This is a genomic window from Methylobacterium sp. CM6257 (genome assembly GCF_054611515.1).
Genome location: NZ_CM137735.1, coordinates 2,409,900 through 2,631,900, shown reverse-complemented (window position 1 = coordinate 2,631,900; position 222,001 = coordinate 2,409,900). Strand labels below are relative to the sequence as shown.

At 70.5% G+C, this 222,001-nt stretch carries 218 protein-coding genes and 1 pseudogene (2 of these 219 only partly in view); 105 read left to right on the top strand and 114 right to left on the bottom strand.

Going from position 1 to position 222,001, the window contains the following annotated elements; genetic code table 11:
* Window positions 1-176: the 3' end of a helix-turn-helix domain-containing protein gene (locus tag ACYCO6_RS12980; RefSeq protein WP_459772169.1), read on the top strand. Its footprint begins 760 nt before the window's first position; only the last 176 of its 936 coding nucleotides appear in the window; its start codon lies off the left edge, out of view; the stop codon is at window positions 174-176.
* Window positions 177-301: 125 nt separating this feature from the next.
* On the opposite strand, the gene ACYCO6_RS12975 is transcribed toward ACYCO6_RS12980, so the two are convergent.
* Window positions 302-2,887, bottom strand: coding sequence for an ABC transporter ATP-binding protein (locus ACYCO6_RS12975; protein ID WP_459772168.1), 2,586 nt, complete (start codon window positions 2,885-2,887; stop codon window positions 302-304).
* Between the two features lie 348 nt (window positions 2,888-3,235).
* Between ACYCO6_RS12975 and ACYCO6_RS12970 the strand changes: the two genes are divergently transcribed.
* From ACYCO6_RS12970 to ACYCO6_RS12905, 14 genes are all read left to right on the top strand, one after another.
* Window positions 3,236-3,895, top strand: coding sequence for a cytochrome c3 family protein (locus ACYCO6_RS12970; protein ID WP_459772167.1), 660 nt, complete (start codon window positions 3,236-3,238; stop codon window positions 3,893-3,895).
* On the top strand, window positions 3,892-6,861 hold the full coding sequence (locus ACYCO6_RS12965) for a TAT-variant-translocated molybdopterin oxidoreductase (RefSeq protein ID WP_459772166.1): 2,970 nt from the start codon (window positions 3,892-3,894) through the stop codon (window positions 6,859-6,861). Before ACYCO6_RS12970 ends, ACYCO6_RS12965 begins: the two co-directional genes overlap by 4 nt.
* A gap of 2 nt (window positions 6,862-6,863) precedes the next feature.
* Window positions 6,864-8,888, top strand: a complete 2,025-nt coding sequence (locus ACYCO6_RS12960; protein ID WP_459772165.1) for a quinol:electron acceptor oxidoreductase subunit ActD — start codon at window positions 6,864-6,866, stop codon at window positions 8,886-8,888.
* On the top strand, window positions 8,885-9,418 hold the full coding sequence (locus ACYCO6_RS12955) for a c-type cytochrome (protein WP_459772164.1): 534 nt from the start codon (window positions 8,885-8,887) through the stop codon (window positions 9,416-9,418). Before ACYCO6_RS12960 ends, ACYCO6_RS12955 begins: the two co-directional genes overlap by 4 nt.
* Window positions 9,415-10,473 carry a hypothetical protein gene (locus ACYCO6_RS12950; RefSeq protein ID WP_459772163.1) on the top strand — a complete coding sequence of 353 codons (1,059 nt, stop codon included), beginning with the start codon at window positions 9,415-9,417 and terminating at the stop codon, window positions 10,471-10,473. Before ACYCO6_RS12955 ends, ACYCO6_RS12950 begins: the two co-directional genes overlap by 4 nt.
* Complete coding sequence (locus tag ACYCO6_RS12945; protein ID WP_459772162.1) at window positions 10,470-10,958, top strand: hypothetical protein; 489 nt, start codon at window positions 10,470-10,472, stop codon at window positions 10,956-10,958. The genes ACYCO6_RS12950 and ACYCO6_RS12945 overlap by 4 nt, the downstream gene beginning before the upstream one ends.
* Window positions 10,955-11,920 carry a cytochrome c oxidase subunit II gene (coxB, locus tag ACYCO6_RS12940; protein ID WP_459772161.1) on the top strand — a complete coding sequence of 322 codons (966 nt, stop codon included), beginning with the start codon at window positions 10,955-10,957 and terminating at the stop codon, window positions 11,918-11,920. The genes ACYCO6_RS12945 and coxB overlap by 4 nt, the downstream gene beginning before the upstream one ends.
* On the top strand, window positions 11,917-13,593 hold the full coding sequence (locus ACYCO6_RS12935; RefSeq protein WP_459772160.1) for a cytochrome c oxidase subunit I: 1,677 nt from the start codon (window positions 11,917-11,919) through the stop codon (window positions 13,591-13,593). Before coxB ends, ACYCO6_RS12935 begins: the two co-directional genes overlap by 4 nt.
* A complete protein-coding gene (locus ACYCO6_RS12930; protein WP_459772159.1) occupies window positions 13,590-14,249 on the top strand; it encodes a cytochrome c oxidase subunit 3 in 660 nt (219 codons plus the stop codon). The genes ACYCO6_RS12935 and ACYCO6_RS12930 overlap by 4 nt, the downstream gene beginning before the upstream one ends.
* A 1-nt stretch (window position 14,250) precedes the next feature.
* On the top strand, window positions 14,251-14,562 hold the full coding sequence (locus ACYCO6_RS12925; protein ID WP_459772158.1) for an oxidase: 312 nt from the start codon (window positions 14,251-14,253) through the stop codon (window positions 14,560-14,562).
* 79 nt (window positions 14,563-14,641) lie between these two features.
* Window positions 14,642-15,421, top strand: a complete 780-nt coding sequence (locus ACYCO6_RS12920; protein ID WP_459772157.1) for a class II glutamine amidotransferase — start codon at window positions 14,642-14,644, stop codon at window positions 15,419-15,421.
* Between the two features lie 170 nt (window positions 15,422-15,591).
* Window positions 15,592-16,332 (top strand): NepR family anti-sigma factor, encoded by a 741-nt coding sequence (locus ACYCO6_RS12915; protein WP_459772156.1) that lies wholly within the window; start codon window positions 15,592-15,594, stop codon window positions 16,330-16,332.
* 126 nt (window positions 16,333-16,458) lie between these two features.
* Complete coding sequence (locus ACYCO6_RS12910) at window positions 16,459-16,872, top strand: DUF1236 domain-containing protein (protein WP_459772155.1); 414 nt, start codon at window positions 16,459-16,461, stop codon at window positions 16,870-16,872.
* A 135-nt stretch (window positions 16,873-17,007) separates the two neighbouring features.
* Window positions 17,008-17,283 carry a hypothetical protein gene (locus ACYCO6_RS12905; RefSeq protein ID WP_459772154.1) on the top strand — a complete coding sequence of 92 codons (276 nt, stop codon included), beginning with the start codon at window positions 17,008-17,010 and terminating at the stop codon, window positions 17,281-17,283.
* Between the two features lie 17 nt (window positions 17,284-17,300).
* Here the strand turns inward: ACYCO6_RS12905 and mscL are convergent, their stop codons facing one another.
* The 3 genes from mscL to ACYCO6_RS12890 are packed head-to-tail and all read right to left on the bottom strand — an operon-like array spanning window position 17,301 to window position 19,395.
* The gene (gene mscL, locus ACYCO6_RS12900; protein WP_459772153.1) at window positions 17,301-17,729 is read right to left on the bottom strand and encodes a large conductance mechanosensitive channel protein MscL; all 429 of its coding nucleotides are present in this window, start codon (window positions 17,727-17,729) and stop codon (window positions 17,301-17,303) included.
* Between the two features lie 60 nt (window positions 17,730-17,789).
* Window positions 17,790-18,641: a CDP-alcohol phosphatidyltransferase family protein gene (locus ACYCO6_RS12895; protein WP_459772152.1), complete on the bottom strand. Its 852-nt coding sequence runs from the start codon at window positions 18,639-18,641 to the stop codon at window positions 17,790-17,792.
* A 4-nt stretch (window positions 18,642-18,645) separates the two neighbouring features.
* A complete protein-coding gene (locus tag ACYCO6_RS12890; protein WP_459772151.1) occupies window positions 18,646-19,395 on the bottom strand; it encodes a phosphatidylserine decarboxylase in 750 nt (249 codons plus the stop codon).
* Between the two features lie 423 nt (window positions 19,396-19,818).
* On the opposite strand from ACYCO6_RS12890, the gene ACYCO6_RS12885 reads away from it, so the two are divergent.
* Window positions 19,819-20,724: an NAD(P)-dependent oxidoreductase gene (locus ACYCO6_RS12885; protein ID WP_459772150.1), complete on the top strand. Its 906-nt coding sequence runs from the start codon at window positions 19,819-19,821 to the stop codon at window positions 20,722-20,724.
* Window positions 20,725-20,947: 223 nt separating this feature from the next.
* Here ACYCO6_RS12885 and ACYCO6_RS12880 read toward each other — a convergent pair whose 3' ends face one another.
* The 3 genes from ACYCO6_RS12880 to ACYCO6_RS12870 all read right to left on the bottom strand — a co-directional run bounded on the left by ACYCO6_RS12880 (window position 20,948) and on the right by ACYCO6_RS12870 (window position 23,463).
* A complete protein-coding gene (locus ACYCO6_RS12880; protein WP_459772149.1) occupies window positions 20,948-21,184 on the bottom strand; it encodes a DUF6894 family protein in 237 nt (78 codons plus the stop codon).
* A gap of 72 nt (window positions 21,185-21,256) precedes the next feature.
* On the bottom strand, window positions 21,257-23,179 hold the full coding sequence (locus ACYCO6_RS12875) for an ABCB family ABC transporter ATP-binding protein/permease (protein WP_459772148.1): 1,923 nt from the start codon (window positions 23,177-23,179) through the stop codon (window positions 21,257-21,259).
* Between the two features lie 89 nt (window positions 23,180-23,268).
* Window positions 23,269-23,463 (bottom strand): DUF1127 domain-containing protein, encoded by a 195-nt coding sequence (locus ACYCO6_RS12870; protein ID WP_459772147.1) that lies wholly within the window; start codon window positions 23,461-23,463, stop codon window positions 23,269-23,271.
* A 104-nt stretch (window positions 23,464-23,567) separates the two neighbouring features.
* Here ACYCO6_RS12870 and ACYCO6_RS12865 point away from each other — a divergent pair, with 104 nt between their 5' ends.
* The gene (locus ACYCO6_RS12865; RefSeq protein ID WP_459773551.1) at window positions 23,568-24,902 is read left to right on the top strand and encodes an aminotransferase-like domain-containing protein; all 1,335 of its coding nucleotides are present in this window, start codon (window positions 23,568-23,570) and stop codon (window positions 24,900-24,902) included.
* A 264-nt stretch (window positions 24,903-25,166) separates the two neighbouring features.
* On the opposite strand, the gene ACYCO6_RS12860 is transcribed toward ACYCO6_RS12865, so the two are convergent.
* On the bottom strand, window positions 25,167-26,633 hold the full coding sequence (locus tag ACYCO6_RS12860; RefSeq protein ID WP_459772146.1) for a LysM peptidoglycan-binding domain-containing protein: 1,467 nt from the start codon (window positions 26,631-26,633) through the stop codon (window positions 25,167-25,169).
* A 221-nt stretch (window positions 26,634-26,854) separates the two neighbouring features.
* On the opposite strand from ACYCO6_RS12860, the gene ACYCO6_RS12855 reads away from it, so the two are divergent.
* Both ACYCO6_RS12855 and ACYCO6_RS12850 read left to right on the top strand, forming a co-directional pair.
* Window positions 26,855-27,451, top strand: a complete 597-nt coding sequence (locus tag ACYCO6_RS12855) for an LOG family protein (RefSeq protein ID WP_459772145.1) — start codon at window positions 26,855-26,857, stop codon at window positions 27,449-27,451.
* Window positions 27,452-27,507: 56 nt separating this feature from the next.
* Complete coding sequence (locus tag ACYCO6_RS12850; protein WP_459772144.1) at window positions 27,508-29,274, top strand: methanol/ethanol family PQQ-dependent dehydrogenase; 1,767 nt, start codon at window positions 27,508-27,510, stop codon at window positions 29,272-29,274.
* On the opposite strand, the gene ACYCO6_RS12845 is transcribed toward ACYCO6_RS12850, so the two are convergent.
* Complete coding sequence (locus ACYCO6_RS12845; RefSeq protein WP_459772143.1) at window positions 29,249-30,178, bottom strand: LysR family transcriptional regulator; 930 nt, start codon at window positions 30,176-30,178, stop codon at window positions 29,249-29,251. The two genes, ACYCO6_RS12850 and ACYCO6_RS12845, sit on opposite strands and share 26 nt — an antisense overlap.
* Window positions 30,179-30,269: 91 nt before the next feature.
* On the opposite strand from ACYCO6_RS12845, the gene ACYCO6_RS12840 reads away from it, so the two are divergent.
* Window positions 30,270-31,139, top strand: a complete 870-nt coding sequence (locus ACYCO6_RS12840) for an aldo/keto reductase family oxidoreductase (RefSeq protein ID WP_459772142.1) — start codon at window positions 30,270-30,272, stop codon at window positions 31,137-31,139.
* A 156-nt stretch (window positions 31,140-31,295) separates the two neighbouring features.
* Here the strand turns inward: ACYCO6_RS12840 and ACYCO6_RS12835 are convergent, their stop codons facing one another.
* The 5 genes from ACYCO6_RS12835 to ACYCO6_RS12815 all read right to left on the bottom strand — a co-directional run bounded on the left by ACYCO6_RS12835 (window position 31,296) and on the right by ACYCO6_RS12815 (window position 36,482).
* Window positions 31,296-32,525 carry an ABC transporter substrate-binding protein gene (locus ACYCO6_RS12835; RefSeq protein ID WP_459772141.1) on the bottom strand — a complete coding sequence of 410 codons (1,230 nt, stop codon included), beginning with the start codon at window positions 32,523-32,525 and terminating at the stop codon, window positions 31,296-31,298.
* A gap of 182 nt (window positions 32,526-32,707) precedes the next feature.
* Window positions 32,708-33,592 (bottom strand): beta-keto acid cleavage family enzyme, encoded by an 885-nt coding sequence (locus tag ACYCO6_RS12830; RefSeq protein WP_459772140.1) that lies wholly within the window; start codon window positions 33,590-33,592, stop codon window positions 32,708-32,710.
* Between the two features lie 18 nt (window positions 33,593-33,610).
* Window positions 33,611-34,369 (bottom strand): SDR family NAD(P)-dependent oxidoreductase, encoded by a 759-nt coding sequence (locus ACYCO6_RS12825; protein WP_459772139.1) that lies wholly within the window; start codon window positions 34,367-34,369, stop codon window positions 33,611-33,613.
* Entirely contained in the window at window positions 34,366-35,316 is a 951-nt protein-coding gene (locus tag ACYCO6_RS12820; protein WP_459772138.1) for a 3-hydroxyacyl-CoA dehydrogenase family protein, read from the bottom strand. Before ACYCO6_RS12820 ends, ACYCO6_RS12825 begins: the two co-directional genes overlap by 4 nt.
* Window positions 35,317-35,456: 140 nt before the next feature.
* Window positions 35,457-36,482, bottom strand: a complete 1,026-nt coding sequence (locus ACYCO6_RS12815; RefSeq protein ID WP_459772137.1) for a cyclase family protein — start codon at window positions 36,480-36,482, stop codon at window positions 35,457-35,459.
* Window positions 36,483-36,835: 353 nt separating this feature from the next.
* Between ACYCO6_RS12815 and ACYCO6_RS12810 the strand changes: the two genes are divergently transcribed.
* From ACYCO6_RS12810 to ACYCO6_RS12770, 9 genes are all read left to right on the top strand, one after another.
* Window positions 36,836-38,092, top strand: coding sequence for an ABC transporter substrate-binding protein (locus ACYCO6_RS12810; RefSeq protein ID WP_459772136.1), 1,257 nt, complete (start codon window positions 36,836-36,838; stop codon window positions 38,090-38,092).
* 19 nt (window positions 38,093-38,111) lie between these two features.
* Window positions 38,112-38,987, top strand: coding sequence for a branched-chain amino acid ABC transporter permease (locus tag ACYCO6_RS12805; RefSeq protein WP_459772135.1), 876 nt, complete (start codon window positions 38,112-38,114; stop codon window positions 38,985-38,987).
* Between the two features lie 214 nt (window positions 38,988-39,201).
* A complete protein-coding gene (locus ACYCO6_RS12800; RefSeq protein WP_459772134.1) occupies window positions 39,202-40,119 on the top strand; it encodes a branched-chain amino acid ABC transporter permease in 918 nt (305 codons plus the stop codon).
* Entirely contained in the window at window positions 40,119-41,630 is a 1,512-nt protein-coding gene (locus tag ACYCO6_RS12795) for an ATP-binding cassette domain-containing protein (protein WP_459772133.1), read from the top strand. The genes ACYCO6_RS12800 and ACYCO6_RS12795 overlap by 1 nt, the downstream gene beginning before the upstream one ends.
* A gap of 203 nt (window positions 41,631-41,833) precedes the next feature.
* Window positions 41,834-43,075, top strand: a complete 1,242-nt coding sequence (locus ACYCO6_RS12790) for an acyl-CoA dehydrogenase family protein (RefSeq protein ID WP_459772132.1) — start codon at window positions 41,834-41,836, stop codon at window positions 43,073-43,075.
* On the top strand, window positions 43,072-44,130 hold the full coding sequence (locus tag ACYCO6_RS12785) for a phosphotransferase family protein (protein WP_459772131.1): 1,059 nt from the start codon (window positions 43,072-43,074) through the stop codon (window positions 44,128-44,130). The genes ACYCO6_RS12790 and ACYCO6_RS12785 overlap by 4 nt, the downstream gene beginning before the upstream one ends.
* A 2-nt stretch (window positions 44,131-44,132) precedes the next feature.
* On the top strand, window positions 44,133-44,915 hold the full coding sequence (locus ACYCO6_RS12780) for an SDR family oxidoreductase (protein ID WP_459772130.1): 783 nt from the start codon (window positions 44,133-44,135) through the stop codon (window positions 44,913-44,915).
* A 172-nt stretch (window positions 44,916-45,087) separates the two neighbouring features.
* Complete coding sequence (locus tag ACYCO6_RS12775; protein WP_459772129.1) at window positions 45,088-45,858, top strand: SDR family NAD(P)-dependent oxidoreductase; 771 nt, start codon at window positions 45,088-45,090, stop codon at window positions 45,856-45,858.
* Window positions 45,855-47,627, top strand: a complete 1,773-nt coding sequence (locus tag ACYCO6_RS12770) for a class I adenylate-forming enzyme family protein (RefSeq protein WP_459772128.1) — start codon at window positions 45,855-45,857, stop codon at window positions 47,625-47,627. Before ACYCO6_RS12775 ends, ACYCO6_RS12770 begins: the two co-directional genes overlap by 4 nt.
* Here ACYCO6_RS12770 and ACYCO6_RS12765 read toward each other — a convergent pair.
* Complete coding sequence (locus tag ACYCO6_RS12765; RefSeq protein ID WP_459772127.1) at window positions 47,594-48,187, bottom strand: hypothetical protein; 594 nt, start codon at window positions 48,185-48,187, stop codon at window positions 47,594-47,596. The genes ACYCO6_RS12770 and ACYCO6_RS12765 overlap by 34 nt on opposite strands.
* Window positions 48,188-48,370: 183 nt before the next feature.
* Between ACYCO6_RS12765 and ACYCO6_RS12760 the strand changes: the two genes are divergently transcribed.
* Genes ACYCO6_RS12760 through ACYCO6_RS12750 form a run of 3 tightly spaced genes read left to right on the top strand, consistent with a single transcriptional unit; the run spans window position 48,371 to window position 51,150 of the window.
* On the top strand, window positions 48,371-48,616 hold the full coding sequence (locus ACYCO6_RS12760; protein WP_459772126.1) for a ferredoxin: 246 nt from the start codon (window positions 48,371-48,373) through the stop codon (window positions 48,614-48,616).
* Window positions 48,616-49,887: an NAD(P)/FAD-dependent oxidoreductase gene (locus ACYCO6_RS12755; protein ID WP_459772125.1), complete on the top strand. Its 1,272-nt coding sequence runs from the start codon at window positions 48,616-48,618 to the stop codon at window positions 49,885-49,887. The genes ACYCO6_RS12760 and ACYCO6_RS12755 overlap by 1 nt, the downstream gene beginning before the upstream one ends.
* Window positions 49,888-49,896: 9 nt before the next feature.
* Window positions 49,897-51,150 carry a cytochrome P450 gene (locus ACYCO6_RS12750; RefSeq protein WP_459772124.1) on the top strand — a complete coding sequence of 418 codons (1,254 nt, stop codon included), beginning with the start codon at window positions 49,897-49,899 and terminating at the stop codon, window positions 51,148-51,150.
* Between the two features lie 45 nt (window positions 51,151-51,195).
* Here ACYCO6_RS12750 and ACYCO6_RS12745 read toward each other — a convergent pair whose 3' ends face one another.
* From ACYCO6_RS12745 to bchO, 4 genes are all read right to left on the bottom strand, one after another.
* Window positions 51,196-52,935 carry a methyl-accepting chemotaxis protein gene (locus ACYCO6_RS12745; protein WP_459772123.1) on the bottom strand — a complete coding sequence of 580 codons (1,740 nt, stop codon included), beginning with the start codon at window positions 52,933-52,935 and terminating at the stop codon, window positions 51,196-51,198.
* Between the two features lie 248 nt (window positions 52,936-53,183).
* Window positions 53,184-53,807 carry a DUF1989 domain-containing protein gene (locus ACYCO6_RS12740; RefSeq protein ID WP_459772122.1) on the bottom strand — a complete coding sequence of 208 codons (624 nt, stop codon included), beginning with the start codon at window positions 53,805-53,807 and terminating at the stop codon, window positions 53,184-53,186.
* Window positions 53,808-53,908: 101 nt separating this feature from the next.
* Complete coding sequence (locus ACYCO6_RS12735; RefSeq protein WP_459772121.1) at window positions 53,909-54,682, bottom strand: gamma-glutamyl-gamma-aminobutyrate hydrolase family protein; 774 nt, start codon at window positions 54,680-54,682, stop codon at window positions 53,909-53,911.
* 263 nt (window positions 54,683-54,945) lie between these two features.
* Window positions 54,946-55,836 carry an alpha/beta fold hydrolase BchO gene (gene bchO / locus ACYCO6_RS12730; RefSeq protein ID WP_459773550.1) on the bottom strand — a complete coding sequence of 297 codons (891 nt, stop codon included), beginning with the start codon at window positions 55,834-55,836 and terminating at the stop codon, window positions 54,946-54,948.
* A 219-nt stretch (window positions 55,837-56,055) separates the two neighbouring features.
* Here bchO and ACYCO6_RS12725 point away from each other — a divergent pair, with 219 nt between their 5' ends.
* The gene (locus ACYCO6_RS12725; protein WP_459772120.1) at window positions 56,056-56,202 is read left to right on the top strand and encodes a hypothetical protein; all 147 of its coding nucleotides are present in this window, start codon (window positions 56,056-56,058) and stop codon (window positions 56,200-56,202) included.
* Window positions 56,203-56,221: 19 nt separating this feature from the next.
* On the opposite strand, the gene ACYCO6_RS12720 is transcribed toward ACYCO6_RS12725, so the two are convergent.
* From ACYCO6_RS12720 to bchF, 16 genes are all read right to left on the bottom strand, one after another.
* Complete coding sequence (locus ACYCO6_RS12720; RefSeq protein ID WP_459772119.1) at window positions 56,222-57,856, bottom strand: magnesium chelatase subunit D; 1,635 nt, start codon at window positions 57,854-57,856, stop codon at window positions 56,222-56,224.
* A gap of 74 nt (window positions 57,857-57,930) precedes the next feature.
* Entirely contained in the window at window positions 57,931-58,941 is a 1,011-nt protein-coding gene (gene bchI, locus ACYCO6_RS12715; protein WP_459772118.1) for a magnesium chelatase ATPase subunit I, read from the bottom strand.
* Between the two features lie 184 nt (window positions 58,942-59,125).
* The gene (gene hemA / locus ACYCO6_RS12710; protein ID WP_459772117.1) at window positions 59,126-60,343 is read right to left on the bottom strand and encodes a 5-aminolevulinate synthase; all 1,218 of its coding nucleotides are present in this window, start codon (window positions 60,341-60,343) and stop codon (window positions 59,126-59,128) included.
* A gap of 112 nt (window positions 60,344-60,455) precedes the next feature.
* Complete coding sequence (puhE, locus tag ACYCO6_RS12705; protein WP_459772116.1) at window positions 60,456-61,250, bottom strand: putative photosynthetic complex assembly protein PuhE; 795 nt, start codon at window positions 61,248-61,250, stop codon at window positions 60,456-60,458.
* Window position 61,251: 1 nt separating this feature from the next.
* On the bottom strand, window positions 61,252-62,340 hold the full coding sequence (gene acsF / locus ACYCO6_RS12700) for a magnesium-protoporphyrin IX monomethyl ester (oxidative) cyclase (protein WP_459772115.1): 1,089 nt from the start codon (window positions 62,338-62,340) through the stop codon (window positions 61,252-61,254).
* Entirely contained in the window at window positions 62,337-62,633 is a 297-nt protein-coding gene (locus ACYCO6_RS12695; protein ID WP_459772114.1) for a hypothetical protein, read from the bottom strand. The genes acsF and ACYCO6_RS12695 overlap by 4 nt, the downstream gene beginning before the upstream one ends.
* Window positions 62,633-63,118: a photosynthetic complex assembly protein PuhC gene (gene puhC, locus ACYCO6_RS12690; RefSeq protein WP_459772113.1), complete on the bottom strand. Its 486-nt coding sequence runs from the start codon at window positions 63,116-63,118 to the stop codon at window positions 62,633-62,635. Before puhC ends, ACYCO6_RS12695 begins: the two co-directional genes overlap by 1 nt.
* A 10-nt stretch (window positions 63,119-63,128) precedes the next feature.
* A complete protein-coding gene (gene puhB / locus ACYCO6_RS12685) occupies window positions 63,129-63,785 on the bottom strand; it encodes a photosynthetic complex putative assembly protein PuhB (protein ID WP_459772112.1) in 657 nt (218 codons plus the stop codon).
* Entirely contained in the window at window positions 63,782-64,561 is a 780-nt protein-coding gene (puhA, locus tag ACYCO6_RS12680; RefSeq protein ID WP_459772111.1) for a photosynthetic reaction center subunit H, read from the bottom strand. The genes puhB and puhA overlap by 4 nt, the downstream gene beginning before the upstream one ends.
* An 18-nt stretch (window positions 64,562-64,579) precedes the next feature.
* Window positions 64,580-66,010 (bottom strand): BCD family MFS transporter, encoded by a 1,431-nt coding sequence (locus ACYCO6_RS12675; protein WP_459772110.1) that lies wholly within the window; start codon window positions 66,008-66,010, stop codon window positions 64,580-64,582.
* Window positions 66,007-66,759: a magnesium protoporphyrin IX methyltransferase gene (gene bchM / locus ACYCO6_RS12670; protein ID WP_459772109.1), complete on the bottom strand. Its 753-nt coding sequence runs from the start codon at window positions 66,757-66,759 to the stop codon at window positions 66,007-66,009. The genes ACYCO6_RS12675 and bchM overlap by 4 nt, the downstream gene beginning before the upstream one ends.
* 16 nt (window positions 66,760-66,775) lie before the next feature.
* A complete protein-coding gene (gene bchL / locus ACYCO6_RS12665; RefSeq protein ID WP_012318826.1) occupies window positions 66,776-67,669 on the bottom strand; it encodes a ferredoxin:protochlorophyllide reductase (ATP-dependent) iron-sulfur ATP-binding protein in 894 nt (297 codons plus the stop codon).
* Window positions 67,666-71,370 (bottom strand): magnesium chelatase subunit H, encoded by a 3,705-nt coding sequence (locus ACYCO6_RS12660; protein WP_459772108.1) that lies wholly within the window; start codon window positions 71,368-71,370, stop codon window positions 67,666-67,668. Before ACYCO6_RS12660 ends, bchL begins: the two co-directional genes overlap by 4 nt.
* Window positions 71,345-72,949 (bottom strand): ferredoxin:protochlorophyllide reductase (ATP-dependent) subunit B, encoded by a 1,605-nt coding sequence (bchB, locus tag ACYCO6_RS12655; RefSeq protein WP_459772107.1) that lies wholly within the window; start codon window positions 72,947-72,949, stop codon window positions 71,345-71,347. Before bchB ends, ACYCO6_RS12660 begins: the two co-directional genes overlap by 26 nt.
* Before the next feature lie 4 nt (window positions 72,950-72,953).
* The gene (locus ACYCO6_RS12650; protein ID WP_459772106.1) at window positions 72,954-74,228 is read right to left on the bottom strand and encodes a ferredoxin:protochlorophyllide reductase (ATP-dependent) subunit N; all 1,275 of its coding nucleotides are present in this window, start codon (window positions 74,226-74,228) and stop codon (window positions 72,954-72,956) included.
* Complete coding sequence (bchF, locus tag ACYCO6_RS12645) at window positions 74,225-74,731, bottom strand: 2-vinyl bacteriochlorophyllide hydratase (RefSeq protein ID WP_459772105.1); 507 nt, start codon at window positions 74,729-74,731, stop codon at window positions 74,225-74,227. The genes ACYCO6_RS12650 and bchF overlap by 4 nt, the downstream gene beginning before the upstream one ends.
* 330 nt (window positions 74,732-75,061) lie before the next feature.
* On the opposite strand from bchF, the gene ACYCO6_RS12640 reads away from it, so the two are divergent.
* The 9 genes from ACYCO6_RS12640 (at window position 75,062) to ACYCO6_RS12600 (ending at window position 84,129) form a co-directional block, all read left to right on the top strand.
* Entirely contained in the window at window positions 75,062-75,952 is an 891-nt protein-coding gene (locus ACYCO6_RS12640; protein WP_459772104.1) for a cobalamin B12-binding domain-containing protein, read from the top strand.
* A 29-nt stretch (window positions 75,953-75,981) separates the two neighbouring features.
* Window positions 75,982-77,439 carry a transcriptional regulator PpsR gene (ppsR, locus tag ACYCO6_RS12635; protein WP_459772103.1) on the top strand — a complete coding sequence of 486 codons (1,458 nt, stop codon included), beginning with the start codon at window positions 75,982-75,984 and terminating at the stop codon, window positions 77,437-77,439.
* Window positions 77,440-77,875: 436 nt separating this feature from the next.
* A complete protein-coding gene (gene chlG, locus ACYCO6_RS12630) occupies window positions 77,876-78,760 on the top strand; it encodes a chlorophyll synthase ChlG (protein ID WP_459772102.1) in 885 nt (294 codons plus the stop codon).
* Complete coding sequence (locus ACYCO6_RS12625; RefSeq protein ID WP_459773548.1) at window positions 78,760-80,136, top strand: BCD family MFS transporter; 1,377 nt, start codon at window positions 78,760-78,762, stop codon at window positions 80,134-80,136. Before chlG ends, ACYCO6_RS12625 begins: the two co-directional genes overlap by 1 nt.
* Window positions 80,137-80,140: 4 nt before the next feature.
* Window positions 80,141-81,367 (top strand): geranylgeranyl diphosphate reductase, encoded by a 1,227-nt coding sequence (locus ACYCO6_RS12620; RefSeq protein ID WP_459772101.1) that lies wholly within the window; start codon window positions 80,141-80,143, stop codon window positions 81,365-81,367.
* Window positions 81,368-81,369: 2 nt separating this feature from the next.
* A complete protein-coding gene (locus ACYCO6_RS12615) occupies window positions 81,370-81,861 on the top strand; it encodes a TspO/MBR family protein (RefSeq protein ID WP_459773546.1) in 492 nt (163 codons plus the stop codon).
* Window positions 81,861-82,208 (top strand): hypothetical protein, encoded by a 348-nt coding sequence (locus tag ACYCO6_RS12610; RefSeq protein WP_459772100.1) that lies wholly within the window; start codon window positions 81,861-81,863, stop codon window positions 82,206-82,208. The genes ACYCO6_RS12615 and ACYCO6_RS12610 overlap by 1 nt, the downstream gene beginning before the upstream one ends.
* Window positions 82,209-82,229: 21 nt before the next feature.
* Window positions 82,230-83,822, top strand: coding sequence for a cytochrome c (locus ACYCO6_RS12605; protein ID WP_459772099.1), 1,593 nt, complete (start codon window positions 82,230-82,232; stop codon window positions 83,820-83,822).
* A gap of 133 nt (window positions 83,823-83,955) precedes the next feature.
* Window positions 83,956-84,129: a YqaE/Pmp3 family membrane protein gene (locus ACYCO6_RS12600; RefSeq protein ID WP_459772098.1), complete on the top strand. Its 174-nt coding sequence runs from the start codon at window positions 83,956-83,958 to the stop codon at window positions 84,127-84,129.
* Between the two features lie 4 nt (window positions 84,130-84,133).
* Here the strand turns inward: ACYCO6_RS12600 and ACYCO6_RS12595 are convergent, their stop codons facing one another.
* The 4 genes from ACYCO6_RS12595 to ACYCO6_RS12580 all read right to left on the bottom strand — a co-directional run bounded on the left by ACYCO6_RS12595 (window position 84,134) and on the right by ACYCO6_RS12580 (window position 88,893).
* Window positions 84,134-85,606 (bottom strand): L,D-transpeptidase family protein, encoded by a 1,473-nt coding sequence (locus ACYCO6_RS12595; RefSeq protein ID WP_459772097.1) that lies wholly within the window; start codon window positions 85,604-85,606, stop codon window positions 84,134-84,136.
* Between the two features lie 272 nt (window positions 85,607-85,878).
* The gene (locus tag ACYCO6_RS12590) at window positions 85,879-86,610 is read right to left on the bottom strand and encodes a DUF1796 family putative cysteine peptidase (RefSeq protein ID WP_459772096.1); all 732 of its coding nucleotides are present in this window, start codon (window positions 86,608-86,610) and stop codon (window positions 85,879-85,881) included.
* Complete coding sequence (locus ACYCO6_RS12585) at window positions 86,607-87,569, bottom strand: acetyl-CoA carboxylase carboxyltransferase subunit alpha (RefSeq protein WP_459772095.1); 963 nt, start codon at window positions 87,567-87,569, stop codon at window positions 86,607-86,609. Before ACYCO6_RS12585 ends, ACYCO6_RS12590 begins: the two co-directional genes overlap by 4 nt.
* A 115-nt stretch (window positions 87,570-87,684) precedes the next feature.
* Window positions 87,685-88,893, bottom strand: a complete 1,209-nt coding sequence (locus ACYCO6_RS12580) for a DUF2252 family protein (protein WP_459772094.1) — start codon at window positions 88,891-88,893, stop codon at window positions 87,685-87,687.
* Between the two features lie 445 nt (window positions 88,894-89,338).
* Here ACYCO6_RS12580 and ACYCO6_RS12575 point away from each other — a divergent pair, with 445 nt between their 5' ends.
* Entirely contained in the window at window positions 89,339-90,028 is a 690-nt protein-coding gene (locus ACYCO6_RS12575) for an MgtC/SapB family protein (protein WP_459772093.1), read from the top strand.
* 24 nt (window positions 90,029-90,052) lie between these two features.
* Here ACYCO6_RS12575 and ACYCO6_RS12570 read toward each other — a convergent pair whose 3' ends face one another.
* Together ACYCO6_RS12570 and ACYCO6_RS12565 are read right to left on the bottom strand one after the other, a co-directional pair.
* Window positions 90,053-91,426 (bottom strand): PleD family two-component system response regulator, encoded by a 1,374-nt coding sequence (locus ACYCO6_RS12570; RefSeq protein WP_459772092.1) that lies wholly within the window; start codon window positions 91,424-91,426, stop codon window positions 90,053-90,055.
* Window positions 91,427-91,562: 136 nt separating this feature from the next.
* Window positions 91,563-91,934: a response regulator gene (locus ACYCO6_RS12565; RefSeq protein ID WP_007560977.1), complete on the bottom strand. Its 372-nt coding sequence runs from the start codon at window positions 91,932-91,934 to the stop codon at window positions 91,563-91,565.
* 74 nt (window positions 91,935-92,008) lie between these two features.
* Here ACYCO6_RS12565 and ACYCO6_RS12560 point away from each other — a divergent pair, with 74 nt between their 5' ends.
* Complete coding sequence (locus ACYCO6_RS12560; protein WP_459772091.1) at window positions 92,009-92,311, top strand: DUF3572 domain-containing protein; 303 nt, start codon at window positions 92,009-92,011, stop codon at window positions 92,309-92,311.
* 158 nt (window positions 92,312-92,469) lie between these two features.
* On the opposite strand, the gene ACYCO6_RS12555 is transcribed toward ACYCO6_RS12560, so the two are convergent.
* Window positions 92,470-93,390 (bottom strand): cell envelope integrity EipB family protein, encoded by a 921-nt coding sequence (locus tag ACYCO6_RS12555; protein WP_459773545.1) that lies wholly within the window; start codon window positions 93,388-93,390, stop codon window positions 92,470-92,472.
* An 81-nt stretch (window positions 93,391-93,471) separates the two neighbouring features.
* Complete coding sequence (locus tag ACYCO6_RS12550; RefSeq protein WP_459772090.1) at window positions 93,472-95,316, bottom strand: ABC transporter ATP-binding protein; 1,845 nt, start codon at window positions 95,314-95,316, stop codon at window positions 93,472-93,474.
* A 443-nt stretch (window positions 95,317-95,759) separates the two neighbouring features.
* On the opposite strand from ACYCO6_RS12550, the gene ACYCO6_RS12545 reads away from it, so the two are divergent.
* Window positions 95,760-95,996 carry a helix-hairpin-helix domain-containing protein gene (locus tag ACYCO6_RS12545; RefSeq protein WP_459772089.1) on the top strand — a complete coding sequence of 79 codons (237 nt, stop codon included), beginning with the start codon at window positions 95,760-95,762 and terminating at the stop codon, window positions 95,994-95,996.
* 168 nt (window positions 95,997-96,164) lie between these two features.
* Here ACYCO6_RS12545 and trpB read toward each other — a convergent pair whose 3' ends face one another.
* Window positions 96,165-97,406, bottom strand: coding sequence for a tryptophan synthase subunit beta (gene trpB, locus ACYCO6_RS12540; protein ID WP_459772088.1), 1,242 nt, complete (start codon window positions 97,404-97,406; stop codon window positions 96,165-96,167).
* A gap of 159 nt (window positions 97,407-97,565) precedes the next feature.
* Between trpB and msrA the strand changes: the two genes are divergently transcribed.
* Window positions 97,566-98,282, top strand: a complete 717-nt coding sequence (gene msrA / locus ACYCO6_RS12535) for a peptide-methionine (S)-S-oxide reductase MsrA (RefSeq protein ID WP_459772087.1) — start codon at window positions 97,566-97,568, stop codon at window positions 98,280-98,282.
* A 91-nt stretch (window positions 98,283-98,373) separates the two neighbouring features.
* Here the strand turns inward: msrA and ACYCO6_RS12530 are convergent, their stop codons facing one another.
* Both ACYCO6_RS12530 and ACYCO6_RS12525 read right to left on the bottom strand, forming a co-directional pair.
* Entirely contained in the window at window positions 98,374-99,309 is a 936-nt protein-coding gene (locus ACYCO6_RS12530; protein WP_459772086.1) for a prephenate/arogenate dehydrogenase family protein, read from the bottom strand.
* A 7-nt stretch (window positions 99,310-99,316) separates the two neighbouring features.
* Window positions 99,317-100,432 carry a pyridoxal phosphate-dependent aminotransferase gene (locus ACYCO6_RS12525; protein WP_459772085.1) on the bottom strand — a complete coding sequence of 372 codons (1,116 nt, stop codon included), beginning with the start codon at window positions 100,430-100,432 and terminating at the stop codon, window positions 99,317-99,319.
* A gap of 183 nt (window positions 100,433-100,615) precedes the next feature.
* On the opposite strand from ACYCO6_RS12525, the gene ACYCO6_RS12520 reads away from it, so the two are divergent.
* From ACYCO6_RS12520 to cysC, 8 genes are all read left to right on the top strand, one after another.
* Window positions 100,616-100,912, top strand: coding sequence for a hypothetical protein (locus ACYCO6_RS12520; RefSeq protein ID WP_459772084.1), 297 nt, complete (start codon window positions 100,616-100,618; stop codon window positions 100,910-100,912).
* Between the two features lie 144 nt (window positions 100,913-101,056).
* Window positions 101,057-101,224 (top strand): hypothetical protein, encoded by a 168-nt coding sequence (locus tag ACYCO6_RS12515; protein ID WP_459772083.1) that lies wholly within the window; start codon window positions 101,057-101,059, stop codon window positions 101,222-101,224.
* Window positions 101,225-101,301: 77 nt separating this feature from the next.
* Window positions 101,302-101,481, top strand: coding sequence for a hypothetical protein (locus ACYCO6_RS12510; protein WP_459772082.1), 180 nt, complete (start codon window positions 101,302-101,304; stop codon window positions 101,479-101,481).
* A gap of 123 nt (window positions 101,482-101,604) precedes the next feature.
* On the top strand, window positions 101,605-101,769 hold the full coding sequence (locus ACYCO6_RS12505; protein WP_459772081.1) for a hypothetical protein: 165 nt from the start codon (window positions 101,605-101,607) through the stop codon (window positions 101,767-101,769).
* Between the two features lie 170 nt (window positions 101,770-101,939).
* The gene (metX, locus tag ACYCO6_RS12500) at window positions 101,940-103,145 is read left to right on the top strand and encodes a homoserine O-acetyltransferase MetX (protein ID WP_459772080.1); all 1,206 of its coding nucleotides are present in this window, start codon (window positions 101,940-101,942) and stop codon (window positions 103,143-103,145) included.
* A gap of 17 nt (window positions 103,146-103,162) precedes the next feature.
* Window positions 103,163-103,873, top strand: a complete 711-nt coding sequence (gene metW, locus ACYCO6_RS12495) for a methionine biosynthesis protein MetW (RefSeq protein WP_459773543.1) — start codon at window positions 103,163-103,165, stop codon at window positions 103,871-103,873.
* A 473-nt stretch (window positions 103,874-104,346) separates the two neighbouring features.
* Window positions 104,347-105,468, top strand: a complete 1,122-nt coding sequence (locus ACYCO6_RS12490) for a hypothetical protein (protein ID WP_459772079.1) — start codon at window positions 104,347-104,349, stop codon at window positions 105,466-105,468.
* 85 nt (window positions 105,469-105,553) lie between these two features.
* Entirely contained in the window at window positions 105,554-106,204 is a 651-nt protein-coding gene (gene cysC, locus ACYCO6_RS12485; RefSeq protein WP_459772078.1) for an adenylyl-sulfate kinase, read from the top strand.
* 16 nt (window positions 106,205-106,220) lie between these two features.
* Here cysC and ACYCO6_RS12480 read toward each other — a convergent pair whose 3' ends face one another.
* Genes ACYCO6_RS12480 through ACYCO6_RS12470 form a run of 3 tightly spaced genes read right to left on the bottom strand, consistent with a single transcriptional unit; the run spans window position 106,221 to window position 108,571 of the window.
* Window positions 106,221-107,579: an ATP-binding protein gene (locus tag ACYCO6_RS12480; RefSeq protein WP_459772077.1), complete on the bottom strand. Its 1,359-nt coding sequence runs from the start codon at window positions 107,577-107,579 to the stop codon at window positions 106,221-106,223.
* A complete protein-coding gene (locus tag ACYCO6_RS12475) occupies window positions 107,576-108,244 on the bottom strand; it encodes a response regulator transcription factor (protein ID WP_459772076.1) in 669 nt (222 codons plus the stop codon). The genes ACYCO6_RS12480 and ACYCO6_RS12475 overlap by 4 nt, the downstream gene beginning before the upstream one ends.
* A gap of 15 nt (window positions 108,245-108,259) precedes the next feature.
* A complete protein-coding gene (locus tag ACYCO6_RS12470) occupies window positions 108,260-108,571 on the bottom strand; it encodes a PepSY domain-containing protein (protein WP_459772075.1) in 312 nt (103 codons plus the stop codon).
* 111 nt (window positions 108,572-108,682) lie between these two features.
* Here ACYCO6_RS12470 and ACYCO6_RS12465 point away from each other — a divergent pair, with 111 nt between their 5' ends.
* Window positions 108,683-109,276: a thermonuclease family protein gene (locus ACYCO6_RS12465; protein ID WP_459772074.1), complete on the top strand. Its 594-nt coding sequence runs from the start codon at window positions 108,683-108,685 to the stop codon at window positions 109,274-109,276.
* Between the two features lie 92 nt (window positions 109,277-109,368).
* Window positions 109,369-109,635 carry a hypothetical protein gene (locus ACYCO6_RS12460; RefSeq protein ID WP_459772073.1) on the top strand — a complete coding sequence of 89 codons (267 nt, stop codon included), beginning with the start codon at window positions 109,369-109,371 and terminating at the stop codon, window positions 109,633-109,635.
* A gap of 81 nt (window positions 109,636-109,716) precedes the next feature.
* Here the strand turns inward: ACYCO6_RS12460 and ACYCO6_RS12455 are convergent, their stop codons facing one another.
* Both ACYCO6_RS12455 and ACYCO6_RS12450 read right to left on the bottom strand, forming a co-directional pair.
* A complete protein-coding gene (locus ACYCO6_RS12455) occupies window positions 109,717-110,679 on the bottom strand; it encodes a catalase family peroxidase (RefSeq protein WP_459772072.1) in 963 nt (320 codons plus the stop codon).
* Between the two features lie 225 nt (window positions 110,680-110,904).
* A complete protein-coding gene (locus tag ACYCO6_RS12450) occupies window positions 110,905-113,223 on the bottom strand; it encodes a lytic transglycosylase domain-containing protein (protein WP_459772071.1) in 2,319 nt (772 codons plus the stop codon).
* 200 nt (window positions 113,224-113,423) lie between these two features.
* Between ACYCO6_RS12450 and dapA the strand changes: the two genes are divergently transcribed.
* From dapA to ACYCO6_RS12435, 3 genes are all read left to right on the top strand, one after another.
* On the top strand, window positions 113,424-114,323 hold the full coding sequence (gene dapA / locus ACYCO6_RS12445; RefSeq protein WP_459772070.1) for a 4-hydroxy-tetrahydrodipicolinate synthase: 900 nt from the start codon (window positions 113,424-113,426) through the stop codon (window positions 114,321-114,323).
* 11 nt (window positions 114,324-114,334) lie between these two features.
* Complete coding sequence (gene smpB / locus ACYCO6_RS12440; RefSeq protein WP_459772069.1) at window positions 114,335-114,808, top strand: SsrA-binding protein SmpB; 474 nt, start codon at window positions 114,335-114,337, stop codon at window positions 114,806-114,808.
* Window positions 114,809-115,086: 278 nt separating this feature from the next.
* Entirely contained in the window at window positions 115,087-115,656 is a 570-nt protein-coding gene (locus ACYCO6_RS12435) for a peroxiredoxin (RefSeq protein WP_459772068.1), read from the top strand.
* A 4-nt stretch (window positions 115,657-115,660) separates the two neighbouring features.
* Here the strand turns inward: ACYCO6_RS12435 and ACYCO6_RS12430 are convergent, their stop codons facing one another.
* The 3 genes from ACYCO6_RS12430 to rpoZ form a co-directional block, all read right to left on the bottom strand.
* Window positions 115,661-116,302, bottom strand: coding sequence for a LabA-like NYN domain-containing protein (locus tag ACYCO6_RS12430; protein WP_459772067.1), 642 nt, complete (start codon window positions 116,300-116,302; stop codon window positions 115,661-115,663).
* Window positions 116,303-116,651: 349 nt separating this feature from the next.
* Entirely contained in the window at window positions 116,652-118,901 is a 2,250-nt protein-coding gene (locus ACYCO6_RS12425) for a RelA/SpoT family protein (protein WP_459773541.1), read from the bottom strand.
* 202 nt (window positions 118,902-119,103) lie between these two features.
* Window positions 119,104-119,514, bottom strand: coding sequence for a DNA-directed RNA polymerase subunit omega (gene rpoZ / locus ACYCO6_RS12420; protein WP_160532711.1), 411 nt, complete (start codon window positions 119,512-119,514; stop codon window positions 119,104-119,106).
* 250 nt (window positions 119,515-119,764) lie between these two features.
* On the opposite strand from rpoZ, the gene fabD reads away from it, so the two are divergent.
* The 4 genes from fabD (at window position 119,765) to fabF (ending at window position 123,470) form a co-directional block, all read left to right on the top strand.
* Window positions 119,765-120,697: an ACP S-malonyltransferase gene (gene fabD / locus ACYCO6_RS12415; protein ID WP_459772066.1), complete on the top strand. Its 933-nt coding sequence runs from the start codon at window positions 119,765-119,767 to the stop codon at window positions 120,695-120,697.
* Between the two features lie 17 nt (window positions 120,698-120,714).
* A complete protein-coding gene (fabG, locus tag ACYCO6_RS12410; protein ID WP_459772065.1) occupies window positions 120,715-121,452 on the top strand; it encodes a 3-oxoacyl-[acyl-carrier-protein] reductase in 738 nt (245 codons plus the stop codon).
* 319 nt (window positions 121,453-121,771) lie between these two features.
* Complete coding sequence (locus tag ACYCO6_RS12405) at window positions 121,772-122,011, top strand: acyl carrier protein (protein WP_007559070.1); 240 nt, start codon at window positions 121,772-121,774, stop codon at window positions 122,009-122,011.
* Between the two features lie 199 nt (window positions 122,012-122,210).
* Complete coding sequence (gene fabF / locus ACYCO6_RS12400; protein WP_459772064.1) at window positions 122,211-123,470, top strand: beta-ketoacyl-ACP synthase II; 1,260 nt, start codon at window positions 122,211-122,213, stop codon at window positions 123,468-123,470.
* A gap of 134 nt (window positions 123,471-123,604) precedes the next feature.
* On the opposite strand, the gene ACYCO6_RS12395 is transcribed toward fabF, so the two are convergent.
* The 4 genes from ACYCO6_RS12395 to ACYCO6_RS12380 all read right to left on the bottom strand — a co-directional run bounded on the left by ACYCO6_RS12395 (window position 123,605) and on the right by ACYCO6_RS12380 (window position 127,312).
* On the bottom strand, window positions 123,605-124,318 hold the full coding sequence (locus ACYCO6_RS12395) for a YidB family protein (protein ID WP_459772063.1): 714 nt from the start codon (window positions 124,316-124,318) through the stop codon (window positions 123,605-123,607).
* Window positions 124,319-124,677: 359 nt separating this feature from the next.
* Complete coding sequence (locus ACYCO6_RS12390; RefSeq protein ID WP_459772062.1) at window positions 124,678-124,869, bottom strand: hypothetical protein; 192 nt, start codon at window positions 124,867-124,869, stop codon at window positions 124,678-124,680.
* 99 nt (window positions 124,870-124,968) lie between these two features.
* Window positions 124,969-125,238: a hypothetical protein gene (locus tag ACYCO6_RS12385; RefSeq protein ID WP_459772061.1), complete on the bottom strand. Its 270-nt coding sequence runs from the start codon at window positions 125,236-125,238 to the stop codon at window positions 124,969-124,971.
* An 85-nt stretch (window positions 125,239-125,323) separates the two neighbouring features.
* Complete coding sequence (locus tag ACYCO6_RS12380; RefSeq protein ID WP_459773539.1) at window positions 125,324-127,312, bottom strand: OmpA family protein; 1,989 nt, start codon at window positions 127,310-127,312, stop codon at window positions 125,324-125,326.
* A gap of 139 nt (window positions 127,313-127,451) precedes the next feature.
* On the opposite strand from ACYCO6_RS12380, the gene ACYCO6_RS12375 reads away from it, so the two are divergent.
* From ACYCO6_RS12375 to ACYCO6_RS12365, 3 genes are all read left to right on the top strand, one after another.
* Complete coding sequence (locus ACYCO6_RS12375; protein ID WP_459772060.1) at window positions 127,452-128,474, top strand: hypothetical protein; 1,023 nt, start codon at window positions 127,452-127,454, stop codon at window positions 128,472-128,474.
* A gap of 79 nt (window positions 128,475-128,553) precedes the next feature.
* The gene (locus ACYCO6_RS12370; protein WP_459772059.1) at window positions 128,554-128,802 is read left to right on the top strand and encodes a hypothetical protein; all 249 of its coding nucleotides are present in this window, start codon (window positions 128,554-128,556) and stop codon (window positions 128,800-128,802) included.
* 74 nt (window positions 128,803-128,876) lie between these two features.
* Entirely contained in the window at window positions 128,877-129,194 is a 318-nt protein-coding gene (locus ACYCO6_RS12365; RefSeq protein ID WP_459772058.1) for a hypothetical protein, read from the top strand.
* 55 nt (window positions 129,195-129,249) lie between these two features.
* Here ACYCO6_RS12365 and ACYCO6_RS12360 read toward each other — a convergent pair whose 3' ends face one another.
* The gene (locus ACYCO6_RS12360; protein WP_459772057.1) at window positions 129,250-129,477 is read right to left on the bottom strand and encodes a hypothetical protein; all 228 of its coding nucleotides are present in this window, start codon (window positions 129,475-129,477) and stop codon (window positions 129,250-129,252) included.
* Window positions 129,478-129,892: 415 nt separating this feature from the next.
* Here ACYCO6_RS12360 and ACYCO6_RS12355 point away from each other — a divergent pair, with 415 nt between their 5' ends.
* Window positions 129,893-130,144, top strand: coding sequence for a hypothetical protein (locus tag ACYCO6_RS12355; protein ID WP_459772056.1), 252 nt, complete (start codon window positions 129,893-129,895; stop codon window positions 130,142-130,144).
* A gap of 84 nt (window positions 130,145-130,228) precedes the next feature.
* Here the strand turns inward: ACYCO6_RS12355 and ACYCO6_RS12350 are convergent, their stop codons facing one another.
* The 3 genes from ACYCO6_RS12350 to ACYCO6_RS12340 all read right to left on the bottom strand — a co-directional run bounded on the left by ACYCO6_RS12350 (window position 130,229) and on the right by ACYCO6_RS12340 (window position 131,494).
* A complete protein-coding gene (locus tag ACYCO6_RS12350; protein WP_459772055.1) occupies window positions 130,229-130,471 on the bottom strand; it encodes a hypothetical protein in 243 nt (80 codons plus the stop codon).
* Between the two features lie 235 nt (window positions 130,472-130,706).
* Window positions 130,707-131,195 carry a phasin gene (locus tag ACYCO6_RS12345; RefSeq protein ID WP_459772054.1) on the bottom strand — a complete coding sequence of 163 codons (489 nt, stop codon included), beginning with the start codon at window positions 131,193-131,195 and terminating at the stop codon, window positions 130,707-130,709.
* Between the two features lie 101 nt (window positions 131,196-131,296).
* The gene (locus ACYCO6_RS12340; protein ID WP_459772053.1) at window positions 131,297-131,494 is read right to left on the bottom strand and encodes a hypothetical protein; all 198 of its coding nucleotides are present in this window, start codon (window positions 131,492-131,494) and stop codon (window positions 131,297-131,299) included.
* A 125-nt stretch (window positions 131,495-131,619) separates the two neighbouring features.
* Between ACYCO6_RS12340 and ACYCO6_RS12335 the strand changes: the two genes are divergently transcribed.
* Entirely contained in the window at window positions 131,620-131,811 is a 192-nt protein-coding gene (locus tag ACYCO6_RS12335) for a hypothetical protein (RefSeq protein ID WP_010685423.1), read from the top strand.
* A gap of 11 nt (window positions 131,812-131,822) precedes the next feature.
* On the opposite strand, the gene ACYCO6_RS12330 is transcribed toward ACYCO6_RS12335, so the two are convergent.
* From ACYCO6_RS12330 to ACYCO6_RS12295, 8 genes are all read right to left on the bottom strand, one after another.
* Window positions 131,823-132,128 carry a hypothetical protein gene (locus ACYCO6_RS12330; RefSeq protein WP_459772052.1) on the bottom strand — a complete coding sequence of 102 codons (306 nt, stop codon included), beginning with the start codon at window positions 132,126-132,128 and terminating at the stop codon, window positions 131,823-131,825.
* 74 nt (window positions 132,129-132,202) lie between these two features.
* A complete protein-coding gene (locus tag ACYCO6_RS12325; protein WP_459772051.1) occupies window positions 132,203-132,511 on the bottom strand; it encodes a hypothetical protein in 309 nt (102 codons plus the stop codon).
* Between the two features lie 72 nt (window positions 132,512-132,583).
* Window positions 132,584-132,766, bottom strand: coding sequence for a hypothetical protein (locus ACYCO6_RS12320; RefSeq protein WP_459772050.1), 183 nt, complete (start codon window positions 132,764-132,766; stop codon window positions 132,584-132,586).
* Between the two features lie 118 nt (window positions 132,767-132,884).
* On the bottom strand, window positions 132,885-133,184 hold the full coding sequence (locus ACYCO6_RS12315; RefSeq protein WP_459772049.1) for a PilZ domain-containing protein: 300 nt from the start codon (window positions 133,182-133,184) through the stop codon (window positions 132,885-132,887).
* Between the two features lie 238 nt (window positions 133,185-133,422).
* Window positions 133,423-133,605, bottom strand: a complete 183-nt coding sequence (locus tag ACYCO6_RS12310; RefSeq protein WP_459772048.1) for a hypothetical protein — start codon at window positions 133,603-133,605, stop codon at window positions 133,423-133,425.
* A gap of 300 nt (window positions 133,606-133,905) precedes the next feature.
* A complete protein-coding gene (locus tag ACYCO6_RS12305; RefSeq protein ID WP_459772047.1) occupies window positions 133,906-134,256 on the bottom strand; it encodes a hypothetical protein in 351 nt (116 codons plus the stop codon).
* 62 nt (window positions 134,257-134,318) lie between these two features.
* Entirely contained in the window at window positions 134,319-134,594 is a 276-nt protein-coding gene (locus ACYCO6_RS12300; protein ID WP_459772046.1) for a hypothetical protein, read from the bottom strand.
* A 264-nt stretch (window positions 134,595-134,858) separates the two neighbouring features.
* Entirely contained in the window at window positions 134,859-135,326 is a 468-nt protein-coding gene (locus ACYCO6_RS12295) for a Ros/MucR family transcriptional regulator (protein WP_459772045.1), read from the bottom strand.
* A 353-nt stretch (window positions 135,327-135,679) separates the two neighbouring features.
* Here ACYCO6_RS12295 and ACYCO6_RS12290 point away from each other — a divergent pair, with 353 nt between their 5' ends.
* The 5 genes from ACYCO6_RS12290 (at window position 135,680) to ACYCO6_RS12270 (ending at window position 137,278) form a co-directional block, all read left to right on the top strand.
* A complete protein-coding gene (locus tag ACYCO6_RS12290) occupies window positions 135,680-135,880 on the top strand; it encodes a hypothetical protein (RefSeq protein WP_459772044.1) in 201 nt (66 codons plus the stop codon).
* A 34-nt stretch (window positions 135,881-135,914) separates the two neighbouring features.
* Window positions 135,915-136,100 carry a hypothetical protein gene (locus ACYCO6_RS12285; RefSeq protein WP_147853858.1) on the top strand — a complete coding sequence of 62 codons (186 nt, stop codon included), beginning with the start codon at window positions 135,915-135,917 and terminating at the stop codon, window positions 136,098-136,100.
* A 52-nt stretch (window positions 136,101-136,152) separates the two neighbouring features.
* Window positions 136,153-136,407: a hypothetical protein gene (locus ACYCO6_RS12280; protein ID WP_459772043.1), complete on the top strand. Its 255-nt coding sequence runs from the start codon at window positions 136,153-136,155 to the stop codon at window positions 136,405-136,407.
* Window positions 136,408-136,526: 119 nt separating this feature from the next.
* Window positions 136,527-136,760, top strand: coding sequence for a DUF6894 family protein (locus ACYCO6_RS12275; protein WP_459772042.1), 234 nt, complete (start codon window positions 136,527-136,529; stop codon window positions 136,758-136,760).
* Between the two features lie 89 nt (window positions 136,761-136,849).
* Window positions 136,850-137,278: a hypothetical protein gene (locus ACYCO6_RS12270; protein ID WP_459772041.1), complete on the top strand. Its 429-nt coding sequence runs from the start codon at window positions 136,850-136,852 to the stop codon at window positions 137,276-137,278.
* A 49-nt stretch (window positions 137,279-137,327) separates the two neighbouring features.
* Here ACYCO6_RS12270 and ACYCO6_RS12265 read toward each other — a convergent pair whose 3' ends face one another.
* The 4 genes from ACYCO6_RS12265 to ACYCO6_RS12250 form a co-directional block, all read right to left on the bottom strand.
* Window positions 137,328-137,621 carry a hypothetical protein gene (locus ACYCO6_RS12265; protein ID WP_459772040.1) on the bottom strand — a complete coding sequence of 98 codons (294 nt, stop codon included), beginning with the start codon at window positions 137,619-137,621 and terminating at the stop codon, window positions 137,328-137,330.
* Between the two features lie 471 nt (window positions 137,622-138,092).
* Window positions 138,093-139,100 (bottom strand): diguanylate cyclase domain-containing protein, encoded by a 1,008-nt coding sequence (locus tag ACYCO6_RS12260; RefSeq protein ID WP_459772039.1) that lies wholly within the window; start codon window positions 139,098-139,100, stop codon window positions 138,093-138,095.
* Between the two features lie 344 nt (window positions 139,101-139,444).
* Window positions 139,445-141,472, bottom strand: coding sequence for a threonine--tRNA ligase (gene thrS / locus ACYCO6_RS12255; protein ID WP_459772038.1), 2,028 nt, complete (start codon window positions 141,470-141,472; stop codon window positions 139,445-139,447).
* A gap of 172 nt (window positions 141,473-141,644) precedes the next feature.
* The gene (locus tag ACYCO6_RS12250; RefSeq protein WP_459772037.1) at window positions 141,645-143,024 is read right to left on the bottom strand and encodes an RsmB/NOP family class I SAM-dependent RNA methyltransferase; all 1,380 of its coding nucleotides are present in this window, start codon (window positions 143,022-143,024) and stop codon (window positions 141,645-141,647) included.
* 56 nt (window positions 143,025-143,080) lie between these two features.
* Here ACYCO6_RS12250 and ACYCO6_RS12245 point away from each other — a divergent pair, with 56 nt between their 5' ends.
* Window positions 143,081-143,302 carry a DUF1674 domain-containing protein gene (locus ACYCO6_RS12245; RefSeq protein ID WP_459772036.1) on the top strand — a complete coding sequence of 74 codons (222 nt, stop codon included), beginning with the start codon at window positions 143,081-143,083 and terminating at the stop codon, window positions 143,300-143,302.
* A 60-nt stretch (window positions 143,303-143,362) separates the two neighbouring features.
* On the top strand, window positions 143,363-143,671 hold the full coding sequence (locus ACYCO6_RS12240; protein WP_459772035.1) for a cupin domain-containing protein: 309 nt from the start codon (window positions 143,363-143,365) through the stop codon (window positions 143,669-143,671).
* 13 nt (window positions 143,672-143,684) lie between these two features.
* Here the strand turns inward: ACYCO6_RS12240 and ACYCO6_RS12235 are convergent, their stop codons facing one another.
* A complete protein-coding gene (locus ACYCO6_RS12235; protein ID WP_459772034.1) occupies window positions 143,685-144,194 on the bottom strand; it encodes a L,D-transpeptidase in 510 nt (169 codons plus the stop codon).
* 182 nt (window positions 144,195-144,376) lie between these two features.
* Window positions 144,377-145,015 carry a 5,6-dimethylbenzimidazole synthase gene (gene bluB / locus ACYCO6_RS12230; protein ID WP_459772033.1) on the bottom strand — a complete coding sequence of 213 codons (639 nt, stop codon included), beginning with the start codon at window positions 145,013-145,015 and terminating at the stop codon, window positions 144,377-144,379.
* Window positions 145,016-145,367: 352 nt separating this feature from the next.
* On the opposite strand from bluB, the gene ACYCO6_RS12225 reads away from it, so the two are divergent.
* Window positions 145,368-145,742, top strand: coding sequence for a DUF2794 domain-containing protein (locus ACYCO6_RS12225; protein WP_459772032.1), 375 nt, complete (start codon window positions 145,368-145,370; stop codon window positions 145,740-145,742).
* Between the two features lie 14 nt (window positions 145,743-145,756).
* On the opposite strand, the gene ACYCO6_RS12220 is transcribed toward ACYCO6_RS12225, so the two are convergent.
* The 3 genes from ACYCO6_RS12220 to ACYCO6_RS12210 all read right to left on the bottom strand — a co-directional run bounded on the left by ACYCO6_RS12220 (window position 145,757) and on the right by ACYCO6_RS12210 (window position 148,663).
* Window positions 145,757-146,650: a dihydrodipicolinate synthase family protein gene (locus tag ACYCO6_RS12220; protein WP_459772031.1), complete on the bottom strand. Its 894-nt coding sequence runs from the start codon at window positions 146,648-146,650 to the stop codon at window positions 145,757-145,759.
* Between the two features lie 93 nt (window positions 146,651-146,743).
* Window positions 146,744-147,514: a Bax inhibitor-1/YccA family protein gene (locus ACYCO6_RS12215; RefSeq protein ID WP_459772030.1), complete on the bottom strand. Its 771-nt coding sequence runs from the start codon at window positions 147,512-147,514 to the stop codon at window positions 146,744-146,746.
* A gap of 423 nt (window positions 147,515-147,937) precedes the next feature.
* Window positions 147,938-148,663: an SDR family NAD(P)-dependent oxidoreductase gene (locus ACYCO6_RS12210; RefSeq protein ID WP_459772029.1), complete on the bottom strand. Its 726-nt coding sequence runs from the start codon at window positions 148,661-148,663 to the stop codon at window positions 147,938-147,940.
* 153 nt (window positions 148,664-148,816) lie between these two features.
* On the opposite strand from ACYCO6_RS12210, the gene soxR reads away from it, so the two are divergent.
* Entirely contained in the window at window positions 148,817-149,284 is a 468-nt protein-coding gene (gene soxR / locus ACYCO6_RS12205; protein ID WP_459773538.1) for a redox-sensitive transcriptional activator SoxR, read from the top strand.
* Window positions 149,285-149,366: 82 nt separating this feature from the next.
* On the opposite strand, the gene ACYCO6_RS12200 is transcribed toward soxR, so the two are convergent.
* Window positions 149,367-151,943 carry an ABC transporter permease gene (locus ACYCO6_RS12200; protein WP_459772028.1) on the bottom strand — a complete coding sequence of 859 codons (2,577 nt, stop codon included), beginning with the start codon at window positions 151,941-151,943 and terminating at the stop codon, window positions 149,367-149,369.
* Entirely contained in the window at window positions 151,943-152,644 is a 702-nt protein-coding gene (locus ACYCO6_RS12195; protein ID WP_459772027.1) for an ABC transporter ATP-binding protein, read from the bottom strand. The genes ACYCO6_RS12200 and ACYCO6_RS12195 overlap by 1 nt, the downstream gene beginning before the upstream one ends.
* Before the next feature lie 189 nt (window positions 152,645-152,833).
* On the opposite strand from ACYCO6_RS12195, the gene ACYCO6_RS12190 reads away from it, so the two are divergent.
* Together ACYCO6_RS12190 and thpR are read left to right on the top strand one after the other, a co-directional pair.
* Window positions 152,834-153,433 carry an arylesterase gene (locus ACYCO6_RS12190; protein WP_459772026.1) on the top strand — a complete coding sequence of 200 codons (600 nt, stop codon included), beginning with the start codon at window positions 152,834-152,836 and terminating at the stop codon, window positions 153,431-153,433.
* Window positions 153,433-153,972, top strand: a complete 540-nt coding sequence (gene thpR, locus ACYCO6_RS12185; RefSeq protein WP_459772025.1) for an RNA 2',3'-cyclic phosphodiesterase — start codon at window positions 153,433-153,435, stop codon at window positions 153,970-153,972. The genes ACYCO6_RS12190 and thpR overlap by 1 nt, the downstream gene beginning before the upstream one ends.
* Window positions 153,973-154,134: 162 nt before the next feature.
* On the opposite strand, the gene coaA is transcribed toward thpR, so the two are convergent.
* From coaA to ACYCO6_RS12170, 3 genes are all read right to left on the bottom strand, one after another.
* A complete protein-coding gene (coaA, locus tag ACYCO6_RS12180; RefSeq protein ID WP_459772024.1) occupies window positions 154,135-155,124 on the bottom strand; it encodes a type I pantothenate kinase in 990 nt (329 codons plus the stop codon).
* On the bottom strand, window positions 155,121-155,444 hold the full coding sequence (locus ACYCO6_RS12175; RefSeq protein ID WP_020095338.1) for a phosphoribosyl-ATP diphosphatase: 324 nt from the start codon (window positions 155,442-155,444) through the stop codon (window positions 155,121-155,123). The genes coaA and ACYCO6_RS12175 overlap by 4 nt, the downstream gene beginning before the upstream one ends.
* A gap of 124 nt (window positions 155,445-155,568) precedes the next feature.
* Entirely contained in the window at window positions 155,569-156,516 is a 948-nt protein-coding gene (locus tag ACYCO6_RS12170) for an aspartate carbamoyltransferase catalytic subunit (protein WP_459772023.1), read from the bottom strand.
* 168 nt (window positions 156,517-156,684) lie between these two features.
* Here ACYCO6_RS12170 and ACYCO6_RS12165 point away from each other — a divergent pair, with 168 nt between their 5' ends.
* The 3 genes from ACYCO6_RS12165 (at window position 156,685) to topA (ending at window position 161,571) form a co-directional block, all read left to right on the top strand.
* The gene (locus ACYCO6_RS12165) at window positions 156,685-157,545 is read left to right on the top strand and encodes a cytochrome b/b6 domain-containing protein (RefSeq protein ID WP_459772022.1); all 861 of its coding nucleotides are present in this window, start codon (window positions 156,685-156,687) and stop codon (window positions 157,543-157,545) included.
* On the top strand, window positions 157,542-158,477 hold the full coding sequence (locus ACYCO6_RS12160) for a molybdopterin-dependent oxidoreductase (RefSeq protein WP_459772021.1): 936 nt from the start codon (window positions 157,542-157,544) through the stop codon (window positions 158,475-158,477). Before ACYCO6_RS12165 ends, ACYCO6_RS12160 begins: the two co-directional genes overlap by 4 nt.
* A gap of 409 nt (window positions 158,478-158,886) precedes the next feature.
* The gene (gene topA, locus ACYCO6_RS12155; RefSeq protein WP_459772020.1) at window positions 158,887-161,571 is read left to right on the top strand and encodes a type I DNA topoisomerase; all 2,685 of its coding nucleotides are present in this window, start codon (window positions 158,887-158,889) and stop codon (window positions 161,569-161,571) included.
* A gap of 220 nt (window positions 161,572-161,791) precedes the next feature.
* Here topA and ACYCO6_RS12150 read toward each other — a convergent pair whose 3' ends face one another.
* Window positions 161,792-161,980 (bottom strand): hypothetical protein, encoded by a 189-nt coding sequence (locus ACYCO6_RS12150; protein WP_459772019.1) that lies wholly within the window; start codon window positions 161,978-161,980, stop codon window positions 161,792-161,794.
* A 371-nt stretch (window positions 161,981-162,351) separates the two neighbouring features.
* Between ACYCO6_RS12150 and parE the strand changes: the two genes are divergently transcribed.
* A complete protein-coding gene (gene parE / locus ACYCO6_RS12145; RefSeq protein ID WP_459772018.1) occupies window positions 162,352-164,424 on the top strand; it encodes a DNA topoisomerase IV subunit B in 2,073 nt (690 codons plus the stop codon).
* A 63-nt stretch (window positions 164,425-164,487) separates the two neighbouring features.
* On the opposite strand, the gene ACYCO6_RS12140 is transcribed toward parE, so the two are convergent.
* Window positions 164,488-164,979, bottom strand: a complete 492-nt coding sequence (locus tag ACYCO6_RS12140) for a PRC-barrel domain-containing protein (RefSeq protein WP_459772017.1) — start codon at window positions 164,977-164,979, stop codon at window positions 164,488-164,490.
* A 205-nt stretch (window positions 164,980-165,184) separates the two neighbouring features.
* Window positions 165,185-166,051 carry an outer membrane protein gene (locus ACYCO6_RS12135; protein WP_459772016.1) on the bottom strand — a complete coding sequence of 289 codons (867 nt, stop codon included), beginning with the start codon at window positions 166,049-166,051 and terminating at the stop codon, window positions 165,185-165,187.
* Window positions 166,052-166,461: 410 nt separating this feature from the next.
* On the opposite strand from ACYCO6_RS12135, the gene ACYCO6_RS12130 reads away from it, so the two are divergent.
* The 3 genes from ACYCO6_RS12130 (at window position 166,462) to ACYCO6_RS12120 (ending at window position 169,611) form a co-directional block, all read left to right on the top strand.
* Entirely contained in the window at window positions 166,462-166,821 is a 360-nt protein-coding gene (locus ACYCO6_RS12130) for a hypothetical protein (protein WP_459772015.1), read from the top strand.
* 188 nt (window positions 166,822-167,009) lie between these two features.
* Window positions 167,010-168,452 carry a DEAD/DEAH box helicase gene (locus tag ACYCO6_RS12125; RefSeq protein WP_459772014.1) on the top strand — a complete coding sequence of 481 codons (1,443 nt, stop codon included), beginning with the start codon at window positions 167,010-167,012 and terminating at the stop codon, window positions 168,450-168,452.
* A gap of 100 nt (window positions 168,453-168,552) precedes the next feature.
* Window positions 168,553-169,611 carry a GGDEF domain-containing protein gene (locus ACYCO6_RS12120; RefSeq protein WP_459772013.1) on the top strand — a complete coding sequence of 353 codons (1,059 nt, stop codon included), beginning with the start codon at window positions 168,553-168,555 and terminating at the stop codon, window positions 169,609-169,611.
* Window positions 169,612-169,623: 12 nt separating this feature from the next.
* Here the strand turns inward: ACYCO6_RS12120 and ACYCO6_RS12115 are convergent, their stop codons facing one another.
* Both ACYCO6_RS12115 and ACYCO6_RS12110 read right to left on the bottom strand, forming a co-directional pair.
* Window positions 169,624-170,001 carry a HesB/IscA family protein gene (locus tag ACYCO6_RS12115; protein ID WP_459772012.1) on the bottom strand — a complete coding sequence of 126 codons (378 nt, stop codon included), beginning with the start codon at window positions 169,999-170,001 and terminating at the stop codon, window positions 169,624-169,626.
* Window positions 170,002-170,121: 120 nt separating this feature from the next.
* A complete protein-coding gene (locus tag ACYCO6_RS12110; RefSeq protein ID WP_459772011.1) occupies window positions 170,122-171,114 on the bottom strand; it encodes a threo-3-hydroxy-L-aspartate ammonia-lyase in 993 nt (330 codons plus the stop codon).
* A gap of 212 nt (window positions 171,115-171,326) precedes the next feature.
* Here ACYCO6_RS12110 and ACYCO6_RS12105 point away from each other — a divergent pair, with 212 nt between their 5' ends.
* On the top strand, window positions 171,327-171,551 hold the full coding sequence (locus ACYCO6_RS12105; protein ID WP_459772010.1) for a hypothetical protein: 225 nt from the start codon (window positions 171,327-171,329) through the stop codon (window positions 171,549-171,551).
* Window positions 171,552-171,607: 56 nt separating this feature from the next.
* Here ACYCO6_RS12105 and lpdA read toward each other — a convergent pair whose 3' ends face one another.
* The 7 genes from lpdA to ACYCO6_RS12070 all read right to left on the bottom strand — a co-directional run bounded on the left by lpdA (window position 171,608) and on the right by ACYCO6_RS12070 (window position 178,067).
* Entirely contained in the window at window positions 171,608-173,047 is a 1,440-nt protein-coding gene (gene lpdA / locus ACYCO6_RS12100; RefSeq protein ID WP_459772009.1) for a dihydrolipoyl dehydrogenase, read from the bottom strand.
* Between the two features lie 13 nt (window positions 173,048-173,060).
* Window positions 173,061-174,491: a pyruvate dehydrogenase complex dihydrolipoamide acetyltransferase gene (locus ACYCO6_RS12095; RefSeq protein ID WP_459772008.1), complete on the bottom strand. Its 1,431-nt coding sequence runs from the start codon at window positions 174,489-174,491 to the stop codon at window positions 173,061-173,063.
* Window positions 174,492-174,495: 4 nt separating this feature from the next.
* Entirely contained in the window at window positions 174,496-174,684 is a 189-nt protein-coding gene (locus ACYCO6_RS12090) for a hypothetical protein (protein ID WP_459772007.1), read from the bottom strand.
* A 15-nt stretch (window positions 174,685-174,699) separates the two neighbouring features.
* A complete protein-coding gene (locus ACYCO6_RS12085) occupies window positions 174,700-174,975 on the bottom strand; it encodes a DUF5076 domain-containing protein (RefSeq protein WP_459772006.1) in 276 nt (91 codons plus the stop codon).
* Window positions 174,976-175,044: 69 nt separating this feature from the next.
* Window positions 175,045-176,487, bottom strand: coding sequence for a pyruvate dehydrogenase complex E1 component subunit beta (locus ACYCO6_RS12080; protein WP_459772005.1), 1,443 nt, complete (start codon window positions 176,485-176,487; stop codon window positions 175,045-175,047).
* A 57-nt stretch (window positions 176,488-176,544) separates the two neighbouring features.
* On the bottom strand, window positions 176,545-177,618 hold the full coding sequence (gene pdhA, locus ACYCO6_RS12075) for a pyruvate dehydrogenase (acetyl-transferring) E1 component subunit alpha (RefSeq protein WP_459772004.1): 1,074 nt from the start codon (window positions 177,616-177,618) through the stop codon (window positions 176,545-176,547).
* A 137-nt stretch (window positions 177,619-177,755) separates the two neighbouring features.
* Complete coding sequence (locus ACYCO6_RS12070) at window positions 177,756-178,067, bottom strand: FtsB family cell division protein (RefSeq protein WP_459772003.1); 312 nt, start codon at window positions 178,065-178,067, stop codon at window positions 177,756-177,758.
* A 108-nt stretch (window positions 178,068-178,175) separates the two neighbouring features.
* Here ACYCO6_RS12070 and ACYCO6_RS12065 point away from each other — a divergent pair, with 108 nt between their 5' ends.
* On the top strand, window positions 178,176-179,357 hold the full coding sequence (locus ACYCO6_RS12065) for an adenylate/guanylate cyclase domain-containing protein (RefSeq protein ID WP_459772002.1): 1,182 nt from the start codon (window positions 178,176-178,178) through the stop codon (window positions 179,355-179,357).
* 22 nt (window positions 179,358-179,379) lie between these two features.
* Here the strand turns inward: ACYCO6_RS12065 and ACYCO6_RS12060 are convergent, their stop codons facing one another.
* Together ACYCO6_RS12060 and eno are read right to left on the bottom strand one after the other, a co-directional pair.
* On the bottom strand, window positions 179,380-179,679 hold the full coding sequence (locus tag ACYCO6_RS12060; protein WP_459772001.1) for a DUF3574 domain-containing protein: 300 nt from the start codon (window positions 179,677-179,679) through the stop codon (window positions 179,380-179,382).
* Between the two features lie 104 nt (window positions 179,680-179,783).
* The gene (gene eno, locus ACYCO6_RS12055) at window positions 179,784-181,073 is read right to left on the bottom strand and encodes a phosphopyruvate hydratase (RefSeq protein WP_459772000.1); all 1,290 of its coding nucleotides are present in this window, start codon (window positions 181,071-181,073) and stop codon (window positions 179,784-179,786) included.
* A gap of 227 nt (window positions 181,074-181,300) precedes the next feature.
* Between eno and queF the strand changes: the two genes are divergently transcribed.
* Window positions 181,301-181,753: a preQ(1) synthase gene (queF, locus tag ACYCO6_RS12050; protein ID WP_459773537.1), complete on the top strand. Its 453-nt coding sequence runs from the start codon at window positions 181,301-181,303 to the stop codon at window positions 181,751-181,753.
* 20 nt (window positions 181,754-181,773) lie between these two features.
* Here queF and ACYCO6_RS12045 read toward each other — a convergent pair whose 3' ends face one another.
* Together ACYCO6_RS12045 and ACYCO6_RS12040 are read right to left on the bottom strand one after the other, a co-directional pair.
* Entirely contained in the window at window positions 181,774-182,259 is a 486-nt protein-coding gene (locus ACYCO6_RS12045) for a hypothetical protein (RefSeq protein WP_459771999.1), read from the bottom strand.
* Window positions 182,260-182,507: 248 nt separating this feature from the next.
* Window positions 182,508-182,825 (bottom strand): hypothetical protein, encoded by a 318-nt coding sequence (locus ACYCO6_RS12040; protein WP_459771998.1) that lies wholly within the window; start codon window positions 182,823-182,825, stop codon window positions 182,508-182,510.
* Window positions 182,826-183,142: 317 nt separating this feature from the next.
* Between ACYCO6_RS12040 and ACYCO6_RS12035 the strand changes: the two genes are divergently transcribed.
* Window positions 183,143-183,832 (top strand): class I SAM-dependent methyltransferase, encoded by a 690-nt coding sequence (locus ACYCO6_RS12035; protein WP_459771997.1) that lies wholly within the window; start codon window positions 183,143-183,145, stop codon window positions 183,830-183,832.
* On the opposite strand, the gene kdsA is transcribed toward ACYCO6_RS12035, so the two are convergent.
* Window positions 183,823-184,677, bottom strand: a complete 855-nt coding sequence (gene kdsA, locus ACYCO6_RS12030; RefSeq protein ID WP_459771996.1) for a 3-deoxy-8-phosphooctulonate synthase — start codon at window positions 184,675-184,677, stop codon at window positions 183,823-183,825. The genes ACYCO6_RS12035 and kdsA overlap by 10 nt on opposite strands.
* Before the next feature lie 10 nt (window positions 184,678-184,687).
* Window positions 184,688-185,176 carry a hypothetical protein gene (locus ACYCO6_RS12025; RefSeq protein ID WP_459771995.1) on the bottom strand — a complete coding sequence of 163 codons (489 nt, stop codon included), beginning with the start codon at window positions 185,174-185,176 and terminating at the stop codon, window positions 184,688-184,690.
* Window positions 185,177-185,355: 179 nt separating this feature from the next.
* Here ACYCO6_RS12025 and ACYCO6_RS12020 point away from each other — a divergent pair, with 179 nt between their 5' ends.
* The gene (locus ACYCO6_RS12020; protein WP_459771994.1) at window positions 185,356-186,366 is read left to right on the top strand and encodes an alpha/beta fold hydrolase; all 1,011 of its coding nucleotides are present in this window, start codon (window positions 185,356-185,358) and stop codon (window positions 186,364-186,366) included.
* 37 nt (window positions 186,367-186,403) lie between these two features.
* Here ACYCO6_RS12020 and ACYCO6_RS12015 read toward each other — a convergent pair whose 3' ends face one another.
* Window positions 186,404-187,579 (bottom strand): amidinotransferase, encoded by a 1,176-nt coding sequence (locus ACYCO6_RS12015; protein WP_459771993.1) that lies wholly within the window; start codon window positions 187,577-187,579, stop codon window positions 186,404-186,406.
* A gap of 209 nt (window positions 187,580-187,788) precedes the next feature.
* Between ACYCO6_RS12015 and ACYCO6_RS12010 the strand changes: the two genes are divergently transcribed.
* From ACYCO6_RS12010 to ACYCO6_RS11985, 6 genes and pseudogenes are all read left to right on the top strand, one after another.
* Window positions 187,789-188,898 (top strand): flippase-like domain-containing protein, encoded by a 1,110-nt coding sequence (locus tag ACYCO6_RS12010; protein ID WP_459771992.1) that lies wholly within the window; start codon window positions 187,789-187,791, stop codon window positions 188,896-188,898.
* On the top strand, window positions 188,889-189,500 hold the full coding sequence (locus ACYCO6_RS12005; RefSeq protein WP_459771991.1) for an MlaC/ttg2D family ABC transporter substrate-binding protein: 612 nt from the start codon (window positions 188,889-188,891) through the stop codon (window positions 189,498-189,500). The genes ACYCO6_RS12010 and ACYCO6_RS12005 overlap by 10 nt, the downstream gene beginning before the upstream one ends.
* A gap of 87 nt (window positions 189,501-189,587) precedes the next feature.
* On the top strand, window positions 189,588-190,796 hold the full coding sequence (gene hpnI, locus ACYCO6_RS12000; RefSeq protein ID WP_459771990.1) for a bacteriohopanetetrol glucosamine biosynthesis glycosyltransferase HpnI: 1,209 nt from the start codon (window positions 189,588-189,590) through the stop codon (window positions 190,794-190,796).
* Window positions 190,797-190,852: 56 nt separating this feature from the next.
* Window positions 190,853-192,292 carry a hopanoid biosynthesis associated radical SAM protein HpnJ gene (gene hpnJ / locus ACYCO6_RS11995; RefSeq protein ID WP_459771989.1) on the top strand — a complete coding sequence of 480 codons (1,440 nt, stop codon included), beginning with the start codon at window positions 190,853-190,855 and terminating at the stop codon, window positions 192,290-192,292.
* A gap of 126 nt (window positions 192,293-192,418) precedes the next feature.
* Window positions 192,419-193,261 carry a hopanoid biosynthesis-associated protein HpnK gene (gene hpnK, locus ACYCO6_RS11990; RefSeq protein WP_459771988.1) on the top strand — a complete coding sequence of 281 codons (843 nt, stop codon included), beginning with the start codon at window positions 192,419-192,421 and terminating at the stop codon, window positions 193,259-193,261.
* Window positions 193,262-193,308: 47 nt separating this feature from the next.
* A pseudogene (locus ACYCO6_RS11985) lies at window positions 193,309-193,779 on the top strand (GNAT family N-acetyltransferase); the annotation flags it as partial.
* A 7-nt stretch (window positions 193,780-193,786) separates the two neighbouring features.
* Here ACYCO6_RS11985 and ACYCO6_RS11980 read toward each other — a convergent pair.
* The gene (locus ACYCO6_RS11980) at window positions 193,787-196,453 is read right to left on the bottom strand and encodes an MMPL family transporter (RefSeq protein WP_459771987.1); all 2,667 of its coding nucleotides are present in this window, start codon (window positions 196,451-196,453) and stop codon (window positions 193,787-193,789) included.
* 643 nt (window positions 196,454-197,096) lie between these two features.
* Here ACYCO6_RS11980 and hpnH point away from each other — a divergent pair.
* Window positions 197,097-198,260 carry an adenosyl-hopene transferase HpnH gene (gene hpnH / locus ACYCO6_RS11975; RefSeq protein WP_459771986.1) on the top strand — a complete coding sequence of 388 codons (1,164 nt, stop codon included), beginning with the start codon at window positions 197,097-197,099 and terminating at the stop codon, window positions 198,258-198,260.
* Between the two features lie 147 nt (window positions 198,261-198,407).
* Here hpnH and ACYCO6_RS11970 read toward each other — a convergent pair whose 3' ends face one another.
* The 3 genes from ACYCO6_RS11970 to ACYCO6_RS11960 all read right to left on the bottom strand — a co-directional run bounded on the left by ACYCO6_RS11970 (window position 198,408) and on the right by ACYCO6_RS11960 (window position 200,548).
* Window positions 198,408-199,187 carry a hypothetical protein gene (locus ACYCO6_RS11970; RefSeq protein WP_459771985.1) on the bottom strand — a complete coding sequence of 260 codons (780 nt, stop codon included), beginning with the start codon at window positions 199,185-199,187 and terminating at the stop codon, window positions 198,408-198,410.
* Window positions 199,188-199,301: 114 nt separating this feature from the next.
* The gene (locus ACYCO6_RS11965; RefSeq protein ID WP_459771984.1) at window positions 199,302-199,502 is read right to left on the bottom strand and encodes a hypothetical protein; all 201 of its coding nucleotides are present in this window, start codon (window positions 199,500-199,502) and stop codon (window positions 199,302-199,304) included.
* Window positions 199,499-200,548, bottom strand: a complete 1,050-nt coding sequence (locus ACYCO6_RS11960; protein ID WP_459771983.1) for a hydantoinase/oxoprolinase family protein — start codon at window positions 200,546-200,548, stop codon at window positions 199,499-199,501. The genes ACYCO6_RS11965 and ACYCO6_RS11960 overlap by 4 nt, the downstream gene beginning before the upstream one ends.
* Here ACYCO6_RS11960 and ACYCO6_RS11955 point away from each other — a divergent pair, their 5' ends adjacent.
* Both ACYCO6_RS11955 and leuD read left to right on the top strand, forming a co-directional pair.
* Window positions 200,549-201,289 (top strand): HisA/HisF-related TIM barrel protein, encoded by a 741-nt coding sequence (locus ACYCO6_RS11955; RefSeq protein ID WP_459771982.1) that lies wholly within the window; start codon window positions 200,549-200,551, stop codon window positions 201,287-201,289.
* A gap of 69 nt (window positions 201,290-201,358) precedes the next feature.
* On the top strand, window positions 201,359-201,961 hold the full coding sequence (gene leuD, locus ACYCO6_RS11950; protein ID WP_459771981.1) for a 3-isopropylmalate dehydratase small subunit: 603 nt from the start codon (window positions 201,359-201,361) through the stop codon (window positions 201,959-201,961).
* A gap of 66 nt (window positions 201,962-202,027) precedes the next feature.
* On the opposite strand, the gene ACYCO6_RS11945 is transcribed toward leuD, so the two are convergent.
* A complete protein-coding gene (locus ACYCO6_RS11945) occupies window positions 202,028-202,369 on the bottom strand; it encodes a carboxymuconolactone decarboxylase family protein (protein WP_459771980.1) in 342 nt (113 codons plus the stop codon).
* Between the two features lie 171 nt (window positions 202,370-202,540).
* On the opposite strand from ACYCO6_RS11945, the gene ACYCO6_RS11940 reads away from it, so the two are divergent.
* Complete coding sequence (locus ACYCO6_RS11940) at window positions 202,541-203,755, top strand: lytic murein transglycosylase (protein WP_459771979.1); 1,215 nt, start codon at window positions 202,541-202,543, stop codon at window positions 203,753-203,755.
* Window positions 203,752-204,132, top strand: coding sequence for a RidA family protein (locus ACYCO6_RS11935; RefSeq protein ID WP_459771978.1), 381 nt, complete (start codon window positions 203,752-203,754; stop codon window positions 204,130-204,132). The genes ACYCO6_RS11940 and ACYCO6_RS11935 overlap by 4 nt, the downstream gene beginning before the upstream one ends.
* 201 nt (window positions 204,133-204,333) lie before the next feature.
* Here ACYCO6_RS11935 and rplS read toward each other — a convergent pair whose 3' ends face one another.
* The 3 genes from rplS to argB form a co-directional block, all read right to left on the bottom strand.
* Window positions 204,334-204,735 carry a 50S ribosomal protein L19 gene (gene rplS, locus ACYCO6_RS11930; protein WP_459771977.1) on the bottom strand — a complete coding sequence of 134 codons (402 nt, stop codon included), beginning with the start codon at window positions 204,733-204,735 and terminating at the stop codon, window positions 204,334-204,336.
* A 155-nt stretch (window positions 204,736-204,890) separates the two neighbouring features.
* Entirely contained in the window at window positions 204,891-205,628 is a 738-nt protein-coding gene (locus ACYCO6_RS11925) for a pyrimidine 5'-nucleotidase (RefSeq protein WP_459771976.1), read from the bottom strand.
* 174 nt (window positions 205,629-205,802) lie between these two features.
* Entirely contained in the window at window positions 205,803-206,696 is an 894-nt protein-coding gene (gene argB / locus ACYCO6_RS11920; RefSeq protein WP_459771975.1) for an acetylglutamate kinase, read from the bottom strand.
* A 321-nt stretch (window positions 206,697-207,017) separates the two neighbouring features.
* Between argB and ACYCO6_RS11915 the strand changes: the two genes are divergently transcribed.
* The 3 genes from ACYCO6_RS11915 (at window position 207,018) to ACYCO6_RS11905 (ending at window position 217,537) form a co-directional block, all read left to right on the top strand.
* A complete protein-coding gene (locus ACYCO6_RS11915) occupies window positions 207,018-208,361 on the top strand; it encodes a UDP-glucose dehydrogenase family protein (RefSeq protein ID WP_459771974.1) in 1,344 nt (447 codons plus the stop codon).
* A gap of 369 nt (window positions 208,362-208,730) precedes the next feature.
* A complete protein-coding gene (locus tag ACYCO6_RS11910; RefSeq protein ID WP_459771973.1) occupies window positions 208,731-216,173 on the top strand; it encodes a type I polyketide synthase in 7,443 nt (2,480 codons plus the stop codon).
* Window positions 216,170-217,537, top strand: a complete 1,368-nt coding sequence (locus ACYCO6_RS11905) for an aminotransferase class I/II-fold pyridoxal phosphate-dependent enzyme (RefSeq protein ID WP_459771972.1) — start codon at window positions 216,170-216,172, stop codon at window positions 217,535-217,537. Before ACYCO6_RS11910 ends, ACYCO6_RS11905 begins: the two co-directional genes overlap by 4 nt.
* 116 nt (window positions 217,538-217,653) lie before the next feature.
* Here ACYCO6_RS11905 and ACYCO6_RS11900 read toward each other — a convergent pair whose 3' ends face one another.
* From ACYCO6_RS11900 to ACYCO6_RS11890, 3 genes are all read right to left on the bottom strand, one after another.
* Window positions 217,654-218,838, bottom strand: a complete 1,185-nt coding sequence (locus tag ACYCO6_RS11900; RefSeq protein WP_459771971.1) for a polysaccharide biosynthesis/export family protein — start codon at window positions 218,836-218,838, stop codon at window positions 217,654-217,656.
* Window positions 218,839-219,032: 194 nt separating this feature from the next.
* A complete protein-coding gene (locus tag ACYCO6_RS11895) occupies window positions 219,033-220,523 on the bottom strand; it encodes an LTA synthase family protein (protein ID WP_459771970.1) in 1,491 nt (496 codons plus the stop codon).
* Window positions 220,524-220,718: 195 nt separating this feature from the next.
* Window positions 220,719-222,001: the 3' portion of a capsular polysaccharide export protein, LipB/KpsS family gene (locus ACYCO6_RS11890; RefSeq protein WP_459771969.1), read on the bottom strand. 220 nt of this gene lie beyond the right edge of the window; only the last 1,283 of its 1,503 coding nucleotides appear in the window; its start codon lies beyond the right edge, outside the window — the gene reads right to left on this strand; the stop codon is at window positions 220,719-220,721.

Below are 222,001 nucleotides of genomic sequence, written 5' to 3'. Positions count from 1 at the left end.
CGCGTCAGCGCCTTGCGGCCGTGCGGGCGGCTCTCGACGATCCGCTCGAGCGGCGGTCCATCAGCGAGATCGGAGAGACCTTCGGCTTCGGCAGCAGCGCTCTCCTCAGTCGTGCGTTCCGGCAGGCCTACGGCGTGAGTCCGCGCGACTACCGGGCGTCCGTCGTGAGCGCCTGAAGCGACCGGCAACACGGCCGCAGACGCACCGTGCAGAGCCACGCCTTGGCCGTGGCGCGGCCGGCCGCTGCACTCCGCTCGCAGAGCCGGCGGCCTCGCCGCGGAGCTCTTGACCGGAAGCCGCCTCAGGTCGCCGGGACAGGTTCCGGCTCGGCAGGCATCGGCACGGGCGTGACCACCGCGCTGTTCTCCACGGCGATCACCGCGTCGAACGGATCGGCGTCCTCCGGGACACCCGTTTCGGGCAGGCAGACGATGAGACCGCGTCCGGCCCGCGCCTGCCGCAGCCGGGCGAGGCGGTCGCGCACGCCCTCGGCCTTGCGCTCGTCGGCGGTGATCGCGACCACGAGGATGTCGGGATCGCGCGCGAGGCAGCGGGTCAGCTCGATCGCCACCCGCTCCCGGGCGTTGATCGTGCCGTCCGCCAGCGCGCCCGTGCTGGGCTGGATCTCGACCTTGCTGTCCAGGCCGAGCCCGTAGACCGAGGCCTCGAGCCCCTCCTCGGCGAGCACCCGCCGCACCAGGTCGCGTACCCGCGGCTCGGCATTGGCCTCGCCGAGGCTGATCCGGCCGAACAGCAGGTTCTCCTCCAGACTGGCGGCGGGATTGACCCGGGACGGGTCGTGGAACTCCACCGCGCCGGCGAGGTGGGGCGGCAGCATCCGGGCGAAGGAGTGGCGCGCCTGGACCAGTCTGTCCTCGAACGGCTCGTCGATCAGGCCGAAGCGATGGCGGGTCTCGCTGTAGCGCAGGGCGAGACCGATCAGCCGGTTGCGGTCGCGCTGACCCGCCGGTCCGCGGCGCAGGCTCGCGGCGTTGGGCAGGCGCACAACCAGATCCTCGAAATAGCCGCGCTCCGAGGCCTGGAACAGCGAGTAGGCGTCGAACAGAGGATGGTCGTTGGGCAGGTCGGCGAAGATCTCCACCGTGCTGCGGGCCACCGACAGGCCGATCTCCGTGAGCGGGCGCACGAGTCCCTCGGCCTCGAGCACCGCCCGCAGATAAGGGTGGCGGGCGAAGCGCAGGGGCGCGAAGGCGCCGCCCACCGGCTCGCCGAACAGGATGTTCTCGCCGATGCTCGCCTGATGGTTGTAGCGGTCGGGGTCGAACGGCTCGACGAGGCGCTCGGCCCCCTTGGCGGCCAGCGCCTGCCGCATGGTCCGGCGGGCGGCGACGATCGCCGCCGCGAGCCGCGGCTGGGCGGCCGGGTCCAGCCGTCCGGTCAGGCCGCGGGCGTAGACGAACCCATCGAGCCCCGTGAGCCGGCTGATCCCGATCAGACCGATATCGTCGGGGGCGCCGGCCGGGTCCGTGCCGTAGAGCAGATTCTGCCGCAGCGAGCCTTCCATCAGGATCGCCTCCCCGGACGCGAAGGCGATGCGGCGGGCGCGCTCGGCGGCGTCGAAGCCGCGCAGGTCCGCGCCCGCATAGGTGACGGCGCCCGCGGTGGGCTCGACCTGTCCCGCCAGCACGGCCGCAAGCGCCCGGGCGCCGCTGCCGCGGCTGCCGGTGATCGCCACGTGCCCCGGCATGGTGACCGCGACGTCGACGCCGGTCAGGCGCTCGCCCGTCGCTGGGTCGAAGGCGCCGACGCCCTGGGTCGCCAGGATCCCGGACCGGGGCAGCGGCAGCGCGGCGGCACCGGCGCGGGCCGCCTGCGCCCGCCGCCCCTCGAGGGCCGCGATGATGCGGGCGAGGTCGCGGAAACGCGGGCGGACCGCCCTGCGCACGGTCCAGAGACGCGCGCAGATCGCCGCGAGCCAGCCGGCGAGACCGAAGGCGCCGACCGCTGCCAGGAGCGCGGCCGGATCCACGGGCGGAACCGGCGGCCCCTCCGGCCCCGAGCGCCAGAGGGCCGTGCCGGCGGCGATGGCGGGCAGGATCACCGCCAGGGCCAGCGCCGGCGCCCGCGCGTAGGCCAGCCGCGCCTCGGCCCGCGCGACGTTGGTGCGCATGGCGGCGACGCGGGCCGCGATGCGGGTCCGTTCGAGGGCGGCCGCCCCATGATTGCGCACGGCCGGCAGCCGCCGGACCAGGTCATTGAGGTTCTCCTCCGCCCGCGCGCTCGAGCGCAGACGCAGTTCCTGCCGGTCCCGCGCCCGCTCCAGCACCAGCCCGTAGGCGAGGCCCACCGCCGCGAGGCCCACCACGGCGGCCGGGACGAGGCGGGGCGCGGCCAGCGCCGCGAAGCCGAGCGCCAGGATCAGCGCCGCCAGCGTCATCGCCGGCAGCACGATGCCGGCGGCGAGCAGCCGGTCGGCGCGCGCCAGCACCTCGCCGACGATCCGGGCGAGACTGCGCGCCTCGTCCCGAGCCCCGGCCGGCGCGTCGAGGATCGCCTGCAAGACGCCCTCGCGAACCGCGTCGGAGGCCCGGTTCTGGGCCTTGAAGCACAGGCGCGCGACGCTCCAGCCGACAGCCGCCAGGATGACCGCGCAGGCGGCGATGCACAGGAAGGCCGCCAGCTCGAGGTCGGCGGGGCGCATCGGGAAGCCGGACGCCAGAACGAGGTCTCGGCCCGGCAGCGCCATGGCGAGGCGCAGGAAGGGCAGAACCGGCGCCTCGTCGCGCGGCAGTACCGCGACCAGGTCGCGCAGGCACAGCAGGGCGAGGGCGCAGAGCGGAGCGCCGATCCCGACCGCGAGGGCAGCCGCGGTGGCGTGCAGACGCCGCGCGGCGCGCCAGGTCAGGACGAGGGGATCGGATTCCATGCGTCTCCGGACGAGAGCGATCTGGACAGCGGCCGCCCGCGGCATAGGCCTTCGCCCCCGCCGCGGGAAGGGCCGCCCCTGCACAGGGGCCGCTGCGACATGACGGCCCGCATGATCCAAGTTCTAGCCCCGGTCTGGAAGCGCTCTAGGTTAAGAACCGTGGCGCGCTGCTCCGCCGGGGCTGCTGCCGCCGTGAGATGTGGCCGCCGCGTCGACCCGGGTCGCATCGCGCGGGCGTGCCGGCGAGCCGCACGATTTCGGCCGGGAGCAGACGGTGGGGCGAGGCTTGCGGCGAAGGGCTGAGCAGAACGAACGGCGCCCGACCGCCCCGACGCGCGGGCGCGCCTGATGGCGCAGCTCTTCACGCCAGGCGCCGACGCCATCTATCGCCTTGCCCTGATGACCGGCGTGGCCTGCCTCGTGGGCGTGCCGGTCCTGGCGGCGGGGATCGTCCGCTCGAACTACGTCACGGGCGTCGGCGTCGCCCCGGCTCAGCCGCTGCCCTTCAGCCACAAGCACCACGCGGGCGAGCTCGGCGTCGACTGCCGCTACTGTCACACCACGGTCGACAAGGAGGCCACCGCCGGCATCCCGCCGACCCATACCTGCATGACCTGCCACTCGCAGATCTGGACCGGCTCGGACATGCTCAAGCCGGTTCGGGACAGCTACGCGCAGGACAAGCCGCTGGAATGGACGCGGCTGAACAAGCTGCCGCAATACGTCTACTACAATCACTCGGTGCATGTGACGAAGGGGATCGGCTGCTCGACCTGTCACGGCGACGTCACGTCGATGCAGATGACCTACAGGGCCAACGCCTTCGAGATGCAGTTCTGTCTCGATTGCCACCGGGCGCCGGAGAAATACGTGCGGACGCCCGATCAGGTCTGGAACATGACCTGGAAACCCCCGGCCGATCAGGCCAGCCTCGGGCCGAAGCTGGTGGCCCAGTACCATATCCGCGGCGGCGCGCGGCTCACCGAGTGCGGGATCTGCCACCGATGACCGGCGCCCCCGACCTCTCAACCCTGCGCGAGAAACTCGCCGGCGGCGACGGCCCGCGCTTCTGGCGCAGCCTGGACGCCGTCGCCGACAGCGCGGAATTCCGCGCTTATCTCGCGGCCGAGTTCCCCTCCGCGGCCCGGCTCGCCGCCGCCCCGGAGCGGCGCGGCTTCCTGAAGCTGATGGCGGCCTCCTTCGCGCTGGGCGGCCTCACCGCCTGCGGCGCCGGCAGCGGCCGCGAGTATGAGGTACCCTACGTCAACCAGCCCGAGCGGATCGTGCCGGGCACGGCCCTGTCCTACGCCTCCTCGGCGGTGTTCGACGGGTTCGGCAACGGGATCCTGGTCACCACCCGCAACGGACGGCCCCTGAAGATCGAGGGCAATCCCGACCACCCCTGGAGCCGCGGCGGCACCGATGTGCTGGCCCAGGCTTCGGTGCTGGGCCTCTACGATCCCTTCCGCTCCCAGGCGGTGCAGCATCTCGGCCGGCCGAGTTCCTGGGCGGCGTTCCGCGCCGCCATGCAGACCCAGATGCCGGCCTGGCGCGGATCGGGCGGCGAGGGCGTCGCGCTGCTCACCGGCCCGGTGACGTCGCCCACCATGGCGGCGCAGATCGCCCGGCTGCGGGCCGCCTATCCGGCCCTGCGCTGGCACGTCGGCGCCGGGGCGGGGCGCGAGGCGATCTACGAGGGCGCCCGCCGCGCCTACGGCCGACCGCTGGAGACGCTTCCCGATTTCGACCGGGCGCGCACCATCGTGGCGCTGGACGGCGATTTCCTGGATCTCGGCCCCGGTCAGGTCGGCCTATCCCGGCGTTGGAGCGAAGCCAGGCGCGCGGCCTACGCGGAGGGCCGCCTCCTCACCCTCCACGCCGCGGCACCGACCCCGACGCTGACCAGCGCGAAGGCCGATCATGGGGTCGTGGTCCCGACGGGACGCCTCGCGGACCTCGCCCGGAAGCTCCTGAACCTGGCCACAGGCGGCTCGGCCCCAGCGGGTGACGATCCCGTGGCTCGCTGGACCCGGAACGCCGGCGCTGCGCTCTCCGAGGCCAGGGGCGCCGGCCTCGTCACGGCCGGCCTGACCGCGCGTCCGGAGCTGCATGAGCTGGTCCACCGCCTGAACGGGGCTCTCGGCAACACCGGCACGACCCTGCGTCACACGGCGCCCGCAGCGGAGCCGGGGGCCGGTAGTCTCTCGGAGCTGACGGAGGCGATGGAGCGCGGCGCCGTCAAGGCGCTCATCGTGCTCGGCGCCAACCCGGTCTACGAGGCGCCCGGCGCCCTCGGTTTCGCCGCCCGGATGGCGCGCGTTCCGCTCAAGATCCATGCCGGGCTCTACTACGACGAGACCGGCGCCCATGCGGACTGGCACCTGCCCGCCGCCCATCCGCTCGAATCCTGGGGCGACATCCGTTCCCTCGACGGGACCGTGGGCCTGATCCAGCCGACGATCGCACCGCTCTACAACGGCCGCACGCTGCCGCAGATGCTGGCGTTCCTGGCCGGCGGCGAAGGCGGCGACGGGACCGAGGACGCGCTCGGCCTCCTCAAGGCGCGCTGGCGGACCGACGGCGAGGACGAGACGGCCTTCGAGGCCCGCTTCTCGGATGCCTTGCAGCGGGGCTTCTGGCCTGACAGCGCGCGGCCTGTTCAGGATGCCGCCCTCACCGGGCAGGTCCCGCCGGCCGCCGCGCTCTCCCCGGCCGTGGACGGGATCGAGGTGCTGTTCCGCCCCGATCCGACCGTCTGGGACGGCACCCATGCCGACCTCGCGTGGCTCCAGGAACTCCCCAAGCCCCTGACCAAGGTCGTGTGGGAGAACGTCGTCGCGGTCAGCCCCCGGCTCGCCGAGCGCGAGGGCATCGTTACGGGCGACATCCTGCGCGTCGAGGGGGGCGGCCGCGCCGTCGAGGGGCCTGCCTGGATCCTGCCCGGCCAGGCGGACGACACCGTCACCCTGACCCTCGGCTACGGCCGGGACGTGCCGGACCACCTGTCCCGAGGGCTCGGCTACGACGCCGCCCCCTTGCGACAGCCGGGATCGCCCTGGCGGCTCTCCGGGGCACGGCTGACGAAAACCGGGGAGCGGCGCATGCCGGTCACCACCCAGAACCTCGGGACCATGGAGGGGCAGGACATCGTCCGCGTGCAGGCGCTCGGCGCCGCGCCGGTGGGCGATCCGAAGGGGGCGCCGGCGCCCGCCTCCTTCTACCCTGCCCCGGAGAGCCAGGACCGCTGGGTCGCGGCGCAATGGGGCATGGCCATCGACCTCGACGCCTGCATCGGCTGCAATGCCTGCGTCACCGCCTGCCAGGCGGAGAACAACATCCCGGTGGTCGGGCGCGAGGAGGTCGGTCTCGGCCGCTGGATGGGCTGGCTGCGGGTCGACCGCTACTACGCGGGCGAGCTTGACGCGCCGACCACGCATTTCCAGCCGGTCCCCTGCATGCATTGCGAGCAGGCGCCCTGCGAGCTCGGCTGCCCGGTGGAGGCGACCCTGCACGACAGTGAGGGCCTGAACCTGCAGGTCTACAACCGCTGCGTCGGGACCCGGACCTGCCAGAGCTACTGCCCCTACAAGGTCCGCCGCTTCAACTATCTCGACTATACCGGCGGCATGACCCCGGTGGAGCAGCAGCAGCGCAATCCCGAGGTCACGGTCCGCGCCCGGGGCGTGATGGAGAAGTGCACCTACTGCATCCAGCGGATCACGGCGGCCCGGATCACATCGGCCAAGGACGCCCACGCCCCGATCCCCGACGGCGCAATCGAGACCGCCTGCCAGGGCGCCTGCCCGACCCGGGCGATCACCTTCGGCAACGTCGCCGATCCGGGCAGCAGGGTCTCGGCCGCCCGCAGGGACGGCCGCGAATACAGCCTGCTCGGGCACCTGAACACGCGGCCCCGGACCACCTACCTCGCCGGGCTCGCGCCCGCGGCCGATCCGAGCGGACGGGAGGGCTGAGCATGTCCGGTGCCCTCCTCGACGGAACGCCCGCCGGCCCCCTGATCCCGCCCGACGAGACGCTCCAGGGCATCGGCGGCGCGGTGAGCGCGATCCCGCTGACGCATCCCGGCAACCGGCGCTGGTGGATCGCCTTCGCGGGGGCAGCCTCGCTGCTGGGCCTGTTCGTCCTGACGCTGGGCTACCTGCTCTACGCGGGCCCCGGGATCTGGGGGAACAACAACGCCGTCGTCTGGGCCCTCGACATCGCGAGCTACGATTGGTGGATCGGTGTGGCGTCGGGAAGCCTGCTGGTCTCCGGCGTCCTGCTCCTGCTCGGGGCGGAATGGCGGGGGGCCGTGAACCGTGTCGCCGAGACCCTGGCGCTGCTCGCCACCGCGGCGGCCGGGCTCTATCCGATCATCCATCTCGGGCGGCCGTGGTTCTTCTTCTGGAACCTGCCCTACCCCAACACCTACAACCTGTGGCCGCAGTTCCGCTCGCCGCTGCTCTGGGATGCGATCGACATCGTGTCGTTCCTGGTGATCTGCGTGAGCCTCTGGTTCATCGGCCTGCTGCCGGATCTCGCCACGCTGCGCGACCGCGCGCATCTGGAGGCGATGCGCCAAGTGGACGCGAAGGCCCCGACCCGCAAGCGCGCGCTGCTGCGCGCGCAGGTCTACGGCATCCTCGCTTCGGGCTGGCGCGGCTCGGCGGCCCATTGGCAGATTTGGGTCCAGGCCTATCGGACGGTGGCGCTCCTCGGCGTGCTACTGGTGGTCTCGGTCCAGACCGGCGCCTCGGTGATGCTGGCGGGCTCGCTGATGCCGGGCTGGCACAGCACGCTGCTGCCGGTGACCTTCCTGGTGAACGCGGTCTATTCCGGCGTCGGCGTCACGGCGGTGATCGTGATGCTGATCCGCCTCGTCTACGGCCTGGCTGCCCTGGTGACCCCCCGCCACCTCGACGTGCTCGGGCGCCTGCTGCTCTGCCTCGGCTGCGCCAGCGCCTATTGCTACGCGGCCGAGTATTTCGACACGTTCCTCAACGGCGACGCGCAGGGGCGCGCCGTCCTGGTGCGCCGCCTGAGCGGCGACCACGCCCTGGTCTCCTGGACGGCGATCCTCTGTCTGGTCCTGCCCGCGCAGGTCCTGTGGTCCTCGCGCGCCCGCACGGCGCCGCTGGCCATCGCGGCGGTCGGCCTGCTGGTCGCAATCGGCGCCTATGCCGATCACGTCATGGTCCTCGTGGTGACCCTGACGCAGGATTTCCTGCCCTCCTCGAGGCTGCCCTACGGGGTGGATCTCTGGGGGATCGCCACCTTCGCGGGCTCGGTGGGCCTGTTCCTGACCCTGCTGCTGCTGTTCCTGCGCTACCTGCCGGCCATCTCCATCGTCGAGAGTCGCCGCCTCGCCCTGGCAGAAACTCCGGCCACCCGGGATGCCACTCGCGAGGCCTCGTTGCGGGCCGCGGCCCGCCCGGAGGAGCCTCCGGCCTCGGCGCCGCTCTGGGGCATCTCCGCCACCTTCGCGAGCCAGGCCGACCTCGCCGCCGCGCTCCAGGCCCTGTCCGGGATCAGCTCGGATTACGTCCGCCTCGACGGGCACGGGCCGGTGCCGATGCCCCGCACCCTGCGCGCCCTGGGCCTGGAGGGCCGCTCGATCCTGCCCTACGCCCTGGCCGGAGCCCTGCTCGGCGGCGCGGGCTTCCTCGCGATGTGCCTCTACGCCACGGCCTACGATTACGTCTTCCTGATCGGGGGACGGCCGCGCCTGTCCTGGCCCTCCTTCGTGGTGCCGAGCGTCTCCTTCGCGATGATGGCGGGCTGCGTGGCGATCCACCTCGCGCTCCTGGTGCTCAACCGCCTGCCGCGGCTGAACCACCCGGCCTTCAACATTCCGGGCTTCCTGCGCGCCTCGGACGACCGCTTCTTCCTCTCGGCGGAAGCGCGCGGCGACCGGTTCGACGCAGGCCGGATCGAGCGGCGGCTCGCGGGCCTGCCGGCCGAGGCCGGGCGGCCCCTCGAGATCCGGCGGATCCCGCGATGAGGATCGCCGTGCCGCTCGCCCTTCTTGCCCCCCTGATCCTCTCGGCCTGCGGTGAGGCCGACATGGCCGACCAGGCCCGGGCCAAGACCTGGGACAAGAACCCGTTCTTCCCGCGCGAGATCACCATGCGCCAACCGGTGGCCGGGACCGTGCCGCGGGTGGATCCCGCCCGTCCGGCGCCGCAGCCGGAGACCATCAGCCGGGACCTGCTCGACCGCGGCCGGCAGCGCTACGCGGTGTTCTGCACCCCCTGCCACGGACAGGACGGGCGCGGCTCCGGGATGATCGTGGCCCGGGGCTTCCCGCCGGCCGGCGACCTCACCGCCGAACCCGTGCGCAGGGCCTCCGCGGCCGACCTCTATGACGCGATCTCGAACGGCCGGAAGGCGATGTTCGGCATGGCGCAGATGATCCCCTCCGCCGACCGGTGGGCGATCGTCGCCTATGTCCGCGCGCTCCAGCTCAGCCAGGACGCCCCCGTGGCGAGCTTGCCGCCGGAGGATCGGACCAAGCTGGAGGCGACGCAGTGAGCCGCCCCGTCCTCTTGGGCCTCCTCGGGCTCGGATTGCTGGCGCTCTGCGGGCTCGCGGGCGGCTGGCGCGGCGGGGCCGCCTCCTACCTCGCCGCTTGGCTGGTCCTCCTGGCGCTGCCGGTGGGCGCGCTGCCGGTGATCATCGTGGCCGAGCGCTTCGGCCGGCGCGTGCGCGCGCGCGGCGGCGTCGAGATGCTGGCGGGCCTGCGCCGCCTCATGGCGCTGATGCTGGTGGCGGCGCTGCTGGGGCTGCCGCTGCTCGCCTGCACGGCCCTGCTCTATCCCTGGGCCGGCGCCTCGGCGCGCACGCCTCTGGCCGCCATCTGGTTCACGGTGCCGTTCTTCGTGGCCCGAGTGGTCGCCTATCTCGCCGCCTGGACCTGGCTGGCGCTCCGCTTCGCCCGGCCCTTCGACGCGCCGGGCGAGGGCCGGACCGTGCCGGCGGTGGGCCTCCACGCGGTGGTCGGCACGCTGTTCGTCACCGACGTGATCGGCTCCCTCGATCCGCGGCTCGATTCCGCGCTGCTCGGCCTCCTGGTTCTGACCGCCTGGAGCGGCCTCGCCTTCGCGGCGGCGATCCTGCTCGCCTGGGAGGAGCCGGAGCCGGTGGGCCGGGGCCGCACCCCGCCCGGGCGCGGCCGGCTCGTGCCCCTCGTCGTGCTGCTCGGGCTCTGGGCCTACCTGCACTTCGTGCAGTTCCTGATCGTCTGGTCGGCGAACCTGCCGCCCGAGGTGGCGTGGTACTTCGCCCGGGGCGGCTGGCTCGGGCGGACGCTCTCGATCGTGGCCGGCGCCGTCGTCGTGCTCGCCGGGCTCGCGACGCTCCGGCCCGGGCGCCCGACGACCCGGATCCTGGCCGGCGCCGCGCTCGCCGTGCACGCGCTGGAGATGTTCTGGCTCGTCACCCCCGCCCTGCGCGACCGGTTCGTGATCCGCCCGAGCGATGGCCTCGCCGCCGGGGCCGTCGCCTGCCTCGCCGCTGCGCTCCGGCCTGTCCTGCGGCCGCGCGCCGACCGGGTGCCCCCGGTCCGCCGCTCCGGGAGGCCGGCATGAGCGAGGACGGCCCCTCCGGCCTGATCCCGGCGATCCTGGCCGGGCTGGCCCTGCGCGGAACCGGCTTCCTGAACGGGCGGCCGCCCCGGCCGGCGGCCAACACCCAGCGCGATCCGCGCGATCCCGGGCACGAGACGCGCGACGTCAACGTCCGCAACACCGCGCTGGTGATGGCGGGCCTCGCGCTCACGGTCCTGGCGGTCGTCGGGATAATGGTCTGGCTGATGGAAACCTTCGCGGCGAACCAGCGCCGGGCCCTGCCGGCCCTGACGCCCCAGCAGACCGCCCGGCTCGCGCCGCCGCCGCCCAACCTCCAGGCCAATCCCTACGCCGATATCGACCGCGCGCGGGCGGCCGCCGAGGCGCGGCTCTCCGGCTACGGCTACCGGGACGCGGACCGCACCCGCGCCCGCATCCCGATCGGGCGCGCCCTGGACCTGATCGTCGGGCGCTCCCTCGAACCGGCGGAGCCCGCACAGCGATGACGTCGAGCCACGCCGCACTCCAACTCTGGCCCGCCGCGGTCTCCGCCACCGCGAGCGAGACCGACTGGCTCATCCTGGCCTTCACGGTGCTGACGCTGCTGCTGACCGTGCCGGTCTTCGTGGCGATCACCTATTTCGCCCTGCGCTACCGCGAGGGCTCCGAGGCGGACCGGAGCCCCTCCGGCATCCGCTCCAACCTCATCGAGATCAGCTGGATGCTGATCCCGTTCCTGCTGACGCTGATCTTCTTCGTCTGGGGCGCGCGGCTGTTCGTCGAGTCGAAGAACCCGCCCCCCGACGCCCTGGTGGTCGAGGCGATCGGCCGGCAGTGGATGTGGAAGTTCCAGCACCCGACGGGCCAGTCCGAGATCAACAACCTGCACCTGCCGATCGGCCAGCCGATCCGCCTGCACATCATCAGCCAGGACGTGATCCACGCCCTCTACCTGCCGGCCGTGCGGATGCAGGTGGCGGCCCTGCCCGACCGCTACACCGACCTGTGGTTCAAGGCCGACAAGACCGGCACTTATCACCTCTACTGCTCGGAATATTGCGGCACCGACCATTCCGTGATGGGCGGCGAGGTCACCTTCATGAACCCCGGCGACTACCAGGACTGGCTGACCCATGCCGGCGCGCAGCAGGGCAAGGTCGCGGCGGGCCGCGCCCTCTACGAGGCCTATGGCTGTGCCGGCTGCCACGAGCCGGGCTCGGCCGTGAAGGCGCCGAGCCTCGCGGGCCTCTACGGGTCCCAGGTGAAGCTCGCCGACGACCGCACCGTCACGGCCGACGCGGCGTGGCTGCGCGAAAAAATCCTGAACCCGAACGGCGACCGGCTCGCCGGCGGGGGCAAGCAGGTGATGCCGAGTTTCGCCGGCCGGATCCCGGCGGACGAACTCGGGACCCTGATCGACTTCCTGAAATCCTATTCGACTTCAAAGGCCGCGGACGCGACACGATGAGCGCATCGGGCAGCATCGGCGGCACCGCCCGCCGGGAACCTCACGCCCCGGAATCGACGATCGGGCGCCGGACCGACTACCTGCACGCGGAATCGACCCTGCGCTCGTGGTTCCTGACCACGGACCACAAACGCATCGCGATCCTCTACCTCGCCTCGATCACCGGCTTCTTCGTGATCGGAGCCCTGGCGGCCGGGGTCGTGCGCCTCGCGCTCGTCGTGCCGAACGGCGCGATCATGACCAACGACACCTACAACAAGGCCTTCACCATCCACGGCGTGGTGATGGTCTGGTTCTTCCTGATCCCGTCGATCCCCGCGACCTTCGGCAACTTCCTGATCCCGCTGATGATCGGGGCCAGGGACCTCGCCTTCCCGAAGCTCAACCTGACGAGCTGGTACGTGTTCATGGCGGGCGCCCTGTTCACCCTGGTCTCGGTGGTGCTGGGCGGCGTCGATACCGGCTGGACCTTCTACGCCCCGCTCTCCACCGCCTTCTCGAACACCTGGGTCCTGCCGGCGCTGATCGGCGTCACCATCGTGGGCTTCTCGTCGATCCTGACGGGCCTCAACTTCGTGGTCACGATCCACACCATGCGAGCGCCCGGCATGACGTGGTTCAAGCTGCCGATCTTCGTCTGGGCACACTACGCCACCAGCCTGATCTTCCTGCTCGCCACACCCGTCATCACCACGGCGCTGATCCTGCTGATCATGGAGCGCGCCTTCCACATCGGGGTATTCGACCCGGCCTACGGCGGCGACCCGGTGCTGTTCCAGCACCTGTTCTGGTTCTACTCGCACCCGGCCGTGTACATCATGGTCCTGCCCGGCATGGGGGTGATCTCCGAGATCGTCCCGGCCTTCGCGCAGAAGAAGCTGTTCGGCTACCGCTTCGTCGCCTACGCGTCGATCGGGCTCGCCTCGGTGACCTTCTTCGTCTGGGGCCACCACATGTTCGTCAACGGCCAGAGCGATCTGGCCTCGCTGGTGTTCTCGGCCCTGTCCTTCGCGGTGGCGGTGCCCTCGGCCGTGAAGGTCTACAACTGGACGGCCACGATCCATAAGGGCGCGCTGCGCCTCGACACGCCGATGCTCTACGCGATGGGCTATATCGGCCTGTTCGTGCTCGGCGGCCTCACGGGCCTCTACCTCGCGACGCTCGCCATCAACCAGCACATCCACGCGACCTACTTCGTGGTCGCGCATTTCCACTACATCATGGTCGGCGGTACGGTGCTGGCGTTCCTCGGCGGCCTGCACTTCTGGTGGCCGAAATTCACCGGCCGGATGTACAGCGAGCCCTGGGGCCGGGTCTCGGCGCTGCTGATCTTCATCGGCTTCAACGTGACCTTCTTCCCGCAGTTCATCCTCGGCTATCTCGGGATGCCGCGGCGCTACGCGACCTATCCGGCCGAGTTCCAGCTCCTCAACGTGCTGTCGTCGGCCGGCGCCACGATCCTGGCCGCCGGCTACATCTTCCCGATGCTCTACCTCGTCTATTCCCTGTGGTTCGGGCGGAGGGCGCCGGCCAACCCGTGGAACGCGAAAGGACTCGAGTGGGAGACCGCCTCGCCGCCGCCGACGCACAATTTCCTGTCGCCGCCCGAGGTGCCGCGCATCCCCTACGACTACCCGATCCAGGCCCAGGAATCCCGGGACCAGCACGGATGAGCGACGGGCTGGCCCACGGCGTCGGGGTCGCCCGCGCCGAGCATTTCGAGACGGTGGCACAGCAGCGCCAGGCGGCGACGCTCGGCATCTGGGCGTGGCTGATCACCGAGCTCCTGCTGTTCTCGGCGCTGTTCCTGGTGGCGCTGATCACCCGGATCCAGCACCCCGAGGCGACGGTCGCGGCGGCCAAGCACCTCAAGTTCTGGATCGGCGCCACCAACACGGTGGTGCTGATCTGCTCCAGCTTGACCATGTCGATGGCGATCGCGTTCTCGCGCATGGGCTGGCAGCGCGCCATGGTCCGGGCGATGCTCGCGACCGCCGCTCTGGGCAGCCTGTTCCTGGTGCTGAAAGGCTACGAGTACTATGCCGACTGGGACGAGCACATGATGCCGTTCCTGGCCGACCGCCCCTTTGCGCTCGCCGAGACACCGGCCTCGCGGCTGTTCATGAACCTCTACTACGTGGCGACGCTCCTGCACGCGCTCCACCTGTTCACCGGCATCGCGCTCCTCCTCGGCATGACCTGGATGGCCGCGAAGTCCGGGTTCCTCGCCCGGCACCAGAACTGGATCGAGATCTACGGCCTCTACTGGCACTTCATCGACCTCGTCTGGATCCTCGCCTTCCCGATCCTCTACGTGGTGAACCGGTAGGATGCGCAACCCCCTCGCGACCCTGAGCGCCGACGACCGCGCCCTGCTCCGGCGGCACCTCCGCACGCCCGGACTCACCTTCCTGGCGCTGCTGGCGCTCCTCGCCGTCAACGTCACGCTGGGTGCCACCCTGCCCTTCGCGCAGGTCTGGATCGTGGAGCTCCTCGTCGTCGCCGTGATGGTGGCGCTGATCCTTCTGGTCTCCATGGAGGTGATCCGCGAGCCGCCGCTGATCCGGCTGTTCTCGGGGCTGGGCTTCTTCTGGGTCGCCATCTTGGTCGGCATGACGCTCACCGACTATCTGGCACGCTGAACGGCGCGAAATCCGTTGTCCGGGCGGCCGAACACTCCTAAACGTCGCCGCTCCCCCGCCCTGCCCCGGCTGTAATCCGATGTGCGAACTGCTCGGCATGAGCGCCAACGTGCCGACCGACATCCGCTTCTCGTTCGCCGGCCTCGCCCGGCGCGGTGGTGAGACCGGGCCGCATGCCGACGGCTGGGGCATCAGCTTCTACGACGGGCGCACCTGCCGCAGCTTCCACGAGCCGGAGCCCAGCGCGCGCTCGCAGCTCGCCCGGCTGCTGCGCGACATGCCGATCAAGAGCCGGATCGTGGTCGCCCATGTCCGCAAGGCCAATCGCGGGCGGGTCAGCCTGGAGAACACCCACCCGTTCTCGCGGGAATTGTGGGGGCGCCGCTGGACCTTCGCGCATAACGGCCAGCTCAAGGGCGTGAAGCGGTTGCCTCTGGGCGTCTTCACGCCGATCGGCTCCACGGACAGCGAGCACGCCTTCTGCTGGATGCTCGGCCGCCTCCAGGATCGCTTCCGCGCCCTGCCCCGGCCCGAGACCCTGGACCGGGCCGTGGCCGACCTCGCCGGCGAGCTCCACGCGCTCGGCGTGTTCAACATGCTGCTCACCGACAGCCGCACCCTCTACGCCCATTGCGGCAAGCGGCTCTGCTATCTCACCCGCCGCGCGCCCTTCGGCAAAGCCACGCTGATCGACGAGGATTGGCAGGTGGATTTCGCCAAGGAGACGACCGAGCACGACGTGGTGACGGTGATCGCCACCCAGGCCCTCACACGGGACGAGTGCTGGACCGACCTCGCGCGGGGCGACGTCCTGACGCTGCGGGACGGGGCGATCCGCCTGTTGAGACCGACAGTCTAAGCACAGCTGTGACCCGTGCGAGGGTGCATGCCCGCGCCCGATGCGCTAGAAAGCCCGTAATTGGGAGAGCAGCGGCCGAATTTTCACGGGAGTTCGGTTCGACAAGCGATCCGCCTCGACCTTCTCGGGACCGGAGGTCGAGCCACGATGAGCTGACGAGTGCGACACGCATGACCCGCGACGACACCGATACCGTCCTGTCCCAGGAGGACGGGACTCGGGATGGCCGCCCGAACCTCACCCCCGGCATTCGCACGCATCTCGGGGAGCACCTGCGCACCGTCTACGAGCGGATCGGCGAGGAGACGATGCCGTCCCGCTTCGCCGAGCTGATCGAGAAGCTCGAGGCGGCGCTGCGTGCCCGCGGTGAGGCGATCGAGCCTGAATTCCGCAACGGCCTGCTCGCCGCGGTCCCGTCCTTGCGCGCCTTCGCGCTGTCGCTGACGTCGAACCCCGCCCGTTCGGACGATCTCGTCCAGGACACCCTGCTCAAGGGCTGGCAGCACCGCGCCCGGTTTCAGCCGGGGACCAATCTCAATGCGTGGCTGTTCACGATCCTGCGCAACATCTTCTACTCGGATCACCGCAAGCGGGTGCGGGAGGTCGAGGATCAGGACGGGTCCTACGCGGCCCGGCTCGCCACCGCGCCGCACCAGGGCGACCGGCTGGACGTCGAAGATCTGCAATCGGCGCTGGCCAAGCTGCCGCCGGACCAGCGCGAGGCCCTGGTCCTCGTGGGGGCCGAGGGCGTCTCCTACGAGGAGGCTGCCGCCATTATGGGCTGCAAGGTCGGCACGGTGAAGAGCCGCGTCAGCCGCGCCCGCGGCCGGCTGGCCGAACTCCTGGGCTACGACGAGGAGGATCTCGGCTCCGACCGGTTCATCCAGTCGGCGATGCCCAAGGACGCATGAGCGCGGCGCCGGCCTCGATCCGGCGCGCTGCAAAAAAGGATGCATCCGAATCCGGGGATCGGGCGTTACCGGCCCGAGCTTCGCCGCGTCTATGCGGCGGAACGCCACGGAACGGAGATGTCCCGTATGACCTTCAAGACCCTCATTGCTGCTTCGGCCCTTGTCCTGTCGCTGCCGCTGGCCGCCCAGGCCCAGGGAACGATCCCGGGTGCCGCGCGTGGCGCGGCCGCGGGTGCCGATGCGGCCGGCCCGGTTGGCGGCATTGTCGGCGGTGCCGTCGGAGCGGCCACCGGCACGGTGGGCGGCATCCTCGGCGTCGACATGGCGCCGCGCTTCCGCAGCTACGTCCGCGAGCGCAACGTCCGCTCGTACGACTATGACGGCCGCGTCGCCGTCGGCACCACGCTGCCGGCCTCGGGCGTGACCTACTACGACGTGCCGAGCGAGTACCATGTGCAGCCGGGCTACCGCTACACTGTGGTGAACGATCGCCCGGTGCTGGTGGACCGCAGCCACCGCATCGTCGAGGTCATCGACTGATCCTGCGGGCCGGTCCCGTACCGGCCCGCGGGGCCCCGGAGCCCCGCTCCGGGGCCCTCTCCCATACGCGGCCCTCGGCGGCGCAACACTTCGCCCGACCAGCCGTTGAGATGCCGTTCGACCTGTGAGGCGGCCATGAGCGACGATCAGAGCGAGCATGGTGCGACGCTGCCGGAACCGGTGCGCGACCATCTCGGACAGCAACTGCGCGGCGTCCTGCCGGTGGGACCCGACAAGCCGCGCTTCCTCGGCGACGACCCGGTGCCGGACGTGTTCGAGCCGCAGATCCGCCGGCTCGAAACCCGGCTGAAGACCCACGAGGAGGGCACCGTCGCCGTCGGCCAGGCTCTCGATCAGATCCTCGATGCCCTCGGCGTCAAGCCGGAGGACAAGGACAAGCCGGAGGGCTGAGCCCGGGCCCGCTTGCCTCAGACCCGCGGCTTCCCGGCCAGGATGTCGCGGATTTCGGACAGGAGCTTCACGTCGGCCGGCACCTCGGCGGCCTTCTCCGGCTGCGCGGCCTGCGCGTGCTGGAGTTTGTTCATCGCGCGGATCACCAGGAACAGCACGAAGGCGACGATCAGGAAGTTCAGGGTCAGGGTCAGGAACTGCCCGTAGCCGAGCACCGCGCCCTGCTTCTTGGCGTCCGCGTAGGGCAGACCGGCCTGCACCTTGGACGAGAGCGGGATGTAATAATTCGAGAAATCGAGCCCGCCCGTGACCGCGCCGATCACCGGCATGAACAGGTCCTGGACGGCCGAATTGACGATGGCTCCGAAGGCCGCGCCGATGATCACGCCGACCGCGAGATCGACCACGTTCCCGCGCAGCGCGAACTTCTTGAATTCCTCGAGCATCCGCCAGCCCCCCCCGCCGAATACCGCCAAGATAGGAGACGGTGCCGCGAAGGCCAGCGCCTATTCCGGCGCGGACCGGCCGCCCGTGGCCAGCGCCGGCCGGTCCTCGGCCACGGCCGCCAGCTCCGCCTTGACCCGGCGGCGGTACTGGGCGGCGACCACCGGGATGGTCAGCAGGTAGCCGGCGCTCACCGCCACCAGCGCCTCGAACGGGTAGCTGATCAGGATGCCGAAGGCCGCCACCCCGAACAGGAAGATCGGCAGGACGAGGCCCCGCGGCACCCGCTTGCCCATGGTCTTGCCCGAGTAGGTCGGGACCGTGGAGACGACGAGCAGCGCGATGCACAGGACGTAGACCAGCACCGCCGGCGCCGCCCAGGTCTCGATCCCGAACCCTAAGAAGTGCATGTAGAGCGGCAGCATCGCGGTGAGCGCCCCCGCCGGGGCCGGCATGCCGACGAAGAAATCCTTCTTCCATTCCGGCCGGTTCGGGTCGTCCAGCATGGCGTTGAAGCGGGCGAGCCGCAGCGCCATCGCGATGGCGAAGATCAGCGCCACGATCCAGCCGGCCGACTTCAGGTGGAACAGCACGAAGCCGTAGAGGATCAGCGCCGGGGCGCAGCCGAAATTGACGAAGTCAGCGAGCGAATCGAGCTCCGCCCCGAAGCGCGACGTGCCCTTGAGCAGCCGCGCCACCCGCCCGTCGATGCCGTCCAGTACGCCCGCCGCCACCACCGCGATGACGGCCGGCTCGAACTTGCCCTCGAAGGCCAGCCGGATCGCGGTGAGCCCGAGGCAGAGCGCCATCAGGGTGATCATATTGGGCGCGATCATCCGGAACGGCACCGGCTTGAACCGGCGCGGGCGCGGCTCGTTCGGATCGGGCGCGAAGGGTGGGAAAAGCTCGTCCATGGCCTCAGATCCGCTTGAACAGCCGCTCCGGGCCGCCGCCGAGATCGGCCAGAATCGTCTCGCCGGCCACCGCCTTCTGCCCGAGCCCCACTAGGACGGTGGATCCCGCCGGCAGGTACACGTCCACCCGCGATCCGAAGCGGATCAGGCCGAACCGCTCGCCGACGCCGAGCACGTCGCCCGCCGCGACGAAGCCGACGATGCGCCGGGCTACGAGACCGGCGATCTGCACCACGCCGACGCGCTTGGGCTGGCCGGCATGGCTGGTCTCGATGACGAGCCCGTTGCGCTCGTTGTCGTCGCTGGCCTTGTCGAGCTCGGCGTTGAGGAACAGGCCCGGCGTGTAGTGGATCTGGCCGATCCGCCCGGAGACCGGCACGCGGTTCACGTGGCAGTCGAAGACGTTCATGAACACGGAGACGCGCAAGGTCGGCACCTGCGGCAGATCGAGCTCGGGCGGCGGCAGGACGGTGGCGATGAGGTTCACGCGCCCGTCGGCGGGCGAGACCACGAGCCCGTCCGCCACCGGGGTGACCCGCTCCGGGTCACGGAAGAAATAGCAGACCCAGAGAGTGAGGATCAGGAAGATCCAGCCGAAGAACTGGGAGAAGTAGCCGGCCAGCACCGTGAGCACGATGCCGATCAGGATGAAGGGATAACCCTCTTTGTGGATCGGCACGAGCGTCCGGCGGATCGTCTCGATCAGGTCTGTCATGGGTTTTTCGGACTCACGGGGCCGCGGGCGGGCGGACATGTCGGACGCGCGGATGGCAGCCCGCCGGGCTGCCGTCAACTTTCCGACGGTCGCGGGCTGCCGCACGGCCGGGTTCTTAGACCGTCCCCCGCGCCGGAGGATCGGCGCTCCGGGATCGCCGCGCGCCTCTGTCACAGACGCGACGATGCTCATGCATCTCTGGCCGCCGCGCACTCTCCTCCTTCGTGCGGGGAGAAGGGCTTGCAACATCGTCGAAGGCCGGGTGGGGTTTGCAGGGCACGAGCCCGATTTCACGGTCCGTGCCCGGCTGTGCCGGCCGCCTGACCGCCACCACCGACTCGACGCGGCGGTGGCGGAAGCCTACCGCTGGCCCTCCGATCACCCGCCGAGGAGATCCTGGCGCTGCTCTTCGCCCTCAACCCGGCGCGCGGCGGCCGGGCGCTGACATCAGGGATTCCCACCATGGTCGCACGCATCGCCCTCCTCGGCCTCGGCGCGATGGGCTATCCCATCGCCCGCAACCTCGCGGCCAAGCGCGGGTCCGAGGCCGAGACGATCGTCGCCGTGGATGCCGATCCGGCGCGCCTCGCCGGGCTCGACGCGCCGGGCCTCCTCGCCACGGTGGATCCGGAGGCCGTCGACGCCGCCGAGGTGCTGTTCCTGTGCCTGCCGAACGGCGACGTGGTCGAGGCGGCCTTGTTCGGCCCTGGCGGGGTCGCCGGACGTCTCGCGCCCGGGGCGGTCGTGGTCGATCTCAGCACCATCGCGCACGCCAAGGCCCTGGCGCTCGGCCGCGCCCTGGAGGCGACCGGGCGGCGCTTCGTCGATGCGCCGGTCTCCGGAGCGCCCGCCGGCGCCGAGGCCGGGACGCTCACGGTGATGTGCGGCGGTGATGCCGACACGGTTGCGGCGGTCCGCCCGCTTCTGGAGCGGATTGGCACGAGCGTCCTCCACATGGGCCCGACCGGGTCCGGCCAGCTCACCAAGACCATCAACAACGTGCTCTACGACATCAACATCGCGGCGCTCGCGGAGGTGCTGCCGATGGCCGTGGCCATGGGGCTCGATCCCGCGCAGGTCGCGCATGTGGTCACGACGGGCACGAGCCGGAGCTACGCGTCGCAATACTTCGTGCCGCGTATCCTCCAGGGGCGCTTCGACGAGGGCTATCCCTTGGGCGCGGCCTACAAGGATCTCGTCGCCGCCGCGGCGATCTCGGCCGAGCGCGGCTTCCCGATGCCGGTCACGGCGGCGGCCACCGCCACCTACCAGATCGCCCTGCGCCAGGGCCATGCCGAGAAGGACAAGGGCGCGATGGTGCTGCCGTTCGAGGATCTGCTCGGGGTCAGGGTGCGGACGCGGGCATAGGGACGCCGTGTCCGAAGCGGGCTTGCTCGACCTCTGCGCCGGGAACCGGTCGCGCGCCGCAACGGCCCGGGGTGGCGCGGGCGATCGAACCCTGCACGCCGACTGTCCCACCCTGGCCCTCATCCTGAGAGGCCCGCTGACGCGGGCACCTCAGGATGAGGAGGGTTGATGGGATCCGTCTCGCGCAATGCGACGATCGCGCCTGCCTGCACGTCCCGCGGGACTACGGCAGCTTGAGCACGTCCTTGAGCGGCATCACCGCCACCACGTCCCCCGACCTATCCGTGATCTCGAAGGATTGCCCGGCCAGCACCGCGCCGTCGACCTGCTGGATCTCCAGAAGCGAGCGGGCGGAGCGCTCGGCCTCGGTGCGGGCGGCGTCGAGATCGGGCAGGTCGGCGCCGTCGAGATCCTCGACCAACCACCGACCGTCACGGATATGGATGTAGTAGCGCGGCATGCCCGGCAAACCGCTTCCGCCGCCTCCGGTTGCGTCCCGGGGCGCCGGCGCGGAGCGACTGTGGCTTTTCAGTCACTCCGCGGGCTCGGTCTCCGGCACGGCCCCGTGTCCCGCGCGCACCGGCAGCACCGGCGCGTCGGCCCGCTGGAGCACCTCCAGCGCCGCATCAGCCTCCCGCTGGCGGTCCCAGAGCGCCGCGTAGACGCCCCCTGCCTCAAGCAACTCCGCATGGGTGCCGCGCTCGACGATGCGGCCGTGGTCGAGCACCAGGATCGCGTCGGCGTTGACCACCGTGGACAGCCGGTGGGCGATCACCAGGGTGGTGCGGCCGCGGCTCACCCGGTCGAGGGCCGACTGGATTTCCGCCTCGGTGAAGGAATCGAGCGCCGAGGTTGCCTCATCGAGAACGAGGATCGGCGGCGCCTTCAGGATGGTCCGGGCGATGGCGACCCGCTGCTTCTCGCCGCCCGAGAGCTTCAGGCCGCGCTCGCCCACCGGCGTATCGTAGCCCTCCGGCAGGCTCGACACGAAGCCGTCGATCTGGGCGAGCCGGGCCGCCTCGCGCAGCTCCGCGTCGGTGGCGTCGGCCCGGCCGTAGCGGATGTTGTAGCCGATCGTGTCGTTGAACAGCACCGTGTCCTGCGGGACCATGCCGATGGCCGCCCGCAAGCTCGCCTGCGTCACCGCGGCGATGTCCTGCCCGTCGATGCTGATCCGGCCGGCGGACGGCTCGTAGAACCGGAACAGCAGGCGCGAGAGCGTCGACTTGCCGGCTCCCGAGGGACCCACCACCGCCACGGTCTGGCCCGCCGGGATCGTGAAGGAGACGCCCCGCAGGATCGGCCGCTCGGGATTGTAGGCGAAGCGCACGTCCTCGAACCGCACCGTGCCGCCCGCGACCTTGAGCGGCGCGGCGCCCGGCCGGTCGGCGATCTCGGGGTTCTGCCCGAGGATGCGGAACATGTCGTCGATGTCGATTAGCGCCTGTTTGATCTCGCGGTAGATCATCCCCATGAAGTTGAGCGGCATCGAGAGCTGCACCAGCATCGTGTTGGCGAGCACGAAGCCGCCGATCGTGGTGCGCCCGGCCAGGATGTCCCGGGCGGCGAGCCACATCACCACGGTCATGCCCAGCGTGAAGATCACCGCCTGGCCGGCATTGAGCACCGCCAGCGACACGTAGGTCTGCGTCGAGGCCTTTTCGTATTTCGCCATCGACTCGTCGTAGCGAGCCGCCTCCCGGCGCTCGGCGCCGAAGTATTTGACCGTCTCGTAATTGAGCAGCGAATCGACCGCCTTGGTGTTGGCGTCGGTGTCGGAGGCGTTCATCCGGCGGCGGATGGCGATCCGCCACTCGGTCGCCTTGTAGGTGAAGGCGAGGTACGCCGCGACCGTGATGAAGGCGGTGAGCGCGTAGAGCCAGTTGAACTCGTAGGCGAGCACGCCCAGCACCAGCACGAACTCGATGATGGTTGGCACCAGCGTCAGCACCATCAGGCGCGACAATTCCTCGATGCCGGCGCGGCCGCGCTCCAGCACCCGGGTGAGGCCGCCGGTCTTGCGCTCCAGGTGGAAGCGCAGGGACAGGCGGTGCATGTGCTCGAAGGTCTGCAGCGCCAGCCGCCGCACCGCGTGCATCGCCACCTTGGCGAACAGCCCGTCGCGCACCTGGGTGAGGGCCGACATCGCGATCCGTGAGACGCCGTAGAGGGCGATCAGCAGCATCGGCGCGGCGAGCAGGCCGTTGGGCGCCGGCGCGTCCTTGCCGCCCACCGCCGCGACCAGCGCGTCGGTGATCCACTTGAAGGTGAACGGCGTCACCATAGTCACCAGTTTGGCGGCGAGCAGCAGGCCGAAGGCCAGGAAGACCCGCCGCTGCAGGTCGGGCCGGCCGTGGGGCCAGAGATGCGGCCAGAGCCGGCGGTAGGTGGCGATCAGCCCGGGGCGCTCGGCCGGGTGTGCTCGCCCGGCCGGGCGCGCGTTGGTGTCGGTCATGCGGGTTTCGGTGCGGAAGGAGTCTCGTGAGATCCGCATATAGGCGTGTGGCCACGCGGGATCACCCGCGCCGCGCGCAGGGCACCACCTCACGCCCGCCAGAACGGCTTCCGGATCTCCGCCTGGATGCACCACGGGTCCAGGCCCGCGTCGCGGATCTGATCGGGATGCAGGGCGGCGAGCGCCTGCCGGGTCCGGATGCGGTGCAGCCAGATGACGGGCGCGGACGGGCTCCCGGCGGGGCGGATGGAAGCAGGAGACGAGGAGAGCGTGACGGTGGGCATCGCGAACGATCCGGTGGCAGGGGTGCAGTCCGGCCGGGATTGCTGGCGCAGAATTGATCCGATACAGATCTCGGATCAATCGAAACATTGACCTCGGAGCAATGATGCGGCCCGCGGATTTCCGGTCTGTCGCCGACGCCATCGCGGCCGACATCGCGGCGGGCCGGCTGCGACCGGGCGAGCGGCTGCCGCCCCAGCGCGACTTCGCCTATGCCCGCGGCATCGCGGTCTCGACGGCCAGCCGGGTCTACGCGGAACTGGCGCGTCGGGGATTGACCACCGGCGAAGTCGGACGGGGCACCTATGTCCGGTCCGATCCGGGCCGGGCCGGGCCGCTCCAGCCGGAGCCGCCGGCGGCGGCGATGGACCTCCAGCGAACCCATTCCCGCCTGCCGGAACAGGAAGCGGTCCTGGCCGAGACCCTGGCGGCGCTGGCCCGTGGCGGCCCCGAGATCGGGTTCAGCCAGCACGGCCCCGGCGGCACGGCCGGCGCCCGCGCCGCCGCCGCCGCCTTCCTGGCGCGCGACGGCTACGCTCCCGATCCCGCCGACATCCTGTTCACCGGCAACGGGCGGCAAGCGCTCGCTGCCGCCCTGGCCGCCCTGGCCGCCCCGGGCGAGCGGATCGGCTGCGAGCCGCTCACCTACCCGGTGGTGAAGGGCATCGCGGCCCGGCTCGGGATCACCCTGGTGCCGGTCGCCATGGACGCGGAGGGGATGTGTCCGGATGCCCTCCTCGAGGCGCATCGGGTGGCGCCGCTGAGCGGCGTCTATCTCCAGCCGACCCTGCACAACCCCCTGGGCGTCACGATGGGCCCGGGGCGGCGAGCCGAACTCGCCGGGCTCCTCGACAGGACCGGGCTCACGGCCATCGAGGATGCGGTCTACGGCTTCCTCCTCGACACGCAGCCGCTCGCCAGCCTCGTGCCGGACCGGACGATCCTGGTGGACAGCCTTTCGAAACGGGTGATGCCGGCGCTGACGGTCGGCCTGATCGCGGCACCCCCGCACCTGACCGACCGGCTCGCGGCCTCCGTGCGCCAGGGGGCCTGGAGCGCGCTCGGCCTGTCGCTCGCGGCCGGCATGCACTGGATGGTCGGCGGCTCGGCGGCCTCGCTCGCTGCGGCCAAGCGCCGGGACGCTGCCGCCCGGCAAGTCATCGCCCGTGAGGCGCTGGCGGACCTGCGGGTGGTGGGCGATCCCCATGCCTACCATCTCTGGCTCGAATTGCCCGAGACGTGGCGAGCCGAGGCCTACGCGGCGGCGGCCCTGCGGCAGGGCATCGCCCTCCTTCCGGCCCCGGCCTTCGCGGTTCATCCCGGCCACGCGCCGAACGCCGTGCGCCTCGCCCTGGCAGCCCCATCACGGGAGGATCTCGACCGCGCCCTGCGCCGCCTGCGCCGGCTCGCCTTCGCGGGGGACGATCAGGTCGTGGAGTGAGGTCCGCTCGATACGGTTCCGCTCGGATCGCTCCGACGCGCGGTCGTTTTTATGCGCGCGGCGAGACGATCCAGCGGCGCCACGCTCGCCATGTCGTGCTTGTCGGGGTTGCGGCACGGCGCTCGCGATGATCGGGTGGGTTGATCGCCCGCAGCGGACCAGGGCGGCGGACCGGTGACGCACACGCCGCGCCGGCCCTCCGTCAAACCTCCTGTGCTGCCAAGGCGGTGCCGCGTCACCCGGCGCGCCACGACTGCCCGCCGATCAGCCGCGCTTGTCGGCCGGCAGCACGAAGATCTGGCCCGGGTAGATCAGGTCCGGATCCCGGATCTGGCTCTGGTTGGCGTCGTAGATCACCGTGTAGCGCTCGCCCCGGCCATAGGTGCGCTGGCTGATCCGCCAGAGGTTGTCGCCGCGGGTGATCTTGGCCGTGCTTATCTCCGGCACGAACACCGCCCCGACCCGAGCCGGGCCGCCCGTCTCCGCCGCGAGATGACGGGCATCGGGGGTCGAGGCGGGCTCGGCGGGCTCGGCGGGCTCGGCGGCGCGGTCCGCACCCTCGGAATGCACCTGCATCCCCTGCCCGTCCCGGTGGGGCTGATCCTTTGTGCTGCCGTGGCCGCCGGACGGTCCCGGCGCGGCGGGCTCGCGGGCGGCGATTTGCGCCGAAGGCTCGGGCACCGACAGCGGCACCTCGGCCCGGGCGCCCACCTTGCCGGTGGCGGCATCGATCTGGTCGATCCGAACCTGATACTGGCCGGGCTTGACCCCCCGCCCGATCGTGAAGCTCGCCCGGCCGTCCGGGCCGATGCTGCCTGGGGCGATCAGCGTGTCGTTGAGGTAGAGCCGGAGCGTCGCGCCCGGCGTGCCGGTCGCCGTCACGAACAGCCGCCCACTCCCCTGCACATCGACGCTGACGATCCGTGCGGGCTGGGCCGCCCTGGAACCGGACGATTCTGGCGTCCCGCCATGCTCCGCCCGCCGGCCGGGTGCGCCCGCATCCGCCATCTTGGCGCGGGGCGGCGCCGCGGAAGCGGGCGCGCCGGGCTGCGACAGGACCACGGTCGCCGCGTCCGGAGCGGTCAGGGCGACCAGCGGCTGGCGGTCGCGGCCGGAGGCGACGTCGACCGCCACGCTCTGCTTCGAGCTGGCCGCGCGCCCGTCCTTGGCCGTCATGCGCAGGCGGATCTCGCTGGAGCCCGCCGGCAGCGCCGGGGGCACGATGACGAATTGCCCGCTCGTGTCGGCGGTCGCCTTCGCCACCGGCTTGCCGTCGACCAGCATCTCGACCACGGCGTGCGGCGCCCCGCGCCCGGCCACGACGGTGTCGCCGTTCGGCTCGACCCTGACGATGTCGAAGCGCGGGACTTCGGCCGCGTCGGGCTCGGCCGCCGGCGGCTTGTCGGGCGTGCCGATCCGCGCGGAGCGGGTGTCTTGCGGCGGCGCGGACGGTGTGGTCTCCCCCGGAACCGCCGCTTCCGGCTTGGCTGGGCCGCTCCTGTTGTCGCGGAGATCGATAGCCGGGGCGGTGCGGCTCGCCATCGTCCCGGGATCGGCGAGGCCCCGCAGGCTGCCGTTCGGCGCCGGCGCCGAGGAGGCGGGGCGCTCGGCCCCGTGCCGCCCGGTCAGCCGCCGCAGGGACTCGCCGCCGAACAGGGCCAGCACGAGCCCGAGGCCGCCGAGAAGGCCGGCGAGCGCCAGGGCGAGACTGCGCCGCACCTGTCTCGACATCGCCACAATGGCCTCCCCTGATCCTGCAGCCTGCCCGGCTGTCCGCCCGCGCGAAAACCGTCGACGTCGCCGCCCATAATACCGTACATGGTCCCGACACCAAGCCGTCCCGCCGCTCAGGCGGGTGAATCCCACGCGAATTCAGCAGTTTGGCGCGTGGAGCGCCGGGCGCGGGGCAATTCCTGGACGGCTCGCAACGGACGCGTGATGGAGGGCGCCGGATGGCCCCGGTGAGGACAGTCTGTGTCTATTGCGGCTCCGGCTTCGGCCGGGACCCCGCCTTCCGCGAGGCCGCGGAGGTCCTCGGGACCACCCTCGCGGAGGCCGGGATGCGCCTCGTCTACGGCGGCGGCGATGTCGGCCTGATGGGCACGGTGGCACGGGCGGCGCTCGCCGCCGGCGGCCACGTCACCGGCATCATCCCGGACTTCCTCCAAGCGCGGGAGCACATGCTCGACGACGTCCAGGAGACCGTGGTGGTGCCCGACATGCACACCCGCAAGCGCCTCATGTTCGAGCGCTCAGATGCCTTCGTGACGCTGCCCGGCGGCATCGGCACCCTGGAGGAGCTGGTGGAGCAGCTGACCTGGGCGCAGCTCGGGCGGCACCGGAAGCCGGTGATTCTGATCTCGGTCGCCGGCTTCTGGGCGCCGCTGCTGGCACTGTTCGACCACATGCGCGGCCACGGCTTCATCCGCGAGGGGCTCGATCTGAGCTACCTCGTCGCCCGGGAGGCGGGTGCGGTGGTGCCGATGCTGCGCGAGGCCGGCCACGAGCCCGATCCCCAGGCCGAGGACATCGTCCAGCGGCGCATGTAGGCGGCCCGGGCGGGATCGAGCGCAGAGGTGCCCGCGCGGCGATGAGGATCCCAAGGATGCGTGTTCCGATTCTCGCGGCCCTGCCGCTCGCCCTGCTGGCCGGTGTGGCGTCGGCGGAGGAGGGGCCGGTCCTCCAGACCCTGGACTACGCCAACACCCGCTATTCGGATCTCGGCCGGATCAACGCCGGCAACGTCTCGCGGCTCAAGGTGGCGTGGACCTTCTCCACCGGCGTGCTGCGCGGTCACGAGGGGGCACCGATCGTGGTCGGGCACGTGATGTACGTGCACACGCCGTTCCCGAACATCGTGTACGCCCTCGACCTCGATCACGATGGCCGGATCCTGTGGCGCTACGCCCCGCGGCAGGATTCCAGCGTGATCGCCGTGATGTGCTGCGACACGGTCTCGCGCGGCCTCGCCTACGCGGACGGACGCCTGTTCCTGCAGCAGGCCGACACGACGGTCGTTGCCCTCGACCCGGAGACGGGCGGGGTGCTGTGGTCGGTGAAGAACGGCGATCCGGGCCGCGGCGAGACCAACACCGCCACGGTCCTGCCTGTCCATGGCAAGCTCATCGTCGGCCTCGCAGGGGGCGAGTACGGGGCGCGCTGCCACGTCACCGCCTACGACCAGGCGACGGGCCAGCGCCTCTGGCGCGCCTACGCCACCGGGCCGGATGCCGACATGCTGGTCGACCCGGAGAAGACCACCGAGCTCGGGCGCCCGATCGGGAAGGATTCCTCCCTGAAGAGCTGGGAGGGCGACCAGTGGCGGACCGGCGGCGCCTGTAGCTGGGGCTGGTTCGCCTACGATCCGGAGCTGAACCTCGTCTATTACGGCACCGGCAATCCCTCGACCTGGAACCCGGCGCAGCGCCCGGGCGACAACCGCTGGTCCATGGCAATCATCGCCCGCGATGCCGATACCGGCCTCGCCCGCTGGGTCTACCAGATGACGCCCCACGATCAGTGGGACTACGACGGCGTCAACGAGATGATCCTCACCGAGCAGGAGATCGGCGGGCGCTTCCGCAAGGTGCTCACCCATTTCGACCGCAACGGCTTCGGCTACACGCTGGACCGGGCCACGGGCGAGTGGCTGGTGGCGGAAAAATTCGACCCGAGCGTCAACTGGGCGCGTCGGATCGCCATGGATCCGGCCGCCCTCGATTACGGCCGCCCGGTGGTCGACAAGCGCTACGCGCCGGGCGAGGCCGACGAGGACGAAACGACGAAAAACATCTGCCCCGGCGCGCTCGGCGCCAAGAACCAGCAGCCCGCTGCCTATTCGCCTGTGACGCGCCTGTTCTACGTGCCGACCAACCACATGTGCATGGATTACGAGGCGTTCCGCGTCACCTACACGCCCGGTCAGCCCTATGTCGGTGCGACGCTCACCCTGCACCCGCCGGAGGGCACCGACAGGACCGGGGCGTTCATCGCCTGGGACGGCGCTCAGGGCCGGATCGCGTGGACGATCCCGGAGTCCTTCTCGGTCTGGTCGGGGGCGCTCGCCACCGCGGGTGACGTGGTCTTCTACGGCACCCTCGAAGGCTACCTGAAGGCGGTCGATGCCCGGGACGGGCACGAGCTCTACCGGTTCAAGACGCCGTCCGGCATCGTCGGCAACGTCACCACCTACCTGCACGCCGGAAAACAATACGTGGCCGTGCTCTCCGGCGTCGGCGGCTGGGCCGGGATCGGGCTGGCGGCCGGGCTCACCGATCCCGCCGACGGTTCGGGAGCGGTGGGCGGCTACGCGGCCCTGTCGCAGTACACGGCGCCGGGCGGGCAGCTCACGGTGTTCGAACTGCCGGAGTGAGGCCGGACTGCCGGGTCCCGATGAAGTCTACGAAGGCGCGCAGCGGTGCCGGCAGGTGCCGCCGGCCCGGATAGTACAGGAACGGCCCCGGAAAGACCTGCCACCAGGGCTCCAGGACCGGCTCCAGGGCGCCGCTGTCGAGGTGCGGGCGCAGCCAATCCTCGAACAGGTGGATGATCCCGGTCCCCGCGACCGCGGCTTCCACCGCGAGGTCGCTGGCACCGACGCGCACGATCAGCGGCCCGGACGGGTCCACGCGGACGATCTCGCCGTCGCGCTCGAACTCCCATGGCGCCGTCAGGCTGCCGCTCGGGAACCGGCCGAGCAGGCAGGCATGGCCCAGCAGGTCGCGCGGATGGGCCGGCCGGCCGCGCTTTTCGAGATAGGCCGGCGCGGCGGCGGTGGCGAAGCGCTGCCGCCGCGGCCCGATCGGCACGGCGATCATGTCCTGCTCCAGCCGATCGTCGTAGCGGATGCCGGCGTCGCAGCGCGCCTCGAGCACGTCGACGAACCCGTCCTCGGCGACCACCTCCAGGCGGATCTCCGGGTAGGCTGCCAGGAAGGACGGGACGATCGCCGGCAGGACGAGGCGTGCCGCGCTCAGCGGCACGTTCAGCCGGAGCGTCCCGGCCGGCCGGTCGCGGAAGCCGTTCACCACGTCGAGGGCGGACTCCACCTCGGCCAGAGCCGGACCGAGCCGCTCGAGCAGGCGCGCACCGGCCTCCGTGGGCGCGACGCTGCGCGTGGTCCGGTGCAGCAGGCGGACGCCGAGGCGCGCTTCCAGCCGACGCACCGCCTCGCTGAGGCTCGACGCGCTCCCGCCGCTGGCACGCGCGCCGTCGCGGAAGCCGCCGGCCCGCGCCACGGTCATGAAGGCCGTCAGATCCGCGAGATCCATCGTCATCGTTCGAAAACCCGCACAGGCCGTGCCGATTGTCGCGGCTTATCCGTCCAGTCCGTCGCGTCTAGATCCGGGCGCCAACAGGAGATTCGCCATGACCGACATCGCGCAGGCCGGGACGTTCCAGCTCGGCGACCGCAGCGTGAAGCGGCTCGGTTACGGGGCCATGCAGCTTGCCGGGCCCGGGGTGTTCGGGCCGCCCAAGGACCGCGCCACCGCGGTCGCGGTGCTGCGCGAGGCCGTGGCGCAGGGCGTCGACCACATCGACACCAGCGACTTCTACGGGCCGCACGTCACCAACCAGGTCATCCGCGAGGCGCTCCACCCCTATCCCGACGACCTCGTGATCGTCACCAAGGTCGGCGCTAGGCGCGGCGCGGACGCCTCTTGGAATCCGGCCTTCTCGGCCGCGGAACTGACCCAGGCCGTCCACGACAACCTGCGCAACCTCGGGATGGACGCCCTCGACGTGGTCAACCTGCGCCTGATGTTCGACGTCCACGGCCCGGCGGAGGGCTCGATCGAGGCACCCCTCACCGTGCTGGCGGAGCTGCAGCACCAGGGCCTGATCCGCCGGATCGGCCTGAGCAACGCCACGCCGCGGCAGGTCGCCGAGGGGCGCCGGATCACCGACATCGTCTGCGTGCAGAACCAGTACAACCTCGCGCACCGGGGCGACGACGGGTTCATCGATGATCTCGCCAAGGCCGGGACGGCCTACGTGCCATTCTTTCCGCTGGGCGGGTTCAGCCCACTCCAGTCGAGCACCCTGTCCGAGGTGGCGGCCGGGCTCGGCGCGACGCCGATGCAGGTGGCGCTCGCGTGGCTGCTGCGCCGGGCGCCCAACATCCTGCTGATCCCGGGGACTTCCTCCCTCGGCCACCTGCGCGAGAACCTCGCGGCGGCCGCGCTGAGCCTTCCGGATGAGGCGATGGCCGCCCTCGACCAAATCGGGGCAGCCTGAGGGGCAGTCGTCCTGTTCCCGACCTCATCCTGAGGTGCGGGCCGCAGCGGCCGCCTCGAAGGAGCCCTCCAGCCGGCCGCGCGATCCCTGGAGCCCTCCTTCGACGCCGTTGCGCGGCGCCTCAGGATGAGGGGGGGCGGGATATCCCGGGGTCCCCTACTTCGCCGTCTGCTGTGCCAGCATCGGGCAGCCGCCCTCGCTCATCGGCCGGAACGCCTGCTCGGCGGGGATCGTCTCCAGCACCTTGTAGAGGTCCCACTCGCCCTTCGACTCGGCGGGCGCCTTGGCCTCGAACAGGTACATCGGGTGGATCTTGCGCCCGTCCGGCCGGATCGTGCCCTTGCCGAACAGGGGATCGTCGGTGGGCATCTCCTTCATCTTGGCCACCACGGCGGCGCCGTCCTTGGCGGAATGCAGGGCCGCCACCGCCTTCAGGTAGTGCAGCGTGCTGGCATAGACGCCCGCCTGGTACGAGGTCGGCTTCTTGCCGGGCATGCGCTTCTCGAACCGCTCCGCGAAGGCGCGGGTGCCGTCGTTGAGATCCCAGTAGAACGAGGCCGTGAAGTCGAGGCCCTGGGCCACCTCCAGGCCGAGGGAGTGGATGTCGGTGATGGCGATCAGGAGGGCCGCGATCTTCTGGCCGCCCTGGCGGATGCCGAATTCATGCGCCTGCTTGATGGCGTTGGCGGCATCCAACCCGGCATCGGCGAGCCCGATCACCTGGGCGCCGGAGGCCTGGGCCTGGAGGAGGAAAGAGGAGAAGTCCGGGTTCGGGAAGGGCGTGCGCACGCCGCCCACGACCGAGCCGCCGTTCTTTTCCACCACGGCCTTGGTGTCGCGCTCCAGGGCGAGGCCGAAGGCGTAGTCGGCGGTGATGAAGTACCAGGTCTTGCCGCCGCGCTTGAGCATCGCCTTGCCGGTGCCGTTGGCGAGCGCCGCGGTGTCGTAGGTCCAGTGCACCGTGTTGGGCGTGCAGGCCGGGCCGGTGAGGTCGGCGGTGCCGCCGCCCGAGTTGATGAAGGCCTTGTTCTTCTCCTTGGTGATCTGCGCGATGGCGAGAGCCACCGAGGAGGTCGGCACGTCGAACACCGCGTCGACGCCGTCCCGGTCGTACCATTGCCGGGTGACAGAGGCGCCCACATCGGGCTTGTTCTGGTGGTCGGCGGCCACGACCTCGACCTTCAGGCCGTGTTCCTCCGGCTTGAAATCTTCGACCGCCATGCGGGCGGCGACCACCGAGCCCTCGCCCGTGGAATCGAAGTAGACGCCGGAGCGGTCGTTCAGCACGCCGATCTTCACCGGCACGAGGTCGGCCGCGAGCGCCGCGCCGGCGCCGAGCGCGCACAAGGTTCCCAGCAGTCCCGCGGCGAGGTGGCGGACCGTCATGTTTCTCTCCCTGTCATGGCTGACCCGGTGGCGTTGATCGCCGCTCGGGATTCGTCCGAATGCAGAATATCCATGGGGCAAGGCGGCTGATACGGGCCCGCGTGAGGATGCGGGCGATCCGTCAGCGCCGCGCCTTTCCCCTCCCCCGCAGAGGGGAAAGGCGCGGCGTCCACGGGGGCGGTCTAGCCCCGCGGCGCCAATCCGAAGATCGCCCGCGCCTGATCGGGCGTGGCGGGCTCCCGGTCGAGATGGGCGAGGAGGCTGACCGCCTTCTCAACCAGGGCGGCGTTGCTCGGCGCGAGCTTGCCCCGGGACAGGTAGAGGTTGTCCTCCAGGCCGACCCGGACGTTGCCGCCCATGCCGGCCGCCACCGCCAGGATCGGGAATTCCTCCCGGCCGATGCCGAAGGCCGACCAGATCGCGTCCTCGGGCAGCCGGGCCCGCATCGCCACCAGCGCCTCCGGCGTCGCCGGCGCCCCCCAGGGGATGCCGAGGCAGATCTGGAACAGGGGCGGGCGCGCCAGATACCCTTCGGCGATGAGGTGCCGGGCCAGCTCGATCTGGCCGAGGTCGAAGACCTCGATCTCCGGCTTCACCCCCGCCTCCCGGATCTGCCCCGCCATCGTCCGCAGGTGGCCGGGGGTGTTCAGGAACAGGTGCTCGCCGAAGTTCATCGTGGCGATGTCGAGGGTGCAGATCTCCGGCCGGAGCGCCGCCACGTGCCGCGTGCGCGCCTCCGGCGCCACGAAAGTGGTGCCCGGGCCGGCCACAGCCGGATCGGGATCGCCCGGGACGAACCGGCCCCCTGCCCCCGTGGTCAGGTTGAGGATCACGGCATCGTTCTTCTCGCGGATCCGCTCCACCACCTCCCGGTAATGGCCGAGTTCCATGCTGGGTGCGGCGGTCTCGGGATCGCGGACATGGATGTGGACCACCGCGGCTCCCGCGGCGGCGGCCTCCAGCGCCGATTCGGCGATGGCCTTCGGACTCACCGGCACGGCCGGGTTCTTCTTCGGGGTGTCGAAGGAGCCCGTGAGGGCGCAGGTGATGACGGTGGTGCTCGACATGCGTGTCCTCCCGGGCTCTCAGATTGCCCCGCCGTCCACCGTGATCGTCTCGCCGGTGATGTAGGCCGCCCCCGCCGCGAGGAAGAAGATCGTCTCGGCGACATCCTCCGGCCGGGCCATGCGGCCGAGCATGGTGCGCCCCACGGTCGAGGCCTTGCGCTCGTCGGACCAGGGCTCGGTCCAGGGCGTGGCGACGAGGCCCGGCGCCACCGCGTTGACCCGCACCTCCGGGGCGAGCGCCCGGGCGAGGCTGCGGGTGAGGTTGATCAGCCCGGCCTTGCTCGCCGAATAGGCCACCGAGGAGCCCCGCCGCCCGAGCCCGGCCACCGAGGCGGTGTTGACGATGGCGCCCCGGCTCGCCTTGAGCGCCGCCGCCGCGGCCCGGGCGCAGCGGAACGGCCCGAGCAGGTTGGTCCCCAGGATCGTGGCCCAGAAGTCCTCGGTCATCGCGTCGAGGTCCTCGAACGCGATGGGCGTGGTCGTGCCCGACGTCCCGGCATTGTTGACGAGCACGTCGAGACCGCCCAGCGCCGCGATCCCGGCCGCCACCATCGCCTCGGCCTCCCCGGGCGCGGACACGTCCCCGGGCAGCGCGATCACCGAGAGACCCGCCTCGGCGAGCCGGGCGGCCTCTTCAGGGCCGCGGGCATCGTCGGGCAGGTGGTTCAGCGCCACCGTGGCGCCGTTGCGCGCGAACATCTCCACAGTCGCCAGCCCGATGCCCGACGAGGCTCCGGTGACGAGGACGCGCCGTCCGGACAGATCCGCCCCGATCATGTTCCCTCCATCCGGCCGATCCCGGCCATCGCCCGCTTGAGCGCCAGGAGTTTGCGGTCGCGCTCGCGGAACAGGTCCGCGGGCGCCCGCCCGCCCCAATCGAAGTAGCCCTTGCCTGCCATCACCCCGGTCCGGCCGGCGGCGCACAGCGCGTCGAGGGTCTCGGAGCGCGTGCGCGGCGGCGGCGGCGCGTAGCTCGCATTGGCGAGCGCGCGCTGCGTCAGCTCCAGGCCGGTGAAGTCGGCCTTGGCGAGGTGGCCGAGAATCGGGATGCGCAAGGCGAGCCCGTGGATCACCGCGTCGTCGATGTCCTTCGGCGCGGCGATCCCCTCGTCGAGGAGCCGGAACACCTCGGCGCTGATCGCCTGCTGGATGCGGTTGGCAATGTAGCCGGGGATGAAGCGCTTCAGCACGATCGGGACCTGCCCGAGGCCGCGCACGAGGTCGGCCATCGCCGCGATGACGGCCGGGTCCGTGCCGGGCCCTGGCACCACGTCGACGAGGTCGACGATGTAGGGCGGCGTGTACCAGTGCAAGATCAGCGTCCGCGCCTGCCGGGCTTCCGGCATCAGCGGGAAGACATCCAGGTAGCTGGTGTTGCTGGCGAGGATCGCGTCCGCCGGGCAGAGCCGGTCGAGCTCCGCGAAGAGCGCGCGCTTCGCCTCCGGGTTCTCGGTGATCGCCTCGATGACGAGTCCGGCGCCCGCAACGGCGGTCTCCAGCTCCGCCTCGACCCGGGCGGCCCGCGCCAGCCGGTCGGCATCCCAGCCCTCCGGGGCGGCGCCGGCCTCCTGAAGGGTGGCGAGCGCCGAGGCCATCAGGCCGGGCACCCGCGCGCGGGTTTCAGGGACCGTATCGGTGATCCGCACCGCATGCCCGTGGAGCGCCAGGACCAGGGCGATGCCGTGCCCCATCAGGCCGCCGCCGATGATCGCGATCTCGCTCATGTGGTTCGCTTCCTCCCCGCGTATCGCCATCCCACCCGCGTCCTCATCCTGAGGTGCTGCGAAGCAGACGCATCCGCCGCGCTCCGGCGCCCCGGGATAAGGGGGCGCGTGGGACTGCGCCGTTCCATCACGCTCTGCCCTCATACCGTGGCGATCGGCGTCGTCGGCGAGCCGACGGCGCCTGGGAGGCGGAGCGGTGGGGCGGTCAGCAGGAAGCGGTTCCGGCCGTTCGCGCGCAGCCAGTCGGCCAGCGGCGTCAGATGCCAGAGCTCGCCGAGATTGACCCCGAGCTTGAACAGGCAGTGCTCGTGGAGCGGCAGCGTCGCGCAGCAGGCGCGCCCCGGCCCGGCCGGGTAGGCCTCAACGGCATAGTTGTCGGCGATCAGCGCGCACAGGCCGGTGCGGGTGATCCAGTCGAGGAGACGCGGGTCCCGCCCGTCGAGCCCGGCGCAGAGATTGTGCACCAGCTTCGGGTCCGGAACGCCGCCCATGGCGATCAGCCGCTCGGCGAAGCCCGTGTGCAGGCAGACCATGTCGCCGGGCTCCACCACGACGCCGTCGGCCTCCAGGATCCGGGCGAGCTGGTCGTAGCCGACGCGTGTCTTGGCGTCGCCGAGATGGGCACGCAGGTCGATCATTACGGCGCGGCCCTGCATCCCCTTCTCGGCGAGCCGCTCGATGCCGAGGCGCTTCGCCCGGGAGGGCTGGTCCGCCGCCTCGGCGCTCTCCGGCCCGACGATGTCCCGGCCGCCGCGGAAGCCGTTGTAGAAGGTCGGCGCCGCCCCCGTGCCGTCCGCGTCGAAGAGCGAGCCCACATGGGCGAGCGAATCCCACTGCGTCGAGTATTGCAGGTGGATCAGCGCGCGGTCGTCGCAGATGACGTCGGTGGCGCCGTCGACCTCCTCGCAGACCGGAAAGTTCATGTTCGGCCGGCCGTTGGCGCGGCGGGTCGGGGTGATCTGCGGCGGGTGGCGGCGCGGGTTCAGGACGTTGCCGCCCGGCAGGTCGAGGGGCAGGCTGAGGCAGAAGGTCAGCCCCGCGCGCACCTCGGCGACGCCCTGTCGCACCTTCTCGGGAGTGAGCAGGTTCAGGCGCCCGAATTCATCGTCGGGGCCGAAATCCCCCCAGGTCGAGCCCTCAGGCCGCCGGGTCCAGCGGAGACTCAAGGGTTTGACTCCCGGCATGGCCGGGCGCCGCGGTCCGGGATGGTCCCGGGCACGGCCGCGCGTGCATTCCTCACCTGTCTGCCGCCCTTCTATGAGGTGGTCGGGCCCGCCTTGCGCGGTGCCGGGAAAGCCTAGGCCCCAGGGGACGGCCCCGGAAGCCTGGGCGCGGACAGGACAGCCCCGGTGAAACCTGTCCCGGCGCCGTCGTCGCCCCTGGAGCGCCGTGGCGTACGACTCGCCGGAAACGTTACGCGCGCCGCGCCGCCTGCCCCTTGTGATCCGCCGGGTGGCGGCTACAGTCGGTCCCAAGCCCGGTAATAAAAAATTCGGGCGCGATCCGAGAGGAAACGCTGATGACCGAGACCGTGCGCGCCCCTGAGCGCGCTCAGATCCGGCGCATGCTGCCTGCGCTGCTGGCGGCGGGATCCATCCTGGCGGGACCGGCGCGGGCTGCCGACCCGATCAAGATCGGGGTGATCGCCGAGGCGCAGTCGGTGGCCGGGGCCTCGATCCCGCAGGCGGTGCAGCTCGCCGCCGATGAGATCAACGCCAAGGGCGGCGTCGACGGGCGACAGATCCAGGTCGTCACCTACGACGACAAGAGTTCGGCCTCCGACGCGGTCCGGGCCTTCCAGCGGGCGGTCTCCGAGGACAAGGTTAACCTCGTCATCGCCAGCTACATCTCCGAGGTGGTGCTGGCCCTGATGCCCTGGGCCGCCCGGCTCAAGACGCCGATGATCACGCCCGGCGCCGCCTCCAACGAGATCAGCCTCGCCGTCCACAAGGACTACGCCCGCAACAAGTACACCTTCCACGGCTACCTGACCTCGCACGCCCTCGCGCAGGCGGTCTGCGATTCGGCCAAGGAGGTACTGGTCGATAAGCTTAAGGCCAAGACCGCGGCGATCATGAGCGAGGACGCGGCCTGGACCCGCCCGCTTGATGCCGCCTACGAGGAGTGCCTGCCGAAATCCGGGCTGAAGGTGGTGGAACATGTCCGCTTCTCGCCGGACACGGGCGACTTCACGCCGATCTACAACAAGATCGAGGCGGCCAAGCCGGACCTGATCGTCACCGGCATCGCGCATGTCGGGGTGCAGCCGACCGTGCAGTGGCAGAACCAGCAGGTGCCGATCGCCATGACCGGGGTCAGCGGCCAGGCGACCTCCTCGACCTTCTGGGCGAACACCAACGGGGCCACGCAGGGCGTGCTGTTCGACAGCGTAGCCCTGCCCGGTGTGGCGCTCACCGAGAAGACGATCCCGTTCGCCGAGGCCTTCACCAAGCGCTTCGGCGGGGCGCCGTCCTACGCGGGTTTCATGGCGTACGATGCGACCTATTACGTTGCGGATGCGGTGAAGCGGGCGGCCTCCACGGAGGCCGACAAGCTCGTGGACGCCCTGGAGAAGACCGACTGGGTCGGTACCGTCGGGCACCTCAAGTTCTACGGCAAGGACGAGCCCTTCACCCACTCGATCCAGTACGGACCCGGCCTGATGACCAGCGTGCTCGGGCAGTGGCAGAACGGGAAGCAGGTGTCGATCTGGCCGGCGGCGACGGCCAACGGGACCATGGTCCTGCCCCCCGCAGTCAAGCCGGCGGTCCAGTAGGTCGGGGCGGGAGAGCACGGTGATCGGCCTCCAGATCCTCGTCGACGGCTTCGCGATCTCGGCCCTCTACGCGCTCGGCGCGATGGGCTTCACCCTGATCTTCGGGGTCTCGGGCGTCCTCAACCTCACCCACGGCGCCCTGATGGTGATGGCCGCCGTGGCAGCCTGGGCGGCCTCTGCGCTGTTCGGCCTCGGCTCCTACACGGGGGCGGTGATCGGCGTGCTGTGCGGGCTCGCCGGCGCGCTGGTGACCTACTTCGCGATCGTGGCGCCCATCGAGCGCAGCCGCGCGATCCCGCGGGAGGAGAAGGAGATCTTCGTCCTGACCGGCACGCTGCTCTGGGGCATCATGATTCAGGAGCTGATCGCCTATTTCTTCACCGACAACCCGAAGACGGTGCTGCCGATCGTCGAGGGGGTGATCGAGATCGCCGGGGTCCGCACGCCGCGGAACGAGATCTTCACCGCGGTGATCTGCTGGGTGGTGATCGGCCTGCTGTGGCTGTTCGTGAACCGGGCGCGGGCCGGCAAGGTCCTGCTCGCGGCCTCCATGAACCCGCGCGGCGTGACGCTGCTCGGCCACGACATGGCGCGGATCTACGTGGCGGTCTGGGCGATCTACGGGCTGCTCGCCGGCATCGCCGGGGTGCTGCTCGGGATGTTCCTCGGCGTCTCGTCCTACTCGGTGGGGCCGCTCACAGCGAGCGCCTTCTCGATCGTGGTGCTGGGGGGCTTGGGCAGCGTCACCGGCTCGCTGATCGCGGCTTATGTGGTCGGCTATCTCGAGACCGCCACCGCCTACCTGATCTCCCCCGCCTACCGGGTGATCCCGGCGCTGCTGCTCCTCGTCGCCGTCATGTACCTGCGCCCGCAGGGCCTGCTGGGGCGGCGGTGATGGTGTTCCGCATTCCACCAGCCTCGTCCCGCCCGCGCCCTCATTCTGAGGTGGCGGAGCGGAGCGGAGCCCTCGAAGGAGGGTTCCGGCCGGCCGCGCGATACCTGGAACCCTCCTTCGAGGCCGCTGCCGCGGCACCTCAGGATGAGGGGGCTGGATGCGATCGGGCCGGGCGGCGGACGAGGCCGGCCGCTTCCCTGTGCGAGGCCACGCCATGAAGCTTCTCGCCGCACCCGGCTTCTGGATCGCGATCCTCGCCGTCGCGCTCGCCGCCACCCTGCCCTGGTGGGTCTCCGGCTACATCCTCGGCCTCCTGACCATCGCCTACTATTTCGGCGTGTTCGCCATGGCCTGGGACCTGCTCTTCGGCTTCGCCGGCGAGGTGAACTTCGGCCCGACGTTCCTGGTTGGGCTCGGGGCCTACGGCGCCGGGATCCTCAACAACCGCTACGCGCTGCCGATCCCCTACTGCCTCGCGGCCGGGACGCTCCTCGCCGTGGTCGGCGGCCTCGCCCTGGCGCTGCCGGCGCTCAAGGTGCGCGGCCCCTATTTCGGGCTGATCACCCTGGTGGCAGTCCTGCTCCTGCAGAACATGATCGTCGTGTTCTCCGACCTCACCGGGGGCGAGATCGGACTGACGGTGCCCGATGTCATCTCGATCGACGCCGACACCAATTACTGGTTGGCGCTGGGCTTCATGGCGGTCTCGGGGCTGATCCTCACCGCCATCGCCCGCTCGCCCGCGGGGCTGATCCTCCAGGCCGCCGGGCAGGATCCGGTGGTGACCGGGGCGCTCGGCTTCAACGTCGCCAAGCACAAGCTCGCGGCCTTCGCGGTCAGCGCCGCCTTCTCGGGGCTCGCGGGCGGATTGGTGGTCTTCTACATGGGCACCGCCTCGGTGGGCACGCTCATTGACACGGCGGTGGGCGTGCAGGTGATCATCGCGGCGGTGCTGGGCGGACGTCGCACCATCGTGGGCGCTGCGCTGGGCGCCGTGTTCCTGATCGCGGCGGGCGAATTGCTGCGGCCGCTCGGCGCGCTCTCGACCTTCGTGGTCTCGGCGGTGGCGCTCCTCGTGATCCTGTTCGTGCCGTCGGGGCTGCTGGGCCTCGCATCCCTGCGGAGAGCGTGATGACCGTCGCTGTGAGGCCCACGCCCCCGCTGGCCGTGTCCCCGGTCGCGACCGAGCCCTGCCTGAGCGTGCGCGGCCTGACCAAGCGCTACGGCGGCCTCGTCGCTGTCAAGGACATCGATCTCGATCTGCGGCCCGGCGAGATCCTCGGCCTGATCGGGCCGAACGGCTCGGGCAAGTCCACCGTGATGAAGCTGATCATGGGGCTGGAGCGTCCGAGCGCCGGCTCGATCCGCCTGGACGGGCACGAGATCGGCGGGATGCCGGCCCACCGGGTCGCCCGCTTAGGGATCGGCCTCGTCTTCCAGCACGCGCGGCCGCTCCAGCGGCAGACGGTGCTGGAGAACATCAGCCTCGCACTCCTGCCCGACAGCCTGATCCGGTTGGCCGCCGACCCGCATGTGGCGCGGCGCGCGCGAGACATCGCCGAGCGCGTCGGCCTCGGCGCGGTGGCCGACCGGCGCCCCGGCACCCTGCCCTTCGCGGATCTGCGCCGGCTGGAACTCGCCAAGGCCATCGCCCGCGACCCACGGGTTGTGCTGGTCGACGAGCCCTTCGCCGGCCTGACCGGCGGCGAGGTCGCCTCCTTCTCGGAGCTGATCCGGGGATTCCGGGACGAGGGCAAGGCCGTGCTCCTCGTCGACCACAACGTGAAGAGCGTCTCGGCCCTCGTGGACCGGGTCTTCGCGATGTATCTCGGCGAGCGCATCGCCGAGGGCTCGGCCGAGTCGGTCATGGCCGACCCGACCGTGCGCCGGGTCTATCTCGGCGGCAGCATCGAGACGGCGGCCCGGCCCGAGGCGGCCTTCAAGCCCGACTCGCTGCTGACCGTCGAGGGCGTCGACGTGCTCTACGGCAAGGCGCAGGCGCTGCGCGGCGCCTCGATCCACGTCCACGAGGGCGAGTTCGTCTCGGTGGTCGGCCTGAACGGTGCCGGCAAGACGACCCTGTTCAACGCCATCTCGGGCCTCGTGCCGCATACTGGAACGATCCGGTTCGACGGCCATGACCTCGCCCGCATGAAGCCCGCCGCCATCGCCCGGGCCGGCATCGTCCAGGTGCCCGAGACCCGCGAGCTGTTCGGCGACCTCAGCGTGCGCGAGAATCTCGACCTCGGCGGCCAGCATTTCCCGAAGGCCGAGAGCGCCAAGCAGCGCGAGTGGCTCTACGAGCTGTTCCCGATCCTGAAGGCCCGCGAGACGCAGAGCGCCCGCACCCTCTCGGGCGGCGAGCAGCAGATGCTCACCATCGCCCGGGCGCTGATGATGCGCCCGCGACTCCTAATCCTCGACGAGCCGACGCTTGGCCTCGCCCCGGTAATACTGGAACTGCTCTCGAAGGCGCTGGAGAAGCTGCGCCAGACCACGCCGATCACGGTGCTGCTGGGCGAGCAGAACGTCACCTTCGCGCTGCCGCACGCCGACCGGGTCTACGTGCTGGAGCAGGCCCGGATCGTCTGGGAGGGACCGCCGGAGCGCTTCGCCAGCGAAATGGGGTCGGCGTATCTGTGACGAAACCCGTGCGTCCAACCCATGCCCTCATCCTGAGGCGGCGGAGCGCAGCTTAGCCCTCGAAGGAAGCCTCCAGGAATCGCGGCGGCCCCTGGAGGTCTCCTTCGAGGCCCGCTGGCGCGGGTGCCTCAGGATGAGGGCTGGATCGGACGGACCGAGTGTCGAGGCCGCGCGAGGGGCCCGGCCTGAGCGGAGCAGACGCCGTGGACTTCAACCTCTCCCAGTCCCAGACGCACTGGCTCGGGCGCGTGCGCGCCTTCATCGCCGCCGAGATCATGCCCGCGGCGGCCGCGGTGGCGGCCGAGCGCGCCGGGAGCCGGGCGCCCTCGCCCACGATGGAGCGGCTGAAGGAGAAGGCGAAGGCCGAGGGCCTGTGGAACCTGTTCCTGCCGCCCTCCCCCGAGCACGACACTGCGGACTACCGCGGCGCCGGCCTGACCAACCTCGACTACGCGCTCTGCGCCGAGGAGATGGGCCGCCTCGGGATCGCCTCGGAGGTGTTCAACTGCGCGGCGCCCGACACCGGCAACATGGAGGTGCTGCACCGCTACGGCACCGCGGCCCAGAAGGACAGGTGGCTGAAGCCCCTGATGGCGGGCGAGATCCGCTCGGCCTTCCTGATGACCGAGCCGGAGGTCGCCTCCTCGGACGCCACCAACATCAGCACGTCGATCCGCCGCGACGGTGACCACTACGTCATCGACGGCCGCAAATGGTGGTCCACCGGCGTCGGCGACCCGCGCTGCCGGATCGCGATCCTGATGGGCAAGACCGACCCGGAGGCGCCGCGCCACCGGCAGCAATCGCAGATCCTCGTCCCCATGGACACGCCGGGGGTCCGGGTGGAGCGCCTGCTGCCGGTCTTCGGCTACGAGGACGCGCCCAAGGGCCACGGCGAGGTGGTGCTGGAGAATGTCCGCGTCCCGGCCGAGAACCTGATCCTCGGCGAAGGTCGCGGCTTCGAGATCGCGCAGGGGCGCCTGGGTCCCGGCCGCATCCACCACTGCATGCGCACCATCGGGGCGGCCGAGGTGGCGCTCGAGGCCATGGCCCGCCGGCTCGTTTCGCGGGTCGCCTTCGGCAAGCGGATCAGCGAGCAGTCGATCTGGGAGCAGCGGGTCGCGGAGGCACGGATCGATATCGAGATGACTCGTCTCCTCTGCCTGAAGGCCGCCGACATGATGGACAAGGTCGGCAATAAGGGCGCCAAGCTCGAGATCGCCATGATCAAGGTCGCGGCCCCCCGGGTGGCGCTGAAAGTGATCGACGACGCCATCCAGGCCCATGGCGGGGCCGGGGTCTCGGAGGATTTCGGGCTCGCCAAGATGTACGCCCATATCCGCACCCTGCGGCTCGCCGACGGGCCCGACGAGGTGCACAACCGCGCGATCGCCCGGCTCGAATTCGGGCGCTACACCAATGCCCGCGAGGCGGAACGCGCATGAGCGACGCCGATACCTTTTCCGGCGTGAAGCCGGTCGAGCCGCGCCACCGGATCGACGAGGCGCGGCTCGCCGCCTGGATGGCGGAGCATGTCCGGGGCTTCTCGGGGCCGCTCACCGTGCAGCAGTTCCGCGGCGGCCAGTCGAACCCGACCTACCGGCTCGACACGCCGGGTCAGGCCTACGTGCTGCGGCGCAAGCCCTTCGGCCAGCTCCTGCCCTCCGCCCACGCGGTGGAGCGCGAGTTCCGGGTGATCGGCGCCCTCTACGGCGAGGGTTTCCCGGTGCCGCGCCCCTTCGCGCTCTGCGAGGACCCGGACGTCATCGGCGCGGCCTTCTACGTGATGGAGGCGGTGGACGGCACGGTGCACTGGGACGGCGCCCTGCCGGGCCTCGACCCGCATGCCCGCCACCGGCACTATTCCGGCATGATCGCCACGCTGGCGCGCCTTCACGCCATCGACCCGGAGGCGGCGGGGCTCTCCGATTACGGCCGGCCCGGCAACTACTTCGCCCGGCAGGTCGACCGCTGGACCCGCCAGTACCGCGCCGCCGAGGACGGGCGCCTGGAGGATGTCGAGCGCCTGATCGCGTGGCTGCCCCGCACCGTGCCGGAGCAGCAGGGCGCGTGCGTGGTCCACGGCGATTACCGCCTGGACAACCTGATCTTCTGCCGGGACGGCTCGGCCTGCGCGGTGCTCGACTGGGAGCTGTCGACGCTCGGCGACCCGCTCGCCGATTTCAGCTACCTGCTGATGCAATGGGAGCTGCCCGCCGACGGGCGTAGCGCACTCGGCGGCCTCGACCTGACGGCGCTCGGCATCCCCACCCGGGACGAGGCGGTGGCGCTCTACTGCAGGGCGGCGGATCGCGCGGACCTGCCCGATCTCGACTGGTACTTCGCCTACAACCTGTTCCGGCTGGTGGGCATCCTCCAGGGCGTGGCCGCCCGCGCGAAGGCCGGCAACGCCGCGAGCGAACACGCGGCCGCCATGGCGGCGCGGGTGCCGAAGCTCGCCGCCGCGGCCTGGGCCTTCGCTGAGCGGGCGGGGGCCTGAGCGTGGAGCTTTCCGGCCGTGTCGTCGCCGTCACGGGGGCTGCCCGGGGGATCGGCCGGGCGCTCGCCGAAGCCGCGCAGACCCGAGGCGGGATGGTTGTCGCCCTCGACCGGGATGGGGCCGGGGCGGAGGCCGTGGCGGTCCGGCTCGGCGGACGGGCCTACGCCCTCGACGTGGCGGATCCGGACGCGGTCGCCGCCACCCTCGCGCGGATCGAGTCCGAGATCGGGCCCATCGCCCTGTACTGCTCCAATGCCGGCATCCTGGAGCGCGATCCCGATCCGGACCTCGCCACTTCCGCGGACTTGGACAGCTGGGCGCGATCCTGGTCGGTGAACGTGATGGGCCATGTCCACGCGGCGCGGGTGCTGGTTCCGCTCTGGCGCGCCAGGGACGGGGGCGCGTTCCTCGGCACCGTCTCGGCGGCCGGGCTGCTGAGCCAGATCGGCAGCGCCACCTATTCGGCGACCAAGCACGCGGCGCTGGCCTTCTTGGAGCACCTCGCCATCGCCCATGCCGAGGACGGGATCCGGGTCGCCGCCCTGTGCCCGCAGGGCGTCGACACCGCCATGCTGGGGGCTGCCAGCGCCGCGTCGCGCGACGGCGTGCTGGCGCCGGAGGCGGTGGCCGCGGCCGCCCTAGACGGGCTCGCGGCCGGGCGCTTCCTGATCCTGCCGCACCCGCATGTGGCGGAATATGCCCGCCGCCGGGCCCAGGATCCCGAGCGCTGGCTCGCCGGCATGGCGCGCCTGCGCCGGTCGATGCTGGCGGAGCCGGAGGCGTGACGGTGGTCGGTGACGAGCATCTCAATCGGCGGCCGGATGTGGCGTGGACCCCCCCCTCCCGAGCGGGAGAGGGGGCGCGTCGCGGATGGCAACGGCTGGTGCGCGACCATCGGAGCCCACGAAACGGGAATGGAGGGCGTGTGCGCCGGTCTATCCAGAGCAGAGCTGTGCCATGTCGCTGTTCGATCTGACCGGTAAGGTCGCGCTCATCACCGGTTCGTCTCGGGGCATTGGCCGGGCGATCGCCCTGCGGATGGCCGAGCATGGCGCCCGGGTGGTGATCTCCTCGCGCAAGCGCGAGGCCTGCGAGGCGGTGGTGGCCGAGATCGAGGCCGCGCACGGGGCTGGCCGCGCCATCGCAATCCCGGCGAGCATCTCGGTGAAGGCGGAGCTGGATGAGTTGGTCGCCCGGACCGAGGCGCGGTTCGGTCCGGTCGACGTGCTGGTCTGCAACGCCGCCAGTAACCCCTATTACGGGCCGCTCGCCGAGATCACCGACGCGCAGTTTCGCAAGATCCTGGAAAACAACGTCCTGTCGAACCACTGGCTGATCCAGATGGTCGCCCCCGGCATGGTGGCGCGGCGGGACGGCGCGATCGTCATCGTCTCCTCCATCGGGGCGCTGAAGGGCTCACCGGTGATCGGCGCCTACAACGTCTCGAAGGCCGCCGACCTCCAGCTCGCCCGCAACTACGCGGTGGAGTACGGGCCCGCCAACGTCCGGGTGAACTGCCTCTGCCCGGGGCTGATCCGCACCGATTTCGCCCGGGCCCTGTGGGAGGATCCCGAGATGCTGGCCGCCACCACGGCCACCGCGCCCCTGCGACGGATCGGCGAGCCCGACGAGATCGCCGGTGCGGCCGTGTTCCTGGCCTCCCCGGCGGGCCGGTTCGTCACCGGCCAGGCCCTCGTGATCGATGGCGGCGTCACGATCTCCCGATGAGCCCCGATCCCCGCATTCCTCCTGGCTGGCCGGCCCTGCCGCTTCGCGACGCGGAAGCGCGGCTCACCGCCCCGGGCGCGCCCTTCGAGATCGCGACGATCGAGATGCGGGGCGTGCCGACCCGGATCTGGGTGAAGGCGCCGCCGACCCTGCGCGACCTGTTCCTGATCGCCCGCGGGCACGGGGACAGGACCTTCGTGGTCTACCGCGACGAGCGCGTCACCTTCACGGGCTTCGCGCGCGCCGCCACCGCCCTGGCGCGGGCCCTGGTGGAGGCTGGCGTGCGGAAGGGCGACCGGGTCGCCATCGCGCTGCGCAACCTGCCCGAATGGCCGGTGAGCTATTACGGCGCGCTCCTCGCCGGGGCGATCGCAACGCCGCTCAACGCGTGGTGGACTGGGCCGGAGCTCGCCTACGGGCTCCGGCATTCCGGGGCGCGGGTCCTGATCGCCGACGGCGAGCGTTTCGGACGGATCGCCCCGCACCTGTCCGCGTGCCCGGCGCTGGAGCGAGTCTTCACCACCCGGATGGAGCCCGATTCGCGCGCGGTGCCGTTGATCGCGGTGATCGGCCCGTCGGCCGATTGGGCCTCGCTGCCGGACGGGCCCCTGCCCGACATCACCCTCGATCCGGAGGACGACGCGACCCTGTTCTACACCTCCGGTACCACCGGCCATCCGAAGGGCGCCGTCGGCACCCACCGGGCGGCCGCCACCACCGTGATGGCCTACCCCTACTCGGCCGCCCGCACCTACCTGCGCCGGGGCGAGACGCCGCCGAGGCCCGATCCCTCCGCGCCGCAGCGCGCGGCGCTTTTGGTGATCCCGCTGTTCCACGTCACCGGCTGCCACGCGAGCCTCGGGGCGGCGCTCTACGGCGGCCATCGCCTCGTGATGATGCACCGCTGGGACGCGAATGAGGCCCTCGACCTGATTGAGGCCGAGGGCTGCACCAGCGCGGGCGGCGTGCCGACCATCGCGTGGCAGCTGGCCACGGCGGCCCAGGCGGCGGGGCGGGCGCTGCCGAGCCTCGACTCCGTGACCTATGGCGGCGCCCCGGCCGCCGGCGACCTCGTGCGGACCCTGGGCGAGGCTCTGCCCAGGGTCGTGCCCGGAACCGGCTGGGGCATGACCGAGACCTCGGCGACCTTCACCCATCACCAGGGTGAGGATTACCTCACCCATCCGGATTCCTGCGGGCCGCCCCTGCCGGTCTGTGAGATGCGGATCGTCGACCCCCTCGGCCAGGACCTGCCGCCGGGCAGCGTCGGTGAGCTCTGCGTGAAGGGGCCCAACGTGGTCCGCGGCTACTGGGACGACCCGAAGGCCACCGCGGAGGTCCTCTCCGACGGCTGGCTGCGCACCGGCGACCTCGCCCGGGCCGATGACGAGGGTTTTCTGACGATCGTCGACCGGATCAAGGACATGCTGATCCGCGGCGGCGAGAACATCTATTGTTGCGAGGTCGAGAACGCCCTCTACGCGCATCCGGACGTGATCGACGCCGTGGTGCTGCCGGTGCCTCATCCGACGCTCGGCGAGGAGCCCGGCGCCATCGTGGCGCTGGCGGAGGGCGCCCGGACCGGCCCGGAGGAGATCCGGGACTTCGTGGCCGAGCGGCTCGCGGCCTTCAAGGTGCCGGTGCGGGTCGTGGTCTGGGACGGGCTCCTGCCCCGCAACCCCGCCGGGAAGATCCTGCGGGCACCATTGCGGAAGGTCTTTGCGGATCCCTCAGATCAGAACGGCTCGCCTTCGTCGCCGGGACGATAGACGCGCAGGGTCCGGCCGTCCGGGTATTGCACCGTCCGGCCGCGCACCACGAGGTAGCCGGCGGCCTCGGCGCTGCTCAGGCGGTCCAGGCGCTCGTCAGTATAGCCCGGCGTGAAGCCGTAACCCGGCCCATACCCGTAGGACCGGTATCGCGCGTAACTCTCGACGGGCGGAGGCGGTGGCGGCGCGGCGGCGACGAAATGCCGGCCGCGGGTCGTCCTGGCGGGTGCCGCGGCAACGCGCGACCGGTGTGCCGTTGCGGCGACCCGTTTGGCCGGCGGGGCGGTCTTGTGCGCGGCCTGCCGCACCGGAGCGCGCCGCGCCGCCACCGCCTTGCGTTGGACGGGCGCCGTCCGGACAGGCTGGGACGCGGCGGCGGGTGTCGACGCGGTCTGGGTCGGCGTGGCGGCGGTCCGGTCCGTCGCTGGGACCTTCTCGGCGGCCGGCTTGTGGGCCGGCGGGTCCTTCCAAGTGGTGCCCTGTGCGGGTTCGGCGGAGGCGCCTCCGGCACCGAGGAGCAGGATGAGGGCTGCGAGGCTCGTTCTTGCACCGTGCGGCATGGTGCCCTCCTGGATTCGCGGCGCATCGGTCAGGCGCGCGGGGCGGCGCAACAATAGATCGAACGGCGGCGGAGGGGAATCGCGCCGATCCATTTCCAGGTGATCCGTGAGAACACTTTTATACCGAACAGCGGACCGTCTCGGCAGCGCGGAACCTGCGCCCTTGCGCGCGGTTGCCTCGCCATGTCCGTCTCCGCCGATGCGTCCTCCGGCTCTCCGCCCAGCCTGCGGGTGAGCGTCGATCTCAACCTGTGCCAGGCCTATGCTCAGTGCTGCTACGCGGCGCCGCGGCACTTCCGCATCGAGGGGCGCGAAGCCCTGTTCTACGACCCCGCTCCCGCACCCGCAGACCGCGCCGATATCGAGCGGGCGCGTGTCGCCTGCCCGGTCCAGGCGATCCGGGTCGAGGATCCGGGCCAGGACACCTGATGGCGCAGCGTTCCGAGCACGCCGTGGTGGTGGGCGCCGGCCTCGCGGCTTTGCGCGGGGCCGAGGCCATGCGGGAGGTTGGATTCTCCGGCCGGATCGCCATCGTGGGCGCCGAGCCCTACCGCCCCTACGACCGTCCACCGCTCTCGAAACACGTTCTCACCGGCGCGATCCCCGCGGACGCCACCGCCCTGCCGGGAAGCCTCGGTCTCGATGTGGACTGGCATCTCGGCTGCCCGGCCGTCGGCCTCGACCGCGACGGTCGCACCGTCCGACTCGCGGATGGGCGCACCCTCCCCTACGAGCGTCTGCTGATCGCCACCGGCACCCGTGCCCGCCCGTGGCCGAACCCGCACGAGGGACGGCTCGCGGGCGTGTTCACCTTGCGCGGGCGGGACGATGCCGCCGCCCTGCGGAAGGCCCTCGCCGCCGGCCCCCGGCGCGTGCTGGTGATCGGCGGCGGCTTCATCGGCTGCGAGGTCGCGAGCCTCTGCCGGCAGCTCGGCCTGCCCGTCACCCTGGTTGAGCCCGGCCCGACGCCGCTGGCCCGCGTTCTCGGAAGCACCGTCGGGGCGTTCATCGGGGCGATCCACGAAGGCCACGGCGTCGATCTGCGCTGCGGCAGCGAGGCCGAGTGGCTGGAGGATGCGGGCGGTCGGCTGGTGCGCGCGCACCTCGTCGACGGCACCCGGATCGACGCTGACGTCGCCGTCGTCGCCCTGGGGGCCGTGCGCAACACGGAATGGCTCGCCGGATCCGGCCTGTCAGCGGATCCGGGCGGGGTCGATTGCGACGCGGCCGGCCATGTCCTCGACGTGGACGGAGAGGCCGACCCGCGCATCGCCGCGGCCGGCGACGTGGCGCGGTTTCCCCACCCGCTCTACGGCGGCCGGCGCGTCGCCCTGGAGCACTGGAGCCAGGCGGTGGCGCAGGGCATCCATGCCGGCCGGCTGCTCGCCGGTGTCGCGCCCGAAGGCCCCTACGGCGCGTTGCCGACCTTCTGGTCGACGCAGGGCGAGCTCGTGGTCAAGTCCGCCGGGCTGACGGAGGGCGCCGACGCGGTGGCGATCACGCAGGGCGACCCCGCTTCGGGCCGGTTCATCGCCCTCTACGGAAGCGGGGGACGCTGCATCGCTGCCGTCTCGGTGGATTCCGCCCGCTGGCTGCCGGCCCATGCCGAGCTGGTCGCCGCAGGCGCCTCGTTCCCGCCCCGCGGCGCGGCGACCGACCGGCCGAAGGGTGTCGAGATCCTCGCGCCGGGCTTTCCCTGAGGACACCGCATGGCCGACGCCACCCTCCTCGACCAGGTCAAGGATTTCGCCAACCGGGCGAACCCGTACCCGGTCTACGCCAAGCTGCGGGCGAATCCCGTCTCGTGCCAGGACGACGGCACCGAGGAGGGAACCTGGGTGGCGGCGACCCACGGCACCATCGCCAGCCTCCTGCAGGATCCGCGGGTCAGCTCCGACACCCTGCCGCCGGCCGACCGGCCGCGCACCGGCAACCCCTTCACCGACCTGATCGTGAAGCCGCTCAAGGACTGGATGATGGACCGCCACCGGGTCTTCATCTTCCGCGACCCGCCGGACCACGACGCCCTGCGCGCGGCGGTGATGCACCAATTCTCGCGCGAGCGCGTCCAGGCGATGCGCGCCCGGTCCGACCGGCTGGTGGCCGACCTGCTCAATGAGAAGTGCGGCGCCCGGGAGATCGACGCGGTCGACGACCTCGCCTACCCGCTGCCCGTGACGGTGATCTGCGAGCTGTTCGGCGTGCCCCGGGAGGACGAGCCGAAGTTCCACGGCTGGGCGACGCAGCTCGCCACTGCGCTGGAGCCCGACAGCCTCTCCGACCCCGAGATCCGCGCCAAGAACAGCCGGACCTTCGATGCGATCGGCGGCTACATGGCCGACCTGATCAAGGTGAAGCGCCGCCACCCGCAGGACGACATGCTCTCGGGGCTGGCCAACGAGTCGACCCCGGCGGGCGTGAAGATGGGCGATTACGACCTGATCGCCACCGCGATCCTGATGCTGGTGGCCGGGCACGAGACCACCGTGAACCTCATCACCAACGGCCTGCTCACCCTGCTGCGGCATCCGGAGGAGCTGGAGCGCCTGCGGCAGGACCCGCTCCGGGCCCCGCGGCTGATCGAGGAACTGCTGCGCTACGAGCCGCCGGTGCAGTTCCGGACCCGCAGGACCCTCTCGGCCATCGACATCGCCGGCGTGACGATCCCCGAGGGGGCCGATCTCCTGCTGCTCCTCGCCTCCGGCAACCGCGACGAGACCGTCTTTCCGGATCCCGACCGGTTCGACCCGGACCGCACCGGCGCCCGCCATCTCGGCTTCGGCGGCAGCCTGCATTACTGCGTGGGCGCGCCGCTCGCCCGGTTCGAGGCCGAGGCGGCGCTCACCGCCCTCGCCCGCCGGCTCAAGGCGCCGCGGCTGATCGAGGACCCGCCGCCCTACCGGCCGGGCGCCGCCCTGCGCGGGCCGGAGCACCTGCGGGTGGCGATCGACGGGATCGCCTGAGCGGCGCGACGGCGCACCCGCGCCGCCGTCGGCGCAATCTTGAGGTCAGGCGGCCTTCACCGCGGCCAGGAACGTGGCGACCTCCTGGCCGAGGCTCGCGGAATAGCGCGCCAGCTCCTGCGCGGCGTTCAGAACCTGGCTCGAGGCCGTCCCGGTCTCGCCGGCGGCCCGCCGCACGTCGGCGATGTCCTCGTTGACCGCCTGCGTCCCCTGCGCCGCCTGCGACACGTTCCGGACGATCTCGCTCGTGGCCGCGCCCTGCTCCTCCATGGCCGCGGCCACGCTCAGCGCCACCATGCGCATCTCGTCGATCGTGCCGCCGATCGACCGGATGGAGTCGACGGCCTGCCGCGTCTCGCCCTGGATGGCCGCGATCTGCCCGGCGATGGTCTCGGTCGCCTTGGCGGTCTGCGAGGCCAGCGCCTTCACCTCCCCGGCCACCACCGCGAAGCCCTTGCCAGCCTCGCCGGCCCGCGCCGCCTCGATGGTGGCGTTGAGCGCCAGCAGGTTGGTCTGGCCGGCGATGCCGGCGATCAGGCCCATCACCGCGCTGATCTGATCCGTGCCCCGGGCCAGGATCTGCATCAGGTCGTTGGTCCGGGCCGCGTCCTCGCTGGCCCGGTCGGCCATCCGCGAGGACTGGGTGACGCGGGACGCGATCTCCTGGATCGAGGCGGCCATTTCCTCGCTGGCGGCGGCCACCGTCTGGACGTTGCTCGATGTCTGCTCCGAGGCCGCGGCCACGCGCACGGATTGTTCGGTGGTGCGGGCGGCGGTGCGCGTCATCTCCCGGGCCGTGGCCTCCATCTCGACGGCCGCGGCCGACAGGCCCTGGGTCAGAGTGCTCACCTGCGCGTCGAACCGGGCGGTGATCTCGTCCAGGATCTGAGCGCGGCGCATCTTCGCGGCATTCTCCCGGACGGCGGCCGCATCGGCCGTGCGCTTGGCGATCAGCGCCTCCTTGAAGACCTGAACGGCGCGGGCCATGGCGCCGACCTCGTCGCCGCGCTGCTGATCGGCGACCGTCACGGCGAGGTCGCCGTCCGCGAGGCCGCGCATCGCCGCGGTCAGGCGGATAATCGGCCGCGAGAGGCTGTTGCCGATAAGGAGCAGGAGGGTCAGGACCGGGAGCGCGAGGCCTATGGACCAGAGGGCGTTGGCGATGGCGCGGTTGCGCACCGCCGCGTGTACGTCGTCGCGGTAGAGACCCGTGGCGACGACCCAGCCCCAGGGCTTGAACATCTGCACGCTCGCGACCTTCTCGACCGGCACGGTCCCACCCGCGCGCGGCTTCATGTAGTCGACGAAGCCGGAGCCCTGCGCCTTCGCGGTCTCGACCATCTCGGCGAAGTAGCGCTTGCCGCCCTGGACGTCGGTCTGATCCAGCACCAGCTTGCCGACATTCTTGGCGTTGAAGGCGTTAGCGATCAGCCGGCCCTCGGAATCGAGGACGAAGAAGTAATCCTCATTGCCGAACCGCAGCGCGGTGACCGCCGCGAGGGCGGCCTTCTGCGCTGCATCGAGGGGCATCTGGCCCGAGGAGGCGAGCGACTCGTAATGGGCGAGGAGACTCTGCGCGACCTCGGTGAGGCGCCGCGTCATGAGCGCGCGCTCCTCGAGCGCCGAACTGCGGGTATCGACGAAGCTCAGGACGCTCAGAGCGCCCATCGCCATGACCACCAGAACCATCACGGCGGCGAGCTTGTGGCGCAATTTGAGGTTCGCGAGGCTTCGCCACGGCGCGACGCGGTCGGCGGGCGAGCGGCTTTTCTGCGTGGGGATCATCCGGGCACCGGGAGAGGACGGCGAAGGCCGTTGGAACACCCGCAGCACACCGGGACGGGGCCGCCGCGGCGCTGCGCCGCGTCAAGGTCGTGCAATAAGGTTAGTAAATTTGAAACATATGAGGCCCGTCACCGCGAGGGGCTGACTAAAATACGGTCGGCGGCTGGTCGAATGATGCGCATCCGGAGTTGATCCCGCGGCAGTCCCGGACCGAAGGGGCGATGCACTCCGGATTTACTCGGTGCCGGCTAACCATCCACGCGATAGTGGATCGGCTTGAAGCTGCCGTTGTTCGATTGCAGTGCCGAGCACGCGGTCAGCCCGATGATCAGGTCGGTCTCCGCCACGAACACGATCCGGTCGCCCGCCCGGCTCAGCGGCGGCTCGACGGTGAGGATCCCGGTCGTCCCGTCGATCGGCACGTTCATGAAACAGTTGAACGCCACCGGGATTGCGTCCGGCGCGATTCCGTAGGGCGCGAGCGCCGCGGCGAGGTTGCCGAAGCAGCCGCGATGCGGGTTGGTGTCGCCGTAGATGATGCGGAACGTGTCGGCCGAGCACGGCGTCAGCAGGAAGTCGTGCCGCCCCACCGTATCCTCGACGATGCGCAGCAGCACGTTCGAGCGGTTCGAGTAGAGCGGGTCGCCGGTGGTCAGGTAGATCCGGCTGGCATAGTCGAGGGTCCGACCGGACGAGATCACCTCGCCCGTGTCGTGGCGGTTGTAGGCGACGAGATCGGCCACCTGCTCGCCGCGCGGGTCGATCACCGTGAGGCGTTGGCCCCGGTCGAGGGTGAAGGCGACGCCGGAGCGCGGCTCGATCTGCTGCACCGCTGCTCCGGCAGGCGCAGGATGGTCGTGGTCGGCGTGCATGCGATCCGGGGGTTGTGAACTGCGCGGGCGCGGCCGGGAGGAACGCGCGGCTGTCCGCGCCTCCGGCAACCCCGCCGTTCGGGCGCGGTTCCGTCCGCAGATCAGCGCCGCTCGCGCGCCCGGTGCCGCGCCGCGTCCCCGAACGCCTCGAACAGCGCGCGGTTGATCGGGTTGGTCGCCGGATCGTGCTCGGCGTGCCACTGGACGCCGAGCGCGAAGCCCGCCGCGTCGCGGATGCGGATCGCCTCGATCGTCTCATCCTCGGCGGTCCCCTCGATCACCACCCGCGCTCCCGGCTTCAGGATGCCCTGGCCGTGCAGCGAGTTCACCCGGATCGTCTCGCGCTCCAAGAGCCGCGCGAAGGTGCCCCCCGGGGTCAGCCGGACCTCGTGCCGATCGGCGAAGATCACCTCCAGGTCCGGGTGGATCTCGCCGTTTTCCAGGCGCGGCATGCGGTGGTTGAGGCGCCCAGGCAGATCGCGGATCTCCGGGTGCAGGCTGCCGCCGAAGGCGACGTTCATCTCCTGAAAGCCGCGGCAGATGCCGAACAGCGGCACGCCGCGCGCCACGCACGCTTCGATCAGCGGCAGCGCCACGGCGTCGCGATCCTCGTCGTAGGGCTCGTGCGCGGCACAGGGCTCGGCGTTGAACCGGGCCGGATGGACATTGGCGCGTCCGCCCGTGAGCAGGACGCCGTCCACGGTGTCGAGGAGGTCGCCGAGGTCGGTGATCGCCGGCGCGGCGGCGAACATCAGCGGCAGGGCGCTGGCCACCGCGGCCACCGCGCGCATGTTGTTCTCGCCGACGATCTGCGCCGGGAACCGGTTGTCGATCAGGCGCGCATTGCCGATGACGCCGATCACGGGTCTCGCCATCGTCCCGGATGCTCCTGTCTTGGCCTTGTCGTGAGTCCCGCTTTCCGCGGCAGGCTCTACGACCCAGGCAAGCTTGGCGCCAGTCCCGCAGGGGCCACAAGAATTGGTTCGGCGTGCTCAGTCGCGCGACATTCGTCCTTGCGAGGGCAGCGAAGCGAGACGGACGTCGCTACGCTTGCCGGTGTCGCGCTGCCCTGGGGTGCTTCGCTCCGCTCGCGATGGCGGATCGGCCGGCCCGATCCGTCATCGCGCTCCGATCGGCCCTACGGGATGCCGACCGCCCGCGCCTCCGCCAGCAGCACCTCGGCCACGCGCTCCGGCGCCTCTTCGTGCGCGAGGTGGCCGAGCCCGCGGATCAGGGCCACGCGGGCGTCGGGCAGACGGTCGCTCAGCGCGAAGGCGGTGTCCGGCAGGATCGCCCGGTCGTCACTGCCGACGATCAGCAGGGTGCGGGTCGCGAGCCCCGGCAATGCCCTGTGGAGTCCGGCCAGATCCCAGTTCGCCATCATGCCGAGCGCGCCGCGGACGTGGCCGGCGCGGGCGAAGAGTCTTCGGTAGAGATCGACCCCTTCGGGATCGAGGCGCGAACCGGTCCCCTCGATCAGCCGCTTGGCGGCGGATCGGTCCGCCGTCCAGGCGAAGATCTTCGGGGTGAACGGGTTGAGGAACAGCAGCCGCGCCATGCCGGGGAAGAGCAGGTTGGCCGCCCCCGGCAGCGGGGCCAGGGCGCCATTGAAGGCCGCCAGCAGACGCGGTGCGATCGTCCCGTCCAGGCACATCCGCGCCAGAACCGCCGCGCCGGCCGAGTGACCGGCGGCCAGGATGGGCGGGCGGCCCAGCGCCTCCACGAGGCCCGCTACGGCCCGGGCCATGCCCGGCAGCGACAGGTCGGGATCGCGCAGCGGGTCGGTGAAGCCGTGGCCCGGCAAGTCCGGGGCGATCACGAAGAAGTCCCGGGCCAGCAGCGGCGCGAGCCCGCGCCAGGAATGGGTGGCCGCACCGGTCCCGTGAAGGAGCAGCAGCGTCGGATTGCTCGCGCGGCCGAACGCCTGGACATGCCAGCGCAGGCCCGCCGCCTCGACGAACCGGCTCGCCTCCCGGTGCGGCCAGTCCAGCCCTTCCACCGCCCAGTCGGGCCGGTCCGCGTCGAACATGTCTAGCACGATGAAGCATCCCGCACTGCGTCAACGCCGACCGGCCCGGGCCAAGAGGCGGCGCTATCGTTCCGGGCCGGAAGTATTTCGTGAAGTTGAAGAATCCCATGCGGCGGCCGCATGCCACCGCTGAGCGGAACCGGATTGCTGCAGTGCAGCAGGATCGACATATCGTGGTCGGGCAAGAGCAAGACACGTCCCCCGACTTCGGAGAAGGCCATGATCCTTTTCACCTCCTCGACCCAGAACATCGCCGCCCCGGCTTCCGGCCGCTGGAGCCTCGGCACCATCGCCCGCGACATGCTGAACGCCTGGCTGGCCCACCACCAGCGTATCGCCGATATCGGTCTCGGCGGCGGTCTCTGAACCCGACGCTTCGCGGCGCTTAGAGCACCGCACGCACCGCCGCGCTGAGCTGGCCGGCATCGGCGCGCGGCAGCTTCAGGTAGCGCGCGTCCATCGCCTCCGCGACCGACCGCGCATCCTCGCCCCGGCTTCCGGTATCGACCACCAGCGCCGGCAGCCCGGCTCCACGCAACGCCCGGGCTGCCTGAAGCGCCTCCGCGCCGGCCCGGGCGCGACCGCCCTCCCCGGAGCGCGCGACATTGGCGCGTCCGTCGGTCAGCAGCACGATCGCCGGCCGGCTGCCGCCCCGGCGGACACCGAGCGCCACCGCGACCGCCGCTTCGATTCCCGCCGCGAGCGGCGTCCCGCCCCCGCCCGGCAGCCCCGAGAGGCCGCGCTTGGCCCGGGTGAGCGAGCGGGTCGGCGGAAGGACCAGCTCCGCGCCGGTGCCGCGGAACGCCACCAGCGCCACCCGGTCGCGCCGGACATAGGCTTCGGCCAGCAACAGCTCGACCGCGCCCTTGGCCTCGGCGAGCCGCTCCAGGGCGGCCGAGCCCGAGGCATCGACGCAGAACACCGTGGTCGTCTCGGTTCGCTGCTTGAGGATCCGGATCCGCAGATCGTCCCGCCGCACTACGATGCGGCGTGCCTCCTCCGTTCCCCGCCGCAAGGCCTGCCAGGGGGCCGCCGCCCGCAGGGTCGCCAGCAGATCGAGCCGCCCCCGCCGCGGGTCACCCCGCCGGCTGCCGACCGGCCGCCCGGTGCGGGCGGAAGCTGCCAGCCCGACCCGGCCGGCCTTCGCGGCGGCGAGGCGCTGCTGTCCTGATAGCAGCTGGTCGAGGAGGTTGGGTGGGATCGCGGCGCGAACTGCTTCCAGGATGACATCGTCGGCCGCAGGCGCGGCCGCCGGGTCCGCCGCATCTTCAGCGGAGCGATCCTCGGGCGCCGCATCCGGTGGCGCCTCCGCGGCTTCAGGGACCGCCTCCTCCGGGGCGGGCAGGCGCGTGGCGCGCGGCGCCAGGACGAGCCGCCCGGCCGCGGTGATCTCCGCCGGGCCGATCGGCCCGTTCCCCGCGAGCATCCGCGCCACACGGGCTGCGAGGACCGGACCGCGCAGCGACGCCACCCCGAAGGCCTCGGACAGGGCGCAGAGGCTGCCGACCGGGTCGGACTCCGCCGCGCCGGACGCGGGCTCCGGCCCTGGCGCGCTGGTATCCGCGTCCGGGATCCTGAGCCCGCTCAGGTCGATCCGAAAGGCGAGGCGGTCGGCCAGGGCCTCGGCGACCGTCTCGTCTGCCTCACCTTCGTCGAGGAGGATCAGGCCGAACCGGGCCGGCCGGTCCGAGACCGTGCCGGTGTCGAGGGCGGCGGCGAGCCGGGACGCCGTGCCGGGCGGCAGGCGCTCCGCCATGGGCACGACGACGATCCCGCCATCGGCCTCCGCCAGCAGGCCGGCCCGCGCCACGGGGCGCCCCGTCACCAGGGTCGCGGCGAGGTCGAGGCCGCCGAGCAGGCCGTCATCGCCGACATTGGGCGGCAGGCGCCGCCAGGGTGTTCCGGGGGGCAGCGCCGCCCGCAGGACGTCGAGCCAGCGTTCGCGCATCGGCCCGGGGACTGCCCGCAGCACCGCGCCGCCGAGACCCTGCGGGTCGGTGGCGAGCAGGCGGGCGGCCATCAGGGCATCGGCCCCAGGATGGTGCGCCGCGCGTCCCTCCCCCGCAGAGAGGGGAGGGAGAGGCGGCGCGCCCGTCACGAGAAGACCTCCGCCAGCGCCCGCTCCACCCGGGCCGTGGATCCGGATTCGTCCAGCGGGTTCCGCCGCAGGCGGTGGCGCAGGGCGGCCGGGGCGATGCGGCGGAGGTGATCGTCGGTGACCGCCTCGGCACCGTCGAGGGCCGCCAGCGCCCGGGCAGTGCGCATCAGAGTCAGCTCGCCGCGCAACCCGTCGGTGCCGAGCGCCAGGCAGAGCCGCGTCGCGCGCTCCAGGGCCGAATCCGGCACCGTCACGGCCGGCAGGCGCTCCCGTGCCAGCAGGATGCGCTTCTGGATCTTCCGCTCCTCGCCGGCATGCGCGGTGAGGAAGCCCTCCGGGTCGCGCTCGTAGGCGTCGCGGGCGCGCACCACCGCGATCCGGGTGGGGATGTCCTTCGGTGTCGCGACCTCGCAGGCGAGCCCGAACCGGTCGAGAAGCTGCGGGCGCAACTCCCCCTCCTCCGGGTTTCCGGACCCGACCAGCACGAATCGCGCTGGATGGCGCAGGGACAGGCCTTCCCGCTCCACGGTGTTCACGCCGCTCGCCGCCACGTCGAGCAGCAGGTCCACGAGGTGGTCCTCCAGCAGGTTGACCTCGTCGATGTAGAGGAAACCGCGATTGGCCCGGGCCAGCAGCCCCGGCTCAAAGGCCTTCACGCCGGCGCCGAGCGCCCGCTCCAGGTCGAGGGTTCCGACCACCCGATCCTCGGTAGCGCCGAGCGGCAGGTCGACCACCGGCACCGGCTTCTTGTGGCTCTTGCGCGGGCCGCCTTCCGCGCAGTGCGGGCAGGATTCCGCCGGGCTGTCGGGGTCGCAGTTGTACGGGCAGCCGGCCACCGCCCGCATCGGCGGCAGCAGGGCGGCCAACGCCCGGATCGCCGTGGACTTGCCGGTGCCGCGGTCGCCGAAGACCAGCACGCCGCCGACGGACGGGTCCACCGCCGCGATCAGCAGCGCCTGGCGCATTTCGTCCTGGCCGACGATGGCCGAGAAGGGGAAGGTGGTCACGCGATGACTCGATGCTACGGGACGACTCCAACCCTCAGCCTCATTCCTGAAGTGCCGGAGCGCAGCGGAGCCCTCGAAGGAGGCCTCCAGGGATCGGGGTGACGCCTGGAGGCCTCCTTCGAGGCCCGCTGGCGCGGGCACCTCAGGATGAGGGGCGGGTGGGAGAAAGGCCCCCTGTTGCGCCCTACTCCGCCGCCTTCTGCCGGAGCCCGATCCTGCCCCAGATCGTGGAGAGCGCCTCGACCAGATGGGCGATGTCGGCATCCGTGTGCAGCGGCGACGGGGTGATCCGCAGGCGCTCGGTGCCGCGGGCGACCGTCGGATAATTGATCGGCTGCACGTAGATGCCGAACTCGTCGAGCAGGGTGTCGGAGATCGCCTTGCAGAGCACCGGGTCGCAGACCATCACCGGCACGATGTGGCTGTCGTTGGGCATGGTCGGGATGTCGGCGGCCTCCAGCGCTTCCCGCACCTTCGCCACGCGCTCCTGATGCCGGGCGCGCTCGGCGCCGCTGGCCTTCAGATGGCGGATGCTCGCCGCCGCGCCCGCCGCCACCGCCGGAGGCAGCGAGGTGGTGAAGATGAAGCCCGAGGCGAAGCTGCGCACGAAGTCGCAGAGCTTCTCGGAGGCCGTGATGTAGCCGCCGTGGACCGCGAAGGCCTTGCCGAGCGTGCCCTCGATCACGTCGAGGCGGTGGGCAACGCCGTCCCGCTCCGAGATGCCGCCGCCGCGGGCGCCGTAGAGGCCGACCGCGTGGACCTCGTCCAGGTAGGTGAGCGCCCCGTGGGCCTCGGCCACGTCGCAGATCTCGGCGATCGGCGCGATGTCGCCGTCCATGGAGTAGACCGATTCGAAGGCCACCAGCTTCGGCCGGGCCGGATCGATCAGCGCGAGCTTGCGGTTCAGGTCCTCGGGGTCGTTGTGGCGGAAGATATGGCGCTCGGCGCGCGAGAACCGGATGCCCTCGATCATCGAGGCATGGTTCTCGGAATCGGAGAAGACCGCGCAATTCGGCAAGCGCGCCGCGAGCGTCCCGAGCGCTGCCCAGTTCGACACGTAGCCGGAGGTGAACAGGAGCGCCGCCTCCTTGCCGTGGAGGTCGGCGAGTTCGCGCTCCAAGAGCACGTGGTAATGGTTCGTGCCCGAGATGTTGCGGGTGCCGCCGGCCCCGGCGCCGCAGCGGTCAATCGCTGCGTGCATCGCCCCGGTGACGGCGGGATGCTGGCCCATGCCGAGATAGTCGTTCGAGCACCAGACCGTGACCGGCCGCGTGCCGCCGGCATGGTGATGGGTGGCGTGCGGGAAGTTGCCGGCGTGGCGTTCCAGATCGGTGAAGACCCGGTAGCGCCCCTCCCGGTGGAGACCGGCGATCTCGCCTTCGAAGAAGGTCTCGTAATCCATGTCGCCTCTCCCCGAACAAACCCTGCGGGTTGATCCCGCCTGTGACACCGGACTTCGCACGAGACCAGTTCCAGATTGGTGGACGTGCGTCGCCCGTTCGTGATCCCTCGCCCTACATGCGGTCCCGCGGTGGGGCCGCCTCCCCGGGCGCCCGGGCCGGCAGGCTCCAGCGCCACAGCTCCGCCGAGGGCAGCGGCAGCATCAGGAACCAGTGCTCCACGGTGGCGAGCGCGGTCAGCGTCGCCAGGACCGTGAAGCCGATCAGCTCATGCTCCAGCAGGTCGGCCCCCAGCGCCGCCCGGCCGAGCAGCGCCGCCGCGACGGTCCCGAGGCTCACCGAGACCGGGAACAGCAGGTTCATCGGCTTCCGGGACAGGTAGCAGGCGAGGTAGCCAAGATGGTCCGGCAGAAACTCGGCGTGGAGGTTGCGTACCCCGAGGAACAGATTGAGCCGGGCCGAGAGGTTCATCACCACCAGCGTGCCGTAGGTCCACAGGGCGAAGCGGTTGGGGCTACCCCAGACCAGCGCCAGGATCGCCAAGCCCCCGATCACGATGGCGAATTCATGCCACAGGCTGGTGGCGAGCGCCGCCAGGAACCGGTCGAACCCGCGCACCCCCGGCGCGCAGGCGGTCGGCTTCGGGCCCGACAGGAAGCCCATGTAGTAGCTCATCTCCTGCCAGCCCCAGACGACGAGCGCCGCCGTGAAGGCCGTGTAGGCTCCGGTGCCGCTCGTGTCCCCAGCGCTGGCGCGGATCGCCACCAGGGCGCCGGCGAGCAGCAGGGTCGCCCCGGCCATGCTCCACGGATGGGTTCGCCGCGGGGCATGGTCGAGCAACAGGATCAGCCCGGTGGAGAACCACCAGAGCAGGACCGCGTACAGGACCGGGGCGGCGTAGGTCGCCATGCTACCAGACCGGCTGGAGGCGGATGTCGGCCGGCAGGGCGTTGGCCTTGACGGGGAGACAATAGAGCCGCGCGAAGGTCGCGGCCGCCCGGGCGGCGTGGAGGCCCTGCAGGACCTTGCCGGACAGGCCGCCCCGCGCCTTGGCGTCGGCGATCGCCCGGGAGCAGGCGAGCAGCCGGTCGAGCCCCGCCTTGAACCTCGGGTTCTCGATATCGAGCTCCAGCGGGAAGGTCTGGCGGGAGATCTCCGAGGTGATCCGGAAGACCTTGAAGTCGTAGTCGGTCGGGTCGACCCCCAGCGCCTTGTGGAAGGCCGGGCGATGATGGTCGCGCACGTACATCGTGGCGAAGACCGCCAGCAGGAAGAACCGGATCCAGTAGCGGTTCACGCCGCTCGTCAGCTTCGGGTTGGCGCGCATCAGCAGCGCGAAGGCCTCGCCGTGGCGGAACTCGTCGTTGCACCACAGCTCGAACCACTTGAAGATCGGGTGGATGCGCCGCTCCGGGTGTCGCTCCAGCTCGCGGAAGATGGTGATATAGCGGGCGTAGCCGATCTTCTCGGAGAGGTAGGTCGCGTAGAAGATGAACTTGGGCCGGAAGAACGTGTACTTCTTGGACTTGGTGAGGAAGCCGAGGTCCACGCCGATGCCGAAATCCTTCAGCGTGTCGTTGATGAAGCCGGCGTGGCGCGCCTCGTCGCGGCTCATGAAGCCGAACAGCTCCTTGATGTCCTTGTTCTTCGCCCGCTTGCGCATTTCGGCGTAGAGGACGCAGCCGGAGAACTCCGCCGTGATGGAGGAGACCAGGAAGTCCAGGAACTCCTTCCGCAGCTCGGGCTCCATCTGCGACAGGTCGCAGTCGAACTCTTCGTTGCGGGTGAAGTGGCGCTTGTTCGGGTCCGAGCGCAGCTCGGCGATGAGCAGGTCCCAGTCGCGCCGCACCGGCTCGACATCCGTGCGATCGAGTTCGTCGAAGTCGGTGGTGTAGAAGCGGGGCGACAGGAATGTCGTCTCCTGCGCGGCCCGGGTCGATTCATTGACCGGGATCTTCGGGACTGGCTGGCCGGAGGGTGGTGGGACGGGCGCGTTCACAGCTTCCTCCTCTCCGAGAAGCTGACCTCGTAGAGTTCGGTCAGCTCGAGATGGGCGATGAGCTTGGTCCAGGCCCGCTCCAGCGGGCCGGCCCGGGTCACGGTGGCGGTGCGGCGCACGGTGAGCCGCTCGCCGTAGGGCACCGAGGTCGGCGCATCGTGGACCTGGACCGCATCGCCGGGCTCGATCTCGAAACCGGCATCCAGGGTGACGTGCGCGTGCAGGCTCTCGGGCGTCTGCTCGATCTCGACCGTGCAGGGCACGGTCACGCTGCGGCTGCGGAACGGGCCCATCACGGCGTCTCCCTGGCGGGCCCGCCCGGCGCGGGCATCAGCCGGGCGAAGGCTTGCGCGTTGGTCGGGCCGAAGGCCTCCAGGGGCACCCGGCGGCCGGTGGCCTCGTCGGCGAGGGAGAGGCGGCCGTCGTCGTAGCGGGTCAGGCTGAAGGGTTTCTCCGGCCCGAGCCCGTCGCGCTGGCGGGCCTGAGCCAGCCCGCGCAAGGTGCCGCGCAGGAAGCCGTCCTCGCCGGGGCGGATCCAGGCGACGATGCGCCGGTCGGCGGCATCCCGCAGGGCGATCGAGCCGTCGACCTGATCCTCGGCGCGGAATTCGAGCCGCGCGACCGGCTTCGCCGGCGGCAGGGCGACGAGACCCACCCCCTCGGTCCGGCCGATCAGGACCGCCAGCATGGAAAAGCCCATCAGCGCCCCGGCGCCGATCATCAGCAGTGCGGGTGCCGGTCCTGTGGCCCGGCCGACGCTTTGTGCCCGCTCGCCCATCGCGTCCTCCCTACTCGGCCGCGACGAGGCGACCGGGATCCTCCTGGGCCGCTCGCGGTCGCGGCACGATCACGGGTTGCGCCCTCTCCGACGCTTCCGCGTGCGCTTCCAGTGCGCGCGCCAGGATCTCCGCGACGGCGTCCGCCTCCGGAACCGAGCGCAGCATGGGCTCGGTCCGCGTCAAACGCCAGGGCCGGGCATGCGGCCAGATCTGAAGGTAGGCGATACGCAGGCCCGGCCGCAACCGGAGCGGCAGGTCGCCAGTCCCGTCCGTGAAGGCGCGCAGTGCCGCGGTCTCGATCTGCGCGAAGGGCAGGTTGTGGGTCACCGGCAGGGCGATGCCGGCCTGCAGCACCACCCGGCGGGTCGTGACCGTGTAGACGGTGGTGCGGTGGGTCAGCCAGGCCAGCAGCCAGAGCAGCGCCAGGGCCCCCGCGCCGATCAGAAGCGTCGGACCCACCGCCGCCAGCGCCGCCCCCGGCGAGCCGGCGGCGAGCCCGAAGGCCAGGGCGCAGAGGCAGAACCACGCGATCACCGGGCGGGCGTGGAACACCCGCACCAGCAGTCCGGCGGTGGTCGGCGCGCCCTGCCACAGGATGCGCTCGCCCGCCGGCAGCGGGCCGGGCAGCCCCCGCGGGGTGCCCTCGGGAAGGAAGTCGCCGCTCACAGGATCGGCTCCGCCCGGGCCGGCGTGGCGTAGAGCGTGCCGGCGCCGAAATACGACACGATCCGCTCCTCCTCCAGGAAGGTCACGCTGTCGGGGTCGCGGGTCGCCGGGATGTCGGCGAACTGGCTGGCGAGCAGCGCCTCGGTCTTCACCGTCTTGGTGAGGCCGCCCGCCCGGCAGAATGTGGTGGGCATCAAACGACGGCCGCCCGTGGGCAGCTCGACCTCGTAGTAGCGGATCAGCGACTCGCCGCGGTCGACCCAGACGTCGCTGACGACGCCCGCCACCGCGTCGTCGGTGCCGAACACGGTCATGCCGATCGGATTCGGCCCGTCCTCGTGGATGACGAAGTTTTTCGCCACCCGCAGGGGCACGATCCGGATCTCCTCGTCCCAGGTCCGGTCGTGGACGTCATGCCGCAGCACCCAGGAGCCGGGACCGACGCCGGCCTGGAGCGAGGCCTCCGTCCGCTCGTAGGGTGCGCCGGGCCAGGGTTCGACCTTGCGGGCGGGGATGCCGGTCTCGATGTCGTCCCGGCCGTGCACCGCCTGCGGCGCGTAGGTGGTTTCCCCGCCCGGCAGGTAGAACGCCTTGGACCGTGGGATCAGCACCGGGTCCGGTGCCTTGCGGCGCCCGACCGCCTCGTTCTCCAGCGGGTAGCCCTCGCGCCGGTCCTCGCGGCGCAGCCAGAACACGAGGCCGGCGAAGAAGATGAAGAACGCGTAGAGCACGATCTGGGCGACGTCGGCATATCCGGTAATGGCGCCGGTTGGCATGGCAGTCCTCCCCGAGTCTCAGGCCGTTCGGCCGGCGAGCGTGCCGCCGGCGCGATCTCGAAGCTCTGCCCGCGCGTCCTCACGGACCAGCGGTCCGAGTGCGAGGAGGGCCGCGAACAGCAGGGCGATCTCGATGTGGTAGACGATGAGGTAGCCGATCGCGGGCTCGTTCATTCCCTCGCCGAGTACCCCCGACTGGGCGATGGCCCCGCCGACATCGCGCACGAGACCGCTCGCCGCGATCGAGAGGCCGGCCGCGGTCGCCTGCACGGCGCCCCAGGCGCCGAGCGCCAGCCCGGTATCCTCCGGGCCGGCGCGGTTCATCGAGGCGGTGAGCGTGCCGTGCGCGAACAGGCCGCCGCCGAGCCCGATCAGGCTGACGCCCGCGGCGAACAGGTCGGCCGAGGCGAGCGGCGCCGCGAAGACCACCGCCGAGAAGGCCAGGATCCCGATCCCGACGCCCACCGCCGAGACCCGGAGCGGGTCGCCCCCGCGCCCGAGCCAGCGCGCTGCCACCAGCAGGCCGAGGCCGCCGCCCGCGGCGAGCAGCGCGGTGAGCGCTGTGGTGGCGGCGACCGAGAGGTGCAGGATCTGGCCGCCATAGGGTTCCAGCAGGATGTCCTGCATTGAGAAGCCCGCCGTGCCGAGCCCGATCGCGATGAGGCGTCGGGGGGCGGTGCCCTGCCCCGCATAGGCCTGCCAGGAGGCGCGGAAGTCGCGCTGCGGCGCCGTCTGCGTCCGGTTCGGATCGCGCGGCTCCTGCTTCCAGAGGGCGAACCCGTTGAGGATGATCGTGACGAGGGCCGCGCCCTGGATCACCTGGATCAGGCGGACAGCTGAGAAATGGGCGAGGAACAGGCCGAACAGCACTGCGCTCGCCATCATGCCGAACAGGAGCGCCGCGCAGAGCAGGGCCACCACCTTCGGCCTTGCATGCGCGGGAGCGAGGTCGGTGGCGAGCGCGAGGCCCACGGTCTGGGTGGTGTGCAGCCCCGCGCCGACCAGCAGGAAGGCCAGAGCCGCCGCGAGGTCGCCGACCCAGAGCGGCCCGGTCGTGTCGCCCGACAGGATCAGCAGGGCGAACGGCATGATCGCCAGGCCGCCGAACTGCAGTAGCGTGCCGAACCAGATGTAGGGCACCCGTCGCCAGCCCAGCACCGAGCGGTGCGTGTCCGAGCGGAAGCCGACCAGCGCCCGCAAGGGGGCGAAGACCAGGGGCAGGGCCAGCATCACCGCGACGATCCAGGCCGGCACGCCGAGTTCGACGATCATCACCCGGTTCAGGGTGCCGATCAGCAGCACCGCGGCCATGCCGACGGTGACCTGGAACAGGGCGAGCCGGAGCAGGCGCCCGAGGGGCAACTCGACGGTGGCGGCGTCCGCGAAGGGGAGCACCGCCGGGCCGAGGCGCATCAGGGCGCGGGTGAGCTTCTGGGATGCGGCGCTCATGCTCGCACCCCGGGCGCCGCAGCACCATCCTCGGCAGAGGGGAGAGGGAGGCTGCGCGTGAGCGCCATCGCGTTCGACAGGTAGAACCCGCTGTTGATCCGATGGCTTCGCGCCCAGGCGAAGTCTTCGAGCGCCCCCTCGGACGCGATCCGCCGCCGCAGACCGCCCTCCGTCACCGGCACGATCGCCGGCGAGCGGTCGCCGCGGGGGAAGAGTTTTCCGGCCGCGTGCATCAGGGTCAGCAGCGCCGTACGCGGCGCCACCGTGAACAGCATTGACACGTCGGTACGCGCCCCCAGCATCGCCAGCGCCCGGACGATGTCGGCGGCGCGGTAGTGGATCAGCGAATCCATCGCCACCACATGGTCGAAGCGACCGAGCGCCGGATCGAGCATGTCGCCGACGCGGAACTCGATGCGGCCAGCTCCGGAGATCGCCGGCAGCCGCTCCCGCGCGAGCCCGATCAGCGTGGGCGAAACGTCGATCGCCACCACCTCCGCCCCGCGGCGCGCCGCCTCGACGCTGAGCGCCCCGGTGCCGCAACCGGCATCGAGCAGGTGCAGGCCGGTCATGTCGGCGGGCAGCCAGGAGAGTAGCGTCGCCCGCATGGCGTCGCGCCCGGCCCGCACGGTGGCGCGGATGCGGCTCACGGGCGCGTCCGAAGTCAGGCGCGACCACGCCTCGACCGCGGTGCGGTCGAAGTAGGTGGTGAGCTCGCCCCGGCGGGCGTCGTAGCTGGCGCTGGCCATCGGTCGAACTCCAGACTCAATCGAAACCGAGGAACTCGAACAGGTCGCGGTCCTTCATGGGCTGCGCCTCGCAGGGCTCGGCGCCGGCCCAGAGGGTCTCGGCGAGCCGCATGTACTCGGCGGTCACGGCGTCGAGCTCGGGCGAGGACTCCATCTCGAACAGGGTCGACTTCTTGAGCCGCGAGCGGCGGACCACGTCGAGGTCGGGGAAATGGGCGAGCCGTTTCAGGCCGACCGCGTCGTTGAATCGGTCGATCTCGTCGGTCTTGGCGGAGCGATTGGCGATGACGCCGCCCAGCCGCACGCCGTAGTTCTTGGACTTGGCGTGGATCGCCGCGACGATCCGGTTCATCGCGAAGATCGAGTCGAAGTCGTTGGCGGTGACGATCAGTGCCCGGTCTGCGTGCTGGAGCGGCGAGGCGAAGCCGCCGCAGACCACGTCACCGAGCACGTCGAACACGACGACGTCGGTGTCTTCGAGGAGGTGGTGCTCCTTGAGGAGCTTCACGGTCTGGCCGACCACGTAGCCGCCGCAGCCGGTCCCGGCGGGCGGCCCGCCGGCCTCGACGCACATCACGCCGTTGTAGCCCTCGACGACGAAGTCCTCGACGCGCAGCTCCTCCGAGTGGAAGTTCACCGCCTCCAGGGCGTCGATCACCGTGGGGGCGAGGCGCTTGGTCAGCGTGAAGGTCGAGTCGTGCTTCGGGTCGCAGCCGATCTGCAGCACCCGCTTGCCGAGCTTCGAGAACGCCACCGACAGGTTCGACGAGGTGGTCGATTTGCCGATCCCGCCCTTGCCGTAGACCGCGAAGACCTTGGCGGTCTCGATCTTCAGGTCGGGGTCGAGGGCGACCTGAAGGCTCCCTTCTTCCTTCCGGGCGACGACCGGATTGCGGATCGCGATGTTCATGCGGCCACTCCTGCGGTGACGCCTTCCAGGCGGTCTTCCAGCTCCTCCTCGGCCCGGTCGAGGGCGTCGCGCATCGCTGCGTCGGGGGTCCAGAAGCCGCGGCGGTGCGCCTCGATCAGCCTTTGGGCGACCTTGGCGGAGGCGGTGGGGTTCAAGGCGGCCATGCGCTCGCGCATGGCCTTGTCGAGGACGTAGGTCTCGGTGATCCGCTCGTAGATCCAGGGCTGAACCGCATTGGCGGTGGCCGACCAGCCGACCGTGTTCGTCAGGTGGGTCTCGATCTGGCGCACGCCCTCGTAGCCGTGGCCGAGCAGGCCCTCGTACCATTTCGGGTTGAGCATCCGGGTGCGCGTCTCCAGCGCGACCTGCTCCTCCAGGGAGCGGACGTGCCCCTCCCCGCGGGTCTGGTCGCTGATGTAGATCGGCACCGACTCGCCCTTGGCGCGGGCCACCGCCCGGCCCATGCCGCCGAGCCCGTCGAAGTAGTGGTCGACGGAGGTGACGCCGACCTCGACCGAGTCGAGGTTCTGGTAGGCCATGTCGACGGAGGCCAGCACCGCCTGCATCAGGGCGCGCTGCGGCGCCGGGCGGCCGGTGCGGCCGTACGCGAAGCTCTTGCGGCGCGCGAAGGTCTCGCACAGTTCCGCCTCGTCGTCCCAGTTGCCCGAATCGACGAGGTGGTTGACGTTCGCGCCGTAGGCGCCCTCGGCGTTGGAGAAGACCCGCAGCGCCGCCGTCTCCAGGTCGCAGCCCTGCTCGACTTGGATCGCCAGGGCGTGCTTGCGGACGAAGTTCCGCTCCAGGGGCTCGTCGGCCGTCGCCGCGAGGTACGAAGCCTCCGCCAGAAGCTTGGTTTGCAGGGGCAGCAGATCGCGAAAAATGCCCGAGAGCGTGACCACTGCGTCGATGCGCGGGCGGCCGAGGGCTTCGAGCGGGATCAGCTCCGCGCCGCTGAGCCGGCCGTAGCCGTCGAAGCGCGGGGCAGCGCCGATCAGCGCGAGGGCCTGGGCGATCGGGCCGCCCTCGCTCTTGAGGTTGTCGGTGCCCCACAGGACCAGGGCGACGCTCTCCGGGCAAGGCTTCCCGTCGGCCGCGAAGCGCTCGAGGATGCGGGCCACCTGCCGGGCGCCGTCGGCCACCGCGAAGGCGGAGGGCAGACGGTAGGGATCGAAGCCGTGGAGGTTGCGGCCGGTCGGCAGCACGGCCGGGTTGCGCAGCAGGTCGCCGCCGGCCACCGGCGGCACGAACCGGCCGTCGAGCGCCCGCAGCAGCGCCGGAACCTCGTGGTCGCGGGACAGCAGCCGGTCGGTCTCGGCCAGATTTTTCAGGACATCGCGGCTCGCCTCGTCCGCAGGCAGACCGGAGGCCTTGAGCGCCGCCTCGATCCCCTGCCCGGCGACCAGGGCCTCAATGCCGGCCCGCTCCGGCCGCATGCCGTGGGCGGATTCGGCGAGCGCCAGGAGCAGGTCGACCCGCTCGTCGTCCGGCGTCCCCTGCCCGACCACGTGGAGTCCGTGCGGGATCAGGGTCTGCTCCAGCTCCTGCAGCGCGGTCCAGAGGCCGGAGACCCGCGCTTCCAGATCGCCGCTCCAGGCCGGCTCGGCCGCCACGAGATCGACCGCCGCGCCCTGGTCCTGGATCAGGCGGGCCAGCGTCTCGCGCTCGCCCCCCGCCTCGGGGCCGAGGCCACGCCAGCGCTCGATCGAGCTTTTCAGATCGATCAGCCCGCGGTAGAGGCCAGCCGCCGCGAGGCTCGGGGTCAGGTAGCTCACCAGCGTCGCGGCCGAGCGGCGCTTGGCGAGCGTTCCCTCCGACGGGTTGTTGGCCGCGTAGAGATAGATGTTGGGTAGCGCCCCGATCAGCCGCTCCGGCCAGCAGGCTTCGGACAGGCCGGTCTGCTTGCCGGGCATGAATTCGAGCGCCCCGTGGGTGCCGAAATGCAGCACGGCGTCGGCGGCGAAATCCTCGCGGAGGTAGCGGTAGAAGGCGCTGAAGGCGTGGGTCGGCGCGAAGCCCCGCTCGAACAGCAGCCGCATCGGATCGCCCTCGTAGCCGAAGGCCGGCTGCACCCCGACGAAGACGTTCCCGAACTGCGCCCCGAGCACGAAGATCTCGGCGCCGTTGGTCTGGTGGCGGCCCGGCGCCGGGCCCCACTGGGCCTCGATCTCGGCGAGGTAGGGTTCGCGCCGGAGGTGGTCCTCGGCCGGGACGCGGGCGTGGACGTTGGCCTGGGTCCCGTAACGCTTGGTGTTACCCTCCAGGATCGCCGCGCGCAGGGCGTCGACGCTCTCGGGCACTTCGACCGTGTAGCCGTCCGCCGCGAGGCCCTTCAGCGTGTTGAGCAGCGAGGCGTAGACCGACAGGAACGCGGCCGTGCCGGTGGCGCCGGCATTCGGCGGGAAGTTGAACAACACCACGGCGAGCTTCCGCTCGGCCCTCGTGGTCCGGCGGAGCGACACAAGCCGGGCGACCCGCTCGGCGAGGCGGGCGGCGCGCTCAGGGTGAACCCGCATGTCCCGGGCGTTGTCGGCGCCGGAATTCGCGGAGCGGCCGCCGAACACCATCGGGGCGGTGGCGCCGTCGAGTTCGGGGATGGCGACCATCATGGTCGCCTCGACCGGCGACAGGCCGCGCTCGCCCGCCTCCCACTGCTCCAGAGTCTGGAATTCCAGCGCCTGGGCGGCGAGGTAGGGCACGTCGAGCCGGGCCAGCATCGCCTCGGCGGCCGCCGCATCGTTGTAGGCGGGGCCGCCGACCAGCGAGAAGCCGGTGAGCGACACGAGGGCGTCGATGCAGGCGCGCCCGTCGGGCATGAAGAAGGCGTCCACCGCCGGCCGGTTGTCGAGGCCGCTGGCGAAGGCCGGCACCACGTCGAGGCCCTTCGCCTCCAGGGCCGCGATGACCCCGTCGTAATGGGCGGTGTTGCCGGCGAGCACGTAGCTGCGCATCACCAGGAGGCCGACGCGACCCTTCGCGCCCGTGAGGCGCGGCAGCCGCGACGGGTCGGCGCCGATCCGGCCGGGCAGGCGCGGGTGGTAGAGGCCGGTCTCGGGGTAATCGAGGGGCGCGGGCGCCGCCGGACCCTCGCGCCACGCCGCCCGCTCGCCCGCCGCGTAGCGGTGCACCAGGAAGCGAACCAGGGCGGCGACGTTCTCGTCCGAACCCGCCAGCCAGTATTGCAGGGTCAGGAAGTAGGCGCGCACGTCCTGGGCCGAGCCCGGGATGAAGCGCAGGATCTTCGGCAGCTTGCGCACCAGGGCCATCTGCCGGCCGGCATTGCCCTGCTGACCCGGCTTGCCGCGCAGCTTCTTCAGGAAGTCGAGGGCGCTGCGCTTGGTGCCGCTCATGTCGAAGCGGCCGAGCTTCGTGGTCTTCACCACCTCGCCGGCGGAGAGGCAGCCGATCATCGCGTCGCAGGAATCCCGCCGGGCCCCGAGCGCCGGCAGGATCGCCCGGACATGCTCGTCCATGAACAGCATGGCCGCGAGCACGATGTCGGCCTGGGCGATATCGGCCCGGCAGGCGTCAAGGGTCGCGGGATCGGTCTCCCACTCGGCCGCCACGTGGAATCCGAGCATCAGGCCCGGCATCTCGGACCGGAGGCGCAGGCGCGCCCGCTCCACCGCGCTCGCCAGATGGTTGTCGAGCGTGACGATGACGACGCGGATCGGCGGCCTATCGGCCGTAATGCGCTTTTGCATCGTAGAGGGTCTCGACGGTGATGAGCGGCAGGTGTCGCTCCCGGGCGAAGGTCTCGGTGTTGGTGCGCGCCTTGCCGCGCACGAAGAACGGGATCTTCTTCAATTCCTTCTCGGCTTCGGGCGACCAAGCCGCTGCGGTCGCGGCCTCCCGTTCGAGAAGAATCGGGGCGGGTGCCGACGTCGGAGGGGAGTCGGTCGGCACCCGTCCCGCGGCCTCGAACGCCCCCTCCGGAGGCGCCGCGAAGGGCTTGCCGCCGAGATGCGAGGGGCCGACGCCGTCGTGGAATTCCGGGTCTTCCCGGAACATTCCGAGGAGGTGTTCCTCCAGGCCCATCATCAGCGGATGGACCAGGGTATCGAACAGGACGTTGGCGCCCTCGAAGCCCATCTGCGGCGCGTAGCGCGCCGGGAAATCCTGGACATGGACCGGGGCGGAGATCACCGCGCAGGGGATGCCGAGGCGCTTGGCGACGTGGCGCTCCATCTGGGTGCCGAGCACCAGTTCGGGCGCGGCCGCGCGGATCGCCGCCTCGACGTCGAGGTAGTCGTCGGTGATCAGCGCCTCGATGCCGTGCTCGGCCGCCTCGGCGCGGACCTCGCGGGCGAATTCGCGACCGTAGGTCCCGAGCCCGACGACGGTGAAGCCGAGTTCCTTCGCGGCGACCCGGGCGATGCCGATGGCGTGGGTGGCGTCGCCGAACACGAAGACGCGCTTGCCCGTGAGATAGGTCGAATCGACCGAGCGGGCGTACCAGGGCAGCCGCGAGCCGGGGCCGTCGAGGACAGGTGATGAATCGAGCCCGGCGAGATCCGCGACCTCCTCGATGAAGCGGCGCGTACCGCCGACGCCGATCGGCACGACTTGCGTGAACGGTTGCCCGAAGCTTTTCTTCAGGTACTCGGCCGCCGCGCGTGCGATCTCGGGATAGAGCACGACGTTGAAGTCGGCCTCCTTGAGCCGGCCGAGATCGGCGGGCGATGCACCCACCGGCGCGACGACGTTCACGGCGATGCCGAGGGTGTCGAGCAGCCGGCGGATCTCGATCAGGTCGTCCCGGTGGCGAAAGCCGAGTGCCGTTGGACCCAGAATGTTGCAGAGCGGGCGACGTCCGGGCTCGCGCGCCGGGCGCGGGGCCGGCGGCCCGGCGAGCGCGCGGACGAGCCGGTAGAAAGTCTCCGACGCGCCCCAGTTCTCCTTCTTCTGGTAGGCGGGCAGCTCCAGCGGGATCACCGGGATCGGCAGGTCCAGCGCCTTGGCGAGGCCGCCCGGATCGTCCTGGATCAGCTCGGCGGTGCAGGAGGCGCCGACGATCATCGCCTGGGGCTGGAACCGTTCGTGGGCGGCCGAGACCGCCTGCTTGAACAGCTCGGCGGTGTCGCGGCCGAGATCCTGGGCGCGGAAGGTCGTGTAGGTCACGGGCGGGCGCGCGTCCCGCCGCTCGATCATCGTGAACAGCAGGTCGGCGTAGGTGTCGCCCTGCGGCGCGTGCAGCACGTAGTGCAGCCCGGACATCGCCGTGGCGACGCGCATCGCGCCGATATGCGGGGGACCCTCGTAGGTCCAGAGGGTGAGCTGCATGGCGCTACACCTCCAGCAGGGCGCGGCGCCGGAGCGGGCGCGCGAACAGCGCGGCGAGGTCGCCGGCCTGCTCGTAGCCCTGCACGGGTGTGAACAGCAGCTCGATCGACCACTTGGTCGACAGCCCCTCCGCCTCCAGCGGGTTGGCGAGACCGAGGCCGCAGACCGTCAGGTCAGGCCGGGCTGCCCGGCAGCGGTCCATCTGGTCGTCGAGGCTCTGGCCCTCGGTCACGCGCGTACCCGGGGGCAGCAGCTCGATCTCCGCGGCGAGGTGCGCCCGATGCAGGTAGGGCGTCCCGACCTCCACGAGCTCCGCGCCGAGCTCCCGGGCGAGAAATCGGGCGAGCGGGATCTCCAATTGCGAGTCGGGGAAGAGGAACACGCGCTTGCCGCCGAGCTTTTCGCGGTGGGGCGCCAGGGCGGTCTCGGCCCGAACTCGGCCGGCCGTGGTCGCCGCCGCGAACGCGACGTCGGAGATGGCGAAGGCACCGGCAGCGGCCCGCAGCCATCCGGTTGTGCCCTCGGCTCCGAGGGGGAACGGCGCGGCGAGCCGGCGCGCGCCGCGTTCGTCGAGGGCGCGGGCGGTCTCGGCCAGGAAAGGCTGGGTAAGCAGGTAGCGGGTGCCCGGGCCGACCGCCGGCATCGCGCCGGCCCGGCGGGCGGGCAGGAAGCGGACATCCGCGATCCCCATCGCGGCGAAGATCCGAAGAAATTGGTCCTCCACCACGTCGGCGAGCGCGCCGACCACGAGGAGAGATTCTGCTGCGTCCGGCTCTCGCGGAAGGTCCGGCACCAGGGCGGCGAGGCAGGCATCCTCGCCTTCCGTGAAAGTCGTCTCGATGCCGGAGCCGGAATAGTTCAGCACCCTCACGGGGGCGAGCCGCGCCGAAAGCCGCTGCGCCGCCCGGGACAGGTCGAGCTTGATCACCTCGGACGGGCAGGAGCCCACCAGGAACAGGAGCTTGATCTCCGGCCGGCGCTCGATCAGCCGGGTGACGACCCGGTCCAGTTCCTCGTTGACGTCGGCGAGCCCCGCCAGATCGCGCTCGTCGATGATCGCGGTGGCGAATCGCGGCTCGGCGAAGATCATCACCCCGGCCGCCGACTGGAGCAGGTGCGCGCAGGTGCGCGAGCCGACCACCAGGAAGAAGGCGTCCTGGATCTTCCGATGAAGCCAGACGATACCGGTGAGCCCGCAGAACACCGCGCGCTGCCCGTGCTCCTGATGCAGGTCGATGCCGCCGCAGGGTACGGCGTGGCGCGGGAGGGGGGCGTTCACGGCAACGCCTCCCTGAGGTGCGGCGCGCCTTCGCGGGCACCCTCGAGCCGGGCGGCGCGCAGCTTCAGCACGAACTGTCCGGCATTCACCACGTAGGTGGCGTAGGCCGTGAGCGCGAGAACCAAGAGCGCCCGCTCAGCCAGGGCGCCCGTAGCGAGGGCGGCCAGGTAGGCCGTGTGCAGCGCCAGCACCAGCATGCTGACCACGTCCTCCCAGAAGAAGGCGGGGGCGAAAAGCCAGCGGCCGAAGACGGCCTTCTCCCAGATCGAGCCGGTGATCATGATCGCGTAGAGCGCCAGCGTCTTCATCACGACTGAGATCTCGGCCGCGAGCAGGCCCTGCCTGGTGGTCAAGGTGCGGAGCACCAGGACGAGGCTCACCAGGAAAATCGCGAATTGGAGGGGCGCCAGCACGCCTTGGACGAGGGTCCAGGGCGACGCATCGCGCCGGTGCCGTTCGGCGGGCGTGTAGAGCGGTCGTGCCGGCCGGTCCTCGGGACCCATGCATCCGCCCCCCACTGTCTTGGGCGGCGCTCGCCGAGCCCCGCCGCTTCATGAGGCTAGGTCGGCAATCCGGGAAGTGTCAAGTGCGCTTGACGGTTTGACAGGATGACACAGCCGGGGATATTTTTTCTTCGACTAAGATCATTGCCAAGTTCGTCAGGAAGCGTATCGTCTGGTCCGCCAGCAGACATTGCGGCGACTTGGCTGGTCAGATCCAAGATAGACTGAGGACGAAAAATAGAAAAATAGACAGGCGAGCAACGCCGCACGTGAAGCGCAAGCGCCGCCGCTGGTCCCCCTGGGCCGGGGCCGTTTCAGGGAGGGATGCCGATGGGAAACTGGAGGCATTTCGGTGAACGCCTGGAAGCCGGCCCGCCCTCGGCAGGTTGCAGCCCCGTGAGCGAGAGCCTGCCCGCGTTCCGGGATGGTCCAGTCGCCTTCGACCCGCATCGGCCCCTGCCGGAGGCGCTCGCCCGAATCGTCGAGGCGGAGATCCTGCCCCGCCTGATGCTGGCCCATCGTCCCGCGGCCGGCCGGCGCGTTCCGGCCGAGCGGCCGCCGAGCCCGCAGGAGATCGCCGGCTTCAGCGCCCTCCTCCTCGCCCCCGGACCGGTGGATCTCGATGCCGAGGTGGACGCCTTGCGCGAGGGGGGGCTGCCGCTGGCGCGCCTGCTCCTCGACCTGCTGGCGCCGGCGGCGCGCCACCTCGGGGCCCTCTGGGAGGAGGATGCCTGCGATTTCCTGGCGGTGACGGAGGCGCTGGGCCGGCTCCAGGCGATGAGCCGGCGCCTCTGCGCGGATCTGGAGAGCGAATCGGTCCGCGCGAACGGGCGCAACGTGCTGCTGCTGCCCTGCCCCGGCGAGACGCACATGTTCGGCCTGTCGATCGTCGCGAGCTTCTTCCGGGAGGCCGGCTGGGACGTCACCACGGCAGTTCCCGGGCCCGGCCTCGATCCGCTGGAGCTTCTCCGCACCGACTGGTTCGACGTGGTCGGCCTGTCGCTGTCCTGCGACGTCCTCCTGCCGGCCCTGGCGACGACGGTGTCGGACGTGCGGCGCGCCTCCCGCAATCCAGGGGTCCGCGTGCTCGTGGGCGGCCCCTACTTCGCCCGCAACGGCGGCGAGGCGGGGATCGTCGGGGCCGATGCCTGCGCGTCCGACGGATGCCTGGCGCCTGCCGCGGCAGAAGCTTTGCTGGACAGACAGGCATTGGCCTGCTGAAAGGGTTTTCATCCAAACATCACTTTACGGTGACCGTGACGCCCCAGCCTCGCTCCACACCGCAGCGGCCGCCCGCGGCCCTGCAGCAGGTGGCCGGTCACCTCGATGGTGAGGCGGTCGGGCGTATCGTCGCGGCCTCCGCCGACCTGTCCCTCGTGATCGATGCCGACGGGGTGATTCGCGACGCGACGGTCGGCACCGACCTCGAGGCGGAGAACATCCCCGGCTGGCTAGGGCGGCGCTGGGTCGACACCGTGACGGTGGAGAGCCGGCCGAAGATCGACGCCCTGCTGCGCGACGCGCGGGCCGACGGCATCACACGCTGGCGCCAGGTCAACCATCCCTCCCCCAGCGGCACCGATCTGCCGATCCGCTACACCTCGATCCGCCCGGCCGAGGGCGGCCCGATCCTCGTGCTCGGGCGCGACATGCGGGCGGTGGCCGCGCTCCAGCGCCGGCTCATGGAAACCCAGCAGGCGCTGGAGCGGGATTACGACCACCTGCGCGCCGCCGAGACCCGCTACAGGCTGCTGTTCCAGATCTCCGGCGAGCCCGTGCTGGTCGTCGATGCCGGCACGCGGCGGGTAGCCGAGGCCAACCCGGCGGCCGCACGCCTGCTCGGGCGCCCCGCCAAGCGCATCGCCGGCCAGGACGCGGTCGACCTGTTCGACGCGACCAGCGCCCGCGCCCTGGAGGCGCAATTCGCCGCCCTGCGGGCGACCGGCCAGGCCGGGGAGATCCGCGCCGCCCTGTCGCACGGGCGCGGCGAGGTGACCGTCTCGGCCTCCCTGTTCCGCGGCGAGGGTGGCACAAGCGCCCTGATGCGGCTCGTGGCCGATCGGGAGGCCGCGGAGGCCGGGTCCGATCACGAGGCGCCCACCCGCGCGGTGATCGAGGCGATGCCGGAGGGGTTCGTGGTCACGGATCCTGCCCGGCGCGTGCTGATGGCCAACGCCGCCTTCCTGGAACTGGCCCAGCTCGCCACCGAGAGTCAGGCGCGGGGTCGTACCCTCGACCATTGGCTCGGCCGCGAGGAGACGGAGGCGCAGGCCCTGTTCGCGACTCTGGTCGATCACGGCGCCGTGCGCCGCTTCGCGACCGTCGTCCGCGGCGCCTATGGCGGCATGGAGGATGTCGAGATCGCGGCCGTGTCGGTGCCGGGCGCCCGTCCCTGCCTCGGATTCGCGATCCGTCCCGCACCGCGGCGGATCGTCGAGGGACGGTTCGAGAGCCGCTTGGCGGCTGGCCGCGATGTGCCGCGCTCGGTGGAGCAGATGGCCGAGCTGGTCGGGCGTGTCTCGATGAAGACGCTGGTGCGCGAGACGACCGACCTGATCGAGAAGCTCTGCATCGAGGCGGCGTTGCGCATCACCCGGGACAATCGCGCCTCGGCGGCCGAGATGCTCGGCCTGAGCCGGCAGGGCCTCTACGCCAAGATGCGCCGCTACGGCGTCGGCGACCTCGACGGCCCGGCCGAGGAGGACTGACCCCAGCAGGCGATGGGCCGACCGGGAGCGGCCGGCCCGAGGAGCTGCGCCCGAACAGGCTCGCTGTTTCCCACAGCGCATCCGAGACCGCTTGAAACCCGGGCCGGAATGGACACGTGTGCTCCCCCGGTGGGGGCGACGAGGGGCGCGCCCGTATTCAGGCACCGGGCCTTCGGGAGCGATTTGACGCCGCGCACGATGCGCAGGCGCAAGCCATGGCTGCCTTGCGCAGGCAATCCGCCTGCGGCGACCCGGATACCACAGGCCGATCGCCTTCGCGGCCGCAGCCGCGAGCCGGAATGCAGCCAAGACATCGTCTATGGTGCATAATGTATTTTCAACGCGTGGCTGTATTCGCGCGACAAATAGTCCGGACGTCCCCTGGGCGTGTGTAAATCTGACTTGACACTCGGCGCGGTCCCGATAGCCTCCCGATATGGCCGCCACGCCCGCCCCGAGCGCAGTCATCGAGCTGCTGAAGCCGATCACGTGGTTCGCGCCGATGTGGGCCTTCGCCTGCGGCGTGATCTCATCGGGGCAGTCTGCGCACGGCCAGTGGCCGGTGATCGCCGCCGGCATCCTGCTTGCCGGACCGCTGGTCTGCGCCACCAGCCAGGCCGCCAACGACTGGTTCGACCGGCACGTCGACGCGATCAACGAGCCGGGTCGGCCGATTCCGTCGGGGCGGATCCCGGGCCGCTGGGGCCTCTACCTCGCTCTAGGCTGGACGCTTCTATCCCTGGCGGTGGCCACGGCGCTGGGCCCCTGGATCCTCGGAGCCGCCCTGTTCGGGCTGGTGCTGGCCTGGATCTACTCGGCGCCGCCCGTGCGGCTGAAGCGGAACGGCTGGTGGGGCAACGCCGCGGTGGCGCTCTGCTACGAGGGGCTGCCCTGGTTCACCGGGGCCGCCGTCATGGCCGCCGCCCTGCCCGACCGGCGGGTGCTCGTCGTCGCGCTCCTCTACGCCGCGGGCGCCCACGGCATCATGACGCTCAACGACTTCAAGTCGGTGGAGGGCGATCGGCGCATGGGTCTGCTGTCCCTGCCCGTGCGGATGGGGTCTGAGCGCGCAGCGCGCTTCGCCTGTCTGGTCATGGCCCTGCCGCAGGTCGCGGTGATCGCGCTCCTCGTCGGCTGGGGGCGGTACTGGCATGCCGGCCTGGTCGCGGCGCTGCTCGCCGGCCAGCTCGGCCTGATGGTCCGGTTCCTCGAGAATCCCCGGGAGCGGGCCGCTTGGTACAACGGCACCGGCACCACCCTCTACGTCCTCGGCATGCTGGTCTCGGCCTTCGCACTGCGCCCGCTGGTGGGAGGGGCATGATGGGCGCTTCGGGTCGAATCGCGGGCGGTGCGGGCGCTCTCCCTCCCCCCTCTGCGCCCGAAGGGTACCTCGGCTGGCCGCAGATCGTCCGCCTCGGCCTCGTGCAGACCGCGCTCGGCAGCGTCGTCGTGCTGATGACCGCCACACTCAACCGCGTGATGGTGGTGGAACTGGCGCTCCCCGCCTTCGTGCCGGGCCTGCTGGTCGCCCTGCACTATGCCGTGCAGGTCCTGCGCCCGCGCTGGGGCTACGGGTCCGACCGAAGCGGCCGGCGCACCCCCTGGATCGTCGGCGGCATGGCGGCGCTCTGCCTCGGCGGGTTCGGGGCGGCCTGCGGCACCGCGCTCGCCGCCGAAAACCTCGCCCTTGGGCTGGCGCTCGCCGCCCTCTCCTTCCTGTGCGTGGGAATCGGCGTCGGGGCGGCGGGAACCTCGCTCCTCGTCCTGCTGTCGGGCGGCGTCGCCCCGGCCCGGCGGGGCGCGGCCGCCACCATCGTCTGGGTGATGATGATCGTCGGCTTCGCCGTCACGGCGCCGCTCGCCGGCCACTTCCTCGATCCGTTCTCCGGCCTTCGGCTCGTCGCGGTGTCGGGCACGGTGTCGCTCGTTGCTTTCTGCCTAGCCGCCCTGGCGGTCACCGGCGTCGAGCGCCGCCTGCCGTCCCGCGCCCCCGAGGCGGACGCGGCGCGCCGGCCGTTCTTCGCCGTGTTGGCCCAGGTGCTCGCCGATCCCGTGGCCCGGACCTTCACGATCTTCGTCTTCGTCTCGATGCTGGCCTACAGCGCCCAGGAGCTGATCCTGGAGCCCTATGCCGGCCTCGTCTTCGCGATGACCCCCGGCGCCACCACCAAGCTCGCCGGCCTCCAGCACGGGGGCGTGCTGGCCGGCATGCTGCTGGTGGCGGCGTTGACGCTCGTCGCCCGCGGCACCCTCCTCGCCTCCTTGAGGCTCTGGATCGCGCTGGGCTGTGCCGGCTCCGCGGCCGCCCTCTTCGCCCTGGCGAGCGGTGCGGCGGCGGGATCGGACTTCCCCCTGCGCGAGACGGTGTTCGCCCTCGGGGTTGCCAATGGCGCCTACGCGGTCGCCGCCATCGGCTCGATGATGGCGCTCGCCGGACGCGGCGACGCGCGGGAGCGCGGCACCCGCATGGGCGTCTGGGGGGCCGCGCAGGGCATCGCCTTCGGAGCCGGCGGCTTCCTGGGGGCGGTGACGGTGGACGCGGTGCGGTTCGCGACGGCCGAACCGGTCCAGGCCTACGCGGCGGTCTTCGCCGCGGAGGGGCTGCTCTTCCTCGTCGCGGTCGCCCTGGCGGCGCGCCTCGAACCCGCCCCGGCACCGCGCCCGGTGTCGCTCGATCCTGCCTTCAGCGCGAGGTGAGGCCATGGCTCGGTTGGATGATGCGGGTGGCGGCTCCGACACCTACGACGTCGTCGTGGTGGGCGGCGGTCCGGCCGGCGCCACCGCGGCCACCGACCTCGCCCGGGCCGGCCACGCGGTGCTGCTCCTCGACAAGCCCGGCCGGATCAAGCCCTGCGGCGGCGCGATCCCGCCTCGGCTGATCCGCGACTTCGCGATTCCCGACGCCCTGCTCGTTGCAAAAATCCGGTCCGCCCGGATGGTGGCGCCGAGCGGCAAGACCGTCGACATGCCGGTGGGCGAGGGCTTCGTCGGCATGGTCGACCGCGAGCATTTCGATCCCTGGCTGCGCGCCCGGGCCGCGGAGGCTGGCGCCGAGCTGCGCGCCGCCGACTTCGCGCGGATCACCCGGTCGGGCGACGGCCCGCCGCTCGTCCATTTCACCACCGGCACGGGCGAATCGCTCACCCGCCACGCCGTCCGGGCGCGCCTCGTCATCGGAGCCGACGGGGCCTGCTCGCCGGTTGGCCGGGCGGAGGTTCCGGGCCACGACCGGATGCGGCAGGTCTTCGCCTATCACGAAATCCTGCGGGTGCCGGAGACCGGCGCCCCCGGGTCCGAGTCGATCGAGGCGACACGCTGCGACGTCTACTATCAGGGCCGCCACTCGCCGGATTTCTACAGCTGGATCTTTCCCCACGGGGACAGGCTGAGCATCGGCACCGGCAGCGCCAGAAAGGGCTTCTCGCTCCGCTCCTCGATCCGCGCCTTGCGCGCGGCGACCGGCCTCGATCACGCCGAGACCCTGCGCCGCGAGGGGGCGCCGCTGCCCCTCAAGCCCCTGAAACGCTGGGACAATGGCCGCGACGTGCTGCTCGCGGGCGACGCCGCCGGCGTGGTCGCCCCGGCCTCCGGCGAGGGCATCTACTACGCGATGCTGGGCGGCCAGCTCTCCGCGGAGGCGGCGGCCGCCTTCCTGCGGACCGGGGACGCGCGGGCCCTCGCGCGTGCGCGCAAGCAGTTCATGAAGCTGCACGGGCGCGTGTTCTGGATCCTCGGGATGATGCAGTGGGTCTGGTACCGCAGCGACGGCCTGCGCGAGCGCTTCGTCTCGATCTGCCGGGACAGGGATGTCCAGCAGCTCACCTGGGACAGCTACATGAACAAGGAGCTGGTCCGGGCGAAGCCCGCCGCCCATGCGCGGATCTTCTTCAAGGATCTCGCCCACCTGTTCCGCTGGGTCTCGCCGTGATCGTGCCCGGCACCGGCTGGGCGCCGCCCGCGGTCGCGGCCGTCGCCGCCGTGCTGGTGGCCGTGGCCGGCGGGCTCGCGACCACCACGGACGGCTGGTACCGGCGCCTGCGCGTCCCGGCCTGGAAGCCGCCGGACTGGGCCTTCGGGCCGGTCTGGACCGTGATCCTCGCGCTCACCGCCACCTCCGGGGTGCTCGCCTGGGACGGCGATCCCGACCCCGCCGCCCGGGGCGTGCTGCTGGCCGCCTTCGCGGTGAACGGAGCGCTCAACATCGCTTGGAGCGTGCTGTTCTTCCGGTTCCGCCGGCCCGACTGGGCGCTCGCCGAGGTCGCGGCCCTGTGGTTGTCGATCGCCGTGCTGGTGCTGGTGACCGGCCGGGTCGAACCCGCGGCCGGGCTCATGAACCTGCCCTATCTCGCCTGGGTCAGCGTCGCCGCCTGCCTGAACCTGCGCATCGTGCGTCTCAACGCGCCCTTCGGGGAGCCCGCGTGATGGACGGGCTGTTCGCCTCGGGCCGGATCGTCGACGGGATCCTCCTGCTCGTTGCCGGGGAGGCGCTTCTCCTCGCGTGGCTCAGCCGCCAGGGCGGTCCGCCGCTGCCAGCCCTGCTGGCGAACCTCGCCTCCGGGGCCGCGCTGATGCTGGCCCTGCGGGCCGCCCTGGCGGGGGCCGGCTGGGCCGCAATCGCCGGGTGGCTGCTCGCAGGGCTCATCGCCCATCTGGCCGATCTCGGCCTACGATTCCGGGCAGCCACGGCACAACGCCGCAGCCCGGTGCAGGCCGGAACAACGCCGAGAACGGCCGCGTTCACGCGCGTCACAAATGTCAAACAACTCTAAATTCGGGATGGGAGACGCGGCATGCAGCGCACGAGAGCCCTCTCCGCCGGCCGCGTGTCGGTCCCGATCCTGGCGAGCCTGTTCCTGGCCGCTCCGGCGCTGGCGCAGGACGGGTCGTCGGACCAGATCGAGCGGGGCAAGTACCTCGTCACCATGGGCGACTGCGCGGCCTGCCACACGGCTCCGGGCGGCAAGTACCTCGCCGGCAATTACGCGCTGAACATGCCGTTCGGGGTGATCATGACCCCCAATCTCACCCCCGACAAGGAGACCGGGCTCGGCGACTACACCTATGCCGATTTCGAGAAGGCGTTCCGGCAGGGCTACAGCAAGCATGTCGGCTACCTGTATCCGGCCTTCCCGTATGGCTGGTTCACCAAGGTCACCGACGCGGACACCCAGGCGATCTGGGCCTATCTGCAGTCGATCCCGGCGGTGAACGAGAAGCGCCAGGAGAGCCAGATCCCGTTCCCGTTCAGCATCCGCACCGCGCTGGTGACGTGGCGGACCGCGTTCTTCACGGACGAGCGCTTCAAGCCCGACCCCAAGGCCAGCGCCGAGGTGAACCGCGGCGGCTACCTCGTGGAGGGCCTGGGCCACTGCGCCATGTGCCACAACGAGAACAAGCTCGTGGGCAATTCGAGCTTCGCGGGCCGCTTCGGCGGCGGCGTGATCGACGGCTGGTACGCCCCCAACATCACCCCGGACGGCCACCAGGGCATCGGCGCCTGGACCGACGAGCAGGTGGTGACCTACCTCAAGACCGGCACCGCCCCCGGCGACCGGCCGGGCGTCGCCGCCGGCCCGATGCGCCAGACCATCATGGAATCCCTCTCCAAGGTGAAGGACGAGGACCTGAAGGCGATGGTCGCCTACCTGCGCACGGTGCCCGCCAAACAGACCTACAAGCCCAAGGACCTCACGGTCTTCGACAAGCCGGATGCCCCCGGCGCCTCGACCTATCTGACCTACTGCTCCTCCTGCCACCAGCCCGACGGCAAAGGCATCGAGGGCGCAGTGCCGGCGCTGGCCGGCAACACCTCGGTGATGTCGGAGGGGCCCGAGACGGTGCTGCGGGTGATCTACGGCGGGCTGGCCGCCCAGAGCGGGCTCGCCCCGATGGTGGCGATCGGCCAGCAGATGACCGACGTCGAGGTGAAGAACGTCACCGACTACATCCGCAATTCCTGGGGCAACAAGGCGCCGCCGGTGACCGGCGACAAGGCGTCCGAGGCCCGGGCCGCCACCAAGACCATGCTGGCCGGAACCGCCCCCTGCGCGGAGATCGAGCAGGACAAACTCAAGGCCGCGTTCGATCAACTCGGCGTGCAGAACACGCTCAAGGGCGTGAAGCAGCAGGATTTCGTGCCGACGCTCGTCCGGCTGGTGCCGCAGATCAAGGCGGCCTCCACGGGAGCCTCGGACGACGACGTGGTCAACGCCCTCACCACGGCCTTCTGCAAGGTCGGCCGCGACGACCCGCAATACGGCAATCCGAGCTGGCCGGCGGTGATCGGCACCTTCGCCAACGTCGCCTACAGCCAGGTGAAGCACCCGGAGAAGCAGGCGGCGAACGTGCCGTCCGCGACGACACCGCCGGCGGGGAGGAACTGAGGGACCGAGTCTCGCCCTGTCATCCGGGACGCCGCAGGCGAGCCCGGAATGACGGGACGGATGTCCCTGGGAACAGATACGGTGGCGCTTCGTTTGAGCGGGGATCCCTCAGGACCCCAGCCCCGGAGTTCCCGTGTCCAGCCTCGTCCGCATCCTGCTCGCGATCTTCATTCCGCCCGTCGCGGTGCTCGTCACCACGGGCTTCGGCCTGCAGTTCCTGCTGAACATCCTGCTGTGGATCCTCGGCTGGCTGCCCGGAACCGTCCACGCCCTGTGGCTGATGAATCGCGACCGGCCGCTGGTCTGAGCGGCTACGGCTTCCTGCCCTCTGGCCCGCCCTTCCGGAGAGCGGGCTTCGGGTCCGCCTTCGCCTCGGCCTTCGCGGTCTTGACCGCGTGAGCCTTGGCAGACTTCGGCGCGACCTTGTCGGCGGCGTGTGCGAGCTTCACCGGCTCGGGCACGACCGTCGCGTCGACGGCCGGGGTCGCCGGGGCGGCCGGAGCCGGGGCGTCCTTGGCGAACAGCTTGCCGAACAGCTTCTGGTAGCTGCTCGGATCGCCGTCGGCATCCGCCACGGCGATCCGGGTCGGTTTCTCGGCCAGCGCCGCGGTGGTCTCGACCTGGGCGTTGGGCTCGGCCCGGTTGGCCATGAGGGTCGTGGCGGCCGGCCTGGCCGGCGCCTTGGCGCTCCCCGCCTTCGCGGCCTTCGCGGGAGCCGCCGGCTCGGCGCCCGCCAACATCACGGGCGAGCTCTTTGGCCCGATCTCGATCTCCTGCGGACCCGCCGCCAGCGTCTCCGGGCGGCTCACGTCGCCGAGATTGTGCCGGCTGTACTCCTTGGCGTCATAGGGCAGCACCGTCTCGGTGCCGCCGAGGCTCGCGAAGGCGCTCGCATTCTGCGGGCGGAAGACCGGGTTCTGGCCGCCGTCCTGGTAGACGACCCGCACCGCGGGCGTGCCCTTGGCGACGAGCTCGGCGACCGCGCGCTCGTCGCGCTCGCTCTTCTCGGCCACCAGCGGATCGGCCTTCGGCTTGCACGAGCCGGCCGCCGCGTCGGCGCCGCCGAACACGTATTTGGTGCCGCACTGGCCGATCTTCGGCTCCTCGCGCAGAGCCTCGAAATAGTCCGACCCTTCCTTGAGGTTGCGCCAGAACGCGATGTTCGGGTCGTTGCGGAATTTGGCCATGTTCTCGGCCGTCATCCGGAACGGGTAGGACTGGAACTGGAAGCTGCGCTGTCCGCCGACGAAGGCCTCGCGGGCGATGGCGTAGATCTCCGCGATGGTGGCATCGGTCATGGCGAAGCAGCCCGCCGACGAGCAGGTGCCGTGCACCATCAGGTAACGGCCGGTGCGCCCGTTGGCCCGGTCGACCGCGTTCGGGAAGCCCGTGTCGAACGACAGGTAGTAGGACGAGTTCGGGTTCATCAGGCCGGGGGTGATCGTGTAGAACCCCTCCGGCGCCTGACGGTCGCCCTCACGGGTCTTGGGACCGAGCTGGCCGGACCAGCGGCAGATCGGGTAGGTCTTCAAGAGGGCGTAGCGGCCGTCGCTGCCCTTCTTCCAGACCTCCATCTCCGCCTCCTTCTTGTAGGCGCGGATCAGGATCGGGTCGGATTGCTGCATCCCCTTGGTCTGCATCAGGGCGAGCGTCTGGGGTGCGATCGGCGCGAGGCTGCGCGCGCTCGGGCCGTTGATCCCGGATCCGTCCTGGCAAGCGGCGAGCGAGAGGGCCAGCAGGGAAGCCGCCGCCAGCAGTCGCGCAGTCGCGAGACGCGCCGTCATGGGGAACCTCAATCGTCCTACGCGCGCCCGCGGGCCTTGTCGGCCAACGTCGGGCGCCACTCCCCAACCCATTACCGTCGTTAAGCTTGCGCCTTCCTTACCGCAATGTCCCGGTTGCAACACTGCACGGTACTCACGGGTGGAAAGCGGCCCGTTTCTTTCCCGAATGGGCCAAGAAAAAGCCCGAAATCGCAACGGGCTGCCCGCCTAATCCACAGCTTGCAGGCCGGAATGATCTGTATTCCCGATCACCGCCGGGCCGCGGCCCCCGATCAGCCGAACAAAGCCGGCCGCCGCGTCGCCTCGGCGCGGATGATGTCCACGAGTCGGGCGTCGTCCGCGGGATCCGCGAGCCGCAGGCCGACCGGCTCCGAGGGGGTATGCACGGTGAGCCAGCGCAAGGACGGCCGGAGGTCCACGGCCTCCACCACCGCCATGCGCGGATGCCCCGTCTCAAGCTGCAGGAAGGTCAGGTGGTTGCGGCTCGCGCGGCGCCCGAGCAGGTCGTCGATGGCCTCGACCACGTCCCGGGGCGTGTGCAGATGGGTCATCATCCACAGGCGGTTGTCGGTGCCTTGCGTGTCGAGCGCCCTGCGGATCCGGCGCACGCCCTCGGTGAGGAAGGCGTAATCCGCCTCGCTCGCCGCCGGGTCGTGGTGGTTGAACACGCATTCGAGGCCGTGGCGCTCCCGGTAGAGCCGGTGCCGGCCGCGCCAGATGTCGGGGCCGCGCCGCTCCGCCTCCGGGATGCTCTCCAGCTGGCTGCGGTCGATGAGCGCGGCGAAATCGTCCGCCAGGCAGTCCCGGGCCATGCCCGGCATGGAGAAGATCCAGTCCAGCGGGCCCGACCACTGGCGCAGGTCCAAGGTCTTGAGCACATGCGCCATCTGGCAATTGCAGCCGAGGGAGATGTGGTTGTGCCCGCTCGGCTCCCGGGCGTCGCGCCGGCCCAGCAGCCGCCCGAGTGCGCCCAGCAGGCCGCCCGCCGCCCCGGGCTCGCTCACAGGGTCCGGCCGATGGCGAGGAATTTCTCTGCGCGTCGGTCTCGGATCTCCACCGGACTCAGGCCCTCGAACAGGGCGAGCGAATCGGCGATGGCGTCACCCGCGGCGCGGACCGCCGCCTCGCGGTCGCGATGGGCCCCGCCGGTGGCCTCCGGGACGATCGCGTCGATCACGCCGAGCCGCAGCAGGTCCTGGGCGGTGATCTTCATGGCGGTGGCGGCGTCGGAGGCGCGCCCCTGGTCGCGCCACAGGATCGAGGCGGCGCCCTCGGGCGAGATCACCCCATAGATCGCGTGCTCCAGCATCAGGACCCGGTTGGCGGTGGCGAGCGCGATGGCGCCGCCCGAGCCGCCCTCCCCGATCACCAGGGCGACGTTGGGCACGCCCAGCGCGAGGCAGGCCTCTGTGGAGCGGGCGATGGCCTCGGCCTGGCCGCGCTCCTCCGCTTCGATGCCCGGATAGGCACCGGCCGTGTCCACGAAGGCGATGACCGGCAGGCCGAACCGGTCGGCGGTCTCCATGAGGCGGACCGCCTTGCGGTAGCCCTCCGGCCGGGCCATGCCGAAGTTGTGGCGCAGCCGCGCCTCGGTGGTGGCGCCCTTCTCCTGGCCGAGCACCAGGACCGGGCGGCCGCGGAACCGGCCAAACCCGCCCAGGATCGCCTCGTCCTCACCGAAGCCGCGGTCGCCGGCAAGCGGGGTGAACTCGGTGATGAGCCCGGCGCAGTAATCCACGAAATGCGGCCGCTGCGGGTGGCGGGCCACCTGGGTCTTCTGCCAGGGGGTCAGATTCGCGTAGATCTCGGCGAGCGCCTGACCGGCCTTGGCCTCCAGCCGGCCGACCTCCTCGGAGATCGAGACCGCGCCGTCGCGCTCGCCCACGGCCCGCAATTCCTCGAGCTTGGCCTCCAGTTCGGCAACCGGCTTCTCGAAGTCGAGGTAGGTGCGCGTCACCGCCATCGTGTCACAGGTCTTCCCGGGTCCGCCGCGCGAGGGCGGCGGGCGCGAGGTGTTGGCGATGGCGGGGGTGGTGTCAACCGGCGTCTTGGCCGAAAGGGCCCGCGTTCGACGCGGCTCAGCCGTCCAACAGGTTCTCGCGGGCGATCCGGTGGCAATGCTCCAGGTAGCCGCGCTGGTGCTCGCCCATCAGGTCGGTGACCACGGTCCAGAGCCAGCCCGGCGCGTCGGGACCCGGGCCGGGGGCGCGGATGCTCCCGATCCAGGTCCGGCGGTCGGACCCGCCCATCTGGCGGCCATGGGCCCGGCCGAGAATCGCGGCCAGGTGACCGGAGACGCGCACCGCCTCGTCCCGGGAGAATTGTTCGGCGTCGATCTTGAGATCCTGCGGCATCAGCTCGCGGACCGTGACGGGCGTGCCCCGGACATGGCCCGCGACCATGCGGTCCCCGAGATTGGGCGACAGCGCCCGGGCCCCCGCCACCACGCGCTCGGCATGGTCGGCCGGCATGGCGGCTCCCGGGGCCGCCGGGGCGTGGTGCGGCACCGCCTCCTTGACGTCGAGGAGGGCGAGATGCGGCCGGTCGCCGCCCAGGATCTCCACGAGGCCGGCGTAGCGCAGGCGGCCGAGCGAGCTGCAGCCCTTGATCCAGTAGGCGGCGTCGAGCAGCCGGATCTCGGCATCCGCCTCCGCGCCGCCGAGCGCCAGGACGAGCCGGCGCACTTCCGGATCGCGGCTGAGCGCCTCGAAGGCCGCCTGCTCGTCGGGGTCGAGGTCGAAGAACCGCCGGCCGCGCGGCAGGCGCTCGGCCTTGCCCTTCAGGCGCTCGCGCGAGAGATGGCGCCAACGCCGTCCGAGCGCCCGCCGCTTCACCGTGGCAACGATCTCGGATTCGGCGATGTCGCGCTCGGCGTCCTCGGGGGCGGCGATCCCGTCGGCGTAGCCGGCGGCCATGGCGTCCATCATCCGGGCGGTGACGATGCCGGGCAGGGTCGCGTTCAGCGCCGCGGTGACCAGGGACAGCGCCAGCCGGACGAGGTCGAAGGCCGGGTTGGCCACGACGGTCTGGTCGAGGTCGCGGATCTGGATGTCGATCCGCCCGTCGGGTCCGGCCAGCGCGCCGAGATTGCCGAGATGCGCGTCGCCGCAGATCCAGACCGGCGGCCCCTCGGGCAGGGCGCCCGCCGGCATGCGGGCGATGAGCTCATAGAAGCGCGCCGTGCTGCCGCGGACATAGGCGTGCGGCGAGGAGGCGATCTTGCAGAGGCGGCGCTGCTCCAGCACGCGCGCGTCGCGGCCGGTCCGTGCCGGCACCTGCATGTCCATCCGCGTCGTCCGATCCTCTGCCGCAGCTGATCCGGCGGGCTCGCGGGAGCCTGCACCGGCATCGGCGGTTGATGCCACGGCAATCCTAGAGTTTTCATCCCTAAGCATGGGTAAGCGTTTTGACGCGGCCGGCGTTATAGGGTCCGGCGGTGATGCCGCGCTCCGGACGCCGCGCCGGATTCCCGTCACGCGGCGTGCGTCGTCCTCGGCATTGACGCGGTTCGCAGAGCGGCTCGGGATGAGCGCGACGTGCCCTCCTCTCCGGTGCGGGAGAGGCTCGGGGCGAGGGACGAGAAGGTTCAGGATTGAGCACGCCATCGATGCGCGTTCAGGTCGCGCATTCTTCGGAGAGGTCACACCCCTCCCCCACTTCCGTCAGGCGAGGGGTCCCCCGCACGATCCCCGGCCCGTATGTCAAACGCCGATGCGCGAACGCGGCTGGGCGATGACCGGTGATCCCACCCTCGACACGATCGCGATCCGCCTCGGCCTGAGCTTCCTGGCCGCCTTCGCGCTCGGCTGGGACCGCGAGGAACTCGGCCACCCGGCTGGCCTGCGGACCATGGTGCTGATCTGCGTCTCGGCCTGCACGGCGATGCTCCTGGCCGACTGGCTTCTGGCGCGGACCGGCGGCTCCGGCAACGGCGTCACCCGGCTCGATCTGATGCGACTGGCGCAGGGCGTCCTCGGGGGCATCGGCTTCATCGGGGCGGGCACGATCCTGAAGCAGGGCAGCATCGTGCGCGGCGTCACCACGGCGGCGACCCTGTGGCTCACCACCGTGATCGGGCTCTGCTTCGGCGGCGGCGCGTGGCAGATCGGGCTCGCTGCCACCCTGATCGGACTCGTGACGCTGCAGTTCCTGCGCCGGCTCGAGACCGTGCTCCGGCGGCGCAGCTACGGCACGGTGACGATCGAATTCGGCCCGGGCGCGGATCTGACCACGCTGCTCGGCCTGCTGGACACGATGGGCTTTCGGGTGAAGGCCAGCACGCTGGTCCAGGGCGAGGACGGCGGCAGCCTGCGCTGCATCGGATCCCATCGGGGCGATTCGCAGGCCTGGGCCCTCGCCGCCGTGGCGCGGCTGCGGGAGGCGCAGGCGGTCAAGCAGGCCGGCTGGGAGGATCTGAGCTGAGCGGCCGGTCGTCTGCTAAGGCGCTCAGGCCGCCTGCGGCTCGACCCGGTTCCGGCCCGCCGCCTTGGCCCGGTAGAGGGCGAGATCGGCGCGCCTGAGCATGTCGCCGGGGGCGGTGTCGTCCGCGTGCCGCACCGCAACGCCGATCGAGACCGTCACGGGGATCGACCGGGTGGCCCGCTGCACCGTGAACGGCAGGGCCTCGACCCGTTCGCGGATGCGCTCGGCGATGGCCTGCGCGTCGGCGAGCCCGGTATCGGGCAGGATCACCACCACCTCCTCGCCGCCGTAGCGCGCCACGATGTCGACCGGCCGCGTATGCTGGCGGACCCGCTCGGCGAAGCCGCGCAGCACCTCGTCGCCGGCCTCGTGGCCGAAGCTGTCGTTGATGCCTTTGAAGAAGTCGATGTCGAGGATCAGGGCGGCGAGCGCCGGCCGCCGGGCGGCCTCGTCGGCGAAGAGCGCGCCGAGATGGTTATCGAGGTAGCGACGGTTGTGCAGGCCGGTGAGCGCGTCGGTCACGGCCATTTGCAGGGAGGCCTGCATCGCCCCCCGGAGCGCGTCCGTGAAGCGCTTGCGCTTCACCTGGGTGCGGACCCGGGCCGTCAGCTCGTTGCGGTCGACCGGACGCATCAGGAAATCGTGCACGCCGAAATCGAGGCCGCGCACCACCCGGGCGCGGTCGTGCGCCTCCGCCAGCATGATCAGCGGCATGGCGCGGGTCCGGTCCAGCGAGCGGAGCTGGCTGCACAGGCGCAGGCCGTCGAAGTCCGCGAGGTCGAGGCTGACCAGCGCGAGGTCGAAGCCCTGCTCGGCGGCGAGGTGGAGCGCCGCCTGCGGGTCCGGCTCGACCATCACCGCGTGGTGCTGGCGCAGCGCGCCCGCCATCCGGTCTGCCGAGCCCGGGCGATCCTCGATCAGCAGGATCCGGGCGTCGAGGCCGGTCTCCGCGGTGGCGAGCGCCAGGGGGTCGCCGATACCGAACTCGCGCGAGGCGAGCGCGCGCTGGCGCAACTCGTCGGTGACTGCCTTGAGCCGCACGAGGCTGCGCACCCGGGTGAACAGGGCGGTGTCGTCCACGGGCTTGGTCAGGAAGTCGTCGGCGCCCGCGTCGAGGCCGCGCAGGCGGTCGGAGGGCTGGTCGAGGGCCGTGACCATCACCACCGGGATGTGGGCCGTGACCGGGTTGCTCTTGAGGTGCCGGCAGACCTCGAACCCGTCCATGCCGGGCATCATCACGTCGAGCAGGACGAGGTCGCACAGACCCTTCTCGCAGATCGCGATGGCGTCCTGGCCGTTCATGGCGGCGAGCGTGTCGAAATATTCCAGCCCGAGCTTCGTCTCCAGAAGCTTCACGTTCGGGAACAGGTCGTCGACGATCAGGACACGGGCCGACATGGTTCCTCGCTGACGCGCGGCTGGGCGGCCCGGATCGGGCGGGTCGGCGTACGGCCGCGCATCGGGACAGACGATTGAGGAGGGCACCCGGCCCCGCCGGGTCGGGTGCCCTCCTCAACGGTGCGCCCCTGCGGCGTCACCGCGGCTCAAGATACGCGCGAACCGTTGCCAAAAACTTCGCGACCGAGATGGGCTTCGATAAGTAGGCCTCGCAGCCGCCCTCGCGGATCCGCTCCTCGTCACCTTTCATGGCGAAGGCCGTGATGGCGATGACCGGGATGCTCTTGAGGTCGTCATCCTCCTTGAGCCACTTGGTCACCTCCAGCCCCGAAACCTCCGGGAGCTGGATGTCCATGAGGATCAGGTCGGGATGATGCGCGCGCGCCAGCTCGATCGCCTCGATACCGTGGGCGGTCTTCAGGGTCGCGTAGCCGTTCGCCTCCAGAAGGTCGTTGAACAGCTTCATGTTCAACTCGTTGTCCTCGACGATCAGCACCGTCTTCTTCATGATCCGTTGTCCCGGTGCGCGCCGATCATGATTAGTGGGCGGTGAAGCCCCTCCGTCGCCTTTGTAGCGTTCACATGTTGATGAATGGCAAACCTCTTCAAGGGGATGAGTCCGCCGAACGGCTCGCCCTGGACGTTCTTTTGTGGATCACGGGGGACGAGGACCGTCTCCTGCCCTTCCTGGCGGCGAGCGGGCTCGGCCCCGAGACCCTCCGCGAGAGCGCCCGGGAGCCGGCTTTCCTGGTGGGCGTGCTCGATCATGTGATGGGCGACGAGAACGTGCTTCTTGCCTGCGCGGGGGCCCTCGGCGTCAAGCCGGAGCGGATCGCCGAGGCGTGGCACAGGCTGTCGCCACGCCCCGACGACGAATGGGCTTGAGGCGGCCGGCATAGGGCGCGGGTCCCCTCTCTCGCTCGGGAGAGGGGACCCGCGCCTCAGCCTGAAACCCTATCGCCGAACCCAATCCGCGAGCCCGCAGAGAGGCAGGAGAGGCGTGCGATCCTCATGGAAGGCTGGCGGCCTCCGCCAACCGGCCCTCAGGGCGTGCAGCCTTTCCCCGCCTCCTTGTCGCTGGCCCGGCCCGCCTTTGCGTCGATGTCGAGAGCGGTCATGTCGCCCAGGATGGCGAAGTCGCCGTAATCGAGCTTGAGCGCGCCGCTGACGCCGTTCTCGTAGAGATCGAAGCCGAGGGTGTAGATCGGCGTCCGCTCCCCGGCGCCCTCGGTGTAGTAGCTCAGGCGCACCGGCCAATGCGGCATGCCGGCGAGCGTGCCCTCGCGCAGGGGCTTGTCCCGGGCGGAGTCGGAGGCCGGAGCCGGGCCGGTCTCCGTGTGACCGATCACCGCGAAAGTATCGTAGATCTTCTTCCCGTCGTCGGAGCCGTCGAAGACCTTGGCCGAGAGGGTCGATTGGCCGGCTCGCGCCGCCTCGATCAGGCGGCGCATGTGTTCGCTCGGGAACAGCACCGGCCCGTCCACGGTGAACGGCTTGGCCCCGCCCTTCAGCTTCACCGTGACGGCGTTCCCCTGGTCCGTCGCGGTCCCGTCGACGGGCGCCGCGGGCTGGTTGTTGGTCAGCGTCGTCGTCTTGAAGCGGAACTCGCGCCCCTGGCCGCCCTCGAAGGTGGTGCTGCGCATGTCGGACAGGCGCGCACCGGTCTCGCCCGACGAGAGCTCCGTCACCTGGCGGGTGAGCATCGTGTAGCCCCGGCAGGCATCGCCCCGGAAGTCGATCACGATGCGCCCGCGGGCGCTCTCCACCGAGCGCGTGCCGCCGCCCTCGGCGAGCGACAGGTCGTAGACGGCCCGGTGGTTGGCCAGCACGATCTCGGGGGGCTGCGCGGGCGCCTGGGATTGCGGCCTGGCGTCCGGCTCGGGCGCGGCGGGCGGCGCCGCCTGCGCCCCCCAGGCGGAGACGAGAAGGCCGGCCGTCAGGAGATGCGAGAGGCGCAGGCGCATGGACAACCCCGGTTCACTCCGCCGCAGATAGCAGGCTGCAGGGGACACCGGCAAACCTTCGGCCGGGCGCCCGGAGACGGGCTACCGGTAGCCCTCCGCCTGCAGGGTGAACAGCTCGGCGTAGCGGCCGCCCCGCGCCATCAGGATCGCATGGCTGCCCGCCTCCAGCACCCGGCCGCCCTCCAAGACCAGGATGCGGTCGGCCATCCGCACCGTGGAGAAGCGGTGTGAGATCAGCACCGCGGTGCGCCCGGCCGACAGCTCCCGGAACCGCGCGAAGACGTCGTGCTCGGCCCGGGCATCGAGAGCCGCGGTCGGCTCGTCGAGGATCAGGATCTCGGCCTCGCGCATGTAGGCCCGGGACAGCGCGACTTTCTGCCACTCGCCTCCCGAGAGGTCGAGGCCGCCCGCGAAGCGCTTGCCGAGCGGCTGGGCGTAGCCCTCGGGCAGGCGCTCGATCACCGGGGCGGCAAGCCCCCGGGCGGCCGCGGTCGCGATGCGATCCGCGTCGGCGGCGGCCTCGATGCGGCCGACCGCGACGTTCTCGCCGGCGGTGAGGTCGAAGCGGACGAAATCCTGGAAGATCGCGCCGATCCGCGCCCGCAGCGCGTCGAGGTCGTAGGCGGGCAGCGGCACCCCGTCGAGGAGCACGCGTCCCTCCTGCGGGTCGTAGAGCCGGGTCATCAGCTTGACGATCGTGGTCTTTCCGGCGCCGTTGCCGCCGACCAGCGCCACGGTCTCCCCGGCTCCTATCGCGAAGGACAGGCCGCGCACGGCCCAGGCTTCCGCGCCGGGATACCGGTAGCCGACATCCTCGAACACGAGCCCCTCCCGGATCGGGCTCGGCATCGGAGCGGGGCGCGCGGGCGAGCGGATCGCCGGCCGGATCTCGAAGAACGAGAAGAAGTCGTCGAGGTACTGCGCCTGGCCCGTGATCTGGGTGAAGCCCAGGAGCAGCCCCTCCAGGCCGCCCCGCAGGCGGTGGAAGGCCCCGGCCAGGAAGGCGAGGTCGCCCACCGAGAATGAGCCGGCCACGGTCTGCCAGACGATCACCGCGTAGGCGGCGTAGTAGGCCAGCGTCCCGAGACTCGCGAAGGCGAAGCCCCAGCCGGCGCGGGCCATGGCGAGACCGCGGTTCTCAGCGAGCAGCCGGCGCGCCACCGTCGCGTAGAGGGTGGTCACGTAGCCCGAGAGTCCGAAGAGCTTGACCTCCTTGGCGGTCTCGACGCTGGCGCCGAGGTAGCGCAGGTAGTCGATCCGCCGCCGCTCGGGGCTGCGGATCCAGGCGAGGCGATAGCCGGCCTTGGTGAAGTGCCACTCGTTGAGCACCGCCGGCACCAGCGCGGCGGCGATCAGCGCCACCAGCCAGGGCGTGAAGGCCGCCACGCCGGCCGCCAGGGTGGCGAGGGTCACCAGCGCCTGGAGCTGACCGAACATGGTCCCGATCAGGCCGGTGCGGCCGCTCACCTGCCGGCGTGCCCGCTCCAGCCGGTCCTGCTGGGCACTGTCCTCGAACTGCGCGAGATCGAGGGAGGCGGCGTGCGCCATCAGCCTCAGCGAGGCCGCGTTGGCATAGAGGTCGCCGATCAGGGTCTCGGTCAGATTGGCGAGCCTGCCGGTGAGGTCGGAGACCAGGGCGAGGCCGAACTCGGCCGCCACAAGTCCGGCGAGCCGGGCTCGCCCAGGATCGGCGAGCCAGTCGGCGAGCCCGGCCCCCGGTGCCGGACGCGCGTGCTCGGCCACGATCCCGTCGAGGATCAGCTTGGCGAGATACAGGGACAGAACCGGCAGGCAGGCGGCTACGAGCCGCAAGGACAAGCTCGCGGCGAGGAGGCGTGGGCTCGCCGCGGCGATCTCGCGGAACAGGGTGGGTAGGTAGCGCAGGGCTCCGAGACGCGCGCCCGGGCGGACCGCCCCATCGGCCATCGTCACCCGTTCAAGAGGCGAAGTCGGCCGGCCGGTTGGCCGCTGCGCGAAGAAAGCATAAGCTGTGGCATTATATAAATATAAACCTTGTCGAGTGGTGCGTGCTGAGCGGCCCTGCAATCCTGAGAATTTCGGTCCTCCTGATCATCGCTGGCATACTCGCGGCGGTGGTTCAGTACATGCTTCCGAACCCGGCTCCCGCCCCCGCCCCGGTGGTCCAGGCACCGCCCGCCGTCGAGCCGGCCGAGTCGCCACCGCAGCCGAGCACGCCTCCACCACCGGCCGAACCGGCTCCGCCGCCGGCCCAGCCATCGCCTCCCGGGCCTGGAGCCTCGTCCCCGGGTACGGCGTCGTCTTCAGCTCCGGCGCAGCTGCCGGCCGACGCCCCCGCCTTCCCGCCTGAGGAGGCTGCTCCCACGACCCAGGCCCAGCCGGCACAGGAGGTGCCCGGACAGGCCGAGGTCGACAGGGCCGAGGACAGCGCAGAACCCCGGGCCCTGGCCGTCCTCGACCTGAATACCGCCTCGGTGGCGGACCTCAATCATTTGCGCGGTGGGGGCGCTATCGGCCGGGCGATCGTCGCCAAGCGCCCCTACACGTCGGTGGATCAGCTCCTGTCGAAGCGGGTGCTCAGCCGGCCGGTCTACGAGCGGATCAAGGATCAGGTGACGGTGCGGTGAGGCCGGGGGAGTCCGGTCTCCGATCCGGGCTCGGATCGACGGAGCTCCGCCGTCATTCCGGGACCGTGCGGCGGGGCACGGGATCCGGACCCGCCGACGCATGACGTATCTGCGCCGACAGCAAGTATAGGTTCCCAGCCCGCCTGCGGCGGCCCCGGAGCAGAGATCTCAGAGCTTGGTCCCGAAGATCTCCGCGACCTGCGGGATGTCCTTGTCGCCGCGGCCCGACATGTTCATCACCATCAGGTGATCGGCCGGGCGCCGTGGGGCGAGCTCCAGGACCTTGGAGAGCGCGTGGGCCGGCTCCAGGGCCGGGATGATGCCCTCCAGCATCGAGCAGAGCTTGAACGCCTCGAGCGTCTCGGAATCCGTCGCCGACAGATAGGTGACCCGGCCCATCTCGTGCAGCCACGCGTGCTCGGGGCCGATGCCCGGATAGTCGAGGCCTGCCGAGATCGAGTGCGCGTCGGCGATCTGGCCGTCCGCGTCCATCAGCAGGTAGGTGCGGTTGCCGTGCAGCACGCCCGGCTTGCCGCCGGTGAGCGAGGCGGCGTGCAGGCCGGACTGGACCCCATGGCCCGCCGCCTCGACCCCGAAGATCTCGACCTCGCGGTCGTCCAGGAACGGGTGGAACAGGCCCATGGCGTTCGAGCCGCCGCCGATGCAGGCGACGAGCGAATCCGGGATCCGGCCCTCCTGGGCGATCATCTGCTCCCGGGTCTCGCGCCCGATCACCGACTGAAAGTCGCGCACCATGGCCGGGTACGGGTGCGGGCCGGCCACCGTGCCGATGCAGTAGAACGTGTCGGCGACGTTGGTGACCCAGTCGCGCAGGGCCTCGTTCATGGCGTCCTTGAGGGTCTTGGTGCCGGATTCTACCGGGATCACCTCGGCGCCAAGCATCTTCATGCGGAAGACGTTGGGTGCCTGCCGGGCGACGTCGACCGCGCCCATGTAGACCACGCATTTCAGGCCGAAGCGCGCGCAGAGCGTCGCGGTGGCGACGCCGTGCTGGCCGGCCCCGGTCTCGGCGATGATCCGCGGCTTGCCCATGCGGCGGGCCAGCAGGATCTGGCCCAGGACGTTGTTCACCTTGTGGGAGCCGGTATGGTTCAGCTCCTCGCGCTTGAAATAGACCTTGGCCCCTTGGCCCGCCGGCGCCTTGGCGCGGAGATGCTCGGTGAGCCGCTCGGCGTAGTAGAGCGGGCTCGGCCGGCCGATATAGTGGGTGCCGTAGGACTCCATCTCGGCCTGGAAGGTCGGGTCCTTCTTGGCTGCGTCGTAGGCCGCCTCCAGCTCGAGGATCAGCGGCATCAGCGTCTCGGCCACGAAGCGGCCGCCGAAGATGCCGAAGCGGCCGCGCTCGTCGGGGCCGGTTCGGAAGGAGTTGGGCTCGGGGGCGATGGTCACGGGACGAGTCCTGCGGGCGCGAAGATCGATCTGTTGCGGGGTGCCTAGACCCAAGCGGGCGCCGCCGCAATGCGGCGTCCCGCCCGCGTAACCGGATCGCGCCAGACAGCGAAAGGTCTGTCACATCAAGGCGCACCAGCGACTTGAAGGAGGACGGTCATGGTTCTTCGCGACACGATCCGCCCGGTCCTCGGGGCCGTCCTCGGGCTCGGCCTCGCCGCGGCTGTCCTGCTGCCGCGCCTGCCGGCCTCCGCCGAGGAGGCGCCCCGCCGCCTGCCGGATGCCGCGACCCATTCCGCCGAGCCGCCGGGCCCGCACGTGGCGGTCTTCGCGGGAGGCTGCTTCTGGGGCGTACAGGGGGTGTTCCAGCACGTGCGCGGGGTGAGCCGCGCGGTCTCAGGGTACGCCGGCGGCACCCGCGCCGAGGCCGATTACCGGATCGTCAGCGGGGGCGGGACCGACCATGCGGAGGCCGTGGCGGTCACCTACGACCCGGCTTCGATCCGTTACGACGAACTCCTGCGGATCTTCTTCTCGGTGGCCCTCGACCCGACCCAGGTGGACCGCCAGGGACCCGATTCCGGGCGGCAGTACCGCTCGGCTCTGTTCCCGCAGGACGCCGAGCAGGCACGGGTAGCGCAGGCCTACATCGCCCAGCTCGACGCGGCGAAGACCTACGCGCGGCCGGTGGCCACCCGGATCGAGCCGGGGGCGACCTTCTACCCGGCTGAGAGCTACCATCAGGACTTCATGGCGCTGCACCCGGGGCACCCGTACATCGCCGCCAACGATGCCCCGAAGCTCGAAGCCCTGAGACGCCTGTTCCCGGAGCGGGCGGCGCCGGAGCCGGTGCTGGTCAATCGCCCGCCGGCGTGAGGCCGACGCTCCTCCAACCCACCCCCATCCTGAGGCGCCCGCGTCAGCCGGCCTCGAAGGAGGGGGCGGATGGGATGAACCCGAGTTTTCCTTATTCCTCCGGCGGCCGCGGCCGGCCGAAATCCGGGGCTGCGGTCTCCTGGCCCAGCGCCACGATGCTGCGCCGGATCGCCCGGGTGCGGGTGAACATCGCGTGCAGCGCGTCGCCGTCGCCCCAGCGTACCGCCTTGGCCAGCGCCGACAGGTCCTCGTTGAACCGGCCCAGCATCTCCAGCACCGCATCGCGGTTGTTGAGGAAGATGTCGCGCCACATGGTCGGGTCGGAGGCGGCGATGCGGGTGAAGTCGCGGAATCCGCTCGCCGAGAACTTGATGACCTCGGACTGCGTCGCCGATTCGAGGTCGGCGGCGGTGCCGACGATATTGTAGGCGATCAGGTGCGGCAGGTGGCTGGTGATCGCCAGTACGTGGTCGTGGTGCTCGGCACTCATCGTCTCGACGTTGGCGCCCATCCCTTCCCACAGGGCCCGCACCCGATCCACCGCCGCCGGATCCGTGCCCTCGGGCGGCGTGAGGATGCACCAGCGGCCGTGGAACAGGGTCGCGAAGCCGGCATCCGGCCCCGAGAACTCTGTCCCGGCGATCGGGTGTCCGGGGACGAGGGCGATACCCTCGGGCAGGTGCGGCCGGATCGCCGCCACCACGGCGCCCTTCACCGAGCCGACATCCGACACGATGGCGCCGGGCTTGAGATGCGGGGCCATCTCGGCCGCCGCCGCCCCGATGGCGCCCACCGGCACGCACAGGATCACGAGATCGGTGCCCGCGGCGCCCTCGGCCGGGTCGCCGGTGACCACGTCGGCGATGCCGAGTTCGCGCACCCGGGCGCGGACGGCCTCGTCGCGGTCGACCGCCACGATCGTGCGGGCAAGCCCGTAGCGCCGAGCCGCACGGGCGATCGAGGATCCGATCAGCCCCAGGCCGACGATGGCGAGGCGGCCGACCGGGGGCTCCCGGTGCTCGGGCATGGGCTCCTCAGGCATGGGCACCCCGCACGAAATCACCGAGCGCGGCCAGGAAGGCCTCGTTCGCCTCGGCACCCGCCACTGTCACCCGCAGGGCGTTCGGCAGGCCGTAGGCGATGACGCGGCGGGTGATGAGGCCGCGCTCCGTCAGGAACGCGTCGGCATCGGCCGCCGAGCGGCCCGGCGCATCGGGGAAGTGGATCAGCAGGAAGTTCGCGACGCTCGGCGTCACGGTGAGCCCGAGTGCCCGCGCCCCCCCGGTGAGCTTGGGCAGCCACTCCGCATTGTGGGCCGCCGCTGCCGCCATGTGCGCCTCGTCGGCGATGGCGGCCGAGCCCGCGGCGATCGCCGGGCCCGAGACGTTGAACGGACCGCGGATGCGGTTGACCGCATCCACCACGTGGGATGGCGCCACCATCCAGCCGATCCGCACGGCGGCGAGCCCGTGGATTTTCGAGAAGGTCCGGGTCATCACGACGTTCTCGGCTTCCAGCGCGAGTTCGAGCCCGGCCGAGTAGTCGTTCGCCCGCACGTACTCGGCATAGGCGCCGTCGATCACCAGCAGCACGTGCGGCGGCAGGCCGGCATGCAGGCGTCGGATCTCGTCGAAGGGCAGGTAGGTGCCGGTCGGGTTGTTCGGGTTGGTGACGTAGACGATCCGGGTTCGGTCCGTGACCCGGGCCAGGATCGCGTCGACATCGACGGTGAGATCCCGCTCCGGCGCCACCACGGGCGTCCCGCCCGAGGCCAGGATGGCGATCCGGTAGACCAGGAATCCGTGCTCCGAATAGATGCCCTCGGCGTCCGGCCCGCAATACGCGTAGGCGAGCAGCGAGAGCAGCTCGTCCGAGCCCGCTCCGCAGACGATCCGCTCGGGATCGAGCCCGTAGCGCTTGGCGATGGCGGTGCGCAGGACCGTCGCCCGCCCGTCCGGGTAGGTCTCGAGCTTGGCGGTGGCCTCGTGGAGCGCGGCCACCGCCGCGGGGCTCGGACCGAGGGGCGTCTCGTTCGAGGAGAGCTTGTAGACCTTGCCGGCGCCGGGGCGGCCGCTCTTGCCGGGCACGTAGGTGTCGATCGCCAGGACGCCGGGGCGCGGTTCCGGACGGACGGATCGGGGGGCGGACATTGCGATGCGACTCGGATGCGCGAGTATGGATCGGTTCCGCGTTCGTCTACAGCATTTCCTTGGCCGGTGAACCCGGCGCCCGTCGAGCCGCCGCGCCCGCGCCCGCCTGGGCCGACGACACGCCCTGGTTGCCGCCCGGGCGGCCGCTATGTTTCCTATCCCGTGCCGAGAAGGATGCAGCCCATGCCCCTCGAACGCTATCTGGACGGCGGCGCCCATATCCTGCCCGCCGACGAGACCCTGATCCGCTTCGCCATGACGAACGGCCAACGTGTGATCGGCATCGACGTCCCGATTCCCGTGCTGCGCCAGCACTTCGGAGGCGGGGCCGAACTCGCGCCCCTCGACCTGTTCGCCCGTCACCAGGCGGCGATCGAGGCCGCCGCCAGCCAGGCCTACGATCGGACCGAGACGCCGAACGATCTCCTCGACATGGGGGCGGAAGATTTCGACACTGGGCTAGCCTCGGCCAAGCTCTGAGACCTAGCAGTCCGTCCAGGGCCGCCGCGGCAAAACGGCAAAGCGCAAATGCCGCGGGGCACTCGCCACGTTTCGGCCTGTTGAACCCGGAGAAGGGGGCGCGTCGGGCGTGCCGCGCCCCGCGTGCTCCTGGACGGATCGACAATGCCCGGTGACCTGATCCCCTGCAGCCTGTTCCTGATCGGGATCCTCACCTCGGTCGCCGCGGATTGCCGCCTCCGCCGCGTGGAGGCCGCCCCCTGGTCGAACGGCTGCATCACCGTGGCCGGCGCGGCCCTGGTCTTCGTCGCCTGCGCGGCCGCGATGCGCTGAGGAACCGTCAGGCACCGGACGGAATTGCCCAGCGGGAATTTCTTGGCGCCACGCGCGGCCGGCTGGGTGAGGTGGACATGATTTCGATGCAGGCCGTCATCGGCTGCGCGCTGGTGCTGACCGGGATCTTCGTCGAGAGCGCGGCGAGCCGGCACTGGCGGGGCGGGATCCGCGCCGATCGGCTGGATGCCCGCGCCGCCCTGGCGCTCGGTCTGCCGGCGCTGGGCCTCGCACTGATGGCCGCGCCGATCGCGTGAGGCGAGGCTCCGCGGTCGAAGGCCCATCCCGGGCCGTGGATCGGGAGGGGCGCCCGTGTTCGTGCGCACCGCGATGCGACATCGGAAGCTCCAGTCCTTCGTCGCGAGGGAGGGAGGCGCCGGATGAACCTGATTTTCGAGATCCTGCTGGACGGTGCGGTGCCGCTGATCGAGCTCGTCGGGATCGGGGCAGAGCGGGTGCTGAGGGGCGCGCCGTCGTCCGGCCCCCTCGCGATCACCGCCGGTTGCAACGTCGGCATTTCCGAGAGGCGTGACCGGGATCGGTGACTCGGATGCGGCCGGCGCCGCAGCCCGCCGCCGGCGTTCCGCGTTGACGCTCGGCACCCGGAGCATTACCTCCCAACCCTGCTGGCCGCGTCGGGCGAGCGCGGCGCGTCAGGCGATCGCGTGCTCTCCCGGTTCGGATCCGATCGGATACACGGTCGTTAAGACCCGCCATGGACACCCAACCGGACACGGCCCTGCGGCCGGACCCGATCGACGAGCCGTCGCGGCGCGCGTCCGAGCGCTCGCAGGCGCTCGACCCGAAGAGCCCGGTGGCGCGCTTCTCCGCGGACACGCCGCTGCTCACCGATGCCGGCGTCGAGCTCGCACCCTTCCAGATCGCCTACCAGACCGCCGGCACGCTCAACGCCGCGCGCTCGAACGCGGTGCTGATCTGCCACGCGCTCACCGGCGACCAGTACTTCGCCCACACCCATCCGGTCACCGGCAAGTCCGGCTGGTGGGAGACCCTGGTGGGTCCCGGCAAGCCGATCGACACGGACCGCTACTTCGTCGTCTGCTCGAACGTCATCGGCTCCTGCATGGGCTCCACCGGCCCGGCCTCGATCGACCCGGCGACGGGGCGGCCCTACGGGCTGAACTTCCCGCTGGTGACGATCCGCGACATGGTCCGGGCCCAGGCGATGCTGCTGGAGCATCTCGGCATCCGGGACCTATTCCTGTGCATCGGCGGCTCGATGGGCGGGATGCAGGTGCTGCAATGGGCGGCGCTCTATCCCGAGCGCGTCTTCGCCGCGATGCCGATCGCCACGGGCGCCCGCCATTCCGCGCAGAACATCGCCTTCCACGAGGTCGGCCGGCAGGCGATCATGGCCGATCCGGCCTGGGCGGACGGGCGCTACCTCGAGGCCGGCACGCGCCCCGCCAAGGGGCTCGGCGTCGCCCGGATGGGTGCGCACATCACCTACCTGTCGGAGCCGGCGCTCCACCGGAAATTCGGCCGCCGCTTCCAGGGCGGCTCGGCGCCGACCTTCTCCTTCAACGCCGACTTCCAGATCGAGAGCTACCTGCGCCACCAGGGCCTGAGCTTCGTCGAGCGGTTCGACGCCAACGCCTATCTCTATCTCACCCGGGCGATGGACTATTTCGACCTCGCCGAGGACCATGGCGGCGTGCTCGCCAACGCCTTCCGGGGCACGAAGACCCGCTTCTGCGTGATCTCCTTCACGTCGGACTGGCTGTTCCCGACCCGCGACTCGCGCGCGATCGTCCACGCGCTGAACGCCGCCGCCGCGCCGGTCGCCTTCGTGGAGGTCGAGAGCGACAAGGGCCACGACGCCTTCCTGCTCGACGAGCCCGCGATGTTCTCCGCCGCCCGCGGCTTCATCGCCGCCGCCGCCCGGGCGCGCGGTCTGTGAGCGGCGGGTCCGGCAAGATGGCCTTCGGCAAGATCGTCCTCGGCAAGACCGCGCACGGGACGCCCTGGGAGAGCGCGGACGCCCTCCCCCATACCGGCGAGGGCATCGGCGCCCGGGTCGACCACATCGTGGTGCTCGGCCTCGTGCCGGCGGGCGCCCGCGTCCTCGATATCGGCTGCGGCGACGGCTCGCTGCTGGCGCTCCTGCGCGACCGCCGCGGCATCGACGGGCGCGGGATCGAGCTGTCCCGCGAGGGTGTGAATGCCTGCCTCGCCCGGGGCCTGTCGGTGATCCAGGGGGACGCCGACACCGACCTCGCCAACTACCCGGACGATGCCTTCGACGTGGTGGTCCTGTCCCAGACCATCCAGGCGACCCGCAATCCCCGGGTGGTGCTGGAACACCTGCTGCGCATCGGTCGGCAGGTGATCATCTCGTTCCCGAATTTCGGGCACTGGCGCGTGCGGGCCGAGCTGGCCCTACGCGGGCGCATGCCGATCACCGAGATCATGCCGGACGCGTGGTGGGAGACACCCAACATCCACCACTGCACCATACGCGACTTCGTCGGGCTCTGCCGCCTGATCGGCGCCCGAATCGAGCATGCCACGGCGCTCGACGCCCGCGGCCGGCCGATGCGGTTCTCGATGCCCTGGTGGGTCTGGAACCTGTTCGGCGCACAGGGCGTGTTCCTGCTCCGGCGCGACGGCGCGGAGGCCGGGCGCTAGAGCCGTTGCCGATCGCGTTGCAATGAACTGACGCGCTCGCCTGCGCCGAACCGGCATCCACTTCGGCGGCAGCCGCTCTAGGCGCGGGTCCGGTCGCGCCGCGGCGCCGGCTGTCCAACCCTCGACATCATCCTCAGGTGCTGCGCAGCGGCCTCGAAGGAGAGCCCCAGGGATCGCGGGGCTGACCGGAGGTCTCCTGCGAGGCCTCCGCTGCGCGCCGGCACCTCGGGACGAGGGCGGTGGAAGGGCGAGCGGATCTCAGACCGCAGGTCGTCCTTCGGCACCCTCGTGTCCTGAAATAGAGCAGAAACGAAGCTTGGCTATTTCTGGTCGCGTTCCCGTGATCGGACCGTGATTACGGATTTGGCTTTGTCTTGCTCGAGACATGTGCGGCCACGCTGGGGTCGTGGGCTGTGCTCTGCCGGGCTGAGATCTTGCCGTAATCACGAAGTCCAGCGAGGTCGACAGCACAGGTGCGTCGCGCGATCGTTCACATCGGGATGCCGCGAACCGGCTCGACCTCGTTCCAGGAGGTGCTGGCCCGGCTGCGTCCACAGCTCGCCTCGGTCGGGATCTGCTACCCGAAGCTCGCCCCGCCGGGTTCCCCGGAGGGCTCCGACGTCAATCATCACCGGCTCGGCCAGGCGCTGGACCGGCGCCGGCCGGCCGCCGAGCGCCGCGATGCCCTCGCACGCCTGGACACGATCCTCGCCGACACCGAGGCCGACACGCTCCTCCTCTCCTACGAGGACTTCGCCGTGCAGCGACCCTGGTGGCGCGTCCCGGAAATCCTGGCAGCCATCTTCACGCGCTACGGCTTCGCCATGGAGGCGGCGCTCGTGGTCAAGCCGCAGGCCGAGCAGCTCGCCTCCGCCTACGCCCTGAGGACGCAAGTCGTCTTCGAGGGGCGGACGTTCCGTGGGTTCCTGCGGTACGAGGGCTCGTCCGGGCGCTACGATTACGATGCACGGCTCGATCCCTGGCGCCGGGCTTGTGCGGGGCGGGTCGTCGCCGTTCCGGTCCGCGACCGCCGCGCCGATGCGCCGCTCCTGCGGCGCCTGATCGACGGACTGGACCTCGGCACTCGCCTCGCGCCGCTGCTGGTGCCGGCGGACCTCGAGTACCGCACGAACCGGAGTTCGGGGCCGATCGCGGTCGAGGCTTCGCGTCGCCTCTATCGGCTCGGCGTCCACCGGCAGGTGACCGGCCATCCTCGGCGACTCGGCCATTTCTTCGACGACTGGGCCTGGGCGCGCGGGCTCGATGCGGACCGGTTCCGCGGCGACGCGCCCGAGGGACTGGCCCGCGTCGCAGCGCGATACGCCGCCTCGAACACGCGCTTCGCCGCCGCCTGCTGGGGCCAATCCTGGGACGCCGTCGTCGAGTCCGCCCCCGCGGCACCCCCGAACGAGCTTGCCGCGGGGCCGATCGCGCCAGAGGCGGAAGCGGCGGTCGATGATCTGGTGCGGGCGGCGGCCGCGCATGCCGCCTTCCGAGCCCCGCCCGCGTGGCGGCAGCGGACGGCCTACCTTCTGGAGGAGGTCAAGGAGCGCCTCGGTGACGTCATCGGCTACCCGGCTTGGCGTGTGCCCTAGCGGGCCGGCCCGAGCCTCTGATCCCGCATCGATTTCCGGCAACCGGCAGCCGCGTCCGCGGACGATGGTGCCCCAGGCGGTGGATATGTGCGTCTCGCAGAAGATCCCGACCGGCGCCCCTTCGAGCCGCGTGACGTGGCATCCCCTCCAGCCCCGGGAGGAGCGATGGGCGCGCCTCGGCCAGGTGCCGGTGATCGCGTGGCTGACCGGCCTGTCCGGTGCCGGCAAGTCGACCCTCGCGGCCGCGGCCGACCGGACCCTCGTCGCCGCCGGCCGGCACAGCGCCGTCCTCGACGGCGACAACCTCCGTCACGGGCTGAACGCCGACCTCGCCTTCTCGCCCGCGGACCGCTCCGAGAACGTCCGGCGCACGGCCGAGGTGGCCCGCCTGATGGCCGAGTCGGGCGCCGTGGTGATCGTCTCGCTGATCTCGCCCGACCGCGCCGACCGCGCCCTGGCCCGGCGGATCGCTGGCGACATCCCGTTCCTGGAGGTGTTCGTCGATACGCCGCTCGGCCTGTGCGAGGCCCGCGATCCCAAGGGTCTGTACCGGCTGGCGCGGGCCGGCCGGATCCCGGGCTTCACCGGTGTCTCCGCGCCCTACGAGGCGCCGGAGCGGCCGGACCTGACGATCGCCACGGAGCGCCGCAGCACGGAGGCCTGCGCCCGAAGCCTGAGCGCGTTGCTCATGCGCCTCAGCAGCCCGGCGGAAGGGATCGCGACGCCGCGGCGTTGAGCCGGTTTGGCGCCGATCACCGGGCGCCCGACATCTCGGGCCAGCTCAGCGTGGTGCGCAATCCGCCCATCTCCGAGCGCCCGAATGCGAGCCGCGCGCCCGCGGCCTCGGCGACGTCGCGGGCGATGGCGATGCCGAAGCCGGTGCCAGGCCGGCTCTCGTCCCAGCGCTGGCCGCGGCCGATGCCCGCGATGGCCGCCGCGCCCATGCCCGGGCCGTCATCCTCCACGGTGAGACGCAGCGTCCCGGGATCCGCTTCACCCGAGACCCGAACCCGCCGGTGCGCCCATTTGCGGGCATTGTCGAGGAGGTTGCCCAGCACCTCCATCAGCTCGCCCTCCTCCCCCGGATAGGCGAGCGAATCCGGCACCGCCACCGTCCAGTCGAGGGAGTCGCCCTCCGGCAGCCGTCGCAGGGTCGCTACGAGGCGCTCCGCCACCGGGGCGACCCTGCAGGAGCGCCGCCGCAGGTCGCCGGCGGCGGCGATCCGCGCCCGGGCCAGCGCCCGCTCCACCTGACCGCCCATCGCCCGCGCCTGTTCGGCGATCTCGGCCGACAGGCCCGGATCGGCCGGCCCGGTCCGCCGCGCGAGGGCGTCGAGGACCGCGAGCGGGGTCTTGAGGCCGTGGGCCATGTCGGCGGCCGCGTCCCGGGCGCGGACCAGGGCCCGCTCCTGCGCGTCCAGCAACCGGTTGAGGTCCGCCACCAGCGGCCGGACTTCGTCGGGAAAGTGCTCGGGTAGCCGGGTCCGGGTCCCGGCATGGACGGCGAGGAGATCCGCCTGCAGCAGCCGGAACGGGGCGAGTGCCCGGTGCACGAACAGCCACATCGCGAGGGTCAGGACGATGAACAAGGCGATCAGGGCCGGAACCAGGAGGCGCAGGAAGGTCGCCCGGCTCGCCGCGAGGCTGCGCCGGTCTTCCGCCACGGTGACTCTCAGCCCGGTCTCGGCACCCCGCGGTCCGATCTCCAGCGGTCGCACGACCGCGATGAGGCGGCCCCCGTCCGGGCCGGTGGCATTGACGGTCGCCGGACCCTGCGCGCCCTCCCCGGCCCGGCCCAGGTCGAGGCTCTTGTCCCAGAGCGAGCGTGACCGCAGGACGTGCGTCCCCGCCTCCACCTGCCAGTACAGGCCGCCATAGGGCGTGGCGAAGCGCGGGTCCGGGGGCTCGCGCGAGAGGGTCGGGCTCCCGTTCGGCGCGAGCCCGACCCGCCCGGCAATGAGCTTGGCGGTTCGGTCCAGCTCGTCGGCGGTGCGCGCGTCGAGCACCCGGTCGAGGATCACGGTGAGGCCGGCGCCGGCGAGCAGCAGCGCCAGGGCGATGAGGGACGCCGCCGCGACGCCGAGCCGGAGGCGCAGCGAATCGCGCCTCACGGGCCGGCCACGGCCGGCACGATGTAGCCGTGGCCGCGCCGGGTCTCGATCACCCCCGGCCCGAGCTTGCGGCGCAGGCGGGTCAGGAGGGCCTCCAGGGCGTTGGCCTCGCGCTCGGTTCCGACTCCGTGGAGATGGTCGAGCAGCTCGCCCGCCGGCACCACCTGCCCCTGACGGTGCAGCAGGAACGCGAGGAGGCGGTATTCGAGGGCGGTCAGCTCGGTGGGCTGACCCGCCACGCTCACCGCGCGGGTCCGGGTGTCGAGTTCCACGGCGCCTGCCCGGAGCACCGGCGAGGCGTGACCGGCGGTGCGCCGCAGGATCGCCCGGAGCCGCGCCACCAGCTCCTCCATGCGGAACGGCTTGACGAGGTAGTCGTCGGCGCCGGCATCGATGCCCTCGACGCGCTCGCGCCAGCCGTCCCGGGCCGTCAGGATCAGGACCGGCAGGGCCACATCGGCCGCGCGGAGCCGGCGCAGCACCCCGAGCCCGTCGAGGCGCGGCAGGCCGAGATCGAGCACCATCGCGTCGTAGGGCTCGGTCTCGGCGCGGAACCATGCGGTCTCGCCGTCCGTCACCACGTCGGCGACGTAGCCGGCCATCGCCAGGCCGTGCTTGACGTCGGCGGCGATGCGCGGCTCGTCCTCGACGACTAGGACGCGCACGGTCGGCCCCTCCCCTCAATCATCGTCGTCCTCGTCCAGGATCTTCAGCGAGCCGGCATCGACCTTCACGGTCCTGCGCTTCCCGTCGGCGCCGAGGATGCGCAGCTTGTACAGCCAATGCCCCTCGTCGTGCTTGAGATCGACCGACACCACGTCGCCCGGCGCGGCCTCGCGGGCTGCGCGCAGAACATCGTCGAGGGGGCGGATCTCGCCCTTCTCCAGGGCGCGGCGGGCGCGGTCGGCATCCTCCGAGGCGCGTGCGGGCAGGCCGATTCCGGCGAGGGCGGCGAGCAGGCAGAGCGTGGCGGCGCGGCGCGAGGCGGTCATGCGGGCGGGGATAGGCCGATCGGCCTGACGGGACGCTGACAGGCGCCGTCAGGATCGCGAGGCGGGGCTCCGGCAGAAGGAGACCCATACCTCTCCCGGAGACCTGAGACCATGTCCCTTATCATCGGAGCCCTCCTCGCCTGCGCGGCCGGCCTTGCCGGCGCCGTGCTCTGCCCGGACGACAAGGCCGGCCGCTCGCGCCTGCCCCTCCTCGCTGGCCTCCTGGCGGGCGGTCTCGCCTGGCACACCCCGGTCCGTGCCGCGGAGCCCCTGCGCGGGCCGGCCCGGGTGATCGATGGCGGAACGCTCGTCGTCGGCCAGAGCCGCGTCAGCCTGTTCGGCATCGCCGCACCGGATGCCGACCAGACCTGCTCGGATGCGCAGGACCGGACCTATGCCTGCGGCCGCGACGCAGCCCGGGCGCTCGCCGACCATATCGGCGGAGCCGCCGTCGCCTGTGAGCCGCGCCAAGGCCAAGCCGGCGATGCGATCGTGGGCTTCTGCCGGATCGGCGACGAGGATCTCGCGGCCTGGATGGTGGCGCGGGGTCTGGCCCTGCCCGACCGTGAGGCTGCGCCGGGCTACGCGGCCGCCGCCGACCGGGCCTGGGGGCGGCGCCTCGGCCTGTGGTCGGGCGTGTTCCAGGACCCCGCCGAGCGTCGCGGCCGGCGCGCTGCCGCGATGGGGTTCCGCGACGCGGGATAGATGCGGGGCCGGCCCGTCCTGCGGGAACGCTCCCGGGCGCGCCCGGTTGGTCCGGCGGGCCCGCCTGGGTCGCATGATCAACCGGAGGCCACGTGACAGCACCCCATCGCACGATCCTGGTGGCCGCCGCGATCTTCGCCGGCCTTGCGGGAATCGCCGACGCCGCGGATGGCAAGGGCAGCGAGATACCGGCCGGCGGACGCAACGACGCCGGCGCGTCCACGAAAAGCATGGGCGCCGGCGGCCTATCGGGTACCGGCGCCACGCAGGGCGGGGCCCGCACGGGCTCCGTCGAGAGCAAGGGGCAGCCGAGTGGCGCGAAGGCTCCGTCCGCCCCGGCGGCCGGCACGACCCGCTGATCGCTCCGCCCCTGGACCGGCACTCCCACCGACGCCCTCATGCTGAGGTGCCCGCATCAGCGGGCCTCCTCGCGCGCTGCGCTACTGCGAGCGGCGGCTGAACGAGACCGCGTAGGCCTGAACGCGGGCGTCGATCAGGGGATCATCCGACACCTCGATGCCGTCGGTGAGGTTGTTGGGCATGAACAGCAGCGCCTTCTCGGCCTCGGCGCTGTCCGGCACGACCTTGGTCACCGTCAGGGTGCCGAGATCGACCGTCTTGCGGTCGTCGGGCCAGGGCTTGGTGGCGTCGTTCGTCGGGTCGCCCGGTGCAGCGAGCTGGGCCAGCACGCGGAACTTCGCCGGCTCCTTGACCACGCGCGGGCCGATCTCCGCCATCAGGAAGTTCGGATCGCGCTTGGCCGCGTCCTCGGGCGACAGAATCTCCTCGCCCTGCACCGGCTCGATGCGGAAACGGAACGGCTGACGCTTGCCGTTCGCGTCGACGAAGATGAAGGCGTTGACGCCGTTGTAGGTCTGCCGGGCGAGGCTCGACGGGGTCTTGGCGGTCGCGCCCGCCGTGGCGGCGGCCGGGTGGGCGGCGGCGAAACGCTCCAGCGCGGTCGGATGGGGGGCCTGCGGGCCGCTCTCGGCGACCGCCTTCAGGAGGTCGCGGAACTCCTCGCCGGTGGCGACGGGGAAGTACTTCAGCGCGTTGGTGACGACGTCCATCTCCGAACCGTCGCTGAGCTTGAACTTGAGCGCCAGGCCGTGCGGGTTGGCGTTGGCCGCGCCGTCCGGGATGGTCGGGATACCGGTGGCGTCCGAGAACCGGATCGTCACGGGCACCGCCGGCCCCTTGAACAGGGAGGCCTTGCTGATCGTGGCGGCCTCTGCCGACGGAGTGAAGCTGCCCTCGGCGACCACGCCCTTGGCGTGGTTGGCGCGCGCGCCGGGATGCTTGCCGAACAGCGTGTTCATCACGTTGATCGTCTGCTCGGCCGTCGAGGCCTCCTGGGCCAGGGCCGGAAGCCCGGCCACGAAAGCCAGCGCGGCGCCGGCCATGACGGTGCATCCAAATCCCGAACGCATCATGAGCATCCTCTCGGCAGCGACGGCCTTACCGGGCCGGTCAACGCGAACCGACCCCCCTCCTAGGGAGCCGAATACCTCGCGCACAATCCGAAGCTTCGCAATTGCCGCGCCCCGGTTACGTTCTCGCCGCGGTAATTGGCCGAGTTTTTTCACCGAGATTTCGACCAGGGCAGGCTCGGGCGCCGACTGTCGGCCCTACCGCGCCCCGCGGTGCAGATCGCCGTCGATCAGCAGGGCGCTGCGGCTGTCGAGACGCGAGCGGTAGACCTGGAGGTTCTCCATGACCCGCTGCACGTAATTGCGCGTCTCGGTGAAGGGGATACGCTCCACCCAGTCGATCACGTCGACACCGGCCCTGCGCGGATCGCCGTAGGCGTCGATCCACTTCTTCACGTTGCCGCCGCCCGCGTTGTAGGACGCGAAGGCCAGCACGTAGGAGCCCCGCCAATCCTCCATCAGCTCGCCGAGATGCGCCTGGCCGAGCTTGGCGCAGTAGGCAGGGTCGCTGGTCAGGCGATCGACGTCGAACGAGGCGGCGACCCGGCGGGCGGTCCGCTGGGCGGTGGCCGGCATCATCTGCATCAGACCCCGGGCTCCGACGCCGGATTGCGCCCGCGGATCGAACTGGCTCTCCTGCCGGGCGATGGCGTAGACCATGGCCCGCTCCACCTGCGGGACAGCCGTGAAGGTCTCGTAGGTGGGGATCCCGATCGTCGGGTAGGCGTGGGCGTCGAGTGGAAGGCCGCGCTGGACCGCCAGCTTGCCGATCGCCACCAGGGCGCGGGCATCCTTCATGTCGGTGGCGAGATCGCCGAGTGCCTGGAGTTCGCGGGGGTCGGAGAGCTCCCGGGCCGCATCGATGTAGAGCGGCAGCGCCAGTTCCTTGATCCCGGCCTCGCCGAGAAGGCGGAGGGCCCGGATATAGAGGTGCCCTTCGAAGGCCTGCCGCTCGGCCCCTTCGAGATCCGCGGGCGCCCGGAGGGGCAGGCTGGTCTGGCCGAGGCGTGCCCGGGCCACCTGCCCGTAATAGGCGATCGGCTGGAGGGCCGCCTGCTCGTAGAAGCGCTTCGCTTCGTCCTTCTGACCCAGCGCCTCGGCCGCCCTGCCCTGCCAGTAGGCGGCCCGCGCCACGGAGATCGGGCTCTCCGCGATGGTCGCCATCCGGGCGAAGTGCTGCGCGGCGCTGGCCGGATCGCCGGCGAAGCGCAGGGCGATCCAGCCGGCGTGGAACTCGGCCTCGATCCGCTTCTCCGGCGTGCGCGCCGCGTGGCCGCTCGCCACCGTGTAGGCGGTCTTGGCGTCGCCGAGGTCGAGGAGCTTGCGCGCCACGATCCGCCGCTCGACCCACCACTCGTCGCCGTCGACCAGAACGTCCGGGTTGCTCGGCGCCGCGGCGAGCACGGCGGCCGCCGCCTCGGGCTTGTCGGCCCGGCGGAAGTACTGGGCCCGGGAGAAGATGTAGGAGGCGTCGCTGCGCAGCGACGGCGGCACCGCGGCGAGCGCGGCGGCGGCCCCCGAGGACTTGTCTTCCACGGCCCGCCGGGCGCGCACGAGGCTGGCATAGGAGCCGCCCGCGTAGCCGGCCGCCCGGCCCGCGCTCTCCCAGTCGTCCTTCAGGAGCGCCCGCTCCATCCGGTACCGGTGGTCGATCCGGTTGAGCACGTTCGGGAAGGCGTCGAGCACCTTGCCCTCCAGGGTGCGCCCGAAGCTCTCAGAGCGCCAGAGGTCGCGCACCATCTCAGCGGCATCCGCCTCGTAGCCGTCGGCGCGCAGCGCCAGGGCCAGGGCGAACTTGCCCGGCGCGCTCACGGGCTTCGACGTGGCGAAATAGGCACGCACCGTCGCGGGGGATTTCCGCTCGGAGAGCAGCGCCTCCTCGGCCCGGCGGCGCAGCAGGGGGCCGGCCGGCCAGTCCGGATTGGCCCGGGCGAAGGCGACCGTGCGGTTGAAGCCGATTCCAGCGCCCGCGCGGATCGCCACCCATTCGAGCAGCGCTTTCGCCGCCGGGTCGGTGAAGCCGTCACGCATCCGGTCGCCGTCGGCGACCCGACCCTTGCGGTAGAGGTCGATTGCCCCGCGCAGGAGCGTCGGATCGGTGTCGCCGGAGATCTTCGGACGGGCCGGGTCCGGCACTTCCGGCACCGGGGCCGCCGGAGTGACGGCGGCGTCGGGCAGCGGGAAGGCCACGGCGGCGTCCGGGTCGGCGGAGGCGTAGGCCGAGGCCGCGGCGGGCAGCGTCCGGGCGGGTTCCTCGCCCTTGTCGTCGCCTCCGGCCGCGTGGGCCGGATCGAGCTTCAGGGCGTCGGCCGCGACCGGGTTGGCGGCCTTCTCGGCCTCCGCGCCCCCAACCTGGGCGGTCGACAGGGCGGCATCGCTCGCGGGCGGCGCGGGCTGCGTCGCGGGCGCCTCCGGGCCGATCTGGCCCGCCAGCGCGACGCCGACGGTGGCGATCAGCGCGGCGGCGGTGAGGGACGTGCGCTTCGAGGCCGGATGTGAGGCCGCGGATCGAATCACGATTCCCCCCTACTGATCACCGGAGCGGGAAAGGTCGAGGATCGCGGCTCGACCATTAAGATCGCGTTAACCGTCGCCACGATCTGTTTGCGCGCCGTGGCGCGACCGCCTATGTCTGCCCGTCCGCGCCCGTACGGTGCGGACCACGCGCGGCGCCGAGACCGCCGAAATCCCAGCTGGGACCCTTTGGGACGCCTGAGATGACCGAGATGACCGGGAGCCGCCTGCGGGGCTCGCTCACCGCGCTTGTGACGCCCTTCCGCGACGGAGCCTTCGACGAGGCCGCCTTCCGGAAATTCGTGCGCTGGCAGATCGAGCAGGGCAGCCACGGCCTCGTGCCCACCGGTACCACCGGTGAGAGCCCGACCCTCACCCATGCCGAGCACGACCGGGTGGTCGAGGCCTGCATCGACGAGGCGGGCGGGCGCGTGCCGGTCGTGGCGGGCGCAGGCTCCAACTCCACCGCGGAGGCCGTCGAGCGGGCGCAGCACGCCGAGCGTGCCGGGGCCGACGCCGTCCTGGTGGTGACGCCGTACTACAACAAGCCGACGCAGGCGGGCCTCTACGCCCACTTCAAGGCCGTCAACGATGCGGTGGGTATCCCGATCATCATCTACAACATCCCGCCACGTTCCGTCATCGACATGAGCGTCGAGACGATGGCCCGGCTCTTCGAACTGAAGAACATCGCCGGCGTGAAGGACGCGACCGCCAAGATCGACCGCGTCAGCCAGCAGCGACAGGCCATGGGGGAGAGCTTCATCCAGCTTTCGGGCGAAGATGCGACGGCCCTCGGCTACAATGCACAAGGCGGCCACGGCTGCATCTCGGTGGTGGCGAATGTCGCGCCCCGCCTCTGCGCCGACCTCCAGGAAGCGACGCTGTCGGGCGACTATGCCAAGGCGCTGGCCATCCAGGACAAGCTGTACCCGCTCCAGAGCGGACTGTTCGCCGAAGCCAACCCGGCGCCGGTGAAGTACGCGCTGTCCCGGCTCGGCCACATGCAGGAGGAGCTGCGCCTGCCGCTGGTGCCGGTGACCGAGCCCACGCGCCGCATCGTGGACGACGCCCTCCGGCACGCCGGGCTCCTGGTCGACTGAGAGGCACCCGCATGGCCCCGAAACCGGAGCCCGGACGGCGTGTCGTCGCGGATAACCGCGCGGCGCGCTTCCACTACGCGATCGAGGATACGCTCGAGGCCGGCATCGCGCTGACCGGCACCGAGGTGAAGTCGCTGCGCGGCGGCAAGGCGACGATCGGCGAGGCCTATGCCGGCCCCTCCGGCAACGACCTGATGCTGTTCAACGCCTACATCCCGGAATACCTGGAGGCGAACCGCTTCAACCACGACACCAAGCGCCCGCGCCGCCTGCTGCTGCACCGCCGCCAGATCAACAAGCTGATCGGTGCGACCCAGCGCCAAGGCTACACGGTGGTGCCGCTGAAGATCTACTTCAACGACAAGGGCCGCGCGAAGGTCGAGCTGGGCCTGGGCAAGGGCAAACAGGCCCACGACAAGCGCGAGGCGGTCAAGGAGCGCGACTGGCAGCGCGACCGGGCGCGGCTGCTGCGGGATCGGGGTTAGGCGCCGGAGGCGGGGGGCGACACAGCATCTTCCGAAAGCCGGTTTGACTCGGATCTCCGACCCTCGACCTCATCCTGAGTGCCGCGTCAACGGCCTCGGAGGAGGGCTCCAGAAGGCGTTGCGCTCCCTGGAGGGCTCCTTCGAGGCCTCCGCTGCGTCCGGCACCTCAGGATGAGGGTGAGGTTCGGATTTCTGTCGCGCTGGCGTGATCGCGCGATGATCCGGACAGGTATTGGCTGGCGTTACGATCCGCGATCGTGAAGCGAGAGGAGCGCGCCATGCAGCCTGACCAAGACGTTCTGCCCGCCGGCCTGCCGGTCCCCGCCGACGACGGTGCGGCCGGCCACCTGCGGGGCATGCGGCTGCCCGACGTGGCACTCACCGCCACGGACGGGAGCACGGTCTCGCTGGCGCGGCTGCCCGGCCGCACGGTGGCCTACGCCTATCCGCGTACGGGCGAGCCGGGAAAGCCGGGTCTCACGCCCGACTGGGATGCGATCCCCGGCGCGCGGGGCTGCACGCCGCAAGCCTGCGATTTCCGCGATCACCACGCCGCCCTGAAGGCGCGCGGCGTCGCCCAGGTCTACGGGCTCTCGACCCAGACGAGCGCCTACCAGCGCGAGGCGGCCGAGCGCCTGCACCTGCCCTTTCCGCTGCTCGCCGACCCGCACCGGGCCTTCGCGATGGCCGCGCGCCTGCCGGTCTTCGAGGCCGGCGGGCAGGTGCTGCTGCGTCGCCTCACCCTGGTGATCGACGACGGTGTGGTCAGCCGCGTCTTCTACCCGGTCTTCCCGCCCGACCAGAGCGCCCGTCAGGTCCTCGACTGGCTCGGCCGACCGGGCGCCTGAAGGATTACTCCTCCTCGGCCTCCGGCTGGCGGATGCCGTAGCGGTTCTCCAGACCCGGGTTCGACCGGCCCTCGCCGCGGTAGCGGCTCGGGGCCTCGCCGGGTGCCCGGACCGGCCGCTCTCCCGGGTCGCGCCCGATCCGGCCCGCGAGGCTCGCGAGATCGACGAACTCGTCCGCCTGCCGCCGCAACTCGTCGGAGATCATCGCCGGCTGGGTCTGGATGGTGGAGATCACCGTGACCTTGACGCCGCGCCGCTGCATCGCCTCGACCAGCGAGCGGAAATCGCCATCGCCCGAGAACAGGATCATGTGGTCGATATGGGCGCTCAGCTCGAGGGCGTCGATTGCCAGCTCGATGTCCATGTTGCCCTTGTACTTCCGCCGCCCCATCGAATCCGTGAACTCCTTCACGGGCTTTGTCACGACGCGGTAGCCGTTGTAGTCGAGCCAGTCGATCAGCGGGCGGATGGAGGAATATTCCTGATCCTCGATCATTGCGGTGTAGTAGAACGCGCGCAGCAGGTTCTCGCGGGACTGAAATTCCTTGAGAAGCTTCTTGTAGTCGATGTCGAAACCGAGGGCCTTGGTGGTGGCGTAGAGGTTCGCGCCGTCAATAAAGATGGCGCTGCGCTGGGTCGCTGTCATGGACAGTTCGAATCCTGAACAATACGGGGTGATGGGAAATCGTCTGATGAAACGGCCAGTGCCCGGCCAATGAGGCCGTCGGCGGATCGCCGCGGTCGGTCGTTGATAAGGTTTGCAATCCAGGGCGAAAAAGCTCGGTCTTCGTCCGCGACCGTCGCCCAAGCCGGCCGACCATTCGTCCCAAACGTGCTCTTGTCAAGCACAACCGAAGAATTGTGCTCTTCAAGACCGTGTTCTCACGGTGCGTCGGAGCGGAATGGTCGGTCGTGGCGCGTCTTCCAAGGAAATTGGGACGCATTGACGAAGTCGATCGCGTAAACCTGAGATCCGTCCTGTCTGTCGGACGAACTCAGCCGTTCACCCGCTCCACGCTGTTGACCGGGCGCTTGCCGCGCAGCTCAGCGATGATCGCGTTCAGGTGCTGAAGGTCCCAGACCGACAGGTCGATGGTGATGTCGGTGAAGTCCTGGGTGCGCCGCTTCATCGAGATGTTGTCGATGTTGCCGTCATGGTCGGCGATCACCTGGGCGATCTGGGCGAACACGCCCGGCTCGTTGATCGACTTGAGCGCCAGCCGGGCGGGGAAGCGCTCGCCGCCGAGCGCCTCCGTGTCCCAGCGGACGTCGAGCCAGCGCTCCGGCTCGTTGTCGAAGGCGGCCAGAGCGGCGGACTGGATCGGGTAGACGGTGACGCCGACCCCCGGTGTCAGGATGCCGACGATCCGGTCTCCCGGGACTGCGCCGCCGTTCGGCGCGAAGGTCACCGGCAAGTCGCCGGCGAGGCCGCGGATCGGGATCGCGTCGCTCCGGTCCTCGGCTTTGCCCTCGGTGCCCGGGAAGGTGAGCCGCATCGTCTGGTCGGCCGAGCGCACAAGGCGGCCGGCGCCGTTCGGGGCTCCCTGGGGCGCGGACGGGCGGCGCTCGTCGCGGTGGTCCGGATAGACGGCCCGGACCACGTCGCCGGAAAACATCTCGCCGCGCCCCACGGCGGCGAACACGTCCTCGGTTGTCGCGCGGGCGAGCCGCGGCAGGGCGCCCCGCAGCTTGTCCTCCGAGAAGGTCTTGGCGGCGCGCTCGAAGGCCCGGTCCAGGATCTGGCGGCCGAGACCGGCATATTGGCGGCGCACGGCGGCCCGGGTCGCCCGCCGGATCGCCGCCCGGGCCTTGCCGGTCACCACCAGGGATTCCCAGGCGGCCGGTGGCGAGGCCCCGTCGGAGCGGCTGATCTCGACCTCGTCGCCGTTGGCGAGCTCGTGCAGCAGCGGCGCCATCCGGCCGTTGATCTTGGCCCCCACCGCGGTGTTGCCGACGTCGGTGTGGACCGCGTACGCGAAGTCGATCGGCGTCGCGCCCCGGGGGAGCGCGATCAGCCGGCCCTTCGGGGTGAAGCAGAACACCTGGTCCTGAAACAGCTCCAGCTTGGTGTGCTCGAGGAACTCCTCGGGACTGTCGCCCTCGGCAAGCAGCTCGATGGTCCGGCGCAGCCACTGGTAGGCGCCGCTCTCGGCCGCCAGGCGCGGGTGGATGCTGCCCTCGCTGCGCCCCGGCTCCTTGGCCAGCTCCTTGCCGAGTTCCTTGTAATGGGCGTGCGCGGCGATGCCGTATTCGGCGATCTCGTCCATGGCCCGCGTGCGGATCTGCAGCTCGACGCGCTGGCTCTTCGGTCCGATCACCGTGGTGTGGATCGAGCGGTAATCGTTCTGCTTCGGCGTCGAGATGTAGTCCTTGTACCGGCCCGGAACCATCGGCCAGCTGGTGTGGACGATGCCGAGGGCGGCGTAGCACTCCTCCACGCTCTCCACGACCACCCGGAAGCCGAAGATGTCGGAGAGCTGCTCAAAGGCGACCGATTTGCGCTCCATCTTCGACCAGATCGAGAACGGCCGCTTCTGCCGGCCGCTCACCTCCGCGGTAATCCCCCGGGCGGCGAGCTTCTCGGTGAGCACCTGCGCGATAGTCTCGACCACGCTCTCGGATTTGGCGGTGAGCCGCGTCAGCCGCTGCGTGATGGTGGCGTAGACGTCCGGCTCCAGGTTGCGGAAAGCCAGATCCTCCAGCTCCTCGCGCAACTCCTGCATGCCCATGCGGCCGGCGAGCGGCGCGTAGATGTCCAGCGTCTCCTGCGCGATGCGGCGACGCTTGTCGTCGCGCATGTGCTGGAGGGTCCGCATGTTGTGCAGGCGGTCGGCGAGCTTGACCAGCAGCACGCGCACGTCCGCGGCGACCGCGAGCAGCAGCTTGCGGAAATTCTCGCCCTGCGCCGCCTGCTTGGAGACGAGGTCGAGCCGCTTGAGCTTGGTCAGCCCGTCGACCAGTGCGCCGATCTCCGGCCCGAACAGTCGGCGGATCTCCTCGAGCGTCGCCTCGGTGTCCTCCACGGTGTCGTGCAGGACCGCGGCCACGATGGTGGCGTCGTCGAGATGCAGGTCGGTCAGGATCGCCGCGACTTCGAGCGGATGGGCGAAGAACGGGTCGCCCGAGGCGCGCTTCTGCGTGCCGTGCGCCTGCATGGCGTACACGTAGGCGCGGTTCAGCAGCGCCTCGTCGGCGGCCGGATTATAGCGCTTGACCCGTTCGACGAGCTCGTACTGGCGCATCATCCGCCGGGACGGGGTCGGCTCCTGGTTGGTGCGCGGGCGCGGGATCACGCGCGATTGTTCCGCAGCCGGCGCGCCTGCGCCAGCCCCCGGCGGGGGAAAAGCGCCCGGTGCGACCGCGTCGACCTTGGAACGAGAGAACCCGGCGTCTCCGCCGGGTCCGGTCTCGGTCAGGTCGTGCGCGTCGAGGCCCACGCGTCTGGACTCACTCGCCCTCGTCGTCGGTCTCGACCGGCGGAGCGAGGTTCTCGAGGCCGCGCAGGAGGTCCTCCTCGCTCATGCGGTCGAACTGGACCGCCGAATCGTCGCTGGAGGATTGCGGCGCCACGGCGGCGGCGGCCGGCGAGCTCGACAGCAGCGGCACGGTCTCGGCCTCGGGCTCGTCCACCTCGACGTATTTCTGCATCGAGTGGATCAACTGCTCCTTGAGGTCGTCGGCCGTGATCGTCTCGTCACCGATCTCGCGCAGGGCCACGACGGGGTTCTTGTCGCGGTCGCGGTCGACGGTGAGCGGGGCGCCGGCGGCGAGGAGGCGCGCCCGGTGGCTCGCCAGCAGGACGAGTTCGAAGCGGTTCTCGACCTTCTCGATGCAGTCTTCGACGGTGACGCGCGCCATGCGGGGCGGCTCCTTGGGCTTGAGCGACGGATGATGTCGGGTATGACGTCACTCTACACCGGATGCCGTTGTGCAACAAGCACAGCGGGTTGCGCGGGCCGCGCGTCCGGTGGACGTCCGGCATGCGGGATTGTGCGGCGCATTGTTGACACCCGCCGCCGCGGGTGCGAGTGCGCGCCCCTCATTCCAGGGTTTCAAGCCGACAGGGGCGGCGTTCGCGCGTCGCACCGCGAGAGCGACAAGACGAACCATGCGCGCACTCATCTTTCCCGGCCAGGGCAGCCAAGCGGTCGGCATGGCGCGGGACCTCGCGGCGGCGTTCCCCCAGGCCCGGTCCGTGCTCGACGAGATCGACGCCGCCCTGAACCAGCCTCTGTCGCGGCTCATGTTCGAGGGCCCAGCCGAGGAGCTGACTCTCACCGCCAATGCCCAGCCGGCGCTGATGGCGGCGAGCCTCGCGGTCCTGCGCGTCCTGGAGGCAGAGCGCGGCCTCGACCTCGCCCGCGACGTAGCCTGCGTGGCCGGCCATTCCCTCGGTGAATACGCGGCGCTGGCGGCCGCCGGCAGCCTGTCCATCGCCGACGCCGCCAAGCTGCTGCGCCTGCGCGGCGAGGCCATGCAGGAGGCGGTGGCGCCGGGCGCGGGCGCCATGGCGGCGCTGATCGGAACCGATCTCGAAACCGCACGGTCGGTGGCCGAGGAGGCCGCCGATGGCGCGGTCTGCGACGTGGCCAACGACAATGGCGGCGGCCAGGTGGTGCTCTCGGGCGACCGGCCGGCCGTGGAGCGGGCCATCGGCATCGCCACCGGCCGCGGGATCAAGCGCGCCGTGATGCTCAACGTCTCGGCGCCGTTCCATTGCCGCCTGATGGCGCCCGCCGCCGAGGCCATGGCCCGGGCGCTCGCTGCCGTCACCCTGACGGCGCCGCGCGTCACCCTCTATGCCAACGTCGCGGCCGCCCCGGTCTCCGAGCCGGAGGCGATCCGCAAGGCCCTGGTCGAGCAGGTCACCGGCACTGTGCGCTGGCGCGAGAGCGTCGCCGCGATGGCCGCCTCCGGCGTCGACCGGTTCTACGAACTCGGAGCCGGCAAGGTGCTCACCGGCCTCGTCAAGCGCATCGCGCCGCAGGCCTCGGCCACCGCGATCGGCACGCCCGCGGACGTCGCGGCCTTCGCACTTTGATTGCAGAGGATCCCAGCATGTTCGATCTCACCGGCCGCAAGGCCCTCGTCACCGGCGCGACCGGCGGTCTCGGCCAGGCGATCGCCCGAGCGCTGCACGCTCAGGGCGCGACCGTCGCCCTGTCGGGCACGCGGCAGGCGGCCCTCGAGGCGCTGGCGGCCGAACTCGGCGAGCGCGCGAGCCCGGTGGTGGCCGACCTCTCCGACAAGGATTCGGTGGAGGGACTGGTCCCGGCAGCCGAGGCCGCGGTCGGCCCGCTCGACATCTTGGTCAACAATGCCGGAATCACCCGCGACAACCTCTTCATGCGGATGAAGGACGAGGAGTGGGAGCAGGTGCTCGCCGTCAACCTCACCGCCGCCTTCCGCCTGTCGCGGGCCGCCGTGAAGGGCATGATGCGCCGCCGGTCCGGGCGGATCGTCAATATCGGCTCCGTGGTCGGCAGCACCGGCAATCCCGGCCAGGGCAACTACGCCGCCGCCAAGGCCGGTCTCGTGGGCATGACCAAGGCGCTTGCCGCAGAGGTCGCCTCCCGGGGAATCACGGTCAACTGCATCGCGCCGGGCTTCATCAGCTCGCCCATGACCGACGCCCTCAACGAGAAGCAGCGCGAGGGCATCCTGGCGCGCGTGCCGGCCGGGCGCCTCGGCGAGGGTGCGGAGGTCGCGGCGGCCTGCATCTATCTCGCCTCCACCGAGGCGGGCTACGTCACGGGCCATACGCTCCACGTGAACGGCGGCATGGCAATGTACTAGCGCATCTATACTGATCTTGGCCGTTGGCGAATCAGGGGCTCCGGCACGCAAACGCCACACCCATGAAGGGTTTCTGAACGGGCCTCGCCAGGGCGGGAGCCCTGTGCTACCAACCCCCCGCAGCCGCACAGGGGGTTGACGGTTCAGCGAGTTTTCAGTCCAAGGCCTCCCGGCGGGGGCATCACGGTTCACCTCGCCGGTTCACCTCGAAGCACGCGCGATCGGACACCGGCCCGTCAACAAGCCCGAAGGGGCGCGACGCGGTCACGGCCCCACCCCGAGAAGACTGACAGACCAGAAGGACGAGGACGGAAGACCGATGAGCGATATCGCTGAGCGCGTGAAGAAGATCGTCGTCGAGCACCTGGGCGTGGAGCCCGAGAAGGTGGTCGAGAGCGCCAACTTCATCGACGACCTCGGTGCCGACAGCCTCGACACGGTCGAGCTGGTGATGGCCTTCGAGGAGGAGTTCAACGTTGAGATCCCGGACGACGCGGCCGAGACCATCCAGACGGTCGGTGACGCGGTGAAGTTCCTGGAGAAGAACTCCGCCGCCTGAGGCGCCGGATCTGATTTTACGCGGCGCGGGTGAGGCGAAACAGCCCCCGCGCCGTTATGCGTTTCGAGGCTCGGAGCCGCGTCCGCCCCAGGGCGGACCGGATCCTGCCTCAATCGGTTGTTCAGGATGCGCGCCGGCCCCGGACGGGCCCCGTGCCGCCGATGTCGGCGGCGACGCGCTTCAAGACGGGACGGTTGCTATGCGGCGGGTGGTGGTCACGGGTCTGGGGATGGTCACGCCGCTCGGCAGCGGAGTGGAGCACACCTGGAGCCGGTTGATCGCGGGCGACAGCGGCGCCGGCCCGATCCGCGGCTTCGAAGCCGCCGACCTGCCCTGCCGCATCGCGGCCCAGATCCCCTTCGGCGACGGCACTGACGGCACCTTCAACCCCGACGCGGTGATGGAGCCCAAGGAGCAGCGCAAGGTCGATCCGTTCATCGTGTACGCCATGGCGGCGGCCGACGAGGCCCTGAAGGATGCCGGCTGGGCGCCGAAGAGCCACGAGGACCAGTGCGCCACCGGCGTGCTGATCGGCTCCGGCATCGGCGGCATCGGCGGCATCTACGACGCCTCCGTGACCCTGCACGAGAAGGGCCCGCGGCGGATCTCGCCGTTCTTCATCCCGGGCCGGATCATCAACCTCGCCTCCGGCCAGGTCTCAATCGCCCATGGCCTCAAGGGCCCGAACCACGCCGTGGTCACGGCCTGCTCCACGGGCGCCCACGCCATCGGCGATGCGAGCCGCCTGATCGCGCTCGGCGACGCCGACGTGATGGTGGCGGGCGGTGCCGAATCGCCGGTGAACCGCCTCTCCATCGCGGGCTTCTCTGCCTGCCGCGCCCTGTCCACGGGCTTCAACGACACGCCGGAAAAAGCCTCGCGTCCCTACGACCGCGACCGCGACGGCTTCGTCATGGGCGAGGGCGCCGGCATCGTGGTGCTGGAGGAATACGAGCACGCCAAGGCGCGTGGCGCCAAGATCTACGCCGAGGTGGTGGGCTACGGCCTCTCGGGCGACGCCTACCACATCACCTCCCCGTCGCCCGACGGGGACGGCGCCTTCCGCTGCATGAGCGCCGCGGTGAAGCGCGCCGGCATCTCGCCCGCCGAGATCGGTTACATCAACGCCCACGGCACCTCGACGCCCATGGGCGACGAGCTGGAGCTGAAGGCCGTGGAGCGCCTCCTGGGCGACGCCGCCGCGAATGCCACCATGTCGTCCACCAAGAGCTCGGTGGGCCACCTGTTGGGCGCCGCCGGCTCGGTCGAGGCGATCTTCTCGATCCTCGTCCTGCGCGACAACGTCATCCCGCCGACGCTCAACCTCGACAATCCCTCCGTCGAGACCAAGATCGACCTCGTGCCGTTTGAGGCGAAGCGGAAGCAGGTGGACGTGGTGCTGTCGAACTCGTTCGGGTTCGGTGGGACGAATGCCAGCTTGGTGATGCGGCGGGTCTAGTTTCCTTTATTCATATATTGCTAAGCGGCTGGGTCCGCTTAGGCCTTTTGCTTGTCTAGCAAACAATTTCTGTAGTAATCGCGCGTGTCTTGGGTGGCTGGTTTAAGCGCGATTCCGGACCCGAGGTAGGGTGTTCACCACCCTCTTCTCTCCTCCTCGCCCGGCAGCCGCCCCTGCGGGGTGAGCGCGTGCACCACCTCCGGCAGAGCCTGGGCGAGCTGGGACAGGAGTGTCTCGCGGTCCATCCCGGTCTGCTGCTGGAGGGTATCCACCGTGTCCGGGCCCAGCGCCCGGGCGAGCTGGTCCGGGGCCACCGGACGGTTGGCGCCGTGGCCGATCCAGGACTCGATCACGTCGCCGATGCCCCCCTGGCGGAACCGGTCCACCAACCCGTCGAGGCCGCCGAGATCCCCCTGCCCCTCCGGGGCGGCGCGGCTCGGGGCCGGGGCGTCGCCGGGGCCGTCGAGCATGCCGGACAGGTCCGAAAAATCGCCGGGCGGCAGGGACGGGTCCACGGTCGCGTCCGGACCGCTGTCGCGGCGGCCGCCATACTGGTCCCAGCCGCCGATATCGCCGCCGTCTTCCTCGCGCCGCCGACCGCCGGCATCGGCGGGGTGCTGGCCGGGATCGCGCCCGTAGGGGCCGGCGCCGCCGGAGCGGTCGGCCTCGGGGCCGGGCTCGCCCTGCCGGCCGCGGCCGAAGATGTCGCCGAACCCGCCGCTCGCGCCCTTGGCCAGCAGCAGCATCAGCAGGGCCTTCACCAGGGGCGACATCCCGCCGGCCCCCTGCTTCTGCCCGCCGAACACCTGACCGAGTACGCCGCCGATCGCCGATTCGAGCAGTCCCATGCGCGTCTCCCCCGGGGCCCGACCATCGGCCCGGGCGAACAACAGCCGGGAGCGGGTACGGGTTGCCTGGGGGACGCGGTTCGCGCACGTCCTTCGGGATCACGGGGGCTCGCGAGGGTCGGTGACCCCGGCGTCACACGCACCCGCTCTCCCGCTCTGCGGACTCGGTGTTCACGCATCGGCGCGCGACGGACGCGACAGACCCCCTCTCCCGTGCGGGAGAGGGGACCCGCGCTGGCTCCTGAAGCCGTGTCATCGGTGTCGGTCTGTGAATTCGGAAGCCTCGGGAGGGAGAGGCGCGCGTGGCCGCCCGTGAATCCAACCATTTGGGGCAGGCGGCACGTCGCGTCGCGGCCCGGTCAGCGGGCCTGGGCGGTCTGCGGGCCGGTGGAGGCGGTGGCGTCGGTCGGCTCGGTCAGAGGCACTGTCGCGGCCGAGAGCGCGAGGGCGGCCAGGAACAGGCCGGTGGCGGCGGCGCCGGCGCGGGGGCGCGGCAGGCGGAGAGCGGTGCGGCACTTCGTGGGATGGAGACTTCGATCACTCCTGGGCATGGCGGCCTCGTCTGCTTCGGGAGGGCCTCTCGGGCCTGTCGTGCAGATGCAACGCCGGCAGGGTCCGCGTCGGTTCCCGGGCTGCCGCGGGTCCGGCGGTCAGGAGCGGGAGGCCAGATGTCGCCCCAGCGCTCCGAAGGCGCAGCCCGCGAGATAGGGGGGCAAGATCAGGCCGGCGCCGTCCAGCCAGAGGCCGGGCAGGCCCGGCACCAGCCCGGAGAAGGCCGCCGATCCCAGGAGCCCCGCGAGAAGCACGAGGCCCAGCGGCATGGCGGGCCGGGCCGGCCAGCCGGCCAGCGCCCCAACCACGAGGCCGAGCGCGGCCGCCCCGGCGAGCCCGGGCCAGAATCCGGCGAGCAGCAGCGTCACGGCCGTGCGGCCTCCCTGCGGGCGCGATCCTCACGCGCAGATGGGCGCGGCCCGGCAGGCGGGCGCGCGGCGGATCGGCGGGACCTCACGGCAGCCGCGCGAAGGTAACGGGTCCAGCCGGCCCGTCCGGCCCGGCGCTGACCTGATCCGGCCGGGCGCCGGCCTGGAGCAGATACTCCACCACCGCCTGCGCGCGCAGGTGCGGCAGGTCCGGCGGCGGCTCGTCGGGAGCCTCCGCGGGCTTCTTCGGCGGCGCCTTGCCGTGTTTGGCGGCGTCCTTGGACTTGTCCGACTTGGCCGCGTCCTTGGCAGACGCCTTGGCCGGCGCCTTCTCGGGCTTGGCCGAACTCTTGGAAGCCGGCGTGGTGGGTGCCTCCGGCTTGGCCGCGCTGGCGACGTGGGTCGGCTCGGCGGCACCCTCCCCCGGGGCCGGGCCGGCGGCCGGAGTCGGCGGCGCTTTGGCGGGGTCGGCGGGGCCCGAGACGGCGATGCGCAAAGCCGGGCAGGTCTTGGCCAGGGCGGCGAGCGCGTCGAGAACGGGGTAGAAGGACGGGCCCAGGATGGCGCTGCCCGTCGGGAAGCGCAGATCCGCCCCCGCGATGGCCGCTTCGAAATCCACGCGGCAGGTCTCCGGATCGTGCTGCTCCGCCGGCTGGCGGGCGGAGACCGCCGCCTGCCCGGTCCAGCCGGGCGGCAGCGCCGCGGCCAGCCGCTCGGGGATGCGGGCGGCGGCCTCGCGGTAGAGGCTCTCGCCGGTCAGGGTCAGGGCGCGGTCCGAGACGTCCACCTCGCCGGCGGCGAGGCTCACCACCAGCGGCGCGGCGGCACTGAGCGCGACCCCGAGATCCGGGGGCGCCCCATCGGCGAGCCGGGTCCGGTCGATCACGGGCTCGCGGAACAGCCGGGGCCTCAGGGCGTCGAGCACCCGCTCCCGTGTGGCGCTATCCGGCAGGTGGCCGGTGAGCGTCACCGCGTCCGCCGTCCGGCGGATCGTCACCCGGTAGGGCGAGAGCGGTCGCGCCGTCAGCGCCACCGTCCCGGCCTTCACGCCGGCGGGCCGCGCGTCGCGCATCAGCGCCTGGGCGTCGGGAATCGCCTGCCCGTCGATGGCGTCGCCCGTCACCGAGATCGCCCCGTCCGCGAAGGCGACGCTGCCGGAGTGGACCAACTCGGCGAGCCGGAACGCGAAGGCGATCAGGCCCTTCGGGTCGATCGCCGGGTCGAGGCCCCGGGCGGCGCGCAGCCGGTCCTCCACAGTGCCGCCGGCCGCCGCTTCGGTGGCGGCGTGCAGGGCCGCCTCCCGGTCCGCCGCGGAGGGCGCGTAGCCGTCGAGCACGATCCCGCGGGCGGTCTTCTCCACGGCGAACCGGTACTGCGCCACCAGCGGTGGCAGGATCTCGATCCGCCCGACGCTGAACCCCGCCGGCGGATCCGACAGGGCGGCCCGTAACGCCTCGTAGGCCGGTACGTCCAGGGCCTCGCCGGACAGGCTGAGGACCGTGTCGCTGAGCGACACCCGGCCACCCTTGGCGAGCCCTGAGAGCCGCGCTGCCAGGAACGCCGCCGCACTCGGGAAATCCGGTGGCGCGCCCCGAGCGGCCCTGGCGGTGTCGTCGAGGCTGGTACCGGGGCTCAGCGCGCCGGTGATCCGCGCCTCCAGCGCCCGCCGGCCGATCTCCACCGGGCGGCTGCCCTCCAGGGTGACCCGGTTCGGCCCGGTGCGGATCGCCGCCCACTCGAACGGTGCGGCGGTCTCGACGAGGCCGATCGCCGAGACGATGCGTCGGGGACCCTCCAGGGCGGCCAGGCGGGACAGAACGGTCTCGCGCTCGCCGACATCCGGCGCCTCCCCGGCCGCCAGGAGGTCGCGGCCTCGGGCCTCCAGGCGCAGCCAGGGCTCGCCGGTCGCGATGGCGGTGCTGGCCGCCACCGAAGTGCCCTCGGCCACAAGCCGGTCGGCGATCTGCGGGGCGGCATAGAGGGTCGCGCTCGCCCAGACCAGCGCAAGCGCCGGCAGGCCGGCGAGCCAGCCGGCGCGGCGCAAGCCTGGGGCGAAGGGTTCGGGCAACGGCACGATCGCAGGTTGGGGCGGATCAGCCCGTGAGACCACACTGCCTTTCCGGCAGCATGAAGGCCGTCCGCGGCCGAGGGCTGCCGGAACCCGCCCGGATCGGCTCCGTTGGCCCCCGACAGCCCATCCTGCGGAGACTGTCATGCGGGCCCTCCTCGCCGCTGCCCTGCTCGCCCCGATCGCCCTCCCGGCCTCGGCCCAGAGCCTGTCGGCCACCGCGACGGTGCCCAACTCGGCCTCGCTGGAGCCGATCACGCCGATTGCCAATCCTGGACAGCTCAGTCTCGGGGGCGGCACGACCACCGGTCCTTTCCCGACCCTGTCGGCGCAGACCGGCGGTCTCGTGAATGCCGGTCAGCTCAGCCTCAGCGGCGCTGGCGGCGGTCGCATCGGAGTGCCGAGTGGTACAGGCCTCGGGACCGGGCTCGGCACGGGCCAGCCCGGCCTCTCAGGATCCGGGACCACCGGAGGCGCCGGTGTCATCGGAATGCCGCGCGGCGCAGCCGGAACCGGTCCTACGATCGGCGCCACTGGGACGCGCAGCGGCTTCGGCACCTCGTCGAGCGCGGCCCGCGGTTCGATCTCGGGAAGCGTCCTGTCGTCGGCGGCCGGCAGGATCGGCCTCGGGGGCGGATCGGCCCTCGCCACGAGCCTGAACACGAACGCCAACGCGGCCTCGTCCGTGGCGTCGTCCTTCCGGACGACGGGGCTCGGGCCCGGATCGAGCGTCGCCCCGGGCCTCAGCACGGGCGTAACTCCCACCGTGTCCCTCGCGTCGGGCGGACCGACCGGGCTCGGAGGCGTGATGGGCAATGCCGCGGGCCTGGGCGCGAACGGAACGGCGGGCTACGCCTTCGAAAGCTTCGGCTTCGGCGGCGGGAGTGGGCTTGCCGCGAGCCTGAGCACCGGACCGACGTCCCCGCTATCCGGGACGACGATCGCGAGCGGGATCGGGGCGGGAGGGGCCGGGATCGCTGCCGTCGCAGGCGCGACGACGGCCCGGGATCTCGACACGGTCCAGGCGGCGAGCGTGGCCCGGTCCGGCGGTGGGGCGGCCGGCGGTGCCGGGATCGGCGGTGGCGCAGCCGCCGCCCCGGGCCGGTTCAACGATGTCTGCGGCGGTGCCTTGGCGGAGGCCTGCCTGGGCGGAGCCGGTCCGTTCTGACCCGCCGCGGCACTTGGAACCGCGCGTGCATGCTGCGGTTCATTCTGTTCCGGCACCTCGGCCGGAACAGGAGGCAGAGATGAACGTCAGTCTGGGCCGCGTCTCGCTTGCGGCCGTTCTCGTTCTGGGTGTCTCGGGCGCGGCCCTGGCGCGCGAGGCGGGGCCCAAGGCCCAGGGTGCCAGGAGCGCCGCGGGCCTGCACGGGATCGGCTTCACCGAGCCGAGGTTCAGGTCCAGCCTGCGGACCGGCAAGGATCAGCCCTATACCTGGCCGGTGGGCGACCGTTATCGTCCAATATCCCAGCCCTTCTACGGCCGGGCCTATTGATATCCGACCGGCGCGCGAGCGCGCCGGTCGTCGAAGGAACTTTTCGCCGAGCTACAGGGTCAGGAGAGAGCGTGATGCATCCGCGGTGCCGGCTCTTCCTCGTCGTCCTGACCCTCGTGCCGCCGACAGCGCGGGCGGGCGAGTTCACACAGGCGCCGCCGGCTCCGGGCATGGCCCTGACGCTTCCTGATCCCGGCATGGCGAACAGCGCCCCCGCTCCTGCGGCGCCTCCGGAAGCGGTCGCGCCGCCGCCCCCTCAGGTCGATCTCACCGGTGGCCGGCGGCTCAGGGCGCTCGGAAGCGGGTTCTCGTCCATCGAGGGGCGGCTTCCGAATCAGCGCACAGGGCCGCGGCACGAGCACGTGGTGCGCGACATCTGCATCGGCTGCTGAGCGGCCTTCAAGCGTACCCGCCTGACGCCGGGGCAGAAGCCGGCCGGGTCAGGCCCTACTGCACGGTCTTCGTCAGGGGATGGGCCCTGATCCAGCGCGGCGAGAGGATGTCGCCGGCTTCCGTGATGATCCAGGGCTGCGCATCCTCGGACTCGATCGCCTGGACGGCGACCGCGAGGGCCTCGCGCAGCGTGGCGAAGGGGCGTCCCTCGACGGATCGGCCGAGCGAACGTCTCGACCACACGGTCAACTCGGCGCGCTTGTCGAGATCGGCGGGCGTCATGCTCTCGCTCCGGATGGTTCGTGTGCCTTGATCGTTGTCTAGCGCGCGCGTGTGACGCGCTTCTGGCGAACCTGTTGCCGATTCGTGTCGCGGTCTTCACGAGGACGCGAAGTGGCGGCTCGGATCGCCAATCGCGGCGATGCCGCGGCGGGATCGAAAATTAAATCTCACGGAACTTAAATTTTCGTTTGAGAACGCGTCGGTGGAAGTTTAGTTCATTTGCAATGAATGCATGGCGCGATCAGTGATGAGGGACGGGTCGTGTCTGCGGGCTTTTGATGAAGACTGCAGAACTGTTCCAAGCATGCGATATGGTGCAATGCGCTAAAATCATACCGCGTCGCACAAATCCGTGGTCTCATACGCTCGTCGGTCGCGTCCTGCGATCGACCTGCGATCGAAACGGAGACGCACCATGCGCACGATCCTCATCCTCGCGTCGGCCGCTCTCGCCTCGGCCGCCCTTCACGGTCCCGCCGCCGCCGAGGACCACCTGCATCTGACGCCCCCGCTCTATCGGGAGCAGGCCCGGGCCGCTCAGCAGGTCCGCACGATCCGAGATCTCACCACCACGCCTCAGCCCGTGGCAGCCCCGGCGAGCGACCCGCGGACGGTGTCGGCTATCGAGCGGCCCATGGTTCAGGCCTCCGCCGAAGCGATCCGCTGAGCCCTGCGCTTGAGGCAGGCTCCCCGGCCGATCCTGCCATCGGACCTATCCCCGCCGGAGCCGTGACGGTTCCGGCGGGGATGCTCAGACGATCCGAAGTTCCCGTGCGGCCGCTGCGGGCGAGACACCGCGTCGGATCAGCCGGCGGGTCCGAGCCTGCTGATCCAGCTCGGCGCTGAGGGCGGCGGCTGCCGCCCGGTATCCGCCGACGCACAGATCCAGCCACGCATATTGCGTCGCCACCGCGAGAAGGATGGCAGTCTCGGCCTGCCGCGCAGCCAGTCGCAGGCTCTCGTCTGCCAAGCGGCCCACCTCCTCGTACATCATCCGCGACTCCGCGTCCGATACGGCCGGGAGCGCCTGAATGCGCCGCCGGCCCATGACCCAAGCCGGAAATCCTGCGCGATCCGGCTCGGATCCCTGATCCTACATCATTCGCCGAAGCCGTGACCGCTTCGGCGCGTGAGACCGCGAGCCCCTGCGACGAGCCACCCCTTTCCCGGGCGCGCTCCTGCCCCGGGAGGTTGCTGCGGGACTGCGGTGAGGGGCGCGTCGCCGCCGCTCAGTGTGACGTCTGCTCGGCAGCCTGCTGCGTCTCGTGGGCCATGTGCTGGGCCGCGCTCTGTCCCTGCTCCACCGCCTTGCGGGTCTCGTCGGTGCCCTGCTGCAGGGCGGATCTGGCGCGCTCGGCACCCTGCTGCATCGCGCTCTGGGTCAGACCGCTGAACTCCCTGGCCTGGGCCTGCATGGCGGCGAACCGCTCGCGCACGTATTCAGCCTGGATCTGCGCCGCCTCGGGGAGCGAGCGCGCGGCCGCGAGCTTCTGCGCCAGGTCCAGGGCGGCCCGGACGTTCTGCTCGGCGTAATCGAGGCTGCGGGCGTACATGTCCTGCGCGTTGGAGCGGGCCAGATCGGCCGAGCCATGCACCGTGTCGGTCGCGCGCCGCGCGGCCCCGATGAAGCTGCCGAAGGCCTTGCGGGCCTGCTCAAGGCTGGTCTCGGCAAAGTCACGCATCTGGGGCGGGACCTCGTAGCTCGGAATATGCGCCATGATCGGTCTCCTGTTGGCCGCCCATCCGGCTGCGGCCGTCCTGTTTGTGCATCGCACAAGCGTGCCCGTCCAGGGACCGTCAGGCCCAGCCCGGGATCCGATCAGATCTCGGTCTCGCGCCTGACGATCGCGTCCTCCCCGCTTCCCTTCCGTGACAGGCCGAAATCCGGATCCGCGGCCGTGATCGGCAGCGGCGCGCTCGGTGCACTCGGCTCGACCTCCACGGGTCTGCCGGAACCCGGATCGAGCGGGACGGAGTTGAGATTCGGCGGGCTGGCGGTCTCGCGCGCATTCGTCATCCGGGCCTCCCTGTCCTCGGAAAACACGGCGCCCAGCTTCGGGGTCCCAGGTCCCGTCCGCCTCGCCGCGGGAGGCGCGATCGGATCCACAGCGCTATATCGGGCGGGAGAGCAAGGAGAGCGTCGTGTTCACCGTCAAGGGTATCGATCCGTCGGGGCGCGTCATGACCTTCGCCTGCGGGACCGATGAGCAGGCCATGGAGAAGACCTGGGAACTCGCCCGGCGCGGCTTCCGCGAGATCACGGTCGCCGATCCGAAGGGCAAGGAGATGTCCGCAGCCGCCTTCGAGCGCTCCCTGAACATCGACTGGGACTGAGAGACTCCGTCTCAACGGTTCCCGAGCGCCGGCCCGCCCGCAGCCCCACCCGTGCCGGTCGGGCCGCTCGTGGGCGTGCTGCCGATATGCGTCCCGGGCGTGGTGCCCGGGACGGTCGCGTTGCCGCGACTTGCCGTGGACCCCGCTGACGTCCCGTCCCCCGAACCGACACTGACCGTGGCGGCTTCGACGCCCCCGGTCGTGGCCGATACCGGCACGCCGATATTGGCGGCTCCGCCGGCCGTCACCTGTGCGGAGGCGGAGGTGACCAGGGTTAGGGCCATAGCGCCCGAGAGGAGAAGCGTTACGCGAGTCATGATCCGTCCGTTGCAGGCGGTGGGACGGCAACACGCCTACCCCGGGAAGTTCAGCCCGGCTCGTTGGGGAAACGTCAGTGCAGTTCGTAACAATTCGTGATCACGCGCGGGCTGCGCGTCACGTCGTACAGGATCGAGCATTGGACGAGGTACTTCGTGTCCTTCCTGCGAAACAGGATCAGGGAGGAGCGATTGTCGAAGGTGCCGGTGTAGCCGGCAATCTCCCAGCCTTCGGCGCTGAGCCGCTCGATGCTGAGCGGCTGCTCGGCGGCCGAGGCCGCCGGCGTCCATCCGAGGCAGATAGTAAACCCGAGGCGCCACCGGCCGAGAAACCATCGGCCCAGGCGCCGCCATGTCTGCCCATTCCGGAAGGCTTCGATCACGGTCGGGCTCAGGAGTGTCAGGAGGGCCCGTTGGCGCGCCGTCGCTTCCCAGCCGGCCCGGCGACGCATTCCTTACAGGCCCGGCACCGCGTCGATATCCGGTGCGGGCTCCTCACGCACCGGGGTTGGGTCGTCTTCGGCGGCCGGCGGGAGCCGCGGCGGCGGCATCTCGCCGGTATTCGGTGGGGTTGGCAGCCCCTGCGGCAGGTCGGGACTGGGCACGTCATTCGCACCGGGCGATCTGGAATCCGGCATGAGGTTTCCCTGAGATCGGCGCCGCCTCCGGCGGGTGACGCCATGAAGGAAACGGCTGGCCGGCCGGAAGGTGCCGGACGCGCGGCCTTTCGGGTCCGGGAGGTCGCCCCGCGCCGGGTCAGACCGGCTCCAACTCGCGCCAGAGGCCGAGCGTTCCCGGCCGAACGGCCTCGGGCTGGTCCGTCGCGGCCCCGATCTCTTCGGCCTTGCGCCATACGGCCCGGCAAACCAGGATCTCGTTGCTGGCGTCGATGCTGAGCACGAAGCTGTCCGGCACGATCTCAGCCTCCGGCAGCGCGACCCGCACCCCGCCCGAGGACCGGTCATAGACGATGCAGGGCAGGCTTCGATGCTCGTCCACCGAGATGCTGCCGGTCTCATTCAGGAGCGTGCGCGGAGCGCTGCGTCGTTCGAACATCGCCGCCTCGTAAAATGTCGAGCGGCAGAATCGGCGATCCGCGTTCAGGCCGGGTTCTCGAAATGCATCAGATTGTCGGCATTTCCATTCCGATGTGAATTATGTGTATTCGCCCGGCGGTGGTCGGCATTGACGGGGCCAATATAGGTACAAGCCAAGGCTGGTCGCCGGAAGACTCCCGCGGCCAGCCTGCATGGCAGGACCCTCTTCGGAGCGGCCCGTCCAGGCCGGGAGCCGCCTATCCGGTGATCACCTCGACGAGGGTGGTGAGGAAGCCGAGCGCGACGGCGCCGATCCCGCTCATGAAGGCCACGTCCCAGCCGGCGAACTCCTTCGATCGGGGTGCGCGCATGAGGGCGAACAGCGTCACGGCGGCCCCGCACACGACGAGGATAATGGCAAGGTAGATCGGTCGAGACATGGCGCTTCCTCTTCCGCCGGCGTCGCGACCCTTAAGGGCTCTTGTACGGATGAAGGCAGCCGGCGTGATCTGTTTAGGCTCATCCGTCGTCAAAACATGACAGACGAGGAAGCGGTGAACAAGACGATAATCTGTTCTGCACTGCAGAACGTAGGCCTCTGACGTCACTGAGATCTGAACTGGACGCGGAGCTGATTTCCGGAGAGGGGCGAGGGCTGCTCTTTCCGGGAGAGTCGTCGCGGCGGTGGGGGCGGTCTCTTACCTGGCGCGAGGCGTCAGTCGGGTGCCGCCTGTCCGGGTTCAGTCGACGAAGATCCGCACGCCTTCGGTGTTGAGGATGTCGCGCTGGTCGGCGCACCATTGCTCCGCGCCCACCGCCGCGATCTCGCCCGAGACGCGACGGCCGTCCTCGGCGATGGCGGCCCCGGCCCGACGGCGGCCGGGAGCCGCGTCGAGGGACCGCCGGACTGTCCGGGACAGGCCTTCGGACACCGCATCATCGATGACGGAGTGGTTGCGGCAGTACAGGACGATGCCGGCCTGCGCGCCGACAATGCGCACGAGCCCGTCGATCGCCTCTTCAGGCTTCGCGTCCCGGACCGCGGCGGAGCCGCCGGGCCAAGCCATGACGGCCAGCGGGGCTCTTGTCATCCTCGGGTATTCCTACGGGGTCCGGGGTTGAGACCGCGGTCGAGGACCGCGGCTGCACCCGGTCACTTCCGGGCGGCCATCATGTCGTGCGTGAGGACGGTCAGCTTGCCGATCAGGCTGCTGATGTCCGCGCCCTTGCAGGACCATTGCGTCCCGATCGCTTCGCCGTCCGCCGAGACGGAGACCACGGCGACCGAGCGCAGCCGCCCCTCGCGGGCGAGCGCCAGCTGGTCCTGCAGCACGGCGATGATCGATGCGGTATCCTCGTCGGCCACGGCGGGCGCAATATGCGCCGGGAACGGCACGACTGAGCTCGACATCGTCTGCTCTCGCTTCATCTCGCTGAATCCCACGGTTGTCTTCCTCGGGATCCGGCGTGCGCATCAGCTTTGTGCAGAGTGTGGCAGCTTGTCCGTGTCGCGCGATGTGGCGGACTTGTGTGGCAGCGCGGCAACGATGCAGCCGTGCGCCGACGGCGGGACAGGCCGCAAAATTCAGCCGGGGGCGTCCTGCCACCCGCTCGGAAGGGCTCGGTCTCCGAATCACGGCGTCAGTGCCACGGGGGCGGCCCTGGGCCGGGGCACCCCCGTAGGCGTTCGCCCTCAGGCGGCCTTGCGGCTCTTCCGCTCGCGCTCGGCCATGGCGCCCGGCTGGCCCAAGCCGATGGCCTTGGCGAGGGCGGAGCGCTGCTCGGCATAGCTCGGTGCCACCATCGGGTAATCGGCGGGCAGGCCGTAACGGTCGCGGTAGCTGCGCGGGTCGAGCCCGTGACTGGTCAGGTGACGCTTGAGGGTCTTGTAGGTCTTGCCGTCGATGAAGCTGACGATCCCGTCGTGCCGGACCGACTTGCGGATCTGGGCCGGGCTCGGCTTCTCGACCTCGGTCTGCGCCGCCGGGCCGCTCTCGGCCGTCACGGTGCCGGAGACGAGGCCGGCGATCGCGCCGTGCACGCGCGCGATCAGCGCCGGCAGCTCGGAGGCCGGCACCGGATTGTTCGACACGTAGGCGGCGACGATATCGCCCGCCAGCTCGATGAAGTTAGGGTTGGACCCGGTGGTTTCTTCTGTCACTTCAAGATTCCTAATGTGCCCCTCGCGGGCGATCTGCTACTTTTGACCGCTGAATGCAAGTTACAAAACCGTTCAATGACCGGCATTCCGTGCATGATCGGCATGCCCGGCGCGGAGCGCGGCCGGGTATTTCTGGCAAATCCCTGAGCAGACCTTTGGCCGTCCGCCCAAGGGATGTTCATCGACTGCGGCAGTGTTTCCGCCGTGCGAAACCCGCGAATGGCGGATCTAGAGTTTAGAGCGAAGCCCCTCCTTTGGCCTGAGGTGATCACGCCGGCAGAGCGCGACGCGTTCGGCAACGCTTCCGCGGTGACGCGAGGACCAGGACGTGCCATTGCGCGGCCATGCTGCTCATGCCCGCGCTCCTTTTCGCTCTCTTGGTCGTTCTGATCGCGATGATCATCCTGCGGCAATGGACCGGCCGCCTCGCCTCGCTCGCCACCCTGATCGCGGGCGCGATCATGGCCTTATGGATGGCCGAGGCCGGGCTGCTTCCGGGTTCCAAAGGGCCGCTGACGGCGAATCGGCCCTTCGTACCCGGGCTCGACCGGTAACGGTTCGGTAACCGCGCCGGCGCGACCATGGGCCATGCCCACGCTCTCCGCTCCGCGCCTGCTCACGTTTCTGGTGTCGGCCGTGCTGATCGGCCTCGCCGTCGCCAGCCTCTATACCCGGATCCCCATGGTCGGGCGGACGGTGGTGGCGCACCGGCAATGGTTCTTCATCGGCGCCTACCTTCTCCTGGCGCTCGGGGTCACAACCCGCAGCCTGTGACGGGCGGCCCACCGTTCCGGTGGAGAGCGCGGCCCGCGTCGAGGAAACCGGAATGACCTTCAGGACCACCTTCGTGGTGCAGCCCTTCGAGCTGCACCGAAACCGCCTGAGGCCGGCGCGGCAGGAGCCTGCCCAGAGTGAGTTTGGCGCCCTCAAGAAAGCCGAGGCGCTCGCCGCCCGCATGCCGGGCGCGGCGGCGTTGAAGGTGGTCGCCGACGACGAGACCGGCGAGCTTGAGAGTGTGACGATCCTGGGCCAGTTCGGTGCCATCCCGGAGGATTTCGCCGAGACCCTTCAGGGCAGCTGACATCGGACTGCTCGTCACGTGCGACATCCGCGACGCGCGATTGCGGCGTTCTGGAAACTACGTAGAAACAACGGAGATCGATTCTTGCGGGCAGTCGCGCTCGCTGAGCCAAAGAAGCCGTGCCCCGTTATTTTATCGACCTCCATGACGGCGCCAATCTGGTCCGCGACCGCGAGGGTTTCGACTTTCCGGATCTTGCCGCGGCGCGGGCACAGGCCGTCCGGATGATGACGCGGCTGGCTCAGGGATTGGCGGATCCGCAGGTCCGGCAGGACTACATCATTGCCGTGCGCGATTCGCAGGGCGTGATCCGTCTGCGCCTGCGCCTGTCCTACGATGTCGAGCCCAGCTGAAGGCACTTCTTGCAGGGCCGGGTCGGGATAGCGCTGCGCCCGCCCGCGTTGACGTGGGCCGGCGCGGGCGCACGGCGTGGGGAGATCGGATGCGGCGTTCAACAGGTGGGGTCGGATCGCTCGCGGTGGCGCTCGCTCTTCTCTGCACCCTCGACCGTGCGGCGATGGCGCAGACCACGCCGCCGCCCCAGGTGGGCTCGGCCACGGCGACGCAGGACAACGCCGTGCTGCTGACGGTCTTCCTGCGCCATGACCAGTCGCGCCCGCTCGCCGAGTTGAACGCGCAGCTCGCCAAGCAGGGCTTCTACAAGGCATTCCCGCCGCCAGGGATCGAGGTCGTCTCCTGGAACGTGGTTATGGGGATCGGGCAGATCATCACGCTTCGGCTGCCGGCCTCCCGACTGCGCGAGGTCAACCGCGTGCTCGAGGATACCGCCTGGGGCGCCTACCGCACCGAGTTCTACCCGACCTACGATTACAAGGCGGTCGGCCTCGCGGAGCACGAGAAGGCGCGGTGAGCCCGGTCCTGGGCAGCGCCGTTTCGCCCGGGTGATCGCAGGCGCGCCCTCAGCGCTGGCCGCTGCCGCAGTTGCGCTGCTTGCAGCGCCATCCGGCCAGACAGGCTTGCACGTCCGCGGAGGGCTCGAAGGCCGGGGCAGCCGTCTCGTCCGTGCGGCAGACTCCGGAAGCCAGATGGACGGTCTCGTAGGCCGTCTCGCTCGATGCCAGGGTGACGGACCGATCCCGGGCGACGCGGGCCTGCAGCGCCGCGCAGGTCAGGCTCCGCGTGTAGACCCGCTCCTGCGCCGAGGCGCCGCTGGCGACGGCGACCAGGGCGAGAACCGAGATGAGGCGGGTCATGGATCCATCCGTGCGTTGCGGGCCGCTCATGGGACCCGCCCGTATCGCGCGTGTTTCCGAACTTCACCGGCTGATGGCAGGCGGGGGGGCCGGATCCCGTCTCCGACCCGCCCGGAATCCGCATCGGACAGCGGGGTCCCCTGCGGGCTCGGGCGGCCGGCTGGGCGGACCGGCCGCCGGCGCTTCGACAATTCTGGTGTCGGACCATGCTCCGGTCGGTCACAGTCACCGGGGCGCCGGCTTCAGGCGAAATGCGTCGGCAGCGAGAGGCTCTGCACGTAAAGAGTGAAAGCGATGGCACCGCCCATCAGGGTGGCGGCAAGGGTGTTGCGATTGGTCCAGGTCATCGTCAGTCTCCATCCGTTGACCGACTGCCGTCACGGAGTGGAACTGAGATAAGCCCAAGCTTCCGCGGCGGGCGTGTTCCGCGACACGTCGACGAGGGGCCGGACGCGCCGCCCGGCGACAGCCTCACGCGGGAGTCGCGGCCCTCGCCGGCGCCGAACCGAGAAGCTCCTCGTCCCAGAGGCACGGATGGCCCAGCCGCTTGGCCCCGTACATCGCCGCATCGGCCCGCTCCGCCAGCAACTGCGCCCGGGTGGCGTGCAGAGGGGCACAGGCGAGGCCAATGGCGGCGCCGACACGGACCGGTGAGTCAGCCCCAAGATCGTAGGGCTCGGCGAGCCGCGCATGCAGGCGGAAGGCGAAGGCCAGGGCCGGCGCCGGCGCCACGTCGCCCAAGAGCACCGAGAACTCGTCGCCTCCGAGGCGCGCGGCGATGTCCTCGCCGCCGAGTCCCTCCCTGAGCCGCTCAGCCAGCTGCCGCAACAGCGCATCGCCCGCGGCATGACCGAATCGGTCGTTGGCCGGCTTGAAGCCGTCGAGGTCGATGCACAGCAGGGCGCAGGTTCTGCCGCCCGGAGCCGCCAGGGCCCGGTCGAGCCGGGCCCCGAACAGGTAGCGGTTCGGCAAGCCGGTGAGCGGGTCGTGATGGGCCATGTAGCGCAGCAGCGCTTCCGCCCGGCGGCGCTCGGTTACATCCTCGTAGAGGGCGGCCCAGCCGCCTCCCACTTGCGGGTGAAGCGTGATCGCGATCTGGCGCCCGTCCGGACCCATCTGCAGCACGGTCGTGGCCTCGCCCCGGGTGAGTCGCCGCCGTGCCCCCCAGAGGTCGGTGAAATCCTGTCCAGCGTGCAAGATCCCGACCGTACTTGCCGCGCTCACCTCCCGGGCGTGCAGGCCGGGTCTGACGCGTCGGGCAGGCGGGCCGAAGAGCCGCCGGAAACCGTCGCTGACGAAGAGCAGCCGATCCGCGGCATCGAACAGGCAGAAGCCGTGGGGCAGGCTGTCCAGGGCCCGGATGATCCCTGCCGGGCCGAGCCGCCGAGCCCGGCCGGGCCCATCCTGCCGCTGGCCCAGCAGCGGCCGTCGATTGCGCCGCGCCAACCTCGCCGCAGCCTTGCCTGCTCGCGCCGCCATGACGGTCCCCCTCACCCGCCCGGCGCTCACCCACCGCGCGGCCGCCGGCTGAACCCGGCCGGAAATTAGTCGCCGCGGTTCATAGAATGGGATTCCTTTCGCCAACCTTGACGAGAGCGCGTCACGTTGAGCGATGCGTCGTGGTCTCGCGCGCGCAACCGAAGTCGAGCGGTTCCGCGCCTGCACGCGAGAATGATTCGAGGCTGCGGAGTGCGGGTCGAGCCGGCGGCTTCAGGCGCAATCCCGGCCTGCATTTCCGATCAGTGGATCGTGAAAGCCGGCCAATATTGCTATCAATGCGCTTCTTCTTGATCCGTATCAGAACAGGCTGAGCCGTAAGTGCCTTACGGCGCCGCCTGCACACCGTGGTGCCCGTCCAGCACCGTATCGCTGGTCGGGACCGTGTCGGCCACGGCCTGCGCCCGGCGGATATCCGGTGCGGTCGCCTCCTCGACGAAGGCTGCCACCGCCTCGGTCAGCGGCAGCGTGCGGGTCTGCTGGCTGCCCAGCCGGCGGATCGAGACCGTCCGCTCCTCCGCTTCGCGGCGGCCCAGAGCCAGCAGCACCGGCACCTTGGCGAGCGAGTGCTCGCGGACCTTGTAGTTGATCTTCTCGTTGCGCAGATCCGCCTCGACCCGCAGGCCCGCGCGTTCCAGGGTGCGCACGACCTCCTGCGCGTAGGCGTCGGCCTCTCCCGTGATGGTCGCCACCACCACCTGAATCGGCGCCAGCCAGAGCGGGAAGTGCCCGGCGAAGTGCTCGATCAGGATGCCGGTGAAGCGCTCCATGGAGCCGCAGATCGCCCGGTGCACCATCACGGGCGGCTTCCGGGCGCCGTCGGCGTCGATGTAGAAGGCGCCGAACCGCTCGGGCAGGTTGAAATCCACCTGCGTCGTGCCGCATTGCCAGTCGCGGCCGATGGCGTCGCGCAGGACGTACTCGAATTTGGGTCCGTAGAACGCGCCCTCCCCCGGATTGACCGCGGTCTTGATCCGGCCGGCCGACTGTTCTTCGATCTGCGCCAGCACCCGCGTCATCACCTCCTCGGCGTGGTCCCAGAGGGCGTCCGAGCCGACGCGCTTCTCGGGGCGCGTCGAGAGCTTCACGACGATCTCGTCGAAGCCGAAATCCGCGTAGGTCGAGAGGATCAGGTCGTTGATCTTCAGGCACTCGGCGGCGAGCTGATCCTCGGTGCAGAAGACGTGCGCGTCGTCCTGCGTGAAGCCGCGCACGCGCATCAACCCGTGCATGGCGCCGGACGGCTCGTAGCGGTGGACTACGCCGAACTCCGCGAGCCGCAGCGGCAGGTCGCGGTAGGATTTCAGGCCGTGCTTGAAGATCTGCACGTGGCCCGGGCAGTTCATCGGCTTGAGGGCGAACCAGCGCTTGTCCTCGGCCTCCTCGCCCGCTGATTGCGCGGCGAACATGTTCTCCCGGTACCAGCCCCAGTGACCGGAGGTCTCCCACAGGGCCTTGTCGAGGATCTGCGGAGCGTTGACCTCCGCGTAGTCGCCGCGGAGGCGCCGACGCATGTAGGCGATCAGCTCCTGGAAGATCGTCCAGCCCTTGGCGTGCCAGAAGACGACGCCCGGCCCCTCCTCCTGGAAGTGGAACAGGTCCATCTCGCGACCGAGCCGGCGGTGGTCGCGGCGCTCGGCCTCCTCCAGCCGGTGCAGGTAGCTGTCGAGATCGGCCTGGTTCGCCCAGGCCGTCCCGTAGATCCGGGTCAGCATCGGGTTGTTCGAATCACCCCGCCAGTAGGCGCCCGCGACCTTCATGAGCTTGAAGGCGGTGCCGACCTTGGCCGTCGAGGTCATGTGCGGGCCGCGGCAGAGGTCAAACCACTCGCCCTGCCGGTAGATCTTGAGGTCTTCGCCCTCGGGGATCGCGTCGACCAGCTCGACCTTGAACTGCTCCTGTTTGTCGGCGAACAGCGCCCGCACGTCCTCGCGCTTCCAGACCTCCTTCGTGAAGGGCGCATCGCGCGCGATGATCTCGCGCATCTTCGCCTCGATCTTCGGGAAGTCCTCGGGCGTGAACGGGTTCTCTCGGTAGAAGTCGTAGTAGAAACCGTTCTCGATCACCGGGCCGATCGTGACCTGCGTCTCCGGCCAGAGCGACTGCACCGCCTCGGCAAGCACGTGCGCGCAATCGTGGCGGATCAGCTCAAGGCTGCGCGGGTCGGTGCGATCGAGGAACTCGATGCGCGCGTCGCGCTCGATGGGATCATCGAGGTCGGCGACCGTGCCGTCCAGCGCCATCGCGACGGTGCGCTTGGCCAGCGACTTGGCAATACCCTCGACCACGCTGCGGCCGGAGGTGCCGGCGGCGATGTCCCGGGTGTTGCCGTCGGGGAAGGTGAGAATCGGCATGACAGCGTCTCCAGGCTCAGTCCTGCATACGCGGCAGGTAAGCGTCTTCGGGGGAGCGGCCGTGTAGACCGATTCTTTCGGAGAGGGAACCGAGCACGACGCGCCGACCTGGGGCTGTGAAGGCCGGCGCAGGCTGCCGGACCCTGAAGGCCCGCCTGTCGATCCCGCTCCATCACGTGTGCCGGTGCAGGCGGCTCGCGAAGAAGCCGTCGAGCCCGCCGCGGGCGCCCGCGACCTCGGGAAGATGGCACGGCAGGGTGCGCAGATCGCCGTTGGCGTCGATCAATTCGGTGGCTCCGCCGACCTCCTCGGGCCGGACCGGCACGCGCGCGAACCGGGTGTCGCGCGCCAGGAAGGCGGCGATTTGCGCCTCGCCCTCCTCCGGCTCCAGCGAGCAGGTGCAGTAGACGAGCTGGCCCCCGGGCCGCACCAGCCCGGCCGCGTGGTCGAGGAGTTTGGCCTGGAGGGCGGCCAGCCGCGCGATGTCGCCCTCCGACTTCGTCCAGGCCACGTCCGGGTGGCGCCGGATCGTGCCGGTGGCCGAGCAGGGCGCGTCGAGGAGCACCGCGTCATGCTCCTGCGTCTCCAGGGCCAGAGCGTCGGCGACCACGATCTCCACATCGAGGCCTAGCCGCGCGACGTTCTCGCGCAAGCGCTCCAGCCGCGGCGCCGACCGGTCGACTGCGGTGACGCGCGCCCCGGCGGCGGCGAGCTGCATCGTCTTGCCGCCGGGGGCGGCGCAGAGATCGAGGATCCGCGCGCCGGGCTGAGGTGACAGGAGCCGGGCCGGGAGAGCGGCGGCGGCGTCCTGTACCCACCATGCGCCGTCCTGAAAGCCCGGCAGCTCGGGGATTGCGGGTCCGTTCTCCGGCAGCCGAAGGGACCCGGTCGGGAGCGTCACGGCGCCGAGCCGCTCGGCCCAGTCCGTCGGATCGCCGCGTGGGGTCAGGTCGATCGCCGCTCCCGCGAGATGGGCTTGCGCGATGGCGCCCGCGCGCTCCGGCCCGTAGGCCGCGCACCAGCGGCGGGCGAGCCAGTCCGGCGTATTGGTCGCCAAGGGATCGGCGCCCTCCGCCAGGATCGCGTCGCGCTCCCGGGCGACGCGGCGCAGCACCGCGTTGACGAGGCCCGCGAGATGCGCGGTGCGATTGTCCGCTTTGGCGAGCCGCACCGCGAGGTCGACGGCCGCATGGTCGGGAATTGCGAGGTCGAGGATCTGGGCGCAGGCGGTGGCCAGCAGCGCCGTGAGCTGGGGCTTGGCGGCGGGGAGCCCGCGCTCCAGCCGCTGGCCAAGCGCCGCGCGGATCATCCCGTAGCGCCGGAAGGTCGCGACCGCGATGGCCCGCGCCAGGGCGGCATCCGCGGGCGCCAGCGTCTCGGACCGGATCGCCTGGGCGAGCGCCTCGTCCAACGCGGGCGGCCGGTCCTGGCCGATCAGGGCGACGACCGCCTGCATCGCCGCGCGCCGGGCCGCGAGGCCCGCCGTATCCGGACCGGATCCGCCCGTCGAAGTCCCGTCCCGCGTGTTGCGGCCTTTGTCCCGCGATGCCACTTCTGCTCCAGAACCGAGTTTTCTCAGATCCACGCCCTCACACCCGAGCGAGCGCGATGCAAGACCCGAACGGAAAAGACTCGACCGGTGACGCGGCCGCCCCGCGCAAGCTCAGCCCTGCGGCGGAGCGTGCCCTGGCCGAGGCGGCCGAGCGCCGCGCGGCGATCGATGCCCGTGCCGCCGCGATCAGCGCCAAACCCGAGCGCCAGGGCCGCGGCGGCCTTGAGCCGGTGCGCTACGACGACTGGGAGGTGAAGGGCCTCGCGGTCGACTTCTGACGCCGGAACGCGGCGGCCCCGGCCCCGTTCCCCCTGCTTCACGGACAGGGAGGCGACACGATGGCGACGAAGGTATCGGCCCGCGGCGCGGCCGAGGGGCCGCACGGCGAGATCACCCTGGCCCGGGGTGAGCGTCTCGGGATGCGGATGTGGCGGGCCGAGGAGCCGAACGCCGACAAGCCGCCGAGCACCTCGCCCTACGAGACCGTGGGCTACGTGATCAGCGGCCGGGCGGAACTGGTGGTCGGCGGTGAGACCGTGCCGCTCGCCGCGGGCGATTCGTACTGCGTGCCGGCCGGTGTCGAGCACACCTACCGGATTCTCGAGACCTTCACGGCCGTGGAGGCCACTGCGCCGCCGGCCGGCTGAGCGCGGCGTGTCCTCAATGGGTCATGTAGACCGGCGTGCCCACATCGACGCGCGCGTAGAGGTCGACCACGTCCTGATTGTACATCCGGATGCAGCCATAGGACGCGTAGGTGCCCACCGAGCTCGGCCGGTTGGTGCCGTGGATGGCGTATTCGCCGCCCGCCAGGGTCATGGCCGCCGCGCCCATCGGGTTGTGCGGCGAGCCGCCGGCGATCAGGTTCGGCAGGCGCGGGTTGTCGCGTTTCACCTCGGCCGGGGGCGCCCAGGCGGGGGCGACGTACTTGCCGTCGATGGCGGCGGTGCCGAACCATTGCTTGCCGGGCCTGCCCACCGCCACGGGGTAGCGGATGGCCGTCCCGTCGCCGTTCACCAGGTAGAGCTTGCGCTGCGACACGCTGATCACGATCGAGCCCGGCGCGACGCCGCTTTGGAAGGGCACGATCTCCCGCGCCTCGGCCGCTCCGAAGCAACCCACCAGCATCGCGCCGGCCAAACCGAATAAAGCCGCCACCCGACCCGACATCACCTGTTCCTCGACAAGCAAGAGCCTCTGCGGCCGAGTAATTCACGGCCGAGCTTGTCGTTCCAGAAAAAGCTATGGTTGATGCGGGGCCGCTTCCCGAATCTGCCGGGCACGGTAAAAGAGCAACGTAAATCGAGCCACCCGGAGGCAGGTGACGATCGTAGATCTCTGCACGGGGCCGGTCAGCGCTCGAAGAGCGTGCAGCCGCGTTTGTCCTCGGCCTGCCAACCGTGGCGCTCGAGTTCCGGGTCGAGATGCTCCTCGACCGGATGGCCCACGCACAGGTAGGCCACGAGCTGCCACGTCTCCGGTACCGCCAGGATGGCCGTCACGCGGGACGGCTCCAGGATCGAGACCCAGCCGACGCCGATACCCCGCGCCCGGGCTGCGAGCCAGAAGCACTGCACGGCCCCCACGACCGAGTAGGCCAGCGTCTCCGGCATGCTGGCCCGCCCGAGGCCGAGGCCGGACTCCGTCGCCGCGTCGCAGAAGGCCGCCAGATGCACCGGCGCCTCGTTCAGACCGGCGAGCTTGAGAGCCCGATAACGTGCGGCGCGCGGCGCATCATAGCCCGCCGCCGCGGCGGCGTTGCAGCGGGAGAAACTCTCGGCGACCGCGGCGCGGCGCCCGGGATCCGAGACGCGGACGAACCGCCAGGGGCGGCTGTTGCCCACGGATGGAGCCCGATGGGCGGCCGCCAAGCAGGCACGCAGGTTCGCCTCGTCTACCGGGTCCGTCCGGAAGCGGCGCACGTCGCGGCGCCACGCGAACAGCGCGTCGAGGTCGTGGACGAAAGCGTCGTCGAAAGCGGGCGGACCCATGATGGGTTGGCATACCCGCATCCCGGTCCGAACCGGAACTAGAAAAAAGGCCGCCCGGTCGGGCGGCCTGAAGTCTTGGGTCTCGAAACCTCGGAGTGCCGGATCCCGGGATCCTGAACGGCGACCGATGGCTGGGGAGCTGGGTCTCGGGCGCCGGCCAGGCAGGATCTGGCGAGGTTCGACTGTTGTTGTGCGAGCGCAACGCGGCCCGCAAAAGGCATGAATGGGGCGGAACCGTGTTTTTTGTCGCTTGGGCGTGTCCTAATCGACACAGTGTCCTGCCTTGGCCGCCCTTGCGAGCCGCCGTGGTGGGAGCCATCATCCAGCAAAGGATCAATGCACGGGAGCGGTGATGACGGAGAGGACGAGCGCCGGGCCGAGGCCCGACGAAGTGGCGGGCCATGTCATCCCCTTCCCTGCCCGAGCGGCGCCGCCGCAAGTCGCCTTCAACCGGGACGAGCTGCGCACGATCTTCAACCTCTACGGAAGGCAGGTCGCCGCGGGCGAGTGGCGCGACTACGCCCTCGATTTCCGCCGCGACAAGGCGGTATTCTCGATCTACCGCCGCGCCTCCGAGATGCCGCTCTACCGCATCGAGAAGGACCCGAAGCTCGCCCGGCGCCAGGGCGCCTACGCGGTGATCGCCGCCAGCGGCCTCGTGATGAAGCGCGGGACGGAGCTTGCCCGGGTTCTCGCCGTGCTTGAGCCACCGCCTAGGGCGGTCTGACCGGCGCCGGGATTTCAGGACAGGCTCATCCGGCCCAGGGTCGCGGCGACCGCGGCTCGGATTTCAGGAGGAAGCGGCTGGATTGGCCGCGGCGGCTCGGCCCGGCAGAGGCCCAAAAGATCGGCCAGCGCGTAGACGACCCGCAGGCTCGAATGCGCCTTGAACAGCGCCCAGAGCGGCTCGAGTTCCGCGTTGAGCGCGCGCGCCCGCGCGAGGTCGCCCGCCTCGACGGCCCGCACGATCGCCAGGCAGGTCCGGGGAAACAGCCCGCCGGCGACGCTGAACCAGGCCGCGCCGCCCGCGATCAGGGTCTCGGTGACGTTCCAATCGCCGCTGAAGCCGATGGGGAAACAGGCCGGAACGGCCTCCCGAAGCGCGGCGACGCCGGCTGCCGCGGCGGCCGGTTCCGGCGCCGCGCACTTGGCGGCCACGATCCCGGGCAGGCGCGCGATGCGGCCGATCAGGTCCGGCGTGAACCGGAAATGGGTGGTGGCAGGGTTGTCGTAGAGAACGATCGGCAGGCCGCCCTCGCCCGCCACCGCCTCGAAATGCGCGAAGACCTCCGCGTCGGTGAGCGGCGTGTAGGACACGGGGGCGAGGAGGCCCGCATCCGCCCCGGCCGCTCGCGCGTCCTGGGCCAGACGGATCGCGTCGTCGGTGCGCAGCGCGCCGATGCCGACCAGAAGGGACACCCGTCCCCCGATCGCCGCGGCGGCGATGGTCACGGCCCGGCGCCGCTCCTCTCGGGTGAGGTACGCGTATGTCCCGGTGCTCCCGAGCAGGCCGATCGAATCGACCCCGGCGGCGATCAGGGGCTCCAACAGCCGGCGCAGCGCATCGGCGTCGATCCGGCCGCCGGCATCGCTCGGGGTGATCGGAAAGGCGGAAAGGCCGGAGAGCTTTGGCATGGCGAAAGCGTAACGCAGCGGGCTCCGTCGGGCAGGCAAAAAGAAACCCCGGCGGTCTCCCGCCGGGGTTTCTCAACACTCAGTCCGTCCGGCCTAGCGGCGATCGCCGATCAGGCTCAGCAGGAACTGGAACATGTTGATGAAGTCGAGATAGAGCGTCAGGGCGCCGTTCACCGACACCTTGGCCGCGGTCTCACCGTCGAAGCCGCCGTAGAGATACATCTCCTTCAGCTTCTGGGTGTCGTAGGCGGTTAGCCCCGCGAAGATCAGCACGCCCAGCACCGAGATGGCGAACTGGAGGGCCGACGACGCGAAGAAGATGTTCACCAGCGACGCGAGGATGATGCCGATCAGGCCCATCATCAGGAACGAGCCCATGCCCGAGAGGCTGCGCCGGGTGGTGTAGCCCCACAGGCTGAGCGATCCGAAGGCCGCTGCCGTGATGAAGAACACCTGCACCACGCTCGCCCCGGTGAAAACCAGGAGGAGCGAGGACATCGAGGCGCCCATCACCGCCGCGAAGGCCCAGAACATCGTCCGCGCGGAGGCGGCCGACATGCGGTCCATCCGCATCGAGAAGACGAAGATGAACGCCAGCGGGGCGAGCATAAGGACCCACTTGAGCGGGCTTAGGTAGAGGGCCTGACCGAAGGGCGTCAGGATCGGGCGCGTGCCCTGGTAGGCCGCGACCGAGGCCATGTTCAGCCCGAGCGCGACCAGACCGGAGATGCCAAGCCCGACGACCATGTTGTTGTAGACGCCGAGCATGAAGGTGCGCAGGCCCTGGTCGACCTCGACCTGGGTGCCGGCGTAACCGGTCGGCTGCTGGGCGCCGTACCGGAAGGGGCTGTTTTCGAATGCCATGGGAGTTTCCTTGCGGAGGCTCTCTCAGCGTGGTGTTCGGGCGAGGCCCACGCAGGACCTCTGGCGCCAGGCTGGCGCCTCGGCCAGGAATATGTTGCGCGGCCGCCCGAGACACAAGTCCCCAGCCACGGTTGGCACCTCGGTTTTCCGTGTCCGGACGATGTATTTTTGTCCATCTCGCCAGGGATTAAAATGCATTGTCCGCTGTGTGACGAGTGGTTCGACTAGCGGTTGCCGCTACTCTCCCGGTCGAGGACCGCTGAGCAAAGTCTTAAGGATGTGCATCACGCCGGGCGGGGCGCCGAAGTGCCGCGCTGCGCGCGGGAGCAGCTTCCGGCGCCCGCGCGCAGCACTGGGACGATCGGGACTCCGCCCCGACTGGGCGGGGTCGGCAGGGCCGGGGCCCCCGGATGCGGGCGGCGTTTACCAGGGTAGCGCGCCCTGCTCGTTCGCGAAGATCCCGGTCGGCCCGTCCGCGCCGAGCAGCGCGTAGGCGATCGCGACGGCCGCCGCCTGCTCGGGCGTGCGGGTGCCGGCGTAATGGGTCGCCTCCGTGGCCGTATAGCCGGGGCAGATCGCGTTGACCTTGATCCCCCTGTCCCGGAGCTGGGCCGCGTAGCTCAGGGTCAGCGAGTTCAGCGCCGCCTTGGAGGCTTGGTAGATCGGCATGCTGAAGCCGGCGAAGGCCCAGTCCGGGTTCGCGCGCAGGCCGAACGAGGCCAGTTCGGACGAGACGTTGACGATGCGGGCGCGCTCCGACGCCTCCAGCAGGGGCACCATCGCGTCGGTGAGGAGAATCGGACCGAGGACATTGACAGCCATGGTCCGCCTCAGACGGTCGGAGGCGGTGAGCATCGGGTCGTGATCCACGCCGATGCCGGCGTTGTTCACCAGGATGTCCAGGTAGCCGTAACCCTGCTGGACCAGTTCGGCGAGGCGGTCGACGCTCAAGGCCGAGGTGGTGTCCAGCTTGACGGGGCGGACCTGCAGCCCCTCGGCGCGCAGGGCGTTGCAGGCCGCCTCGCCCTTGCCGAGGTCCCGGCATCCGAGCAGCACCTGGGCGCCCGTCCGGGCGAGGCCGGCGGCGATGGCCAGCCCGATGCCGCAGTTGGCGCCGCTGACTAGGGCTAGGGTGGGCTTCGCGTTCATGTCGTGGTTCCCGCTCCGTCGGGGCCGGAACGTGCACGCCCAGAGAGCGCGGGAGCGTCGGCCCGGAAGTGCCCCGGCTACCCGGCCGAGGAGCTTGCACCGGCAAGCCGACACGCTTATCGAACCTCAAGCATAGTTGAGGTCAAGGGGGTGTTGGCCGTGGGTGTGCGGGCGGGACTTCCCCAGCTCCTGACGGTCGGCGAGGTCGCGCGCCGCAGCGGCATCGCGGTCTCGACGCTGCATTTCTACGAGGCGAAGGGCCTGATCGCGTCGATGCGGACCGAGGGCAATCAGAGGCGTTTCTCGCGCGACATCCTGCGCCGCGTCGCGATCATAAGGGTGGCGCAGGGGCTCGGGATTCCGCTGGCCGAGATCGCCGTTTTGCTGAAGCCGATCCCGGCGGGGAAGCAGCCCACCGCGGCCGAGGTGCGGGCGATGGTCGCCGGCTGGCGCACCGCGCTCCAGGCGCGCATCGACGGGCTGACCCGGCTGCGCGACCGGCTGGACGGCTGCATCGGCTGCGGCTGCCTATCCCAGGCGGAATGCCCGCTCCGCAACCCGTCCGACCGGCTCGGCCGCCAGGGCACGGGACCCGTGCTCCTGCAGCGCCAAGGCGGCTGACGGGAGTGGAGGCGCGCGGGATCGACCGTCCGAGCCGTCCGCGCCCCCGTCCCAACGTGTTGCGCCGCGGCCGGGACCCGGTTCAGATCTGCCGCAGGTATGGCGCCGGCTTCTGCCCCAGGATCCGCCACGTGCCGAGAAGCCCGAGCAGGATCGCCAGGGCCACGGCGGCGGCCGCCGCGATGAGCGCGCCCGACAGGTCGAGGCGGAAGTCGAGGTGCATCACCTTGGTGACGATCACCCAGCCGGCGAGCGTTCCGGCGGCGAGACCGAACAGGGCGGTGGCCAGACCCAGGGCCGCGTACTCGATGGCATAGGCGGTGAGCAGCCGCGACCGGCTGGCGCCCAGAACCTTGAGCACTACGGCGTCGTAGAGCCGCGCCCGGTGCCCGGCCGCGATCGCGCCGGCGAGCACGAACAGGCTCGCCAGGATCGCCACCGCGCTCGCCCCGCGGATCGCCAGGACCAGCCGGCCGACGAGATCGCCGATCGCGTCCAGCGCGTCCTTGACCCGCACGGCGCTCGCCGACGGGAAGGTCTTGGCGACGTCGCGCAGGATGTGGTTCTCGGCCGCCGCGTCGGTGCCGCCCGGCAGCGTCAGGGTGGCGAGGTCGGAATGGGGCGCGCCGCGGAAGGTGCCGGGGGAGAAGACCATCACGAAGTTGATACCGAGGTTGCGCCACTCCACCCGCCGCAGGTTGAAGATCGTCGCGGTGAGGTCGCGGCCCAGCACGTTCACCGTCACGGTGTCGCCGAGCTTGAGGCCGAGCTGGCGGGCGAGGTCGGCCTCGAACGAGACGAGCGGCTTGGCGCCCTGCTCGGCGCTCCACCACGCGCCTTCGGTGAGGCTCGAGCCCTCCGGCACCGTGTCGGCGTAGGTGATACCCCGGTCGCCGTCGAGCACCCAGGCCGCGTCCTCCGGGGGCCGGATCTTGCTCGCCGGCACGCCGTTCAGGGCGACGATCCGGCCGCGCATCATCGGCACGTCCTCGACCTTCCCGTTCGGCGCCGAGCGGGCCAGGAAGTCCCGGAACGCGCCCGCGTCGCGAGAGGGAATGTCGAGGAAGAACAGGTTCGGCGCCCGGGCCGGCAGGGTCGCGCTGATCGTGCGGCGGACATTGGCATCGATCAGGCTCAGGGTGACGAGCAGCGTCACCCCGAGCCCCAGCGACAGGACGATGGCGGGCGTCAGCGCCCCGGGCCGGTGAAGGTTGGCGAGCGCCATCCGCGGCGCCGGCCAGCGCGGGTGCGGCAGGCGGCGGGCGAGCGCCATCAGGCCGAGCGCCACCCCGTGCAGCAGGCCGAAGGCGATGGCGGCGGCCGCAATGAAGATCAGCGCCACCCGCCGGTCGAAGGCGGTGGCCACCGACAGGGCCACCAGGGCCGCAAGGCTCGCGGCCAGCCAGATCCGGTAGCGCCAGCGCGGGCTCACCCTTGCCGGGTCGACCGTGTCGCGGAACAGGCCCGAGACCGGCACGTCGTGGGCGCGCCCGAGCGGCGTGATCGCGAACGCGAAGGCGGTGAGGAGCCCGTAGGCGGCGGCGAGCGCGAGCTCGCCCGGGGCGAGGGTCGGGTTCAGCGGCAGCGGCAGGTCGGCGGCGAACAGGGCCTGCAGCAAGAAGGGCAGGCTCGCGCCGATCGCGAGGCCGATGACGGTGCCGAGGCCGGCGATCAGCATGACCTGCGTCAGGTAGAGGGCGACCACCTGCGAGCCCGGCGCGCCGACGCTCTTGAGGGTCGCGATCGAGGGCCGCTTGCGCTCCACGAAGGCGTGGACGGCGTTGCCGACGCCGACCCCGCCGACGATCAGCGCGGTCAGCCCCACAAGGGTCAGGAACTGCGTGAAGCGCTCGATGCTCTTGGCGAAGCGCGGATCGGCGTTGCTGCGCGACCGGATCTCCCAGCCGGCCTCCGGGGTCGCCGCGCGGATCCGGCCCTGCGCGGCGTCGAGATCGGCATCCTGCGCGCCGGGCGGCAGAAGGATCCGGTAGCTCCAGCGATTGAGGCTGCCGGGCTGGACGAGGCCCGTGGTGCGCAGCGCCGGCTCCGAGATCATCAGCCGCGGTCCGAAGCCGATGCCGCCGGCGATCTTGTCGGGCTCCGACACGATGGTGCCGCGGATCGCAACCGGATGTCCGGCCAGCGCGATCCGGTCGCCGACCTTGACGTCGAGCCGGGTGAGCAGAGCCGGGTCGGCGAGCGCGCCCGGCACCCCGTCCCGCTCCGCCAGCAGGTCCGCGAGCCGGCCCGGCGGGTTGGTGGCGAGGTCGCCGGCGGCGGGATAGGTCGCGGGGTCGACGGCTTTCAGCTCGACGAGCGCCGCGTCGCCGCTGCCCGCCACCGCCATGGCCCGCAGGGAGGCCACCACGTCGAGCCGGCCTTCCCGCGCCAGGACCTGCCGCTCGGCGTCCGTCGCCTCGCGGTTGATCAGGTTGTAGGCGAGGTCACCGCCGAGGATCCGGCGCCCCTCGCGGCCGAGCCCGTCCGAGAGCGAGCGCGAGATCGACGCGACGCCGGCGATCGCCGTGACGCCGAGCGCGATGCAGGCGAGGAACACCGCGAAGCCGCTGAGGCCGGCGCGCAGCTCGCGGAGCGCCAGACGCAGGATGAGCGGGACGCGTCTGGGCGCGGGGTCAGGACGGGTGATCGTGCCGTGCATCAGGCGGTCACCGCCTCCTCGATCCGCCCCGAGCGCAGGCGCACGGTGCGGTCACACAGGCGGGCGAGGCCGTTGTCGTGGGTGACGAGGACCAGGGTTGCGCCGCGGTCGCGCTTCAGCCGGAACAGGAGATCGACGATCTGACGGCCGGTGGCCTCGTCGAGATTGCCGGTGGGCTCGTCGGCCACCAGGATCGCCGGATCGGGGGCGACCGCCCGGGCGATGGCGACGCGCTGCTGCTCGCCGCCGGAGAGCTGCGCCGGGTAGTGGTGCAGCCGGTGCCCGAGGCCGACGGCCTCCAGCTCGGCCCGGGCGCGCTCCAGGGCGCCAAGCCGGTCGGCGAGTTCCAGCGGCAGCGCCACGTTCTCCAGGGCCGTCATGGTCGGCACGAGGTGGAAGGCCTGGAACACGATGCCGATGCGGCGGCCCCGGAAGCGGGCGAGCGCGTCCTCGTCGAGGTGGACGAGATCGGTGTCCTCGATGACCACGCCGCCGGAATCCGGCCGCTCCAGCCCGGCCATGACCATCAGCAGCGTCGATTTGCCCGAGCCGGAGGGGCCGACCAGGCCCACCGCCTCACCGCGGTCGACGGTGAGCGAGATGCCCCGCAGCACGTGGACCCGCGCGGCGCCGCGGCCGAGGCTGAGATCGATGTTCGACAGCGCGATTGCGGGCTCGCGCGGCACCTTGCTTTGGCTCACCGGGCGGCCGATCTGTGGGCAATGACGAGCATGGCGCGCGAGGTCCTCGGTTGGCTTCGGTCTTGGCTGCACGGGCCGCGGGTGCACCGCGATATGGGTTCCGCATTGGGGCCACGCCATGACGAAGGCGGTGTGTTCCGGCGCACGGCCCTGTTTGCCGCAGCGCTAGCGGTCCTGATGGTCCCTTTCATGACAGCACCGCGGGCCGCCTCTGGCGGCCCGATCAAGCTCGTCGCCCTGGGCGACAGCCTGACCGCCGGATACCAGCTGCCCGCCGACGCCGCCTTCCCGACCGTGCTGGAGCGGCTGCTCAGGGCCAAGGGCGAGGACGTGACGGTGGCCAATGCCGGCGTCTCCGGCGACACTGCCACCGGCGGCCTCGACCGGGTCGACTGGTCGGTTCCGGACGGGACCGCTGGGGTGATCCTCGAACTCGGCGCCAACGACATGCTGCGCGGCACCGACCCGAAGGTGACCGAGGGGGCGCTGACCGCGATCATCGAGCGGCTGAAGGCGCGGGGCATCCCGGTCCTGCTCGCCGGCATGCAGGCCGCACCCAATCTCGGGCCCGACTACAAGGCGCGCTTCGACGCGATCTATCCGGATCTCGCCAAGCGCTACGGGCTGACGCTCTACCCGTTCTTCCTCGATGGGATTATCGGCGACCGGGCGCAGCACCTCGCTGACGGGCTGCACCCGAACCGCCAGGGCGTCGAGACGATCGCGTCCCGCATCCTGCCGACGGTAAGCACGTTCCTCGACCGCCTTCGCCAGGGATCCATGCGCTGATGCCCCGCCTGTTCACCGGGCTCGCCGTGCCGCCGGAGATCGCCGACGCGCTCAAGGCCTATCAGGGCGGCCTGCCCGGCGCGCGCTGGATCGAGCCGGGGGACTTCCACGTGACCCTGCGCTTCCTCGGCGACGTCGAGGCGACCGTGGCCGACGACGTCGTGGAGGCGCTCGGCGAGATGCGGGCGCGCCCGCTCCTGACGGTGACGCTCGACGGGCTCGGCATCTTCGGCGGCGGCAAGCCACGGGCGCTCTACGCGTCGGTGGGCCCGAACCCGGACCTGATCGATCTCCAGGCCGAGCAGGAGCGGCTGATGCGTCGCGCCGGTGCGGAGCCGGAACGGCGGAAGTTCACCCCGCACGTGACCCTGGCGCGCCTGCGCCGCGACGCGACGCCGGAAGCGGCCGCCATCTATCTCTCGCAAGCGCCGGTCTTCGCACCGCTCTCTTTCGCCGTGGATTGCGTGACGCTGTTCTCGGCGCGGGAATCGACCGGCGGCGGGCCGTATCTCGCGGAGGCGGAGTTCCCGTTCGCGTGAGCCGGTCGGTCCAATCTTCTCCCTCATCCTGTGAGGTGCCGGAGCGCAGAAGGCCTCGAAGGAGGCCTCCAGATAGCTCCGCGATCCCTGGAGCCCTCCTTCGAGGCCCGCTTCGCGGTCATCTCAGGATGAGGTGGAGGGGGGGCGGACGCCCGAACTGGCCTACAGCCGCCGCAGCGCCACGCTCTCGATCCGGTGGCTCGCGCCCTTGGTGAGGATCAGGCTCGCCCGCTGACGCGTGGGTAGAATATTCTCGCGCAGGTTCGGCAGGTTGATCGTGGTCCAGAGCCGGTCGGCGATGTCCAGCGCCTCGGCCTCCGGGATCTCGGCGTATTTCCGGAAATAGGAGCGTGGGTCCCGGAACGCGGTCTGCCGCAGCTTCATGAAGCGGGTGACGTACCAGCGGTGCAGGTCGTCCTCGTGGCCGTCGAGATAGATCGAGAAATCGAAGAAATCGGAGACGAATGGGATCGCGGTGCCATCCCGCGGCAGGCGGGCGGGCTGGAGCACGTTCAGGCCCTCGACGATCAGGATGTCGGGGCTCTCCACCACCCGCTCCTCCCCGGGCACCCGGTCGTAGACGAGGTGCGAGTAGAGCGGCGCGGTCACGCGCTTGTGGCCGGCCTTCACGTCGTGGAGGAAGCGCAGCAGGGCGGCGGTGTCGTAGCTTTCCGGAAAACCCTTGCGCTCCATCAGCCCGTTGGCGGCGAGATCGGCGTTGGGCAGCAGGAACCCGTCGGTGGTGACGAGGTCGACCTTCGGGGTGTTGGGCCAGCGCGCCAGCAGGGCGGTCAGGATGCGGGCCGTCGTCGACTTTCCCACCGCCACCGATCCGGCGAGCCCGATGATGTAGGGCGCCTTGGTCTCGCGCTCGGCCATCAGGAAGCGCTGCGTCGCCTTGAACAGCCCCTGGGTCGCCGCGACGTAGAGGGCGAGCAGGCGCGACAGCGGCAGGTAGATCGCCACGACCTCCTCGACCGAGATCGGGTCGTTGATCGATTGCAGCCGCTCCAAGTCCTCCTGATTGAGGGTGAGCGGCGTGTCGGCGCGCAGCTGCGCCCATTCCTCGCGGCTGAAGCGGCGATACGGCGAGAGCCGGTCCGATGCGTCGAGGATCGCCTCGACCGAGCCCGGCAGCGCGGCCGCGTTCACGCGTGGCGCCTCGCGGCCTTCTCGGCGATGCCGCTCTGGGCGGTGCGCCGCTCCAGCTCGGCCATCACGGCGTCGAGCTCGACCCCGCCCGCCCGGAGCAGCACGACGAGATGGTAGAGCACGTCCGCAGCCTCATTCCGCAGGCCGGTCTTGTCGCCCTGCACGGCCGCGATCGCCGCCTCCACCGCCTCCTCGCCGAGCTTCTTGGCCGCCTTGGCGGGTCCCTCGGACAGGAGCTTGGCCGTGTAGGAGGTGGCCGGATCGGTCCCGGCGCGGCTCGCCACGAGGGCGGCGAGGTCGGCGAGCGTGTAGGCGGTCATGAAACGATCTGCATGTTACGACGGCCCCTTATACAGATCAGGGCCGGATTTCGGCAGGAAACTGCGCCACGGCCGCCCTGCGGGCAAGCGGGACGGGTGAAGGCCGCCCGGCTTTGTCCGGGGCTCACTCGTTCGGCAGGTGCCGGGCGAGCGCCTCGAGCACGGCCATGCGCACGGCCACGCCCATCTCGACCTGCTCGCGGATCAGCGACTGCGCGCCGTCGGCGATCTCGGAGGAGATCTCGACGCCGCGGTTCATCGGGCCCGGATGCATCACCAGGGCGTCGGGCTTGGCCAGCGCCAGCTTCTCGCCGTCGAGGCCGAAATAGCGGAAATACTCCTTCACGGAGGGCACGAACGAGCCGTTCATGCGCTCGCGCTGGAGGCGCAGCATCATCACGATGTCGCAGCCGACGAGACCCTTGCGCATGTCCGTGAAGGTCTCGACGCCGAAGCGCTCGATCCCGGCGGGCAGCAGCGTCGAAGGGGCGATCAGGCGCACGCGGGCGCCCATGGCCTGCAGCAGGATGATGTTCGAGCGCGCCACCCGCGAGTGCAGGACGTCGCCGCAGATCGCCACCTGCAGGCCCTCGATCCGGCCCTTGTTGCGGCGGATGGTCAGCGCGTCGAGGAGCGCCTGGGTCGGATGCTCGTGGGCGCCGTCCCCGGCATTGACCACCGCGCAATCGACCTTGCGGGCGAGCAGGTGCACGGCGCCGGCCGCTTCGTGGCGCACCACGATGATGTCGGGGCGCATGGCGTTCAGCGTCGCGGCCGTGTCGATCAGGGTTTCGCCCTTCTTCACCGAAGACGAGGCGACCGACATGTTCATCACATCGGCGCCGAGCCGCTTGCCGGCCAGCTCGAAGGAGGATTGCGTCCGGGTCGAGGGCTCGAAAAACAGGTTGATCTGCGTGCGGCCCCGCAGGGTCGTGCGCTTCTTCTCCACCTGCCGAGAGATGTCGACGGCGGCGTCGGCGGCGTCGAGCAACCCCTCGATGTCGGGCCGGGTCAGGCCCTCGATGCCGAGGAGGTGCCGGTGCGGGAAGGCCGGGGGCGGAGGCGTCGTCATGATGAGGCCCGGGTGTAGGTGGGGCGCGCCGTCCCGGCAAGGCGGGCCCTCGCCTGCGGCCTTTTTTCCGGCGGATGGTAACCGACGGGACCTGCGCCACGTATCAGCCCGGACGGTCGGGATACGTACGCTTCCCGGCTTCGCGACGCCTGTCCGGGATCCCGATACGTGGCCGCCTCCCCTGCCCTCGAAGCGCCCGAGACCGTCGACCGGCAGGGGCGCCGCTGGTTCTACCGCCACCCGCTGGTGATCCGGCTGGCGCACTGGATCAATGCCGTGGTGCTTCTCGTGCTGCTGATGAGCGGCCTGCAGATCTTCAACGCCCACCCGGCGCTCTACTGGGGCGCGGTCTCGACCTTCGACAATCCGGCGCTCGCCATCACCAGCGAGCAGGGCCGCGACGGCACGACCCGCGGCGTGGTGACCTTGGGCGCGCGCAGCTTCGACACCACCGGCGTTCTTGGCCTGTCGCGCGAGAGCGGCACCGAGGTTGAGCGGGCCTTCCCGTCCTGGGCGACGCTGCCCGCCTACCAGGATCTCGCCACGGGCCGGCGCTGGCACTTCCTGTTCGCCTGGTTCCTGGTGATCAACGGTGCGATCTATCTGGCGTACGGGTTGTTCAGCGGACAGCTCCGCCGCCGCCTGATCCCGGACGGAGACCAGATCCGCGATTTCGGCGGCTCCGTGAAGGAGCACCTGCTCCTGCGCTTCCCCGAGGGCGAGGAGGCCAAGCGCTACAACGTCATCCAGAAGCTGACCTACCTCGTCGTGGTGCTGGGCCTCCTGCCCGCCATGGTGCTCGCCGGCTTGGCCATGTCTCCGGGCATGGACGCCGCCTGGCCCTGGCTCACCGAGCTGTTCGGCGGCCGGCAATCGGCGCGCAGCGTCCACTTCATCGCCGCCGGCCTGATCGTGCTGTTCGTGGTCGTCCACGTGCTGCTCGTGATCGTCTCCGGGCTCGTCAACAACATGCGCGGCATGATCACCGGCTGGTTCAGCCTCGGCCGCGACAAGGAGGCCGCGCGATGATCCTCCACCGCCGCACGCTCCTCAGCGCAGGCGCCGGCCTGATGGGCACCGCCCTGCTCGGCGGCTGCGACCGATTCGCCGGGACCGACACGGGGCGCCGGACCCTCCAGGCCGGCGAGGACGCGAACCTGTTCGTCCAGCGCCTGCTGATGTCCCCCGCGACCCTGGCCCGGGAGTTCCCGGCCTCGATGATCTCCCCCTGGTTCAAGCCGAACGGCTCGATCGATCCGCCGGACCGGGGCTATCGCAGTCTGGCGGCGAAGAAATTTGCCGATTTCAAGCTGACGGTCGACGGGCTCGTCCAGTCGCCGCTGTCGCTCAGCCTCGCGGATCTGCGCGCCCTGCCGTCGCGGACCCAGATCACCCGTCACGATTGCGTCGAGGGTTGGAGCTGCATCGGCCAGTGGGCCGGCGTACCCCTCGCGGAGGTGCTAAAGCGGGCCGGGCTGAAGCAGCAGGCGCGCTTCGCCGTCTTCCACTGCGCCGACACGCTGGAATACGCCGGCAGCCAGGAGGGGGCCACCCTCTGGCGCCCGGACGGTCCTGGCGCGGTGCGCGAGGCCTACGTGCAGCTCGCCGCCGCCGAGGATTGGGGCGGTGCGCCCACCGCCACCGACGCGCCCAAGGACGATTGGGGTCAGGCCAGCCCCGCCGCGGAGCCCCAGGATAGGCGCACGCCGATCCGCTACTACGAGAGCATCGACCTCTACGACGCCTTCAATCCGCAGACGATCCTGGCCTACGACCTCAACGGCAAGCCGCTGCCGGTCTCCAACGGGGCGCCCCTGCGCCTGCGCGTCGAGCGCCAACTTGGCTACAAGCAGGCCAAGTACGTGATGCGGGTCGAGATGGTGGACTCGCTCGCCGGTATCGGCCAGGGCAGCGGCGGCTATTGGGAGGATCGCGGCTACGAGTGGTACGCGGGGATCTGAGACTCGGTCGACGGGATTCGAAGCCCTCGGCTTCGTCCAACCCGCCCCCTCATCCTGAAGTGCCTGCGCTTCGCTTCGGCACCTCGGGATGAGGGGGGAGCATCGGAGTTCCCAAGAGGCTGCGCATTCCACCAGAGGGATGGCCTAGCCCAGGCGGGTCCGAAGGTCTGGCGGCCTGAGGCTTTGTCCGATCACGAGATGCAGAGCAGCAACGCTGCGCCTGCTTCGAGGCGCAGCGGGTCCCGATGTCCGACCCGGCCTGCGTCGCCTCCGCCATTTGACATCCCGCCGCCCGTGACCCACTTGTGCCCGGCGCGCGGCCCCGGCCCGACGGCGGGCATTCGTCCCACGCGAATCTCGGAAAGAATTCGTCCGTCGAGCCCAGGCTCCGTCAGGGGCAGAGGTCTGAATGAAAGTCGTCGTCGTCGAGTCGCCGGCCAAAGCCAAGACGATCAATAAGTATCTCGGACGCGATTATGAAGTCATCGCCTCCTTCGGGCACATTCGCGACTTGCCGCCCAAGGACGGCTCGGTAGATCCCGAGCAGGATTTCCGCATGGTGTGGGAGCTGGCGGACCGGGGCGCGAGCCGCGTCTCCGAGATCGCCAAGGCGGTTAAGAGCGCCGACAAGCTGATTCTGGCGACCGACCCCGATCGCGAGGGCGAGGCCATCTCCTGGCACGTGCTGGAGGCGCTGACCGCCCGCAAGGCGCTCAAGGACATCCCGGTCGAGCGCGTGACCTTCAACGCCATCACCAAGGCCTCGGTCGAGGCGGCGATGCGCAAGCCCCGCGAGATCGACCAGGCGCTGGTCGACGCCTACCTGGCGCGCCGGGCGCTCGACTACCTCGTCGGCTTCAACCTCTCGCCGGTCCTGTGGCGTAAGCTCCCGGGCGCCCGCTCGGCGGGGCGCGTGCAGTCGGTGGCGCTCCGCCTGGTCGTCGAGCGCGAGATGGAGATCGAGCGGTTCAAGCCGCGCGAGTACTGGACGATCGTCGCCACCCTGACGACCGGGGACGGCGCGACCTTCGAGGCCCGCCTCGTGGGCGCGGACGGCAAGCGCATCCAGCGCCTCGACGTCGGGACGGCTGAGGAGGCCGCCGCCTTCAAGCGCGACCTGGAGCTCGCGACCTTCCAGGTGGCGAGCGTCGAGGCGAAGCCCGCCAAGCGCCACCCGCAGCCGCCCTTCACGACCTCCACGCTGCAGCAGGAGGCCTCCCGCAAGCTCGGCATGGCGCCGGCCCAGACCATGCGGGTCGCCCAGCGGCTCTACGAGGGCGTCGACATCGGCGGCGAGACGGTCGGCATCATCACCTACATGCGGACCGACGGCGTCGACATGGCGCCGGAGGCGATCCAGGACGCCCGCCGGGTGATCGGCAAGGAGTTCGGCGACCGCTACGTGCCGGACGTGCCGCGCAAGTACAGCGTCAAGGCGAAGAACGCCCAGGAGGCCCACGAGGCGGTGCGGCCCACCGACATGGGCCGCCTGCCCAAGACGGTGGCGCGCCACCTCGAGCCCGAGCAGGCCCGGCTCTACGAGCTGATCTGGACCCGCACCATGGCGAGCCAGATGGAATCGGCCGAGCTGGAGCGGACCACCGTGGACGTCACGGCCAAGGTCGGGCCGCGGACCATCGAGCTGCGCGCCACCGGCCAGGTGGTGAAGTTCGACGGCTTCCTGACCCTCTATCAGGAGGGCAAGGACGACGAGGAGGACGAGGAGAGCCGCCGCCTGCCGCCCATGAAGGCTGGCGACCCGCTCACCCGCGAGCGGATCAGCTCGACCCAGCACTTCACCGAGCCGCCGCCGCGCTACTCCGAGGCGAGCCTCGTGAAGCGCATGGAGGAGCTCGGCATCGGCCGCCCGTCCACCTACGCGGCCGTGCTGCAGACCCTGCGCGACCGCGAATATGTGAAGATTGAGAAGAAGCGGCTGCAGCCGGAGGACAAGGGGCGGCTCGTCACGGGCTTCCTGGAGAGCTTCTTCCGGCGCTACGTCGAGTACGACTTCACCGCCGACCTCGAGGAGCAGCTCGACCGCGTCTCCAACGCCGAGATCGACTGGCGGGCGGTGCTGCGCGACTTCTGGCGCGACTTCTCCGCGGCGATCGGCGAGACTAAGGAGCTGCGCGTCGCCGACGTGCTGGAGGCGCTGAACGGCCTCCTCGGGCCGCACATCTTCCCGGACAAGGGCGACGGCTCGAACCCGCGCACCTGCCCGACCTGCGGCTCGGGCCAGCTGTCGCTGAAGCTCGGAAAGTTCGGCGCCTTCATCGGCTGCTCGAACTACCCGGAGTGCAAGTACACCCGCCAGCTCTCGGCCTCAGGCATCGACGGTGAGGGCGAGGGCTCCTCGCCCGAGGGCGGCCAGCCGGGTGTCCGGGTGTTGGGCACCGATCCGGCGACCGGCCTGCCGGTGACGATCCGCGACGGCCGCTTCGGGCCGTTCGTGCAGCTCGGCGAGGCCTCCACCGAGAAGGGCGCCGAGAAGCCGAAGCGCTCCTCACTGCCCAGGGGCTTGACGCCCTCGGCGGTGGATCTCGAGAAGGCGCTCGCCCTGCTGTCGCTGCCCCGCGAGGTGGCGCGCCACCCCGAGACTGGCGAGCCGATTCTGGCCAATCTCGGCCGCTTCGGCCCCTACGTGCAGCACGGGAAGACCTACGCGAATCTCGGCAAGGACGACGACGTTCTGGAGATCGGGGCGAACCGCGCCATCGACCTGATCGTCGCCAAGGAACAGGGCGGCGGACGCGGCCGTCCGGCCGCCGATCCCGGCCGGCCGCTCGGCAAGGACGAGGCGAGCGGGCGCGACCTCGTGGTCAAGGCCGGACGCTACGGGTCCTACGTCACGGACGGCGAGGTAAACGCCACGCTGCCGAAGACGATGGCCGCCGAGGCGCTGACCCTCGACGAGGCCATCGCGCTGGTCAACGCCAAGCGCGCCTCGGGCGGCGGCAAGCCGGCCAAGCGCGGCGGGGCTCGGAAAACCTCCGCGCGCGCGGCGAGCGGCGACAAGCCGGCGGCCAAGAAGCCAGCCGCCAAGAAACCTGCGGCCAAGAAGGCCCCCGCGAAGAAGACGGGCGCCGGCTAAGACCTATTCTGACGGACGGTCTCGATCGAACGGGGTGCCAGAATCCCTATCTCATCCTCCTGCGGGGCCCATTCAGCGGGCCCTGAAGGAGATGGTCCGAAACCGTGGGCAAACCGGAGGGCGCCGTCGAGGTTTGCGCTGCGCGCAAGGACCTCAGGCCGCAGGCGAGTTTTGGCTAGCCGGGCTCGGCGGCTTCGGAGAACCGACGTCGCGGGTTGGTTCAGACCAGATAGGTGATCGTGGCGGCGACCGCGGTGGCGAACGTCGCCAGCGCGATGGTGGCGGAGTTCACCAGGGCCCGGGCCGGAGGCGCGCCTGCAGCCTCCTCCTCGCAGCCGAAGGCGGCGCCGGCCGCGTGCTCGAAGCGGATCAGGGTGAGGCGACGGGCCTCGATCGCGGCGTTGCTCATCGAGTGCGGCTCCCTGACCACGGTCAAGTTCTTGATCTCCGTCGACAACGCCGTTGGGGCCGCGCTGTTCCGGGGGTGATCTGTGGGTCCGGGTCGGACGGTCACGAGAAAGCCTTAACCCATTGTTGTGCAACGTTGTGATGACGGGCTGCAGCGCGCTCGGGCCGTCCATCACGCTGCTGCCCTCGCTCGTGGCGGCGCAGCATGCGATGGTAGGAACGTTCGGCACCGCGGCGAACCGCTTTGATGTTTCTGTTTTGTTCCGCTATATTGCGGGGATGAAGGCGCATGCTCCAAAACCCCAGACACGTGCCCAGAACCGTCTGCGCGACGTCGAGCCGGCCGACGGGCCGCGCCCGCGGAGGCCGCGCGTGAGCGACCCGGCGCGCGACCTGTTCGGGCCGGGCGGCAAGATGCCCTCCACGGCTCCGTCCGTCCGGCCATCCGAGCCGCGGCGGCGCCTCGACGCCTCGGCCTCCGTGGCGACGCTCGCGTCTGCCGGGCCTGAGGCCGGCTACACCGCCTCCGACATCGAGGTGCTTGAGGGGCTGGAGCCGGTCCGGCGCCGGCCCGGCATGTATATTGGCGGTACCGACGAGCGGGCGCTGCACCACCTCTTCGCCGAGGTGATCGACAACTCGATGGACGAGGCGGTCGCTGGCCATGCCAGCTTCATCGAGGTGGAGCTGGAAGAATCCGGCACCCTCGTGGTCACCGATAACGGCCGCGGCATCCCGGTCGATCCGCACCCGAAATTCCCGGGCAAGTCGGCGCTCGAGGTCATCATGACCACGCTGCATGCCGGCGGTAAATTCGACTCGAAGGTCTATGAGACCTCCGGCGGCCTGCACGGCGTCGGCATCTCGGTGGTGAACGCGCTCTCCGACCTGCTCGAGGTCGAAGTGGCACGCAATCAGACCCTCTACCGCCAGACCTTCTCGCGCGGTCACGCCCAGGGGGCGCTGGAGCTTGTCGGCCGGGTGCAGAACCGCCGCGGCACCAAAGTCCGTTTCCATCCCGATGCCGAGATCTTCGGCTCGCTGAAATTCGACCCGCGCCGCCTCTTCAAGATGGCGCGCTCGAAGGCCTACCTGTTCGGCGGCGTCGAGATCCGCTGGCGCTGCGCCCCCGCCCTTCTCGAAGGGATGGAGGATGTGCCGGCGGAAGCCGTGCACCGCTTCCCCGATGGGCTGCGCGACTACCTCGCCCGCGACATCGAGGGCAGGGAGCTGGTCACCGAGGCAATGTTCTCCGGCAAGATCACCAAGCCGGGCTCGCATGGCTCGCTCGAATGGGCGGTGGCCTGGATGGTCGCCGAGGACGGGATCTCGCATTCCTACTGCAACACGATCCCGACCCCCGAGGGCGGCACCCACGAGGCGGGCTTAAGGGTCGCGCTGCTGCGCGGCCTGCGCGAGCACGCCGAGCGCGTGAACCAGGCCAAGCGAATGACGGCGGTCACCACCGACGACGTCATGGCGACCTGCGCGTCGATGCTCTCGGTCTTCATCCGCGAGCCCGAGTTCCAGGGCCAGACCAAGGACAAGCTCGCCACCGTGGAGGCGCAGCGCATCGTCGAGACAGCGGTGCGCGACGCCTTCGACCACTGGCTCGCCGCCTCCCCGGCCCAGGCCAACAAGCTCCTCGACTGGGTGATCGACCGCGCCGAGGAGCGCCTGCGCCGCCGCCAGGAGAAGGAGGTCGCCCGCAAGAGCGCCACCCGCAAGCTCCGTTTGCCCGGCAAGCTCGCCGACTGCTCGGCGGCCGGCACTGCGGGTTCTGAGATCTTCATCGTCGAGGGCGACTCGGCCGGTGGCTCGGCCAAGCAGGCCCGCGACCGAGCGACTCAGGCGATCCTGCCGCTGCGCGGCAAGATCCTGAACGTCGCCTCGGCATCGCGCGACAAGCTCGGCGCCAACCAGCTCATCTCGGACCTGACGCTCGCACTCGGCTGCGGCACCGGCTCCGCCTTCCGCGAGGCGGACCTGCGCTACGAGAAGGTGATCATCATGACGGACGCCGACGTCGACGGCGCCCATATCGCCTCCCTGCTGATCACCTTCTTCTACCGGCAGATGCCGAAGCTCATCGACCGCGGGCACCTCTACCTCGCGATCCCGCCCCTCTACCGGCTGCAGCAGGGCTCCAAGGTCGCCTATGCCCGCGACGATGCCGACCGGGAGCGGATCATCAAGACGGTGTTCAAGGGCGGCAAGGTCGAGATCGGGCGCTTCAAGGGTCTGGGCGAGATGATGCCGGCCCAGCTCAAGGAGACCACCATGGACCCGAAGAAGCGCACGCTGCTGCGCGTCGCGGTTCTGGACGAGGCCCGGGAATCGACCGGCGACACCGTCGAGCGCCTGATGGGCAACAAGCCGGAGGCCCGTTTCGCCTTCATCAGCGAGCGCGCGGCCTTCGCCGAGGGCGCGGATCTCGACATCTGAGCGGCATACGCCCGGAATCACCATCGCCGAGGCGTAGCCGCCTCGGCGATGGTGAAGCGAGGGCTAATGCGTGCTGATCACCTTGGCCGGGTCGAAGGGCTGGGCCGCCGCCACCGTGTCCTTGCTCATGTTGAGAACCGCCGAGAACCGGTCTCCGCCGGGCCGCAGGACCAGGGCACCGGGCTCAACCGCGATGCGCTTGCTGCTGAGGCCGAGGAAGCCGCCGACGTCGAGCACCACTGCCTTGAGTGTGCCGCCATCGGTGATCAGCAGGTCGTCGATCTTGCCGACGCTGTCGCCCGCGGCGTTGTGCACGTTCACGCCGATCAGCTTCGAGGCCATGACGGCGACGGGCTTGAGTCCCTGACGCTTGGCGGCATCCTGGGCGCTCGCTGCCTCCATAAGCCGTCCGGCGCCGCTGCCGTCCGTCGAGGTGCCAGGTCCGGTGCCGGGCAGCACCGTATCCTTGCCGATCACGGTGGCATCCTGCGCGCCGGCCGGCGAACCCCCCAGGCCGAGGGCAGCAAGCGACAGGATAAGGATTCGGCTTCGCATCGCTGATCGCTCCGGTGCGCCGGCCTCTTCGCCATGTCGCTTCGCGGCGCCGCGGTCTCAATCGCGGGCTTCGATCCCGGTTCCGGCCGCCCGTGTCGCACCCCGCGCCGGTACGGAGCGCGATGTGAAAACGCGAAAGAGCCCGACCTTGCGGCCGGGCCCCTCCTCTTCACAGAGCCGGCGGTGCCGACTCCGGCGTTCGATCTCAGTACGAGCCGAACTTGTAGTTCAGGCCGGCGCGGACGACGGCGAACTCGGTGTTGGCGGCGGCGCCGTTGAGGTAGGCGGTGCCGTTCGGGGCCAGCAGGGTCGGGTAGAACACGCCGCCGGCGGCGTTCTTCTGGCGGTCGAGGTTCACGTACAGACCTTCAACCTTCAGCGTCACGGCGGACGAGCGGAAGAAGTTCAGGAACGAGTCGGTCGGGAGCGCGTACTCGATGCCGCCGCCGACGGCGTAGCCGGTGCGGAAGCTGTCGCGGAAGCGGTTGCCGGCGAAGTTCTGGTCGTCCTGGCCCGAGCCGTAGGCGAAGCCGCCGGTGCCGTACACGAGGGTGCGGTCGAAGGCGTAGCCGAGGCGGCCGCGAACGGTGCCGAAGTAGTCGAGGCCGTTGCCGCTGGTGGCGACGAAGGCCCGCGGCGCCGAGAAGGCGAAGCCGGGAGCCCCGACGACGCCGTAGTTCTGGGTCACGTTGGCACGGCGCGCGAAGTCGACATACTGGGCGTCAGCCTCGAAGCCGATCACGACACCCGAGCCCGGGGTGAACTGGTAGTTGTAGCCGATCTGCGCGCCGCCGGTGAAGCCGTCATTGTTGTTGCGGTTGTTGACGCTGACCACGGCGTTGGTGTCGGGCGAATTGATCAGCGTGCCACCCGGCAGCGCATAGTTGGTCGTGTTGCGGCTGCTGGCATCGAAGCCGTAACCGGCGTTCACACCGAAGTAGAACCCGGTCCAGGTGAAGACCGGAACCGGCGTGAAGACCGGCGGAGGTGCGGCGCGGCGCGGAAGATCGGCTGCCGATGCTGCGGCGGTCATGCCGGCGAGCACGGTTGATGCAAGGAGAAGCTTCTTCATGATCTCTTAGGTCCTGGGTTAGCTTGAGCCGGCTGCCTTCTAGGCGCTCTGGGTCGGCGGGTCTGTCGCTTTCCTGCAACAAGCATCCTCAGACTAGCGCGATCCCGTCAACGAAAGATGAAGACTAACGACACTTGTAGATGGCCGCGGGCCCTCCTCTATCATTGCCCGGTTGCCTAAAGCGTCGGAAAGGCTCGGCGGATTAGCCAATTTTTGACTCTCAGGTCTGCGGGGATCTGCGCGATCCGGGGGCTGAGATTGTCTGTGGTCTCGCCGGGGGCGTTCCGGATCGAGCGTTTTATTTCGGTACATCAGGGGGCGTGGGGCCGCCCGCCCGTAAGGCGGCGGTTAACCGTATTCCCCGATGGTGCTGCGAGGGCCGGCCCGTCGTCCGGTTGGGAGAGTCGCCCATGCATATCCGCGACGACCGCGGCCCGAAGGCCTTCGGTAAGCGCCGATCTCTCGAGGAGCCGGCGGTGCCAGCGCTCTTGCCCAGCAGCCTTGAGCGGAATCGCGGCCTCCAGCGGCCGGTAGGCCCGCTCGCCTGGGCTGTCCGGATGTCGGCCATTCTCGGATCCGTCGCGGTCTTCGCCGCCTATCAGCTCGCCCACTTGAGCCAGCCGGGCGAGGCCCCGGCCCGGATCGCCCTTGACGGACGCCCTCTGCTGGCCGATCCCGAGACAACCGGCGCGATCCCGCCCGCAATTGCCGCCCGCGCTGCCCGCCTGGACCCCTGTCTCCTACCTATTCCCGACCGTCCGAGGCCCTGATCGCTTGTGCGTGGCGGCGTGCCAGCTTGCATTGCGAGATTGACAAGCCGCGCCAAGCCCCTAACTGACGGTGATGCATGCGCCCCGCGGCCCCGGGAGCGTACGAGCGCCCCGCGCGAGCCTTCCCCAGCCGTTGCCGCGACGGTGTCCACCGCGCCGGCCGGGCGCGCAACGGTTCCTGAACGCAGATGCCTTTTTCCGACCTGGGACTGAGCGAGAAAGTCCTGAACGCCGTCGAAGCGGCGGGATATACCGAACCGACGCCGATCCAGGCCGAGGCCATCCCCCACGTTCTGGCGCGCCGCGACGTCCTGGGGATCGCCCAGACCGGAACCGGCAAGACCGCCGCCTTCACGCTGCCGATGCTGACGCTTCTGGAGCACGGCCGCGCCCGCGCCCGGATGCCGCGCACGCTCATCCTGGAGCCGACCCGTGAGTTGGCCGCCCAGGTGGTGGAGAATTTCGACCGCTACGGAACCAACCACAAGCTCAACGTGGCCCTGATCATCGGCGGTGTGTCGTTTGCCGACCAGGACGCCAAGCTCATGCGCGGCACCGACGTGCTGATCGCGACGCCGGGGCGCCTTCTCGACCATTTCGAACGCGGCAAGCTGCTGCTCACCGGCGTCGAGCTCCTGGTCATCGACGAGGCCGATCGCATGCTCGACATGGGATTCATCCCCGACATCGAGCGGATCGTCAAAATGGTGCCGTTCACCCGGCAGACCCTGTTCTTCTCGGCGACCATGCCGCCGGAGATCGAGCGGTTGGCGGACATGTTCCTGCACAACCCGCAGCGGGTCGAGGTGGCGCGGGCCTCCTCCACGGCCTCGACGATCACCCAGCGTCTGGTCGCCACCGGCCACGAGGGGCATGCCAAGCGCGAGCGCTTGCGCGGCCTGATCCGCGGTGAGGAGGATCTGAAGAACGGGATCATCTTCTGCAATCGCAAGCGCGACGTCGCCCTGCTCCAGAAGTCTTTGGTCAGCCACGGCTTCGACGCGGCGGCCCTGCACGGCGACATGGACCAGCGCGCGCGGACCACCGCCCTCGACGCCTTCCGCAACGGTGAGACCGCCCTGCTGGTCGCCAGCGACGTGGCGGCCCGCGGCCTCGACATCCCGGCGGTCAGCCACGTCTTCAACTTCGACGTGCCGCATCATCCCGAGGATTACGTTCACCGGATCGGGCGCACCGGCCGCGCCGGTCGGGCCGGGACCGCCTATACGCTGGTCTCCCCCGAGGACACCCGGTCGCTGGGCGCCATCGAGGCCCTGATCGGTCAGCCCATCCCCTGGCTCGACGGCGACCTGACCACGGTCGCCGAACCATCTGAGGACACCGGGACGCGTCACCGCGGCCGCTCGGCCGAAACCCGCCGCGGTGGCCGCTCGGCCAGGGCCGGCAGCAAGAGCGCGGGAGAGGCCGGAGGAGACCGCCCGAAGGCTCGCGGCAGCCGCAGCGGATCGGCCGCGCAGCGCGCCGAGAGCCGCCCGGTGGTGCCGCGCGGCGAGCCCGTGCGCGAGGAGCGCGGCCGTCGGCACGAGGCGGAGGGCGACACGCCCATCGGGCTCGGCTCCCATGTTCCGGCCTTCCTGCTTCGTCCAATCTTGGCGAAGAAAGAGAAGTAACAGAAGTCTTTTCAGGCTTAACCGTCCGGCTACCAAGCTGCCGTAGACCAGACTAGGGCCGTGATGCACGAGAGCGTCGACGGCCTGGGGCGGGACACGGATGAGCCAGGAGACCTATTCGGACCGTGATCGCAGCTTCGCCTTGGCGAAGCGCACCCATGACCTGATTCGCGACTACGGTCCTTCCGCGACGCCGCGCGCCTATGCCGTCTGGTACGCTTACGTGTCGGGGGAGCTGCCGCTCCTCAGCGACGCGGTGAAGCGCCTCACCACTCAGAATGGCTGCCTTACGGAAGTCGATATCGACGACCTGTACGAGACCTATCTGGACGGACGGCGCCTGGCGACCGCCACCGGCGACATCAGTCGCGTTGTCCTGAGCGAGATCGCGGCGGTGACCGAGATTCTCGATCTGTCCCTCGGCTCCACCGCCCAGTACGGCGAATCCCTGCGCGGCCTGGCCCAGGATCTGGCGCAGGGCCTTCCCAGTCGCGCGCGCCTCGGCGAGATCGTCGCCACGCTGGTCTCGACGACGCGCGAGGTTGCCGCGAACAACCGGGTTCTCGAGGCGCGTATGCGCGAGACCCGCAGCGAGATCGAAACCCTGCGCGAGAAGTTGGAGGCGACCCGGCTGGAGAGCCTCACCGACGCCCTCACCGGCCTGGCGAACCGCAAGCATTTCGAGGAGACCCTGAAGGCCGCCATCGAGGCTGCGCGCAGCTGCTCCGGCTCCATGAGCCTGGTGATCCTCGACATCGACTTCTTCAAGCGCTTCAACGACCTTTACGGTCATCTCACGGGCGATCAGGTCCTGCGGCTTGTGGCGATCGTGATGCGCGAGAATGCCGGCAAGCAGGCGCATCTCGCCCGGTTCGGCGGCGAGGAATTCGGCATCGTGCTGCCGGGAGCGGACCGCGCCATGGCCCGCCAGGTGGCCGAGACGGTGCGCGCCAGCGTGATGGGGCGCGAGCTGGTCAAGCGCTCGACGGGCGAGTCGCTCGGCAAGGTCACCGTGTCGCTGGGCGTCGCGGTCCTTCGCCCCGGCGATACCCCGGCCTCGCTGCTGGAGCGGGCCGACCTGTGCATGTTCGCCGCCAAACGCGGGGGCCGGAACCGCGCCGTGGACGACGCGGCCGAGTCGCTGTCGCAGGTGGCCTGAGCGCGGGGCTGCTCAGGCCCGGGCCGGCACCCGGTCCGCCGAGACCGGCGTGATCGCCACGGACTCACCGCAGCCGCAGGCCGAGGTCTGGTTCGGGTTGTTGAACACGAACTGCGACGCCAGCTTGTCGGTGATGAAATCCATCTCGGTGCCGAGCAGGAACAGCACCGCCTTCGGATCGACGAAGACCCGCACGCCGCGATCCTCGACCACGTCCTCACCGGGCTTGGCGGCCTCGGCATATTCCATCGTGTAGGACATGCCGGCGCAGCCGCCGTTCCGGACGCCGACCCGGAGCCCGGCGATCGGCCGGTCGGCCTCCGCCATGATCGCCTTGATCCGATCGGCGGCCCGATCGGTCAGCGAGAGTACCTTGAAACCTGCAGACATCGTCACCCTCCCGCCCATCCGGGTTCAAGGCCCGGAGAGCGCGCATTCTGACCTGTTCAAGATAAGCATTGGGTTGAGGCCGGTCCACCGCGGCCAAGTCACACTGGGCTAGCCTTCGCCTCAGGCCGCCTCGGCAGTGAGCCGTGCGAAGGTGGCGAGATCGACGTTGCCGCCGCTGATCACCACGCCGACGCGCTTGTCCTTCACATCCACGAGCCCGTTCAGCACTGCCGCCGCTGCCAGGCAGCCGGTCGGCTCGACCACGAGCTTCATCCGGGTCGCGAAGAACCGCATGGTCTCAACGAGCTGCGCGTCCGTTACGGTGACGATGTCGGTGACATGCTGGCGGATGATCGCGAAGGTGAGGTCGCCGAGCGCCGTCGACTGCGCCCCATCGGCGATGGTCCGGGGCACCGGGATCGTCACCACATGTCCTTCGCGGAAGGAACGCTGCCCGTCATTGCCCGCCTCGGGCTCGACGCCGATCACCCGGCAGCCCGGCGAGAGCTCCGCGGCGGCGAGCGCGCAACCGGCGAGCTGGCCGCCGCCACCGAGGCAGGCCACCAACACGTCGAGGGGCCCTGCCGTCTCGAGCAACTCCTGCGCCAGGGTCCCCTGCCCGGCGATCACGTCGCGGTGGTTGAACGGCGGGATCACCGTCAGGCCCCGCGGCCCGGCGATCTCGCGGCCCAGGGCCTCGCGATCCTGGGTGTAGCGGTCGTACAGGACCACGTCGGCGCCGTAGCCCCGGGTGGCGGCGATCTTGGCGGCGGGCGCGTCCGCCGGCATGATGATGGTCGCGGGGGCGCCGAGCAGACGGCTCGCCAGGGCGATGGCCTGGGCGTGGTTGCCCGAGGAGAAGGTGAGCACGCCGCGGGCGCGGGCCGACTCCGGCAGGGCGCTGATCGCGTTGTAGGCCCCACGGAACTTGAAGGCACCGGCCCGCTGCAGGTTCTCCGCCTTGAAGAACAGCCGGCCGCCGGTCATCGCGTCCGCCGTGCGCGAGGTCAGGACGGGCGTGCGGTGCGCGACGCCCGCGATGCGCTCCGCCGCACGGGCCACATCGGCGAAGGTAGGAAGGCCGCCGGCCGCCTCGACGTGTTCGCCCTGCATCGTGCTTTGCCTCGCTCCAATCCCGTGCCGGCTGCCTCATACGGAGGTTTCGCTCCGGACGCACCCTGCCCATCCACATGAAGAAGCGGAGCCATTCACTGGTTCACCGCTTATCCAGGCAGGATCGCTGGGGGCGGCATCACCATGGATCTGAGATCTCGGATCGGGCCCGGGGCCACGGATCGCCCGCTGGTCCGCGGCAGCGTCGCACGATGAGCACCTGGGTGCGCGACAGGCCGGCGGGCGACGGTTCGAACGAGGTCACCTTCCGGGGCCGCGGGCTGGCGGTCCGCTCCGGGACGCGGCTGATCCTGCTCGTCTGCCCACTCTGCTCGCAGCGGAACGCGCCGCGGGGCGCCGAGCGCGGTGTCTGCGAATGGTGCGCCTACGTGCCGTCGCCGGATGAGGCAGAGCCGGTGGAGAGGGCGCGCGACTGAGGCCTACCGAGACCGCGCGCTTGCGGCCACGTCGGGCCGCGGGCGCGCAGGGTCTCCTACGTGTGGATTACCTTCCCGTACGCATCCAGCACGCTCTCGTGCATCATCTCGCTGAGCGTCGGGTGCGGGAACACCGTGTGCATCAGCTCCTCTTCGGTGCTCTCCAGGTTCATCGCCACGACGTAACCCTGGATCAGCTCGGTGACCTCGGCGCCGACCATGTGGGCGCCGAGGAGCTGGCCGGTCTTGGCGTCGAACACCGTCTTGATCAGCCCGTCCGGCTCGCCGAGCGCGATCGCCTTGCCGTTACCCGCAAAGGGGAAGCGTCCGACCTTCACGGAGAAGCCCTGCTCCTTGGCCTTGGCCTCGGTGAGCCCGACGCTGGCGATCTGCGGCTGGCAATAGGTGCAGCCGGGGATCTTGGCCTTGTCCATCGGATGAGTATGCAGGCCCTTGATGGTCTCGATGCAGATGACACCCTCGTGCTCGGCCTTGTGGGCGAGCATCGGCGGGCCGGCGACGTCGCCGATGGCGTAGAGGCCGGGCACGTTGGTGCGGCCGAGCCCGTCGGTCACCACGATGCCGCGGTCGATCTTCACCCCGAGCTTTTCGAGGCCAATATTTTCGATGTTGCCGACGACGCCCACGGCCGAGATCAGCTTCTCGGCGGTGATCTGCTGGGTCTTGCCGTCGCCGCCCTCGATCGTGGCGGTGACGGAGTCGGCGCCCTTCTCGACCTTGGTCACTTTGGCGCCGGTGAGGATCTTGATGCCCTGCTTCTCGAAGCGCTTGCGCGCGAGGGCGGCAATCTCGGCGTCCTCTACGGGGAGAATCTGCGGCAGCAGCTCCACCACGGTCACCTCGGCGCCCATGGTGCGGTAGAACGAGGCGAACTCGATGCCGATGGCGCCTGAGCCCATCACCAGCAGGCTCTTGGGCATCGTCTCGGGGACCATGGCCTCGTAGTAGGTCCAGATCAGCTTCTTGTCGGGCTCGATCCCGGGGATCGCGCGGGGACGCGCGCCGGTGGCCACGATGATGTGCTTGGCTTGGTAGGTGCCGGCGCCCTTGGCGCCCTTCGGCGCCTCGGCGCGCTTGGTCTCCTTCACGGTGACCTTGCCGGGCTGGTTGCCCTGCGCCGCGCTGTCGACCGAGGCCTCGCCCCAGATCACGTCGACCTTGTTCTTCTTGAGCAGCATGCCGACGCCGCCGTTGAGCCGGCTCGAGACGCCGCGGGAGCGCTTCACGATGGCCGCGGTGTCGAACCCGACCTTCTCCGCCGTCAGCCCGTAATCACCGGGGTGCTGGAAGTAGTGAAAGATCTCGGCCGAGCGGAGCAGGGCCTTGGTTGGAATGCAGCCCCAGTTCAGGCAGATACCGCCGAGATGCTCGCGGTCGACCACGGCGGTCTTGAAGCCGAGCTGCGCCGCGCGGATCGCCGTGACGTAGCCGCCGGGCCCGGCGCCGATGATGAGGACGTCGTAGGTGTCGGACATCGTGCGCTCCGGCTCAGACCAGCATGCCCATCGGGTTCTCGATCAGCCCCTTGAAGGCCGAGACCAGCTCCGCGCCGAGCGCACCGTCGAGGACGCGGTGGTCGCAGGAGAGGGTGCAGGTCATCACCTGGACCACCGCCGGCGCCCCGTCCTTCACGACGACGCGCTTCTCCCCGGCACCCACCGCCAAGATGGTCGATTGCGGCGGGTTGATCACCGCGGTGAAGTGCTTGATGCCGAACATGCCGAGGTTCGACACCGAGGTGACACCGCCCTGATACTCCTCGGGCTTCAGCTTCTTGGCGCGCGCCCGGGCGGCGAAATCCTTCATCTCGTTGGAGATGGTCGAGAGCGTCTTCTCGTCGGCCCGACGGATCACCGGCGTGAACAGGCCGCCGTCGATCGCCACCGCGACGCCGACCTCGGCGTGCTTGAAACGCAGGATCCGGTCCTCGGCAAAGACCGCGTTGGCGTCCGGAACGCGGGTGAGCGCGAGGCCCATCGCCTTGATGACGAAGTCGTTCACCGAGAGCTTGAAGGTCGGCTTGCCGTCCTTGTCCTTGCCGGCGGAGCCGTTGAGCGTCTCGCGCAGCTTCATCAGTGCGTCGAGTTCGCAATCCACCGTCAGGTAGAAGTGCGGGGCCACCTGCATCGCCTCGGTGAGACGCTTGGCGATGGTCTTGCGCATGCCGTCGAGCGGCACTTCCTCGTAGGCGTCCTTGGCGAAGAAGCCCTTGACCTGATCGGTGGTGAGTCCGGCCGGCGCGCCGCCCGCGGGGGCGGTCTTCTGAGCCGGGGCCGCCTTCGGCGCCTCGGCGGCGGGCTGCGCGGCGGCGGGCGCCTTGGTGGCCCCGGAGGCCTTCGCGGCCTGGACGTCGCGGGCGATGATGCGGCCGCGCGGCCCGCTGCCCTGGACGGCGCCGAGATCGACGCCCTCCTGTTTGGCGATCCGCCGGGCGAGCGGCGAGGCGAAGACCCGGCCGCCCGAGCCAGCCTGCGCCCCCGCCTGCGGGGCGCCGCCGGGCTGCGCACCCTCCGGTGCCGCGTTCACCCGCTCGTACGACATGTGGCCGCCGCCGGGCGTGGTGTTCTGCGACGCGGCCGACGCGTCGGCCTTGGGCTCCGGCTTGGATTCGGCCTTGGCCTCGCCGTTCGAGGCGGCCTTCGGCGCGCCGCCGGCCTGCACGCTCGACGGGTCCTCACCCTCACCGGCGATGATGGCGATCAGATCGTTGACCGGCACGTCCGCGGTGCCCTCGGGCACGAGGATCTTGGCGAGCACGCCCTCGTCGATGGCCTCCACCTCCATGGTGGCCTTGTCGGTCTCGATCTCCGCCAGCACGTCGCCGGACTTGATCGGGTCGCCCTCCTTCTTGAGCCACTTGGCGAGGTTGCCCTTCTCCATGGTCGGGGAGAGCGCGGGCATCAGCACGTTGATCGGCATGGCATCAGGTCTCGGGCAAGGCCGGGGCGGCCGGATCGTCGAAGGGGAAGAGGTCGTCGAGGGGGAACGGAACGGCGTCGAAGGGCAGCACCGGATGCGTCTCCGGCACCCCGTCGACGATCGCGGCGACGCGATGCGCGGGGACCGCCTCCAGATCCGCGTAGGTCGCCTGCCGGACAGCCGCCTCAGCCATGGTCGGGCGCCATCGCTAGTTGAGGCCGCCGGGGCCGAGCCCCTCGGCCTCCCACCCGGCGCGGATGCGCTCGAACGCCTCCTCCTCCGACAGGTCGGTCTCCAGCGCGTACGCGCGGGCCGCCTGCCGGGCGAGGTCGATCAGGAGCCGGCCCCAGGTGGCCGGGTCGTCGAAGGAGCGGCGCAGGGCGACGCTCACCGCCCCGTCCACCACGGCCGCACGCAACACCTCGATGCCGCCCTGTTCGAGGGCGTCGGGCGGGATGGAGAGTTCGGCGAAATCGTTGCTCATGGCGCGCCGGCTATTCCTTGACCCCCTGCCGGGGCGGAGATGGGATTGTTCGTCCCGCCCGCGCGCCGGTCACTTGTAGCAGACGCTCTTGGCGGCCTCGACGACCTCCGCCACCGTCGGCAGAGCCAGCTTCTCGAGGTTGGCCGCGTAGGGCATCGGCACGTCCTTGCCGGTGATGCGCAGGACCGGGGCGTCCAAGAAGTCGAAGGCGTCGACCATCAGGCGGGCCACGATCTCGGCGCCGACGCCGGATTGCGGGAAGCCCTCCTCCACGGTGATGCAGCGGCCGGTCTTCTTCACGGACTCGACCACCGTCTCGGTGTCCATCGGGCGGATCGTGCGCAGGTCGATCACCTCCGCCTCGATGCCCTGCTCGGCCAGCGCTTGGGCGGCCTTGAGGGCGTAGGTCATGCCGATGGCGAAGGACACGATGGTCACGTCGCTGCCGGTGCGGTGGATCTTCGCCTTGCCGATCGGCAGCACGAAATCGTCAAGCTTCGGCACCGGGAAGGACTGCCCGTACAGAATCTCGTTCTCGAGGAAGATCACCGGGTTCGGGTCGCGGATTGCGGCCTTGAGCAGGCCCTTGGCATCCGAGGCCGTGTAGGGCGCGATGACCTTCAGGCCCGGCACGTTGGAGTACCAAGCGGAATAGTCGTGGCTGTGCTGGGCGGCCACGCGGGCGGCCGCGCCGTTGGGGCCGCGGAACACGATCGGGCAGCCGAGCTGGCCGCCGGACATGTAGAGGGTCTTGGCCGCCGAATTGATGATGTGGTCGATCGCCTGCATGGCGAAATTGAAGGTCATGAACTCGACGATCGGCTTCAAGCCGGCGAGCGCCGCACCGACACCGATGCCGGCGAAGCCGTGTTCGGTGATCGGGGTGTCGACCACGCGCTTGGCCCCGAACTCCTGCAGCAGGTTCTGGGTGACCTTGTAGGCGCCCTGATACTCGGCAACCTCCTCGCCCATGATGAAGACGTCGCCGTCGCGGCGCATCTCCTCGGCCATGGCGTCGCGCAGGGCCTCGCGAACCGTCTGGGTGACCATCGGCGTGTCGGCCGGGAACTCCTCCATCACCGGCTCTTGGGCCTTGTTGGTGATGACGGCCGGGGCGGCCGGCGCCTTCGGGGCGTCGTCGCCCGTCTTCGCGGCCGGAGCCGGCTTGTCGGCCTGACCCTCGGCCTGCATGTCGGGCGTCGGGGCCGGATGGCCGCCGGCGCCGTTGGGCTTCGCGCCGCCGCCGGCCTGGACGCTCGACGGGTCCTCGCCCTCACCGGCGATGATGGCGATCGGCGTGTTCACCGCGACGCCCTCAGTGCCCTCCGCGATCAGGATCTTGGCGAGCACGCCCTCGTCGATCGCCTCGACCTCCATGGTGGCCTTGTCGGTCTCGATCTCCGCCAGGACATCGCCGGACTTGATCGGGTCTCCCTCCTTCTTCAGCCACTTGGCGAGCTTGCCCTCCTCCATGGTGGGCGAGAGGGCGGGCATCAGGATGTCGGTCGCCATGCTCAGCTCTGCGGTCGTCGTCTCGTTAGGGGGCGGCCAGCGTCGTCGGCGACGCGCTCAGGCGTGCGCGTCCAGGAGGATATCGGTCCAGAGCTCCGAGGGATCGGGCTCGGGATCGTTGGTGGCGAACTCGGCCGAGGCGTTCACAATCTCGCGGACCTTGGCGTCGGTGGCCTTCAGGTCAGCCTCCGGTACCCCGTGCAGCTCGAGCAGGCGCTTGCGCACCATCTCGATCGGGTCGTGCTCGTCGCGCATCTTCGAGACCTCGTCCTTGGTCCGGTACTTGGCCGGATCGGACATGGAGTGGCCGCGATAGCGGTAGGTCTGCATCTCCAGGATGTAGGGGCCCTGGCCCGTGCGGGCGTGCTCGATCGCCCGTGTGGCGGCCTCGCGGACGGTACGCACGTCCATGCCGTCGACCTGTTCGCCCGGGATGCCGAAGGAGAGGCCGCGCTTCGAGAAGTCGGTCTGCGCCGAGGCGCGGACCACCGAAGTGCCCATAGCGTAGCGGTTGTTCTCGATGACGTAGACGACCGGCAGCTTCCAGAGCGCCGCCATGTTGAAGCTCTCGTAGACCTGGCCCTGGTTGGCGGCGCCGTCGCCCATGTAGGTCAGGCTGACCTTGCCGTTCTCCCGATAATGGTCGGCGAAGGCGAGGCCGGTGCCGAGCGAGACCTGCGCGCCGACGATGCCGTGGCCGCCGAAGAACTGCTTCTCGCGGCTGAACATGTGCATCGAGCCGCCCTTGCCGCGGGAATACCCGCCGCGGCGGCCGGTCAGCTCGGCCATGACGCCCTTGGGGTCCATGCCGCAGGCCAGCATGTGGCCGTGGTCGCGGTAGCCGGTGATGACCTGGTCGCCCTCGACCGAGGCCATCTGCATGCCGATCACCACGGCTTCCTGGCCGATGTAGAGGTGGCAGAAGCCGCCGATCAGGCCCATGCCGTAGAGCTGGCCGGCCTTCTCCTCGAAGCGCCGGATCAGCAGCATCTCATGGTAGGCGTGGAGGTCTTCCTCGCGGGTGAATTGCGGCATGTTGGGCGCCGGCTTGTGCGCTTCGGCGGCCTGAGGGCTCGCGGCCTGCGATTGGGAGGACGAAGCGTCCTTGGCAGGCTCCTTGGCGGCATCCATCGGCGCACTCCCCGTGATTCCACGCGACTTCGTGGGGGTGTAGGACAGCGACGGTTGGAAAGCGAGGGTTGCCGCTCTGACAGGAAGCCGCTCTTGTCAGAAGGCGTTCGGGACTCAGGCGTGGGGCGCGCGGGCGATCAGGGCGTGATGATGACCACGTCGTTGGCATGGACTCGGCCCAGCACGATCCGTGCGCGCTCTTCCAACAGATCGCGGTCGATCTGATCGCTCTTGAGGAGGGCGACGCGGTGCTCCCAGATGGCGCGCTCGGCCTTCACGGCGGCGAGTTCCTGGGTGAGGCCGTAGGCGCGGATCTTCAGCGCCTTCTTGGCTTCGAGGCCGCGGTTGCCGCTCTCCGCCTGCCAGACGAAATAGCCCACGACGAGCGCCGACAGGGTCCAGAGACCCAGCGGCAACACGACCATTCTGACCCGGCGGCGCACGACCATGGCGCGACCCTCGCGTGGAAAGGTTAATGGAGCCTTGCGCGGCCGTCGGGTTTGGTCATTGCAGCGTGTGATCGCGCCGGATCGGATCGAGGGAGTGGGTCAGCGCAGATGGACATGACGGAGCTCACGCGCTGGATCGCCGAGCACGCCACCGCGACGGACGACCATGAGGCCCTGCTGGCGCGATTCTGCGAGACTCTGACCGGAGCGGGCGTTCCCCTGTGGCGGGTCAGCGTCATGACGCCGGCCATTGACCCGACGATGCGCGGCGTCAGCCTCAACTGGCTCGCGGGCGAGGGACTCTCCTTCGTGCCCAATCCCCACGGGGCCGAGCAGGATTCCGATTGGCTGCTCAGCCCGATCTACGCGCTCTTGGAGCGGAACGAGACCTTCGGGCGTTGGCGCCTCGACGCGCCGGGCGTGGAGGTTGATTTCCCCATCCTGCGGACCCTGCGGGCGGAGGGCGGGTCCGACTACGCGGTCCACCTCGTCGGCTTCGCGCCGGGCACGGCCCTGCGCGGCGTCGCGATCTCGTTCTGCACCCGGGCAGCTTTCGGGTTTACGGAGGCGCATTTCGCGGCGATCGCCGACATCCTGCCCTTCCTGACCCTGGCGGTGGCCAAGATCGGTTTGGCGAACACCCTGCGCGAGGTCTCGGCCACCTATCTCGGACGCTCCACCGCCGAGCGGGTCCTCGAGGGCCAGATCCTGCGGGGCGAGGGACGGGCCGTCCCGGCGGCGATCCTGCTGGCGGACCTGCGCGGCTTCACGGCGCTCTCCGACCGGGCCGATCCCTCCGACATGGTCACGTGGCTCAACGAGCATTTCGACGCGCTGGGTGATCCGGTGACGCGGCACGGCGGTGAGATCCTGAAGTTCCTCGGCGACGGATTCCTGGCGATCTTCCCGGTTCCCGACGCCGAGACCCTGCCCTGCCTGGTCTGCGGCGACGCCCTCGACGCCGCCGCCGAAGCCCTCGCGGCCAATGCCGCCCTCAACGCCCGCCGCCGGGCGGCGGGGCTGCCGGAACTCCCGGCCGATTGCGTCGTCCATTTCGGCACGGTGGTGTACGGGAATGTGGGTACCGGGCGGCGCCTCGACTTCACCATCATCGGCCGCGCGGTGAACGAGGCGAGCCGGATCGAGAGCCACTGCGAGGCGCTGGGCCATGCGCTGCTCGTTTCGGAGACCTTCGCCGAGCGTTGTGCCCGGGCTCTGCAACCGGTCGGGACGGTGGAGCTGAGGGGTCTGGCGCGGCCGCAGCGGGTCTGGACGCTGCCGGCAGCTTGAGAGCGGCCGTCGGGAAGGCACCTCAGAACAGCGCGCAGCTCCGCGACAGGATCAGACCCACCGCGCCCTGTGCGAAGCGGCTGCGATATGCCTCCTGGATGCCGTGCAAGGCCGCAACCGCCTCCGGCGTCGCCTCGGTGACGATCAGCACGATGCGGGCGCGTTCGTGCACGAGGCGTCCGTCCGGCCCCTGCCATTGTCCCCGGCCGGAGAAGACCGTGAGCCCCGCCGGGAAGCGCGGGGTGATCCGCTCGGCGAGGAAGCGGTTCCAGGCGCCCTGCGAGACGCGACCGCCGCCCGGCCGCGACAGGCCGAACAGCAATTGTGCGCTGAGCGTCGGGCGGGCACCGTCGCAGAGCGGGTCCGCCCGGGTCGATCCGGGCAGCCCGCCGGCAGCGAGCAGCCCGGCCAGCAGGGCCCGCCGGATCAGCGGCGGGCGAACTGCTTGAGCGCCGCCGGACCGGCGTAGAGCGCCTGCGGGCCCAGGCCCTCCTCGATGCGGATCAGCTGGTTGTACTTGGCCAGTCTGTCCGAGCGGGCCAGCGAGCCGGTCTTGATCTGCCCGCAATTGGTGGCGACCGCCAAGTCCGCGATGGTGGAATCCTCGGTCTCGCCGGAGCGGTGCGACATCACCGCGGTGTAGCCGGCGCGCTGGGCCATATCGACGGCGGCCAGCGTCTCGGTGAGCGAGCCGATCTGGTTGACCTTGATCAGGATCGAGTTCGCGGTGCCCTCTGCGATACCGCGGGACAGGCGCTCGACATTGGTGACGAACAGGTCGTCGCCCACGAGCTGGCACCGGTCACCGATCTTGTCGGTCAGGAGCTTCCAGCCGGCCCAATCATCCTCCGACATGCCGTCCTCGATGGAGACGATCGGGTAGTTGGCCACGAGCTGGGCGAGGTAGTCGACCTGCGCCTCGATGGTGCGGGTCGTGCCCTCGCCCTCGTAGGCGTAGCCGCCGTCCTTGAAGAATTCGGTGGCGGCGCAGTCGAGCGCCAGGGCGATGTCCTGGCCCGGCTTGAAGCCGGCAGCGCTGATCGCGTCCATCACGAAGTCGAGGGCGGCCTCGGCCGACGGCAGGTTCGGCGCGAAGCCGCCCTCGTCGCCGACATTGGTGTTGTGGCCGGCCTTCTTCAGCTTGCTCTTGAGGGTGTGGAACACCTCGGAGCCCATGCGCACGGCCTCGGCGAGCGAGTCCGCGCCCACCGGCATGATCATGAATTCCTGGAAGTCGATCGGGTTGTCGGCATGCGCCCCGCCGTTGATGATGTTCATCATCGGCACCGGCAGCACCCGGCCCTGCACGCCGCCGACATAGCGGTAGAGCGGCAGCCCGGAGGCCTCGGCCGCGGCCTTCGCCACCGCCAGCGAAACGCCCAGGATGGCATTCGCCCCGAGGCGCGCCTTGTTGGGGGTGCCGTCGAGCTCGATCATCGCCTCGTCGACCGCGACCTGATCCTCGGCCTCCATGCCGCCGATCGCGTCGAGGATCTCGGTCTGGGCCGCCTCGACCGCCTTCAGCACGCCCTTTCCGAGGAAGCGATTCTTGTCGCCGTCGCGCAGTTCCACCGCCTCATGCGCGCCCGTCGAGGCACCCGAGGGGACCGCGGCGCGGCCGAAGGAGCCGTCCTCCAGGATCACGTCGACCTCGACCGTTGGGTTGCCCCGGCTGTCGAGAATCTCGCGGGCGCTGATATTGGTGATCGCGGTCATGGAACGTCCTCTCGCGGGGGCCGCGGGCCAGCAACCGCGCCCCGATCCGGGGTGCGGCGCATCGCGGCGGCTTATCCGTCAAGCCGCGTTCGGCGGCAAGCGCCGGGGTGGGGCCGGGCTGTGCACGCAGGATGGCGCAGAGGATGCCCCGTCATTGCCGCCCACCCGGAGAAATCGCCGCGGGTCAAAAGGATGCGCGCGGCGACGCGGCGTTTTATATGCCCGCCATGACCACCTCCGACTCGCTCCAGCTCGGCCAGTCCACGCCCCTTCCCGCCTCTCCGGAGGAGGCACGGCTCGACCGGGTGCCAAACCCGCACGCGGATACCGACTACGTTGCCCGCTTCACGGCACCGGAATTCACGTCCATCTGCCCGGTCACCGGACAGCCGGATTTCGCGATCCTGGTGATTGACTACGTCCCGGGCGAGTGGCTGGTAGAGTCGAAGTCGCTGAAGCTCTATCTTGGGTCGTTTCGTAACCATGGAGCGTTTCACGAAGATTGCACGGTGGCGATCGGCAAGCGCCTGCGCGACCTTTTGGAGCCGCGCTACCTGCGAATCGGCGGATACTGGTATCCACGTGGCGGCATCCCGATCGACGTGTTCTGGCAGACGGGCGAGCTGCCCAAGAACGCCTGGCTGCCCGATCCTGGGGTTGCGCCCTATCGCGGCCGGTAACCGCTGCCGCCGGGCGACGCTCAGTTCGAGACCGTCAGCGCGCGCGTCGTCCGGGCGATGAGAGTCTCCTGCGCGGGAATCGGCCCTCGATGGACGGTCGCGACGGTCCTGAGCATCCGTTCGAGGTCTGAGCGCTCCGAAGGAGTCAGATTCTCCCGCAGCACGGGCGCGAGGTGGCGGATCGCCATGTCGACATCGGCAGCCTGCTCGGCCGCGTGCCGGATGTAGACCATCCGACCCGCCAGATTGTCGCCCGGCGCCGTGATGGCGCACAATTCGGCCTCGATCACCGATACCTGTTCGGGTGTCGGTGTGCCTCGAGCGAGTGCGACCAGATACATCAGCACGCCGGCTGCATCGGCCGGCTCCCGGATCGCCTGAACCGGCGCGGCGCGAAAGGCTGCCTCGCTCTTGGCGCGGAGCTTGGCGGCGCGGCGATCGCTCAGGTGCCGATCGATATGCGCCATGCCGTCGCCGTAGCGAAACCAATAGAGCAAGCCGGTCATGACCGCCCCCCGGCGATCGACGAAGCCGGCCACACTATGTCACGACTCGCTAAGGAAAGCAATCGTCTGATAGGAATTTAAATACTGCGACGAGGTCCCTTTCTGCTCGCGGAATGATCCCTATTCGGGGCGGCGCGGCAGTTTGCCGGGCAATATCGTCTGGCTGCTCCAAGAACGACTCTGGAACACGCACGAAAAAGGGCGACCGGCTTGCGCCGATCGCCCCTCATCCTTTCGGAGCTCAGTTCTCAGTAGCCGTAGCCGTAGTAGCCGTAGCCCGGAGCGGCGTAGCCGTAGCCGCCATAGACCGGAGCATAGCCGTAGCCGTAGGCCGGGCCGCCGTAATAGTCGCGGGCCGCGCCCGCAGCGATCGCACCGGCCGCGAGGCCGGCAATGCCAAGGCCGATCGCGGCGCCGGTGCCGATGCCGCGGCGCCCGCGGTAATAGCCATGATAGCCGCCGTAGCCGCCATGGTACCCGTAGGGACGCGCCTCAGCGCCCGTGGTGGCGGCGACGCTGCCGATGGCCATGGCCGCCGCAGTGGCAATGATACCGATCTTGCGCATAGTGTTCCTTCTCGATCCTCGATCGAACATGCCCGATAACGTGATCCTAGGGGAAGGGTTCCAAGTCTTCGTGTGCGGATGCGCACGGCAAACGGTTTATGAACCGATGTTCATCCTCGTCGACCTTGGGCGGTGACGAAAACAGGCGGAAGCGGTTCGGACGGCTACGGTCCGATATCTTGCGTCGATTATGCGCGGCTCGGTGCGGCTGATGGGGGACGGGCGCAGCGCGGATGCGGGATTCCTGCATCCCGTTCGGCCGAAACTCCGTATGGTGCCTCATGCCGCCCGACGGCATCGCTCCGGAGAGCCGAAAGATGGATGCCCTCACGCTGATCCGCGACACCTTCGCGCCGCTTCCGGGCAAGCGGATCCTCGATATCGGCTGCGGGCCCGGAGCCTTGGCGAAGCGGCTGGTCGAGGCGGGCGCGGCGGTGACCGGCATCGATCCCGGGGAGGCGGCGCTCGCCAAGGCCCGGGCCGCCGTCCCGGTCGCGCGGTTCGAGGCCGCGTCGGGGGAAGCCCTGCCCTTCCCGGACGCGAGCTTCGACGGGGCCGTGCTGCTCAACGCCCTGCATCACGTGCCTGACCCGGCTGCAGCCCTCGCCGAGGCCGCGCGGGTCCTTGCGCCCGGGGGAGCCCTCGTCGTGGTGGAGCCGCTCGCGGCAGGCAGCTTCTTCGATGCCTTGCGGCCGATCGAGGACGAGACCGCGGTTCGGGCGGCCGCGCAGGACGCGATCGCGGCGGCGTTGGACGAGGGCGCGTTCGCGTGCCGCCGCGACGTGACCATCGACCGCCGGGAGAGCTTCGCATCCCTCGACGCCTTCCTGGCGCGGGTCAGTGCCGTGGATCCCGCCCGCGCGGACACGATCCGGGCCCGACGGCCCGTCGTGGAGGCGGCCTTTCTGGAAGCCGCCGAGCGCGAGGACGACGGGGGTTACGGACTCGTCCAGCCCCTGCGGATCCACGTGCTGGAGCCGTGGACGGCCCGAGCCCGTCAGCCGTAGCGGCGCTTGGCGAGGCGGTCGAACGCGATGAGGTCCTCGAGCAGGGCCGGCATGTCCTTCAGTGCCACCATGTTCGGGCCATCGGAGGGGGCCCGGTCCGGATCGGGATGGGTCTCGATGAACACGCCCGCGACGCCTACCGCCACGGCGGCCCGGGCCAGCACGGCCACGAATTCCCGCTGGCCGCCCGAACTGGCCCCCTGGCCGCCCGGCTGCTGCACGGAGTGGGTGGCGTCGAACACCACCGGCGCCCCCTGCGTCACCTGAGCCATGATCGGCAGACTGCGCATGTCCGAGACAAGGGTATTGTAGCCGAAGGAGGCGCCCCGCTCGGTGACGATCACGTTGGGGTTGCCGGCTTCCGTGATCTTTGCGGCCACGTGCTTCATGTCCCATGGGGCCAGGAACTGGCCCTTCTTGATGTTGACCGCCCGGCCCGTCGCGGCGGCGGCGAGGAGCAGGTCAGTCTGGCGGCACAGGAAGGCCGGGATCTGGAGCACGTCCACCACCTCGGCGGCGCGGGCGCATTGATCGGCGGCGTGCACGTCGGTCAGCACCGGCAGGCCCAAGCTCTCGCGGATCTCGGCGAAGACCGGGAGCGCCCCATCTAGGCCGATTCCGCGGGCCGCGGTGCCGGAGGTGCGGTTGGCCTTGTCGAAAGAGGTCTTGAACACGAGGCCGATCCCGAGGTCCGCGGCCATCTCCTTGAGCGCGGCGGCGATCTCCAAGGCGTGGCTGCGCCCTTCGAGCTGGCACGGGCCGGCGATCAGCGTCAGCGGCAGGTGATTGGCGAAGCGCGTGCCGCCGACTGGAACGACGGGGCCGGGCGTAGCAAGGGTCGACATGGGCGCCGGTCTAGCCCTTGCTGTGGATCCGCGAAAGCCCGGCCCGCGGCGCAACCCGGCAGACGGTGAGATCGTCCCGGAGTCCATCGCTGCGGGGTCCGGTCTCGCACAGCATCAACGCCCGGCCGGTGCTCCCGCGGCGCGGAGCGCTCGTGAGCAGGCTGGCCTGATGGAGGTTGAGCGCCAGCACTTCGGCCGCGGACGCATTCGCGCCGGACAGCGCCCGGGCGGCGCGACCGACGAGGACGAAGTAGGCCGGCGGCGGCTCCCGATCGCGGGAGGCCAGCGTGATCCGGGCGGGTGCCCGGCAATCGAGGCTCATCCGCTCGGCGTCCTGTGCCCGGAACACCGCGTAGGGCCCGGCCCGGCCGGCGAGCGAGGCGCCGGTGGAGCGGATCACCTTGACGGTGAGTGCATCGCAGGCATCCGCGGCGTGGGCCGGCGCCGCTCCGAGGAACGGCGCGCCGGCGAGAGCGGCGAGGAGGGCGAGGCGCAACATCGGGAACTCCTGCGGGCGCACCCGCTGCAGGGCACACGATGGCAGCAGATAGCGCGGGTCCCCTCGGTCGCGAAGCCGCGCCGATCGGGGATGCGGGCTGCGGATGGACAGGCCGTACCGGATGCCCAATCTGGGCCTCGGTACCTCGCGCCGCTCGCAGACAGGCTCCGACGCAAATCATGCTCCGACCCGCCCTCGCCGCCCTCCTCGTGGCCCTGCTGCTCCCGGGAGAGGCGCTGGCCGACCCCCAACCGCTTGCGGCCTACGGAGCGGAACTCGAAGGCTTCGCCTATCCGTTTCCGGTCGAGCGATTCAACCTGACGTCCCAGCGCCAGCCCCTGCAGATGGCCTACATGGATATCGAGCCCGCGACGCCGAACGGGCGTACCGCGGTGCTGCTCCACGGCAAGAACTTCTGCGCCGCCACCTGGGAGAGCCAGATCCGAGCGCTCAGCGGTGCCGGCTACCGGGTGGTCGCGCCGGACCAGATCGGCTTCTGCAAGTCGAGCAAGCCGGCCGCCTACCAGTTCACCTTCCGCCAGCTCGCCGAGAACACCCACGCGCTGCTGGAGAAGCTCGGGATCGAGCGCCCCATTCTCGTCGGCCATTCCACCGGGGGCATGCTCGCCGCCCACTACGCCCTGCTCTACCCGAAGACGGTCGCGCAGCTCGTGCTGGTCAATCCGGTCGGGCTGGAGGACTGGAGCGCCAAGGGCCTGCCGCCGATCTCGGTGGAGCAGTGGTACCAGCGCGAGCTGAAGACCTCGGCGGAGTCGATCCGGGCCTACGAGACGGCGACCTACTACGCGGGCAAGTGGGAGCCCCGCTACGAGTCCTGGGTGGGGATGCTGGCCGGTCTCAACAACGGGCCAGGCAAGGAGGCGGTCGCCTGGAACTCGGCGCTCGTCTACGACATGATCGTCACCGAGCCGGTGGTCTACCGGTTCCCGCAGATCGCCGTACCGACCCTGCTGCTGATCGGCCAGAAGGACAACACGGCGATCGGCAAGGACCTCGCCCCGCCGGAGCTGCGTCCGAAGCTCGGCAACTACCCCGAACTCGGCAAAGCTGCCGCCCGGGCGATCCCGGGGGCGCGGCTCGTGGAGTTTCCGGAGCTCGGCCACGCCCCGCAGATGTCGGATCCTGAGGCCTTCAACCGGACCCTGATCGAGGGGATCGCGGCGCAGTGAGCCGTGCCCTCCCCCGCGCCGGGGGAGGGTTCAGGTCCTAGAAGTACGACTTCAGCACGCCCCGGCGCCGCACGTCGAGGGTGGCGCAGTGGAAGGAGCCGCCGAACGGGCCGTAGCTCAGGAACGGTGCCGGGATCGGGTCGAAGCCCCAGTCTTTGAGCGCCTTGATCAGCGTCGGCTGGCTCTGGTCGACGACGATCTTCTTCTCGGTGATCGCCAGGACGTTGATCGAGGTCCAGGGCGAGCACATCGAGATCTTGCTCATGAAGCCCGTCACCGGGTCGGGGCGCGGCGCGATCAGCACGTCCCACTTCTTGAGCACGGCGGGCAGCTTCTCGACGTCGATGTAATCGGGATTGACCAGCACCTTGCCGGGCGCGAGCGGCATGAAGGACGAGTCGATGTGCATCGGCTGCGGACAGCGGCTCTCGATCTCGTGGATGCGGAAGCCCGGGCCGAGGTGGCGGCGCAGCCACTCGATGCCCATCAGGTTCGTCACGTTGGAGCGGGTCACGAACAGGTCGCGGCCGCAGCGCACGAAATCGGCGGCGTCGAAGACCGGCTCGAACTCGTTGACGGTGAACTGCATGGGCTCGCCGGCTTTCAGGTTCGGCACCCGGTAATCGTAATTGTAGAGGTCGTCGGTGAGCTGCGGCCGGGGCGCCGAGGTCCAGCGGGCGCCTGCACGGAAGTATTCCTTGAACAGCGACCGGTAGGCGTCACCCTCGAAATACCGGGAGCGCCAGCACATCGGGCTCTCGATGATCTCGTCGCCGATGACGAGGTACGGGTCGCGCGGGCAGGCGACACAGAAGCCCCGGGAGGACCAGCGCGGCGCCCGGAACTTCTTGGAGAAATCCACTGCGTCGGGGCGGCGGACCTTCACGCCCTCGCCACCCAGAATCGTGATGAAGTTGTCGAGCTCGGCCTGGGCGAGCTTCTTCATGAACTTCGGGTATTTCCAGCCGCTCGCCAGCCGATAGAACGGCTGTGCCGCGCGCGGCAGGTTGAAGATGACCGTGAGATGGTGGGTCGGGATCGTGGCGCCGTCGAGGGAGCCGACGATCACCTCCTCCAGCGGATCCCACTCGTTCCAGGCCATCACCGGGGAATGGGGAGCGGGCACGCTTGGTCCCGTTCCACCCGGGAGGCCGCCGGCATGCGTGTCGTCGGTCACGGCCTCGAGGGCCGTGATCGGTGATTCGCGCTCCATGACGTGTGCCCCTTCTGCGACGTGCCGCGGCCTTCTGCGTAGGCTCCTCGGCCCCGGGCCGCTTTGGCCCCCGGTGTGTCAAACGGGTGATAGACACCGCTAATCCGTGCTGCAACGTGGCAGAAACGTTCCCGGCCGGGCGGACCTATTTCCGCCGCGACCGTGGCCGATTTCCCGCATCAAGCCTTCCGCGAGCTTGAAAGACGACAATGAAGCGCCTGACGACCCTGGCCTCGATCGCCGGTCTCTGCACGGTCGTCGGCCTGTTCATGTCCTCCGGCCTTGAGGACGTGTCGGCCGCCGTCGTGAGCGCCGGCTGGGGTGCCGCCCTCGTGGTGGCGGCCCGCATCGCGGCCGTCGCCTGGGCCGGCCTCGGCTGGTATGTCGTGTTCCCCGTCGGCACGGCCAAGGTCGCCGACTGCGTGTCGCTCCGCTTCGTGCGCGAGGGCATCAACACGCTGCTTCCCGTAGCCACCGTCGGCGGCGACTTCGTCGGGGCGCGCCTGCTGGCCAAGCGCAGCGTCCCGGGCGCGCTCGCGGGCGCCAGCATGTTCGTCGACCTGATGACGCAGGCGCTGACGCAACTGCTCTTCACCGTGGTCGGACTTGCCTTGCTGGTCCTGATCTCCGGCGACGGCCCGATCGCCCGGACCGTCGAGGGCGGCCTGGCCCTGGCGGTGCCGGCGCTCGGTGCCTTCTACCTGATCCAGCGGCGGGCCGGGCACCGGCTCATCCAGGGCCTTCTCAGCCGGTTCGCCTCCGGCCGCGAATGGCGGGCCTTCGGCGCCATCGATCAGCTCTATGCCAGCCTGCGCCAGCTCTACGGCAACCATGGCCGCTTCGTCTTCGCGCTGGCGGTCCACTTCGTCGGCTGGGTGATCGGAACCCTGGAGGTCTACGTCTGTCTGCGCTTCATGGGGTATCCCATCGACTTCGCGCAGGCCCTGATGATCGAGAGCCTCGCCCAGGCGGTGCGCGGCGCGGCCTTCGCGGTGCCTGGCGCCCTCGGCGCCCAGGAGGGTGGCCTGATCGCCCTGTGCGGCCTGTTCGACATCCCGGTCGAGGCGGCGCTCGCCCTGTCCCTGGTCAAGCGGTTCGCCGACCTCGGTGTCGGGCTTCCCAGCCTCCTGGCTTGGCACCGGATCGAGGCGAAGCTCCGGGCCGAGGCGCCGGAGGAGGATCGTGAGCCGGAGCGCCAAGCCGGCCGCAAGGCCAAGCGCGTCGTGCAGCCGGCGACGCTCGGGCCGTTCTACAGCTACGCCCCGCCCCGCATGGGGGCGCGTCTCGGCGACGGCGAGGAGTTGAAGAAGTGCGCCTGACCCGCCGGCTCGCCGCCGCCCTCATCGCCGCGCCGCTGCTCGTCCCGGTCCCGTCGTGGGCCGCGGACGATCCCGCAGTCCAGACCGTGCGTGACCTCTACGCCGCCTTCGCGGCTGCCCTGAAGGACGGTCCTGGCCCGCTTCCCGCACGGGTCGAGGTCGTGGGACCGGCGATCGACAAGGCCTTTGATTTCCCCGCCATGACCCGCGTCGCGGTCGGCTCGAAATGGTCGAGCTTTACTCCCGAGCAGCAGGAGGCGGTCACCGACGCGTTCAAGCGCAGCCTGACCGTCACCTACGCCAACCGGCTGGCCCGCGCCGCCGGTGGCAAATTCGACGTGACTCCGAAGGTCGAGGAGCGCGGCTCGCAGCGCGTGGTGCCCACCCGCGTGACTACCGCCGACGGGGACGATTCCGAGGTCGATTTCGTCGTCAACGCCAGCAACCGCATCCAGGATGTCCTGCTCAACGGCGACGTGAGCGAGATCGCCGCCCAGCGCAATGTCCTATCCGCGCCCCTGAAGTCGGGGGGCGCCGACGGGGTCGTGAAATTCCTCCACCAGCGGGCCGACAGCATGCTTGCCGCCAAGCCGACGCCGTGAGTTGCGCCGCCGACAGGGCCGAACTGAACCGGCCGCTCGCGGCCATCGCCGCCTGAGGCGGCCGGACGATCGCACGGACCGCACCGTATGGATCTCTCGTCACTGGCGCTGCTCGCCCTCTCATGGCTCTCGCTGATCTGCCTGCTTCTGGCGGCGGCGGGCTGTGTCTACGGGCTGGCGGCCGCCTATTTTTCCGCCCGCTACGCGGCCCGCCCCGTCCCGGTGTTGGTCGCCGGCACGCCTCGACCTTCCGTGACCGTGCTGAAGCCGCTCTGCGGTCTCGAGCCGAATCTCTACGAGAACCTCGAGACCGTGCTGCGCCAGGAATATGCCGGGCCGGTGCAGGTGGTGTTCGGTGTTCAGAAGGCCAGCGATCCGGCGATCGGCGTGGTGGAGCGCCTGAAGGAGGCTCATCCCGACGCCCGGATCGACCTCGTGATTGATGGCCGCCAGCATGGCTCGAACCGCAAGGTCTCGAACCTGATCAACATGTCCGAGCGGATCGCCCACGAGGTGATCGTGCTGGCCGACAGCGACATGGTGGTCGGCACCGATTACCTGGAGCGCCTGGTTGCGGAGCTGTCGCAGGAGGGGGTCTCGGGGGTCACCTGCCTGTACCATGGCGTGCCGGCCTTCCAGGGCCTCTACGACCAGCTCTCCACGCTGGCGATCGACGTCCAGTTCCTGCCCAACGTCGTGATGGGGTTGAGCCTCGGACTGGCCAAGCCCTGCTTTGGCTCCACCGTGGCCTTCACCCGGGCCAGCCTCGACGCGTTGGGCGGCTTCCGCACCTTCCGCAACGACCTCGCGGACGATTACGCGATCGGTGCGGCCCTGCGCGGCCTGGGCGGCCGGGTGGCGATCCCGGGCTTCACCATCGGTCATACCAGCGTCGATACCGATCTCGCCGGCCTGTGGCGGCACGAGTTGCGCTGGAACCGCACGATCCGCAACGTCGATGCGGCAGGTTACGCCGGCTCGATCGTGACCCATGCCTTCCCGCTCGCCCTGGTGAGCGCCCTGCTGCCGGGTGCGGGGACGAGCGCTCTCGTGGTCGCGGCCCTGGCCCTGGCGGGCCGCGTTCTCCTCTGCCGGCAGCTGGAGCGCGCCTTCGGCCTCGCCCCGCACCCCTACGGACTGTTGCCGATCCGCGACATCCTCTCCTTCCTGAACTTCTCCTGGGCCTTCGTGTCGGGGGCGGTGACATGGAAAGGTCACGATTATCACGTGGTTGCGGATGGCACCCTGATCCCGGACGCCGAACTCGGCCGCGATGCCGGCGCGCCGCTCCGCTGAACCCGGCTTCCCCTTCCTCCGCCCTCCCCCGGCACTGCCCTGAGGCCTTGAACCCCATGCGCACGCTCTTCCTCCAGGCCCCTACCTTCGACGGTTTCGACGGCGGTGCCGGCTCCCGTTACCAGGCCAAGCGCGAGATCAAGTCGTTCTGGTACCCGACCTGGCTGGCCCAGCCGGCCGCGCTGGTCGAGAACTCCAAGCTGATCGACGCGCCCCCGCACAAGACCAAGCTCGACGAAGTCGTGCGTCAGGCCAAGGACTTCGACCTCGTGGTGCTGCACACCTCGGTCCCGTCCTTCAAGGCGGACGTCGCCACCGTCGAGGCGCTGAAGGCCGCCAATCCGAACCTGAAGGCTGGCCTGATCGGCGCCAAGGTGGCGGTGGACGCCGAGGGCAGCCTCTCTAAGGCGCCGGCCATCGACTTCGTAGCCCGCAACGAGTTCGACTTCACCTGCAAGGAGGTCGCCGACGGCCGCGACCTGTCGCAGATCAAGGGCCTGTCCTATCGGAACAGCTCGGGCGTCATCGTGCACAACGAAGACCGTCCGATCATGATGGACATGGACCAGCTTCCCTTCGTCACGAGCGTCTACAAGCGTGACCTGAAGATGGAGAACTACTTCATCGGGTACCTGAAGCACCCCTACATCTCGTTCTACACGGGCCGGGGCTGCAAGAGCCGCTGCACCTTCTGCCTGTGGCCGCAGACGGTGGGTGGTCACACCTATCGCACCCGCTCGGTCGCCAGCGTGATCGAAGAGATCAAGTACTGCATGAAGGCGTTCCCGCAGACGAAGGAGTACTTCTTCGACGACGACACCTTCACCGACAACCTGCCGCGCGCGGAAGAGATCGCTCGCGAGCTGGGCAAGCTCGGCATCACGTGGTCCTGCAATGCCAAGGCGAACGTGCCGCGCGAGACTCTGAAGGTCCTGAAGGACAATGGCTTGCGCCTCCTGCTCGTCGGCTACGAGTCCGGCAACCAGCAGATCCTGCACAACATCAAGAAGGGCATGCGGGTCGAGGTCGCGGAGAAGTTCACCAAGGACTGCCACGAGCTCGGGATCGCCATCCACGGGACCTTCATCCTCGGCCTTCCGGGCGAGACGAAGGAGACGATCCAGGAGACGATCAAGTACGCCACCCGGATCAACCCGCACACGATCCAGGTCTCCCTGGCGGCGCCCTACCCGGGCACCTTCCTGTACAAGCAGGCGGTGGAGAACGGCTGGCTCGACATCGAGAACGCCGAGCTTGTCGACGAGAACGGCGTCCAAGTCGCGCCCCTGCACTACCCGCACCTGTCGCACACCGAGATCTTCAACTCGGTCGAGGACTTCTACAAGAAGTTCTACTTCCGCGCCCCGAAGATCGCCTCGATCGTGGGCGAGATGGTCCGCTCGCCCGACATGATGAAGCGCCGTCTGCGCGAGGGCGTCGAGTTCTGGCACTTCCTGCGCGAGCGCTCCGCGAGCCCGAACACCAAGGCGGCGTAAGGTAGAGGGGCCCCGCGGGGCCCTCGGCCCCGGCGGGGAGCGGAGCGGAGCCCCGCCCCTAATCCAGGCCTCCGCCCTGGACCCGCGAGGGGGCTCGCTCTCTCGACACCCGGTATCGAGGTTCTCGTGAAGCGTCTCGTCGTCACCGCGGACGATTTCGGGCTGAGTCCCGAGGTCAACGAGGCCGTCGAGCAGGCCCATCGCGACGGGATCCTCACGGCGGCGAGCCTGATGGTGTCGGCTCCGGCCGCCGCCGACGCGGTGGCGCGGGCGCGGCGGATGCCCTCCCTGCGGGTCGGGCTGCATCTCGTCCTCGTGGAAGCCTGGCCGACCCTACCGGCGGTCGAGCTGCCCGACCTGACGGATGGTGCCGGCCTGATGCGCGCCGACATGGCCCGCCTCGGCCTCGACTGCGCCCGGAAGTCCGCGGCCCGACGGCAGCTCGCGGCAGAGATCCGGGCGCAGTTCGAGGCTTACCGGGCCACCGGCCTGCCCCTCGACCACGTCAACGCCCACAAGCACTTCCACGTGCACCCGCTGATCGCCGGCGCGGTGCTGCGCATCGGCCGCGACTTCGGGATGCGCGCCCTGCGGGTACCCAGGGAGCCGCGGGAGATCCTGCGCCGCGCCGAGCCCGGCGCTCGGCCCAGGCCGGCCCTCGACATTGCCCCCTGGGCGGCTTTGCTCGCCGTGCGCGCCCGGCAGGCAGGCCTCCTGATCCCGGATCGCACCCTCGGCCTCGCATGGTCCGGCGCCATGACGCCGGGCCGCGTCGCGGCGCTGCTGGCACATCTCCCGGACGGCCTGACGGAGCTCTACACGCATCCCGCCACGGCTGGTGGCTTCCCCGGCGAGGCGCCAGGGTATCAGTACGCCGCCGAGTACGACGCCCTCATCGCATCCGCCTCGCGGGCGGCGGCTGAGGCGTCCGGCGCCGTCAAAGGCGGCTTCTCCGACTTCTCCGGTTGATCGTCCCGGTTGTCTGACTACCGTCGGACGACATGGAAGCTGTCCGCCTCGACCCCGATCGGATTGCCATCGCGGAAGCCGGTCCGCGGGACGAGGCGGCCCGCGCCTGCCTCCATGCCTACTATGCTGAATTGGCGTCCCGGTTCTCCGGGGGGTTCGACGTCACCCTGTCCTGCGATCCAGAAGCGACCGATATGGTCCGGCCGCGCGGCGTCTTCCTGCTTGCCGTCGCCGACGGCCTGCCGGTCGGGTGCGTCGGTCTCAAGGGGCGCGGTGAGCCGGTTGCGGAGATCAAGCGGCTCTGGATCGACCCAGCGGCGCGCGGCTTCGGCCTGGCCAAGCGCCTGATGCAGGAGGCCGAGACAGTGGCCCGTCACCTCGGAGTCCGGGTGCTGCGGCTCGACACAAACAGCGCTCTCCCCGAGGCGCTCACGCTCTATCGGAGGTCGGGCTGGGCGGAGATCGCGCGCTTCAACGACGACCCCTACCCGGATCATTTCTTCGAGAAGGTCCTCTGAGCCGGCCCTACTTCGCCGGCACGGGATCCTTCACTGCGGCGCTCTTCCGCAGCGCGGCGCCGGCCGCCTTCTCGGCCTCCGGACGATCATCGTCGGGTTGTGCCGGCGGCTCACCGAGAGTCGCCGGCACCACGAAGAAGGCCGCGACCAGGGTGAAGAACAGCGAGAGCGCGAGCAGCTTGCCCATGCTCGCCGTGCCCGGATGGCTCGACAGGACCAGCGAGCCGAAGGCGCTGCCGGTGGTGAGCGCCGAGAAGAAGATCGCGCGGGTCAGGCTGGAGGCGAGCATGTCGTTCACACCCGCCCGCCATGCGATCACGTAGTAGATGTGGAACGCCACGCCGACCGCGAGCATCAGAGGCAGGGCGATGATATTGGCGAAGTTCAGCGGCATGCCGACGAGGCGAAGCGCCATCAACGTCCACAGGGTCGCGATCACGAGCGGGCCGAGCGTCATCGCCACGTCCCAGGGCTTGCGCAGGGCCACCGACAGGATGACGAAGATCAGCACGAAGGCCGTGATCGCCGCCTGCACGAAGGCGCCCAGGATCGTGTAGCTCGACTGCGTGGTGGCCACCGGCGCGCCGGTGGCATGGGGCGCCACCTTCAGCACCTCGTCCGAGAAGTTGCGCAGAACCGTATCGTCGTTCGAGTCGCCCTTGGGATGGACCTCGATGCGGGCGCGCCCGTCGGCGGCGACCCAGTCGGCTTTGAGCTGGGGCGGCAGGTTCTCCAGCGTGATCTTCTCGGGATGCAGCAGGTCGCGTAGGCGGGCGAGCAGCGGGGCGAGATCCGTCGTAAGGGCGACGGACGCCGCCTCGCGCTGCTGAACCGGCCCGGCGGCAAGCTTGTCGAGGGTGCCGGCGAGCTGCTTGGCCACCTCGGCGCCTTTCACGTTCCCCTTGGCGTCGCCCGCGACGCCGTTGAGGGCCGTGGCGGCATCCTTCAGAGCCTTGACGTTGTCGGCGTCGGTAGGCGGCGGCGGCCGGCGGCCGGGATTGAGAACCGGATCGAGGAGCTGGGCCGTGTCGGCGATCTGGGCCAGCTTCTTGTCCTGGTCCCGGGGCACGAACGTATCGATGCTGTTGACCGTTGCGGTGACCGGCAGCGCCGCAAGCGTCTTCGACAGGGCGGGGACCGCATCGACGTTCGGCGCCAGCACGTCGATCACATTCGGGCTGGTCTCGGGATTCTTGATCAGGTCGAGATAAGTGGAGATCGACTGCGTCTTGGCGCTGCGCAGGTGCATCGGGTTGGAATCGAACGGTAAGTGCCAGAGCAGCGGCGCACCGGCCAGGGTCACGAGGCCCACGGCGAGCAGGATCGGCTTGCGGTGCCGGATGATCCACGGATCGACGCCCACGAGCCACTCGGTCTGGACCGCCGCCTTCTCGCCTTCGGGCTTGAACACCGCGATCAGCGCCGGCAGCAGCGTCAGGGCGAACAGGAAGGCCACGATCATGCCGACGCCGGCGATCAGGCCCAGCTCCGACACGCCCCGGAAGGCCGTGGGTAGGAAGGCGAAGAAGCCGGCCACCAGCGAGACGGCAGCCAGCGTCAGCGACCAGCCGACACCCCGGGCGGCGGCGCGGATCGCACTCTCCAGGGTCGGCTGCTCGTAACGATCAGCCCGGTAGCGCACCGAGAACTGGATGCCGAAATCGATGCCGAGCCCGACGAACAGGGCCGCGAAAGCCACGGAGATCGGGTTCAGCTCCTTGACCATCGCGAGGCCCAGCGCGGCCGTGACGACCAGCCCGGCGAAGGTGGTGATGATCACCGCGCCGACGAGCTTGCCCGAGCGCAGGGCCAGCCACAGGAACAGGACGATGGCGCCGACGATGATGCTGTTGTTGAGGCCCGCATCCTCCGACAGAGTCGCGAATTCCTCGTCCGCGACAGCAACGGTGCCGGTCAACCGCATGCGCAGGCCATGCTGCGCGTCGATCTTGAGATCCTGGGCGACGTTGCGGATCAGCTTGGTCGCCTGGTAGCCCGGCTCAAGGGCGTTGAAGTCCAGGACCGGCTGGATGATCACGAACTTCATCTTGTCGGTGACGCTGGTCTCGCCCCCCGACAGCAACTCCTGCCACGACATCCGCGCGGGCTGGCCCGCCAGCACCTTCTGCAGTGTGGCGTCGATCTGCCCCATGGGCTTCTCGAGATCTTCAAGCTTGGCGTCGCCGGTCTTCACCCCGCGGGCGCCGAGAGTCAGCACGCGCATCACCCCCCGCAGGGAGGGGTCGGCGGCGAGCGGTCCGAGCAGCCCCTGCTGCTGGGTCAAAGCCTCCAGAGTTTTGTCGAGCTGCGGCTGCGACATCAGGAGCAGACCGTTCTTATTGAAGAACGGACCACCGTCCGGACGGTAGACGGTCTCAATCAGATTCTTGTGAGCCGTCAACGCTTTGGCGAGATTAGCAGCCGCCTCCTCGGCCTCCTCCGGCGTCTCGCCGTTGATCACCGCCACGATGGTGTTGGTCCGCTGGGGGAAGGCCTGCTCGTAGGCGATCTCGTCCTGGCGCCACGGTTCCTTCGGGTCGATCAGCCGCTCGACATCGGTGTTGATTCGGAACAGGTGCGCCGCGACGCCGGCACTGGCGACCGTGACGAACGCCAGGAGGGCGATCACACTCCACCGATACCGCACCGAGAACGCGACGAGACTTTCGATCACGAGCACCCTGCCTGTTCGACGCGGACGCGCGGCCTGCGCATCCGGCTCTTCCCATCTGGCTCATCCGGATCGGAGGGATCGGGTTCAACGGGGTTCAGGACCCGCATGCCGATCGCTCCGCGATCCGTTCCGACGCGCATCGGGTTGGAGGAACGCCGTACCGCCCAAACCGGCCGCGCGACGCGCTTGCGCAAGCCGATCGTGCCCAAGCCGGATACGGGTTTGGGCCGCGGCGCAGCATTTCGCTACGAGCCACACCTTGCCTCGCGGCCACGGGGCTCAGTAAAGAGGGCGATGCCAGATTGCAACGCGGCGGAGCCGGCGCAATCCTTGCATGCGACCATGTGCGATAGCGCACGCCAAGCCGATCGGCGCAACCAGAATCTTGGGATTCTGGTCGTATTGCCGACGCAATGCACGTGCTGTCCTCAGCGGCAGGGCTCTCCCGCCTCCGAAGCCCGCGCGTGCCCCGCAAGCGGCTGGTCCATGTGGCGCCGTTGCGTCAGGAGCGGAATAAGATGTCATGCCCCCGCCGAAACGGGGGCGATTGAGATTAGTTCCAAGCTAGATCGCTGGAATTCGAGTTTTTTTCGCGTTAAGCACCCCGACGCCCCGGGGCCGACGAAGTGAAGGAGCCGCAATCTTGGGTATCCCCCTCCGGTACGTCGCGAAGATCGGCGGCTACATCCTGAAACAGCACCTCACGGGCCGCAAGCGCTATCCGCTCGTGATGATGATGGAACCGCTGTTCCGCTGCAATCTCGCCTGCGCCGGCTGCGGCAAGATCGACTACCCGGACGAGATCCTGAACAAGCGCTTGCCCGTGGCCGACGCGCTCGAATCCGTGCGCGAATGCGGCGCGCCGGTGGTGGTGATCGCCGGCGGCGAGCCGCTGCTGCACAAGGACCTGCCGCAGATCGTCGAGGGCATCATCGCCCAGAAGAAGTTCGCCATCGTCTGCACGAACGCGCTGCTCCTTGAGAAGAAGATCAAGGAGTACAAGCCGAGCCCGTACTTCACCTGGTCGATCCACCTCGACGGCGACAAGGAGATGCACGACCAGTCGGTGTGCCAGCGCGGCGTCTACGACAAGGCGGTGGCGGCGATCGCGAAGGCCAAGGAGATGGGCTTCCGCGTCACCATCAACTGCACCTTCTTCAACAATTCCTCGGCCGAGAAGATCGCCGACTTCTTCGACAGCGTGACCCGGATGGGCATCGACGGCATCACCGTCTCCCCGGGCTACGCCTACGAGCGCGCCCCCGACCAGAAGCACTTCCTGAACCGCAAGGCGACGAAGGAGCTGTTCCGCGGTGTGTTCCGTCACGGCAAGGAGAAGGGACGCGAGAAGTGGACCTTCCAGCAGTCGGGCCTGTTCCTCGACTTCCTGGCCGGCAACCAGACCTATCACTGCACCCCGTGGGGTAACCCGACCCGCACCGTGTTTGGTTGGCAGAAGCCCTGCTACCTGCTCGGCGAGGGCTACGCGGCCACCTTCAAGGAGCTGATGGAGACCACCGACTGGGACGCTTACGGCACCGGCAACTACGAGAAGTGCGCGGACTGCATGGTCCACTCGGGCTATGAAGCCTCCTCGGTGGTCGATTCTGTCCGCAAGCCCTGGAAGCCGCTGGTGCACGCGATTCGCGGCATCAAGACAGACGGCGCGATGGCCCCCGAGGTGAGTCTCGAGAACCAGCGCCCGGCCGAATTCGTGTTCTCGCGCAACGTGGCGCAGAAGCTGTCCGAGATCAAAGCGGCGGGCGTCGACACGAAGCAGGAAGCCCGCAAGCGCACGGCGGCCTGACCGGCGTATAACTTCCGTTCTACGGGACCCGCGGCCTCACGGTCGCGGGTTCTGCCGCTTCTGGCGGGTGTCGGAACAGGAACGCATCTGGTGCGGCTGGTGCGGCTGCCGTGACTGCGACGTAGAGGTCCGGTCGCCTCGGCCCAGCTATACTGCCCGAGGACGCCGCCGCGCGAGCAGCCAGGGCAGCACGCAGGCCGCCGACACGGTGATGGACACGGCGTAAGCTGCAACCGGGCTGACCTGCCCGAGCAGCAGGTGGACGCAGACGTAAAAGGCCAGCACGCCGAACGCGCCCTGGGCGCTCCCGCGCACCACGTCGAGCGCGGCGCCGACACCGTCCTGGACGCGGGCGAAGGCGATGAGTGGCCAGGAGATGATCGGGATCGGCGCCAGGACGCCGCTCAGACCCGAGCCGAGATAGGGCGCGAGCGTCGAGACGAGAACGACCAGAGCGGTCGCTGCCGCCAGCCGGGCGGGCATGTCCCAGCGCGGCGGCCGAGGGCGGCCGGGCCCTCGGGATGCGTCGGGCGACGGGCACAGGGCCACGACGAGGGCCATGAGCGGGAGGTCGATGGCTGTAGCGAGCCACAATCCGGGCCGGACGAGCCCATGCAGCAGGAGGCTGCCCAGGACAAAGGCCGCCAGGGCGAGGATGATGGATGCCAAGATTCCCATCCGCGGGGCGCACAGGGCATAGGCGAGGTAGCAGAGCGTCACCGCGCCCAGACCCTCCACCGAGCCGATTGCGGCATCGGCCGCGAAGCGCTCCCCCTGCTCGGCGACGAGGTAGATCGAGATCGGCGCCGAGGTGAGGGGCAGGCCCGAGAGCAGGCCTCCGACGAGGCTGCCCCACCGGCGGGCGGCCACCGACACGGCCCACATCAGCGTCGGTGTGACGACGATCTTGGCGGCGATCAGGCTCATGATCCCGTGCCCGCATCCCTTCCCCAGGAGGCCGGTGCAGGTCTCCCGTGCGGATGTCTCCGGCGCCCGAGCCACCAGCAGCGGCGCCTGCCCGCCATGGAGACCCTGCCCCGCTCAGGCCGCCTCGGGCGGACCGTCATCGTGCGGATCGGCGGGCGAGTTGAGGATGTCCTCCAGCTCGTCGACCAGCCGGTCGATCTGATCCTCGGTGGCGAGCACCTTCAGGATCTCACCGGATCCCGTTTCCACGGCCAGCTCGATATGAGGCCCAACCCGGGCGGTCAGGATCCGGGCCAGCATCTTGATGGCACTCATGCGCTTGTATCCTCCGCGGCGATGAGGCCGACCGCGACTGCCGGCCCACAGGTCGAGATCCAGTCCCGCGCGCCGGCGATTCGGTCCTCCAGCAGCGACACCAGAAGGGTCGACGACCGCCCGAGCCGCTGCCCGAGGTGGGGACCCAGGAAGGCCCCGGCGCCGCACAGAATCAGGGGTGCCTCCGGGGCCTGATCCGGCCGGCTGAGCAGGAGGGCGGCAGCGTCGTGCAGCAGGCGCAGCTGCGCCTCGGCGAAGTGGGCGGCGAGCGCCGTCCAGATCACCGCGGGGGCCTCGCTCCGGTCGCGGCCGACGATGCGGGCGAGCCGGGTCTCGCTCTCGGCCACCGACTTGCCCTTGCGGTCGCCGCTCGCCTGCTGGTCGGCCCCCTCGGGCAGCAGGCCGAGGATCCGGTACACGTCCGCCATATGGGAGAAGGTCTCGGTCATCAGCCGGGTGCGGCGGCCCGCGAAGGGCGCGTGGTCCGAGAGGGCGATCACCGGCGTGCGCACGACGCCGGTATAGACGAGCTCTCCCGTCTCCAGGCGCTCGGCATCGCTGTAGCCGGCGGCGGCCGGTCGGCCGCCGATGATGGGGATCAGGTCGGCGGTGGTCGAGCCGATATCCACCAGGAGCGCGTCCGGGACGATCCTGCCCGTGAGCGCCGCGGTGGCGTGCCAGTTGGCCGAGGCCACGTCCGGCGCGACATCCGCCGCCGCCTCCGGGGCGATAAAGCCGGAACGGCCGGCATAGATGCGCACGGGGCCGGTCAGGTGCGCCCCCGCCCAGCCGGAGAGCGCCGCCACACCCTCCCGCCGGTCGGCAAAGCAATCCGTCAGCTCGCCGGTCATGGTGACCGCGTGCGACGCCTCCCCGCGCGCCCAGTCCGGCAGGGCGGCCAGCGCCCGGTCGACGGCCGTCACGCCCTGCCAGAGCGGGCACGGGACCTGGGCGGCGGCGACGACCCGTCCGGCCTCCACCAGCGCGGCCTTGACGTGGACCCCGCCGAGGTCCCACCCGATCGTCATTGGGATTGGTGAGCGCATATGAACGCGACGAGCGCCTCGACGGACCACAGGATCGGGCGCCCCGGCTTCGCGGTGATCCCGGTTCTCGACCTCCGGGGCGGCCGCGTGGTGCGGGCGCGCCGGGGCGAGCGCTCCTCCTATGCCCCGATCGAGACGCCCTTGGCAAAGGGATCCGCACCAGACGCCGTGGCGCGCGGGCTCCGCGATGCCTGGCCCGCCAAGATCCTCTACGTCGCCGATCTCGACGCGATCATCGACGGGGGCGCGCCGGATCTCCGGGTGCTGGAGGCCATCGCCCGCGCCTGTCCGGGCGTCACCCTATGGGTGGATGCGGGCTTTGCTGAACCTGCGGGCGTGGACGCCTTTCTGGCGGCCGGCCTCGGGCGCCCGGTAATCGGCAGCGAGAGCCAGGCGGATGCCGGTCTGGTGACGCGGCTGGGGGATCGGGCGGTGTTCTCCCTCGACACGCGCGGCGCGGAGCGGCTCGGCCCGGCGGTTCTCCACGACGATCCGGCGCTCTGGCCGCCGGAGGTGATCGCCATGACGTTGGCGCAGGTCGGGGCCGGGGCCGGCCCCGACCTCGCGGCCCTCGGCGCCCTTCGGGCGCGGGCTCCGGATCGCCGCCTCTACGCGGCCGGCGGGGTGCGCGGCCCGGACGACCTGCGAGCGCTGCGCGCGGCCGGGATTGCCGGGGCGCTGGTCGCCTCCGCGCTCCACGACGGCACCCTGTCCCGGGCCACGGCCCCCGACCTCGTGTGATGCTTCCGGCTCGGGCCCGCGGCTGCTAAAGCCGCCGGACAGGGAACAACCTTCACGAGTCTTCAGCCGATGGAAAAGTTCACGACCCTGGAGGGCGTTGCGGCGCCCTTGCGGACGATCAACGTCGATACCGACCGGATCATCCCGGCGAAGTACCTGAAGACGATCAGACGAACCGGGCTGGGCAAAAGCCTGTTCGCCGAGATGCGCTACCGCGAAGACGGCTCCGAGAACCCGGACTTCATCCTCAACAAGCCGGCCTACCGGAACGCCAAGATCCTGGTGTGCGGCGACAATTTCGGCTGCGGCTCGTCCCGGGAGCACGCTCCCTGGGCGCTGGCCGATTTCGGCATCCGCTGCGTGATCTCCACGAGCTTCGCCGACATCTTCTTCAACAACTGTGCGAAGAACGGCATCCTGGCGATTACGGTCTCGCCGGAGGATCTGGAGAAGCTGTTCGAGGATGCCGAGCGCGGCTCGAACGCGACCCTGTCGATCGATCTTGAAGCCCAGACGATCAAGGGTCCGGACGGCGGCGTCCTGCATTTCGACATCGAGGCCGGCCGCAAGCACAACCTGCTGAACGGCCTCGACGAGATCGGCCTGACGCTGGAGCGCGCGTCCGCCATCGACGCCTACGAGCAGAAGCTCGCCCAGCGGGAATGGGCCTGAGAGCTATCGCACCGCGCCGCGCCTGTCCTCCGGGCGGCGGACCCGGCGCTGCCGTTCGCTTCGCGCTCAGCCGCCCTCCCCGGTGAAGGCCTCGAACGCACGAGCCGTGTAGACCAGGGCAGCCCCTGCGTTCAGCGCCACCGCGACGCCCAGCGCCTCCACCACTTCTTCCTTGGTCGCCCCGGCCTTGCGGGCGGCCTCGGAATGGACGGCAATGCAGCCGTCGCAGCGGGTGGTCACCGCGACCGCGAGTGCGATCAGCTCCCGGGTCCTGGCGTCGAGCTTTCGTTCCGTGGGGACCGCGGACGCCAACTGGTCGTGTGCCTTCAGCAGCGCCGGACTGACTTCACCGATGCGCCCGAGCGTGGTCATCAGCTCGGCACCGTACTGGTTCCAATCCTTCATCATGCGTCTACCTCCCAGTTTGTATCGCCTCGCCGCGTTCGGATGAGGTGGCTGTCAACCTACTGGTTGGTAGATAATCGGGTCAAGTCTGTGCGTTGGCCTCACGCTTCGTTAACCCACATGTCGCCTGAATCGGCGCCCAGACTCCGCTCCGCTGCCTTGAGGATCGCCAGCATGCCGAAGCATTCGACGGGACCGAGATTCGCGCGCGCACTCGGGCTGTTCGCTGGCATCGCGAGCCTGCCTCTGGCAACCCTGCCGGCGCGCGCCGATTTCGACAGCTGTCTCGCCGGGATCCAGGCGCAGGCGGCCGCTGCCGGCGTCTCGGCGCAGACCTTTCGGGCGGCTACGAGCGGCATCAGCTACGACGACAAGGTGATCGAGCTGTCCCAGGCGCAGCCCGAGTTCAAGACGCCGATCTGGGACTACATGGCGGCGCTGGTCGATGACGAGCGGGTCGAGGACGGGCGCGCCGCCATGCGCCAGAACGCGGCGGCCCTCGCTCAAGCCGAGGCCCGCTACGGTGTCGACCGCTACACCATCGCGGCGGTCTGGGGAGTCGAATCCAATTTCGGCAAGAACCTCGGCAAGATGCCGCTGGTGCAGTCGTTGGCGACACTTGCCTGTTCGAGCAACCGGCGCCGGGACTTTTTCCGCAACGAGCTGATCGCGACCCTTCGGATCATCGAGCGCGGCGACATCGCACCGGATCGCCTCACCGGCTCCTGGGCGGGCGCCTTCGGCCAGACCCAGTTCATGCCGAGCACTTATCACCGGCTCGCCGTGGACGGCGACGGCGACGGGCGGCGCGACGTGGTCGATTCGGTGGCCGACGCGGTCGGATCCACCGCCAACTTCCTGCACGTGGCCAAGTGGCAGCACGGACAGGTCTGGGGCTACGAGGTGAAGCTGCCCCGCGGCTTCAACGTCGCCGCCGCTGGGCGCAAGAACAAGAAGCCGATCGCCCACTGGGCCTCGCTCGGCGTGACCCGCGTCGACGGCCGCCCGCTCTCGGGTGAGGGGCCGGCTGGGATCATCGCGCCGGCTGGCATCGACGGGCCGGCTTTCCTGGTCACGAAGAACTTCGACGCGATCTACTCGTACAACGCCGCCGAATCGTACGGCCTCGCCATCGCGGTCCTGTCCGACCGGCTGCGCGGCAAGCCGGGCGTCCAGGCGGCTTGGCCGACCGACGATCCGCCCCTGTCCCGGGCCGAGCGGCGCGACCTCCAGACCCGCCTCGCCGCCCGCGGCTACGATGTCGGCGAGCCGGACGGCAAGGTCGGCCAGAAGACCCGCGACGCGATCAAGGACGTGGAGCGCAAGCTCGGCATGACCCCGACCGGCCGGCCCGGGGGCAAGGTCCTGGAAGCCCTGCGCGGCGGATGAGTCGACGGCTGATTTCGTCCGGCTCCCCGTTCGAGCGGGACTACGGTTATTCCCGCGCGGTGGTGGACGGGGACTGTGTCTACGTCTCCGGAACGACCGGTTACGATTACGCCACCATGACGATGCCAGAGGGCGCCGCCGAGCAGGCCGAGGCGTGCTGGCGCACCATCGGGGCGGTCCTCGCCGAGGCTGGGACCGGTCTCTCCGGCATCGTGCGGGCGACCTACTACGTCACTGACCGGGCGGATGCCGAGGCCGTGCTGGCGGTCTGCGGACGCGTGCTGGCTGAGGTGCGACCTGCGGCCACGATCGTCGTGTCGGGACTGCTGCGCCCCGAGATGCGGGTGGAGATCGAGGTGACTGCCCGAATCGGGTAAGCGCAGCCCGATAGCGCAGACAAAATCGGACGCGTCGCGAGACTGGCGCGCTGCGTCACCGCGCACGGCTCGAGACGATACCTCGGCGGATCCTCCCTGCCCGGCCGGCGGCCGGAAGCAAAAAGACCGGGCCGGCTGAGCCGGACCGGTCTGACACGCATCGGCTCGCTTCCGGCGCAAGCCGGAGCTGTACCGAAAACCTCACTCGGCTGCAGCGGGCGCCTCGGCCGGGGTATCCTTGGCCTTGTAGCGATCGGTGCGCTCGACGATGCGGGCCGACTTACCGCGGCGGTCGCGCAGGTAGTACAGCTTGGCGCGGCGCACCTTACCGCGGCGGGCAACTTTGATCGAATCGATCATCGGGGAATGCACCGGGAAGACGCGCTCGACGCCCTCACCGTACGAGATCTTGCGGACCGTGAAGCTCTCGTTGAGGCCGCCGCCCGAGCGGGCGATGCAGACGCCCTCGTAGGCCTGAACGCGGGTGCGCTCGCCTTCCTTCACGCGGACGTTGACGATGAGCGTGTCGCCCGGCTCGAAATCCGGGATGGTCTTGGCGAGGCGCGCGACTTCCTCGCGCTCCAACTGCTCGATGATGTTCATGACAAAGCTCCGGCCGTTGCGCCGCGCCGCCCCTCATGGGCTACGGGCACCAGGATTTCGGCGATCCTGTTGTGAGTTGGGCGGGTCCATACAGGATCGTCGCCGGCTTGTCGATTGCCGATGCGCGCCACCGGGGATCGAGCCGCTCCGGCCTCTTACGGCTCGGTCCCCGCTTCCGGCAGCACGCAGCCCGACAGGAAGGTCGCGAGGTCGTCCGTAATGTGGTCGATATGGGGCTCGCGCACCGCCTCCTGCTCGAACGCTTCGCGGAAGGGGTCGACGATCTTGGGCACGACCAGGACGGTCGCCATCCCAAGGTCGTGCGGCACGGCGAGGTTGCGGGCGATATCCTCGAACAGGGCGGCGCGGGTCGGCTCGACACCGTGCGCCCGCAGGAACCGCTCGTAGGTCGCCCGCTCGGGTTTCGGGACGAAGTCGGCGGCGGCGATGTCGAACACGTCCTCGAAATGGTCGAGGATTCCGAGCTTGGCCGCCACGTTCTCGGCGTGGCGGCGCGATCCGTTGGTCAGGATCAGCTTGCGCCCCGGCAGCCGCTCGATCGCGTCGCCGAGATCCTTGTCGAGCTTGATCGTCGAGTGGTCGATGTCGTGAGCGAAATCGAGAAACTCGTGAGGATCGACTCCCGCCTCCACCATCAGCGCCTTCAGGGTGGTGCCGTAGCGATGGTAGAAGTGCTTCTGCAGGGCGCGGGCCGACATCCCGTCGAGCCCGTAAAGCCGCATCACGTAGAGGGTGATGCGCTCGTCAACCTGCGGCCAGACCCGTGCGTCGCTCGGGTAGAGCGTGTTGTCGAGGTCGAACACCCAGGTGTCGACGCCGGCGAACCCGCGCGATGTGGATGTTGTGAACTGTGCCTTGCCGGGGTGATGCACCGGATCCCTTCGGAGTCGTGGTCCCCTGTGGAAAGTTGTGGACCTTAACGGTCAAGCTCGCAAGGCAGGCTTGCATTGGGCTTGGCCCCACCGGGGAGACGACAATGCGCGACCGGAGCGGAAGTTGCCGCCCCGAATCGCCATTCGCTTCTGCCGATCGCGACGCGCGGGTCGTCAGCCGCGCCGGATCAGCGTACCGGCACCGTAATCGGTGAACAGCTCCAGCAGCACCGCATGGTTGACCTTGCCGTCGAGAATCACGACCGCCTCGACGCCGCGCTCGATCGCGTACATGCAGGTCTCGATCTTGGGGATCATGCCGCCCGTGATGGTGCCGTCCGCGATCAACCGACGGCAATCCTCCACCGTCAGCTCGGGAATCAGCTTCTTGTCCTTGTCGAGCACGCCCGGGACGTCGGTGAGCAGCAGCAGCCGCTTGGCCCGGAGCGCTCCGGCGATGGCGCCCGCGAAGGTGTCGGCGTTGACGTTGTAGGTCTGCCCGTCGGCCCCGTAGGCCACGGGAGCGAGGACCGGGATCAACTCCGCCTTCAACACTGCGTCGAGGACGCCGCGCTCGACATGCTCGGGCTCGCCGACGAGGCCGAGATCGACCGTCTGCTCCACCTGACTCTGAGGATCGATGACGGTCTTCGTGGCCCGCTTGGCGCGGACCATGTTCCCGTCCTTGCCGCAGAGGCCGATGGCCCGGCCGCCCTCGGCCGAGATCCAGCCGACGATCTGCTTGTTGATCAGGCCGGCCAGAACCATCTCGACCACCTCGACGGTGGCCTCGTCTGTGACCCGCAGGCCGCCACGGAACTCTGACTGGATGCCGAGCCGGTCGAGCATCCTGCCGATCTGAGGGCCACCGCCGTGCACGACGATCGGCTTCAGGCCGGACTGCTCCAGGAGAACGATATCCTCGGCGAAATCCTCGGCCGCCGCCCGGTCGCCCATGGCGTGGCCACCGTACTTGATGACCACGATCTCCTGATCGTAGCGTTGCATATGAGGCAGCGCTTGGGCCAGGACCTCGGCACGCACGTGCACGTTGGGCAATTCGGTCATCGCGGTCCTTCGCCGATCCTTAGGTCGGGGCTTCGGGGCGGATTCGCGACCTCCCCGGTCGGGCGGTGGCGCTTCTACAGGAAGCCGTTCGCGCTGCGAAGCCGCGCCCGCGCAAGATAGCGGCGCGGCCTGGGCGGCAAAGGCCCGGAGGCTGACGCGCAGGATCCGGATTCGCGGCTGTCAAACAACATTCACCCTTGTGGGGGTGTTGCATCCTGGCGACAGACTGGAGCAGATCCGGCATGGTCCAGGTTGCATCACAGCCGCTGCCGGACCATGCTGCATTGCAGCAAGCCGCGCGGCGGGCTGCCGGAGGGCCGGATGCGGATTGCCATGATAGGGGCCGGATATGTCGGCCTGGTCTCCGGAGCGTGCTTGGCCGATTTCGGCCACAGCGTGGTGTGCATCGACCGCGATCCGGACAAGATCACGAGCCTGAACGCCGGCCGCATGCCGATCTACGAGCCGGGGCTGGACGCGCTGGTGGCCGAGAACGTGCGCCAGGGCCGGCTTGCGTTCAGCACATCCATGCGGGATGCCGTCGCCGAGGCCGACGCGGTGTTCATCGCGGTGGGCACACCGTCGCGCCGCGGCGACGGCTTCGCCGACCTGAGCTTCGTGTTCGACGCCGCCCGGGAGATCGCCGCGGCCGTGTCGGGCTTCACCGTGGTGGTGACCAAATCCACCGTCCCGGTGGGCACCGGCGACGAGGTCGAGCGGATCATCCGGGAGATGCGGCCCGATGCGGACTTCGCCGTCGTGTCGAATCCGGAGTTCCTGCGCGAGGGCGCGGCGATCGCCGACTTCAAGCGGCCCGACCGCATCGTGGTCGGCGCCGAGGAGGCGCGCGCCGAGGCGGTGATGCGCGAGGTCTACCGGCCGCTCTACCTCAACGCCGCGCCGATCCTGGTCACGAGCCGCCGCACCGCCGAGCTGACCAAGTACGCCGCCAACGCGTTCCTGGCCGCCAAGATCACCTTCATCAACGAGATGGCCGACCTGTGCGAGGAAGTCGGGGCCGATGTGCAGGCGGTGGCCCGGGGCATCGGGCTCGACAACCGGATCGGCCCGAAGTTCCTGCATGCCGGGCCGGGCTATGGCGGCTCGTGCTTTCCCAAGGACACGCTGGCGCTGGTCAAGACCGCCCAGGATGCCGGCACGCCCCTGCGGCTGGTCGAGACCGTGGTGGCGGTCAACGACCAGAGGAAGCGCGCCATGGCGCGCAAGGTGATCAAGGCCTGCGGCGGCACCGTGCGCGGCAAGACCGTCGCGCTGCTCGGCCTGACCTTCAAGCCCGACACCGACGACATGCGCGACGCGCCGTCGCTGGCGATCATCGCCGGCCTAAAGGATGCGGGCGCGACGGTGCGGGCCTACGATCCCGAAGGGATGGAGCACGCGCGGGCGCTGATGCCAGCTGTGGACTACGCCGAGGATCCCTATGCCTGCGCGGAGGGGGCCGACGCCCTGGTGATCGTGACCGAGTGGAACGCGTTCCGGGCGCTCGACCTCGCGCGGCTGCGCCAGACCATGTCGTCGGCAGAGTCCGCGCCCGTGCTGGTCGACCTGCGCAACATCTACGATCCCGAAAGCGCCGGACGGCACGGCTTTACCTATTGCGGCGTCGGGCGAAGCAAGGAGAGCGCGGCCCGCAACGCATCCTGATCGTCGCCGGAACGGGGCCGCGCATCGACATTCCTGTGGCGGGCCTGCCTGGCCCTTCGAAGATCTCTTCCGGAATCGAGCGCGCCGCCGCTAGACGCTCTCCAGCCGAGGTGGCGCAACTGTGGCTTTCTGATGATTGCGCACGCGTCTCAACAGCCAGTCGAGAGGTTCAATCTTAGCCTTCTCGCCGCAGGCATTGGATAAACCCGTGATGAATACATGTCACAGCCTCCGGCAATTTCGCCACGCAGGGATGACCTCGCGTCCAGGCTGGTTGGACACCGCAATGGTGCCACAGTAAGGGGTGAGAGGGTACTCACTCGTCGAGAGCCGAGCCGACTTCCGATAACGAGCGTGTGCGAACCGAACGTGACACAACGTACAGACATTGCGATCGTCGGACGCGCATGCCGACTGCCCGGGGCCCCCAGCGTCGACGGGCTATGGCAACTCCTGTCTGAGGGCCGCTGCGCCGTCAGCAAGGTTCCGGCCGATCGTTTCTCCCTTGAGCGGTTTGCGCATCCGCGCGCCCACGAGCGCGGAAAGAGCTATACTTGGGCGGCCGGTGTCATCGACGACGTGTGGTCGTTCGATCCGGCGGTCTTCGGCATCTCGCCGCGCGAGGCCGAGCAGATGGATCCGCAGCAGCGAATGCTGCTGGAGTTGACCTGGGAAGCCCTGGAGGATGCGGGCCTGCGTCCGTCCAGCGTGGCCGGCAGCAACATCGGTGTGTTCGTCGGCGCCTCGTCCCTCGATTACGGCAACTTGCGCATCCTCGATGCGGCGTCGGGCGACGCCTACGCGGCCACCGGCAACACGCTCTCGATCATCTCGAACCGGATTTCCTACATCTTCGACCTGAAGGGTCCGAGCTTCACGGTTGACACCGCCTGCTCGTCCTCGCTCGTCGCCTTCGACAACGCCGTGCAGGCGATCCGGTCGGGCCGCGTGGACACCGCGGTGGTCGCCGGCGTCAACGTGCTGGCGAGCCCGTTCAACTTCATCTGCTTCTCCAGCGCGCAGATGCTCTCGCGCACCGGCCTGTGCCAGGCGTTCTCGAAGAACGCCGACGGCTACGTGCGCTCAGAGGGCGGCGTGGTGTTCGTGCTGCAGTCGGCGGAAGCCGCACGGCGCAACGGCGCCACCGTGCGCGCCATGGTGGCGGCCTCGGGGATCAACTCCGACGGGCGCACCACCGGCATCTCGCTTCCCTCGGGCTACGCGCAGGGTGCCCTGCTGGAGAAGGTCTATCGCGAGGCCGAGATCCGGCTCGACGATCTCGCCTTTATGGAGGCGCATGGCACCGGCACGCCGGTGGGCGATCCGATCGAAGCCTCGGCCATCGGCTCGAAGCTCGGCCGCGGCCGGCAGGCGCCGCTGCCGATCGGCTCGATCAAGACCAATATCGGCCACACCGAGCCGGTCTCCGGCCTCGCCGGCCTGATGAAGGCGACGCTGGCGCTGGAGCACAACCTCGTGCCGCCGTCGCTGCACGCAGCCGAACTGAATCCCGAGATCCCGTTCGGCGAGCTGAACCTGCATGTCGTGCGGGAGGCCATGCCGATCAGCCGCGGTTCGCGCGAGCGCTTCGCGGGCGTGAACTCCTTCGGCTTCGGCGGCACCAACGCCCACGTGGTCATCACCGATGCGCCGGCCTGGGCCAAGGCTGCCGAAACTGCGCCCGAGCCCACCGCCCAGGTGCTGCTGCTCTCGGCCCAGAGCCGGGCCGCGCTGAACGAGCTGGCCCTCGACTATGCCGAGCGCCTCGAGGCTCAGCCCGAGCAGGTCGCGACCGTGGCTGCCGCGGTCGCGCACCGGCGCGAGCGCATGCCGGCCCGCCTGGCCATCGCGCTCGACGGCAAGGCCGATGTGACCGCAGCCCTGCGCGCCGTCGGCGAGGGCGAGGACACGCAGGACGCCTTCACCGGCACCGCGGTCGACCGGGTCGCCGAAGTGGCGTTTGTCTATTCGGGCAATGGCAGCCAGTGGGCCGGCATGGGTCGCGAGGCCTATGAGGAGAATCCTGCGTTCCGCGCCGCCTTCGACCGCATCGACACCCTGTTCCAGGCCTATTCGGATTGGTCGCTGAAGGAGGCGCTGTACGCCGATGACCTGGACAAGCGCCTCGTGCTCACCAGCGTCTCGCAGCCGCTGATATTCGCCATCGAGAGCGCCTCCACGGCCGCGCTCAAGGCCAAGGGCCTGATCCCGTCCTACGTCCTCGGCCACAGCGTGGGCGAGATCGCGGCCGCCGAGGCCGCCGGCATCCTGAGCCTGGAGGATGCGGTCCGGGTTATCTACTACCGCAGCCACCATCAGGAGACGACGCACGGCCAGGGCACCATGGCGGTGCTGCTGATGCCGTCCGAGGAGGTCGAGGCCTTCCTCAAGGATTACCCGACCCTCGACATCGCCGCCTACAACAGCCCCAAAGCCGTCACAGTCGCCGGGCCGGTGGCCGATATCGACGCCGCCATCAAGGCCCTGTCGCGCAAGCGCCGCCGCGGCCGCAAGCTCGACCTCGCCTACGCCTTCCACGGACGGCTGATGGACCCGACCGAGAAGCCGCTGCTGCGCGACCTCGCAGGGCTTAAGGCCCGGGCTGGCACCACCGCGATGGTCTCCACCGTCACGGGCAGCGTGCTGGACGGCACCAACTTCGGCGCCGGCTACTGGTGGCGCAACATCCGTGAGCCGGTGCGCTTCTGCGAGGCCGTGCAGGACGCCACCCGCCGCGGCGCCCGCGTCTTCGTCGAGGTCGGCCCGCGCGCGACCCTGATGTCCCACGTCGGCGACGCGGTCGAGCCGCTCGGCATCGAGACCGCCACAGTCGGCGTGATGCACCGCAAGGCCTCCGGGGGCGACCCGATCGCCAAGGCGGTCAGCGCCGCCCTGGTCCAGGGTGCGCAGGTCGACGAGAGCCTGCTGTTCGGCGACGCGCCGAAGGGCGACGTCCGCCTGCCCACCTATCCGTGGCAGCGCCGCACGTTCCGCCTCGCCGACACCACCGAGGGCGTCGGCGCGATGAGCCCCCGCCCCTACCACCCGCTGATCGGCTCGCGCACCGCGTATGACGGCCTGGAGTGGAACGGCTTCGTCGATCCGGTGACCGTGCCCGAACTGGAGGACCACAAGGTCGACGGCCAGGTGATCATGCCCGGCGCCGGCTTCGTCGAGATGGCGCTCGCCTGCGTCCGCGAGGCCCTGCGCGACGACGAGGTCGTGCTGGCCGATTTCGAGATCGTCGCGCCGATGGTGTTCGCCGAGGACGCCCTGCGCGAGGTCGCGGTCCGCCTGTCAGGCTCCGGCAACGGCATCCAGGTGCTGAGCCGCCCGCGCCTGACCCAGACCCCCTGGCAGCTGCACGCCCAGGCCAAGATCGTCGAGGGTACCTTCTCGGCCCCGAACGCGCCGGACATCGACGGCTTCAGCTTCGAGACCGCCGGCGACCACGTGCTCACCGGTGACGCGCTGTACGCCAAGGCCCTCGCCTCGGGGCTCGCCTTCGGCCCGAGCTTCCAGCAGGTTGCGATGAGCGCCCGGCTGGACGACGCCACCATCGTGTCGGATCTGCTCCCGGCCGAGCCCGACAGCCGCTACGGCTTGGTGCCGAACCGGCTCGACGCCTGCTTTCACGGGCTGATCCTGCTCTTCGCCGACCTGCTCGGCGAGAACGGCGGCAAGGCCTACATTCCGGTGCGCTTCGGCGAGGTGCGGCTGCTGCGCCCCGGCGCGGTGATCACCCGCTCGATCATCCGGACCCGCCGCTGCAACGAGCGCTCGATCCTGGCCGACTTCACGCTCCTCGATGCCGAGGGGGCCGTGGTCGCCACGATCCGCGAGGGCCGGTTCCAGGCCTTGCGCGCCAAGAGCGGCGGCGACCTCTCGGCCTTCGCGATCTCGCAAGTGCCGGAGCTCGCCACCGAGCCGACCGCGATCCCGATGGAGCGCCGTCCGAGCGTGGCCGCGCGGCTGCGCCCGCTGGCCGCCGAGGCGAAGGGACCGGCCGATGCCGCCCTGTCGCCGGGCCATCTCCTGCTCGAGGGCTGGGCGACCTCGCTGGCCTATCGCCTCGCCTCGGGCTTGGCGCAGGGCGAGACCGTCTCGGCCGCCGACCCGCGCGTGCCGGAGGCCCTGCGCCCCTGGCTGCTCAACGCTCTCTACGCCCTGGAGAGCAGCGGCCTGGCTGAGCGCGTAGGTGAGAACTGGACGCTGGGCGACGGCTCCGCGCTGCCGGCGCCGGACGAGATCATGCGCTGGATCGCGGGCGACCACCCGGATCTCTCGGCCGAGCTCGTCCTGATCGCCGATGTCGGCGCCTTGGTCGACCGCCTGCTGGCGGGCGAGCTGGCGGAGGCCCCGAGCCTGCCGCAGGGTGCCATCGACGCCTTCGTGCTGCGCTCGGCCACCGCGCGCCACGCGGCCGATGTGGTCGCCGTGCTGTTCGAGCGGAGCCTCGGGCAGCTTCCGAAGGAGCGGGCGCTGCGCGTCCTCCAGGTCGGTTTCGGTCCTCTCTCCGCCCAGGCGGCGAGCTTTGCCGAGGCCGCCGAGGCCCGGCTCACGGTGTTCGAGACCGACCGCCGCCTTGCCGAGCGCGCCCGCCTGTCGCTGGGCCGTGCCGCGACCGTGGTCGAGACCGCCGAGGACCTCGCCCCTGCGAGCTTCGATCTGATCCTGGCCTCGGGCAGCCTGCACCGCGCCGAACGCGCCCTGCCGGGCCAGCTCGCCGGCGCGCTCGCCACCGGCGGCCTGCTGGTGGCCGTGGAGCCGGGCGCCTCCCTGTTCCGCGACCTCGTGTTCGGCCTCACGGGCGGCTGGTTCGAGGAGGCCGTCGGCGGCCTCCCCGTCGGCCGGCTGGAGGACATCGAGGGCTGGCAGCGCAATCTCAGCGCCCACGGCCTCGTCAAGGTCGCGGTGGAGCGCGCCGCCTCCGCCAACGGCGATGACCTGCTGCTGCTGGCCGAGGCGCCGGTGCGCCCGGGCCCGGCCCCCGCGCAGAGCTTCGCCTTCGTGATCGGTTCGGACGACGAGTTCGCGGCCGAGACCGCTTCGTCCCTCGCGACGCTGCTGGTCGCGGGCGGCGTGCACGTCTCGATCATCCTCGACTCCGAGACCTCGCTGATGGAGCTGGAGAAGGAGACCCCCGACACGGTGGTGTTCCTGGCCGGCGCCTTCACCCGCGGCGGCGAGGCGGCCGAGCGGCTGCGCGACCGCTGCCTCAGCCTGAAGCGCTGCACCGAGCATCTCGGCGCACGCCAGACCCGCCTCTGGGTGGTGGCCCCAGGTGCCACCCGTGACCGCGGCGGCCAGACCACCAATATCGAGGCCGGCGTGTGGGCCTTCTCCCGCACCCTGGCCAACGAGGCCCCGAACCTCGACGTCCGCCGCATCGACCTCTCCCCTGAGATGTCGTCAAAGCGGGCCTCCGAGCGCCTGCGCGACCTCATCCTCTCCGGCACCCCGGAGACCGAGATCGTGCTGGACGACGAGCGGACCCAGGTCGTGCGCTTCCATGCCGGCCGGCCGAAGCACCGGGATCCAGCGGATGCCGTCCCGGCCGAGGCGGCGCGCCTGGAGCGCAGCAACACCGGCGGCCTCAGCGAGATGGTCTGGGGTCCGGCCGAGCGCCGCGCCCCCGGCAAGGGCGAGATGGAGATCGCGGTCGAAGCCACAGGCCTCAACTTCCGCGATGTTCTCTGGGCGCTCTCGATGCTGCCCGAGGAGATTCTGGAAGACGGCTTCGCCGGCCCCCGTCTCGGCCTCGAATGCGCCGGTCGCGTCACGGCCGTCGGTCCGGGCGTGAAGGGCTTCAAGGTCGGCGACCCGGTGGTCGCCTTCGCCCAGTCGGGCTTCGCCACGCATATTGTCGTGCCTGACCTCGTCGTCGCGCCGATGCCGCACGGCCTCGACCCGATGGCTGCTGCCACCGTACCGGTGGCCTTCCTCACCGCCTATTACGGCCTCGTCTCCTGTGCCCGGATGCGGCGCGGCGAATGGGTGCTGGTCCATGGCGGCGCGGGCGGTGTCGGTCTCGCGGCCCTCCAGATCGCCAAGTTGAAGGGCGCGCGGGTCATCGCCACCGCCGGCTCCCGCGAGAAGCGGGCGCTCGTGAAGGCGCTGGGCGCCGAGCACGTGCTCGACTCCCGCTCGCTGGCCTTCGTGGACGAGATCCGGGCGATCACGGGCGACGGCGTCGACATCGTGCTAAACAGCCTGTTCGGCGAGGCGATGGAGCGCTCGCTCAACGCGCTGCGGCCCTTCGGCCGCTTCGTCGAGCTGGGCAAGCGCGACTACGTCGCCAACACCCATATCGGCCTGCGCCCGTTCCGGCGGAACCTCAGCTACTTCGGCGTCGATCTCGATCAGGTGATCCAGCACCAGGGCGACGACGGCGCGCGGATGTTCCGCGAGGTGATGGCGCTGTTCAACGACGGCGGCCTCAAGCCCCTGCCGTACCAGCCCTTCACGGCGGCCGAGACCTCGGACGCGTTCCGGCTGATGCAGCAATCGGGGCATATCGGGAAGATCGTGATCAGCCCGCCCAAGGCCGGCACGATCATGAAGGACACCGGCCGGCCGTTCACGGTCTCGGCCGAGAGCGTCCACCTCGTGACCGGCGGCCTCGGCGGCTTCGGCCTGGAGGCAGCGCGCTGGTTGGCCGACAAGGGCGCGAAGCACATCGTGCTCTCCGGTCGCAAGGGCGCTGCCACCGAGGAGGCCAAGGCGGCGGTTGCCGAGCTGGCCGGGCGTGGCGTGAAGGTCGAGGCCAAGGCCGTCGACATCACCAGCCGCTCGGCGGTGGATCGCCTGATCGCGGAGATCGAGCAGGGCGGCCGGAAGCTCGCCGGCGTGCTCCACGCCGCGGCGGTGCTCCAGGACGGCCTGATCGCCAACATCGACGTCGCGGCGCTCGACGCGGTGATCGGGCCGAAGGTGATCGGCGCCCATCACCTGGACGCCGCGACCCGGGACCGGAGCCTCGACTACTTCGTCCTGTTCTCCTCGGCGACGACCTTCATCGGCAACCCCGGCCAGGGCTCCTATGTGGCCGCCAACGGCTTCATGGAGGGCTTGGCGCGGCAGCGCCGCCGCCGCGGCTTGCCCGCGCTGGCGGTGGCCTGGGGCGCCATCGGCGATGTCGGCATGCTCGCCCGCAACCGGGCGGTCATGGAGGGCCTCGCTGGCCGCGTCGGCGTCACGCCGATGGAGGCTCGCCGCTGCCTTGACCTTATGGCCGAGGCTCTGGAGGGCCAGGGCACGTCTCCGGACGAGGCGGTGATCGCCATCGCGGCGATGCACTGGGGCAAGGCGCGCGAGCGGCTCGCCACCATGCGCTCGCCGAGCTACGCCGAACTCGGATCGGACCAGCAGGCCGAGGCCGGCGGCGTCCAGGCGATCAACATCGCGGCGCTCCTCAAGGGGGGCGACCTCGACGCGGTCCGCAAGACCGTGTCGGACGCGATCGTCGAGGACATCGCCCGCATCCTGCGCCTGCCGAAGGACGACATCAGCCGCGTGCGTCAGCTCTCGGAGATCGGCCTCGACTCTCTGATGGGTGTCGAGCTGGGTGCCAGTCTGCAGGAGCGCTTCGCCCTCGACGCGCCGCCCGCGGGGCTTTCGTCGGGCATGACCGTCAACGAGCTGTCGGAGTCCTTAATTCAGGCGGTTTCCGCGCCTATGGACGAGACGGCCGGCGTCGCGATGAGCCTCGTCTCGAAGCATGTCGGCGGTGAGGTCGATGCGCAGATGATCGCGCCTCTCAAGGAACTCATCGAGCAGACGTCCAGCGAGATCAAAGAGACGAACTCATGACCGACACGGCACGGCCGGACGGCGGGCGCGCGGCGCTTGCCGGCTTCGTGACCAACCGGCTCGGGCGCGCCACGCCGCGCCCGGCCCCCGTCAAGGCGGCCTCCCCCGCCGGCAAGTCGGCGGCGCAGAATTTCGAGAACCTGCCGGGTTACCGCGAGCTCAAGCTCCAGCGTCAGGCGGCCGACCTGATCGGCCTGGGCAACCCGTTCTTCCGCGTCCACGACGCCAAGGCGGGCGCGACCACGCGGATCGACCAGAAGACCTTCACCAACTTCTCGTCTTACGATTATCTCGGCCTGAACGGTCACCCGCGGGTGAGCAACGCCGCCCGGGAGGCGATCGACGCCTACGGGACCTCCGCGTCGGCGAGCCGGGTGGTCGCGGGCGAGCGGCCGGGTCACATCAGCCTCGAGCAGGCGCTGGCCAAGCACTACCGCTCCGAGGGCTGCGTCGTGATGGTGAGCGGGCACGCCACCAACGTCACGACGATAGGCGCCCTGCTGGAAGCCGGCGACGTGATCTTCCACGACGCCCTTTCCCATAACAGCATCGTCACCGGCGCGCAGCTCTCGGGCGCCCAGCGGCGCTCCTTCGCGCACAACGACCTCGACGCCCTGGAGACCCTGCTCCAGTCGACCCGCCACGAGCACCGCCGGGCGCTGATCGTGGTCGAGGGCCTGTACAGTATGGACGGCGACGCGCCGGACCTTGCGGGCCTTGTCGCCTTGAAGAAGCGCTACGACGCGTGGTTGATGGTCGACGAGGCGCACGGCCTCGGCGTCACCGGCCGCACCGGCGCGGGGCTGTTCGAGCATTGCGGTGTCGACCCGAAGGAGGTCGACATCTGGATGGGCACGCTGTCGAAGACGCTCTCGACCTGCGGCGGCTACATCTGCGGCCCGATCGCGTTGATCGAGTACCTCAAGCACACGGCCGGCGGCTTCGTGTACAGCGTCGGCATGTCGCCGCCGCTCGCCGCCGCCGCCGAGGCGGCGCTCGCGGTGATGCATGCCGAGCCCGAGCGGGTCGAGCGCCTGCGCCAGAACGGCACCCTGTTCCTGGCGACCGCCAAGAAGCTCGGCCTCGATACCGGCTTCAGCCTCGGGCTGGCCGTGGTGCCGATCATCGTGGGCGACTCGCTGAAGGCCGTCACCCTGTCGGACCGGCTCTATCGCCGGGGCATCAACGTGCAGCCGATCATCCACCCGGCGGTGCCGGAGCGGGCCTCGCGTCTGCGCTTCTTCCTGACCTCCGAGCACACCCCGGACCAGATCCGCGACACCGTGAACGCGGTTGCCGAGGAACTGGCAGCGATCGACAAGGGCGGCTCGCTGATCGAGCAGCTACTGGCCAAGCGGACCTGAACACCCAGCCGTCCGGGCGACAAACGATAAAACAAGCAGGGCGCGGATTGCATCCGCGCCCTGCTTTGCATGGAACGTCCTCCGGGAACCGCTGGCCCGGAGGCCGGCAGTGATCGCTACTTCGTGTAGGCGTAGGCGGTCGCTGCCGAGGCGAGCGGCCCGGTGAGGCCGTTGAAGGCGGAGAGCACCTTCTGGACTTCGGTGAAGGGAGCGTTGGAGACGTAGACCAGGTCGCGGTTGCGCATCCGGAACGCCTGGGAGACGAACAGGCTGTTGGGGTCGCGCATGTTGATCCGGTAGACCACCGGCACCAGCGGCGTGCCGAGCAGTTTCGAGCCGGGGCTGAGCCGGCGCACCACGCTGGCCGGCTCGAAGCGGAAGATGAACGTGCCGGCCGGGTCGGCGGCGAAGTCCGACAGGCCGCGCGCCTTGGCCAGCGCCTGTGCCAGGGTGATGCCGTCGGCCTGGAACGGCAGCTCGGTGCTGTTGCCCAGCGCGCCGACCGCGATGAAGGTCTGCGGGTCGCGCACCAGGGTGAGCACGTCGTTGGGCCGCAGGTAGATGTTCTCCCGCGGGTTGGACACCACCGTGGTCAGCGGCACCGTGGCGGTGACCGGCCCGCGCGAGAGCCGCACGAAGGTCTCGTTGATCGGCGAGCGGTTGCCGCCGGCGGCCGCGATCACGTCGAGGATGCGGTCGCCGTGGCCCGACAGCGGCAGGCGCGCGCCGGCCGCGCCCTCGCCGGTGACGGTGACCGCCTGGCTGATCGGCCGGGTGACCGAGACCAGCACCTGCGGCTGGATGGCCTTGCCGGCCAGTTCGTTCTCGATCAGCGCCTGGACGTCCTGGGTGCGGCGGCCGGCGACCTTGATGCGCCCGGCATAGGGCACCGAGATGGCGCCGTCGCGCCCGACCGGCTGCTCGGGGATCAGGGCGGATTTGGAGCCGGCCGAGAACCGGTCGGCGACCAGCGGGCCCGAGAACAGGCCGCCGGATCCGGCTTCCCAGATCGAGACCGAGACCATGTCGCCGATGCCGATGACCGGCTCGGCCGAGGGGCGGTGGTCGCCGAACGAGGCGAGCAGGCTGTCCAGAGGCCGGCCGCGCAGGGCCTCGACTACGGCGGGGGTGACGTCGATGATCTCGTAGCGGGCCAGAAGCCCCCCGTCCGCCGTGGCCATCTCCGCCCCAGACTGGATCGCGCTCGCCGTCGGACCCGCCGCAGGCAGGTACGTGCAACCGCCGACAGAGCCCGCCGCCAGGGCGGCCATCAGCGCGGTGCGCGCCGTCTTACGCAGCATCACAGAGAGTTCTCCTCGCCGGTCCGCGCGCCATCGCTGGCACCGGCCGGGACATCCAGGGTGACCGCCAAACGCTGCGATCGCTTTAACGGCCGAGCCGAACGGGCGGCCGCCTGTCGGACGGCCGCGCTATCCGCCGGCAATGCGTCACCAGCGTGGCACGGCCACGCTTATGACGCGCAAGCTTAACCTTATCAGGTTCCCGCGGCGATGTCCGCAGGCACGGCGGCGAGCGTCCCGCGCAGCTGCCGCCCCAGAACGTCGGCGGCGATGTCGGCCCGGCGCGGAGGGGCCGGCGGACGTCCGAAGCGGAACAGGGCGTATTCTGTTGTCTGCCCCCCGAAGCCTGGCTTGCAGGTCGGCAGGGAGGGGGCGTGGTCGCCGAACACGCAGAGCGTGATGGTCTCGCCCCGCTCGCGGGCCAGGGCGTCGAGCCCGGCCACGAGGTTCTCGACCATCCGGCCGGTATTGGCGACATGGTGGAGGTACTGCCCCTCCGGGGCGTCGATGCCGGGGAGCCGGCCGGGCTTCCAGGGACCGTGATTCTCCATGGTCACGCAGAACAGGAACAGCGGCGTGCGCCGCGCCCGGACCTCGTCGAGGAGGCGCTCGCCCAGGGCGACGTCCCCGACATAGGGACCGACCCGGGGGGCCCCCTCAAAGGCCTCGCCCATCACGAGGTCCTTGAAGCCGAAAGACTCCATCACCCGCGCCCTCCGGAAGAAGTCCCGGTGGAACGGGTGCAGGAACACGGTCCCGTAGCCGCGCGCGCGCGCCAGCCGGGCTAGGCTCGTCGGCTCGTCGCCGCTGCGGGACGTGTAGGGATCGTACCGGCCGAAGCCGAGGGTGTCGGAGGGCCGTCCGGTGAGCACCGCGTGCTCGCTGCGCATCGTATAGGCGCCGTGCGCCGGGACCCGGAGGCGCCCGTATTGGGCTGAGCGGGTGCGGAACAGGTCGATCGCCGGCAGCGGCGCGCCGCCCAGCCGTGCTGGGTCGATGAACGATTCGAGCTGGATCACCACCACCACGTCGTCGCCAGGCCCGGCGGGCAGCAGGGGCGCCTCGGGCACCGGTTCACTGCCCGCCAGGGCCCGGGCGGTGTAGCCCAGAAGGCTCGCCGGCAGGCCGACCCGGGCCACGTCCGCCTCCAGGTCGGGACGCGGGAACCAGCGGGCGATCAGCCGGGCGAGCGGCGGGCGCGGCGCGGTCCGCGCCAGCAGCCAGAGCAGCAGCGGCAGGCCGACCATGGCAAGGATGCGCGGGAGCGGAGCCGCCGGCAGGACGCTCGGCTCGGTCCGGTACCAGATCACGGTGGCCGCGAGGGTGAGGAGCGCCGGAACCGAGATGCGCGGATCCCAGAGCGGCGGGATGTAGTAGAGCTGCGGATGCCGCGGCACCTGCGGCAGGAGGGCGAAATCGCTGAACAGAAGCGGCTCACCGATCACCGAACGCTTCGCACGGCTGACGAAGATGAGCGCCCCCACCGAGATCACGCAGGTGAGCCCGGCGAGCCAGGGCCGCCACGAGAATTCGAACCAGAACAGCAGGACCAGCAGGTAACCCAGCAGCCGCACGCCCAGATCTCGCGGCGCGAGGCTGGCCCGCGTGACCGAATCGCCCGCGAACACCTCAAGGGCGAGGGACAGGGCGAGCGCGAGGCCGGTGGCAATGAGGAACGTTGTCAAGGCGCGAGCACTCGGCGTGGGGCGGGCCTGCTCTCCGCCGGGACATCAGCTTGTCCGGCCGGAAAGAGCGCGCTGTAGCAATGGGTTATGAGCCGTTCCTGATCCAGGATGATCAGGCCCGGCCCGCGGGCTTGCCGCTGATTCACAGCTTTAGCAGCAGGCGCCATCGCTTTGGTGTCGCACTAGGGCCACGTCCTACCGCGGACCGCCCCCGGCCTCGCGGCCGACGCCGCGGCGGTTGCGGAGCGCCCGCACGATCGGGTTGAACAGCCCGTAGCGCGCGCGCATCAGCAGATGGGCCGTGCGGCCGATGGAGAGGGCGCTACGCGGCGCCGCCTCCCGGGCCGCGCTCAGGCGGTCGAGAAGCTGCTCCGGGCTGCACGGCTTCATCGCCACGGGATCGAGGTAGCGCGGATAGAGGATCATCGCGCCGGCGACCAGCTCGTCGAGGCTCAGCTTTCGGCCGCGGTCGGCCCCCGGGGCGAGATCCTCCGACAGGCCCCATCCGGCGTAGAACGGGCGGCCATGCGTCGCCACCGTGAGCCCGCGGATCAGGGCCTCGAACCCCGCCAGCGACGTCATGGTCTCGACGTGATGCACCCGGTCGAGAAGGTCGACGATGCTGATGCCGGCCACGATCCGGTCGGCCAGCGTCAGCGCCTCCGCCTCCGGGATGATGCCCGGGCGGAAGCCTGCCTCCACGTCGGGATGCGGCTTGTAGAGCAGGAAGGCGTCCGGATTGCGCCGCCGCGCCGCCTCCAGCAGGGCCCGGTTCGAGCGGACCAGCGGGGAGCCGTGCCGCACCGAGGCGTCGTCCTCCACCTGCCCCGGCACCAGCACGATCCGCCGCCCGGCGGGCCAGTCGAGCGCCGCGGCGTCGAAACCGACATTATACTTGCTGAGCCGGCGCGCCACGACCTCCTCGCGCAGGCGCCGCGCCCGGGCGATGAGATCCGGGGTGAACTCGGATTCGGCGAGCAGCCGCTGCAGGCGGCTCTCCCGGCGCGGGTCGTAGTAGATGCCGAGATCGTCCACCACGATGGATGCGCCGGGCTGGAGGCTCGCGCCGAGGCCGACGGAGCGCAGGAATCCGTCCTCCACCCGGGCGAGCGGCAGGCCGGCCCTGGCGCAGGCCTCCTCCAGCTGGCCCGGTGCCCGGGTCGCCCAGGCGAGGATGCGGCCATTGTGGCGCCTTCCTGCCGCGACGGCGGCCTCGGCGGTCATGGTGTGGACCGGGTGCCCCGCGGGGCCGGCGCCGAGCACGTCGAGGGCCGGCCGCTTCCAGCGCGACATGCCGACATAGACGACGCGCCGGTCGTTCTCGGCGAAGCGCGCCGCGAGCCACGCCACCCGCTCGGCGCAGGCTTCGCGGCCGATCGGCGCCCGGGTCCAGGGATCGAGGTAGTGGATGCCGCCCTCCCCGCCGAACGGTACACCGTCGAGGGCAATCCGCAGGGACGCGAACCCGGTCTCCGGCC

Coding starts and splice junctions, on each gene's coding strand:
- ACYCO6_RS12975 (WP_459772168.1), bottom strand. CDS start 2,887: ATGGAATCCGATCCCCTCGTCCTGACCTGGCGCGCCGCGCGGCGTCTG.
- ACYCO6_RS12970 (WP_459772167.1), top strand. CDS start 3,236: ATGGCGCAGCTCTTCACGCCAGGCGCCGACGCCATCTATCGCCTTGCC.
- ACYCO6_RS12965 (WP_459772166.1), top strand. CDS start 3,892: ATGACCGGCGCCCCCGACCTCTCAACCCTGCGCGAGAAACTCGCCGGC.
- ACYCO6_RS12960 (WP_459772165.1), top strand. CDS start 6,864: ATGTCCGGTGCCCTCCTCGACGGAACGCCCGCCGGCCCCCTGATCCCG.
- ACYCO6_RS12955 (WP_459772164.1), top strand. CDS start 8,885: ATGAGGATCGCCGTGCCGCTCGCCCTTCTTGCCCCCCTGATCCTCTCG.
- ACYCO6_RS12945 (WP_459772162.1), top strand. CDS start 10,470: ATGAGCGAGGACGGCCCCTCCGGCCTGATCCCGGCGATCCTGGCCGGG.
- coxB (WP_459772161.1), top strand. CDS start 10,955: ATGACGTCGAGCCACGCCGCACTCCAACTCTGGCCCGCCGCGGTCTCC.
- ACYCO6_RS12935 (WP_459772160.1), top strand. CDS start 11,917: ATGAGCGCATCGGGCAGCATCGGCGGCACCGCCCGCCGGGAACCTCAC.
- ACYCO6_RS12930 (WP_459772159.1), top strand. CDS start 13,590: ATGAGCGACGGGCTGGCCCACGGCGTCGGGGTCGCCCGCGCCGAGCAT.
- ACYCO6_RS12925 (WP_459772158.1), top strand. CDS start 14,251: ATGCGCAACCCCCTCGCGACCCTGAGCGCCGACGACCGCGCCCTGCTC.
- ACYCO6_RS12920 (WP_459772157.1), top strand. CDS start 14,642: ATGTGCGAACTGCTCGGCATGAGCGCCAACGTGCCGACCGACATCCGC.
- ACYCO6_RS12915 (WP_459772156.1), top strand. CDS start 15,592: ATGACCCGCGACGACACCGATACCGTCCTGTCCCAGGAGGACGGGACT.
- ACYCO6_RS12910 (WP_459772155.1), top strand. CDS start 16,459: ATGACCTTCAAGACCCTCATTGCTGCTTCGGCCCTTGTCCTGTCGCTG.
- ACYCO6_RS12905 (WP_459772154.1), top strand. CDS start 17,008: ATGAGCGACGATCAGAGCGAGCATGGTGCGACGCTGCCGGAACCGGTG.
- mscL (WP_459772153.1), bottom strand. CDS start 17,729: ATGCTCGAGGAATTCAAGAAGTTCGCGCTGCGCGGGAACGTGGTCGAT.
- ACYCO6_RS12895 (WP_459772152.1), bottom strand. CDS start 18,641: ATGGACGAGCTTTTCCCACCCTTCGCGCCCGATCCGAACGAGCCGCGC.
- ACYCO6_RS12890 (WP_459772151.1), bottom strand. CDS start 19,395: ATGTCCGCCCGCCCGCGGCCCCGTGAGTCCGAAAAACCCATGACAGAC.
- ACYCO6_RS12885 (WP_459772150.1), top strand. CDS start 19,819: ATGGTCGCACGCATCGCCCTCCTCGGCCTCGGCGCGATGGGCTATCCC.
- ACYCO6_RS12880 (WP_459772149.1), bottom strand. CDS start 21,184: ATGCCGCGCTACTACATCCATATCCGTGACGGTCGGTGGTTGGTCGAG.
- ACYCO6_RS12875 (WP_459772148.1), bottom strand. CDS start 23,179: ATGACCGACACCAACGCGCGCCCGGCCGGGCGAGCACACCCGGCCGAG.
- ACYCO6_RS12870 (WP_459772147.1), bottom strand. CDS start 23,463: ATGCCCACCGTCACGCTCTCCTCGTCTCCTGCTTCCATCCGCCCCGCC.
- ACYCO6_RS12865 (WP_459773551.1), top strand. CDS start 23,568: ATGCGGCCCGCGGATTTCCGGTCTGTCGCCGACGCCATCGCGGCCGAC.
- ACYCO6_RS12860 (WP_459772146.1), bottom strand. CDS start 26,633: ATGTCGAGACAGGTGCGGCGCAGTCTCGCCCTGGCGCTCGCCGGCCTT.
- ACYCO6_RS12855 (WP_459772145.1), top strand. CDS start 26,855: ATGGCCCCGGTGAGGACAGTCTGTGTCTATTGCGGCTCCGGCTTCGGC.
- ACYCO6_RS12850 (WP_459772144.1), top strand. CDS start 27,508: ATGCGTGTTCCGATTCTCGCGGCCCTGCCGCTCGCCCTGCTGGCCGGT.
- ACYCO6_RS12845 (WP_459772143.1), bottom strand. CDS start 30,178: ATGACGATGGATCTCGCGGATCTGACGGCCTTCATGACCGTGGCGCGG.
- ACYCO6_RS12840 (WP_459772142.1), top strand. CDS start 30,270: ATGACCGACATCGCGCAGGCCGGGACGTTCCAGCTCGGCGACCGCAGC.
- ACYCO6_RS12835 (WP_459772141.1), bottom strand. CDS start 32,525: ATGACGGTCCGCCACCTCGCCGCGGGACTGCTGGGAACCTTGTGCGCG.
- ACYCO6_RS12830 (WP_459772140.1), bottom strand. CDS start 33,592: ATGTCGAGCACCACCGTCATCACCTGCGCCCTCACGGGCTCCTTCGAC.
- ACYCO6_RS12825 (WP_459772139.1), bottom strand. CDS start 34,369: ATGATCGGGGCGGATCTGTCCGGACGGCGCGTCCTCGTCACCGGAGCC.
- ACYCO6_RS12820 (WP_459772138.1), bottom strand. CDS start 35,316: ATGAGCGAGATCGCGATCATCGGCGGCGGCCTGATGGGGCACGGCATC.
- ACYCO6_RS12810 (WP_459772136.1), top strand. CDS start 36,836: ATGACCGAGACCGTGCGCGCCCCTGAGCGCGCTCAGATCCGGCGCATG.
- ACYCO6_RS12800 (WP_459772134.1), top strand. CDS start 39,202: ATGAAGCTTCTCGCCGCACCCGGCTTCTGGATCGCGATCCTCGCCGTC.
- ACYCO6_RS12795 (WP_459772133.1), top strand. CDS start 40,119: ATGACCGTCGCTGTGAGGCCCACGCCCCCGCTGGCCGTGTCCCCGGTC.
- ACYCO6_RS12785 (WP_459772131.1), top strand. CDS start 43,072: ATGAGCGACGCCGATACCTTTTCCGGCGTGAAGCCGGTCGAGCCGCGC.
- ACYCO6_RS12775 (WP_459772129.1), top strand. CDS start 45,088: ATGTCGCTGTTCGATCTGACCGGTAAGGTCGCGCTCATCACCGGTTCG.
- ACYCO6_RS12770 (WP_459772128.1), top strand. CDS start 45,855: ATGAGCCCCGATCCCCGCATTCCTCCTGGCTGGCCGGCCCTGCCGCTT.
- ACYCO6_RS12765 (WP_459772127.1), bottom strand. CDS start 48,187: ATGCCGCACGGTGCAAGAACGAGCCTCGCAGCCCTCATCCTGCTCCTC.
- ACYCO6_RS12760 (WP_459772126.1), top strand. CDS start 48,371: ATGTCCGTCTCCGCCGATGCGTCCTCCGGCTCTCCGCCCAGCCTGCGG.
- ACYCO6_RS12755 (WP_459772125.1), top strand. CDS start 48,616: ATGGCGCAGCGTTCCGAGCACGCCGTGGTGGTGGGCGCCGGCCTCGCG.
- ACYCO6_RS12750 (WP_459772124.1), top strand. CDS start 49,897: ATGGCCGACGCCACCCTCCTCGACCAGGTCAAGGATTTCGCCAACCGG.
- ACYCO6_RS12745 (WP_459772123.1), bottom strand. CDS start 52,935: ATGATCCCCACGCAGAAAAGCCGCTCGCCCGCCGACCGCGTCGCGCCG.
- ACYCO6_RS12740 (WP_459772122.1), bottom strand. CDS start 53,807: ATGCACGCCGACCACGACCATCCTGCGCCTGCCGGAGCAGCGGTGCAG.
- ACYCO6_RS12735 (WP_459772121.1), bottom strand. CDS start 54,682: ATGGCGAGACCCGTGATCGGCGTCATCGGCAATGCGCGCCTGATCGAC.
- bchO (WP_459773550.1), bottom strand. CDS start 55,836: ATGTTCGACGCGGACCGGCCCGACTGGGCGGTGGAAGGGCTGGACTGG.
- ACYCO6_RS12725 (WP_459772120.1), top strand. CDS start 56,056: ATGATCCTTTTCACCTCCTCGACCCAGAACATCGCCGCCCCGGCTTCC.
- ACYCO6_RS12720 (WP_459772119.1), bottom strand. CDS start 57,856: ATGGCCGCCCGCCTGCTCGCCACCGACCCGCAGGGTCTCGGCGGCGCG.
- hemA (WP_459772117.1), bottom strand. CDS start 60,343: ATGGATTACGAGACCTTCTTCGAAGGCGAGATCGCCGGTCTCCACCGG.
- puhE (WP_459772116.1), bottom strand. CDS start 61,250: ATGGCGACCTACGCCGCCCCGGTCCTGTACGCGGTCCTGCTCTGGTGG.
- ACYCO6_RS12695 (WP_459772114.1), bottom strand. CDS start 62,633: ATGGGCCCGTTCCGCAGCCGCAGCGTGACCGTGCCCTGCACGGTCGAG.
- puhC (WP_459772113.1), bottom strand. CDS start 63,118: ATGGGCGAGCGGGCACAAAGCGTCGGCCGGGCCACAGGACCGGCACCC.
- puhA (WP_459772111.1), bottom strand. CDS start 64,561: ATGCCAACCGGCGCCATTACCGGATATGCCGACGTCGCCCAGATCGTG.
- ACYCO6_RS12675 (WP_459772110.1), bottom strand. CDS start 66,010: ATGAGCGCCGCATCCCAGAAGCTCACCCGCGCCCTGATGCGCCTCGGC.
- bchM (WP_459772109.1), bottom strand. CDS start 66,759: ATGGCCAGCGCCAGCTACGACGCCCGCCGGGGCGAGCTCACCACCTAC.
- bchL (WP_012318826.1), bottom strand. CDS start 67,669: ATGAACATCGCGATCCGCAATCCGGTCGTCGCCCGGAAGGAAGAAGGG.
- ACYCO6_RS12660 (WP_459772108.1), bottom strand. CDS start 71,370: ATGCAAAAGCGCATTACGGCCGATAGGCCGCCGATCCGCGTCGTCATC.
- bchB (WP_459772107.1), bottom strand. CDS start 72,949: ATGCAGCTCACCCTCTGGACCTACGAGGGTCCCCCGCATATCGGCGCG.
- bchF (WP_459772105.1), bottom strand. CDS start 74,731: ATGGGTCCCGAGGACCGGCCGGCACGACCGCTCTACACGCCCGCCGAA.
- ACYCO6_RS12640 (WP_459772104.1), top strand. CDS start 75,062: ATGGGAAACTGGAGGCATTTCGGTGAACGCCTGGAAGCCGGCCCGCCC.
- chlG (WP_459772102.1), top strand. CDS start 77,876: ATGGCCGCCACGCCCGCCCCGAGCGCAGTCATCGAGCTGCTGAAGCCG.
- ACYCO6_RS12625 (WP_459773548.1), top strand. CDS start 78,760: ATGGGCGCTTCGGGTCGAATCGCGGGCGGTGCGGGCGCTCTCCCTCCC.
- ACYCO6_RS12620 (WP_459772101.1), top strand. CDS start 80,141: ATGGCTCGGTTGGATGATGCGGGTGGCGGCTCCGACACCTACGACGTC.
- ACYCO6_RS12610 (WP_459772100.1), top strand. CDS start 81,861: ATGGACGGGCTGTTCGCCTCGGGCCGGATCGTCGACGGGATCCTCCTG.
- ACYCO6_RS12605 (WP_459772099.1), top strand. CDS start 82,230: ATGCAGCGCACGAGAGCCCTCTCCGCCGGCCGCGTGTCGGTCCCGATC.
- ACYCO6_RS12595 (WP_459772097.1), bottom strand. CDS start 85,606: ATGACGGCGCGTCTCGCGACTGCGCGACTGCTGGCGGCGGCTTCCCTG.
- ACYCO6_RS12585 (WP_459772095.1), bottom strand. CDS start 87,569: ATGGCGGTGACGCGCACCTACCTCGACTTCGAGAAGCCGGTTGCCGAA.
- ACYCO6_RS12580 (WP_459772094.1), bottom strand. CDS start 88,893: ATGGACATGCAGGTGCCGGCACGGACCGGCCGCGACGCGCGCGTGCTG.
- ACYCO6_RS12575 (WP_459772093.1), top strand. CDS start 89,339: ATGACCGGTGATCCCACCCTCGACACGATCGCGATCCGCCTCGGCCTG.
- ACYCO6_RS12570 (WP_459772092.1), bottom strand. CDS start 91,426: ATGTCGGCCCGTGTCCTGATCGTCGACGACCTGTTCCCGAACGTGAAG.
- ACYCO6_RS12565 (WP_007560977.1), bottom strand. CDS start 91,934: ATGAAGAAGACGGTGCTGATCGTCGAGGACAACGAGTTGAACATGAAG.
- ACYCO6_RS12560 (WP_459772091.1), top strand. CDS start 92,009: ATGTTGATGAATGGCAAACCTCTTCAAGGGGATGAGTCCGCCGAACGG.
- ACYCO6_RS12555 (WP_459773545.1), bottom strand. CDS start 93,390: ATGCGCCTGCGCCTCTCGCATCTCCTGACGGCCGGCCTTCTCGTCTCC.
- ACYCO6_RS12550 (WP_459772090.1), bottom strand. CDS start 95,316: ATGGCCGATGGGGCGGTCCGCCCGGGCGCGCGTCTCGGAGCCCTGCGC.
- msrA (WP_459772087.1), top strand. CDS start 97,566: ATGGTTCTTCGCGACACGATCCGCCCGGTCCTCGGGGCCGTCCTCGGG.
- ACYCO6_RS12530 (WP_459772086.1), bottom strand. CDS start 99,309: ATGCCCGAGCACCGGGAGCCCCCGGTCGGCCGCCTCGCCATCGTCGGC.
- ACYCO6_RS12525 (WP_459772085.1), bottom strand. CDS start 100,432: ATGTCCGCCCCCCGATCCGTCCGTCCGGAACCGCGCCCCGGCGTCCTG.
- ACYCO6_RS12520 (WP_459772084.1), top strand. CDS start 100,616: ATGCCCCTCGAACGCTATCTGGACGGCGGCGCCCATATCCTGCCCGCC.
- ACYCO6_RS12515 (WP_459772083.1), top strand. CDS start 101,057: ATGCCCGGTGACCTGATCCCCTGCAGCCTGTTCCTGATCGGGATCCTC.
- ACYCO6_RS12510 (WP_459772082.1), top strand. CDS start 101,302: ATGATTTCGATGCAGGCCGTCATCGGCTGCGCGCTGGTGCTGACCGGG.
- ACYCO6_RS12505 (WP_459772081.1), top strand. CDS start 101,605: ATGAACCTGATTTTCGAGATCCTGCTGGACGGTGCGGTGCCGCTGATC.
- metX (WP_459772080.1), top strand. CDS start 101,940: ATGGACACCCAACCGGACACGGCCCTGCGGCCGGACCCGATCGACGAG.
- metW (WP_459773543.1), top strand. CDS start 103,163: ATGGCCTTCGGCAAGATCGTCCTCGGCAAGACCGCGCACGGGACGCCC.
- cysC (WP_459772078.1), top strand. CDS start 105,554: ATGTGCGTCTCGCAGAAGATCCCGACCGGCGCCCCTTCGAGCCGCGTG.
- ACYCO6_RS12470 (WP_459772075.1), bottom strand. CDS start 108,571: ATGACCGCCTCGCGCCGCGCCGCCACGCTCTGCCTGCTCGCCGCCCTC.
- ACYCO6_RS12465 (WP_459772074.1), top strand. CDS start 108,683: ATGTCCCTTATCATCGGAGCCCTCCTCGCCTGCGCGGCCGGCCTTGCC.
- ACYCO6_RS12455 (WP_459772072.1), bottom strand. CDS start 110,679: ATGGCCGGCGCCGCGCTGGCTTTCGTGGCCGGGCTTCCGGCCCTGGCC.
- dapA (WP_459772070.1), top strand. CDS start 113,424: ATGACCGAGATGACCGGGAGCCGCCTGCGGGGCTCGCTCACCGCGCTT.
- smpB (WP_459772069.1), top strand. CDS start 114,335: ATGGCCCCGAAACCGGAGCCCGGACGGCGTGTCGTCGCGGATAACCGC.
- ACYCO6_RS12435 (WP_459772068.1), top strand. CDS start 115,087: ATGCAGCCTGACCAAGACGTTCTGCCCGCCGGCCTGCCGGTCCCCGCC.
- ACYCO6_RS12430 (WP_459772067.1), bottom strand. CDS start 116,302: ATGACAGCGACCCAGCGCAGCGCCATCTTTATTGACGGCGCGAACCTC.
- ACYCO6_RS12425 (WP_459773541.1), bottom strand. CDS start 118,901: ATGATGCGCCAGTACGAGCTCGTCGAACGGGTCAAGCGCTATAATCCG.
- rpoZ (WP_160532711.1), bottom strand. CDS start 119,514: ATGGCGCGCGTCACCGTCGAAGACTGCATCGAGAAGGTCGAGAACCGC.
- fabD (WP_459772066.1), top strand. CDS start 119,765: ATGCGCGCACTCATCTTTCCCGGCCAGGGCAGCCAAGCGGTCGGCATG.
- fabG (WP_459772065.1), top strand. CDS start 120,715: ATGTTCGATCTCACCGGCCGCAAGGCCCTCGTCACCGGCGCGACCGGC.
- ACYCO6_RS12405 (WP_007559070.1), top strand. CDS start 121,772: ATGAGCGATATCGCTGAGCGCGTGAAGAAGATCGTCGTCGAGCACCTG.
- fabF (WP_459772064.1), top strand. CDS start 122,211: ATGCGGCGGGTGGTGGTCACGGGTCTGGGGATGGTCACGCCGCTCGGC.
- ACYCO6_RS12395 (WP_459772063.1), bottom strand. CDS start 124,318: ATGGGACTGCTCGAATCGGCGATCGGCGGCGTACTCGGTCAGGTGTTC.
- ACYCO6_RS12390 (WP_459772062.1), bottom strand. CDS start 124,869: ATGCCCAGGAGTGATCGAAGTCTCCATCCCACGAAGTGCCGCACCGCT.
- ACYCO6_RS12375 (WP_459772060.1), top strand. CDS start 127,452: ATGCGGGCCCTCCTCGCCGCTGCCCTGCTCGCCCCGATCGCCCTCCCG.
- ACYCO6_RS12370 (WP_459772059.1), top strand. CDS start 128,554: ATGAACGTCAGTCTGGGCCGCGTCTCGCTTGCGGCCGTTCTCGTTCTG.
- ACYCO6_RS12365 (WP_459772058.1), top strand. CDS start 128,877: ATGCATCCGCGGTGCCGGCTCTTCCTCGTCGTCCTGACCCTCGTGCCG.
- ACYCO6_RS12360 (WP_459772057.1), bottom strand. CDS start 129,477: ATGACGCCCGCCGATCTCGACAAGCGCGCCGAGTTGACCGTGTGGTCG.
- ACYCO6_RS12355 (WP_459772056.1), top strand. CDS start 129,893: ATGCGCACGATCCTCATCCTCGCGTCGGCCGCTCTCGCCTCGGCCGCC.
- ACYCO6_RS12350 (WP_459772055.1), bottom strand. CDS start 130,471: ATGATGTACGAGGAGGTGGGCCGCTTGGCAGACGAGAGCCTGCGACTG.
- ACYCO6_RS12345 (WP_459772054.1), bottom strand. CDS start 131,195: ATGGCGCATATTCCGAGCTACGAGGTCCCGCCCCAGATGCGTGACTTT.
- ACYCO6_RS12340 (WP_459772053.1), bottom strand. CDS start 131,494: ATGACGAATGCGCGCGAGACCGCCAGCCCGCCGAATCTCAACTCCGTC.
- ACYCO6_RS12330 (WP_459772052.1), bottom strand. CDS start 132,128: ATGACTCGCGTAACGCTTCTCCTCTCGGGCGCTATGGCCCTAACCCTG.
- ACYCO6_RS12320 (WP_459772050.1), bottom strand. CDS start 132,766: ATGCCGGATTCCAGATCGCCCGGTGCGAATGACGTGCCCAGTCCCGAC.
- ACYCO6_RS12315 (WP_459772049.1), bottom strand. CDS start 133,184: ATGTTCGAACGACGCAGCGCTCCGCGCACGCTCCTGAATGAGACCGGC.
- ACYCO6_RS12310 (WP_459772048.1), bottom strand. CDS start 133,605: ATGTCTCGACCGATCTACCTTGCCATTATCCTCGTCGTGTGCGGGGCC.
- ACYCO6_RS12305 (WP_459772047.1), bottom strand. CDS start 134,256: ATGACAAGAGCCCCGCTGGCCGTCATGGCTTGGCCCGGCGGCTCCGCC.
- ACYCO6_RS12300 (WP_459772046.1), bottom strand. CDS start 134,594: ATGAAGCGAGAGCAGACGATGTCGAGCTCAGTCGTGCCGTTCCCGGCG.
- ACYCO6_RS12290 (WP_459772044.1), top strand. CDS start 135,680: ATGCCCGCGCTCCTTTTCGCTCTCTTGGTCGTTCTGATCGCGATGATC.
- ACYCO6_RS12285 (WP_147853858.1), top strand. CDS start 135,915: ATGCCCACGCTCTCCGCTCCGCGCCTGCTCACGTTTCTGGTGTCGGCC.
- ACYCO6_RS12280 (WP_459772043.1), top strand. CDS start 136,153: ATGACCTTCAGGACCACCTTCGTGGTGCAGCCCTTCGAGCTGCACCGA.
- ACYCO6_RS12270 (WP_459772041.1), top strand. CDS start 136,850: ATGCGGCGTTCAACAGGTGGGGTCGGATCGCTCGCGGTGGCGCTCGCT.
- ACYCO6_RS12265 (WP_459772040.1), bottom strand. CDS start 137,621: ATGACCCGCCTCATCTCGGTTCTCGCCCTGGTCGCCGTCGCCAGCGGC.
- ACYCO6_RS12260 (WP_459772039.1), bottom strand. CDS start 139,100: ATGGCGGCGCGAGCAGGCAAGGCTGCGGCGAGGTTGGCGCGGCGCAAT.
- thrS (WP_459772038.1), bottom strand. CDS start 141,472: ATGCCGATTCTCACCTTCCCCGACGGCAACACCCGGGACATCGCCGCC.
- ACYCO6_RS12245 (WP_459772036.1), top strand. CDS start 143,081: ATGCAAGACCCGAACGGAAAAGACTCGACCGGTGACGCGGCCGCCCCG.
- ACYCO6_RS12240 (WP_459772035.1), top strand. CDS start 143,363: ATGGCGACGAAGGTATCGGCCCGCGGCGCGGCCGAGGGGCCGCACGGC.
- ACYCO6_RS12235 (WP_459772034.1), bottom strand. CDS start 144,194: ATGTCGGGTCGGGTGGCGGCTTTATTCGGTTTGGCCGGCGCGATGCTG.
- bluB (WP_459772033.1), bottom strand. CDS start 145,015: ATGGGTCCGCCCGCTTTCGACGACGCTTTCGTCCACGACCTCGACGCG.
- ACYCO6_RS12225 (WP_459772032.1), top strand. CDS start 145,368: ATGACGGAGAGGACGAGCGCCGGGCCGAGGCCCGACGAAGTGGCGGGC.
- ACYCO6_RS12220 (WP_459772031.1), bottom strand. CDS start 146,650: ATGCCAAAGCTCTCCGGCCTTTCCGCCTTTCCGATCACCCCGAGCGAT.
- ACYCO6_RS12215 (WP_459772030.1), bottom strand. CDS start 147,514: ATGGCATTCGAAAACAGCCCCTTCCGGTACGGCGCCCAGCAGCCGACC.
- ACYCO6_RS12210 (WP_459772029.1), bottom strand. CDS start 148,663: ATGAACGCGAAGCCCACCCTAGCCCTAGTCAGCGGCGCCAACTGCGGC.
- ACYCO6_RS12200 (WP_459772028.1), bottom strand. CDS start 151,943: ATGCACGGCACGATCACCCGTCCTGACCCCGCGCCCAGACGCGTCCCG.
- ACYCO6_RS12190 (WP_459772026.1), top strand. CDS start 152,834: ATGACAGCACCGCGGGCCGCCTCTGGCGGCCCGATCAAGCTCGTCGCC.
- thpR (WP_459772025.1), top strand. CDS start 153,433: ATGCCCCGCCTGTTCACCGGGCTCGCCGTGCCGCCGGAGATCGCCGAC.
- ACYCO6_RS12175 (WP_020095338.1), bottom strand. CDS start 155,444: ATGACCGCCTACACGCTCGCCGACCTCGCCGCCCTCGTGGCGAGCCGC.
- ACYCO6_RS12170 (WP_459772023.1), bottom strand. CDS start 156,516: ATGACGACGCCTCCGCCCCCGGCCTTCCCGCACCGGCACCTCCTCGGC.
- ACYCO6_RS12160 (WP_459772021.1), top strand. CDS start 157,542: ATGATCCTCCACCGCCGCACGCTCCTCAGCGCAGGCGCCGGCCTGATG.
- topA (WP_459772020.1), top strand. CDS start 158,887: ATGAAAGTCGTCGTCGTCGAGTCGCCGGCCAAAGCCAAGACGATCAAT.
- ACYCO6_RS12150 (WP_459772019.1), bottom strand. CDS start 161,980: ATGAGCAACGCCGCGATCGAGGCCCGTCGCCTCACCCTGATCCGCTTC.
- ACYCO6_RS12140 (WP_459772017.1), bottom strand. CDS start 164,979: ATGCGAAGCCGAATCCTTATCCTGTCGCTTGCTGCCCTCGGCCTGGGG.
- ACYCO6_RS12135 (WP_459772016.1), bottom strand. CDS start 166,051: ATGAAGAAGCTTCTCCTTGCATCAACCGTGCTCGCCGGCATGACCGCC.
- ACYCO6_RS12130 (WP_459772015.1), top strand. CDS start 166,462: ATGCATATCCGCGACGACCGCGGCCCGAAGGCCTTCGGTAAGCGCCGA.
- ACYCO6_RS12125 (WP_459772014.1), top strand. CDS start 167,010: ATGCCTTTTTCCGACCTGGGACTGAGCGAGAAAGTCCTGAACGCCGTC.
- ACYCO6_RS12120 (WP_459772013.1), top strand. CDS start 168,553: ATGAGCCAGGAGACCTATTCGGACCGTGATCGCAGCTTCGCCTTGGCG.
- ACYCO6_RS12115 (WP_459772012.1), bottom strand. CDS start 170,001: ATGTCTGCAGGTTTCAAGGTACTCTCGCTGACCGATCGGGCCGCCGAT.
- ACYCO6_RS12110 (WP_459772011.1), bottom strand. CDS start 171,114: ATGCAGGGCGAACACGTCGAGGCGGCCGGCGGCCTTCCTACCTTCGCC.
- ACYCO6_RS12105 (WP_459772010.1), top strand. CDS start 171,327: ATGAGCACCTGGGTGCGCGACAGGCCGGCGGGCGACGGTTCGAACGAG.
- lpdA (WP_459772009.1), bottom strand. CDS start 173,047: ATGTCCGACACCTACGACGTCCTCATCATCGGCGCCGGGCCCGGCGGC.
- ACYCO6_RS12095 (WP_459772008.1), bottom strand. CDS start 174,491: ATGCCGATCAACGTGCTGATGCCCGCGCTCTCCCCGACCATGGAGAAG.
- ACYCO6_RS12090 (WP_459772007.1), bottom strand. CDS start 174,684: ATGGCTGAGGCGGCTGTCCGGCAGGCGACCTACGCGGATCTGGAGGCG.
- ACYCO6_RS12085 (WP_459772006.1), bottom strand. CDS start 174,975: ATGAGCAACGATTTCGCCGAACTCTCCATCCCGCCCGACGCCCTCGAA.
- ACYCO6_RS12080 (WP_459772005.1), bottom strand. CDS start 176,487: ATGGCGACCGACATCCTGATGCCCGCCCTCTCGCCCACCATGGAGGAG.
- pdhA (WP_459772004.1), bottom strand. CDS start 177,618: ATGGATGCCGCCAAGGAGCCTGCCAAGGACGCTTCGTCCTCCCAATCG.
- ACYCO6_RS12070 (WP_459772003.1), bottom strand. CDS start 178,067: ATGGTCGTGCGCCGCCGGGTCAGAATGGTCGTGTTGCCGCTGGGTCTC.
- ACYCO6_RS12065 (WP_459772002.1), top strand. CDS start 178,176: ATGGACATGACGGAGCTCACGCGCTGGATCGCCGAGCACGCCACCGCG.
- eno (WP_459772000.1), bottom strand. CDS start 181,073: ATGACCGCGATCACCAATATCAGCGCCCGCGAGATTCTCGACAGCCGG.
- queF (WP_459773537.1), top strand. CDS start 181,301: ATGACCACCTCCGACTCGCTCCAGCTCGGCCAGTCCACGCCCCTTCCC.
- ACYCO6_RS12045 (WP_459771999.1), bottom strand. CDS start 182,259: ATGACCGGCTTGCTCTATTGGTTTCGCTACGGCGACGGCATGGCGCAT.
- ACYCO6_RS12040 (WP_459771998.1), bottom strand. CDS start 182,825: ATGCGCAAGATCGGTATCATTGCCACTGCGGCGGCCATGGCCATCGGC.
- ACYCO6_RS12035 (WP_459771997.1), top strand. CDS start 183,143: ATGGATGCCCTCACGCTGATCCGCGACACCTTCGCGCCGCTTCCGGGC.
- kdsA (WP_459771996.1), bottom strand. CDS start 184,677: ATGTCGACCCTTGCTACGCCCGGCCCCGTCGTTCCAGTCGGCGGCACG.
- ACYCO6_RS12025 (WP_459771995.1), bottom strand. CDS start 185,176: ATGTTGCGCCTCGCCCTCCTCGCCGCTCTCGCCGGCGCGCCGTTCCTC.
- ACYCO6_RS12020 (WP_459771994.1), top strand. CDS start 185,356: ATGCTCCGACCCGCCCTCGCCGCCCTCCTCGTGGCCCTGCTGCTCCCG.
- ACYCO6_RS12015 (WP_459771993.1), bottom strand. CDS start 187,579: ATGGAGCGCGAATCACCGATCACGGCCCTCGAGGCCGTGACCGACGAC.
- ACYCO6_RS12010 (WP_459771992.1), top strand. CDS start 187,789: ATGAAGCGCCTGACGACCCTGGCCTCGATCGCCGGTCTCTGCACGGTC.
- hpnI (WP_459771990.1), top strand. CDS start 189,588: ATGGATCTCTCGTCACTGGCGCTGCTCGCCCTCTCATGGCTCTCGCTG.
- hpnJ (WP_459771989.1), top strand. CDS start 190,853: ATGCGCACGCTCTTCCTCCAGGCCCCTACCTTCGACGGTTTCGACGGC.
- ACYCO6_RS11970 (WP_459771985.1), bottom strand. CDS start 199,187: ATGAGCCTGATCGCCGCCAAGATCGTCGTCACACCGACGCTGATGTGG.
- ACYCO6_RS11965 (WP_459771984.1), bottom strand. CDS start 199,502: ATGAGTGCCATCAAGATGCTGGCCCGGATCCTGACCGCCCGGGTTGGG.
- ACYCO6_RS11960 (WP_459771983.1), bottom strand. CDS start 200,548: ATGCGCTCACCAATCCCAATGACGATCGGGTGGGACCTCGGCGGGGTC.
- ACYCO6_RS11955 (WP_459771982.1), top strand. CDS start 200,549: ATGAACGCGACGAGCGCCTCGACGGACCACAGGATCGGGCGCCCCGGC.
- leuD (WP_459771981.1), top strand. CDS start 201,359: ATGGAAAAGTTCACGACCCTGGAGGGCGTTGCGGCGCCCTTGCGGACG.
- ACYCO6_RS11945 (WP_459771980.1), bottom strand. CDS start 202,369: ATGATGAAGGATTGGAACCAGTACGGTGCCGAGCTGATGACCACGCTC.
- ACYCO6_RS11940 (WP_459771979.1), top strand. CDS start 202,541: ATGCCGAAGCATTCGACGGGACCGAGATTCGCGCGCGCACTCGGGCTG.
- ACYCO6_RS11935 (WP_459771978.1), top strand. CDS start 203,752: ATGAGTCGACGGCTGATTTCGTCCGGCTCCCCGTTCGAGCGGGACTAC.
- rplS (WP_459771977.1), bottom strand. CDS start 204,735: ATGAACATCATCGAGCAGTTGGAGCGCGAGGAAGTCGCGCGCCTCGCC.
- argB (WP_459771975.1), bottom strand. CDS start 206,696: ATGACCGAATTGCCCAACGTGCACGTGCGTGCCGAGGTCCTGGCCCAA.
- ACYCO6_RS11915 (WP_459771974.1), top strand. CDS start 207,018: ATGCGGATTGCCATGATAGGGGCCGGATATGTCGGCCTGGTCTCCGGA.
- ACYCO6_RS11905 (WP_459771972.1), top strand. CDS start 216,170: ATGACCGACACGGCACGGCCGGACGGCGGGCGCGCGGCGCTTGCCGGC.
- ACYCO6_RS11900 (WP_459771971.1), bottom strand. CDS start 218,838: ATGCTGCGTAAGACGGCGCGCACCGCGCTGATGGCCGCCCTGGCGGCG.